This is a genomic window from Streptomyces sp. CG 926 (assembly GCF_003148825.1).
In the GTDB taxonomy this organism is placed as follows: Bacteria; Actinomycetota; Actinomycetes; order Streptomycetales; family Streptomycetaceae; genus Streptomyces.
Genome location: NZ_QGGZ01000001.1, coordinates 344266 through 572523, shown reverse-complemented (window position 1 = coordinate 572523; position 228258 = coordinate 344266). Strand labels below are relative to the sequence as shown.

Annotated in this window: 201 protein-coding genes, 1 tRNA gene, 6 pseudogenes and 1 riboswitch (2 of these 209 cut by a window edge); of the genes and pseudogenes, 112 read left to right on the top strand and 96 right to left on the bottom strand. The window is 71.7% G+C overall.

Translation table 11 applies throughout. The features are described 5' to 3' along the window. On the top strand, positions 1 to 335 hold the 3' portion of the coding sequence (locus BCL76_RS02410; protein ID WP_258309241.1) for a DNA-processing protein DprA. 559 nt of this gene lie to the left of the window's left edge; 335 of the gene's 894 nt are visible here — the last part of the coding sequence; its start codon lies beyond the left edge, outside the window; the stop codon is at positions 333 to 335. Between the two features lie 497 nt (positions 336 to 832). Here BCL76_RS02410 and BCL76_RS02405 read toward each other — a convergent pair whose 3' ends face one another. Both BCL76_RS02405 and BCL76_RS02400 read right to left on the bottom strand, forming a co-directional pair. Further along, positions 833 to 2083 carry a hypothetical protein gene (locus BCL76_RS02405; protein WP_146228300.1) on the bottom strand — a complete coding sequence of 417 codons (1251 nt, stop codon included), beginning with the start codon at positions 2081 to 2083 and terminating at the stop codon, positions 833 to 835. Between the two features lie 279 nt (positions 2084 to 2362). Further along, a pseudogene (locus BCL76_RS02400) lies at positions 2363 to 3421 on the bottom strand (serine hydrolase domain-containing protein). Between the two features lie 192 nt (positions 3422 to 3613). Between BCL76_RS02400 and BCL76_RS02395 the strand changes: the two are divergent. Further along, complete coding sequence (locus BCL76_RS02395) at positions 3614 to 4645, top strand: phosphotransferase (protein ID WP_258309240.1); 1032 nt, start codon at positions 3614 to 3616, stop codon at positions 4643 to 4645. Here BCL76_RS02395 and BCL76_RS02390 read toward each other — a convergent pair. The 7 genes from BCL76_RS02390 to BCL76_RS02360 form a co-directional block, all read right to left on the bottom strand. Then, entirely contained in the window at positions 4642 to 5727 is a 1086-nt protein-coding gene (locus tag BCL76_RS02390; RefSeq protein WP_109777629.1) for a glycosyltransferase, read from the bottom strand. The genes BCL76_RS02395 and BCL76_RS02390 overlap by 4 nt on opposite strands. Next, positions 5724 to 6263 (bottom strand): hypothetical protein, encoded by a 540-nt coding sequence (locus BCL76_RS02385; protein ID WP_258309239.1) that lies wholly within the window; start codon positions 6261 to 6263, stop codon positions 5724 to 5726. Before BCL76_RS02385 ends, BCL76_RS02390 begins: the two co-directional genes overlap by 4 nt. A 74-nt stretch (positions 6264 to 6337) precedes the next feature. Continuing rightward, complete coding sequence (locus BCL76_RS02380; protein WP_258309238.1) at positions 6338 to 7231, bottom strand: PIG-L deacetylase family protein; 894 nt, start codon at positions 7229 to 7231, stop codon at positions 6338 to 6340. Then, positions 7228 to 7959, bottom strand: coding sequence for a glycosyltransferase (locus tag BCL76_RS02375; RefSeq protein ID WP_109777623.1), 732 nt, complete (start codon positions 7957 to 7959; stop codon positions 7228 to 7230). The genes BCL76_RS02380 and BCL76_RS02375 overlap by 4 nt, the downstream gene beginning before the upstream one ends. Further along, positions 7956 to 8864 (bottom strand): aminoglycoside phosphotransferase family protein, encoded by a 909-nt coding sequence (locus BCL76_RS02370; RefSeq protein ID WP_181382405.1) that lies wholly within the window; start codon positions 8862 to 8864, stop codon positions 7956 to 7958. The genes BCL76_RS02375 and BCL76_RS02370 overlap by 4 nt, the downstream gene beginning before the upstream one ends. After that, positions 8861 to 9721: a glycosyltransferase family 8 protein gene (locus BCL76_RS02365; RefSeq protein ID WP_109777619.1), complete on the bottom strand. Its 861-nt coding sequence runs from the start codon at positions 9719 to 9721 to the stop codon at positions 8861 to 8863. Before BCL76_RS02365 ends, BCL76_RS02370 begins: the two co-directional genes overlap by 4 nt. Positions 9722 to 9914: 193 nt before the next feature. Continuing rightward, positions 9915 to 10307, bottom strand: a complete 393-nt coding sequence (locus BCL76_RS02360; RefSeq protein WP_146228299.1) for a hypothetical protein — start codon at positions 10305 to 10307, stop codon at positions 9915 to 9917. 166 nt (positions 10308 to 10473) lie between these two features. Here BCL76_RS02360 and BCL76_RS02355 point away from each other — a divergent pair, with 166 nt between their 5' ends. Both BCL76_RS02355 and BCL76_RS02350 read left to right on the top strand, forming a co-directional pair. Beyond that, the gene (locus BCL76_RS02355; RefSeq protein ID WP_146228298.1) at positions 10474 to 11748 is read left to right on the top strand and encodes a Tat pathway signal protein; all 1275 of its coding nucleotides are present in this window, start codon (positions 10474 to 10476) and stop codon (positions 11746 to 11748) included. Positions 11749 to 11771: 23 nt separating this feature from the next. Next, complete coding sequence (locus BCL76_RS02350) at positions 11772 to 12320, top strand: GNAT family N-acetyltransferase (protein ID WP_109777612.1); 549 nt, start codon at positions 11772 to 11774, stop codon at positions 12318 to 12320. A 105-nt stretch (positions 12321 to 12425) separates the two neighbouring features. Here the strand turns inward: BCL76_RS02350 and BCL76_RS02345 are convergent, their stop codons facing one another. Continuing rightward, positions 12426 to 13595 carry a magnesium and cobalt transport protein CorA gene (locus BCL76_RS02345; RefSeq protein ID WP_109777610.1) on the bottom strand — a complete coding sequence of 390 codons (1170 nt, stop codon included), beginning with the start codon at positions 13593 to 13595 and terminating at the stop codon, positions 12426 to 12428. A gap of 177 nt (positions 13596 to 13772) precedes the next feature. Between BCL76_RS02345 and BCL76_RS02340 the strand changes: the two genes are divergently transcribed. Both BCL76_RS02340 and BCL76_RS02335 read left to right on the top strand, forming a co-directional pair. Further along, a complete protein-coding gene (locus tag BCL76_RS02340; RefSeq protein ID WP_109777608.1) occupies positions 13773 to 14930 on the top strand; it encodes a winged helix DNA-binding domain-containing protein in 1158 nt (385 codons plus the stop codon). Positions 14931 to 15047: 117 nt separating this feature from the next. Further along, positions 15048 to 16739: an AMP-binding protein gene (locus BCL76_RS02335; RefSeq protein WP_258309237.1), complete on the top strand. Its 1692-nt coding sequence runs from the start codon at positions 15048 to 15050 to the stop codon at positions 16737 to 16739. Positions 16740 to 16870: 131 nt separating this feature from the next. Here the strand turns inward: BCL76_RS02335 and BCL76_RS02330 are convergent, their stop codons facing one another. Beyond that, positions 16871 to 17359: a glutathione peroxidase gene (locus tag BCL76_RS02330; protein ID WP_109777603.1), complete on the bottom strand. Its 489-nt coding sequence runs from the start codon at positions 17357 to 17359 to the stop codon at positions 16871 to 16873. A gap of 88 nt (positions 17360 to 17447) precedes the next feature. Then, a complete protein-coding gene (locus BCL76_RS02325) occupies positions 17448 to 18332 on the bottom strand; it encodes a hypothetical protein (protein ID WP_109777601.1) in 885 nt (294 codons plus the stop codon). Between the two features lie 267 nt (positions 18333 to 18599). Here BCL76_RS02325 and gcl point away from each other — a divergent pair, with 267 nt between their 5' ends. Together gcl and BCL76_RS02315 are read left to right on the top strand one after the other, a co-directional pair. Further along, on the top strand, positions 18600 to 20387 hold the full coding sequence (gene gcl / locus BCL76_RS02320) for a glyoxylate carboligase (RefSeq protein WP_030765347.1): 1788 nt from the start codon (positions 18600 to 18602) through the stop codon (positions 20385 to 20387). Between the two features lie 323 nt (positions 20388 to 20710). Then, positions 20711 to 22237 (top strand): APC family permease, encoded by a 1527-nt coding sequence (locus BCL76_RS02315; protein WP_109777598.1) that lies wholly within the window; start codon positions 20711 to 20713, stop codon positions 22235 to 22237. A 433-nt stretch (positions 22238 to 22670) separates the two neighbouring features. On the opposite strand, the gene BCL76_RS02310 is transcribed toward BCL76_RS02315, so the two are convergent. From BCL76_RS02310 to BCL76_RS02300, 3 genes are all read right to left on the bottom strand, one after another. After that, complete coding sequence (locus tag BCL76_RS02310) at positions 22671 to 24128, bottom strand: catalase (protein ID WP_030390353.1); 1458 nt, start codon at positions 24126 to 24128, stop codon at positions 22671 to 22673. Positions 24129 to 24341: 213 nt separating this feature from the next. Then, positions 24342 to 25232 carry a 2-hydroxy-3-oxopropionate reductase gene (locus BCL76_RS02305; RefSeq protein ID WP_109777596.1) on the bottom strand — a complete coding sequence of 297 codons (891 nt, stop codon included), beginning with the start codon at positions 25230 to 25232 and terminating at the stop codon, positions 24342 to 24344. 75 nt (positions 25233 to 25307) lie between these two features. After that, complete coding sequence (locus tag BCL76_RS02300; protein ID WP_109777594.1) at positions 25308 to 26141, bottom strand: TIM barrel protein; 834 nt, start codon at positions 26139 to 26141, stop codon at positions 25308 to 25310. 125 nt (positions 26142 to 26266) lie between these two features. Here BCL76_RS02300 and BCL76_RS02295 point away from each other — a divergent pair, with 125 nt between their 5' ends. From BCL76_RS02295 to BCL76_RS02265, 7 genes are all read left to right on the top strand, one after another. Next, positions 26267 to 26518 carry a thiamine-binding protein gene (locus tag BCL76_RS02295; protein ID WP_078913322.1) on the top strand — a complete coding sequence of 84 codons (252 nt, stop codon included), beginning with the start codon at positions 26267 to 26269 and terminating at the stop codon, positions 26516 to 26518. Further along, positions 26515 to 26913, top strand: coding sequence for a helix-turn-helix domain-containing protein (locus tag BCL76_RS02290; RefSeq protein ID WP_109777591.1), 399 nt, complete (start codon positions 26515 to 26517; stop codon positions 26911 to 26913). The genes BCL76_RS02295 and BCL76_RS02290 overlap by 4 nt, the downstream gene beginning before the upstream one ends. A 154-nt stretch (positions 26914 to 27067) precedes the next feature. Continuing rightward, positions 27068 to 27583, top strand: coding sequence for a 2-oxo-4-hydroxy-4-carboxy-5-ureidoimidazoline decarboxylase (uraD, locus tag BCL76_RS02285; protein WP_109777589.1), 516 nt, complete (start codon positions 27068 to 27070; stop codon positions 27581 to 27583). 2 nt (positions 27584 to 27585) lie between these two features. Next, complete coding sequence (gene uraH, locus BCL76_RS02280; RefSeq protein ID WP_030765369.1) at positions 27586 to 27978, top strand: hydroxyisourate hydrolase; 393 nt, start codon at positions 27586 to 27588, stop codon at positions 27976 to 27978. 1 nt (position 27979) lies between these two features. Further along, complete coding sequence (gene pucL / locus BCL76_RS02275) at positions 27980 to 28903, top strand: factor-independent urate hydroxylase (RefSeq protein ID WP_109777587.1); 924 nt, start codon at positions 27980 to 27982, stop codon at positions 28901 to 28903. A 190-nt stretch (positions 28904 to 29093) separates the two neighbouring features. Next, the gene (locus BCL76_RS02270) at positions 29094 to 30497 is read left to right on the top strand and encodes an 8-oxoguanine deaminase (protein WP_109777585.1); all 1404 of its coding nucleotides are present in this window, start codon (positions 29094 to 29096) and stop codon (positions 30495 to 30497) included. A 377-nt stretch (positions 30498 to 30874) separates the two neighbouring features. Further along, positions 30875 to 32293 (top strand): nucleobase:cation symporter-2 family protein, encoded by a 1419-nt coding sequence (locus BCL76_RS02265; protein ID WP_375137886.1) that lies wholly within the window; start codon positions 30875 to 30877, stop codon positions 32291 to 32293. A 114-nt stretch (positions 32294 to 32407) separates the two neighbouring features. Here the strand turns inward: BCL76_RS02265 and BCL76_RS40280 are convergent, their stop codons facing one another. Beyond that, complete coding sequence (locus tag BCL76_RS40280) at positions 32408 to 33376, bottom strand: MTH938/NDUFAF3 family protein (protein WP_309136788.1); 969 nt, start codon at positions 33374 to 33376, stop codon at positions 32408 to 32410. A 129-nt stretch (positions 33377 to 33505) separates the two neighbouring features. On the opposite strand from BCL76_RS40280, the gene BCL76_RS02255 reads away from it, so the two are divergent. Next, on the top strand, positions 33506 to 33898 hold the full coding sequence (locus BCL76_RS02255; protein ID WP_109777583.1) for a VOC family protein: 393 nt from the start codon (positions 33506 to 33508) through the stop codon (positions 33896 to 33898). A gap of 17 nt (positions 33899 to 33915) precedes the next feature. Here BCL76_RS02255 and BCL76_RS02250 read toward each other — a convergent pair whose 3' ends face one another. The 5 genes from BCL76_RS02250 to BCL76_RS38415 all read right to left on the bottom strand — a co-directional run bounded on the left by BCL76_RS02250 (position 33916) and on the right by BCL76_RS38415 (position 38657). Then, entirely contained in the window at positions 33916 to 34368 is a 453-nt protein-coding gene (locus tag BCL76_RS02250) for an SRPBCC family protein (protein WP_109778301.1), read from the bottom strand. A gap of 189 nt (positions 34369 to 34557) precedes the next feature. Beyond that, complete coding sequence (locus BCL76_RS02245; protein ID WP_375137885.1) at positions 34558 to 35679, bottom strand: GDSL-type esterase/lipase family protein; 1122 nt, start codon at positions 35677 to 35679, stop codon at positions 34558 to 34560. A 346-nt stretch (positions 35680 to 36025) separates the two neighbouring features. Then, the gene (aceB, locus tag BCL76_RS02240; protein ID WP_109777578.1) at positions 36026 to 37645 is read right to left on the bottom strand and encodes a malate synthase A; all 1620 of its coding nucleotides are present in this window, start codon (positions 37643 to 37645) and stop codon (positions 36026 to 36028) included. Between the two features lie 251 nt (positions 37646 to 37896). After that, positions 37897 to 38508 (bottom strand): nucleotidyltransferase family protein, encoded by a 612-nt coding sequence (locus BCL76_RS02235; protein ID WP_109777576.1) that lies wholly within the window; start codon positions 38506 to 38508, stop codon positions 37897 to 37899. Further along, on the bottom strand, positions 38475 to 38657 hold the full coding sequence (locus BCL76_RS38415) for a hypothetical protein (RefSeq protein ID WP_146228297.1): 183 nt from the start codon (positions 38655 to 38657) through the stop codon (positions 38475 to 38477). The genes BCL76_RS02235 and BCL76_RS38415 overlap by 34 nt, the downstream gene beginning before the upstream one ends. Positions 38658 to 38745: 88 nt before the next feature. On the opposite strand from BCL76_RS38415, the gene yczR reads away from it, so the two are divergent. Beyond that, positions 38746 to 40233: a MocR-like transcription factor YczR gene (gene yczR, locus BCL76_RS02230; RefSeq protein ID WP_109777573.1), complete on the top strand. Its 1488-nt coding sequence runs from the start codon at positions 38746 to 38748 to the stop codon at positions 40231 to 40233. Between the two features lie 21 nt (positions 40234 to 40254). Here yczR and BCL76_RS02225 read toward each other — a convergent pair whose 3' ends face one another. Next, complete coding sequence (locus BCL76_RS02225) at positions 40255 to 40890, bottom strand: response regulator (protein ID WP_109777571.1); 636 nt, start codon at positions 40888 to 40890, stop codon at positions 40255 to 40257. Next, positions 40887 to 42137 (bottom strand): sensor histidine kinase, encoded by a 1251-nt coding sequence (locus tag BCL76_RS02220; protein ID WP_109777568.1) that lies wholly within the window; start codon positions 42135 to 42137, stop codon positions 40887 to 40889. Before BCL76_RS02220 ends, BCL76_RS02225 begins: the two co-directional genes overlap by 4 nt. Positions 42138 to 42271: 134 nt before the next feature. On the opposite strand from BCL76_RS02220, the gene BCL76_RS02215 reads away from it, so the two are divergent. Then, the gene (locus BCL76_RS02215) at positions 42272 to 43360 is read left to right on the top strand and encodes an ABC transporter permease (protein WP_109778300.1); all 1089 of its coding nucleotides are present in this window, start codon (positions 42272 to 42274) and stop codon (positions 43358 to 43360) included. Then, positions 43357 to 44079: an ABC transporter ATP-binding protein gene (locus BCL76_RS02210; protein WP_109777566.1), complete on the top strand. Its 723-nt coding sequence runs from the start codon at positions 43357 to 43359 to the stop codon at positions 44077 to 44079. Before BCL76_RS02215 ends, BCL76_RS02210 begins: the two co-directional genes overlap by 4 nt. A gap of 86 nt (positions 44080 to 44165) precedes the next feature. On the opposite strand, the gene BCL76_RS02205 is transcribed toward BCL76_RS02210, so the two are convergent. After that, on the bottom strand, positions 44166 to 44969 hold the full coding sequence (locus tag BCL76_RS02205) for an IclR family transcriptional regulator (protein ID WP_109777564.1): 804 nt from the start codon (positions 44967 to 44969) through the stop codon (positions 44166 to 44168). Between the two features lie 336 nt (positions 44970 to 45305). Here BCL76_RS02205 and allB point away from each other — a divergent pair, with 336 nt between their 5' ends. Together allB and alc are read left to right on the top strand one after the other, a co-directional pair. After that, positions 45306 to 46640 carry an allantoinase AllB gene (gene allB, locus BCL76_RS02200; protein ID WP_375137884.1) on the top strand — a complete coding sequence of 445 codons (1335 nt, stop codon included), beginning with the start codon at positions 45306 to 45308 and terminating at the stop codon, positions 46638 to 46640. A 3-nt stretch (positions 46641 to 46643) separates the two neighbouring features. Next, positions 46644 to 47762 carry an allantoicase gene (gene alc, locus BCL76_RS02195; RefSeq protein WP_109777560.1) on the top strand — a complete coding sequence of 373 codons (1119 nt, stop codon included), beginning with the start codon at positions 46644 to 46646 and terminating at the stop codon, positions 47760 to 47762. Positions 47763 to 48000: 238 nt separating this feature from the next. On the opposite strand, the gene BCL76_RS02190 is transcribed toward alc, so the two are convergent. After that, the gene (locus tag BCL76_RS02190) at positions 48001 to 48738 is read right to left on the bottom strand and encodes an SDR family oxidoreductase (RefSeq protein WP_109777557.1); all 738 of its coding nucleotides are present in this window, start codon (positions 48736 to 48738) and stop codon (positions 48001 to 48003) included. Positions 48739 to 48911: 173 nt separating this feature from the next. Here BCL76_RS02190 and BCL76_RS02185 point away from each other — a divergent pair, with 173 nt between their 5' ends. Further along, positions 48912 to 49529 (top strand): dihydrofolate reductase family protein, encoded by a 618-nt coding sequence (locus tag BCL76_RS02185; RefSeq protein ID WP_109777555.1) that lies wholly within the window; start codon positions 48912 to 48914, stop codon positions 49527 to 49529. A 195-nt stretch (positions 49530 to 49724) separates the two neighbouring features. On the opposite strand, the gene BCL76_RS02180 is transcribed toward BCL76_RS02185, so the two are convergent. Continuing rightward, positions 49725 to 51092, bottom strand: a complete 1368-nt coding sequence (locus tag BCL76_RS02180) for a helix-turn-helix transcriptional regulator (RefSeq protein WP_109777552.1) — start codon at positions 51090 to 51092, stop codon at positions 49725 to 49727. Positions 51093 to 51254: 162 nt separating this feature from the next. Between BCL76_RS02180 and BCL76_RS02175 the strand changes: the two genes are divergently transcribed. The 5 genes from BCL76_RS02175 (at position 51255) to BCL76_RS02155 (ending at position 55660) form a co-directional block, all read left to right on the top strand. Then, positions 51255 to 51452 (top strand): hypothetical protein, encoded by a 198-nt coding sequence (locus BCL76_RS02175; protein WP_109777550.1) that lies wholly within the window; start codon positions 51255 to 51257, stop codon positions 51450 to 51452. 167 nt (positions 51453 to 51619) lie between these two features. After that, positions 51620 to 51868 carry a hypothetical protein gene (locus tag BCL76_RS02170; RefSeq protein WP_146228296.1) on the top strand — a complete coding sequence of 83 codons (249 nt, stop codon included), beginning with the start codon at positions 51620 to 51622 and terminating at the stop codon, positions 51866 to 51868. Positions 51869 to 51953: 85 nt separating this feature from the next. Continuing rightward, positions 51954 to 52820 carry a Crystal protein ET79 gene (locus BCL76_RS02165; protein ID WP_146228295.1) on the top strand — a complete coding sequence of 289 codons (867 nt, stop codon included), beginning with the start codon at positions 51954 to 51956 and terminating at the stop codon, positions 52818 to 52820. 74 nt (positions 52821 to 52894) lie between these two features. Further along, positions 52895 to 53785: a ribosome-inactivating family protein gene (locus BCL76_RS02160; protein ID WP_181382403.1), complete on the top strand. Its 891-nt coding sequence runs from the start codon at positions 52895 to 52897 to the stop codon at positions 53783 to 53785. A gap of 339 nt (positions 53786 to 54124) precedes the next feature. Beyond that, entirely contained in the window at positions 54125 to 55660 is a 1536-nt protein-coding gene (locus tag BCL76_RS02155; protein ID WP_109777539.1) for a carboxylesterase/lipase family protein, read from the top strand. Between the two features lie 176 nt (positions 55661 to 55836). Here the strand turns inward: BCL76_RS02155 and BCL76_RS38410 are convergent, their stop codons facing one another. Next, positions 55837 to 56208 (bottom strand): hypothetical protein, encoded by a 372-nt coding sequence (locus tag BCL76_RS38410; protein WP_146228294.1) that lies wholly within the window; start codon positions 56206 to 56208, stop codon positions 55837 to 55839. A 132-nt stretch (positions 56209 to 56340) separates the two neighbouring features. Here BCL76_RS38410 and BCL76_RS02145 point away from each other — a divergent pair, with 132 nt between their 5' ends. Continuing rightward, positions 56341 to 57267, top strand: a complete 927-nt coding sequence (locus BCL76_RS02145) for a DMT family transporter (protein ID WP_109777537.1) — start codon at positions 56341 to 56343, stop codon at positions 57265 to 57267. A 63-nt stretch (positions 57268 to 57330) separates the two neighbouring features. Here BCL76_RS02145 and BCL76_RS02140 read toward each other — a convergent pair whose 3' ends face one another. Then, positions 57331 to 58344, bottom strand: a complete 1014-nt coding sequence (locus tag BCL76_RS02140; protein WP_030765455.1) for a Gfo/Idh/MocA family protein — start codon at positions 58342 to 58344, stop codon at positions 57331 to 57333. Positions 58345 to 58546: 202 nt separating this feature from the next. Between BCL76_RS02140 and BCL76_RS02135 the strand changes: the two genes are divergently transcribed. The 9 genes from BCL76_RS02135 to BCL76_RS02095 all read left to right on the top strand — a co-directional run bounded on the left by BCL76_RS02135 (position 58547) and on the right by BCL76_RS02095 (position 66111). Further along, complete coding sequence (locus tag BCL76_RS02135; protein WP_109777534.1) at positions 58547 to 59557, top strand: sugar ABC transporter substrate-binding protein; 1011 nt, start codon at positions 58547 to 58549, stop codon at positions 59555 to 59557. Then, entirely contained in the window at positions 59554 to 60588 is a 1035-nt protein-coding gene (locus BCL76_RS02130; RefSeq protein WP_109777532.1) for an ABC transporter permease, read from the top strand. Before BCL76_RS02135 ends, BCL76_RS02130 begins: the two co-directional genes overlap by 4 nt. Continuing rightward, positions 60555 to 61493, top strand: coding sequence for an ATP-binding cassette domain-containing protein (locus BCL76_RS02125; RefSeq protein ID WP_375137871.1), 939 nt, complete (start codon positions 60555 to 60557; stop codon positions 61491 to 61493). The genes BCL76_RS02130 and BCL76_RS02125 overlap by 34 nt, the downstream gene beginning before the upstream one ends. Further along, a complete protein-coding gene (locus tag BCL76_RS02120) occupies positions 61490 to 62668 on the top strand; it encodes an ROK family glucokinase (RefSeq protein ID WP_030903070.1) in 1179 nt (392 codons plus the stop codon). The genes BCL76_RS02125 and BCL76_RS02120 overlap by 4 nt, the downstream gene beginning before the upstream one ends. Continuing rightward, positions 62665 to 63255 carry a hypothetical protein gene (locus BCL76_RS02115; protein WP_109777529.1) on the top strand — a complete coding sequence of 197 codons (591 nt, stop codon included), beginning with the start codon at positions 62665 to 62667 and terminating at the stop codon, positions 63253 to 63255. Before BCL76_RS02120 ends, BCL76_RS02115 begins: the two co-directional genes overlap by 4 nt. A gap of 41 nt (positions 63256 to 63296) precedes the next feature. Next, positions 63297 to 63929: an MBL fold metallo-hydrolase gene (locus BCL76_RS02110; RefSeq protein ID WP_109777528.1), complete on the top strand. Its 633-nt coding sequence runs from the start codon at positions 63297 to 63299 to the stop codon at positions 63927 to 63929. Positions 63930 to 63959: 30 nt separating this feature from the next. After that, complete coding sequence (locus BCL76_RS02105) at positions 63960 to 64745, top strand: exodeoxyribonuclease III (RefSeq protein WP_109777526.1); 786 nt, start codon at positions 63960 to 63962, stop codon at positions 64743 to 64745. Positions 64746 to 64814: 69 nt separating this feature from the next. Beyond that, positions 64815 to 65255: a DUF6278 family protein gene (locus BCL76_RS02100; protein WP_109777523.1), complete on the top strand. Its 441-nt coding sequence runs from the start codon at positions 64815 to 64817 to the stop codon at positions 65253 to 65255. A gap of 112 nt (positions 65256 to 65367) precedes the next feature. Next, positions 65368 to 66111, top strand: a complete 744-nt coding sequence (locus tag BCL76_RS02095; protein ID WP_109777520.1) for an amino acid ABC transporter ATP-binding protein — start codon at positions 65368 to 65370, stop codon at positions 66109 to 66111. A 46-nt stretch (positions 66112 to 66157) separates the two neighbouring features. Here BCL76_RS02095 and BCL76_RS02090 read toward each other — a convergent pair whose 3' ends face one another. Then, a complete protein-coding gene (locus BCL76_RS02090; RefSeq protein WP_109777517.1) occupies positions 66158 to 67744 on the bottom strand; it encodes a CocE/NonD family hydrolase in 1587 nt (528 codons plus the stop codon). Positions 67745 to 68011: 267 nt separating this feature from the next. Continuing rightward, positions 68012 to 69208, bottom strand: coding sequence for a L,D-transpeptidase (locus BCL76_RS02085; protein ID WP_375137870.1), 1197 nt, complete (start codon positions 69206 to 69208; stop codon positions 68012 to 68014). A 222-nt stretch (positions 69209 to 69430) separates the two neighbouring features. Here BCL76_RS02085 and BCL76_RS02080 point away from each other — a divergent pair, with 222 nt between their 5' ends. The 6 genes from BCL76_RS02080 (at position 69431) to BCL76_RS02055 (ending at position 76331) form a co-directional block, all read left to right on the top strand. Further along, positions 69431 to 70600, top strand: a complete 1170-nt coding sequence (locus BCL76_RS02080) for a lipid II:glycine glycyltransferase FemX (protein ID WP_109777513.1) — start codon at positions 69431 to 69433, stop codon at positions 70598 to 70600. Continuing rightward, positions 70597 to 72279: a murein biosynthesis integral membrane protein MurJ gene (murJ, locus tag BCL76_RS02075; RefSeq protein WP_375137869.1), complete on the top strand. Its 1683-nt coding sequence runs from the start codon at positions 70597 to 70599 to the stop codon at positions 72277 to 72279. The genes BCL76_RS02080 and murJ overlap by 4 nt, the downstream gene beginning before the upstream one ends. Before the next feature lie 41 nt (positions 72280 to 72320). Next, entirely contained in the window at positions 72321 to 73004 is a 684-nt protein-coding gene (locus BCL76_RS02070; RefSeq protein WP_109777508.1) for a response regulator transcription factor, read from the top strand. 6 nt (positions 73005 to 73010) lie between these two features. Next, positions 73011 to 74456, top strand: a complete 1446-nt coding sequence (locus BCL76_RS02065) for an ATP-binding protein (RefSeq protein WP_109777505.1) — start codon at positions 73011 to 73013, stop codon at positions 74454 to 74456. After that, complete coding sequence (locus tag BCL76_RS02060; protein WP_109777500.1) at positions 74453 to 74983, top strand: hypothetical protein; 531 nt, start codon at positions 74453 to 74455, stop codon at positions 74981 to 74983. Before BCL76_RS02065 ends, BCL76_RS02060 begins: the two co-directional genes overlap by 4 nt. An 88-nt stretch (positions 74984 to 75071) precedes the next feature. Then, the gene (locus BCL76_RS02055; RefSeq protein ID WP_109777499.1) at positions 75072 to 76331 is read left to right on the top strand and encodes a cytochrome P450; all 1260 of its coding nucleotides are present in this window, start codon (positions 75072 to 75074) and stop codon (positions 76329 to 76331) included. On the opposite strand, the gene BCL76_RS02050 is transcribed toward BCL76_RS02055, so the two are convergent. Then, the gene (locus tag BCL76_RS02050; protein ID WP_109777498.1) at positions 76291 to 77019 is read right to left on the bottom strand and encodes a hypothetical protein; all 729 of its coding nucleotides are present in this window, start codon (positions 77017 to 77019) and stop codon (positions 76291 to 76293) included. The genes BCL76_RS02055 and BCL76_RS02050 overlap by 41 nt on opposite strands. A gap of 101 nt (positions 77020 to 77120) precedes the next feature. Between BCL76_RS02050 and ggt the strand changes: the two genes are divergently transcribed. Continuing rightward, positions 77121 to 78920, top strand: coding sequence for a gamma-glutamyltransferase (gene ggt / locus BCL76_RS02045; RefSeq protein WP_109777497.1), 1800 nt, complete (start codon positions 77121 to 77123; stop codon positions 78918 to 78920). Positions 78921 to 78932: 12 nt separating this feature from the next. Here the strand turns inward: ggt and map are convergent, their stop codons facing one another. After that, a complete protein-coding gene (gene map / locus BCL76_RS02040; RefSeq protein ID WP_109777496.1) occupies positions 78933 to 79700 on the bottom strand; it encodes a type I methionyl aminopeptidase in 768 nt (255 codons plus the stop codon). 64 nt (positions 79701 to 79764) lie between these two features. On the opposite strand from map, the gene BCL76_RS02035 reads away from it, so the two are divergent. From BCL76_RS02035 to BCL76_RS38745, 3 genes are all read left to right on the top strand, one after another. Next, positions 79765 to 80016 carry a helix-turn-helix domain-containing protein gene (locus BCL76_RS02035; RefSeq protein WP_030770039.1) on the top strand — a complete coding sequence of 84 codons (252 nt, stop codon included), beginning with the start codon at positions 79765 to 79767 and terminating at the stop codon, positions 80014 to 80016. A 107-nt stretch (positions 80017 to 80123) separates the two neighbouring features. Beyond that, positions 80124 to 80288, top strand: a complete 165-nt coding sequence (locus tag BCL76_RS38750; RefSeq protein ID WP_181382401.1) for a hypothetical protein — start codon at positions 80124 to 80126, stop codon at positions 80286 to 80288. A gap of 96 nt (positions 80289 to 80384) precedes the next feature. Continuing rightward, on the top strand, positions 80385 to 80525 hold the full coding sequence (locus BCL76_RS38745) for a hypothetical protein (protein WP_181382440.1): 141 nt from the start codon (positions 80385 to 80387) through the stop codon (positions 80523 to 80525). On the opposite strand, the pseudogene BCL76_RS02030 reads toward BCL76_RS38745, so the two are convergent. Continuing rightward, positions 80480 to 80958 (bottom strand): annotated as a pseudogene (locus BCL76_RS02030) (IS5 family transposase); the annotation flags it as partial. The gene BCL76_RS38745 and the pseudogene BCL76_RS02030 sit on opposite strands and share 46 nt — an antisense overlap. Before the next feature lie 89 nt (positions 80959 to 81047). Between BCL76_RS02030 and BCL76_RS02025 the strand changes: the two are divergent. Further along, on the top strand, positions 81048 to 82253 hold the full coding sequence (locus tag BCL76_RS02025; RefSeq protein ID WP_109777495.1) for a hypothetical protein: 1206 nt from the start codon (positions 81048 to 81050) through the stop codon (positions 82251 to 82253). A 65-nt stretch (positions 82254 to 82318) separates the two neighbouring features. Here the strand turns inward: BCL76_RS02025 and BCL76_RS02020 are convergent. Next, positions 82319 to 82479, bottom strand: a pseudogene (locus BCL76_RS02020) (transposase); the annotation flags it as partial. 59 nt (positions 82480 to 82538) lie between these two features. Here BCL76_RS02020 and BCL76_RS02015 point away from each other — a divergent pair. From BCL76_RS02015 to BCL76_RS01975, 9 genes are all read left to right on the top strand, one after another. Continuing rightward, entirely contained in the window at positions 82539 to 82919 is a 381-nt protein-coding gene (locus BCL76_RS02015; RefSeq protein WP_109777494.1) for a PPOX class F420-dependent oxidoreductase, read from the top strand. Positions 82920 to 83018: 99 nt separating this feature from the next. Then, complete coding sequence (locus tag BCL76_RS38405) at positions 83019 to 84566, top strand: hypothetical protein (RefSeq protein ID WP_146228293.1); 1548 nt, start codon at positions 83019 to 83021, stop codon at positions 84564 to 84566. A gap of 176 nt (positions 84567 to 84742) precedes the next feature. Next, a complete protein-coding gene (locus BCL76_RS02005; RefSeq protein ID WP_109777492.1) occupies positions 84743 to 85585 on the top strand; it encodes a nitrilase-related carbon-nitrogen hydrolase in 843 nt (280 codons plus the stop codon). Beyond that, positions 85582 to 86877, top strand: coding sequence for an aspartate aminotransferase family protein (locus BCL76_RS02000; protein ID WP_109777491.1), 1296 nt, complete (start codon positions 85582 to 85584; stop codon positions 86875 to 86877). Before BCL76_RS02005 ends, BCL76_RS02000 begins: the two co-directional genes overlap by 4 nt. Positions 86878 to 86886: 9 nt before the next feature. Then, a complete protein-coding gene (hydA, locus tag BCL76_RS01995; protein ID WP_109777490.1) occupies positions 86887 to 88287 on the top strand; it encodes a dihydropyrimidinase in 1401 nt (466 codons plus the stop codon). Between the two features lie 18 nt (positions 88288 to 88305). Further along, positions 88306 to 89304: a TIGR03842 family LLM class F420-dependent oxidoreductase gene (locus BCL76_RS01990; protein ID WP_109777489.1), complete on the top strand. Its 999-nt coding sequence runs from the start codon at positions 88306 to 88308 to the stop codon at positions 89302 to 89304. A 169-nt stretch (positions 89305 to 89473) separates the two neighbouring features. Beyond that, on the top strand, positions 89474 to 90010 hold the full coding sequence (locus tag BCL76_RS01985) for an HPP family protein (RefSeq protein ID WP_109777488.1): 537 nt from the start codon (positions 89474 to 89476) through the stop codon (positions 90008 to 90010). Positions 90011 to 90328: 318 nt separating this feature from the next. Beyond that, on the top strand, positions 90329 to 90799 hold the full coding sequence (locus BCL76_RS01980) for a cation:proton antiporter regulatory subunit (protein ID WP_109777487.1): 471 nt from the start codon (positions 90329 to 90331) through the stop codon (positions 90797 to 90799). A gap of 6 nt (positions 90800 to 90805) precedes the next feature. Then, positions 90806 to 92065: a cation:proton antiporter gene (locus tag BCL76_RS01975; RefSeq protein WP_109777486.1), complete on the top strand. Its 1260-nt coding sequence runs from the start codon at positions 90806 to 90808 to the stop codon at positions 92063 to 92065. A 365-nt stretch (positions 92066 to 92430) separates the two neighbouring features. Here the strand turns inward: BCL76_RS01975 and BCL76_RS01970 are convergent, their stop codons facing one another. Continuing rightward, a complete protein-coding gene (locus tag BCL76_RS01970; protein WP_109777485.1) occupies positions 92431 to 93846 on the bottom strand; it encodes an MFS transporter in 1416 nt (471 codons plus the stop codon). Positions 93847 to 93987: 141 nt separating this feature from the next. Here BCL76_RS01970 and BCL76_RS01965 point away from each other — a divergent pair, with 141 nt between their 5' ends. The 4 genes from BCL76_RS01965 (at position 93988) to BCL76_RS01950 (ending at position 97810) form a co-directional block, all read left to right on the top strand. Continuing rightward, a complete protein-coding gene (locus BCL76_RS01965) occupies positions 93988 to 94809 on the top strand; it encodes a helix-turn-helix transcriptional regulator (protein ID WP_258309318.1) in 822 nt (273 codons plus the stop codon). 96 nt (positions 94810 to 94905) lie between these two features. Beyond that, the gene (locus BCL76_RS01960; protein ID WP_109777483.1) at positions 94906 to 95730 is read left to right on the top strand and encodes an inositol monophosphatase family protein; all 825 of its coding nucleotides are present in this window, start codon (positions 94906 to 94908) and stop codon (positions 95728 to 95730) included. Between the two features lie 101 nt (positions 95731 to 95831). Further along, a complete protein-coding gene (locus tag BCL76_RS01955) occupies positions 95832 to 97253 on the top strand; it encodes a phytoene desaturase family protein (RefSeq protein WP_109777482.1) in 1422 nt (473 codons plus the stop codon). Further along, entirely contained in the window at positions 97250 to 97810 is a 561-nt protein-coding gene (locus tag BCL76_RS01950) for an O-acetyl-ADP-ribose deacetylase (protein WP_109777481.1), read from the top strand. Before BCL76_RS01955 ends, BCL76_RS01950 begins: the two co-directional genes overlap by 4 nt. 105 nt (positions 97811 to 97915) lie before the next feature. On the opposite strand, the gene BCL76_RS01945 is transcribed toward BCL76_RS01950, so the two are convergent. After that, entirely contained in the window at positions 97916 to 98401 is a 486-nt protein-coding gene (locus BCL76_RS01945; protein ID WP_030714587.1) for an Lrp/AsnC family transcriptional regulator, read from the bottom strand. A gap of 135 nt (positions 98402 to 98536) precedes the next feature. Here BCL76_RS01945 and BCL76_RS01940 point away from each other — a divergent pair, with 135 nt between their 5' ends. The 5 genes from BCL76_RS01940 (at position 98537) to BCL76_RS39560 (ending at position 104408) form a co-directional block, all read left to right on the top strand. Beyond that, the gene (locus tag BCL76_RS01940; RefSeq protein WP_258309217.1) at positions 98537 to 99514 is read left to right on the top strand and encodes a DMT family transporter; all 978 of its coding nucleotides are present in this window, start codon (positions 98537 to 98539) and stop codon (positions 99512 to 99514) included. Then, on the top strand, positions 99507 to 100760 hold the full coding sequence (locus BCL76_RS01935) for an amino acid aminotransferase (protein ID WP_109777480.1): 1254 nt from the start codon (positions 99507 to 99509) through the stop codon (positions 100758 to 100760). Before BCL76_RS01940 ends, BCL76_RS01935 begins: the two co-directional genes overlap by 8 nt. Positions 100761 to 101103: 343 nt before the next feature. Further along, complete coding sequence (locus BCL76_RS01930; RefSeq protein WP_109777479.1) at positions 101104 to 102210, top strand: molybdopterin-dependent oxidoreductase; 1107 nt, start codon at positions 101104 to 101106, stop codon at positions 102208 to 102210. A gap of 131 nt (positions 102211 to 102341) precedes the next feature. Further along, positions 102342 to 103706 (top strand): PAS domain-containing protein, encoded by a 1365-nt coding sequence (locus BCL76_RS01925; RefSeq protein ID WP_258309215.1) that lies wholly within the window; start codon positions 102342 to 102344, stop codon positions 103704 to 103706. A 12-nt stretch (positions 103707 to 103718) separates the two neighbouring features. After that, on the top strand, positions 103719 to 104408 hold the full coding sequence (locus tag BCL76_RS39560; protein ID WP_309136795.1) for a PP2C family protein-serine/threonine phosphatase: 690 nt from the start codon (positions 103719 to 103721) through the stop codon (positions 104406 to 104408). Positions 104409 to 104427: 19 nt separating this feature from the next. Here the strand turns inward: BCL76_RS39560 and BCL76_RS01920 are convergent, their stop codons facing one another. Together BCL76_RS01920 and BCL76_RS01915 are read right to left on the bottom strand one after the other, a co-directional pair. Further along, complete coding sequence (locus BCL76_RS01920; protein ID WP_109777478.1) at positions 104428 to 107238, bottom strand: SpoIIE family protein phosphatase; 2811 nt, start codon at positions 107236 to 107238, stop codon at positions 104428 to 104430. Continuing rightward, on the bottom strand, positions 107235 to 108230 hold the full coding sequence (locus BCL76_RS01915) for a GlxA family transcriptional regulator (protein ID WP_109777477.1): 996 nt from the start codon (positions 108228 to 108230) through the stop codon (positions 107235 to 107237). Before BCL76_RS01915 ends, BCL76_RS01920 begins: the two co-directional genes overlap by 4 nt. Before the next feature lie 106 nt (positions 108231 to 108336). Here BCL76_RS01915 and BCL76_RS01910 point away from each other — a divergent pair, with 106 nt between their 5' ends. Next, positions 108337 to 108918, top strand: coding sequence for a cysteine hydrolase family protein (locus BCL76_RS01910; RefSeq protein ID WP_109777476.1), 582 nt, complete (start codon positions 108337 to 108339; stop codon positions 108916 to 108918). A 342-nt stretch (positions 108919 to 109260) separates the two neighbouring features. On the opposite strand, the gene BCL76_RS01905 is transcribed toward BCL76_RS01910, so the two are convergent. Beyond that, positions 109261 to 110409, bottom strand: coding sequence for a glycerate kinase (locus BCL76_RS01905; protein WP_033218219.1), 1149 nt, complete (start codon positions 110407 to 110409; stop codon positions 109261 to 109263). Positions 110410 to 110552: 143 nt separating this feature from the next. On the opposite strand from BCL76_RS01905, the gene BCL76_RS01900 reads away from it, so the two are divergent. The 3 genes from BCL76_RS01900 (at position 110553) to BCL76_RS01890 (ending at position 113467) form a co-directional block, all read left to right on the top strand. Beyond that, entirely contained in the window at positions 110553 to 112280 is a 1728-nt protein-coding gene (locus BCL76_RS01900; RefSeq protein ID WP_109777475.1) for a BCCT family transporter, read from the top strand. A gap of 206 nt (positions 112281 to 112486) precedes the next feature. Next, complete coding sequence (locus tag BCL76_RS01895) at positions 112487 to 112987, top strand: NUDIX domain-containing protein (protein WP_109777474.1); 501 nt, start codon at positions 112487 to 112489, stop codon at positions 112985 to 112987. A 51-nt stretch (positions 112988 to 113038) separates the two neighbouring features. Then, a complete protein-coding gene (locus BCL76_RS01890; RefSeq protein WP_109777473.1) occupies positions 113039 to 113467 on the top strand; it encodes a hypothetical protein in 429 nt (142 codons plus the stop codon). A 16-nt stretch (positions 113468 to 113483) separates the two neighbouring features. On the opposite strand, the gene BCL76_RS01885 is transcribed toward BCL76_RS01890, so the two are convergent. From BCL76_RS01885 to BCL76_RS01830, 12 genes are all read right to left on the bottom strand, one after another. Then, complete coding sequence (locus tag BCL76_RS01885; protein WP_030769974.1) at positions 113484 to 113870, bottom strand: SHOCT domain-containing protein; 387 nt, start codon at positions 113868 to 113870, stop codon at positions 113484 to 113486. A 102-nt stretch (positions 113871 to 113972) separates the two neighbouring features. Then, a complete protein-coding gene (locus BCL76_RS01880; RefSeq protein ID WP_109777472.1) occupies positions 113973 to 114482 on the bottom strand; it encodes a methylated-DNA--[protein]-cysteine S-methyltransferase in 510 nt (169 codons plus the stop codon). A gap of 12 nt (positions 114483 to 114494) precedes the next feature. Continuing rightward, on the bottom strand, positions 114495 to 115979 hold the full coding sequence (locus BCL76_RS01875) for an AlkA N-terminal domain-containing protein (RefSeq protein WP_109777471.1): 1485 nt from the start codon (positions 115977 to 115979) through the stop codon (positions 114495 to 114497). A gap of 696 nt (positions 115980 to 116675) precedes the next feature. After that, positions 116676 to 117536 (bottom strand): CDP-diacylglycerol--serine O-phosphatidyltransferase, encoded by an 861-nt coding sequence (gene pssA, locus BCL76_RS01870; RefSeq protein WP_181382399.1) that lies wholly within the window; start codon positions 117534 to 117536, stop codon positions 116676 to 116678. Further along, positions 117523 to 118179 (bottom strand): phosphatidylserine decarboxylase, encoded by a 657-nt coding sequence (locus BCL76_RS01865; protein ID WP_030010161.1) that lies wholly within the window; start codon positions 118177 to 118179, stop codon positions 117523 to 117525. Before BCL76_RS01865 ends, pssA begins: the two co-directional genes overlap by 14 nt. 186 nt (positions 118180 to 118365) lie before the next feature. After that, the gene (locus BCL76_RS01860; protein WP_030027413.1) at positions 118366 to 119571 is read right to left on the bottom strand and encodes an acyl-CoA dehydrogenase family protein; all 1206 of its coding nucleotides are present in this window, start codon (positions 119569 to 119571) and stop codon (positions 118366 to 118368) included. Positions 119572 to 119573: 2 nt separating this feature from the next. After that, the gene (locus BCL76_RS01855) at positions 119574 to 120086 is read right to left on the bottom strand and encodes a MaoC family dehydratase (RefSeq protein ID WP_030010163.1); all 513 of its coding nucleotides are present in this window, start codon (positions 120084 to 120086) and stop codon (positions 119574 to 119576) included. A gap of 5 nt (positions 120087 to 120091) precedes the next feature. Next, positions 120092 to 121066, bottom strand: coding sequence for an HpcH/HpaI aldolase/citrate lyase family protein (locus BCL76_RS01850; protein WP_030010164.1), 975 nt, complete (start codon positions 121064 to 121066; stop codon positions 120092 to 120094). Continuing rightward, positions 121063 to 123144, bottom strand: coding sequence for a protein meaA (locus BCL76_RS01845; RefSeq protein WP_109777470.1), 2082 nt, complete (start codon positions 123142 to 123144; stop codon positions 121063 to 121065). Before BCL76_RS01845 ends, BCL76_RS01850 begins: the two co-directional genes overlap by 4 nt. 31 nt (positions 123145 to 123175) lie before the next feature. Next, the gene (gene ccrA, locus BCL76_RS01840) at positions 123176 to 124513 is read right to left on the bottom strand and encodes a crotonyl-CoA carboxylase/reductase (RefSeq protein ID WP_030729858.1); all 1338 of its coding nucleotides are present in this window, start codon (positions 124511 to 124513) and stop codon (positions 123176 to 123178) included. Positions 124514 to 124931: 418 nt separating this feature from the next. Further along, positions 124932 to 125744 (bottom strand): TetR family transcriptional regulator, encoded by an 813-nt coding sequence (locus BCL76_RS01835; RefSeq protein ID WP_109777469.1) that lies wholly within the window; start codon positions 125742 to 125744, stop codon positions 124932 to 124934. Positions 125745 to 125907: 163 nt separating this feature from the next. Then, entirely contained in the window at positions 125908 to 127707 is a 1800-nt protein-coding gene (locus BCL76_RS01830) for a 3-hydroxyacyl-CoA dehydrogenase family protein (RefSeq protein WP_109777468.1), read from the bottom strand. Between the two features lie 396 nt (positions 127708 to 128103). On the opposite strand from BCL76_RS01830, the gene BCL76_RS01825 reads away from it, so the two are divergent. Further along, entirely contained in the window at positions 128104 to 128655 is a 552-nt protein-coding gene (locus tag BCL76_RS01825) for a HEAT repeat domain-containing protein (RefSeq protein WP_109777467.1), read from the top strand. A 90-nt stretch (positions 128656 to 128745) separates the two neighbouring features. On the opposite strand, the gene BCL76_RS01820 is transcribed toward BCL76_RS01825, so the two are convergent. Beyond that, complete coding sequence (locus BCL76_RS01820) at positions 128746 to 130326, bottom strand: alpha/beta hydrolase (protein ID WP_109777466.1); 1581 nt, start codon at positions 130324 to 130326, stop codon at positions 128746 to 128748. 112 nt (positions 130327 to 130438) lie between these two features. Continuing rightward, complete coding sequence (locus tag BCL76_RS01815; RefSeq protein WP_109777465.1) at positions 130439 to 131470, bottom strand: Rv2578c family radical SAM protein; 1032 nt, start codon at positions 131468 to 131470, stop codon at positions 130439 to 130441. A 392-nt stretch (positions 131471 to 131862) separates the two neighbouring features. Here BCL76_RS01815 and BCL76_RS01810 point away from each other — a divergent pair, with 392 nt between their 5' ends. From BCL76_RS01810 to BCL76_RS01795, 4 genes are all read left to right on the top strand, one after another. Next, a complete protein-coding gene (locus BCL76_RS01810) occupies positions 131863 to 132306 on the top strand; it encodes an SRPBCC family protein (RefSeq protein ID WP_030729835.1) in 444 nt (147 codons plus the stop codon). Between the two features lie 529 nt (positions 132307 to 132835). Then, a complete protein-coding gene (locus BCL76_RS01805; RefSeq protein ID WP_109777464.1) occupies positions 132836 to 133669 on the top strand; it encodes a M55 family metallopeptidase in 834 nt (277 codons plus the stop codon). A 1-nt stretch (position 133670) separates the two neighbouring features. Then, entirely contained in the window at positions 133671 to 135095 is a 1425-nt protein-coding gene (locus BCL76_RS01800; RefSeq protein WP_109777463.1) for a M20/M25/M40 family metallo-hydrolase, read from the top strand. A 13-nt stretch (positions 135096 to 135108) separates the two neighbouring features. Next, on the top strand, positions 135109 to 137139 hold the full coding sequence (locus BCL76_RS01795) for a prolyl oligopeptidase family serine peptidase (RefSeq protein WP_109777462.1): 2031 nt from the start codon (positions 135109 to 135111) through the stop codon (positions 137137 to 137139). On the opposite strand, the gene BCL76_RS01790 is transcribed toward BCL76_RS01795, so the two are convergent. Further along, on the bottom strand, positions 137136 to 137681 hold the full coding sequence (locus BCL76_RS01790) for a hypothetical protein (RefSeq protein ID WP_109777461.1): 546 nt from the start codon (positions 137679 to 137681) through the stop codon (positions 137136 to 137138). The genes BCL76_RS01795 and BCL76_RS01790 overlap by 4 nt on opposite strands. A 24-nt stretch (positions 137682 to 137705) precedes the next feature. Next, entirely contained in the window at positions 137706 to 138446 is a 741-nt protein-coding gene (locus tag BCL76_RS01785; RefSeq protein WP_258309316.1) for a hypothetical protein, read from the bottom strand. Positions 138447 to 138551: 105 nt separating this feature from the next. Here BCL76_RS01785 and BCL76_RS01780 point away from each other — a divergent pair, with 105 nt between their 5' ends. From BCL76_RS01780 to BCL76_RS01755, 6 genes and pseudogenes are all read left to right on the top strand, one after another. After that, positions 138552 to 139088: a hypothetical protein gene (locus BCL76_RS01780; protein WP_309136787.1), complete on the top strand. Its 537-nt coding sequence runs from the start codon at positions 138552 to 138554 to the stop codon at positions 139086 to 139088. Beyond that, positions 139000 to 139566, top strand: a complete 567-nt coding sequence (locus BCL76_RS01775; RefSeq protein ID WP_109777460.1) for a hypothetical protein — start codon at positions 139000 to 139002, stop codon at positions 139564 to 139566. The genes BCL76_RS01780 and BCL76_RS01775 overlap by 89 nt, the downstream gene beginning before the upstream one ends. Beyond that, a pseudogene (locus BCL76_RS40600) lies at positions 139567 to 144240 on the top strand (putative T7SS-secreted protein). Between the two features lie 29 nt (positions 144241 to 144269). Further along, the gene (locus BCL76_RS01765; RefSeq protein WP_146228292.1) at positions 144270 to 144749 is read left to right on the top strand and encodes a hypothetical protein; all 480 of its coding nucleotides are present in this window, start codon (positions 144270 to 144272) and stop codon (positions 144747 to 144749) included. 110 nt (positions 144750 to 144859) lie between these two features. Next, positions 144860 to 145759 carry an arginase family protein gene (locus tag BCL76_RS01760; RefSeq protein ID WP_109777458.1) on the top strand — a complete coding sequence of 300 codons (900 nt, stop codon included), beginning with the start codon at positions 144860 to 144862 and terminating at the stop codon, positions 145757 to 145759. A 65-nt stretch (positions 145760 to 145824) separates the two neighbouring features. Beyond that, a complete protein-coding gene (locus BCL76_RS01755) occupies positions 145825 to 147795 on the top strand; it encodes a DUF5107 domain-containing protein (protein ID WP_109777457.1) in 1971 nt (656 codons plus the stop codon). Between the two features lie 178 nt (positions 147796 to 147973). Here the strand turns inward: BCL76_RS01755 and BCL76_RS01750 are convergent, their stop codons facing one another. Beyond that, entirely contained in the window at positions 147974 to 148834 is an 861-nt protein-coding gene (locus BCL76_RS01750) for a methyltransferase domain-containing protein (protein WP_109777456.1), read from the bottom strand. A gap of 200 nt (positions 148835 to 149034) precedes the next feature. On the opposite strand from BCL76_RS01750, the gene BCL76_RS01745 reads away from it, so the two are divergent. Together BCL76_RS01745 and BCL76_RS01740 are read left to right on the top strand one after the other, a co-directional pair. Then, the gene (locus BCL76_RS01745; protein ID WP_109777455.1) at positions 149035 to 149607 is read left to right on the top strand and encodes a TIGR03086 family metal-binding protein; all 573 of its coding nucleotides are present in this window, start codon (positions 149035 to 149037) and stop codon (positions 149605 to 149607) included. A gap of 215 nt (positions 149608 to 149822) precedes the next feature. Beyond that, complete coding sequence (locus tag BCL76_RS01740; RefSeq protein ID WP_109777454.1) at positions 149823 to 151040, top strand: aminotransferase class I/II-fold pyridoxal phosphate-dependent enzyme; 1218 nt, start codon at positions 149823 to 149825, stop codon at positions 151038 to 151040. Between the two features lie 60 nt (positions 151041 to 151100). On the opposite strand, the gene BCL76_RS01735 is transcribed toward BCL76_RS01740, so the two are convergent. Further along, positions 151101 to 151562: a MarR family winged helix-turn-helix transcriptional regulator gene (locus tag BCL76_RS01735; protein WP_109777453.1), complete on the bottom strand. Its 462-nt coding sequence runs from the start codon at positions 151560 to 151562 to the stop codon at positions 151101 to 151103. Between the two features lie 422 nt (positions 151563 to 151984). On the opposite strand from BCL76_RS01735, the gene BCL76_RS01730 reads away from it, so the two are divergent. After that, positions 151985 to 152944 carry an SMP-30/gluconolactonase/LRE family protein gene (locus BCL76_RS01730; RefSeq protein ID WP_109777452.1) on the top strand — a complete coding sequence of 320 codons (960 nt, stop codon included), beginning with the start codon at positions 151985 to 151987 and terminating at the stop codon, positions 152942 to 152944. Between the two features lie 57 nt (positions 152945 to 153001). Here the strand turns inward: BCL76_RS01730 and BCL76_RS01725 are convergent, their stop codons facing one another. After that, a complete protein-coding gene (locus BCL76_RS01725; protein ID WP_109777451.1) occupies positions 153002 to 153631 on the bottom strand; it encodes a DedA family protein in 630 nt (209 codons plus the stop codon). Next, on the bottom strand, positions 153628 to 154404 hold the full coding sequence (locus BCL76_RS01720) for an MBL fold metallo-hydrolase (RefSeq protein ID WP_181382398.1): 777 nt from the start codon (positions 154402 to 154404) through the stop codon (positions 153628 to 153630). The genes BCL76_RS01725 and BCL76_RS01720 overlap by 4 nt, the downstream gene beginning before the upstream one ends. Before the next feature lie 120 nt (positions 154405 to 154524). On the opposite strand from BCL76_RS01720, the gene BCL76_RS01715 reads away from it, so the two are divergent. The 6 genes from BCL76_RS01715 to BCL76_RS01690 all read left to right on the top strand — a co-directional run bounded on the left by BCL76_RS01715 (position 154525) and on the right by BCL76_RS01690 (position 162267). Beyond that, on the top strand, positions 154525 to 154929 hold the full coding sequence (locus BCL76_RS01715) for a hypothetical protein (RefSeq protein ID WP_109777450.1): 405 nt from the start codon (positions 154525 to 154527) through the stop codon (positions 154927 to 154929). Between the two features lie 186 nt (positions 154930 to 155115). Further along, entirely contained in the window at positions 155116 to 157341 is a 2226-nt protein-coding gene (locus tag BCL76_RS01710; RefSeq protein ID WP_109777449.1) for a phage holin family protein, read from the top strand. Between the two features lie 75 nt (positions 157342 to 157416). After that, positions 157417 to 158802 carry an amino acid permease gene (locus tag BCL76_RS01705; RefSeq protein ID WP_109777448.1) on the top strand — a complete coding sequence of 462 codons (1386 nt, stop codon included), beginning with the start codon at positions 157417 to 157419 and terminating at the stop codon, positions 158800 to 158802. A 41-nt stretch (positions 158803 to 158843) separates the two neighbouring features. Beyond that, positions 158844 to 159284 carry an SRPBCC family protein gene (locus tag BCL76_RS01700; protein WP_109777447.1) on the top strand — a complete coding sequence of 147 codons (441 nt, stop codon included), beginning with the start codon at positions 158844 to 158846 and terminating at the stop codon, positions 159282 to 159284. A gap of 113 nt (positions 159285 to 159397) precedes the next feature. Then, on the top strand, positions 159398 to 160459 hold the full coding sequence (locus BCL76_RS01695) for an ATP-binding protein (protein WP_109777446.1): 1062 nt from the start codon (positions 159398 to 159400) through the stop codon (positions 160457 to 160459). After that, positions 160456 to 162267 (top strand): vWA domain-containing protein, encoded by a 1812-nt coding sequence (locus BCL76_RS01690; RefSeq protein WP_109777445.1) that lies wholly within the window; start codon positions 160456 to 160458, stop codon positions 162265 to 162267. Before BCL76_RS01695 ends, BCL76_RS01690 begins: the two co-directional genes overlap by 4 nt. 86 nt (positions 162268 to 162353) lie before the next feature. On the opposite strand, the gene BCL76_RS01685 is transcribed toward BCL76_RS01690, so the two are convergent. Both BCL76_RS01685 and BCL76_RS01680 read right to left on the bottom strand, forming a co-directional pair. Beyond that, positions 162354 to 163946 (bottom strand): RNA polymerase sigma factor, encoded by a 1593-nt coding sequence (locus BCL76_RS01685; protein WP_109777444.1) that lies wholly within the window; start codon positions 163944 to 163946, stop codon positions 162354 to 162356. 216 nt (positions 163947 to 164162) lie between these two features. After that, on the bottom strand, positions 164163 to 164924 hold the full coding sequence (locus BCL76_RS01680; RefSeq protein WP_109777443.1) for a class I SAM-dependent methyltransferase: 762 nt from the start codon (positions 164922 to 164924) through the stop codon (positions 164163 to 164165). Between the two features lie 57 nt (positions 164925 to 164981). Next, positions 164982 to 165084: riboswitch (ZMP/ZTP riboswitch) on the top strand. A 78-nt stretch (positions 165085 to 165162) separates the two neighbouring features. Between BCL76_RS01680 and BCL76_RS01675 the strand changes: the two genes are divergently transcribed. Further along, positions 165163 to 166008 carry a bifunctional 5,10-methylenetetrahydrofolate dehydrogenase/5,10-methenyltetrahydrofolate cyclohydrolase gene (locus tag BCL76_RS01675; RefSeq protein WP_109778296.1) on the top strand — a complete coding sequence of 282 codons (846 nt, stop codon included), beginning with the start codon at positions 165163 to 165165 and terminating at the stop codon, positions 166006 to 166008. 140 nt (positions 166009 to 166148) lie between these two features. On the opposite strand, the gene BCL76_RS01670 is transcribed toward BCL76_RS01675, so the two are convergent. Beyond that, positions 166149 to 166595 (bottom strand): hypothetical protein, encoded by a 447-nt coding sequence (locus tag BCL76_RS01670; protein ID WP_109777442.1) that lies wholly within the window; start codon positions 166593 to 166595, stop codon positions 166149 to 166151. A gap of 279 nt (positions 166596 to 166874) precedes the next feature. Here BCL76_RS01670 and BCL76_RS01665 point away from each other — a divergent pair, with 279 nt between their 5' ends. Next, positions 166875 to 167297 (top strand): hypothetical protein, encoded by a 423-nt coding sequence (locus BCL76_RS01665; protein WP_109777441.1) that lies wholly within the window; start codon positions 166875 to 166877, stop codon positions 167295 to 167297. On the opposite strand, the gene BCL76_RS01660 is transcribed toward BCL76_RS01665, so the two are convergent. Together BCL76_RS01660 and BCL76_RS01655 are read right to left on the bottom strand one after the other, a co-directional pair. Beyond that, entirely contained in the window at positions 167283 to 168095 is an 813-nt protein-coding gene (locus tag BCL76_RS01660) for a helix-turn-helix domain-containing protein (protein WP_109777440.1), read from the bottom strand. The two genes, BCL76_RS01665 and BCL76_RS01660, sit on opposite strands and share 15 nt — an antisense overlap. Positions 168096 to 168125: 30 nt before the next feature. Next, entirely contained in the window at positions 168126 to 169913 is a 1788-nt protein-coding gene (locus BCL76_RS01655) for a hydroxysqualene dehydroxylase (protein ID WP_109777439.1), read from the bottom strand. A gap of 174 nt (positions 169914 to 170087) precedes the next feature. Between BCL76_RS01655 and BCL76_RS01650 the strand changes: the two genes are divergently transcribed. Further along, entirely contained in the window at positions 170088 to 170393 is a 306-nt protein-coding gene (locus BCL76_RS01650) for a 4a-hydroxytetrahydrobiopterin dehydratase (RefSeq protein WP_052872147.1), read from the top strand. Continuing rightward, positions 170393 to 171157 carry a class I SAM-dependent methyltransferase gene (locus BCL76_RS01645; RefSeq protein WP_258309207.1) on the top strand — a complete coding sequence of 255 codons (765 nt, stop codon included), beginning with the start codon at positions 170393 to 170395 and terminating at the stop codon, positions 171155 to 171157. The genes BCL76_RS01650 and BCL76_RS01645 overlap by 1 nt, the downstream gene beginning before the upstream one ends. A 153-nt stretch (positions 171158 to 171310) precedes the next feature. On the opposite strand, the gene BCL76_RS01640 is transcribed toward BCL76_RS01645, so the two are convergent. The 6 genes from BCL76_RS01640 to BCL76_RS01615 all read right to left on the bottom strand — a co-directional run bounded on the left by BCL76_RS01640 (position 171311) and on the right by BCL76_RS01615 (position 179956). Next, complete coding sequence (locus BCL76_RS01640) at positions 171311 to 172159, bottom strand: aldo/keto reductase (protein WP_109777438.1); 849 nt, start codon at positions 172157 to 172159, stop codon at positions 171311 to 171313. Positions 172160 to 172276: 117 nt separating this feature from the next. Continuing rightward, the gene (locus BCL76_RS01635; protein WP_109777437.1) at positions 172277 to 173053 is read right to left on the bottom strand and encodes an ABC transporter ATP-binding protein; all 777 of its coding nucleotides are present in this window, start codon (positions 173051 to 173053) and stop codon (positions 172277 to 172279) included. Next, on the bottom strand, positions 173050 to 175755 hold the full coding sequence (locus BCL76_RS01630; protein WP_109777436.1) for an ABC transporter permease subunit: 2706 nt from the start codon (positions 175753 to 175755) through the stop codon (positions 173050 to 173052). The genes BCL76_RS01635 and BCL76_RS01630 overlap by 4 nt, the downstream gene beginning before the upstream one ends. A gap of 9 nt (positions 175756 to 175764) precedes the next feature. Further along, positions 175765 to 177033, bottom strand: coding sequence for an ABC transporter substrate-binding protein (locus BCL76_RS01625; RefSeq protein ID WP_109777435.1), 1269 nt, complete (start codon positions 177031 to 177033; stop codon positions 175765 to 175767). A 138-nt stretch (positions 177034 to 177171) separates the two neighbouring features. Further along, a complete protein-coding gene (locus BCL76_RS01620) occupies positions 177172 to 178995 on the bottom strand; it encodes an AMP-dependent synthetase/ligase (RefSeq protein WP_109777434.1) in 1824 nt (607 codons plus the stop codon). A 103-nt stretch (positions 178996 to 179098) separates the two neighbouring features. Beyond that, entirely contained in the window at positions 179099 to 179956 is an 858-nt protein-coding gene (locus BCL76_RS01615; RefSeq protein ID WP_109777433.1) for a LysR substrate-binding domain-containing protein, read from the bottom strand. A gap of 130 nt (positions 179957 to 180086) precedes the next feature. On the opposite strand from BCL76_RS01615, the gene BCL76_RS01610 reads away from it, so the two are divergent. Together BCL76_RS01610 and BCL76_RS01605 are read left to right on the top strand one after the other, a co-directional pair. Next, positions 180087 to 181127 carry a bile acid:sodium symporter family protein gene (locus BCL76_RS01610; protein ID WP_109777432.1) on the top strand — a complete coding sequence of 347 codons (1041 nt, stop codon included), beginning with the start codon at positions 180087 to 180089 and terminating at the stop codon, positions 181125 to 181127. A 9-nt stretch (positions 181128 to 181136) separates the two neighbouring features. Next, on the top strand, positions 181137 to 181574 hold the full coding sequence (locus BCL76_RS01605) for a (2Fe-2S) ferredoxin domain-containing protein (RefSeq protein ID WP_181382397.1): 438 nt from the start codon (positions 181137 to 181139) through the stop codon (positions 181572 to 181574). Between the two features lie 139 nt (positions 181575 to 181713). Here the strand turns inward: BCL76_RS01605 and fdhD are convergent, their stop codons facing one another. Then, complete coding sequence (fdhD, locus tag BCL76_RS01600; RefSeq protein WP_109778293.1) at positions 181714 to 182541, bottom strand: formate dehydrogenase accessory sulfurtransferase FdhD; 828 nt, start codon at positions 182539 to 182541, stop codon at positions 181714 to 181716. A 205-nt stretch (positions 182542 to 182746) separates the two neighbouring features. On the opposite strand from fdhD, the gene BCL76_RS01595 reads away from it, so the two are divergent. Next, complete coding sequence (locus BCL76_RS01595) at positions 182747 to 183688, top strand: beta-ketoacyl-ACP synthase III (RefSeq protein ID WP_033220062.1); 942 nt, start codon at positions 182747 to 182749, stop codon at positions 183686 to 183688. Here the strand turns inward: BCL76_RS01595 and BCL76_RS01590 are convergent. Continuing rightward, positions 183672 to 184874, bottom strand: coding sequence for a low temperature requirement protein A (locus BCL76_RS01590; RefSeq protein WP_181382396.1), 1203 nt, complete (start codon positions 184872 to 184874; stop codon positions 183672 to 183674). The genes BCL76_RS01595 and BCL76_RS01590 overlap by 17 nt on opposite strands. Before the next feature lie 232 nt (positions 184875 to 185106). Here BCL76_RS01590 and BCL76_RS01585 point away from each other — a divergent pair. Further along, positions 185107 to 185194: transfer RNA gene (locus BCL76_RS01585), tRNA-Leu, on the top strand. Between the two features lie 312 nt (positions 185195 to 185506). On the opposite strand, the gene BCL76_RS01580 is transcribed toward BCL76_RS01585, so the two are convergent. The 8 genes and pseudogenes from BCL76_RS01580 to BCL76_RS01540 form a co-directional block, all read right to left on the bottom strand. Further along, the gene (locus BCL76_RS01580; protein WP_258309205.1) at positions 185507 to 186940 is read right to left on the bottom strand and encodes an NAD(P)/FAD-dependent oxidoreductase; all 1434 of its coding nucleotides are present in this window, start codon (positions 186938 to 186940) and stop codon (positions 185507 to 185509) included. Positions 186941 to 187127: 187 nt separating this feature from the next. Next, the gene (locus tag BCL76_RS01575; protein WP_109777430.1) at positions 187128 to 188417 is read right to left on the bottom strand and encodes an NADH:flavin oxidoreductase/NADH oxidase family protein; all 1290 of its coding nucleotides are present in this window, start codon (positions 188415 to 188417) and stop codon (positions 187128 to 187130) included. A 398-nt stretch (positions 188418 to 188815) separates the two neighbouring features. Next, on the bottom strand, positions 188816 to 189988 hold the full coding sequence (locus tag BCL76_RS01570; RefSeq protein ID WP_146228291.1) for an MAB_1171c family putative transporter: 1173 nt from the start codon (positions 189986 to 189988) through the stop codon (positions 188816 to 188818). Between the two features lie 76 nt (positions 189989 to 190064). Beyond that, positions 190065 to 191258, bottom strand: a complete 1194-nt coding sequence (locus tag BCL76_RS01565) for an MAB_1171c family putative transporter (protein ID WP_109777428.1) — start codon at positions 191256 to 191258, stop codon at positions 190065 to 190067. Further along, on the bottom strand, positions 191255 to 191860 hold the full coding sequence (locus BCL76_RS01560; RefSeq protein ID WP_146228290.1) for a toxin-antitoxin system, toxin component: 606 nt from the start codon (positions 191858 to 191860) through the stop codon (positions 191255 to 191257). Before BCL76_RS01560 ends, BCL76_RS01565 begins: the two co-directional genes overlap by 4 nt. A 79-nt stretch (positions 191861 to 191939) precedes the next feature. Further along, positions 191940 to 192554: a hypothetical protein gene (locus tag BCL76_RS01555; RefSeq protein ID WP_109777426.1), complete on the bottom strand. Its 615-nt coding sequence runs from the start codon at positions 192552 to 192554 to the stop codon at positions 191940 to 191942. Between the two features lie 662 nt (positions 192555 to 193216). Beyond that, positions 193217 to 193936 (bottom strand): annotated as a pseudogene (locus tag BCL76_RS39535) (IclR family transcriptional regulator domain-containing protein); the annotation flags it as partial. A gap of 812 nt (positions 193937 to 194748) precedes the next feature. Continuing rightward, positions 194749 to 195351, bottom strand: a complete 603-nt coding sequence (locus BCL76_RS01540) for a sigma-70 family RNA polymerase sigma factor (protein WP_258309203.1) — start codon at positions 195349 to 195351, stop codon at positions 194749 to 194751. Positions 195352 to 195857: 506 nt separating this feature from the next. Between BCL76_RS01540 and metG the strand changes: the two genes are divergently transcribed. From metG to BCL76_RS40445, 4 genes and pseudogenes are all read left to right on the top strand, one after another. Further along, positions 195858 to 197573: a methionine--tRNA ligase gene (metG, locus tag BCL76_RS01535; RefSeq protein WP_109777423.1), complete on the top strand. Its 1716-nt coding sequence runs from the start codon at positions 195858 to 195860 to the stop codon at positions 197571 to 197573. Between the two features lie 227 nt (positions 197574 to 197800). After that, the gene (locus tag BCL76_RS01530) at positions 197801 to 200380 is read left to right on the top strand and encodes an MDR family MFS transporter (RefSeq protein ID WP_109777422.1); all 2580 of its coding nucleotides are present in this window, start codon (positions 197801 to 197803) and stop codon (positions 200378 to 200380) included. A gap of 254 nt (positions 200381 to 200634) precedes the next feature. Next, positions 200635 to 201291 (top strand): hypothetical protein, encoded by a 657-nt coding sequence (locus BCL76_RS01525; RefSeq protein ID WP_109777421.1) that lies wholly within the window; start codon positions 200635 to 200637, stop codon positions 201289 to 201291. Between the two features lie 48 nt (positions 201292 to 201339). Next, a pseudogene (locus tag BCL76_RS40445) lies at positions 201340 to 201504 on the top strand (transposase); the annotation flags it as partial. A gap of 316 nt (positions 201505 to 201820) precedes the next feature. On the opposite strand, the gene BCL76_RS01515 reads toward BCL76_RS40445, so the two are convergent. Continuing rightward, entirely contained in the window at positions 201821 to 203446 is a 1626-nt protein-coding gene (locus BCL76_RS01515; RefSeq protein WP_109777420.1) for a YfcC family protein, read from the bottom strand. Positions 203447 to 203542: 96 nt separating this feature from the next. Further along, complete coding sequence (locus BCL76_RS01510) at positions 203543 to 205297, bottom strand: serine/threonine-protein kinase (protein WP_109777419.1); 1755 nt, start codon at positions 205295 to 205297, stop codon at positions 203543 to 203545. 115 nt (positions 205298 to 205412) lie between these two features. On the opposite strand from BCL76_RS01510, the gene BCL76_RS01505 reads away from it, so the two are divergent. Then, positions 205413 to 206009, top strand: coding sequence for a hypothetical protein (locus tag BCL76_RS01505; protein WP_109777418.1), 597 nt, complete (start codon positions 205413 to 205415; stop codon positions 206007 to 206009). A 133-nt stretch (positions 206010 to 206142) separates the two neighbouring features. Then, positions 206143 to 206925, top strand: a complete 783-nt coding sequence (locus BCL76_RS01500; protein ID WP_109777417.1) for a bestrophin-like domain — start codon at positions 206143 to 206145, stop codon at positions 206923 to 206925. A 33-nt stretch (positions 206926 to 206958) separates the two neighbouring features. On the opposite strand, the gene BCL76_RS01495 is transcribed toward BCL76_RS01500, so the two are convergent. The 3 genes from BCL76_RS01495 to BCL76_RS01485 all read right to left on the bottom strand — a co-directional run bounded on the left by BCL76_RS01495 (position 206959) and on the right by BCL76_RS01485 (position 209415). Beyond that, positions 206959 to 208128 carry an MAB_1171c family putative transporter gene (locus BCL76_RS01495; protein ID WP_109777416.1) on the bottom strand — a complete coding sequence of 390 codons (1170 nt, stop codon included), beginning with the start codon at positions 208126 to 208128 and terminating at the stop codon, positions 206959 to 206961. Next, positions 208125 to 208682, bottom strand: a complete 558-nt coding sequence (locus tag BCL76_RS01490; protein WP_109777415.1) for a toxin-antitoxin system, toxin component — start codon at positions 208680 to 208682, stop codon at positions 208125 to 208127. The genes BCL76_RS01495 and BCL76_RS01490 overlap by 4 nt, the downstream gene beginning before the upstream one ends. 64 nt (positions 208683 to 208746) lie before the next feature. Then, entirely contained in the window at positions 208747 to 209415 is a 669-nt protein-coding gene (locus BCL76_RS01485; RefSeq protein WP_109777414.1) for a helix-turn-helix domain-containing protein, read from the bottom strand. A gap of 334 nt (positions 209416 to 209749) precedes the next feature. On the opposite strand from BCL76_RS01485, the gene BCL76_RS01480 reads away from it, so the two are divergent. The 4 genes from BCL76_RS01480 to BCL76_RS01465 all read left to right on the top strand — a co-directional run bounded on the left by BCL76_RS01480 (position 209750) and on the right by BCL76_RS01465 (position 215139). Next, positions 209750 to 210619 carry a helix-turn-helix domain-containing protein gene (locus BCL76_RS01480; protein WP_109778290.1) on the top strand — a complete coding sequence of 290 codons (870 nt, stop codon included), beginning with the start codon at positions 209750 to 209752 and terminating at the stop codon, positions 210617 to 210619. 221 nt (positions 210620 to 210840) lie between these two features. After that, entirely contained in the window at positions 210841 to 212208 is a 1368-nt protein-coding gene (locus tag BCL76_RS01475) for a 6-phospho-beta-glucosidase (protein WP_181382395.1), read from the top strand. A gap of 72 nt (positions 212209 to 212280) precedes the next feature. Continuing rightward, the gene (locus tag BCL76_RS01470) at positions 212281 to 214341 is read left to right on the top strand and encodes an MDR family MFS transporter (RefSeq protein ID WP_441350745.1); all 2061 of its coding nucleotides are present in this window, start codon (positions 212281 to 212283) and stop codon (positions 214339 to 214341) included. Positions 214342 to 214476: 135 nt separating this feature from the next. Further along, entirely contained in the window at positions 214477 to 215139 is a 663-nt protein-coding gene (locus BCL76_RS01465; RefSeq protein WP_181382394.1) for a GOLPH3/VPS74 family protein, read from the top strand. Between the two features lie 67 nt (positions 215140 to 215206). On the opposite strand, the gene BCL76_RS01460 is transcribed toward BCL76_RS01465, so the two are convergent. Then, positions 215207 to 215698, bottom strand: coding sequence for a nucleotide triphosphate diphosphatase NUDT15 (locus BCL76_RS01460; protein ID WP_109777413.1), 492 nt, complete (start codon positions 215696 to 215698; stop codon positions 215207 to 215209). Beyond that, on the bottom strand, positions 215695 to 216312 hold the full coding sequence (locus BCL76_RS01455) for a helix-turn-helix domain-containing protein (RefSeq protein ID WP_109777412.1): 618 nt from the start codon (positions 216310 to 216312) through the stop codon (positions 215695 to 215697). The genes BCL76_RS01460 and BCL76_RS01455 overlap by 4 nt, the downstream gene beginning before the upstream one ends. Positions 216313 to 216378: 66 nt before the next feature. Between BCL76_RS01455 and BCL76_RS01450 the strand changes: the two genes are divergently transcribed. Beyond that, the gene (locus BCL76_RS01450) at positions 216379 to 217356 is read left to right on the top strand and encodes an NAD(P)/FAD-dependent oxidoreductase (protein WP_109777411.1); all 978 of its coding nucleotides are present in this window, start codon (positions 216379 to 216381) and stop codon (positions 217354 to 217356) included. Positions 217357 to 217492: 136 nt separating this feature from the next. Beyond that, a complete protein-coding gene (locus BCL76_RS01445) occupies positions 217493 to 218893 on the top strand; it encodes an NAD(P)/FAD-dependent oxidoreductase (RefSeq protein WP_109777410.1) in 1401 nt (466 codons plus the stop codon). A gap of 28 nt (positions 218894 to 218921) precedes the next feature. Here the strand turns inward: BCL76_RS01445 and BCL76_RS01440 are convergent, their stop codons facing one another. Then, positions 218922 to 220082 (bottom strand): ATP-dependent DNA ligase, encoded by a 1161-nt coding sequence (locus BCL76_RS01440; RefSeq protein ID WP_109777409.1) that lies wholly within the window; start codon positions 220080 to 220082, stop codon positions 218922 to 218924. Between the two features lie 75 nt (positions 220083 to 220157). On the opposite strand from BCL76_RS01440, the gene ligD reads away from it, so the two are divergent. After that, complete coding sequence (gene ligD / locus BCL76_RS01435; RefSeq protein WP_181382393.1) at positions 220158 to 221177, top strand: non-homologous end-joining DNA ligase; 1020 nt, start codon at positions 220158 to 220160, stop codon at positions 221175 to 221177. Positions 221178 to 221264: 87 nt separating this feature from the next. On the opposite strand, the gene BCL76_RS01430 is transcribed toward ligD, so the two are convergent. Next, on the bottom strand, positions 221265 to 221606 hold the full coding sequence (locus tag BCL76_RS01430; RefSeq protein WP_030728813.1) for a hypothetical protein: 342 nt from the start codon (positions 221604 to 221606) through the stop codon (positions 221265 to 221267). Positions 221607 to 221990: 384 nt separating this feature from the next. Here BCL76_RS01430 and BCL76_RS01420 point away from each other — a divergent pair, with 384 nt between their 5' ends. Further along, the gene (locus tag BCL76_RS01420; protein ID WP_109777407.1) at positions 221991 to 222233 is read left to right on the top strand and encodes a WhiB family transcriptional regulator; all 243 of its coding nucleotides are present in this window, start codon (positions 221991 to 221993) and stop codon (positions 222231 to 222233) included. Here the strand turns inward: BCL76_RS01420 and BCL76_RS01415 are convergent, their stop codons facing one another. The 7 genes from BCL76_RS01415 to BCL76_RS01385 all read right to left on the bottom strand — a co-directional run. Further along, positions 222234 to 222815, bottom strand: coding sequence for a hypothetical protein (locus BCL76_RS01415; RefSeq protein WP_109777406.1), 582 nt, complete (start codon positions 222813 to 222815; stop codon positions 222234 to 222236). It lies immediately after the preceding gene. Beyond that, positions 222812 to 223438 carry a hypothetical protein gene (locus BCL76_RS01410; protein WP_109777405.1) on the bottom strand — a complete coding sequence of 209 codons (627 nt, stop codon included), beginning with the start codon at positions 223436 to 223438 and terminating at the stop codon, positions 222812 to 222814. The genes BCL76_RS01415 and BCL76_RS01410 overlap by 4 nt, the downstream gene beginning before the upstream one ends. Continuing rightward, a complete protein-coding gene (locus BCL76_RS01405) occupies positions 223435 to 224568 on the bottom strand; it encodes a hypothetical protein (protein WP_146228289.1) in 1134 nt (377 codons plus the stop codon). Before BCL76_RS01405 ends, BCL76_RS01410 begins: the two co-directional genes overlap by 4 nt. Further along, entirely contained in the window at positions 224561 to 224863 is a 303-nt protein-coding gene (locus tag BCL76_RS01400; protein ID WP_109777403.1) for a hypothetical protein, read from the bottom strand. Before BCL76_RS01400 ends, BCL76_RS01405 begins: the two co-directional genes overlap by 8 nt. 72 nt (positions 224864 to 224935) lie before the next feature. After that, positions 224936 to 225907 carry an acyl-ACP desaturase gene (locus BCL76_RS01395; protein WP_109777402.1) on the bottom strand — a complete coding sequence of 324 codons (972 nt, stop codon included), beginning with the start codon at positions 225905 to 225907 and terminating at the stop codon, positions 224936 to 224938. 280 nt (positions 225908 to 226187) lie between these two features. Continuing rightward, positions 226188 to 227831, bottom strand: coding sequence for an ABC-F family ATP-binding cassette domain-containing protein (locus BCL76_RS01390; RefSeq protein WP_181382392.1), 1644 nt, complete (start codon positions 227829 to 227831; stop codon positions 226188 to 226190). Between the two features lie 177 nt (positions 227832 to 228008). Next, on the bottom strand, positions 228009 to 228258 hold the 3' portion of the coding sequence (locus BCL76_RS01385) for an SsgA family sporulation/cell division regulator (protein WP_109777401.1). Its footprint extends 167 nt past the window's final position; 250 of the gene's 417 nt are visible here — the last part of the coding sequence; its start codon lies beyond the right edge, outside the window; its stop codon occupies positions 228009 to 228011.

Here is a 228258-nt window from a genome sequence, read left to right as displayed (position 1 = left end):
TCTCGCAGTTCTGGCCCCTGTCGAACCCGGCAAGGTGGACCTTTCCCAGGCGTAACGTCGTCACCTCAGGAAGCGCCCTGGGCAGCATCGTGATCGAGGCGTCCAGGACCTCCGGCGCCAAGATGCAGGCGAGGATTGCGTACGAGCATGGCAAGCGCGTGTTCCTCCTGCGGTCGCTGGTCGCGCAGGAGTCTTGGGCTGCCAAGATGGTCGCCGTCGGCCGGGCTGTCGAGGTGGCCACGCTTGAGGATGTTCTTGAGCGGTTGGACACGGCACCGGCTTCGCCGACTCGTGCAAAGGAGCCTTACCATCAGCTCTCGATCGCTGATCTGTAACGAAGCCTCGTCCCGCCGACTGCAGGGCTACTGCCCCCGCTTTGTCTCGCGGCACTTGGCTGGGCTGAGGGTGCAATGAGCTGGTTCAACCGTCCGTTTTCGATGGAGCCCTTGGAGGCACTGGAGTTTCTGGTGCGGTAAACGGTGCGTTAGACCGCCGGAAGCTGCTCGGCCTGGCCGTAACTAGGCTGCATGGGATCCCAGATGATGCCCTTCGTGAGGGCACACCGGAAGGAGTCACTTCTCGGCCTCCTAGTTTTGCATCGTTGCTCGGCCGCCCCAGCGGGAGATGGACCACACCACAATGCTGGAGCTCCTCCTCGTGGGGCAGAGGTACGCCCAGCACCTGGTGACGAACTGGTCGGCGGCGAGCTCGTTCAGGAAGTCGCGGATGCGGCGCTGGTCGCGTCCTTATAGATGTGTATCGGGTTAGCGGTGACCGGTCAGCAATGGGCCAGTCCCCAGTTGCCGGAGCGCAGCACGGTCAGCACTGCGATCTACCGTGGGCTGTCGGCACCTGGCCCGATGCCGGGAATACCGGTGTCTCCAGTGATGATCTTGCGCATCGTCTCTCGGAGTAGGTCACCGGGCCCTGTACCAAAACCAGGGGAGAGGTACTCGGTGGTGAAGTCGGCCGACGTCAGAGCATTGGGGGCGAAGGCGCTTATCGTGACGCCGGGCCGCGGGGTGAAGAGCGTGTAGGGCTTGCGGTACTTGCCGATGGTCACGCCAATGACCTGCCGGGCGCCAGCCTTGGTGAGCAAGTTCCTGGCCCAGTCCAAGCTCATGCCCTCGGTGGTGAAGTCGTCGAAGACGATTACGGTCTTTCCCCTGACGGTGCTTCGGTACTTCGGATTGAGGTGAACGGTGTTGGCCTGGGTGGCGATTGAAACGGCGTCATGGCGCCCGGTGGCGCGGGCCAGGCTGGTGTCCGTCGCCTTGCTTGCCCGGACAAGCAGGTCTCCCTTGTAGTACGAGCCCACCATGACCTTGGCGGGCTCAAGAAACTCGGCGAGTTGGTCGTTGACCCGGCCAGGGGTGCTGCTTGGGTAGACGCAGAACCAGGCTCGGTGAGGCAGCGAGCCGTCCAGGTAGGCAGAGAAGAGCAGGTGCAGCATCAGGATGTCGCGCGCGCTCCCGTCCCCAATGGTCACTTTGTGGTCGTAGGTGAAGACGGTCTTCAGGTTGAAGGACGTCGGGCTGGTGCCGGGGAAGGACTCGTCGGGCTGGAAGAGCGAGCGCACCCGGAGCGCACGCTTCTCATCGTCAAGGGCGAAGATCCACTGCGGCTCGTGAAGGAGGTGCCGGTCGAGCAACCAGTAGAGGTCCGCCGGGTCGTCCGCAGTCAGGGCGGTTATTTGCTTGCCTAGAGCGCTCGCCCAGCGGGCGTGGATGTAGAGCACGCCGGCGTTGATGCCGGTCATCCAGTCCCACTCCGTGGTACCGACGATCACCAGCTGGTTCTTGCGGAGGTGGAGCCGTTCGGCCACCTGGTCCAGCCAGAGTCCACTGCCTCGAGCCTTGCGGCCGGGGATGTCTTCCTGGGAAAGGTGGAGTACAGGCTGTGGCAGCCCGACAGCGCTGCAGATCTCGACGGCGTCAATCGACTGATTTGTCAGCAGTACCCAGTTCACTCCCTGCTGGTCGAGAAGGTGGAGAAGCTGGCACATGTCCGGGTGGGGGGTTGTCGTTCCGGCTTGGAACACGGCCTTGTAGTCGAAGACCGCCGCATGCACTTTGCTTGCCACCGCACCCGCCCATCCTGCCCTGCTGCTGCGGGGCGATAGATCCGCTTGGTGCTCACATGATCCCGCATCAATCGGGGGTTGGGGGCGGGATTGGGGCGTCCTGGCCCACCGGGCTCGCCCAGTCGTGCGGGAACCGGTGTGCGTTCACAGCCCAGCCGCTGGTCGCCGGACATCTACGGAGTCGGATTGCGCATTCAGCGCAGGGCTGCGTGGACGGTCACCACGCCGCCGTACCGGCCTTCTCCAAGCCGGGCACCAACGGCCCGATTCAACGAGCACTCATGCGGTGATGTCCAGAGGTGGAGCAGCGATTGCGGTGGAACGGAAGACGTTGCGGATCTCAGTCAGGGGTTCGCGGTCACGGTTGAAGCGGAGCTTGTTGGTGAGGAGGACGGCCCAGCGGCCCTGGGTCGGGCTGATCCACATGCCTGTGCCGGTGAAGCCGTAGTGGACCCAGACGTCTTCGGCGGGGTCGGTGTCGGGGGCGGGGTGCCAGAAGAGGCCGCGGGCAGGGGTGAGGGCTCCGGTCTGGAGGCGGAGGGAGTCCTTGATCCAGGTGGGGCCGAAGGCGGCCTGGGTGGGGGTGAGTATGTGGCGGAGGAAGAGGGCGAGGTCGTCGAGGACGGAGAAGGTGCCGGCGATGCCGCAGACGCCGCCGAGGAGGCGGGCGGAGAAGTCGTGGGCGGTGCCCTTGAGGTGGGTGCCGGTGGTCTCGTCGTACTCGGTGGGGGCGCAGCGGGCCGCCTCGGTGGCGGGGAGGGGGCCGAAGCGGGTGCGAGTCAAGCCGAGGGACTGCCAGATGCGGTCGGTGGCGAGTCGGTCCAGGGGTTGGCCCTACAGGTGCTCGGCGAGGTAGCCGAGGATCAGGGCGGCCCGGTCGGTGTACTCGACGGCCTCGCCCGGTGGGCGGTGGAGGGCTTCGTGGAGGACGCCGTCGCGGATGTCCTGGGGGTCGGTGCCGTAGAGGTTCTTCAGGTTGGCGCGCAGGGGCAGGCCCGCGGTGTGGGTCAGGAGGTGGTGGGCCGTGGCCCGGGCCAGGGGGTGGCCGGCGACCTCGTCCCAGACGGTGCCCAGAGGGGCGTGGAGGTCGAGTTTGCTCTCTTCAGCGAGGGTGCCGATCGTGGACCAGACGGCGAGGACCTTGGTGAGGCTGGCCACGTCGAAGAGGGTGTCCAGCCGCATCGGTTCGTCGGGCCGGTCGGGATCGAGGAGGCCGACGGCTCCGCTCGCGCGGACGCCGTCGGCGTCCCCGACGGCCCACACCGCGCCGGGGTAGACCTCCTCGCGCACGCCGGTCTGCAGGAGGTCTTCGATTCGGGCGGTGGAGGGCGTCGTCATGGTCTCCCGATCGTCGTACGGCCGCGGGTGGTCCGTCGGTCAGGGTAGTGAGGCCGCCAGGACTGTTCCGGCTCCGCCACGGGCGGAGTCAGGCGAGCTGGTGGCGGAAGCGATCTCGGCTCGCCTCTCCCTCCGACTCTCAGTGGGGATCTGGCTGACGAATTCGGGTGTGCGAATCGGCGTCGGCGTACCGTGCTGGGGGTGACGGATACGACTCGAGAAGATGCTCTGACGGCAGTGCTGCCTAGCCTGTCCGACGCGTTCGGGCTGGGCGCGGTGAGTGATCGGCGGTTCCTTGCCCACGGCCTGATGAACCAGAACTGGCGGCTCGTGACCGCTGCTGGAGTGTTCGCGCTCAAGGAGATCACCGACGTTCCTCTGCCGAAGGTCCGCAGGAACCTTGCGGTCCTCCTGGACCTGGCCCGCGAGGGCATCCCCGTGCCGGCGCCGCTGAGCGCGGCCAACGGTGACCTCGTGGCGGAAGTCGGTGGTCACGGCTACTGCGTCCTGCCGTGGGTGGACGGCGAGCACCTCCAAGGGACGGATCTCCCGCTCGACCAGGTGCGCGATCTCGGTGCTCTGCTGGGCCGCCTCCACGAGGGCTTGCGGCGGCATGGGCCCGGCCCGGTTCCGGAGCGGGCGCCGGTGGCGAAGGTCCGCGACGTAGCCGAGGCAGACCAGGCCGCTGCTGGTCTCCTGAGTCGCTTGCCGTCCGCTCCGGTGACGGACTTCGACAAGGCTGCCACTGAGGCCCTGCACGACCGCCGCGGCCTTCTCGCGCGGTATGCCGATGCCCGGCCGGAAGGCGAGGTGCCGGCCGGGCCGTACGGGTGGACGCACGGCGATTTCCAGTACCGCAACCTGCTGCGTCGCGACGGCCGGGTGGTGGCGGTACTGGACTGGGACCGGCTCGGTGTTCGTCCGTACGGGGAGGAGGTCGCGCGGACCGCGCAGGTGCAGTTCGGGGTGGGTGGTGCCTTCGACCTCGACCGTGTTGCCGCGTTCTGTTCCGGATACCGGTCTGTGATCGATCTGTCCGAGGGTGACCTCGCCGACGCGGTGAAGCGGCTGTGGTGGAAGCGGCTGACCGACTTCTGGCAGCTGGAGTTCTACCTCGACCGCCAGGACCCCACATTCGGCGAGATGTTCCTGACGGACGAGGCACTGCTGAACTGGTGGACCGATCGCGCTGACGAGGTGCAGGCCGCCTACGCGGCTCCTTAGCCGGCGGCGGCTGCCGCCGGGATGAGCCCGGCGGCAGCCAGCTCGGGCAGGCACGGCCGGAGTAGCGGCGCTGCCCCGGCGCGGGCCCTCGCGCCGAGGCCGGCCCGGTCAGCCGTCTCGATCGCCTGTACCCAGGCGTCCACGTCGTCGGGGTGGAGGATGATTCCGCCGTCTCTCACCGCCTCGGGAATGCCGCCGCGGGACGAGCCGATCGTGGGGACGCCGTGGAGCCCGGCTTCCACGATCACCCGGGGGAAGGCGTCCTCGACCTGGGAGGGCACGAGCAGCAGGTCGTTCGCGGCGTAGATCGGGCCCATGGCGTAGGTGCGCGGCACCCAGTGCACGTTTGGGTACGCGGTGAACTCGCTGGCCGTGTCCCACCAACCCTCGACGAGGGTGAACCGGAGGGCGGGCAAGCGGCGGATCAGCTGGTGCAGGAGGGCCGCGCCCTTGGCGGGGATGGGATTGACCATCAGCACGCCGCCGGGGACGCGGCCGACTGTGCCGCGCCCCGAGGCAATGAGGGGTCCGGCGCCTTCGGCCGCCGCGAACGGCGGGTAGAAGACGACTACCTTCGTGTCGGCGTGGGCCTGGGCCCGTCCCGCGACGAACTCCGATGTGGCGAGGGCGACGTGCGGTCGGCCGTGGAGGACTCCCATGCTGTTGGCCGAGACCGAGTGCAGCCATCCGGCGACGCGCGAGGACCGGCGGGCAAGTGCGGCGAGGTCGGCGGCCCGTTCCTGCGAGGTCACTACCAGGTCCGGCCGGGCCTCGGTCAGGAGGTCCTTGAGGGTCGCTTCCACCCTGTCCTGCGGCACGGCCCGGCACGAGACGCCGTTCCACCGGTAGCGGACCTCCCCGCCGGCCTCCTCCCACACGGTTCCGTGGGCCCGGAGGTGGGCGCGCAGGTGGCCGATCTGGGCAGACCCGTTCCAGGGAGCCTCGTGGCTGCCGAGGTAGACGACCTGCCACCCGGCCCGGACGAACTCTTCCGCCAGAAGCTGCTGAGAGACCTCCGCGCCCCCGATCAGTAGCGGTGGCGGGGTCCGCCGCCATACGAACACCACCGTCGGGCCGGTCACCGGACACCCGCCCAGTATGTGAAGAGGGCTTGCACGACGGCGGCTGTCTCCTGCCGGTCGCCGTCCCCGGAGGCGATGGCCAACTCCGCAGTCGCCGGGCGGTGGGCCGGGCGGCAGAAATAGTCGCGGAAGTGCGTGAGGAAGGCGGGGTCGTGGAGGAAGTATTCCGGCTCGACCTCGTGGTGTCCGGCGGCCTTGCGCCGCAGGTGTAAGAGCTCGGGCGTCACGTCCAGGTACAGGGTGTGGTCCGGCCTCAGGTGTGGCATCTCCTCGGCCAGACGGGTCAGTTCGGGCAGGACGTCGAAGCCGTAGATCTCGTCCATGGCGTGAGCGTGGGCGAGGAGGGTGTCGACGGTCCGGTCTAGGACGACCAGCCCGCCGTGGCGGCGAGCTGCGTCCACGCGGTTGCCCTCGATCTCCATGAACGTCATGAACGCCTCCACCTGCTCGTCTGCCGACCGGGTGGAGGGGGTGGGGATGTCCTCGCGGCGCGCGAACGACTTCACATAGCAGGAGAAGAACAACGCGTCCTGCATTGCCGGCACCCCGCGTAGCCGCCCCAGGGCAGAGGTCTTGCCCCCGTACGAGGGGCCTTCCAGGCCGAGGATCATCACGACCCCCCGAGCCGGTAGAAGCGTTCCGCGAACTGGCCCCGCAGGCGGCTGTCCGGGTCGGGCAGCAGGTTGGCGGCGACGGTGTGGGCGTGCCGGATCGGCCGGTACATCTTTCGCGCGGGATGCATCTGCGAGCCGTGCATGTGCAGCAGGGTCACCTTGTCGAGGACGGTGGCGGTGATGTCCTCCAGCTCCGGTTCGAAGACGCCGCTGGCCCGCTGCTGGAACAGCTGCCGGTCGCAACCGGACAGCCCGTAGGTGGACCAGAAGGCGACGTCCTCCCAGAACCAGCGGCAGCCCAGGCGGCGCGCCGCCTCGTGGACGGCGAGGTGGTCAGGGTGGCGCGTAACGGCGGCCGGGGCGAGCAGCTCCGCGTCTTCCATCCCGTCCAGCACCTCGGCGAGTTCGGAGGTGATCCGGTCTACCTGGGCGGGCTCGGGTGCCCGATAGGGCTTCTCGGCGTCCTTGTGCCCCAGGTCGACCCTGGCCGCCCCCAGGGGCAACAGGGACTGGGCGGCTTCCCGGTCGCGGAGTTCGGAGACCGTTTCCACGCTGTTGTAGGTGCTTTCGAGGGAGGGGTGGATGCTGCGGGAGCGGGTGAAGACGGTGACCACGGTCAGCGGTCGGGGACGGGCGAGGAAGGTTCCGGAGGCGGACAGGACGAAGTCGTCGTGGTGGGGTTCGATGACGACCACCGGCCGCCCGGACGGCTTGCGCGGCTCGATCCAGTACGGCGCGAGGGTCAGCGGCGCCGTCAGCGTCATGATCTCCTTCGCCCGGGTCAGGGAGTCCATCCAGGACCGGTGTGCGGTCAGGAGGTCGGTGGGGAAGGTGTAGATGCCGTCGGCGTCCGGCAGGGGCAGGCGGGTCACCTGGGGTTCTCCGATCATCGGACGGTGGTGGCGTACCAGTTGCGCCAGAAGCGGGGCGAGGTCAGGCCGAGGCGGACGACCACGGGGTTCTGCCACCAGAGCATCCGGGCCGTGGACCAGGCGTCGTAGCGGCGGGTGGAGGGCCGCACGCGGAGGTCTTCGAGGACCGCGACTGGCGCGCCCGTGCGGCGGCTGTAGGCGGTCAGGCGGGCGAAGAACTCCATGTCCTCGCTCATGAAGTAGTCCGGCCGGTAGCCGTGTACTGCCTTGAAGGCGTCCCGGGTGCAGAACTGGTTGACGCCCTGGGCGCCCCCGTGACGGGAGCGGTGGTGGTCCCAGTAGGCGCACAGCAGACGGGCCCCGAACCGGGCGGGGGTGTAGAGCGGTGGGATCGCCCCGCCGACGGCCCCGGCGTCCATCGCGGCAACGGCGGCCGTGATCCCCTCCAGCGGCAGGGCCACGTCTGCGTCGACGAAGAACAGCATCCGCCCCTCGGCCTCGCGTGCTCCGGTGTTCCGGGCCAGGCCGATGCTGCGGACAAGCTCCGTCACCACCCGGGCGCCCAGGTCCTTCGCGACGGGGGCGGTCTCGTCGGTAGAGGCGTTGTCCACGACGATCACCTCTCCGCGCCGGCCGGAGCCTGCCTCCCAGGCGCGCAGGGACGCGAAGACGGTGGGCAGATAGCGGGGCAGGTACTTGGCCTCGTTGTACGCGGGGATGATTACCGACAGATCGGGATCGGTCACGGGTCGGTCCTTCCTGGTTGCGGGGGCAGAGCAAGATGCAGTCGGGCGGCCCAGGCGTCGCGGTCGCGGCCTTCCCTATGGGCGGCGTAGGTCCAGCCGCGTGCGGCCTGGAAGGCCACGTAGGCGTCCAGGAGCCCGGTGTCGACGGGCCGTCCGTATGCGGCGGCCACGAACAGCCGATCGGACGGCTCCAGGGCGTCGCAGGTCACGAGGGTCTGGGCGAGGTCGTACTCGGGGACCTCCACGGTCGCGGCCTCGAAGTCCACGAGGTACTCGGGGAGGCGGGGCCGGCCGCGTTCGCCGACGGTGAGGCGTCGGTCGCCTCCGCAGATCACGTTCTCCAGGTGGAGGTCTCCGTGGCACCACACGAGTCGTTCCAGACGTGCCCCGGCCGCGATGACCTCCAGGGCGGGAGCGAGCCGGACGAAGACCTGCTTGGGGCAGTGGGCGGCCAGAGCGCTGACCTGCTGGCCGATGCTTGGCGCCAGGGGGACTTCGGCCGGAGCCTTGACGGTATGGAATGCAGCCATCAGCAGGGCGATCCTCATCAGTGCCGCCGGACGCGGCATCTGCCCGGCTCGGACGGCATCCCCCAAGGTGCTCGTTCCGGCATCGGTGGTGACCAGGGCAGAGACGGTCAGGCCGGGAACCGGCCCGTACCCGATCACGGTCGGCACCCGCACCCGCCCGGCGGCGGTGACGGCGGCCAGGAGACGGGCCTCGTCGGCTGCTCCGTGGGAGCCGTTGGCCGCGAACAGCTTGACCACCACCGGGCGGCCGTCGGCCAGACGGACGCGGTAGACGGCCGTTTTCGGTCCGTTGCGGACGCGGACCGTCTCGGCCGGAGCCGACCCGGCCAGTTCCGTGCAGGCCCTCTCTACTGCCAGGACCGTGCCGCCAGTCACCGTGCACCTGCCCTGGCCAGGTGCCCCAGCGTGCGGTGCATCTGCTGCCGGTAGGTACGCACGTCCTCCGTGCCGGGGCACGAGCGCATCCACGGCTTCTGGCCCCCGACGAAGTGCACCACGTGCCCGTCCCGGCGGGTGACCGGGCGGCGGAGGACCCGGCGGACCCAGTCCCCCCGCTCGAGGAACCGATCCACCTCGAACCGGTTGAACACCGGCCCGACCGGGTGCGCGGTCCCGGAGGACAGCAGCCACAGGTTCAGGGCGCACTGGTCGTTGTGCTTGATGTACTGCCGCCCGCGGACCAGGGCCCGGTGGACCCCGGTCCGCATGGGGGCGAGCATTGGCGCGGGGACCCACAGCATCCCGGCGTTGAAGTAAGTGCGCCCGACCAGGTGGGGCCAGCGCTCGGCGACGCCGGGCAGTGCCGGGCACTGGCCGACGGCCGGGTTGAACTCGTCCTGCACGGCGCCGATCCGGTCCGCCGGCAGTCCGTCCAGAGGCGTGGAGAGGTCGGCGCGTACGTGGACGTCGGCGTCTACGTAGATCAGGAACGGACGGTCGAGGAAGCAGGGGGTGAATCCGAACCTCAGGTAGGTGGCGACCGAGATGTAGGCGGTGTCCGCCATGACGCTCTCGGGCGGCGGGGTCTGCCAGCGCAGGTCGAAGGAGCCGAACCCGCAGCGGCGGGCGAAGGACTCCATCACGGCGGCCTGCCCCGGGGACAGGCCGTTGGTCAGTACCCGTACCGCGCTCTCGCGGCGGTCGGCCCCCGGCAGGTGGTCGGCGACCGAGCCGAGCGTGACCAGGGCGGGTAGCAGGTAGCGGGCATCGACGCACATGCCGATCGCGTACACGCGGGTGCCTCCAGGGCGAGGTTGGAAGAGACTGGCCGACAGGGCCGGGGCATGGTGGCCGGCTCCTCGCTCGTATCCGGGGGAGCCGACCCGCCTCACCGGTGTCGGCGAGGTGCTGCGGTCACCTGCTGCGGCCGGGCAGGTGGAGGGCTTCCGGCACCGGCGCCCCAGGCAGGCCGGCGCCGGAAGCGGTTCAGACAAGCCGCAGGAGGTCCGTGTTCCGGGCGAGGTGGGCCACCGACTTGGCAAGTAGCCGCAGCGCTATCGCCGGATCGCTCCCGCAGTCCCGGGCGACCCTGCGGGCGAACCGCACGGTGCCGGCCGCGATGTCCTTGTCCCGGCTCTCCGGCAGCAGGGCCGCGTACCGTTCGGCGGACACCGCGAGGGTATGGACGTGCCCGCGCAGCCGCTCCCGCAGTCGTACGGCCACCTCTCCGGCCGGGTGGTGGTCGGCGAGGGCGAGGGCGGCCTCGACGTCCCCGACGACAGCGGCGGCCGCGGAGGCGATCACGGTCTTCTGGTTGGCGGAGGTGACCGTGGGCACCTCGGCCGGGGCTGCCGCTATTTCGTGCGCGAGTACGGTCACGATTCCGCTCCCATCCGCCTGTTGCCGGTTCGGCTGTGCGGACAAGTAACCCTCGTCCGAGCCGTGTTGGACATGACGAATCCGCTCGCAGCTACTCGCGTGACCACTGACGAAAAGTCCCGACCTGCGCTACCTCGGATGGCGGCCCCACCCCTACCGTGACTGCATGGTGCGGAAGCGGAACGCGGAATTAGAGACCTGGATGAAGGAACACGGGCTCAGTGCGGGCGCTCTTGCCGAGCAGGTCAACGACGCCATGGCGGACCTCACCGGCCACCGCGGCGCCGTCACCGAACGGACGGTCTACCGGTGGCTGTCGGGAGAGAACCGCTCGCCCCAGGACCGCCAGTGGCAGGCCCTGGAGGCCGTCTCTGGGCTTCCTGGGGCCGACCTGGGGTTTGTGCCCCGTGCCCGCCCCCGCCCCGCAACGCCCTCAGCACGACTGGAGGACCCTGTGCTTGGCCGTCGAAGCTTCATCTCCGTAGCCACCGGCGCCGCCGTCGCCGTGTCCACCGGCACCGCGACCGCAGCCACCCGACCCACCGTCGGACACTCCGACGTCGACCGCCTGCGCGTCCTCCTGGCCGAACTGTGGCTCCTGGACGACCAGAACGGCGGCGGCCCCGTACTGGAGAAGCGCGCCGCCGACCTCGCCGCCCGTACGATCAGCCTCCAGCAGCACGGCTCCGCCAGCCAGCGCGTCCGCTCCCGCCTCTATGCCGTCGCCGCGTCCTTCACGGCCTTCGCCATGTTCTCCGCCATCGATGCCCGCCGGCTGGGGGAGGCCCAGCGCTACCTGGAGCAGTCCGTCACGCTCGCGGGACTTTCCGGAGACGGTCAGGTCCAGCACCAGACCTGGCGGTACGCCGCCATGCTCGCCGGACAGCGCGGCCGGTACGCCGACGCCCTCGCCGCGGCCGAAGCCTGCACCGGCACCCGGCCACACCGCACCGACCCCCTCTACGCCTCGCTGACCCACTCCCGCATCGCCCTGACCGCCGCCAGCCTCGGTGACAAGACCCGCGCCCTCCGAGCCTTGGACCGGGCTCACGGTGCCTACGACCGGGCCGATCCCGCCGAGGCCCGTCCGTCCTCCGTCGCCTTCTACACCCGGGGCGAGCTCCACGGCCTGACCGGAATCACCCACTACCGGCTCGGCGAGGCGGAGAAGGCCGAGTTCCATGCCCACCGGTGCATTGCCGACCTCCGCGACGACCAGCACCGCAACCGCGCGTACTACCTCTCCCAGGCGGCCCTCGCGCAGGTCGCGCAGGGCGACGTCGAGCAGGCCGTGGCCACCGCCACCCGCGTCATCGCCCCGACCGGCGCCGACGCCGGCCGGGTCCCCCACCTCCTGGGCAGCTTCACCTCCGCACTCAACCAGGCGGCCCCCAAGTCCGCCGTCACCCGCCAGTGGAACGACCGCACCCGCACTGCCTGAACCGTCACGCGACAAGGAGCACCATGCCCACCCCGGAGATCACCCTCCACCGCTACGGCACCGACCAGCTGCCCACCATCCGACCCACCCTGGTCGGTGTGTACGCCGAGGTGTACGAGAAGGAGATCGGCGAGGACCCGTTCTTCTCCGTCGACCGCTTCGAGGGTCGTCTCACCGGCCACTCCTCCCGCCCGTCCTGGGAGGCCGTGGTCGCCTACGACGGTGGCGAGGCCGCCGGCTACGCCTACGCCGCGGCCCTGCCCCAGAACACCGGCTGGTGGGCCCACATGCTCCAGCCCCTCCCGGAGGCGGACACGACCGAGGACGGCACCCGAACCCTCGCCCTCTTCGAGATCATGGTCCGGGCTCCCTGGAGGGGCACGGGTCTGGCCCACCGGATCCACGAGGAACTGCTGGCCGGTCGCACTGAGGAGCGCGTCACGCTGCTCGTCGAGCCCGGCCACCCGAAGGTGAAGGCCCTCTACGAGGGCTGGGGGTACCGGCACATCGGTGATCAGCAGCCGTTCCCGGACGCCCCGGTGTACACCACGATGCTCCGCGCACTCAGGTGACGGCTGTACGTATGCAGGGCGATCCTGAGGCCGGGCATGGGAACCCCGGGCATGCGTCCTCGCTCGTGGATTCCGGGGTCGCGATCAAGCTCGTGCAGTGGGCCGCTAGAGCCAGTCGCGCTTCTTGAAGATGACGTACAGGCTGACGCAGACCACCGCCATGAGGAGGATGGCGAAGGGGTAGCCGCCGGCCCACTTGAGCTCCGGCATGTCTTCGAAGTTCATGCCGTAGATGGTGCCGACCAGGGTGGGGGCGAAGAGGATCGCGGCCCAGGCGGAGATCTTCTTGATCTCCTCGTTCTGTTCGAAGCCCGCCTCGGCCAAGGCGCGCATTTCGGCGTTCTGTTGTTGGGAGACCAGGGTGGCGTTGACCGTCAGGATCTCGGTGAGGGCCTGGCGGAAGCCGTCGACGCGTTCGCTCGTGTGCGTCACGTGGTCCGCCACGTCGCGGAGGTAGCGCTGGAGTTCCTCGTCCGTGCCGTACTTCGCGAAGCCCGCCATCAGGCCGTGGAGCATGCCCACCAGGGGGCGGGTGGCGCGTTGGAACTCGACGATCTCGCGGGAGAGTTCGTAGATGCGGCGGGAGACCGACGGGTCGCCGCGGAAGACCTCCGTCTCGATCTCGTCGATGTCGGTCTGGACGCCCTCGACGACCGGGGCGTAGCCGTCGACCACCGTGTCGAGGATGGCGTACAGGGCCGCCTCCGGGCCGAGGGACAGGAGTTCCGGGTTGCCCTCCATCCGGCGGCGGACCGCGGAGAGGTCCGGGGCGCCGCCGTGGCGGACCGTGATCAGGAAGTCCGGGCCGACGAAGATGTGGAGCTCGGCGAAGTCGACCTCCTCCTGCGCGTCGAGGTAGCGGGCGGCGCGCAGGACGACGAAGAGGGTGTCGCCGTAGCGCTCCAGCTTGGGGCGCTGGTGGGCCTCCAAGGCGTCCTCGACGGCGATTTCGTGGAGGTTGAACTCGGCTGCCAGGGAGTGGAGTTCGGGCTCCGTCGGGCGGTGCAGCCCGATCCAGGCCATCCCGTCGGGCTCCTCGCGCAGCTGCCGGAAGGTCTCGGCGAGGGTGGCGGGGGAGGCGATCCGGCGGCCGTCGCGGTAGACGGCCGAGTCGATCACGCTGCGGTGGTCCTGGGGAGCGGCCGCCGCCGGTGCGGACCGCGGGCCGGTCGGGGGTCCTGCCGGCGGGGTGGCGGCGGTCGGGTCGGCGGGGCGCCGCCACCCCGCGCGCTTCGCGGCGGACGGCGAGGGGCGGCGGTCTGGACGCTCCGACATCGCAGGTCAGCTCCCGGTCGAACGTGTGTTTACGGGCAAGGGGCAGGATATAGGGGAGAAAGGGGCGTCCGGGTTCGGGGAGGGCCGTTTCCGGTCCGCCTGAGGCTGGGGGTCGGTGTTGGTGTCGGGTTGATGTTGCGGACGGAAGCTGTCCGCAAAGGGGGCTAGCTTGCTGCCATGGCTTCCAGGACGACACACCCCGTACTCGACACCCGCGCTCTGAACCGTGCCACGCTCGCCCGCCAGTTGCTGCTCAGCCGCGCCGAGATGTCCGCGGGGGACGCCGTCGCGCACCTGCTCGGGCTGCAGGCGCAGAACGTGAAGCCGCCCTACTTCCAGCTGCACGCCCGGCTCGCCGACTTCCGGCCCGCCGAGCTGGCCGGGCTCATGGAATCCCGCGAGGTCGTCCGGATGGTCACCATGCGGTCGACGATCCACACGCACACCGCCCACGACGCCCTGACCCTGCGACCCCTGGTCCAGCCCGCCCGCGACCGCGAGATCACCTACTTCCGCAAAGGGCTCACGGGAGTGGATCTGGACCGGCTCGCGGAGCGCGCCCGCGCCTTCGTCGAGAGCGAGCCGCGCACCATGGGCGAGATCCGCGAGGAACTGCTCCAGGAATGGCCCGACGCCGACCCGCAGTCGCTGTCCGTCGCCGCCCGCTGCCGGCTGCCGCTCGTCCAGGTCACCCCGCGCGGCGTGTGGGGGCGTAGCGGCCAGGTCCGGCTCACCACCGTCGAGAGCTGGCTCGGGAAGCCCGCCGGCGCCGCGCAGCCCGTGGACGAGGTCGTGCTGCGCTACCTCGCCGCCTTCGGGCCCGCCTCCGTCAAGGACATGCAGACCTGGGCGGGACTGACCCGGCTGCGCGAGGCCTTCGAGCGGTTGCGGCCCGGGCTGCTCGTCTTCCGCGACGAGAACGGCGTGGAGCTCTTCGACCTGCCCGACGCGCCCCGGCCGGACGCGGACACGCCGGCCCCGCCCCGCTTCCTCCCGGAGTTCGACAACCTCCTGCTCTCCCACGCCGACCGCACCCGCGTGGTCCCCCCGGAGATCAAGGGGCGTACGTGGACGGGGAACCAGGCCCACTGCACTCTGCTGGTGGACGGGTTCCTCGCCGGCCTGTGGAAGCTGGAAGGGACGGCGCTCACCGTCGAGTTGTTCGGCCCGGTCCCGAAGGCCGCGAAGGAGGAGATCGTCGCCGAAGGTGAGCTGATGGTGGCTGCGTTGGCGGACGGGTCGCCGGACGGGGCGCCGGACGGGTCGGCGGAGGGGATGGGTGGGGCCGGCGGGGCCCGTGGGGTGTCCGTACGGTTCGCAGCGATCAAGGGCTGATACGCGCGCCCTCCCCGGACGGCCCCGTCCCGTACGGTCCCGGACGGCCCCGAGCCGTCAACTCGCGGCTGACGCCGCACTGGTGGTCCGTACACCCAAGGCGGCACGATGCCCGTCATGACGACCGAGAGCACGCACGACGACGCCACCTCCCGATTCCTTGCCGCGCGGGACTTCCTACTGGAACGCCGCGGCGACTACGAGGCCGCCCATGCCGGATTCACCTGGCCCCGCCCCCACCGCTTCAACTGGGCCCTGGACTGGTTCGACCACATCGCCGCCGGGAACGACGCCGACGCCCTGCGCATCGTCGAGGAGGACGGCACCGGCCGAAGCCTCACCTTCGCGGAGCTCGCCGTACGGTCCGGCGCCACCGCCAACTGGCTCCGCGCGCAGGGCGTCGCGCCCGGCGACCGGATCCTGGTCATGCTCGGCAACCAGCACGAGCTGTGGGAGGTCATGCTCGGCGCGATGAAACTGCGCGCCGTGGTCATCCCCGCCACCCCGCTGCTCGGCCCGGCCGACCTGCGCGACCGGGTCGAGCGCGGCCAGGTGCGCCACGTCATCGCGCGCGCCCTGGACACGGCCAAGTTCGACGAGGTGCCCGGCGACTACACCCGGATCGCCGCCGGGGACCAGGTCCCCGACGGCTGGCTGCGACTGGCGGACACGGCAGGCGCCGACGGCGATTTCACACCGGACGGCGAGACCCTCGCCACCGACCCGCTGATGCTGTACTTCACCTCCGGCACCACCGACCGCCCCAAGCTCGTCGAGCACACGCACGCCTCGTACCCCATCGGGCACCTCTCCACCATGTACTGGCTCGGGCTGCGCCCCGGCGACGTGCACCTCAACATCGCCTCGCCCGGCTGGGCCAAGCACGCCTGGTCCAACCTCTTCGCCCCGTGGAACGCCGGAGCGACCGTCTTCGTCCACAACTACACCCGCTTCGACGCCGAGCGACTGATGGCCGAGATGGACCGGCACGGCGTGACCACCTTCTGCGCCCCGCCGACCGTGTGGCGGATGCTGATCCAGTCCGACCTCACCAAGTTGGCCCGTCCCCCGCGCGAGGCCGTGGCCGCCGGGGAGCCGCTCAATCCGGAGGTCATCGAGCGGGTCCGCGCGGCCTGGGGCGTCACCATCCGTGACGGCTTCGGCCAGACCGAGACCACCCTCCAGGTCGGGAACTTCCCCGGGGTGCCAGTCAAGCCCGGCTCCATGGGCCGACCGGCGCCCGGCTATGAGATCGTCCTGCTCGACCCGGTCACCGGCAAGGAGTCCGCCGACGAGGGGGAGCTCTGCGTGGACCTGCGCACCCGGCCCGCCGGGGTGATGACCGGCTACCGGGACGACCCCGAGCGCACGGCCGAGGCCATGGCCGACGGGCTCTACCGCACCGGGGACATCGCCGCGCGGGACGCCGACGGGTACCTCACCTACGTCGGGCGCTCCGACGACGTGTTCAAGGCCTCGGACTACAAGATCAGCCCGTTCGAGCTGGAGAGCGCCCTGCTGGAGCACGAGGCGGTGGCCGAGGCCGCCGTCGTCCCGGCCCCGGACGCGCTGCGGCTGGCGGTCCCGAAGGCGTACGTCACCCTCGCGGGCGGCTGGGAGCCCGGGCCGGAGACGGCCCGGGTGCTGTTCGAGCACTCCCGCGCGGTGCTGTCCCCGTACAAGCGGATCCGCCGCATCGAGTTCGCCGAGCTCCCCAAGACGGTGTCCGGCAAGATCCGCCGGGTGGAGCTGCGGGAGCTGACCGCTGCCGGGTCGGCGGGGGAGTACGACGAGGCCGACCTGGACTGAGCGCCATCGCCTACGGGCCACCTGCGTGCCGTCCACGGGCTTCGGGCCGCCTTCGGGCCGTCCACGGCTCGCCGCGCGCGGGCGACCCGTGGACGACGACCCTGCGACCCGAGGGGGTACCGACAGCGGTGCTACGCGGGCAGGTGCGCCTCGATCGCGGCGATGACCTCGGGGGCCTCGGGCTCGGTGCGCGGGCGGAAGCGCGCCACGACCTCGCCGGCGGGGGAGATCAGGAACTTCTCGAAATTCCACTGGATGTCCCCGGCCGCGCCGTCCGCGTCCGGGGTCTTCACCAGCTCCTGGTAGAGCGGGTGCCGGTTCTCGCCGTTGACCTCGGACTTCTCCAGCATCGGGAAGGTGACGCCGAAACCGGCCGCGCAGAAGGTCTGGATGTCCTCCGCGGTGCCGGGCTCCTGCTCGCCGAACTGGTTGCAGGGCACGCCGATGACCGTGAAGCCCTTCGCCTCGTACGCGAACTGCAGGCGGGCCAGTCCGGAGTACTGCGGGGTGAGCCCGCACTGCGAGGCGGTGTTCACCAGGAGGATCGCCTTGCCCTTGTGGGCGGCCAGGCTGGTGGGCTCGTCGGACAGGGTGGTCAGCGGGATGTCGTACAGGCTCATCGGGCTCTCCTGGGCAGGAAGTAGGCAATGCCTACGAGCTTAGGGGGTAGCTTGCCGATCCTGCCGGGTCCTCGCGTTCCGGGTCGGCCTACGCGTCCGGGCCGACCAGCGCGTCCGCCGGGTCGTTGACCGGCTGCGGCATGCCCGTCAGGTCCATGACGAAGAGAGGTATCCCGAGATCGTCCGCTCGGGCCCGGGCGTCCTCCGTATAGCCCGCGAGCGCGAAGTAGACGCTGGTCGCGGAGGCCGTCAGCCCGTTCAGCCAGACGCACTCCACCGCCCGCAGCCCGGCCGGCGCCGTGGTCGGGTCCACCTGGGCCACCAGGCCCGGAGCCCGCAGGTCCACGGTCGCCGCGGGGATCGGGCGTCCGTCTGGCTGCCGTACGTCCCGGAAGCCGAGCCAGCGCAGGTACAGCGCGGCCGTGGCCACCGCGTCGCGGGCCGTACGGATGGTCACCGGCCGGAACGCGGGGCGCGGCACGGGCGGGGCCGGCGGCGGCGGAATGTGCGCCGGACGCCCCTCGGCGGCCCCGCCCGCCCCGCCGGTGGTCCCGCTCACCGGGCCTCCCGCCGGGCCGCTCACCGGGCCTCCCGCCGGCCACGGCCCGGCGCCGTCCGGGTCCGTCCGGGCGCCCACCGGGGACGAGCCGGTCGCCGACGAGCCGGTCGCCGACGAGCCGGCCGGGCCCGCCGGGGACCCCGTCCCCTCCAGCGGGTGCACCGGAATGAGGACCACCGTTCCGCACGAACCGCAGCCCAGCTCCGGATGCGGCCATTCGCTCTCCCGGCCGCAGGTCGTGCAGCGCACCGTCACCCAGGTGTCCGACCACGTCCGGTGGGTCAGCGGAACCGGCGGCGCCGACAGGTCCAGCGGGGGATGGACCGGGCTTCCGCAGGCGCAGGGGAAGACCGGGGCGGTGTAGCCGTTCTCGCGCAGGCACGCCGGGCAGCGCACCGGTACCGCTTCCGCCATGAGACCTGGACCCCCTCCGTCGCTGTGCGTAGGTCCATGCTCCACCACCGGCGACCGCCGAGGGGTGGCCGTGCGCCTTTTCCGGGGGATTCCCGTCGACGGATCAGTGATTTGTACAAGTCGGCGACCGACTTGCGGCTTTTCATGCCTTCCGGGGTCCCCTACCGCCTTGACGTCGCAGGAGTCGCCGCTTAGCTTGTTCCGTATAGCAGAACAAAACTTCCGGATTACGGAAAAGCCTGACCGCCAGACCCGCAGGAGAACTCGATGCCTCGTATGACAGCCGCCGCCGCTGCAGTGGAGATCCTCAAGCTCGAGGGTGTCGAACAAGCGTTCGGCGTCCCCGGTGCTGCGATCAACCCGTTCTACCGCGAGCTCAAGAACGTGGGCGGCATCGCGCACACCCTCGCCCGCCACGTCGAGGGCGCTTCGCACATGGCCGAGGGCTACACGCGTGCCAAGGCGGGCAACATCGGTGTCTGCATCGGTACTTCGGGCCCGGCCGGCACCGACATGATCACCGGCCTGTACTCGGCGATCGCGGACTCGATCCCGATCCTCTGCATCACCGGTCAGGCCCCGGTCTCGAAGCTCCACAAGGAGGACTTCCAGGCCGTCGACATCGCCTCGATCGCCAAGCCGGTCACCAAGAAGGCCACGACCGTCCTGGAGGCCGCGCAGGTCCCGGGTGTGTTCCAGGAGGCCTTCCACCTGATGCGCTCCGGCCGTCCGGGCCCGGTCCTGATCGACCTCCCGATCGACGTCCAGCTGACCGAGATCGAGTTCGACCCGGAGACCTACTCTCCGCTGCCGGTCTACAAGCCGCAGGCCACCCGCGCCCAGGCCGCGAAGGCCCTGCAGTTCCTGCTGGAGTCCGAGCGTCCGCTGATCGTCGCCGGTGGCGGCATCATCAACGCCGACGCCTCCGACCTGCTGGTCGAGTTCGCCGAGCTGGTGGGCGTCCCCGTCATCTCCACCCTGATGGGCTGGGGCACCATCCCGGACGACCACGAGCTGGCCGCCGGCATGGTCGGTGTGCAGACCGCGCACCGCTACGGCAACGCGACGTTCCTGGAGTCGGACTTCGTCCTCGGCATCGGCAACCGCTGGGCCAACCGTCACACCGGTTACAACCTGGACGCCTACACCAAGGGCCGCAAGTTCGTCCACGTCGACATCGAGCCCACCCAGCTCGGCAAGATCTTCGCCCCGGACTTCGGCATCGCCTCCGACGCCAAGGCCGCGCTGGAGCTCTTCATCGAGATCGCCAAGGAGCTCAAGGCCGAGGGCAAGCTGCCGGACTTCTCCGCCTGGACCGCCTCGGCCCAGGACCGCAAGGCGACCCTGCAGCGCCGTACGCACTTCGACAACATCCCCCTGAAGCCGCAGCGCGTCTACGAGGAGATGAACAAGGCGTTCGGTCCCGAGACCCGCTACGTCACCACCATCGGCCTCTCCCAGATCGCGGCGGCGCAGTTCCTGCACGTCTACCGCCCGCGCAACTGGATCAACTGCGGCCAGGCCGGCCCCCTCGGCTGGACCATCCCGGCCGCCATCGGTGCCGCCACCGCGGAGCCGGAGACCCCGATCGTCGCGCTGTCCGGCGACTACGACTTCCAGTTCATGATCGAGGAGCTGGCGGTCGCCGCCCAGCACAAGGTCCCCTACGTCCACGTCCTCGTGAACAACGCCTACCTGGGCCTGATCCGTCAGGCGCAGGGTGGCCTGGGCATCAACTTCGAGGTCAACCTCGAGTTCGAGAACATCAACACCCCCGAGCTGGGTGTCTACGGTGTCGACCACGTCAAGGTCGCCGAGGGCCTGGGCGTCAAGGCCATCCGCGTCACCGACCCGGACAAGCTGGGCGAGGCCTTCGAGGAGGCCAAGAAGCTGGCCCAGGAGTTCCAGGTCCCGGTCGTCGTCGAGGCCATCCTGGAGCGCATCACCAACATCGCGATGAGCAAGACGGTCGACATGAGCGACGTCACCGAGTTCGAAGAGCTCGCGACGGAGCCGGGCCACGCCCCGACCGCGATCAAGGCCCTGCAGGTCTGATCGACAGCGGCAGAACGACGGCCCCCGTCCCTCCTTCCGGAGGGGCGGGGGCCGTTCGCGTCGTCCCCACGCGGCGCCGAGCCCTCAGGGCACCTGCGGGAACCGGACGGGGACGGCGAGCACCCTGACGTCGGCCCGCTTCCCCGACGGGCCCGGGCCGCACCACAGGACGAGCTCCTTCATGTCCGGGGTGACGTACGGCGCGTCCGTTCGGGGCGTCGTCGCGTGCGTCGGCCGCCGCTCGCCCGGGCTGAGCGGCCCGGCGCAGCACACTGGCCGGGCCCCGCAGCCGCTGCGGGGCCGGTGGAGAGCGAGGTGGCCGGGTGACGCGGGCTTCGGCGGGCGGGCAGGGCGAGCAGGGCGGGCAGGGCGCGCAAGGCAGGCGGGGCGGCCGCGGCGACGGGGGCGCGGACGGCGCGGACGGCTCGGACGTCGAGCTCGGGGGCTACCGCCAGGAGCTGAAGCGCACGCTGGGCTCCTTCCAGGTGTTCGCGATCTCCTTCGCCTTCATCTCGGTGGCGGTCGGCGTCTTCGCGACCTACGACGAAGTGCTGCGCAGCTCCGGGCCGGTGGGCATCTGGCTCTGGCCGATCGCGGCCGTGGGGCAGACCCTGGTGGCGTTGGTGGTCGCCCAGTTCGCGGCCCGCATCCCGCTCAGCGGCTCCTCGTACCAATGGGCGTCCCGGCTGGCCGGCCCGCGGATCGGTTGGTGGTTCGGCTGGCTGACCTTCTGTTACCTCGCGATCGCCGTCGTGGCCATCGACAACGCGCTCGCGAGCCAGGCGTTCATGCCCCTGTTCGGCATCGCGGCGGACGAGGACACCGCCCGCGTGATCACCCTGGTGGTGCTGCTCGTCCAGGCCGTTCTCGCCATCGCCTCGATGCGCCTGGTCGGTTGGATCAACTCGGCGGCGGTGGGGCTCGAAGTGGTGCTCGTCGTCGTGGTGTCGATCGCCCTCGCCGTCGCCGTGGCGGTCACGGGCGGCGGCGAGGCGGGCAACCTCACCTCGCGGGGCGTGGCCGCCCACGCGCCCGACTACTTCGGCGTCGGGGGCGGGCTGATGCTGGCGATGATCATGGGGCTCGCCACCCTCGTGGGCTTCGACTCCGCGGCGAACCTCGCCGAGGAGGCCAAGGACCCCCACCGCACCGTGCCCCGCGCGATCGTGGGGTCGGTCGTCGCCGCGGGGATCCTCGGCATGGTCTTCCTGATCACGCTCACCCTCGCGATCGAGGACCTCCCGCGGATCAGCGCCGAGGGTTCGCCGGTCGCGGCGATCATGCGCGACCGCCTCGGTGCGGTCGCCGAGCAGGTGCTCCTCGTGGCGATCTCGTTCGCGTTCTTCGGCGCCGGGATCGTGGTGATGGTCGCCTGCTCGCGGCTGGTCTACGCGATGTCCCGCGACGCCCGCTTCCCCGCCTCCCGGCTGATGCGCCGCGTCGACCCCCGTACGAGCACACCGGTCCCGGCGACCTTGTTGATCTTCGCGATCGGGTGCCTGCTGATGGTCGCGCTGCCCGGCGCCGCGCTGCTGGAGCTGATCACGGCGTCCACGATCCTGCCCGCCCTCATCTACGGATCGACGGTCGTCCTCTACCTGGCGGTGCGCGGCAGGTTGACCCGCCGGAAGGGCGCTTTCGACCTCGGCGCCTTCGAACTGCCGGTCGCGGTCTGCGCGCTCGCCTGGACCCTGCTCGCGCTGTTCGTCCTCGTGACCCCGGGGGAGGCGCGGGTTCCCGTGGTGGTCGTGGTCGGACTGCTCGTCCTGGGCGGGCTGTTCTTCCTCGGTCTGCTCGTCCTCGACCGTGGGGCGCTGGAGAGCGAGCCGGGCGGTGACACCCGCTGGTAGGCCTGCCGTGCACCGGCGCGGACGGTGGACGTCGCCGACATGACAAAGCGCCGAGTCACGGGACCGTCCGTGACTCGGCGCTCTGGTTGTTGCCGCCCGACGGTGCGAGGCTGGCGCGACAGGACGTTCGCACCGCCGGGCGGGGTATGTGGGGAGGTGGGGTCCTCCGCATGCAGGGGGCTCTGTGCGTAGCCCCTGTACGAAGAGGACGGGGATTGGCTGGGACCGTGGCGGGCGGGCGACGAGAACTCCGGCGTCGTCTCCCTCAGGTCAAGAGACGGGCCTCGGAACCCATTACCACCGCACTGGCTCGCTCGCTCGCCACGGTCCTCGTCCTGCCCTCACCGTGTACCACCCCTCATCCGGGTCCACGGGTCGGGCTGAGCACCCGGGGCCTGACCTCCCGTCAGGCCCCCGGTACATCTTGGGTGGCTCAGGCGTCGCGCAGGGCGCGGACGGCCTCCTCGACGCGCTTGCCGTAGTCGGCGTCGGCGGCGTGGAAGTGAGCCAGGTTCTTCTCGATGACGTCCTCGAGGGTGACCTGAGACAGACCGCCGGCGATGTTCGCCACCAGACGCTGCTTCTCGGCCTCGGACATCAGGCGGTAGAGCTCACCGGCCTGGAAGAAGTCGTCGTCCTTGGTGTGGGCCGGGGCCTCGTGGGTGCCCGTGTAGCCGGAGACGGCCTTCGGGGCGCCCAGCGCCAGACCGGTCTCGGCCGGACCCTGGTACGAGTTGGGCTCGTAGTTCTTGTCGTGGCGCGAGCCGTTGCGCAGCGCCATGACACCGTCGCGGCCGTAGTTGTCGGCCTTCGTCGCCTTCGGGGCGTTGACCGGCAGCAGGGTGTGGTTCACACCGAGGCGGTAGCGCTGGGCGTCGGCGTACGCGAACAGGCGGCCCTGGAGCATCTTGTCCGGCGAGGCGGTGATGCCCGGGACGAAGTTGTTCGGGGAGAACGCGGACTGCTCGACCTCGGCGAAGACGTTGTCCGGGTTGCGGTCGAGGACCAGACGGCCCACGCGCTGCAGCGGGTAGTCGCTGTGCGGCCACACCTTGGTGAGGTCGAACGGGTTGAAGCGGTAGTCCGCGGCCTCGGCGGCGGGCATGATCTGCACGTACAGGGTCCACGAGGGGTTCACACCGCGCTCGATGGCCTGCAGCAGGTCGGTCTGGTGCGAGTTCGCGTCCTTGCCGACGAGCTCGGCGGCCTGCTCGCCCGAGAGGCTGCGGATGCCCTGGTTCGTCTTGAAGTGGTACTTGACGAAGAAGGCCTCGCCCTGCTCGTTGGTCCACTGGTACGTGTGGGAGCCGTAGCCGTTCATGTGACGGTACGACGCCGGGATACCGCGGTCACCCATGAGCCAGGTGATCTGGTGCGTCGCCTCGGGGGCGTGCGCCCAGAAGTCCCAGACGTTGTCCGGCTCCTGCTTGCCCGTGAAGGGGTCGCGCTTCTGGGAGTGGATGAAGTCGGGGAACTTGATCGGGTCCTTGATGAAGAACACCGGGGTGTTGTTGCCGACGAGGTCGTAGTTACCCTCTTCGGTGTAGAACTTGAGGGCGAAGCCGCGCGGGTCGCGGACCGCGTCCGCGCCGCCGAGCGAGTCGGCGACGGTGGAGAACCGCAGGAAGGTCTCGGTCTTCTTGCCGACCGTGTTCAGGAACGCGGCGCTGGTGTACGCGGTGACGTCGTCGGTCACCTCGAAGTAGCCGTACGCGGCCGAGCCGCGGGCGTGCACCACGCGCTCCGGGATGCGCTCACGGTTGAAGCGGGCGAGCTTCTCCAGGAGCTGCTGGTCCTGGACCAGGAGCGGGCCACCGACGCCGGCGGTGGCGGAGTTCTGATTGTCGGCGACCGGGGCGCCGGACTCGGTCGTCAGCGTGCGCTTCGACATGGTGACCTTCCGTACGGGGTAACTGCTGACGGAAAGCGTCTTCCGTCATGCGGAACAGCCTAAATTCGGCACGAACTAAACGTCAACAGTTTGTTGAACGAAGTTGAAGTGTGAGTGGTGATCCGGACGGCGCCGGCACTTGGGCGCGACAGGACAGGTGTCAGCACCGGCGCCATCCGGAAACTCAGGTCCCCTACGAGAGGGGGGAGGTGCTCAGATCTGAGCGCCGGAGAGGCGCTCGACCGCACGGAGCAGGGCGGAGTGGTCCAGGCCGCCGTCACCCTGGGCGCGCAGCGAGGCGACCAGCTGGGCGACGACCGCGCCGACCGGAAGGGCCGCACCGACGTTGCGGGCGGCGTCGGTGACGATGCCCATGTCCTTGTGGTGCAGGTCGATCCGGAAACCGGGCTTGAAGTCGCGGTTCAGGAAGTTGTCCTTCTTGCGGGTCAGGACCGTGGAGCCGGCCAGACCGCCGTTGAGGACGTCCAGGGCGGCCTGGAGGTTCACGCCGGACTTCTCGAGGAAGACGACGGCCTCGGCGCACGCCTGGATGTTCACCGCGACGATGAGCTGGTTGGCGGCCTTCACCGTCTGGCCGGAGCCGTGCGGGCCGCACAGGACGATGACCTTGCCGAGGGCTTTGAGGACCGGCAGGGCCTCGTCGAAGTCGGCCTGCTCGCCACCCACCATGATCGACAGGACGGCCTCGATGGCGCCGGCCTCGCCGCCGGACACCGGGGCGTCGATGACGCGGATGCCCTTGGCGGCGGCGTTCTTCGCGAGGTCGATCGAGGTCTGCGGGGTGATCGACGACATGTCGATGATCAGCGCACCGGACTTCGCGTTCTCCAGGATGCCGTTCTCACCGTAGGAGATGGCCTCGACCTGCGGGGAGGCGGGCACCATCGTGACGATGACGTCGGCGTCGGCCACGGCCTCGGCGATCGAGCCGGCCGCGGCGCCACCGGCGGCGGCCAGGCGGTCCAGCTTGTCCTGCTCCAGGGTGAAGCCGGTGACCGAGTAGCCGGCCTTGAGGAGGTTCTCGGCCATGGGGGAGCCCATGATTCCGAGACCGATCCAGGCAATCTTGGGGAGGTTGCTCATGATGAGGGTCCTTCTCTTAATGCTTTGTACGAAAAGTGCGTGAAGTGCCTGGCTGATCGCCCGGACTTTGTCCGTCTACTTCGCGGCGCGAGCCTCGGCCGGCAGCCATGCGAAGGAGGCGGCAGCGTCGGCGGCCTTGTACTCCAGGCCTACGTAGCCCTCGTATCCGGCCTTCTTCAGCTGGTCGAGCAGCTCCTCGAGGGGCAGCTCGCCGGTGCCGGGGGCACCGCGACCCGGCTTGTCCGCGATCTGGACGTGCCCGGTCTTGGCGGCGTACTTTTCGATGACCTCGGAGAGGTCCTCATCGTTCATCGCCAGGTGGTACAGGTCGAGCAGGAACTTGGCGTTGCCGAGGCCGGTGGCCTCGTTCACCTTGTCCACGACCTCGATGCCGGCCGGTGCGCTCACCAGGGGGTAGAGCGGCGACTCGGGCTTGTTGAGGGTCTCGATCAGGAGGATCGCGCCGACGCGGTCCGCGGCCTGAGCCGCCACGACCAGGTTCTTCAGCGCGAGCTCGTCCTGGACGGACGGCTCCACGCCTTCGACGCGGTTGCCGTACAGGGCGTTCAGCGCCTTGCAGCCCACCGAGGCCGCGAAGTCCGCGGCCACGTTGATGTTGGCGTTGAAGCGCTCCGACTCCGTACCGGGTACCGAGACCGCGCCGCGGTCCGGGCCCGGCAGTTGGCCGGCGTAGAAGTTCAGTCCCACCAGCTGGGTGCCGGCGTCCTCAAGAGCCTTCTTGAGAGCGTCGAGTTCCGACTGTGCGGGGGTGGGGGTCTCGATCCAGGGCCACCACAGCTCGACCGCCGTGAAGCCCGCTGCGGCGGCAGCCGCGGGACGCTCCAGAAGCGGGAGTTCCGTGAAGAGGATCGACAGGTTCACATCGAAGCGCTGGTCCGTGTATCCCATGAGGGGTGTGCGCTCCTTCCGTATTGCGGAAGTTATTTTCTGTCTGATGGAAGATTGCATGGGGTTCCGCGTGGATGTCAAGTGCGGACTGCCGGAAAATCGTGACCGCGGGGTAGCTTGACGGCGTGCGATTGAGAGTGGAGTTCACGACCGAGCCCTTCGATCTGGAAGAGGCTCCTGCCCATGCCGTGGCGGCCCGCGAGGTCATCCAGAAGGCCCAGCTGGACGCGGTGGACGTCGGCCCGTTCGGAAACACCGCCGAGGGCGAGGCCGACCGGGTGCTGGCCGCGGTAGGGGCGCTGCTGCGCGACTCCCTGGAGGCCGGCGCCACGCGTGTCTCGCTCCAGGTCAATGTGATCGGGGAGGAGATGTCATGACCGAGCCCCGCGACCACCCCTTCGTCACCGCGGTCAAGCCGCTGGTGGACGCCATGGGCGGCGAGCTGATGGATCCGGCCCTGGCGCAGCCCGACGACGTCGTCCTCGCCTGGGAGGGTCAGGACCTGCTGGCCGTGCGCCTGCCGCAGCTCTCGGACTCGCTGGACCACATCCTTGCGGCCCTGGAGCGTCGGTACGGCGTACCGTTGGCCCAGCTCGACCGGAAGTCCAAGCAGGATGTCGTGCGGATACTGGAGGCGCGGGGCGCCTTCTCCGTACGACACGGCGTGGAAACGGTCGCGGGCGCCCTGGGTGTCAGCCGCTTCACCGTCTACAACTACCTGAACCGGGATTCGAACGCTCCGAAGGGCGCCCGTAAAAGCACCCAGGAGTGAACGAAGGCTGACCCACCGTGACGAGCCGCCGCCCAATTCACCCGGGCGGCGGCTTTTGTGTACGGGAAGTTTCAACAAAGTGTTGACGCCGTGTTGTCGAGGGCGTTAGCTATGCGCAGCCCGTCAAAGCAACAACAGGCCACGGAGGCCTACCGTGACTTCGAGTCCGACCCCGGGTCTCACCCGGTTCAACACCTTGGACGACAGCGCGGCCACGGCCGAGCTGCACGAGGTGTGCGCCAGTTCGGCGTGGGGGAGCAAGATGCTCGCCCAGCGCCCCTTCGCCACCGCAGATTCCCTGTTCGCCGCGAACGAAGCCGCCATGGCGGAGCTCACCGCGGACGACCTGGGCGAAGCGATGGGAGGCCACGCGCCGATCGGCCGGCCGAAGCCGGGAGACCCGACCTCCGCCCGCGAGCAGCGTGGCATGGCCGGCGCCTCGGAGGAGCTCAAGACCGAGCTCCTCGAACTGAACCTGGCCTACCAGGACAAGTTCGGCCACGTCTTCCTCATCTGTGCCACCGGTGCGACCGGTGAGTTCATGCGTGACGCGGTCAAGGTCCGGATCGACAACTCGCCGGAGCAGGAGCGGGAGATCGCCCGCGGCGAGCTCGTCAAGATCAACAAGATCCGCCTCACCCGCCTCGTCGAACTCGCAGAAGGAGCGTGACCATGAGCACCGAGACCACCGCGTCGGTGTCCACGCACATCCTGGACACCAGCATCGGCAAGCCCGCCGAGGGCGTCGCCATCTCCCTGTCGGCCCGCACGGGCCTCGACGGCGAGTGGGCGGCCCTGGGCGGCTCAGCCACCGATGCGGACGGGCGCTGCAAGGATCTGCCCGCCCTGCCGGAGGGCACCACACACGTGCGTCTCGACTTCGAGACCGAGACGTACTTCTCCAAGAAGCAAGCCGCCGAGGCACAGCAGGACGCCCCCCGCGTAAGGGACAGCGGTCCGTTCTTCCCCGAGGTCACCATCACCTTCGCGGTGAACCCGGGCGAGCACTACCACGTACCGCTGCTGCTCAACCCGTTCGGCTACTCCGTTTACCGAGGGAGCTAGCATGGCCACCATTCTGGGCCAGAACCAGTACGGCAAAGCAGAGAACCGCGTAGTCAAGATCACGCGGGACGGCGACACCCACCACATCAAGGACCTGAACGTCTCGGTCGCCCTCTCCGGCGACATGGACGACGTCCACTACTCCGGCTCGAACGCCAACTGCCTTCCGACGGACACCACCAAGAACACGGTGTACGCGTTCGCCAAGGAGTACGGCATCGAGTCCGCCGAGCAGTTCGGCATCCACCTGGCGCGTTGGTTCGTGAACAGCCAGGAGCCGATCCAGCGTGCGCGCATCCGGATCGAGGAGTACGCCTGGGACCGGATCGCCACCTCGGACGCCAACTCCAAGTTCATCGGCTCCGACGAGGTGAACCACTCCTTCGTCCGCCAGGGCATGGAGACCCGCGTCACCCAGATCACGTACGACGGCACGAACTGGGAGGTCATCTCCGGCCTCAAGGACCTCGTCGTCATGAACTCCACGAACTCCGAGTTCTGGGGTTACGTGAAGGACAAGTACACGACGCTGAAGGAGGCCTACGACCGCATCCTGGCCACCCAGGTGTCGGCTCGCTGGCGCTTCAACTGGTCGGACGACGAGCAGCGGATGCCCAACTGGGAGAAGTCCTACGCCGAGGTCCGCAAGCACATGCTGCAGGCCTTCGCGGAGACCTACTCCCTGTCGCTGCAGCAGACCCTGTACCAGATGGGTTCGCGCATCATCAACCACCGTTCGGAGATCGACGAGGTCCGCTTCTCGCTCCCGAACAAGCACCACTTCCTCGTCGACCTGGAGCCCTTCGGCCTCAAGAACGACAACGAGGTGTACTTCGCCGCGGACCGTCCCTACGGTCTGATCGAGGCGACCGTTCTCCGCGACGGGGTCGACGCCCGTATTCCCGTGGACATGACCAACCTCTGACGCGGCCCGCGCGTCCCGGGGCCCCGCAGTGGCCCCGGGACCGCGCGACACCCCACAACTTGCTGAATCGGCACCCGGACGTATCACACGGGGCGGCAGTACTGTCAGCTGTCAAGGCCCCCGGCTCCGGCACTCAAATATCCTGGGTCTTGCCGTGCCCGCACCGCCACTGAAAGCACGAGGAAGTCCCATGGCAGCATCGGCAGCCCATGACAGCGTGGTCGAGCGCATCGTCATCGAAAACTGTGCGATCGCGACGGTCGACGCCGACGACACCGAGTACGCCTCGGGCCACGTCGTCATCGCCGGCACCAGGATCGAGTCCATCGGCGCGGGCAAGGCCCCCGAGAACCTCGACAACGTCGTCCGCCGGATCGACGGCACCGGGCACCTCGTGACCCCCGGTCTGGTCAACACGCACCACCACTTCTACCAGTGGATCACGCGTGGTCTGGCCACCGACCACAACCTCTTCAACTGGCTCGTCGCGCTGTACCCGACGTGGGCGCGCATCGACGAGCAGATGACGTACACGGCCGCGCAGGGCTCCCTCGCCGCGATGGCCAAGGGTGGTGTGACCACCGCGATGGACCACCACTACGTCTTCCCCAAGGGCTCCGGCGACCTGTCCGGCTCGATCATCCGCGCCGCGTCCGAGATGGGTGTCCGCTTCACCCTCGCCCGCGGCTCGATGGACCGCAGCGTGAAGGACGGCGGCCTGCCGCCGGACCACGCCGTCGAGACCCTCGAAGGCGCGCTCGCCGACACCGAGGCGACCGTCAAGAAGTTCCACGACGCCTCCTTCGACTCGATGACCCAGGTCGCCGTCGCCCCGTGCTCCCCCTTCTCGGTCTCCACCGAGCTGCTGAGGCAGGGCGCCGAGCTGGCCCGCCGGCTGGGCGTACGCATGCACACGCACGGCTCCGAGACGGTCGAGGAGGAGCAGTTCTGCAAGGAACTGTTCGGCATGGGCCCGACCGACTACTTCGAGTCGACCGGCTGGCTCGGCGAGGACGTGTGGATGGCGCACAGCGTCCACATGAACGACTCCGACATCGCCGCGTTCGCCCGTACCAAGACCGGTGTCGCGCACTGCCCGTCCTCCAACGCCCGTCTGGCCGCCGGCATCGCCCGTGTCCCGGACATGCTCGCCGCCGGTGTCCCGGTCGGCCTCGGCGTGGACGGCACCGCCTCCAACGAGTCCGGTGAGCTGCACACCGAGCTGCGCAACGCGCTGCTGATCAACCGCCTGAACCCGGTCCACCGCGAGCGCGCCCTGAACGCGCGCCAGGCCCTGCGCCTCGGTACCTACGGCGGCGCCCAGGTCCTCGGCCGCAGCGACAACATCGGTTCGCTGGAGGTCGGCAAGTGCGCCGACCTGGTGCTGTGGAACCTGAACACCTTCCTGCACTCCTCGATCGCCGACCCGGTCACCGCACTGGTCTTCGGCGCGGCGGCCCCGGTCACCGCGTCGTTCGTGGGCGGCAAGCAGATCGTCGAGAACAACCGTCTCCTCTTCGCCGACGAGGACGCCATCGCCGTGTCCACGCGGGCAGAGGCCCAGCGCCTCGCGCGGAGCTCCGCGCAGGGCTGATCCCACGGAGTCCGGCCGGGGGGGACGGCCCCCGGCCGGCGGCCGCGGACCCGAGCGGGGTCCGTGGGCAGCCGTTCCCGGGTAGCGCCTGAGGAGATCCGAAGGCGCCCCGGGAGCGGTGACTCGCGAAATTCGACCCGCGGCGCGCGTCTCGCGCCCTTGCCGCGGCACCTCCAGCTCACGATCCGGTCCGGCACACGCCGGGGGTCCTGAGCCGCATCACAGCGCGGAACCGATGATCGGGCGACTCGTTTCCGCACCCCTTGGGACAAGCATGCGCACCACCACAACCGCATACAGGCTCGACTCGCACCGCTGTTGCACCACCTCCAAGACACCACGTCCCTGCCGGCGTGTTCAACCGAACGGAGGAAGCCGTGGCCCAGGCGCCCAGGTTTCGCAAAGACGCAGTCGCAGTACCGGGGGAACCGGGAGGACCGGTGGAACCGCAGGAGAGGCATCCGGTCGATGAGACCCTGCCTCCGCTGAAGATGTTCACGAGCGGCCTGCAGCACGTGGCCGCCATGTACGCGGGTGTCGTGGCCCCGCCCATGATCGTCGGACCGGCCGTCGGGCTCTCCGCGACGGAGACCGCGTTCCTGATGGGCGCCTCGCTCTTCACCGCAGGTCTCGCCACCCTCCTCCAGACCCTCGGGTTCTGGAAGATCGGCGCCAAACTCCCCTTCGTCAACGGCGTTTCCTTCGCCGGCGTGACCCCGATGATCGCGATCGGCAAGGGGGAGGGGGAGAACGCCCTCCCCATCATCTTCGGCGCGATCATCGTCGCGGGGATCGTCGGCTTCTTCGCCGCCCCCTACTTCGGCAAGCTCGTCCGCTTCTTCCCGCCGGTCGTGACGGGTACGGTCATCACCCTCATCGGCGTCTCGCTGCTGCCCGTCGCCTTCAACTGGTCGCAGGGCGGCAACCGCACCGCCACCGATTACGGCTCCATGCGCAACATCGGCATGGCCGCCGTCACGCTGGTGATCGTCCTGCTGATGCGCAAGTTCCTGCGCGGCTTCCTCCAGCAGATATCCATCCTGCTCGGCCTGGTCGCCGGCACCCTCATCGCCCTCCCGCTCGGCATGACCAGCTTCGACGCCGTCAAGAACGCCTCGGTGGTCGGCTTCCCGACCCCCTTCCACTTCGGCGCTCCCCAGTTCCAGGTCGCGGCCATCATCTCGATGTGCATCGTCATGCTGGTCTGCATGACCGAGTCCACCGCCGACATCCTGGCGCTGGGCAAGATCGTCGGCCGGCCGGCGGACGCGAGGACGATCGAGGGCGGTCTGCGCGCCGACACCCTCGGCAGCGCGCTCAGCCCGCTGTTCAGCGGGTTCATGTGCAGCGCCTTCGCCCAGAACATCGGCCTGGTCGCCATGACCAAGGTGCGCAGCCGCTTCGTCGTCGCAGCGGGCGGCGGGATCCTGATCCTGCTGGGCCTGTGTCCGATGGCGGCCTCCGTCATCGGCGTGGTCCCGCTGCCGGTGCTCGGCGGCGCCGGCATCGTCCTCTTCGGCTCGGTCGCGGCCAGCGGCATCCAGACCCTGGCCGGGGCGGCCATGGAGAAGGGCGAGAACGCCCTGATCGTCGCCGCCGCCGTGGGCATCGGTCTGATCCCGATCGCCGCGCCGGACTTCTACCACGCCTTCCCGAAGGACCTGCTGGTCGTCCTCGACTCCGGCATCAGCACCGGGTGCGTGGTGGCGATCGTGCTGAACCTGGCCTTCAACCACCTCGGTGCCAGAAAGGGCGCGGCCTCGGGGGCCGCGGCGGACCCGGTACCGGTGCACTGACGCCCGGCCCGCCCGGCCCGCCCGGCCCGTCCGGGCAGCACGGCGGCGCGTACGCCACCCACTGCGGGTGTGGCGTGCGCGCCGCCGTTTTCCGTGCCCGTGCCCGTGCCCCGCTCAGCAGGTCGAGTGGAAGAGTCCGCCGACCCGCTCCTCCAGGGCCAGCCGGTTGTAGATCTCCACGGCCTCGGGCGTCGGTGCGACGTGCACCTCGACCCCGGCCGCCCGGATCACCTCCAGCGTCCCCGGTGCCACCCCGAGGCGGCTCTCCATGCCCTGGCCGAGCACCACGGCTGTCACCCCGAGGTCGAGGAGTTCGCGTACCTCCTGCGGCGCGATGCCGGGATCGTGTCGCGTACCGTGCTCGGACCAGTCCCAGGGACGGCCACCGCCCGGGTAGAGCCTCATGTCCTTGCCGGGGGCCAGCCCCTCGGCCTCGATCCGACCCCACGAGAGGTGCGTGACGCGCGGGGACCGGTCGGCGGCCGGGGCGGGCGCCGGGGGAGTCCACAGCATCAGGTTGCTCATCAGCTCGGCCTGTTCGATCGCGTCGTCCAGGGCGTGGTGCGTGTGGCGGCGCCGCGACAGCAGTTCGCGCGGCATCCGGCCCTTCACGGCGGCCCGTAGCGGCACCCGCGCCTTCGTCGCGTAGAGGGTCTTCATGTCCATGCAGCCGGAGTGGCCGAAGGGGCTGTCCCCGCCGAACCGGATCAGGTACCAGTACAGGAAGGTCCAGTCGAAGGAGGCCGGGTAGCCGCACATCACCGGCTGCGCCCCCGCGGACACCTCCCGGACCCAGGCGCGGAACTCGGCCATGGCGACCGTCGGATCGGCGCCCTCCCGCACCAGGCGGTCGCGGTCCAGCCCGCTGACGGCCAGCGCCTCGGGCACGAACTCCTCGCTGATGGGCCGCAACTCCCGATAGAAGGTCAGCTGTTCGGGATCGGCGGCCGTATACGACGCGCCGTCCTGGCGGCCCGCGACCGAGGCCCCGAAACTGATCATCGAATACGGTCCGGGGATGGGGCCGTCGGCCTCGATGTCGACGGAGATGTAGAGACTGGGACGTGCGTCACGGGCTGCCATGGGCCCGAGCATGTCAGTCGATCACCCGCCGATCACGCCCTTTTCCGGGGGCCACGGAGTGCGGAATCGACGCCCGGCGGTCCCCGGGGGACGATGGGAAGCGGGGTGCCTCGGACCGAAGGAACAGTCATGTTCGAAAACAGCAGGGCATTCAGCGGATTCGCGGTCGACGACCTGGACAAGGCCAGGGAGTTCTACGGCACGACGCTCGGCCTGAACGTCTCGCGGGACGAGGAGATGGGACTGCTGCGCCTGGACCTCGCGGGCGGCACCACGGTCATGATCTACCCGAAGGAGGACTTCAGCCCCGCGACCTACACGATCTTGAACTTTCCGGTGGACGACGTCGAACGGGCCGTCGACGAGCTCACCGCCGGCGGTGTCGCGTTCGAGCGCTACGAGGGCTTCGACGCGGACGCCAAGGGCATCGTCCACGGCGATGACGGCATGCCCACCATCGCCTGGTTCAAGGACCCGGCCGGCAACATCCTGTCCGTGCTGACGGGCCCCGACACGCCCTGAACACCCACGCGCACCGGCTAGTACACCCGCGCGTCGGCGTGCTCGCGGACCGCGATCCTGGCCAGCTTCGTCAGCATCATGCCGTTGCGGATCGCGACGATGTAGTCCACCGGCAGTCCGTGCATCCGGGTGCCGGGTCCCCGCAGGGGGTGCCAGTCGAGGGTGAAGAGGGTGTTCTCGCCCCAGGCCTCCAGATGCATCGCGATGCGCGCCGCCCCGAAGGGCTCGGCCCTCGCCTCCAGTTCCAGCCGACGCTCCGGCTCGCACTTACGGACGACGCACGTGTCGTCCAGGGTGAGGGGGCCGGAGCCGACCCGGACCTTGAGCCGGGCCCCCACCTGCGGCCAGTGCGGATCCGCGGCGAGGACCGCTTGAGTTCCCGTCACCCACTCGCCGTAGCGGTGGCCGTCGGCCAACAGGCCCCAGACCTCGGACGGCGTGCTCAGGATGAGGCGGCGGTTCCGGGCCACGCCGATCACGCTCCTTCCGGATCCGGCGCGCCGCGTCGGGCCCGCGGTCCGTCGCCCGGTCCGTCACCCCAGACTCGTGCCGAAAGGCCGCTCGCGCAGTCCCACTGACCCGAACGGGCGCCCGAGCCGGCACCCGGGTGGGCTCCACCGGGCGCCGCCTCGCCCGGTGGAGCCCGCACAGGGGGCCTCCTAGGAGGCCGGGGTCAAGAACATGCCCGTCTGGTCCGCGCCCGCGGTGTTCTTGCAGCTGAAGCCGGAGCTCGCGGGCTGGGCCACGACCAGGGCGAGGCAGCGCCCCGCGGCCAGCTGGCCGAAGTAGTTCGGGTGCATGGACTCCTGGATCAGCCCCTGCGTCTCGTTGTTGTCGATCCAGCGCGCCCACTCGCTCGTCTTCGCCGAGGCCGGCACCGAGGAGGTCACCAGCTTGCTCGCCTTCGCGCACACCTCGCGGCCCTGCATCATGTCCCGCAGGTCCAGGAACTGCACGCCCTTGGCCGCCGCGACGCCCTTGATCCGGTTCGCTATCTGCGGCACGAGCGAGTCCCGCGCCCAGTCGGAGTCCCGGTTCCAGAAGGGGCAACCGCCGGTGTTGAGCCGGCTCCAGTCGCTCTGCGTGTACCGGTTCTCCGCGCCGCGCGGGATCGGCGACGGGTAGGACTGCAGCACGATCCGGTACGAGGAGTCGGCGTATCCGGCCGCGCGCATCACGGCCCGGATCTCGTCCACGGACTTGCCGACCTTGCCCATGACCGCGTCGATCTTCTGGTCGACCCCGTACTGCTGGTCGTCGTAGCAGTACGAGTTCCACAGGACGAAGTCGAGCGCGCAGTCCGTGATGATGTCGGCGAAGCCGAGGTCGTTGCCGCCGATGGACAGGGCGATGACCTTGACGTCGTGGCTCGCGGCCACCGCGGCGAGCTGGTCGGCCTGGGGGGCCTCGCCCTTGTAGGAGACGCCGCCGTTGGAGGAGCGGAAGACGTTGTCGGAGACCGCCCCGGAGCACGCGAGGTTCACGGCGACGTCTGCGATCGCCCCGGCGCTGCGCACCTCGGCGGAGTCGGAGCGGTGACAGCCGCCGGCGGTGGTCCCGTAGACCTTGGCGGGGTCGTAGGTGCTGCCGCTGACCCAGCCCCGGTCGGTGCCGTTGCGACTTCCGCTGTTGGTCAGGCTGTTGCCCTTCCAGCGCCCGGCCTCGCCGGAGATGTAGCTGTCGCCCATGGACACCACGGCGGTGGGTCCGCTCCCCGGGCTGGCGGCGGAGGTTCCTGCTCCGCCGGCCAGCAGTGCGCTGACGGCGAGCGGCACGACCATGGCGGCCACGACCGGCCGTCGCACCCGACGGCGGTCCCGGTCCTTGCTGACGTTGCGGAATCCGATCACTGCGGAACTCCTGCGTTCGGCCACGCCGAAGTCGGCGACGACTGCGTCGCGTGGTGGGGAAGTGGGGGTACCGCCGGCCGGTGGCATCGGAAAGGTGACACGGGCCCACTTGTTACCGCTAGGTACAGTGACGTTACGAACGAGTAACGACCGACCGGTCGTTCGGGAGCTGATTCCTCCTGTTGTGGAACGCAAACGGCTCCGCCCCCGCGCCGTGAGGCGACGGGGGCGGAGCCGACGGGCTTCGACCGCTGTGCGTTTCAGCCGGATCCGGTTATCAGCCGACCAGCTGGTCGTAGGCGGGGAGGGTGAGGAAGTCCGCGTAGTCCGCGTCCAGGGAGACCTGGAGGAGAAGGTCGTGGGCCTGCTTCCACTTGCCGGCCGTGAAGGCCTCCTCGCCGACCTCGGCGCGGATGGCGGCCAGTTCCTCGGTGGCGATCTTGCGGGTCAGTTCGGCCGTGGCCGTCTCACCGTTCTCGAACACGACGCCCGCGTTGATCCACTGCCAGATCTGCGAACGCGAGATCTCGGCGGTGGCCGCGTCCTCCATCAGGCCGAAGATGCCGACGGCGCCGAGGCCGCGCAGCCACGCCTCGATGTAACGGATGCCGACCTGGACCGCATTGCGCAGGCCCTCGTACGTCGGCCGCGCGTCCAGGGAGTCGATCGCGATGAGTTCGCCCGGGGCCACCGAGACGTCCTCACGCAGCCGGTCCTTCTGGTTCGGCTTCTCGCCGAGCACCGCGTCGAAGGAGGCCATCGCGATCGGGACCAGGTCGGGGTGGGCCACCCACGAGCCGTCGAAACCGTCGCCGGCCTCGCGGTCCTTGTCGGCCTTGACCTTCTCGAAGGCGACCTTGTTGACCTCGGCGTCCTTGCGGGACGGGATGAAGGCCGCCATGCCGCCGATGGCGTGCGCGCCGCGCTTGTGGCAGGTGCGGACCAGCAGTTCGGTGTACGCCCGCATGAACGGGGCGGTCATCGTCACCGCGTTGCGGTCCGGCAGGACGAACTTCTCGCCGCCGTCACGGAAGTTCTTGACGATGGAGAAGAGGTAGTCCCAACGGCCCGCGTTCAGGCCGGCCGCGTGGTCGCGCAGCTCGTAGAGGATCTCCTCCATCTCGTACGCGGCGGTGATCGTCTCGATGAGGACGGTCGCGCGGACGGTGCCCTGGGGGATGCCGACGTAGTCCTGGGCGAAGACGAAGATCTCGTTCCAGAGGCGGGCCTCCAGGTGCGACTCCGTCTTCGGCAGGTAGAAGTACGGGCCCTTGCCGAGGTCGATCAGGCGCTTCGCGTTGTGGAAGAAGTACAGGCCGAAGTCCACGAGCGAGCCGGAGGCCGGGCCGCCCTCGAACCGCAGGTGGCGCTCCTCCAGGTGCCAGCCGCGCGGCCGCATGACGACGGTGGCGAGCTGGTCGGCGGGCTTCAGCGCGTACGCCTTGCCGGTGCGGGGGTCGGTGAAGTCGATGCGGCGCTCGTAGGCGTCGATCAGGTTGAGCTGGCCGAGGACGACGTTCTCCCAGGTGGGAGCGGAGGCGTCCTCGAAGTCGGCGAGCCAGACCTTGGCGCCCGAGTTCAGGGCGTTGATGGTCATCTTGCGGTCCGTCGGACCGGTGATCTCCACACGACGGTCGTTCAGCGCGGCCGGGGCCGGCGCCACCTTCCAGTCGCCCTCGCGGACCTGTGCGGTGTCCGGGAGGAAGTCGAGGGTGGAGGTCCGGGCGATCTCGGCACGGCGCTCACCGCGACGGGCGAGGAGCTCGGCGCGGCGGGGGGCGAACCGCCGGTGGAGCTCGGCCACGAAGGCGAGGGCCGCTTCGGTGAGGACTTCGTCCTGCCGGGGCAGGGGCTCGGCGTCGACGATGGCCAGCGGGGACGGCGCTGGTGCGGACATAACTGTCACTCCTTCAGCGGCGGTGCCTGGCGGCCGCGGGGAATGCTCGCGCGAGACGGCACGCAGTGCCGTCGGGTGTGGAGAGTTCCGAAATACGGTCGCGGGCGCCGTCTGTGGGTTCAGGGCGCTTCTGACCAGTGGATAGTAATTTCCTCATGGTGGAAGTTCAATGGTTTGTTGATGTCGAGATTCTCTGAGTCGACACATTCCACTTGTCCGTGGCCCTCAGTGCCACTGTCGTCACGCGGTGCTCAGAGGAGTCGTGCCAGGTCGGGCGGGGTGTCGATGTCGAAGGCCTCCGCGACGTCGGAGCACTCCACCAGCATGAGCTCTTCGGCGTGGCGCGCCAGATGGACCCGCGCCCCCTTGTCGCCCGTCGCCGTCGCCGCGATGTCCGCCCAGCGGTCCGCGCCGAACAGCACGGGATGTCCACGCTCCCCGTCGTACGCCGCCGCCACCAGGCTCGTGGGGGAGCGGTACGCCGTTAGTACCCGGGACACGGCCGCCGGGCCGATGCCCGGCTGGTCCACCAGTGAGACCAGCGCCGCGCGGGCGCCCGTACCGGCCAGGGAGGTCAGGCCGACGCGCAGCGAGGAACCCATGCCCTGCGCCCAGTCCGGGTTGTCCACGAGCACGCAGCCGGTCAGGTCCGCGCGCTCGCGGACCTCGGCCGCCGACGCGCCGAGCACCACGTGCACCGGGCCGCAGCCCGCCTCGCGCAGGACCCGTACGGCGTTCTCGACCAGCGGGCGGCCCCGGTACGGCAGCAGCGCCTTGGGCCGCCCGCCGAGCCGACGGCCACCGCCGGCGGCCAGGAGCAGGCCCGCGATCACGGGCGGATCGGAGTGTGTGTGGGATGACATGCCACCGATTCTCGCTCCTGTGTGCGGGCCCGCGGCCGCCATCCCAGGGCGCGCCGTAGGGCGGCCGGCGCGGCCGCGATCCGCAGCGGACGGGCGATCCGGTTCTCGGCGGCGGACAGCAGGGCACGCTCGTCACGGTCGGTCAGCATCTCGGTATCTCCTTGCCATTCGAGGGCCAATACGGCGAGTCTGGTCCTCGATTGGCCTGGCCGTCAGAGCCAATCAGGGGAGGTTGGCATGGCAAACGGGCGAGTGGTCCAGGCAGCGGACAGAACCATCGGTAGTCGTCAGCTCGCAGCCCTGCTGCCCGCCGACGTCCTGGCCCGCCCCGGCTACCGGGCGCTCGCCGAGGCCGTCCGCACGCTGATCCTCGACGGCCGCGTCGCCCTGCACGTGCGGCTGCCCGCCGAACGCGAGCTCGCCGAGGCGGTCGGCGCGAGCCGGGCCACCGTCACCGGTGCCTACGACCTGCTGCGCGAGAGCGGCTACCTCCGCAGCCGGCGCGGCTCCGGCACCTGGACCGAGCTCCCGGACGGCCACCGCCCGGTCGGCGCCCACGCCCTCCTCGGCGCCGGCGGCTACAGCGCCGACGGCGATCCCGGCGTCGACCTCGCCATCGCCGCGATGGGCGCCCCGGAGGGCAGCCTCGCCGCCGCCTTCGCCTGGGCGGCGCCCCGGCTGCCACAGCTGGCCCGGGACCCCGGCTACCACCCCTTCGGTCTGCCCGACCTCCGCGGTGCCGTCGCCGACCGGTTCACCCGGCGCGGGCTCCCCACGCGCCCCGAGCAGATCCTGGTGACGGCCGGCGCCCAGCAGGCCTTCTCGCTGGTCGTCAGCCTGCTCTGCCGGCCCGGGGACCGGGTCGTGACCGAGAACCCGACCTACGCCAACGCCCTCGACGCCCTGCGGCACGCGCGGCTGCGCACCGGATCCGTCGCCGTCTCCGACGCGGGCTGGGACCTGGAGATAGCCGAGTCCACGCTGCGCCAGACCGTGCCCAGGCTGGCGTACGTGATCCCCGACTTCCACAACCCGACGGGCGCGCTGATGCCTCCGGAGCAGCGGCTGCGCCTGCTCGCGGCGACCCGTGCCACCGGGACCTGGCTGGTCGTCGACGAGACGATCGCCGACATCGCGTTGGACGTGCCCGCGCCCGCGCCGCTGGCCTCCCTCGCCCCGCGCGGCGGCGCGGACCATGTGATCACCATCGGCTCGCTGAGCAAGACGCACTGGGGCGGTCTGCGGGTGGGGTGGATCCGGGCCTCCGCGAAGATGATCACGGAGCTGACGGCCGTGCGGGTCTCCGCCGACATGACCGGCTCGGTACTGGACCAGCTGGTCGCGCTCCCGCTGCTGGACGACATGGACCGGGAGCTGCCCGCCCGGCTGGCACAGCTACGGAGCCGGCGCGAGGCCCTGGTGCGGGCGCTCCAGCGGTACACCCCGGAATGGTCCTGGCAGGTCCCGCCGGGCGGTCTCTCGCTCTGGGTCGACCTGGGCGAGTCGGTCAGCTCCGCCCTGTCCGAGCGGGCCGCGGCGGCGGGGGTCCACATCGGCCGCGGCGCCCGCTTCGGGGTGGACCCGGGCACCTTCGAACACCGGCTCCGGATCCCGTACACGCTGCCCGAGGACCGCCTGGACGAGGGCATCCGCCGCCTCGCGGCCGCCTTCCACGACGGCGTCCCGCTCCCGTCGGCGGTGGACCGGCCGTACTGGGTGGCGTAGGCCTGCCGGCCGGGCCGTCTCCTACGGGGTGCGGATCAGCCGGCGTACGGCGGCCGTCGCGACCGCCGAGGTGCGGGAGTCGACGCCGAGCTTGGCGTAGATGTGCACCAGGTGGGACTTGACGGTGGCCTGGCTGAGGAAGAGCTTCTTGGAGATCTGCTGGTTCGACAGGCCGTCCGCGACCAGCTGCAGCACCTCCAGCTCCCGCTTCGTCAGCGCCTCCGCCGGGGTCCGCATCCGGTCCATCAGGCGCAGCGCCACCGCCGGGGCCAGCGCGGACTGGCCCGCGGCGGCCGTCCGGACGGCCGCCGCGAGTTCCTCCGGCGGGGCGTCCTTGAGCAGGTAGCCCGAGGCGCCCGCCTCCACCGCCGCCAGGATGTCCGCGTCCGTGTCGTACGTGGTCAGCACCAGCACCCGGGGCGCGCCCGGGCGGGCGGTGATCAGGGCCGTCGCCTCGGAGCCGTGCATCGCGGGACCGGGACCGAACTGCAGGTCCATCAGGACCACGTCCACCGGTTCGCTCGCGGCCAGCTCCACCGCCCGCTCGGCGGTCGGCGCCTCGGCCACCACCGCGAAGTCCGGTTCGGTGTCGAGCACCGCGCGCAGCCCGGCCCGGACCACCGGGTGGTCGTCGGCGAGTAGGAGACGGACGGTCACAGGGCCTCCACGGCGTCAGGAAGTTCCGCGTGTTCGAGGTGTTCGAGGGGCAGCGGCAGGGTGACGGCCACGGCGGTGCCCTGGCCGGGGGCGGACTCCACGGTGAACAGCCCGCCCAGGGTCTCCGCGCGCGAGCGCATCGCGGGCAGCCCGAAGCCGCCGTCGCCGGAGCCCGCCGAGCCCGGTGACACCGACGCGGGGTCGAAGCCGTGCCCGTCGTCGACGATGTCCAAGGTCACCGAGGCGTCCATGAACGTCAGGGTGATCTCGGCGCGTCCGGCCCGCGCGTGCCGCACCACATTGGCCAGCGCCGACTGGGCGATCCGCAGCAGGGCCACCTCGTACGGGGTGGGCAGCACCCGCGGGGTGCCGCTCGGCGAGAACCGCACGCGCGGTCCCGGGACCCCCGCGCACAGCCGCTCCAGCGCGGCCGCCAGCGACCCGTGCTCCAGGTCCGGCGGGGTGAGGGCCCGTACGAAACGACGCGCCTCGGCGAGGTTCTCCTGGGCCGCCTCACGCGCCCGGGCGATGTGCTCCAGCGCCGGTGCCTGCGCCGGCAGCGCCCGCTCGGCCGCCCGCAGCAGCAGCTGGATGGAGGACAGACCCTGGGCGAGGGTGTCGTGGATCTCCCGGGCGAGGCGTTCCCGCTCGGCCAGGATCCCGGCGCCCCGCTCGGCCGCGGCCAGCTCGGCCCGGGTGGTGATCAGTTCCTCGATCAGCTCCCGGCGGCGCTCGCTCTCGCGGTACAGCGCCTGGTAGCCCAGTACGGTCGCCACCGCCACCGCCCCGCCCAGCAGCGGCCCGAGGAAGGCCCCGGGGGTCGCCGCGCCGCTGTGCGCGACGAACCCGCCGATGGCCGCGCAGGCGGTCACCGCGACCGCCGTGACCCCCCAGCGCAGCCGCAGCAGGTGCAGCTCCAGGAAGTACAGCGGGAAGGCGATCCACAGCCCGTCGGGGGAGACCACGAGCAGGCCCGCCCAGGTCGCCCCGAGCCCGGCCAGCCACAGCGCCCCGGCGCGCGGCGAGCTGTGCACGGCGGGGGCCCGTACGCCGCCCGCGTAGACCAGGGCGAGCACCGCGCAGGCGGCGATCACCCAGCCGGCCCGGGGCGCGGAGTCGGTGACGGCCCGCCCGGCGGCGAGCGCGAGCAGACCCGCGAGCAGCGCGTGCAGGCACAGCCGCAGCACCTTGGACACGGGCGTCAGGGTGCGCGCGGCGGGGGAGACGGAGGAAAGGGGAGCAGTCATGTCCCGACCAGCGTAAGTGGGGGTGGGCCGGCCCCGGTCAACCAAAAGTTCGATGTCCGGACGCACCCTTCGATACGAGGATCACTACGGTGGCGCGATGCCTTGTGTCCACGCGGAAGACCAAGGTGGGGGACATGTTCGTCGCATGGAGAGATCTACGGTTCGCCAAGGGCCGATTCGCCCTCATGGGGTCGGTCGTGCTGCTCATCACGCTGCTGGTGGGACTGCTGTCCGGGCTCACCTCCGGCCTGGCCCGGGAGAACATCTCGGCCATCACCGGTCTGCCCGCCACGCACCTGGTCTTCGCCGCGCCCACCGGGGACCAGAAGGTGTCCTTCACCAACTCCCAGGTGGCCGAGCCCGCGTGGCTGGCCTGGCGGGAACGGCCCGGGGTGAAGGCGGCCGAGCCGCTCGGCATCCGCACCACCAACGCCGCCTCGGGTGAGCGCACCGCCGCGGTCTCGGTCTTCGGGGTGGACTCCGCCGGGGGGCTCGCGCCGCGGAACGCGGGCCTCACCCAGGGCCAGGTGGTCCTGACCGAGAAGGCCGCGAAGGAGCTGGGGGGCCTGACCGCCGGGGCCAAGCTCAAGATCGGCCCGCTGGAACTGACCGTGGCGGGCGTGTCCGGGACCGCCGCCTACAGCCACACCCCGGTCGTCTGGATGGACCTGGGCGACTGGCAGCGCGTCGGCAACCCCGGCACCTCCATCGACACCCTCGCCACCGTCGTCGCCGTCTCCGCCGGCGCCGGCGTCGACCTCGCCGCCGCGGACAAGGCCGCGGCCACCAAGGCGCAGACCGTGGACGAGGCCTTGGGCGCCATCGGCTCGTACCAGGCCGAGAACGGCTCGCTGCAGCTGATGCGCGGCTTCCTCTTCGCCATCTCCGCCCTGGTCATAGGCGCCTTCTTCACGGTGTGGACGATCCAGCGCAGCGGGGACATCGCCGTCCTGAAGGCACTGGGTGCCTCCACCCCGTACCTCCTGAAGGACGCCCTCGGCCAGGCCGTCGTCATGCTCGCCATCGGTACCGGACTGGGTACCGCGCTCGCCGCCGGCTTCGGCGCGCTGATCAGCGGCGGCCCCGTGCCCTTCGTCCTCGATGCCGCCACGGTGCTCGTGCCCGCCGCGATCATGATCCTGCTCGGCGCGCTGGGCGCCGCCCTGTCCGTCCGGCGGATCACCGCCGTCGACCCGCTGACCGCCCTCGGGAGCGCCCGATGACCCTCCTCGTCCACGACGTCACGCTGACCTACCCCGACGGCGAGAGCCGGCTCACCGCCCTCGACGCGGTCGGCCTGGAGGTGCCCGCCGGCACGCTGACGGCGGTCATCGGGCCCTCCGGCTCCGGCAAGTCCAGCCTGCTCGCGGTGGCCGCCACCCTCGTGACCCCGGACTCCGGCCGGGTCGTCGTCGCGGGCCGGGACACCACGGAACTCGGCCCCGCCGAGAAGTCGGCCCTGCGCCGGGAGAAGATCGGCATCGTCTTCCAGCAGCCCAACCTGTTGGCCTCGCTGACCGCCGCCGAACAGCTCCAGGTCATGGCGCACCTCTCCGGCCGCCCCGCGCGTACGGTGCGCCGGCGGGCGCTCGAACTGCTGGACGCGGTGGGCCTGGCGGACAAGGCCGACAAGCGCCCCCACCAGCTCTCCGGCGGCCAGCGGCAGCGGATCAACATCGCCCGCGCCCTGATGAACGAGCCCGCGGTGCTGCTGGTCGACGAGCCGACCAGCGCGCTCGACCACGAGCGAGGGGCGGCCGTGCTCGACCTGCTGGTCACCCTGACCCGGGAGCGCTCCACGGCCACGGTGCTGGTCACGCACGACCACGCCCACCTGGAGCGGATGGACCGCACGGCGACGATGACGGACGGCAGCCTGACGCTCGGCCCGGCTACGACTACGGCTCCGGCTACGGCTCCGGGACCGGCCCCGGCGCGTTGAGCGGCCCGGGCGACGGTGTACGCGAAGGCCCCGGCCGCCCCTCGAAGCGAGGGGCGGCCGGGGCCTTCGCGTAGGACCGCCTGGACCTAGGCGGGGCTCTGGTTGGCCAGGGCCACCGAGAGCTCGGCGGCCACGCCCTGCAGGATCGGCACGAAGGACTCGGCCACGGCCTCCGTGACCCGGCCCGCCGGACCCGAGATGGAGATCGCGGCGGCGGTCGGCGAGTTCGGCACCGACACGGCGAGGCAGCGGACTCCTATCTCCTGCTCGTTGTCGTCGACCGCGTAGCCCGCCCTGCGGACCTGCTCCAGCGCGTCGAGGAAGCCCTCGGGCGTGGTGATGGTCTTCTCGGTCGCCGCCGGCATCCCGGTGCGGGCCAGCAGGGCCCGTACCTCCTCGGCCGGGGTGTGGGCGAGGAGCGCCTTGCCCACGCCGGTGGAGTGCGGCAGCACCCGGCGGCCGACCTCGGTGAACATGCGCATGGAGTGCTTGGAGGGCACCTGGGCGACGTAGACGATCTCGTCGCCGTCGAGGAGGGCCATGTTCGCGGTCTCCCCGGTCTCCTCGACCAGGCGGGCGAGGTAGGGGCGGGCCCAGGTACCCAGCAGGCGCGACGCGGACTCGCCGAGGCGGATCAGACGGGGGCCGAGGGAGTACCGTCGATTGGGCTGCTGGCGTACGTATCCGCACGCCACCAGCGTGCGCATCAGGCGGTGGATCGTGGGCAGAGGCAGACCGCTGGCGGCGGAGAGCTCGCTGAGGCCGACCTCACCCCCGGCATCGGCCATGCGTTCGAGCAGGTCGAAGGCGCGCTCGAGGGACTGGACGCCACCGCCGGCGGCGGGGGTCTTCGAGGAAGCGTCGGTGGTGCTGGCGCTGGACGTCGGCACGGCGCGGTCCTTTCGGTGCTGGCAGGCAAGGGAGCAGCCTACCCGGCGGTCGGCGTCCGTCCCAGTGCTGGGGTCGAGGTCGTCGTCGCCGGTCAGAGAGGGTTTGTCCTGGTGGCGGACGTCCCTCGGAAGTTATCCGCCCGCTTCCCGGTGGTGATAGCTACATTCTGTATAGCGAAATCTTAATTCCATCCTGTGGAAACCTCCAATTGCGGTCCTGGTGGGTCGGTGGTCCGTCCGGACGCTCTTGACTGGGTACCGATCGCCGGGAAGACTCCGTCAACAGAACGTTGAATTTCGCTCTGTGGAAGTAGATGGGGAGGTTCGGTGGCCGACGTGGCTGTGGAACTGGTACTGCGCTCGACGCGCGTCATCACCCCCGAGGGGACGCGCGCCGCTTCGGTGGCCGTCGCCGGCGGGAAGATCGCGGCCGTGCTGGCCTACGAGGCCGAGGTACCGGCCGGAGCCCGGCTGGAGGACTTCGGCGACGACGTCCTGCTCCCCGGCCTCGTCGACACGCACGTCCACGTCAACGATCCCGGTCGCACCGAGTGGGAGGGCTTCTGGACGGCCACCCGCGCCGCGGCGGCCGGCGGCATCACCACGATCCTCGACATGCCGCTGAACTCCCTGCCGCCGACCACGACGACCGACAACCTGCGCGTCAAGCAGGAGGTCGCCCGCGCCAAGGCGCACGTGGACGTCGGCTTCTGGGGCGGCGCACTCCCGGACAACGTCAAGGACCTGGCGCCGCTGCACGACGCCGGCGTCTACGGCTTCAAGTGCTTCCTGTCGCCCTCGGGCGTGGACGAGTTCCCCGAGCTCGACCAGGAGCAGCTGGCCACCTCCCTCGCCGAGATCACCGGCTTCGGCGGCCTGCTCATCGTGCACGCCGAGGACCCGCACCACCTGGACGCCGCTCCCGTCGTCCCGGGCCCCAAGTACGCCGACTTCCTGGCCTCCCGGCCGCGCGACGCCGAGAACACCGCGATCGGCAACCTGATCGCCCAGGCCAAGCGGCTGAACGCGCGCGTCCACGTGCTGCACCTGTCCTCCTCCGACGCGCTGCCGCTGATCGCCGCCGCCAAGGCCGAGGGCGTCAGGATCACCGTCGAGTCCTGCCCGCACTACCTCACCCTCACGGCCGAGGAAGTGCCGGACGGCGCCAGCGAGTTCAAGTGCTGCCCGCCCATCCGCGAGGCCGCCAACCAGGACCTCCTGTGGGACGCGCTCGCCGACGGCACGATCGACTGCATCGTCTCCGACCACTCGCCCTCCACCGCGGACCTGAAGACCGACGACTTCTCCACCGCGTGGGGCGGCATCTCCTCCCTCCAGCTGGGCCTTCCCGCCATCTGGACCGAGGCGCGCCGCCGCGGCCGGACCCTGGAGGACGTCGTCCGCTGGATGTCCGCCGCCCCGGCGAACCTCGCGGGCCTCACCCAGAAGGGGGCCATCGAGGTCGGCCGCGACGCCGACTTCGCCGTCCTGGCCCCTGAAGAAACGTTCACTGTGGACCCGGCCGAGCTCCACCACCGCAATCAGGTCACGGCGTACGCGGGCAAGACCCTGCACGGCGTCGTGAAGTCCACCTGGCTGCGCGGCACGCAGATCGCCGACCACGGCACCCCGACCGAGCCCACGGGCCTCCTCCTCGAAAGGCAGAACTGACCAGTGGCGATTGAATCCTTCACCGGCAACGCGAACCCGTACGGAGGCGGCGACCCGTACGCGGACTACCGCACCGCGGAGTTCCCCTTCACCCAGTACGCGAACCTCGCCGCCCGTGAGCTGGGCTCCGGTGTCATCGCCGCCAACGACGAGTTCTTCGCCCAGCGCGAGAACCTGCTGATCTCCGAGGCCGCGCACTTCGACCCCGAGGACTTCGGCCACAAGGGCAAGGTCATGGACGGCTGGGAGACCCGCCGCCGCCGTGGCGTCTCCGCCACCCAGCCCTGGCCGACCCCCGAGGACCACGACTGGGCCCTCGTACGCCTGGGCGCCCCCGGCGTGATCCGCGGCATCGTGGTCGACACCGCGCACTTCCGCGGCAACATGCCGCAGGCCGTCTCGGTCGAGGCCACCAACTGGGCGGGCGCCCTCGCGCCGACCCCGGACGAGCTCCAGGGCGACGACGTGAAGTGGACGACGGTCGTGCCCCGCACGGCGGTCGGCGGCCACGCGGCCAACGGCTTCGAGGTGGACGTGGAGCAGCGCTTCACCCACCTGCGCGTCAACCAGCACCCCGACGGCGGCATCGCCCGCCTGCGCGTCTACGGCGAGGTCCTGCCCGACCCGAAGTGGCTCGACTCGCTCGGCTCCTTCGACGTGGTGGCCCTGGAGAACGGCGGCTCCGTCCAGGACGCCTCCAACCGCTTCTACTCCCCGCCGACCAACACCATCAACCCGGGCCGCTCCCGCAAGATGGACGACGGCTGGGAGACCGCGCGCCGCCGCGACAACGGCAACGACTGGATCCGCTACCAGCTCGTCGCCGAGTCCGAGATCCGCGCCGTCGAGATCGACACCGCGTACCTCAAGGGCAACTCGGCCGGCTGGGCCTCGCTGTCGGTCAAGACGGGGGAGGAGGGTGAGTGGACGGAGTTCCTGCCGCGCACCCGCCTGCAGCCCGACACCAACCACCGCTTCGTCCTGGACGCCCCGGCGGTCGGCACCCACGTGCGGATCGACATCTTCCCGGACGGCGGCTTCTCCCGCCTGCGCCTGTACGGCTCCCTGACGGAGTCCGGCGCGACCGCGCTGACGGCCCGCCACCAGGAACTGGGCGGCTAGTCACCCACTACGCGAAGCCCGCCCCGAGGGCCGACACCCCCGGGGCGGGCTCCTGCGCGTTCGGCCCGGCCGGCGTTCGAGGCGCGGGTCCCCGATCCGGCTCGGCGTTCGAGACGCGGGGCCCGCATTTCAGCCTCGCCGGCGTTTGAGGCGCGGGGTCCGGGGCGGAGCCCCGAGCAGGCGACCCGCACCCACCCACCGGGCCCGCCCCCCGAACCGCCCGCACGCCCGGCGAGGGCTACGCGGCGTGCCCCCCGTCCACCGCGAACTCCGCCCCCGTCACGTACGACGCGTCCGGACCCGCGAGGAAGGACACCACGGCCGCCACCTCCCGAGGCGCCGCGAACCGCCCGAGGGCCGTCATCGCCGCCTGCGGCCCCGCGTAGGGTCCGTCCGCCGGGTTCATGTCCGTGTCCACCGGCCCCGGGTGCACGATGTTCGCGGTGATCCCGCGCCCGCCCAGCTCCCGGGCGAGTGCCTTGGTCAGTCCCGTCAGCGAGGACTTGCTCATCGCGTAGAGCGTCCCGCCCGGACCCGGCACCCGCTGGGTCATGCAGCTGCCGATGGTGATGACGCGTCCGCCGGCGTCCAGGTGTGCGGCCGCGGCCTGCGTCGTGAGGAACACGGCGCGCACGTTGACCGCGAGCACCCGGTCCACGTCGGCCGGGGCCAGCTCCGCCAGCGGTCCGAGCACGCCCACGCCGGCATTGTTCACCAGCACGTCGAGCCGCCCGAACTCCGCGACGACCCGCCGCACCGCCTCCTCGGCGGCGTCGGGATCCCCGGCGTCGGCCCGCACGGCCACGGCACGCCGTCCGAGCGCCTCCACCTTCCCGACGACCTCGGCCGCGGCCTCCGCGTCGCTGACGTAGGTGATCGCGACGTCGACCCCGTCCTCGGCGAGCCGCAGGGCCACGGCCGCCCCGATCCCCCTGCTCCCACCGGTCACCAGGGCCACGGTGCTGTTGCTGTCCATGCCGTTCCTCCCGCATCAATTGGTTGCGAGTTCAATCAAACTGCGGGCCGGTGAACGGTGCTGGCAGGAATCCGACCTGGCGTTCCGTCGTACTTGCGTGGCGTGGCGATGAGTTCTGGTGGGTCCGGGAGGCTGGGTCCGGGTAAGGACGACCGAGCGAGGAGCGCAGAGCCATGGGGAAGCTGACCTTGACCACCTTCGTCACGCTGGACGGCGTGATGCAGGCCCCCGGTGGGCCCGAAGAGGACCCCAGCGGCGGGTTCGAGTACGGCGGGTGGGTCGCGCCGTTCGCCGACGAGGGGATGGGGGAGTTCATCACCGAGGTGTTCGGTCGGGCCGGGGCGTTCCTGTTCGGGCGCAAGACGTACGAGATCTTCGCCTCGTACTGGCCGAAGCACGACGACCCCGCCGACCCCGTGCCCGCCAAACTGAACCGGCTGCCCAAGTACGTGGCCTCGACCACCCTCGGCGAGCCGTCCTGGGGGCCGGTCACCGTGCTCGACGGGGAGCACCTGCAGAGCGAGATCGTAAGGGTCAAGGACACGCTGGACGGCGAGTTCCAGGTGCACGGCAGCGGGCAGCTCGCGCAGTGGCTGCTGGCCCGGGACCTCGTGGACGAGGTGAACCTGCTGGTGTTCCCCGTGGTCCTCGGCGCCGGGCGCAGGCTGTTCCCCACCGGCGGGCTGCCGACCGCCTACCAGCTGGCGAGTTCCCGTACGACGCCGGCCGGCACGGCCATCCACACCTACCGGCCGACGGGCCGGGCCGCCTTCGGCACGATCGGCGACTAGGCCGTCTCTTTCGGATCTTGTCGGCCGAGCCCGCGGCGTCCGGTGCCGTGCCCGGCAAGGCGGAGGGGCGCCTGTGTACCGGACGTACTCGGGTGCCCCGACAACGCGGCCGGGTGCGGTGCCGGGCGTCGCGGGCCCGGCAAGATCCGGAAGAGACGGCCTGAGCCGTCTCTTCCGGATCGTGTCGGAGCGGGGTTACGTGGCGGGGTCGGCGGGTTTCGTGACGTCCGTGCCGCCGTCACCCGGCCCGGCCTCCTGATGCTTCAGGCGGGCCCGGTAGGCGCGCGAGCGGCAGCGGGGCGAGCAGTGGCGGGGCGGACGCCCACCGGCCCGGTCCGGGCCCGCGGTGGGCACGGCCACCGCCCCGCCGCACCCGGGACACCCCGGGCCGACCCCGGGCCCGTCGGCGCCAGGCGCGGCCGGTGCGGGCGCGGCCTGTGCGGGCACGGCCGGTGGGGGCGGGGGCGTGGCCGGGGCGGACGTGGCGGTGTCGGCCGCGGCGGGGCGGTCCGGGTGGTCGGTGAGGCCTTGGCGTTCGGCGATGACTCCCGCCTGGAAGCGGCTGTGCGCGCCGAGCGCCTCCAGCAGTTCGGAGACGTGACGGCGGCAGGTGCGCAGGGAGATGCCCAAACGGCGCGCGATGGACTCGTCCTTGAGTCCCTTGGCGAGCAGCACGAGGATGCTCTGCTTCGTCGTCTTCGACACGTCGTGCGCGGCTTGTGGCCCCGTCGCGAACGGCGCGGCGTTCTCCCAGTCCCGCTCGAAGACGTCCAGTAAGTAGGCCAGCAGGTCCGGCTCCCGGATGATCAGCGCACCGCCCGACCGGGCGGGCAGCAGGGCCAGCGACCCGTCCACGACGATCATCTGCGGCAGCACCTCCGGCAGCGTCCGGATCTCCGCGCCCGCCCCGATGAGCTGCTCCGCGTGCAACCGCGTGGGCTGGTCGAACCGCGTCGCGTGCTGGTACAGGCTGCGCATCCGGATGCCGCGCCCGAGCAGCGCCAGGTCGCGCGGCAGCGCCTCGCGCAGCGCCGCGGGCGGGAACGCGCCGCCGTGCTTGGAGACCAGCACCTCGCTGCGGCAGGAGTCGATCACGTCGGACAGCAGCGAGCGGACCGCCAGTTTGTCCGGCAGGTGGTCGATGGTCCCCTGCGGGAAGACGTGTTGCCGGGCCTGGAGGTAGATCGGGGTCAGCGCGGCCAGCCCGTCGCGCTGGACCTGGATGCGTCGGCGTTGCTCCCGCAGCGCCTCCTCCTGCGCGCGCAGCGCGGTGTCGCGGTCCGACAGCAGCTGCGCGGTGGCGGCCTGGGGGCTCACCGGCAGCCAGCCGGCCGGCTCTTGCGCCCCACCGTCGGCGGGGAGTTCCGTGAGGAGGCAGGAGTCGGTGAGTGTCCGTACGGCCGTCAGAGTGGCCCGCCGGCTCACTCCGGTCTCTGCTGCGGCCTGCGCGAGGGTTGCCGGGGTGAGGCGTTCGTGCACGACCGCCCACCGGTAGAGCAGGACGGCCGCGCCGTCGAGGCCGGGCACCTGGGCCGCCGTGCCCGGTCCGCTGTCCGTCTCCATCGCATGCCTCCTAAACGTGCCTGGCAGGATCATGATCCCTCTTCGGGGATGCATGTGTCATCCACACACTGGCAGGGTGGTGACCACGGCAGGGACGCCTCCCCGACCAGGAGCACCGCCCGCCGTGACCCGACTGTCGCCGAAACAAGGGGAATTGACGCCATGCGCGCAATCGTGGTGCGGACACTGTTCGCGGTCGTGCTGAGCACGGGGATCGTGTGGGGCGGCGCCGCCGCGGCCACCGCCGATGTGCACGGGACGACGGTCACCGACCCGTCCGGCGGCGGGCACGGCACCAGGCAGTGCCTCGTGACGACGGCTTGGGGCGACTCCTGGTGCCCCCGCAAGCCGCTCGACTGAACCGCCCGGGAGACCGGGTGCGGGGGCAGCGGACTCCATCCGCTGTCGGTTGGGTGGTTGTGGGCCCGACCCGGTCGCCGGAGGGCCGCGTCGAAGGACGCGCCCGGTTTCCCGTACGCCGCCGTACGCGGCGCACGACTTCGATCAATCGATGAAAGGTGTTCCCCGTGCGCTTCGCCATGCCCCGAACCACCCCCCGCAGACTGGCCGTCGGCCTCTGCGCAGCCGCCGCCCTCGTGGTCGTCTCCTCCGGCGCCGCGAGCGCCGAGGAGTACCGGATCTACGGCGGCTCGTACGCGAGTTACGCCCAGTGCAACCAGGCCGGTTCGCTCACCGTCGGCCTGGGCCTGTACAGCCGCTACGAGTGCAACCCCAACGACAGCTCCAGCCGCTACCTCCTCTGGTACGTCGACTGACGGAGGTCCCGCCCCGCCCTCCCCGCGTCTCGGACACCCCTCACACCCTTCACGCCCTTCACGCAAAGGATGTCTTGTCATGCGCATGTCTAGAATTCGCGCCCGGTGGTCCGCCTCGGCCGCCCTCGTGGCCGCTCTGGCCGGCGGCGCCGCCGCGCTCGCCCCCGTCGCCCAGGCCGCGCCGGCCCCCGGCGGTGCCTCCGTCCAGTCCGCCGAGCGCAGCACCAGCGTCGTCTTCGCCAACAGCACGGGCCGGCAGCTGCTGCGCACCGGCTCCGGCCTGGACCACGGGTGCTGGTCCCGCGACGGCCTGCCGCCGGACGCCATCGCCAAGACCGTCTCCGCCTCCTGGAGCAGCGAGTCCTGCGGGTTCGCCACCGGCACCCAGGGCCACGTCACGTACAACATCGCCGGTACGGCGAAGGACGTGACCATCCGCTGGAACAACCCCTACGTGGGCAGCAACTCCTACAGCTGCGACGCTCCGGAGGGCTACGAGTGCGGCCGCTCCGGCGGCGGCGGGGACAACGCCACCGTCAACTTCAACCTGACGGCGAAGTCCACCGCCCGCGTCGCGGCCCTCTCACCGGCCGGCGCCCTCGCGGTGACCCCCGTGCGCAGCGTCCGCGTCACGGTGGTCAACCAGTCCGGGGCCCTGCTGGCCCGGACCGGCGCCGGCCTGGACCACGGCATCTGGAGCGGCGACAACCTGCCCCCGTCGGTCATGAACAACGGGGCCGTGGCGCGCTGGCAGAGCGAGTCCGACGGCTTCGCCACCGGGACGGAGGGCTCGGCCGAGTACCAGATGTCCGGCGGCGGCAAGGTCGTCTTCCGCTGGGACAACCCCTTCTCCGGCAGCAACTCCTACGACTGCCAGGTGCCCGCGGGCCACTCCTGCGCCCGGGCCGGCGGCGGCGGCAAGAACGCCGACGTCGTCTTCACGGTCAACTGACCGACGGACCGCCCGCCCCCGCCACGCCCCGCCGCCGCACGTCTGCGGCATCCACCGGAATGAGGAACACCCCGATGCGCAAGCCCCTTGTCGCGGCACTCCTGTGCCTCCCCCTGCTGGCCGTGGCCGCTCCCGCCGCCCAGGCCGCCGAGTCCCGGCCCGAGGCGGCGCCCGTCTCCGCCCTCCAGGTCCCCGTCCGCACGGTCAACTGGGACCTGACCTCGACCAATGCCAACACCCTGCGTGCCCGCTACTCGGACTTCATCAGGTCGCTGCGCAACACCGGCACCATGGTGGGTGGCTCCGGTTCGGACGCCGTGTGGGAGACCAGCCGCGGCAACGAGGTCATCGCGGTCAACGTCACCTACGGCTGGTCGGAGAACGGTCAGGGCGTCCGGCGGACGGTCACGCTCTACCTGACCGCCAACAACCTCTACCTGCGCGGTTTCTCCACGGGCAACGCCGGCAACGTCGTCCAGTTCAGCCAGGTCGGGGAACAGGAACCCTTCGACCTCGGCCACGCGCTCGGCCGCAACGCCATCGTCCTGCCGTACAGCGGGCGCTACGGGGGCAACCACAGCCTGGAGCACGGCGATACCCGGAGCAGGCAACTGTGGCTCACTCCGAACGGGGTGTGGGGCAACATGAACACCCTCTGGACGTTCGCCCGCGACGGGGGCGACGCGAACACCCTCCGCGACGACCTGGTCGCCGCGATCGCCCTGACCTCCGAGTCGGCCCGCTTCCGCAACATCGAGGGCACGGTGCGCCAGGCCCTCGGCGGCGGTACCTCCCTGACCGCCCAGGAAGCCGCCGAGGAGAACGACTGGGGTCGGGGCTCCCGGTGGATCTACCAGGAGCGCAACGGCTCCCGCCCGACGCCGACCGACATCGGAGGCGCCACCGTGACCAGCTACGCAGAGGCGACGCACTACATCGCCATGCTGCGCAGCGACCAGAGGTAGCGGCGGCCGGCGCACCGTCCCGTACGGCTCCCGTACGGGACGGTGTCGTGAGGGCCTTCGCCGCCCCGCACGCCCTCGGCCGATCCCACGGCGCAACGGCCACCAGGCCGTCTCTTTCGGATCGTGGCGGCCGAGCCCGCGGCGTCCGGTGCCGTGCCCGGCAAGGCGGAGGGGCGCCCGCGTACCGGACGTACTCGGCCGCCCCGACAACGCGGCCGGGTGCGGTGCCGGGCGTCGCGGGCCCGGCAAGATCCGGAAGAGACGGCCTAAATCGCCGGCGTGCGTCGGGCGGCGGCGGGATGATGCGGAGCGTCCGGACCGCCCAGTGAGGGAGCTGTGATGACCGACGGCGCATCCGAAGCCGCAGGAGCCCGGCCGCACGTCCGCGTGGCGGGCGGGGCGCTGCGCGGCACCCGGGAGGAGGGCGTGGCGGTCTTCCGCGGCATCCCGTTCGCCGAGCCGCCGGTGGGCCCCCTGCGGTTCGCCGCACCGAAGCCGGCACGAGGGTGGGACGGGGTGCGGCCGGCGGTGTCGTACGGTCCGCCGCCCCCGCAGGGCGGCCACTTCGGCATGGACGTAGTGGCCCGGGACGCGGCCGGCGACGACTGGCTCACGCTCAACGTCTGGTCGCCCGAGCCGGGCCCGGGCGCGGAGCTGCCGGTGATGGTGTGGATCCAGGGCGGCGCCTACTCGATCGGCATGTCGGGCCTTCCCGAGTACGACGGCGGCCGCCTGGCGCGCGAGGGCGGTGTCGTCGTGGTCACCTTCAACTACCGCGTCGGCCTGGAGGGGTTCGGGCAGATCGAGCGAACGCCCGCCAACCGGGGCCTGCTGGACCAGGTCGCCGCCCTGGAGTGGGTGCGCGAGAACATCCGGGCCTTCGGCGGCGACCCGGGCCGCGTCACCGTCTTCGGCCAGTCGGCGGGGGCCGGTTCGATCGCCGCGCTGCTCGCGATGCCGCGGGCGGCCGGGCTGTTCGGCCGAGCCGTCGCGCAGAGCGTGCCGGCCACCTTCTTCTCGCCGGAACTCGCCGCCGACATCGCCGCCGCCTGCGCCGCCGAGCTGGGTCTGCGGCCCACACGGGCCGACCTGTCCGGGGTCGATCCCGCCCGGCTGTCCGCCGCCGCCGACGGGGTCGGCTCCACGATGGGCCGGTGGGTCGATCGCTGGGGCCCGGTCGCGCACCGGGCGATCCCCTTCTCGCCGGTCGTCGACGGCGAGATCCTGCCCACCACCCCGTGGCAGGCCCTGGCGGACGGCGCCGGTCGCGGCGTCGAACTCCTTGTCGGCCACACCCGCGACGAAACGCGACTGCTCACCGCGCTCGACGGACAGCTCGGCCGGATCACCGAGGAGCAGGCGCGGACCGCCCTGCAGGCCTACGGCCCCGGGCGGGACGCCGAGCACCGCTACCGCGAGGCCTTCCCGACCGCGGGCCCCGACGAGCTGTACGAGCTGGTCGCCTCCGACTGGCTGTTCCGCATGCCGTCCCTGCACCTCGCCCAGGCTCGGACCGCCGCCGGCGGCCGTGCCCACGTCTACGAGCTGACCTGGTCCGCGCCGGGCATGGGCGGCGCCCTCGGTGCCTGCCACGGCCTCGACGTGCCGCTGGTCTTCGGGAACCTGGAGCGCGGTCTGCCCGCGGCGCTCATCGGCGAGCGGCCGTTCCCGGAGGCGGAGGAGGTGTCCGCGCGCATGCGGCGGGCCTGGACGGAGTTCGCCGCCCACGGCGACCCCGGCTGGCCCGCGTACGACGACGAGCAGCGCCTCGTGCGGCTCTTCGACACCCGGCCGGCCCTCACCACCTACCCGGAGGAGGCCTCCCGGCTGATCTGGCAGGACCACACCTTCCCCGCCCTGCCGCTGCTCGGCTAGTGCCGTGACCGGAAAGGTTCACCGGGTCGCGACGCCCGGCACGGCACCTCGCCGCGTTGTCGGACCACGCAAGTACGTCCGGTACGAGCCGTGGCCCTCCGCCTTGCGATGCACCACACCGGACGCCGCAACCCGGCAAACCTTTCCGGCCACAGCACTAGCTCCGAAAGACCCGCCTACCGCCGGTCCAGCGCCAGTTGGACCACCCGGCCCTCGCGCAGGACCAGGAGGTCCGGGGCCTCGTTCTCGTAGTGGCGCAGGCGGCCGAGCGGGCCCGGCGGGCGGACGTGGGGGGCCAGGACGAGCAGCAGGTCCTCCACCTCGGGGAGCTGTTCCTCGTGGACCTCCTGGCGGACCGTCAGGGCCCAGCCGCCGCGCTCCGCCGGTCCGAACTCGCCCACGAGCATGCCGCCGACGCGCCATGCCGGGCCCCGGGGCGCCAGGAGGCCGTCCGGCGATGTCAGCTGCCGCCGCACCTCCGCGAGCACGGCGTCGGGAGTGCTGTCGAGCAGGTCGAACGCCAGGTCCAAGGCGTAGAGATCAGCCATGCCGCCGATGCTACGGGTCCGGCGGGGGACGCCGACAAAGGGGTCGCACCGCATGATCGGCTCCGGTAGTGTGCGCCCACCCGTGCGAGCCGCCGCCGTCTCCACCCGCCGAAGACCCGTTGGAGACATCCGGTGACCGTCGCCGCGTCCGCCCTCGAAGCCGCCCCCCGTCGCTCCCCGCGCGCCTGGCTCGCCGATCTGCCCGTGCTGGCCGTCGCCGTCGTCTGGGGCGGCAGCTACCTCGCGGCCAAGGGCATCACCACCACCCACACCGTCATCGCCGTGCTCGTGCTGCGGTTCGCGCTCGTCCTGCCCGTGCTCGTCGTCGCCGGCTGGACGCGGCTGCGCGCGCTGCGCCCCGCCCAGCTGCGCGGCGCCGGGGTGCTGGGCCTCGTACTCGGCGGGATCTTCCTCCTGGAGACCTACGGGGTCGTCCACACCTCCGCCACCAACGCCGGGCTGATCATCAGCCTGACGATGATCTTCACCCCGCTCGCCGAAGCGGCCGTCAGGAGGCAGGCGCCCTCGCTCGGCTTCCTCGGCGCCGCCGCCGTGTCCGTCGCCGGGGTCGTGCTGCTCACCCAGGGCGCCGGCTTCACCGCGCCGAGCGCCGGTGACCTGCTCATCCTCGGCGCCGCCCTCGCCCGGACCCTGCACGTCCTGCTCATGGCCCGCATCGAGGCCGTCCAGGACGCCGACTCGCTGTCCCTGACCACCGTGCAGCTCGGGGCCGCGGTCCTCGTCTTCGCCCTGCTGGCCGCCGTCCCCGGCACCGGCGACAGCCCCTGGGCCGCCGCCGCCGACTTCGGGCCCGCCGAGTGGGCCGGGCTCGCCTTCCTCTCCGTCTTCTGCACCCTGTTCGCCTTCTTCGTGCAGATGTGGGCCGTACGCCGCACCTCGCCGTCCCGCGTCAGCCTGCTGCTGGGCACCGAGCCGCTGTGGGCCGCCGTCGCCGGTATCGCCGTAGGAGGTGAGGAGCTGGGCGCCCTCGGCTACGCCGGAGCGCTCCTGGTCCTCGTGGGCACCGCCTGGGGGCGCCGCGCCGTCACCGCCGCGTGAGCGTGTCCGGAAAGCGTCGCGGCCACAGGTGATCACCCGTCGTACTGTGGCGCGGTGCCCCCCTTACAGAGCCGGCAGGTCCGGGAGCTCCTCCAGCCGTACCCGGCGCCGCTCCCTGCGCGAGAGTTCACAGGCCTCCGCGATCCGGAAGGCCGCCAGCGCCTCCCGGCCGTCGCACGGATTGGGCCCCTCGCCCCGCACCAGCTGGACGAAGGCCGCCAGCTCGGCCTCGTAGGCCGGGGCGAAGCGTTCCAGGAAGCCCGTCCACGGCTTGCTCGCCGGGGGTGGGCCGTGCGGTTCGGTGGAGGCGATCGGCGTCCGGTCGTCCAGCCCGACGGAGACCTGGTCCAGCTCCCCGGCCAGCTCCATCCGCACGTCGTACCCGGCGCCGTTGCACCGCGTGCCGGTGGCCGTGACCAGGGTGCCGTCGTCCAGTGTCAGCACGGCGGCCGCCGTGTCGATGTCGCCCGTCTCGCGGAACAGGGCCGGACCCGCGTCCGAGCCGGCCGCGTACACCTCGACCACCTCGCGCCCGGTCACCCAGCGGACCATGTCGAAGTCGTGCACCAGGCAGTCCCGGTACAGCCCGCCGGAGGTCGCCAGGTACGCGGCTGCGGGCGGCGCCGGATCGCCCGTCGTCGTCCGGACGGTGTGCAGCCGCCCCAGGGCGCCCGAACGGACCCGGTCCCGGGCCGTGCCGTAGCCCGCGTCGAAGCGCCGCATGAAGCCCACCTGGAGCAGTCCGCCCGAGGCGGTGACCTCCCGCAGGGCCGCCAGGGTCCGGTTCAGGTCAGGGGCCAGCGGCTTCTCGCAGAACACCGGCAGCCCGCCACGGATCGCCCGTACGACCAGATCCGCGTGCGCCTCGGTCGCCGACGCCACCACCACCGCGTCCACGCCCCAGGTGAAGACCTGCTCCACGGAGGGCGCGGCGGTGGCCCCGAGCCGGTCGGCGAGGCGCGCCGCCCGCGCGGGATCGGCGTCCGCGAGCAGGAGCGAGCCCGCCTCCGGGTGGCGTGCCAGTACCGCCGCGTGGAAGGACCCGATCCGGCCCGTTCCGATCAGCCCGATGCGCATGCACTCAACCTGACCCTGTCGGCGGAACCTGTCAATCCGCCCGCGCATGTCAACCTGACCCCGCGTGCCCCGATGACCCTTCATGGTCGACTGTGGCGGATACTGAACGGCTGGACCGGAATGGAGCCGGAATGACCGGATTCCGGATCGGTGACCGGCTCGACGACGGACCGAATTGGTGACGAGGGAAGGGCGCGGCGACGTGGCTAGGGTTCGGACAGGGGTACGCGTCGTGGGCGCCGTGCTCGCGGCGGTACTGGGGGCCTCGCTCGCGGGCTGCAGCAGCACGGGCGGCAAGCGCGCCGAGGAGCGTGCGAGGGCCGCCGAGGCGGGCCGGCCCGCCGTCTCCACGCCGCGCTGGACCTTCGCGATGGTCACCCACGCGGGCGACGGCGACACCTTCTGGGACATCGTGCAGAAGGGCGCCAAGGAAGCCGCGGCGAAGGACAACATCAACTTCGTCTACGCCCACGACGACCAGGCCCAGCAGCAGGCGCAGTTCGTGCAGAACGCGATCGACCAGAAGGTCGACGGGATCGTCGTCAGCCTGGCCAAGCCCGAGGCCCTCAAGGACGTCCTCGCCAAGGCCGGCAAGGCCGGCATCCCGGTGATCACGGTCAACTCCGGCTCCGCCCAGTCCGCCGAGTACGGGGCGCTGACCCACATCGGCCAGGACGAGGCGATCGCCGGCGAGGCCGTCGGCACCGAGCTGAACAAGCGCGGGAAGAAGCGGGCCGTGTGCGTCCTGCACGAGCAGGGCAACGTGGGGCACGAGCAGCGCTGCGCCGGGGCCAAGAAGACCTTCTCCGGCACCATGGAGAACCTGTACGTCGAGGGCACCAACATGCCCTCCGTCCAGGCGGCCCTCCAGGCCAAGCTCCAGGCCGACCCCTCCATCGACGCGATCGTCACCCTCGGCGCGCCCTTCGCGCCCACCGCCGTCAAGGCCAAGGACGCGGCCGGCAGCAAGGCCGAGGTCGACACCTTCGACCTCAACGCCTCGGTCGCCCGCGACCTGAAGTCCGGCGCCCTCGGCTTCGCCGTCGACCAGCAGCCCTTCCTGCAGGGCTACGAGGCCATCGACCTGCTCTGGCTCTACCGCTACAACGCCAACGTGCTCGGCGGCGGCCGCCCGGTGCTCACCGGCCCGCAGATCGTCACCGCCGCCGAGGCCGCCGAGCTGGAGGAGTACATCCAGCGGGGCAGCCGATGAGCACCCACGCCACCGTCGACGAACGGCTCGCGCCGACCTCCACCCTGCGCAAGCTGCTCGCCCGCCCGGAGCTCGGCTCGGTGGTCGGCGCCGTCGCCGTCTTCGTCTTCTTCTCGATCGCCGCCCCCAGCTTCCTGCAGGCCTCCAGCCTCAGCACGGTCCTGTACTCGGCCTCCACCATCGGGATCATGGCCGCCCCGGTCGCCCTGCTGATGATCGGCGGCGAGTTCGACCTCTCCGCGGGTGTCATGGTCACGACCTCGGCGCTGGTGAGCTCGATGTTCAGCTACCAGATGACCGCGAACGTCTGGGTCGGCGTCGGCGTGTCCCTGCTGGTCACCCTGGCCATCGGCTTCTTCAACGGGTTCATGCTGACCCGCACGAAGCTGCCCAGCTTCATCATCACGCTCGGCACCTTCCTGATGCTGACCGGCCTGAACCTCGGCTTCACCAAGCTGATCACCGGCACGGTCTCCACCAAGACCATCGCCGACATGGAGGGCTTCTCCTCGGCCCGCGCCCTCTTCGCCTCGCAGTGGAACATCGGCTCGGTCACCCTCAAGGTCACCATCCTGTGGTGGTTCGCCATCGTCGCCGTCGCCACCTGGATCCTGCTGCGCACCCGCGCCGGCAACTGGATCTTCGCCGTGGGCGGCGGGGCCGACGCGGCCCGCGCCACCGGCGTACCCGTCGTGAAGACCCGTATCGGGCTGTACATGGGCGTCGCCCTGTGCGCCTGGATCTCCGGACAGCACATCCTCTTCTCGTTCGACGTGGTCCAGTCGGGCGAGGGCGTCGGCAACGAGTTCCTCTACATCATCGCGGCCGTCATCGGTGGCTGTCTGATGACCGGCGGTTACGGCTCCGCCATCGGCTCGGCGGTCGGCGCCTTCATCTTCGGCATGACCAGCAACGGCATCGTGTACGCCCAGTGGAACCCGGACTGGTTCAAGTTCTTCCTCGGCGCGATGCTCCTGCTGGCCACGCTGCTCAACGCATGGGTCCGCAAGCGGGCGGAGGCACGGGCATGACCGGCGACGCACTCGTGAGGCTGACGGACGTCAGCAAGTACTACGGCAACATCCGCGCCCTCCAGGGGGTCTCCCTGGAGGTCTCGGCGGGCGAGATCACCTGTGTCCTCGGCGACAACGGTGCCGGGAAGTCCACCCTCATCAAGATCATCGCGGGGCTGCACCGGCACGACGCCGGCACCTTCGAGATCGAGGGGGAGGAGACCGTCCTCGCCAATCCCCGCGCGGCCCTCGACCACGGCATCGCCACGGTCTACCAGGACCTCGCCGTCGTCCCGCTCATGCCCGTCTGGCGGAACTTCTTCCTCGGCTCCGAGCCCACCAAGGGCCGCGGCCCCCTGCGCCGCCTCGACGTGGAGCTCATGCGCGAGACCACCCGCGCCGAGCTGCTGCGCATGGGCATCGACCTGCGCGACGTGGACCAGCCCATCGGCACCCTCTCCGGCGGCGAACGCCAGTGCGTGGCCATCGCCCGCGCCGTGTACTTCGGGGCGAAGGTCCTCGTCCTCGACGAGCCCACCGCGGCCCTCGGCGTCAAGCAGTCCGGAGTGGTCCTGAAGTACGTCGCCGCCGCCCGGGACGCGGGCCTCGGCGTGGTCCTGATCACCCACAACCCGCACCACGCGTACCTGGTCGGGGACCGTTTCGTACTCCTCAAGCGCGGCGCCATGGCGGGCAGCCACACCCGCGACTCGATCACGCTCGACGAACTCACCCGGCAGATGGCGGGCGGCTCCGAGCTGGACGAACTGAGCCACGAACTGGAGCGAGTGGCAGAATCAGGGGCAGGCGCCCCACACGCCTCGGCCGCGAAGGACCGCGCAGCCGGTCGGAGCGGTCCGGCCGAAGACGCGGACCGGAGCCCCAGAACCACCGCACCCAAGAGGGACGACACGACTCGATGAGCACGTACCGGGACTTCACGCTCACCCACCGGGGGTCGGCGCGAGGCACCGTCCTGCGGACCATCGGGACCCGGGAGCGCCGGTCGCACCTGACGGCCCCGCGCGTCCCCACGGTCGGCATCGACATCGGCGGCACCAAGGTGATGGCCGGCGTCGTCGACGCCGACGGGATCATCCTGGAGAAGATCCGCACCGAGACCCCGGACAAGTCCAAGAGCCCCAAGGTCGTCGAGGACACCATCGTCGAGCTGGTGCTGGACCTGTCCGACCGGCACGACGTGCACGCGGTCGGCATCGGAGCGGCCGGCTGGGTCGACGCCGACCGCTCCCGCGTGCTCTTCGCACCCCACCTGGCCTGGCGCGACGAGCCCCTGCGCGACGCGCTCCAGTCCCGCCTCGCGGTGCCGGTCATGGTCGACAACGATGCCAACACCGCCGCCTGGGCGGAATGGCGCTTCGGCGCCGGCCGCGGCGAGGACCACCTCGTCATGATCACGCTCGGCACCGGCATCGGCGGGGCCATCCTCGAAGGCGGCCAGGTCAAGCGCGGCCGCTACGGGGTCGCGGGCGAATTCGGCCATATGCAGGTCGTCCCCGGCGGCCACCGCTGCCCCTGCGGCAACCGCGGCTGCTGGGAGCAGTACAGCTCCGGAAACGCCCTGGTCCGCGAGGCCCGCGAGCTGGCCGCCGCCGACTCGCCGGTGGCGTACAACATCATCGCCAAGGTCGGCGGCAACGTCCACGAGATCACCGGACCGCTGATCACCGAGCTGGCCCGCGACGGCGACGCCATGTGCGTCGAGCTGCTCCAGGACATCGGCCAGTGGCTGGGCGTCGGCATCGCCAACCTCGCCGCCGCACTCGACCCCTCCTGCTTCGTCATCGGCGGCGGCGTCAGCGCCGCCGACGACCTGCTGATCGGCCCGGCCCGGGACGCCTTCCGCCGCCACCTCACCGGTCGCGGCTACCGCCCCGAGGCCCGGATCGCCAAGGCCCAGCTCGGGCCCGAGGCGGGCATGGTCGGCGCCGCCGACCTCGCCCGGCTCGTCGCCCGCCGCTTCCGCCGCGCCACCCGCCGCCGGGTCGAGCGCTACGAACGCTACGAGCGCTACGCGCAGCAGCTGGGCCGGCGCGACCCCGCCGCCCCCGGCCCCGACGACCAGGACGCACAGTGAACCCGCCCACCCTGCCCCACCAGGCCTCCGCCCCCGACGCCGAAGGCACCCCGACGCCCACCGCCGAGGACCGCAGGCACGTCGTCAAGCGCCGCTGGATCACCGCGATCATCATCCTGCTGCTGGTCGGCGTACCCGCGGGCTACCTGGCGATCTCCACCCAGCAGAGCCGCGAGAGCGGCCGCGACAAGGCCGCCAAGGTCGGCGCCTCCCAGGTGCGCCCCGGCTGGCCCTCCAAGGTGCAGCGCAGCATCTACGAGGTCCCGGTCCCGGACCAGGCGTGGCGCGTCGGGTTCCTGGAGACCAACAACTGGCGCACCAGCCGGCTGTACGTCCAGTTCGCGGTCACCCCGGCGGAACTGGACGGCTTCCTGTCCTCCCTCGGCATCAGCCGGGCGGACCTGACCCCCGGCGTCTCGGTCTCCGCGCACGACACCTCGATCGCCGGCTGGCACTGGAAGCCGCAGACCTCGTGGCTGGGCACCACCCTGGAGCAGGACGACCCGCGGCCCACCCGCGACATCACCGTCGACCTCACCGACCCCAAGGTCTCCAAGGTCTACGTGGTCTCCTCCACCACCCCCTGACCGGGCCCCGGATCGGCCCCCTTCCCGGCTAGCCTGGGATCATGAAGCTCACCAAGCGGCTGCATTCCTGCGTCCAGTTGGAGAAGGACGGGCGTACGCTCGTCATCGACCCGGGCGCCTTCAGCGAACCGGACGCGGGCCTGGGGGCGGACGCCCTGCTGGTCACGCACGAACACCCCGACCACTTCGAGGAGGGCCGGCTGCGGGCCGCCCTCGACGCCGATCCGGCCGTCCAGCTGTGGACCCTGCGCAGCGTCGCCGAGAAGCTCGCCCCCGCCTATCCGGGCCGGGTGCACACCGTCGGCCACGGCGACGCCTTCACCGCGGCCGGGTTCGAGGTCCAGGTCCACGGGGAACTGCACGCGGAGATCCACCCGGACCTCCCGCGCGTCACGAACGTCGGCTACCTCGTGGAGGGTTCCCTCTTCCACCCCGGGGACGCCCTGACCGTGCCCGGCGTGCCCGTCGAGACCCTGATGGTCCCGGTGCACGCCCCCTGGAACAAGGTCTCCGAGGTGATCGACTACCTCCGCGAGGTCAAGCCGCACCGGGCCCTGGACATCCACGACGCCTACCTCTCCGACATCGCCCGGCCGATCTACGACGGCGCCCTGGGCGCCCTCGGGGGCACCGACCACGGGCGACTCACCGCGGGGGACTCCACCGAACTGTGACTGTCGGTGCCGGGCGGTAGGTTGGCACGTATGCGTATCGCCACCTACAACGTCAACTCCATCACCGCCCGGCTGCCGCGCCTGCTGGCCTGGCTGGAGAGCTCCGGTACGGATGTCCTGTGCATCCAGGAGACCAAGTGCTCGGCGGAGCAGTTCCCGCACGACGCGCTGCGCGAGCTGGGCTACGAATCGGCGGTCAACGCCACCGGCCGCTGGAACGGCGTGGCCCTGCTCTCCAAGGTAGGCCTGGAGGACGTGGTCCTCGGACTGCCCGGCGGGCCGGACTACGAGGGCGTCCAGGAGCCCCGCGCGATCTCCGCCACCTGCGGCGGGGTCCGGGTCTGGTCGGTGTACGTGCCGAACGGCCGCGAGGTCGAGCACGACCACTACGGCTACAAGCTGGACTGGTTCCGTTCCCTGGCCACGGCCGTCGCCGAGGACGCGGCCGGCCCGCGCCCCTTCGCGGTGCTCGGCGACTTCAATGTGGCCCCGACCGACGAGGACGTCTACGACCCGGCCGTCTTCGCGGGCCTCACCCATGTCACCCCCGCGGAGCGGGCCGCCCTGGAGGCGCTGCGTGCCGCGGGCCTCTCGGACGTGTTCCCGCGCGCGCTGAAGTACGACCGTCCCTACACCTTCTGGGACTACCGGATGCTCGCCTTCCCCAAGAACAAGGGCATGCGCATCGACCTGGTCTACGGGAACGAGCCCTTCACCAAGGCCGTCACCGACTCCTACGTCGACCGCGAGGAGCGCAAGGGCAAGGGCGCGTCCGACCACGCGCCCGTCGTCGTGGACCTGGACCTCGGCGTCTGAGGAGGTCCGGACCGACGGATCAGGCGCGCCCTGTGGTCAGCGAGGGATCCTGGTGCGACGCTGGGCGGTATGAACATCCCTTTCCTGGGCAACTGGCTGAACCGACGTGAAGCGGAACAGGGCGCGGGACTCGCCGCCGCCCTCGCGGACGACCCCGAGGGCGTCGCCGAGTTGTTCTCGGAGTGCGAGATGCTGCGGGTCCAGGCGCGGGCGGCCGGGCTCGAACTCGACGAGACCCAGGCCTCGTTGGAGGCTCTGGACCAGCTGATGCCACGCTGGCGGCGGGATCCCGAGGCGGTGCCCTGGCTCGGCAACGACGCCGGCTTCTACCTCGGGACCGTGATCGTCCGGACCGTGCCCGGCGCGGCCTGGCTGGTGTGGCCCAACGGCCAGCCGGTGATCCGGCTGGCCTCGGGCCGGGAGCTGAACGTGATCGAGTCGGGGGTGTCCTGGGCGATGACCGGATCCCCCGAGCTCAGCCAGGCCTACGCGGAGGCCTCCGAGGGCTGACGTTCCGGCGTGTCGCGGTCCCGCTCCCGTGCGAAGTGCCCTTCCGCGCCTGGATAGTTTGCGCTGACCTCGGTGCACCGGGGCCGACTCCGACAAGTGGGCAGGGCAGCACATGGCCGTCGAACCGTTGATCGAGCTGCGGGACGTCAACAAGCACTTCGGTGCCCTGCACGTACTGCGGGACATCAACCTCACCGTCGGCCGCGGGGAGGTGGTGGTGGTCATCGGCCCCTCCGGCTCCGGGAAATCCACCCTGTGCCGGGCGATCAACCGGCTGGAGACCGTCGAGTCCGGCACGATCCTGATCGACGGGGAGGCACTGCCCGCCGAGGGCAAGGAGCTGGCCCGGCTGCGCGCCGAGGTGGGGATGGTCTTCCAGTCCTTCAACCTGTTCGCGCACAAGACCGTCCTCGCCAACGTCTCGCTCGCGCAGGTCAAGGTCCGCGGCCGCAAGCGCGGCGAGGCGGACCGGCGCTCCCGGGAGCTCCTGGAGCGGGTCGGCCTGGCCGACCAGGCCGAGAAGTTCCCGGCCCAGCTCTCCGGCGGTCAGCAGCAGCGCGTGGCCATCGCCCGCGCCCTCGCCATGAGCCCCAAGGCCCTGCTCTTCGACGAGCCCACCTCGGCGCTCGACCCGGAGATGATCAACGAGGTGCTGGAGGTCATGCGGCAGCTCGCCCGCGAGGGCATGACCATGATCGTGGTCACCCACGAGATGGGCTTCGCCCGGTCCGCCGCGAACCGGGTGGTCTTCATGGCGGACGGGCAGATCATCGAGGACCGCACCCCGGAGCAGTTCTTCACCGCCCCGGAGACCGACCGGGCCAAGGACTTCCTCTCCAAGATCCTCAAGCATTGACGTGAGCGCGGGCCGCTGCCGAGCGGCCCGCCCCGGCGGCCGTGGCTCACCCCTCGCGCAGCGGCACCGACACGTAGCTGGGATCGGTGCGCGGCGAGGAGAAGGTCAGCTGCGCGCCGAAGGGGTTGTGCTCGATGTAGAGCGGGTCGACGGTGTCGACGACGAGGGCGAGCCGATGGCCCGCCGGTACGTCGTAGGCCGTGGAGAACAGCTCCAGGTCGACGCCGAACGACTGGCCCGGGGCCTTGCCGTGGAAGGTGTACGGGGCGTTGCTGACGAGCTTGCCGATGCCGAGCGGGCCGACGTCGTAGAGGTACGCGACGAAGGTGCCGTCGCTCTTGGTGGGGGTGACGGTGGTGTGCAGCTTCGCGGTCCCGCGGATCCGGCGCGCCCGGTCGTAGCGCTCCGACTGCCAGACGGCGGCGAAGGCCCGGGGGAGGAGCGGGATCGAGGCGATCGGCGGCGCCTTCACGAACTGGTCGAGGGCGCTGGACAGGAGGAGGATGCCGCCGTTGGCGCCGGAGTCGACATTGGCGAAGAGGTGCTCGCTGTCGGACAGCGCGAGCTTCTCGGTGCCCCCGGAGCCGACCGACTTCCAGTCGGCGTAGCCCTCGTAGCCGTCGTCGCTACGGGACTTGATCTGCACCGGGGCCTCGGTGTCCACGCCGTTGCGCTCGCCCTTGAGGTAGCGGTCGAACCAGCGGTGCGCGTTGGTCCAGGTGTCGTTGGGCAGGCCGAGCAGGCCGGTGCCCTCGGCGGTGGCGTGGTCCCCGGGCCGGAACTCCAGACGCTTGGGGCCGGTCAGCCGCTCGTAGAACTTCGCGTACTGGTTGGGCGGGAAGATGGTGTCGCCCCAGGCGTTGCCCAGCATGATCGCGGCGCCGTTGGCATTGATCCGGTCCACCTGCTCGGAGGGCGAACGCCGCCGGCCCCACTCGATCATCTCCTGCTCCTTGTCCAGCCGGGAGCCGAGGAAGTTGCCGAGCAGCGTTTTGAGTTCGGGTCCGGGGCGGCCCGTGAGGTATCCGGCGGCGCCGAGCATCGCGGCGGCCTGGAGGTGTTGCGTGCGACCGGAGTAGATGGACTCGATCAGGTCGGCCCAGCCGCTCATCGCGACCACGGCCTTGACCCGCGGGTCGTTCGCGGAGGCCATCAGGGCGATACCGGCGGCGTACGAGACCCCGCCGAGGCCGACCCGGTCCGCGTCGGCGGGGGAGTTGGCGAGGGCCCAGTCGATGACGGCGCTGACGTCGGCGATGTCCGGCGGGCCGGCGACCTCGATGTCGCCACCGGAGAGCCAGAAGCCGCGGGAGGTGTAACTGACCACGACGTAGCCGGAGTCGGCGAGCTTCTTGGCCTGGGCGATGTACTCGATCTGGGGCAGGCCCCAACTGGTGGGCAGCACGATCAGCGGGTACTTGCGGCCGCTCTGGGCCCCGGCCGGGGTGAATACGTTGCCTTTGAGGGTGACTCCGCCGGAGCCCGGGATGTCGTGGAAGCGCACCTGCGACGAAGCGTCGGCGGCGGCTGCCACGGTGCTGGCGGGAGCCGCCTGGGCCTGGTGGGGGGCCAGGCCCAGGGTGGCTGCCGCCAGCACGGTCGCCACGGCTGCGGCGGTGGTGGTGCGTCGCATCAATCGCTCCTCGCGTACGCCGGGTTCGTTGTCAAAGTGACCCGACGGTAACGGGAGCGTGTTACCGAAAGTAACCCGTGAGTAAGTTACGCACTGGTAACGATTGGTCGATTTCGGTGGACCGGCCGCGAACAGGCCGCCGGTGGGTCGTCAACCGGCCGCGGGCAGGTCGGGAACCGGCCACGAACCGGCCCACGTGCGGGCCGGTCGCCGGGCGCCGGGCGCCGGTCGCCGATTGCCGGCCGGACGCCGGACGCCGGTCGACCGTCAGCCGTTCTGCGGCGCGCCGGACAGCGCGCTCTTGGCCTTCCACTGGTCGAACGACAGGTTCCACTCGCCGTAGCCGTTACCCAGCTCCGCCTGGCCCTTGGAGCCCTCGCCGACCACCTCGAAGAGGTCGCCGACCTGCGACTGTCCGAAGAACTCCTTGGCGTTGGCGTCGCTCATCCCCACGCAGCCGGAACTGCTGTTGGCGCGGCCGAAGTTGTCGGAGTTCCAGGGGGCGGCGTGCGCGTACATGCCGGACCAGGTCAGCCGCATCGAGTAATCGACCATCTTGTCGTAGGCGTTGTCCAGGCCCACCGTCTGGGAGTCCATCCGGATGGTGCCCTCCTTCGTCATGATCACCATCTTCCCGGACCACGACGCCTTCTTGCCGCCCGGCGTGCCGGCCGAGATCGGGACCGCCTTCTGCGCCTGACCGTTCTCGGTCACCGTCATCTTCTTGCTGTCGAGGCTGACCTGGATCCGGCGATCCTTGCCGATCTTGAACTCGGTGCTGTAGTCGCGGGCGAACAGCCCGCCGCCCTTGCCGGAGTCCACGCCGTTCAGGTGCATCTCGACCTTCACGTCCGTGCCGGACTTCCAGTAGTCCTTCGGCCGCCAGTCGACGCGGTCCTTGCCGTCGTAGTCCTTGAGCCAGCCCCAGGAGCCCTCGGTGTTGTCCGAGGCGGTCACCTTGAGCTGCTTCTCGACCTCGGCCTTGTTCGTCACCGGGTTGTCGAAGACGAGGGACACGGGCATGGCCACGCCCACCGTGCTGCCCTTGGAGATGTTGATCGAGACCTTGTTCACCTTGTCGGCGGCGCTCGTCCTGAACTGGGCGGCGGCACTCTGGCTGTCGGTGTTCTGCGCCTCGACCTTGTACTCCGCACCGGGCGGAGCGTTGCGCTCCGAGGTCCAGGTCTTCCCGTCGTCGGATATCTTCCCCGGCAGCTCCGTGCCCTTGGCGTCGGTCACCTTCACCTGGGCCAGCTTGCCCTCCGCGACGGTCACCACCACCGGCTGGCCTGCCTTGACCTGATCCCCGGTGAGGTTCACCGAGACCGCCATGGCCGCCTTCGGCTTCTGCGGCTCGGCCTTGCCCTTGTCGTCGCCGCCGCCGTCGCTCGCGCCCGTGCAGGCGGTGAGCGAGGCGGCCAGAAGTGCGGTGCCCGCCATGGCGGTGCGGCGTATACGGCTCAACGAAGGGCCCTTTCCAGGAGCGGTGGGGAGTGACGTTCGCAAAAGGAGATGCCAACGACCCGACTTTAGGTTCCGTGATCGGCGGAAAACCTCGTCCTCTTTCTTGTGACGTCGACCGCAGCGAAACGGTCATCGTCCGGTCACAATCGCCGCGCACAGCGGTCACGGGCGGCTGTGAGAGTCCTGTGAGAGACCGTCAGGACGACAGGAAGGCCGGCTGCCGTGTGCGCACTGCTCGTGACCCCCGCCCAACAGGACCATGACCAGGACCGGGAGCTCCGGGTACGTGCCCTGTCCGTCTCCGAATACCAGGCCTTCCTTTACCGCCACGGCGGGGCGAGCTTTCTCCAGTACCCCTCCTGGGCCCGGGTAAAGGACCTCTGGCGCTCGGAAAGGGTCGGTTGGCACTATGCGGACGGACAGATTCAGGGTGCCGGTCTCGTTCTCTATCGGCAATTTCCCGGAACTCGTAAATACTTCGCCTACCTCCCCGAGGGGCCCGTCGCCGACTGGTCCGATCCGCACATCGACCGCTGGCTGACCCCGCTCATGCGCCACCTGCGCTCCTCCGGCGCCTTCGCCGTCCGCATCGGCCCCACCCCCGCCTACCGCCGCTGGGACGCGGCCTGCGTCAAGTCCGCCTCCGGGCCCGGCCGGCAGATATCCGACGTGCTCGCCACCGAGGTCGACCCGGTGGGCGCCGCCCTCGCCGACCGACTGCGCACCCGCGGCTGGACGCGGTGCGGCGGCGAGGACGACGGCGACGCCCAGCCCCGCCACGTCTTCCGCGTGCCGCTGGCCGGCCGCACCCTCGACGAGGTGTGGGCGGGCCTCAACCAGGAATGGCGGCGCAACGTACGCAAGGCCACGAAGTCCGGCGTGGAGACGATCATCGGCACCTTCGCCGACCTGCCCGAGTTCTACCGGCTGCTGCGCATCACCGAGGAGCGCGACGGCTTCCGGCTCGGCCGCTCCCTCGCGTACTACGAGCAGCAGTACCAGGTCCTCAACGAGGAGGCGCCCGGCCGCATGCGCCTCTACCTCGGCGTCCACCAGGGCGAGATCCTCGCCGCCCACACGATGATCACCGCCGGGAAGCGGGTCTGGTACCAGACCGGCGCCTCCGCCGACCACCGCCGCGAGGTCCGCCCCAGCAACGCCCTGCAGTGGCGCATGATGTGCGACGCCCACGCCCTCGGCGCGGAGGAGTACGACATGCGCGGGGTACCCTCCACCCTTGACCCCTCGGCGCGTTCCTACGGGCTGCTGCGCTGGAAGCTCGGCACCGGCGGACAGGTCGTCGAGACGCTGGGAGAGTGGGAGAAACCGATGGACGGAGTCGCCAACGCGGCGCTCTACAAGGCGTTCCAGGCCTACCTGGCCCGCCGGTGACGGCCACCGACACCAACAGCGCCACCAGAGCGGACGCCGCCCCGGCGAGCACCGGCGCCTCATCGGGGAAGACCTCGGTGCTGCGCAGCGGCGCGCTCATGGCGGCCGGCTCCATCGTCTCCCGCGCCACCGGCTTCATCCGCTCCGCCGTCGTCGCCGCGGCACTGGGCGCCGAATTCCTCGGCGACAGCTACACCGTCGCCAACACGGTCCCGAACATCATCTACATGCTGCTCATCGGCGGCGCGCTCAACGCCGTCTTCGTGCCCGAGCTCGTCCGGGCCGCCAAGGAGCACGCGGACGGCGGATCCGCCTACACCGACCGGCTGCTCACCGCCTGCACCGCCGCCCTCGTGGCGCTCACCGCCGTCGCGGTCCTCGCCGCCCCGCTGATCGTCTCGGTGTACACCGACTACGACGGGGCCCGGGCGAGCACCACCGTGGCCCTCGCCCGGTACTGCCTGCCGCAGATCCTCTTCTACGGGCTCTTCACCCTGCTCGGGCAGGTGCTCAACGCCCGCGGCCGGTTCGGCGCGATGATGTGGACCCCGGTCCTCAACAACGTCGTCATCATCGGTGTCTTCGGGCTCTTCCTCCACCTCTCCCACGACGGGGCGGCCGGCCTCAGCGCCGCCGAGACCCGGCTCCTGGGCCTCGGCACCACCCTCGGCATCGTCATCCAGGCCCTCGCCCTGCTCCCCTCGCTGCGCGCCGCCCGCTTCCGCTGGCGCCCCCGCTTCGACTGGCGCGGCAGCGGCCTGGGTCGCCCCCTGCGCAACGCGGGCTGGCTGATCATGCTCGTCCTCACCAACCAGATCGCCTACTGGGTCGTCACCCGGCTCTCCACCACCACCGGAGCGCACGCCGTGGACGCCGGACTCGCGGGCGGCGCCGGCTACATCGCCTACAGCAACGCCTACCAGCTGTGGGTCGTCCCGCAGGGCATCATCACCGTCTCCCTCGTGACCGCCCTGATGCCCCGGATGAGCGCGGCCGCCACCGACGGCGACCTCGCCGCCGTGCGCCGCGACATCTCCTACGTCCTGCGCTCCAGCGCCGCCCTCGTCGTGCCCGCCGCCGCGCTCTTCGCCGCCCTCGCCCCCTGGGTGATGGGCAGCGTCTTCGAGTACGGCCGCACCGACGCCGCCGACATCGAGGTGATGGCGGGCATGCTCATCGCCTTCGCCCCCGGCCTGATCGCCTACTCCGCCCAGTACGTCCTCTCGCGCGGCTTCTACGCCCTCTCCGACACCCGGACCCCCTTCTTCCTGAACCTGGTCATCGCCGCGCTCACCGCCGGCCTGTCGGCCGCCGCCTACTTCCTGCTGTCCCCGCGCTGGGCCGTCACCGGCATGGCCGCCGCCTCCTCCGTCGCCTTCCTCGCGGGCGCCGCCGTCACCGCCCACACCCTCACCCGCCGGCTCGGCCCGCGCGCGGGCACCCGTACGCAGCGGCGCGCCACCGCCGCACGGACCCACCTGCGGCTCCTCGTCGCCTGCGCACCGGCGGCCGCCGCCGCGTACGCCGCCGCTCGCGCCGCCGAGCGGTTCGGCAACTTCGCCGCGGTCGGGGCGGGAACCGTCGTGCTGGCGCTCGTCGTCGTCATCCTCGCCAGGCCGCTACGCCTGACGGAGATCACCGACATGCTGGACTCCCTGAGGCGCAGGCTCGGCCGATAGCGGGAGGTAAGGCCCCGCAACACGTTTGGAATACTGGCCGAATGCCACGCGTACTGCTGATCGAGGACGACCCTTCCATCCGTGAGGGGGTCGGCCTCGGCCTGCGCCGTCGGGGCCACGACGTGAGTTCCGCCGAGACCGGCGAGGAAGGGCTGGCACTGATGGCGGGATTCCGCCCCGAGCTCGTCCTGCTCGACCTGATGCTGCCCGGCATCAACGGCGTCCAGGTCTGCCGCCGCATCCGCGAGACCAGCCAGGTACCGATCATCATGCTCACCGCACGCGGCGACGACTTCGACATCGTCGTCGGCCTGGAGGCCGGCGCCGACGACTACATCGTCAAACCCGCCCGCACCGAGGTCATCGAGGCCCGCATCAAAGCCGTCCTGCGCCGACTCAGCGACCCCGTGGGCAGCCGCCCGGGACTCGAGCACCACGGCGAGCTGAGCATCGACCGCGCCGGGCTGAGCGTGGCCAAGAACGGCGAACGGGTCCCCCTCGCCCCCAGCGAGATCAAGCTCCTGCTGCACCTGTCGGCCTCACCCGAGCAGGTTTTCTCCCGCCAGCAACTCCTCGAATACGTCTGGGACCACAGCTACCACGCCGACGCCCGGCTCGTGGACGCCTGCGTCCGCCGGCTGCGCACCAAGGTCGAGAACCCCGACGCGAGCCCCCGCTACATACAGACCGTGCGCGGCTTCGGCTACCGCTTCGGTCCCCTGTAGGCGACCGTGCGACGCATAGCGCCGCTGGGCCTGCGCACCCGACTGATCGCGGCCTTCCTGCTCGTCGCCGCGATCAGCGCGGTGACCACGGCCGCCCTCACCTACCAGCAGGCGCGCAACGCGATCCTCAAGCAGACCCAGGACACCGCCGTCAGCACCCTGCGGGACCAGGTCGAGCAGCAGGAGGTCCGGCTTCCGCTGGACCAGACGGAACTCCAGCGGATCGTCATCGAACTCGGCAAGCGCGGCAAACCGCACCCGTGGATCATCTTCGGCGAGTACGGCAGCGTGCGGGTCTCCACCAACCCCGGCACACCGACCTCCAGCGTGATCACCGACAACCTGCGCGAGAAGGTCCGGCGCAACGACTGGACCGCCTTCCAGCGGGTCGAGGACCAGCGCGGCAACCCGTGGCTCACCGTCGGCGTCCCCGCCCTCTTCGAGCACAACGGTTACACCGAATCCACCGGCGCCGTCTTCTACGCCAGCGTTCCGCTCTCCACCGAGAAGCAGACCGTCGAGGCGATGGTCGACGCCGCCAAGCAGGGCGCCGTCCCAGGACTGGCCATCGCCATCGTGCCCGCGCTGCTGGCCGCCCGCAGCGTGCTGCGGCCGGTCCGCGACATGCGCCGGGCCGCCCAGCGCCTCGGCGGCGGCCACCTCGACACCCGGATCGAGGTCCGGGGCGCCGACGAGCTCGCCGGACTCGCCCGCACCTTCAACGAGACCGCCCGCGCCCTGGAACAGTCCGTGCGCGAGCTCCAGGAGGCGGAGGTCCGCGCCCGCCGCTTCGCCTCCGACGTCTCCCACGAACTGCGCACCCCCCTCGCCGGGATGCTCGCCGTCACCGAGGTCCTCGACGAGGACGCCGAACACCTCGACGCCGACACCGCCAAGGCCCTGCACCTGGTCAGCGCCGAGACGGGCAAGCTCGCCGTCCTCGTCGAGGACCTGATGGAGATCTCCCGCTTCGACGCCCGGGCCGCCGAACTCAACCTCGACGACGTGGACATCGCCGAAGCCGTGCGCAAGACCCTGGAGCGCCGCCACTGGGTCGACGACCGGATCGTCACCGAGTTGCCGGACCAGGTCCGCGCCCGGCTCGACCCGCGCCGCTTCGACGTGGTCCTCGCCAACCTCGTCGGCAACGCCCTGCGGCACGGCGGCGCCCCCGTACGCGTCACCGTACGGACCGCACCGGGCGAGGACGGACAACGGCTGCTGATCGACGTCGCCGACAGCGGCCCCGGCATAGCGCCCGAGGTGCTGCCGCACATCTTCGACCGCTTCTTCAAGGCCGACGCGGCCCGGACCCGCTCCGCCGGCAGCGGCCTCGGCCTCGCGATCACCCTGGAGAACGTCCGCCTGCACGGCGGTACCCTCCTCGCGGCCAACGGGCCCGCCGGGGGAGCGGTGTTCACCCTCGACATGCCGTTGGAGGCCCGCGTATGACACGGCTCGTGACGGGGTCCCGGGCGGCCGCGGCCATGGCGATGCTGATGGGCTGCGCCCTGCTGCTCACCGGTTGCGGGATCAAACGCACCGGGGTGATCGACAGCGGCCACGCCCCCACCGTCAAGGTCCCCGGGGGCAAGAGCACCGTCATCTACTTCCTGTCCAAGGAGGGCGACCGACTCGTCCCCACCCCGATCAGCGGGTTCGAGGGCCACAACATCAACCCCGAGGTCCTGCTGCTCCTGCTGCTGGAGGGCCCCCACGGCCGGGCCGGCGAGGTCGGGCTCACCACGGCGCTGCCCCGGCTCGCCGCCGGGAAGGACGACCAACTGTCGGTGAGTTCGTACTCGCACACCGGGGTGACCGTCGGGGTGCCCTTCGCCGTGGGCAACCTGTCGGCACCGGCCCGGATGCAGCTCGTGTGCACCATCGGCCTCTCCGCCGTGCCGGACACCGTCAGCCCGGTCACCCTGAAGGGCCCCGACACCGTACTCGCCCCCGCCGACTGCGACCTGAAACGCTGACGGGCCCGGCAGACCCGCGGCCCGGCACCCGCCGGACGGTGCGGCCGCGCCCTTGCGGTCGGGGCCGCACACCCGCCACGGTGGCCCCATGGACCACGCCGCGGACGTCCCCGACGTCTTCGACCCCCGCATCTACGCCTCCGGCATCCCGCACGAGCGCTACCGGCTGCTGCGCGAACGGCACCCCGTGGCCTGGCAGGCGGAGCCGGAGATCCAGGGCTGGCCCGCCGGCCCCGGCTTCTGGGCCGTCACCCGGCACGCCGACGTCGTCCGGGTCCTGCGCGACCACCGGACGTACTCCTCCTGGCTGGGCGCCACCCAGATCCGCGACCCCGACCCGGCCGACCTGCCCTTCCTGCGCCGCACCATGCTCAACCAGGACCCGCCCGAGCACGGCCGGCTGCGACGGCTGGTGTCCCGCGCCTTCACCCCCGCCCGCGTCGACGCCTTCGCCGGGCGGGTACGCGAGCGGGCCCGCGCCCTGCTCGCCGCCGCCCGCCGGGACGCCGAGGACGGCGCCGTCGACCTCGTAGGCGCCGTCACCGACGAGTACGCGCTGCTGAACCTCACCGACCTGCTGGGTGTCCCGGCCACCGACCGGGCCCTGCTGCTGGAGTGGACCGTACGGATCATCGGGTACCAGGACCCCGACGACGCCCCGGCCCCGCTCCTCGGCCCGGACGGCACACCGCTCAACCCGCGCTCCCCGGCCCTGCTCGGCGAGATGTTCGCGTACGCCCGCGAACTCGCCGACCACAAGCGCCGACACCCCGGCGACGACGTGATGACCGCCCTCGCCGAGGCCGGGCTCGACCCGGCCGAACTGGAGATGTTCTTCTTCCTGCTCACCGTCGCGGGCAACGACACCGTACGCAGCGCCGCCCCCGGTGGCCTGCTCGCCCTGGCCCAGGCCCCGGACGCCTACCGCCGGCTCGCGCGGGGATCCGTCCCCTTCGACCGGGCCGTCGACGAACTCCTACGCGTCCACCCGCCGGTGCTCAGCTTCCGCCGCACGGCCGCCGTCGACACCGAACTGGCCGGGCAGCGGATCCGCGCCGGGGACAAGGTGGTGGTCTTCCACGCCTCCGCCAACCACGACGAGCGCGTCTTCGCCGATCCCGGTCGCCTGGACCTGGCCCGGACACCCAACCCGCACGTCTCCTTCGGGGACGGCCCGCACGTCTGCCTCGGCGCCCACTTCGCCCGGCTCCAGCTGCGCACCCTCTACGAGGAGTGGTGCGCGGCCATGCCCGCCCCCGAACCGGCTGGACCGCCGCGCCGGCTGGTCTCCAACTTCATCAACGGGATCACGAGGCTGCCGCTACGGGTGTCCGGGCCGGCCCGGTGACGTCCGCCACCAGCTCCGTCACGTCCGGTCCATAGGCATCGGAGTTGATGACCTTCAACAGGAGGCAGAACGACTCCCGGCCGTACTTGCGGGCCAGCCGCTCATGGTGCTTGGCCAGATGACGGGCGCCGGCCTGGTTGCTGTTGGCCGTCTGCCCGGAGAGCAGGAACACCGGCCGGGAGCCGTGCCGGGTCGTCAGCCGGGCCAGCAGCACGTACTCGACCATCCCCTTCTCCCAGCGGTACCTCTCCTCGCCGATGCGGATGGCGCCGCGATCGGGATGACCCGACGCGAGACCGACGTCGACCTGCACCCCCGGGAGCATGGAGGTCAGGTGCGCGGTGGTGCGGGCGTTGGAGGCGGGGCCGCCGACACAGAACTCGGCCCGTTCACCGAAGCCCTGGCGGGCCTCGTCGTGCGTGACGATCTGGACGTTCGCCCCGCAGTCCTTGATCAGTGCGGAGATCTCCAACAGGGCGAACGCGTCGCTGCGGTGCACCGACGATTCCTTGCCGCCCATCTGCCGGTTGACCACGAACAGACAGTCGGAGCCGGTCGGCAGCCCGAAGAAGGCCTGCTTGCGGCGGAGTGCGCGCCGCGAGAGGTAGGTCCGGGAGAACCAGCCGAACCCGCCGCTGACGGCGGTGGCTATCACCCCGAGCACGATGTTGCGCACGTCGTCGTTCATGCGGCGGATGGTAGCGGCAGGGCGGTGCTCCTGACGCGGGGGGTTCGGTGAAGTTACGCTGCGCCGACCAGACCTGACATGCCGTCGACCGGAGGAACCTGATGCGTGCTCCCGCCGCACGTCAGTTAGCGCTCGTGGCCCTCGCCGGGGCGCTCGTCTCCACCGGGGCCGCCGCCCCGCCCACCACGACCACCCCACCGGCCAAGGTGCCGGTCGCCGTCGGCTACGGCGGGGCCGTCGCCAGCGTCGACGCCGACGCCTCCGCCGTGGGCATCGCCGTCCTGCGTTCCGGCGGCAACGCCGTGGACGCGGCCGTCGCCACCGCCGCCGCGCTCGGGGTGACCGAGCCGTACTCGGCGGGCATCGGCGGAGGCGGCTACTTCGTCTACTACGACGCCCGCTCGCGCCGGGTGCACACCATCGACGGCCGCGAGACCGCCCCCGCCACGGCCACCGAGACGCTGTTCCAGGAGGACGGGCAGCCCATCCCCTTCGCGGAGGGCCAGACCAGCGGCCGCGGTGTCGGCGTCCCCGGCACCCCCGCCACCTGGAGGAGCGCCCTTCAGGCCTGGGGCACCCGCCCGCTGGACAAGCTGCTGAAGCCGGCCGAGAAACTGGCCCGGGACGGCTTCACGGTGGACAGCACCTTCCGGGCCCAGACCGAGCTCAACCAGGACCGCTTCAAGGACTTCCCGGCCACCGCGAAGCTCTTCCTGCCGGGCGGCGCCCTGCCGGTGGTCGGCTCCACCTTCAAGAACCCGGACCTGGCCGCCACCTACGCCGAACTCGGCCGCAAGGGGACCGGCGCCCTCTACCGCGGACCCCTCGCCGAGGACATCGTCCGGGCCGTGCGCACACCCCCGGTGGACCCGGCGGCCACCCGCAAGGTCCGCCCCGGCGACCTGACCACCGCCGACCTGCGCGCGTACGCGACCGAGCGGCAGGACCCGACCCGGGTGAGCTACCGGGGGCTCGACGTCTACAGCATGGCGCCCTCCTCCTCGGGCGGCACCACCGTCGGCGAGGCGCTGAACATCCTGGAGCGGACCGACCTCTCGAAGCTGTCCGAGACGCAGTACCTGCACCGCTTCATCGAGGCCTCGCGGATCTCCTTCGCCGACCGGGGCCGCTGGGTCGGCGACCCGGCGGCGGTGGACGTGCCGACGCGCGAACTGCTCTCGCAGCGGTTCGCCGATTCGCGCGGCTGCCTGATCGCGCCCGACCGTACGCTGACCAGCCCGCTCGCCCCCGGTGACCCGCGCCACCCGGCGCCGTGCGGCGGCTCCGGCCAGGCCGCCCCGACCACGTACGAAGGGGAGAACACCACCCACCTGACGGCCGCCGACCGCTGGGGCAACGTGGTCTCCTACACCCTGACCATCGAGTCCACCGGCGGCAGCGCGATCACCGTCCCGGGCCGCGGCTTCCTGCTGAACAACGAGCTGACCGACTTCTCCTTCGCCCCGGCCGCCCCCGGGGTCCCGGACCCGAACCTGCCCGGCCCCGGCAAGCGGCCGCGCTCCTCCATGTCCCCGACGATCGTGCTGGAGGACGGCCGGCCGGTGCTCGCGGTGGGCTCCCCGGGCGGCGCCACCATCATCACCACCGTGCTGCAGACCCTGATCGGCCACCTGGACCGCGGGCTGCCCCTGGTCGACGCGATCGCCGCGCCGCGGGCCAGCCAGCGCAACCAGACCACCACCGAGCTGGAGCCGGGCCTGTGGAACAGCCCGCTGCGCGCGGAGTTGGAGGCGATCGGCCAGGGCTTCCGGCAGAACCCGGAGATCGGCGCCGCGACCGGCGTGCAGCGGCTGCCGGACGGCCGCTGGTTGGCGGCGGCCGAGACCAGCCGCCGGGGCGGCGGCTCGGCGATGGTGGTCCACCCGCACGGGAGGCCGTAGCGCCACGGCCGCCTAGAGGACGGTGAGGATCCGCGGACCGTCGGTGGTGATCGCGACCGTGTGCTCCGAGTGGGCGGCGCGGCTGCCGTCGACGGTGCGCAGGGTCCAGCCGTCCGCGTCGCAGGCGTAGTCGTCCGTACCGCCCGCGATCACCATCGGCTCGATGGCGAGGACCAGGCCGGGACGCAGCTTCGTCCCGCGTCCCGGCGGGCCCTCGTTGGGCACGCCCGGGTCCTCGTGCATGCTGCGGCCGATGCCGTGGCCGCCGAAGCCGTCGGGTACCCCGTACCCGGCGGCCCGGCAGGTCGAGCCGATCGCGTGGGCGATGTCGCCGATCCGGTTGCCGGGCACGGCGGCGGCGATCCCGGCGGCGAGGGCCGCCTCCGACGTCTCGATCAGCCGGCGGTCCTCGGGGCGGGCCGGGCCCACGGTGAAGCTGACCGCCGCGTCCCCGGCCCAGCCGCCGAGCTGCGCCCCGCAGTCGACGCTGACCAGGTCGCCGCCCCGCAGCCGGTAGTCGTCGGGGATGCCGTGGACGATCGCGTCGTTCACCGAGACGCACACCACGGCGGGGAAGGGCACCGGCGCGAACTGCGGCCGGTAGCCCAGGAAGGGCGACGTGGCGCCGGCCTCGCGGAGCACCTCGCGGGCCACCCGGTCCAGGTCCAGCAGGGACACGCCCACGTCGGCCGCCTCCCGTACGGCGGCCAGGGCGCGGGCGACCACCCGGCCGGCGGCACGCATCTCGTCGATCTCTCGGGCCGTTTTCAGTTTCACCATGCCAATAACTATACCGGTATAAAAATAACGGGATAGTTATTGGTGTGCGGGGTAGGATGAAGCCATGGTCCGTACCCCCCTGACCCCCGAAGAGCGCGAGCGCGGCGAGCGGCTCGGCGTCCTGCTGCGCGAAGCCCGAGGCAACCGGAGCATGGTCGAGATCGCGGCCGGCGCCGGGCTCTCCGCCGAGACCCTGCGCAAGATCGAGACCGGCCGGGCACCCACCCCCGCCTTCTTCACGGTCGCCGCCCTCGCCGCAGCCCTCGGCCTCTCCCTGGACGACCTGCTGCGCCGCTGCGCCGTCGTCCCCGCCTAGGCCGTCTCTTCCGGCCCAGGGCCTGCCGTTCGGGCGGGCCCGCGGGCCAGTCGGACCAATCCGTGGTGGGAGGTTCGGCTCGGGGGAAGCGTGAAGGCGTGTCAGCCATGAACGCATCCAAGCGAGTCGGATTCGCAGTCGTCGGCGCCCTCCTCGCGGGCGGCCTGCTGCTCGCGGCCTGCGCCGTCCCCGAAGATCGCCACGCCGGCGACGTGGTCTTCCACCACCCGGGCGTCGTCGTCGGCCACGACGGGCTCCGGCAGGCGAAGTAGACGGTCGCGGCCGGCAAGGAACCCTGGCTCTCGGCGTACCGGTCACTTCTGACCAGCCGCCACGCCTCGCTCGACCACACCCCGCTCCCGGCCGCCGTGGTGCCCTACCCCTCCAACAGCGGCCCGCAGTCCTTCCTCGACGAGCGACAGGACGCGATCGCCGCCTACACCCACGCCCTGCTGTGGTCGGTGACGCCCCGACGTCGCAGCAGATGCCGGATCGCTCGGCTGGAGTAGGCCTTGTCGCCCAGGACTCGGGGCGGGTTCGTGTGTGGGCGGCCGGTGTCGGCTCGCGGAACGCGGATCCCGTCGAGGACCTGACCGAATGCGGTGGCGTCGTTGACGTTGCCCGGCGGCGGTCCCCGGCCGTCGACAGCGAGGTGGACCTCGGTGGTCGGCCCGCCTCGGGACCGGCCGAGGGCCTGGCGCGTCTGCCGGCCGACCGGGTCTTCCGGTTCGTCCCCGTCCGCAGCCCGCTTTTGCGTGCGCCGGCGGCGTGCTGGTGAGCACGGTTGATCGTGGAGTCGACGGCGACGCTCCACTCCACCCGGCCCTCCGTGTCGTCGCGGACCTGCACATGCTCCAACAGCCTTGCCCACGTGCCGTCCGCCTCCCAGCGGGCAAACTGCTCATGGACGGTCTGCCACGGCCCGTACCGCTCCGTCAACTCACCTCGACCCGGCACAAGATCAATTTCCCGACAGGTGGCCTTAGCATGGGCATGCCCCCCGTGCCGTACCCAGCCGACGGAAGACACCCATGCGCCTCCAGCGGATATCCGCCGCGACCGCGGCCCTCGCCGCGCTCACCACCCTCGCCACCGCCTGCGAGGACCCCAAGAAGAACGGCACGCCGGCCCAGAGCCCCGCCGCGGCCGCCACGGCCTCCGGCCAGGCCTCCCCGCCGGCCGCCGGCCCCGCGCCCGCCACGCTGGCCGGGGCGCAGGCCCACGTACAGCAGTACACGTCCTGCGAGAACCTCAGCACCGACCCGAACGACAGCCGGGTGCCGCTGAGCGGGTTCATCGGCGCCGGGGACTGGGGCATCACGGAGCGCGGTGTCTGCACGGACAAGAAGGCGCGGGGCGAGATCGTCCTCTTCCTGACGCCGGACATGAAGGCCTTCCAGCAGGCCGCCAAGGACCACGCCGCGAAGCTGCTCGCCGAGGGCCGGGGCGACACCGACCTCGCCAGCCGCACGGTCGTGGGCAAGAACTTCGCCCTGACCGCGCTCAAGACCGCCACCGCCGTGTCCCTGGTCGACCCGCCCAACTCCGACCTGCGCATCCTGAGCTGCAACCCCGACATTTTCGTCCCGGAGGGGTTCAAGAAGGAGAAGGCCCTGGTCGAGGGCTGTTTCCTCACCGACTACGTCAACAGTCCCGACGGCCAGGGCAGCCCCCACCGCGGGGCGGTCCGCGACCCCTCCACCGAGGGAGCCGCGAAGCCGGGCCAGCCGTCCACCGGCAGCCCGGGCCTGCCGAGCGCCGGCAGCATCGCCGAGCTGAAGAAGCTCGTCAGCCCGCACACCGTCGACTGCACGAAGATGACCGTCACCGACGAGCACATACAGTCGATCGACTACATGCCGGTCGTCGACGGCCCTCCGAGCGCCTGGGGCGTCACGCAACGGGCCGTCTGCGGCGAGCTCGGCGGCGAGCAGCGCGCGCACAACCTGAACTGGCTGGACACGGTCTCCGACATGAAGACCCTCCAAACCAAGGCCAAGGCGGCGCAGCTGGCCGACCTGAAGGACGACGGGCGCCTCAAGGCCACTGCGAGCAAACTGCTGGTCGGCACGAACATCGCCGTGGAGACCAACAACGCGAACGTCCGCCGCGGGCTGTACCAGCTCCAGTTCCTCTATCTGAACTGCGAGACCGGCTTCACCGCGCCGGCCGGCTACCGGCTGGAGAAGGCCCAGGTCGAGGGTTGCGTCCTGACCAACTACGAGCGCCCGAGCTGACACACTGCCGTCCGGGGCGTGCACGGCGCGCCCTGGGGGGTGTCGACCGGTGCGTACGAGCAGTCGGACTGCCACGGCCCGTACCACTCGGACAGGTCACGCCACGGAGCCCCGGTCGGCAACCGCCACAGCACACCATTGACCACCTGCCGGTGGATCACGCCACGGCCGACCACGCCCATCCACGCGGCAACAAGGGCTCAATCCACTGTCGGACAGGCCTCAGGGCCGTGCCGGGCGTCGCGACCCGGCAAACCCTGCCGGTCACGGCACTAGGGTGCGGGCATGGATCTCGAGGAGCTCGGCAGGGCGCGGTACGTCAGTCTCACCACCTTCCGCAAGGACGGCACGCCCGTGGCGACGCCGGTGTGGGCGGTGGCCGACGCGGGTGAGCTGTACGTGTGGACGCGCAGCGATTCGTGGAAGGTCAAGCGGATCCGCAACAACGGACGGGTCACCGTCACCGCGTGCGACATGCGCGGGCGCGTCGAGGAAGGGGCGCAGGTGCGGGAGGGCGAGGCCCGACTGCTCGACGAGACGGGGCTGCGGCGGGTGCGGAAGCTGATGTCGCGCAAGTACACCTGGCAGTTCTGGTTGGTGGATGTGCCCGCGGCCCTGGCGCGCCGCGGCAAGCGTCCGCACACCGCGATCGCCGTCAAGCTTTGAGACTCCCGTAGCCCGCCCGTAACACGGGTGGGGTCCAATGCGGTCATGGAGACCGCGACTTCGCTGGCGATCAGTCAACTCTCTGGATACTTAAGGGGATTGACGCAGAGGTTGGATCCCGGGGCAGGCTGGTACGGGGAGTTCGTGCGCCGGGATCCGGACGGCATGAGGGCCTGTCTCGACGGGTCGGCGATCCCTCCGTGGGACGTGGTGGAATCGCTGCTGCGGGACCTGGCCGGGGCCCGCGGCGCGGAGTTCGCGGCGCGGGAGACCGTATACGCGGCCCAGCTGCGGGCGGCGGCCGTCACCGTGTGGGACCGGCTGCCGGGCGGCGAGGGTGAGCTGCGGAGCCTGCTCGCGAAGGCCGCGGCGCAACGGGCCGCCTCGCAGACGGCCCTGCGGAGCCTGACGGTACGGCTCGGCCGGGCCGCCGATCGGACCGAGACGGACACCCTCACCCGGGAACTCTCCTGGGCCCAGGACGACGTGGCCCGCGCCGCGGCCCGTCACGAGGACCTGGCGGCCCGCCTTCGGGCCCTGCGGGCGGGCCCCGAAGGGCTGTGGCCGACACGGCCGGAGACCGCCCAGTGGCTGCCCGGGGTGCCCAGGCAGCGGGAGGCCCGCCCCGAACCGGGCGCCGGGCCGGGCCCCGAACCGGGCGCCGGGCCACGTCCCGAACCGAGTGCCGTCCCGCGCCACGACCCGGGCGCCGCGCCACGACCCGGGCCGGAAACCTCCGCCGCCGATGAACCCCCCGCCCGCGTCGAGGCGCCGGTGGGCCGGGCCGAGGGGCGGTGGCTGCGCGGTACGCGGCGCGCCGGAGGCGCCCGGTACGCGGGCTCGGCGGCGGCCTCCATCCCGGCGTTCACCCCGCCGCCGGGGCACCCCGGCGGGGACGGCGCACCGGGTTCCGGTGCCGGCGCCGCGCTCCCCGCGCCGCGCGGAGCCCGCTTCGGCGTCCCGGACGCCCCCGAACCCGTGGCTCCCGGCGCCGAGCCCGCGCCCCAGCCTCCATCCCACCCCGCGCCCCATCCCGCCCCGCGCCCCGAGCACCGGGCCGGTCCCACGACGGGCGCCCCCGGATCCGCCCCCGCCCCCGCCCCCCCCCCCGCCCCCGCCCCCGCCCCCGCCCCCGGAGCCGTCGCCGCCGCCCTGCTCGCCCTGCGCGCCCAGGGCCGCAGCGGTGAGGCGCACGCCCTGCTGTGCGAGGCCGCGGCCCGGCCCGCCGAGCAACTGCCCGCGCTGGCCGCCGAGCTGACCCGGGCCGGGCTCACGGCCGACTGGGCGACCCTGCTGTGGGAGGCGGCCTCCCTCCCGCCCGAACGGCTCGCGGCGGCCGCGGCCGCCCTCGGCGCCGCCGGCCGGGAGGCCGACTGCGACGCCCTGCTGCGCCAGGGCGTCGCCCGCCCGGCCGCCGAGGTCGCGGACGCGGCACTCGCCCTCGACGGCGCCGGCCGGGTCCGAGAGGCCGACGCCCTGCTCGGCGCCTTCGTCCGGGTGCGCACCGCCGAGGAGGCGGCGGGCCTGGCCCGGCACGACCCGCGGTGGTTCGCCCCGAGGCTGCTCCGGGCGGCCCGGGCGCTGCCCGGATCCCGGCACCGCGACCTGCTCCACGCGCTCCGGGTGGCGGGCATCGCAGGAGCGTAGGGGTACTGATCCGCCCGTCTCCTGACCGCATTCGACCGCGGGGCGACGTAACGTGATCGACTACTCCAACCGCGCACGGCGCTCTTGCCCCACGCTGTGACGAGGCCTACGTTCTACTCCCTACGCATACCGTCTACGTGCGTAGAACTCGGCGTTCCCGTCGCGAGGAGCAGCTCATGGCCCAAGTCGTCCGCGCCGCGCTGGTCCAGGCCACCTGGACCGGAGACACCGATTCGATGATCGCCAAACACGAGGAGTACGCCCGCCGGGCAGCCGCCGAAGGCGCGCAGATCATCGGCTTCCAAGAGGTCTTCAACGCCCCCTACTTCTGCCAGGTCCAGGAGCCCGAGCACTACGCGTGGGCCGAGGCCGTCCCCGACGGCCCGACCGTACGCCGAATGCAGGACCTCGCCCGCGAGACCGGCATGGTGATCGTCGTACCGGTCTTCGAGCTGGAGAGCGAGGGCTTCTACTACAACACCGCCGCCGTCATCGACGCCGACGGCAGCTACCTGGGCAAGTACCGCAAGCACCACATCCCCCAGGTCAAAGGCTTCTGGGAGAAGTACTACTTCCGTCCGGGCAACCTCGGCTGGCCCGTCTTCGACACCGCCGTCGGCAAGATCGGCGTCTACATCTGCTACGACCGCCACTTCCCCGAGGGATGGCGGCAACTGGGCCTCGCCGGAGCCCAACTGGTCTACAACCCCTCCGCCACCTCCCGAGGCCTGTCCGCGTACCTGTGGCAGCTGGAGCAGCCGGCGTCGGCCGTCGCCAACGAGTACTTCATCGCCGCGATCAACCGTGTCGGCCAGGAGGAGTACGGCGACAACGACTTCTACGGCACCAGCTACTTCGTCGACCCGCGCGGCCAGTTCGTCGGGGAGGTCGCCAGCGACAAGGACGAGGAACTCGTCGTCCGCGACCTCGACTTCGACCTGATCAAGGAGGTCCGCGACCAGTGGGCCTTCTACCGCGACCGCCGCCCCGACGCCTACGGAGGGCTCGTACAGCCGTGACCAACCCGACCCCGCTCCACAGCCGCCACCGCACCGTCCTGCCCGACTGGCTCGCCCTCTACTACAAGCACCCCATCGAGCTCACCCACGGCGAGGGCCGCCACGTCTGGGACGCCGACGGCAACCGCTACCTCGACTTCTTCGGCGGCATCCTCACCACGATGACCGCCCACGCCCTGCCCGAGGTCACCAAGGCCGTGTCCGAGCAGGCCGGGCGGATCATCCATTCCTCCACCCTGTACCTCAACCGCCCGATGATCGAGCTGGCCGAGCGGGTCGCCGCCCTCTCCGGCATCCCCGACGCCCGGGTCTTCTTCACCACCTCCGGCACCGAGGCCAACGACACCGCCCTGCTGCTCGCGACCACGTACCGCCGCTCCAACCAGATCCTGGCGATGCGCAACAGCTACCACGGCCGGTCCTTCTCCACCGTCTCGATCACCGGCAACCGCGGCTGGTCCCCGACCAGCCTTTCCCCGCTGCAGACGTACTACGTCCAGGGCGCCGTCCGTACCCGCGGCCCCCTCGCCCACCTGGACGACGCCGCCTTCACCGCGGCGGCCGTCGCCGATCTGGAGGACGTGCTCGGCCAGGCCCGCGGGGGAGTGGCCGCGCTCATCGCCGAACCGATCCAGGGCGTCGGCGGCTTCACCTCCCCGCCCGACGGCCTCTACGGAGCCTTCCGCGAGGTGCTGGACCGCCACGGCATCCTGTGGATCAGCGACGAGGTGCAGACCGGCTGGGGCCGCACCGGCGACAACTTCTGGGGCTGGCAGGCCCACGCCCAGAACGGCCCGCCGGACATCCTCACCTTCGCCAAGGGCATCGGCAACGGCATGTCCATCGGCGGGGTCGTGGCCCGCGCCGAGGTGATGAATTGCCTGGACTCCAACTCCATCTCCACCTTCGGCGGCTCCCCGGTCACCATGGCGGCCGGCGTCGCCAACCTCGCGTACCTGCTGGAGCACGACCTCCAGGGCAACGCCCGCCGCGTCGGCGGACTGCTCCTGGAGCGGCTGCGCGCCATCGCGGCCACCGTGCCCGCCGTACGGGAGGTCCGCGGCCGGGGGCTGATGGCCGGTCTCGAACTCACCAGGCCGGGCACCGACGAGGCCGACCCGGACGCGGCCGCCGCCGTCCTGGAGGCAGCCCGCGAAGGCGGCCTGCTGCTCGGCAAGGGAGGCGGGTACAACACCAGCGTGCTGCGTATCGCGCCGCCGCTCTCCCTCACCGTCGCCGAGGCGGAAGAGGGCTCCGAGATCCTCGAACAGGCATTGCGCAGCATCCAGTAGGGGGATCACATGAGCATCCGCACCCTGATCCGCGGCGGCCTCGTCGTCACCGCCTCCGACGAACTGCACGCGGACGTCCTGATCGAGGACGGCCGCGTGGCGGCGCTGGCCACCCACGGCTCGGCGGCGGCCGAGGCCTGGACGGCCGACCGTACGATCGACGCGACGGGGAAGTACGTCATCCCCGGCGGGGTCGACGCGCACACCCACATGGAACTTCCCTTCGGAGGCACCTCGGCCTCCGACACCTTCGAGACCGGCACCAGAGCCGCCGCCTGGGGCGGCACCACCACGATCGTCGACTTCGCCGTCCAGAGCGTGGGCCACTCCCTGCGCGAGGGGCTCGACACCTGGTACGCCAAGGCGGACGGCAACTGCGCCGTCGACTACGCCTTCCACATGATCCTCTCGGACGTCAACGAGAGAACCCTCAAGGAGATGGACCACCTCGTCGGCGAGGGCGTCACCTCCTTCAAGCTGTTCATGGCCTACCCCGGCGTCTTCTACAGCGACGACGGGCAGATCCTGCGCGCCATGCAGCGCGGCGCCGCCAACGGCGGGCTGATCATGATGCACGCCGAGAACGGCATCGCGATCGACGTCCTCGTCGAACAGGCCCTCGCCCGCGGGGAGACCGACCCCCGCCACCACGGCGAGGTCCGCAAGGTCCTGCTGGAGGCCGAGGCCACGCACCGCGCCATCCAGCTGGCACGGGTCGCGGGCGCCCCGCTCTACGTGGTCCACGTCTCGGCGCAGGAGGCGGTCGCCGAACTGGCCGCCGCCCGCGACAAGGGCCTGCCGGTCTTCGGTGAGACCTGTCCGCAGTACCTGTTCCTGTCCACCGACAACCTGGAGGAGCCCGACTTCCAGGGCGCCAAGTACGTCTGCTCCACCCCCCTGCGGCCGAGGGAACACCAGGCGGCACTGTGGCGGGGCCTGCGGACCAACGACCTCCAGGTGGTCTCCACCGACCACTGCCCCTTCTGCTTCCGGGGCCAGAAGGAGCTCGGCCGCGGGGACTTCTCGAAGATCCCCAACGGACTGCCGGGGGTGGAGAACCGGATGGACCTCCTCCACCAGGCCGTCCTGGACGGACACATCAGCCGCCGACGCTGGATCGAGATCGCGTGCGCGACCCCGGCCCGGATGTTCGGCCTCTACCCGCAGAAGGGCACCATCGCGCCGGGCTCCGACGCCGACATCGTCCTCTACGATCCGCACGCCGAGCAGGTCATCTCCGCCGAGACGCACCACATGAACGTGGACTACTCGGCGTACGAGGGCAGGCGGATCACCGGACGCGTCGACACCGTGCTCTCGCGCGGCGAACTCGTCATCGACCAGCGCGAATTCACCGGCCGGGCCGGCCACGGGGCGTTCGTCCCCCGCTCCACCTGCCAGTACCTGTAAAGCTCAAGGAGCCGCCCCATGGACTTCGGCCTCGTCCTGCAGACCGACCCGCCCGCCTCCCAGGTCATCAGCCTCATGAAGCGCGCAGAGCGCAACGGCTTCCGCTACGGCTGGACCTTCGACTCGGCGGTCCTCTGGCAGGAGCCGTTCGTCATCTACAGCCAGATCCTGGCCAACACGCAGAAGCTGCACATCGGCCCCATGGTCACCAACCCGGGCACCCGCACCTGGGAGGTCACCGCCTCCACCTTCGCCACCCTCAACGACATGTACGGCAACCGCACCGTCTGCGGTATCGGCCGCGGGGACTCGGCGATGCGGGTCGCCGGCCGGGCCCCCAACACCCTGGCCCGGCTGGGCGAGGCCATCGACGTCATCCGCGACCTGGCGGAGGGCCGCGAGGCCGAGGTCGACGGCAAGCCGCTGCGACTTCCGTGGATCAAGGACGGGAAACTGCCCGTCTGGATGGCCGCGTACGGGCCGAAGGCGCTCGCTCTCACCGGGCAGAAGGCCGACGGGTTCATCCTCCAGCTCGCCGACCTCTACCTCACCGAGTGGATGGTCAAGTCGGTGCGCGAAGCCGCCGTCGCGGCCGGCCGCGACCCGGCGGAGATCACCATCTGCGTGGCCGCCCCCGCGTACGTGAGCGAGGACCTCGCACACGCCCGGGACCAGTGCCGCTGGTTCGGCGGAATGGTCGGCAACCACGTCGCCGACCTGGTCGGCCGCTACGGGGAGCACTCCTCGATGGTCCCGGACGAGCTGACCGAGTACATCAAGGCCCGGCAGGGCTACGACTACAGCCACCACGGCCGGGCCGGGAACCCGTCCACCGACTTCGTCCCCGACGAGATCGTCGACCGCTTCTGCCTCCTGGGCCCGGTCGAGGCCCACATCGAGAAGCTCCGCGCCCTGCGCGATCTCGGTGTCGACCAGTTCGCCCTCTACAACATGCACGACGCCCGGGAAGCGACCATCGACGCCTACGGCGCCCACATCATCCCTTCCTTCGACTGAATCCCGCTCGCGAGCGGTGCGGGGCCGGCCAAGAGGTCGGCCCCGCACCGCGTTGCCCCGTCGGTGCCGGGTGATCCCCACCGATCCGGGCCGGGGCGTGGTTGTCAGGTTGGAGGTGGCTGCCGCACCAGCCTCCGTCCGGCCGAGGGCCCGTGTTGCAGGAGTTTTCTTGAGCGTCGATTCCCCGATCACCTCTCGGGAGCGGACCGATGACGATGTGGCGGTGGTGGATCGGCCCGGGTGGCGGGCGGCCGCGGGCACGATAGGAGGCCTGGGCACCGTCATGCCGGCCCTGCTCAGCCTGGCGGCCCTGGGCGCGGCGATCCATGAGCCGGTTCTGATCCCGTCGCCGGCCGCCAGCGCCGCGGTCCTGCACGCCGCCCCCGCCACACCGGCGGCCCAGCCCCGCAGCGTGCTGCTCGGCCACCACGTCGGCGCCGCGACCGGGTACGCGGCGCTCGCCCTCGGGCAGGGCGGCCCGTGGACGGCCGCCGCGGTGGGGGCCGTGACCTTCGCCGCGACCGGCCTGCTGCGGGTCCCGCACGCCCCGGCCTGCGCGACCGCGGTCATCGTGATCCTGCAGACCCCCCGAGCCGCCCACTTCGTCCCGCTCCTGGCAGGGGCGGCAGCGATCCTCGTCCTGGTCCAACACCTCGCCTCCCGCGTGGTGCGCGGACAGGAGCGCTACCCCGCCCGCTGGTGGTGAGACCGGCGGGACACGCCGGTCACCTACCGCGAAGAGGCCGCCGACAGGCCGGAGTGTCCGACGCCGACGGGCGCTGCGGGGGATCTTGTCCAGGCCCGTACGAGGGGCTGTGAACTGCGGCGGAACCTACTTCCCCGCCCCATCCTGGCCCCGGTGGAAGACCGCTGTCCATCCGTGCCGACACCCATATTTCGGACCGGCGAAAGGTGGCACGATGGGCCCCGCCGGCGGCCCTGTCCTGCCCGAGATCGAGCGTCCGCCGCAGCGGCATCACGTACGGAACGAACAAGAGGGGGGACAGCTGTGCCTGCTCCACGGATGAGCACCACACCACTGCCCGGCATCGGGGTCCAGTACGACCTCACCACCCGCGAGCACCGCCACCTTTCGGTGATCGCGCACCGCGACGGCGCCCGCACGGTGAACCTCTACCGGGCCGACGACCCCGACGCCTGCGGGCAGTCGCTGCGTCTCACCGCCGCCGAGACCACCTCGCTCATCGACGCGCTGATGCCGGCCCACCACAGCCCGAACCTCCTGCACACCACCGACCTCGGGTTGGTGGCCGAGCGGATCGAACTGTCGGGGCACTCCTACTGGAACGGCCGGGTGCTGGGCGAGACGCGGATGCGGACCGAGACCGGGGTCTCGATCGTGGCCGTGCTGCGCCGCGCGGAGGCCCGGCCCTCGCCCGCGCCGGACTTCCGCCTCGCCGGTGGGGACACGCTCATCGTGATCGGCACCCGCGAGGGCGTCGACGCCGCCGCCTCCATACTCGGACGGGAGTGATCGCCTGTGCATTCCGCTCTCTTCCTGATCGAGTTCGGTGCGATCATCCTGGGCCTGGGACTGCTGGGCAGGCTCGCCGGCCGCTTCCACTTCTCCCCGATACCCCTGTACCTGCTGGCCGGCCTGGCCTTCGGTACCGGCGGGCTCCTGCCCATGGGCGCCAGTGAGGAATTCGTCGCGATCGGCGCCGAGATCGGCGTCATCCTCCTGCTGCTGATGCTCGGCCTGGAGTACACCGCCTCGGACCTGGTCTCCAACCTCAAGACCCAGTACCCGGCCGGTCTGGTCGACTTCACCCTCAACGCCGTGCCGGGCGCGGTCGCCGCGCTGTTGATGGGCTGGGGGCCGGTGGCCGCCGTGGTCCTGGCGGGCGTCACCTGGATCTCCTCCTCCGGCGTCATCGCCAAGGTGATGGGCGACCTCGGCCGCGTCGGCAACCGCGAAACCCCCGTCATCCTGTCCATCCTGGTCCTCGAAGACCTGGCCATGGCCGTCTACCTGCCGATCATCACGGCCCTGCTGGCCGGGGTCGGCCTCGCCGCGGGCAGCATCACCCTGGCGATCGCGCTCGGCGTCGCCGGTCTGGTCCTCTTCGTCGCGGTCCGCTACGGGCGCCACATCTCCCGCTTCGTCTCCAGCGACGACCCCGAGAAGCTCCTCCTCGTGGTCCTCGGTCTGACCCTGCTCGTCGCGGGCGTCGCCCAGCAGTTGCAGGTGTCCGCCGCGGTCGGCGCGTTCCTGGTCGGCATCGCCCTGTCCGGTGAGGTGGCCGAGGGCACGCACACGCTGCTCAGCCCGCTCCGGGACCTGTTCGCCGCGGTGTTCTTCGTCTTCTTCGGCCTGCACACCGACCCGGCGAGCATTCCGCCCGTCCTGCTGCCGGCGCTCGCGCTCGCCGTGGTCACCTCGGGCACGAAGATCGCCACCGGGTACTGGGCCGCGAAGCGTGCCGGGGTCGGGGTCAAGGGCCGCTGGCGGGCCGGGGGCACGCTCGTCGCACGCGGCGAGTTCTCCATCGTCATCGCCGGTCTCGCCGTCACCGCCGGCATCGAACCGGCCCTCGGGCCGCTGGCCACCGCCTACGTGCTCATCCTCGTGGTGATCGGCCCGCTGACCGCCCGCTACACCGAACCCGTGGCCGCGTGGGTCGGCAGCCGCCGTACCCCGCCGCCACGGATCCTGGCCGCGGTGCCGTCCCGTCGGCAGTCCCCGGAGTCCCCGGAGGACCTCAAGGACCAGGCCCAGGACCCCGCCGCGCGCGCGTGAGCCGAGGCGCCCGGGCGACGGTCCCCGAGCGTCCGCGGACCGGCCCCGGGAAGGGCGTCGGACACTCGGGCCGGGGTGCGTGCATCGTGGTGGCCGCGGCCACCACGGTGTACGCCAAGACCCTTGCCCGCCTGGCGTCCGGTGAGGGGCCGGGCGCGCGGACACCGGCATGAGGAGCACCGGCGAGTGACGGACGGCCGGCCCCGACGCCGAGGCGAGCGGGTCGGCGCCGGAGCGCCTCGCTGCTCACGGGCGCGGCCCGCACGGAGCTCGGCAGGGGCGATCCGCCGCCTCCGCCCCACCTGCTGCTCCTCTTCGCGGGAAACCCGCCGTCCTCCCTCGTGGGGGAGGACGGCGGGCCTGCGTCAGGCCTTCCTGCGGCCACCCAGACCCAGGCCCACCAGCACCGCCGCGGCGATGACGATCACCGCGTCGACCGCCAGGACCGTCCGCACCCCGTCGAAGAGCGAGGCCTGCGTGGTGGCCAGGACACCCAGCATCGGGATGCCGATCGTGATGCCGACCTGCTGGGTCGTGGTGACCAGACCGGTCGCCAGGCCCTGCTGCTCGTCCGGCACACCGCTCGTCACCACGAGCCCGTACGAGATGATCGCGCCGAGGTGGCACATGCTGGCCAGCGAGACCGCCACGGTCGCGAGCAGGGCGCCCGACTGCGGGCCCACGCCGAGCAGCGCGGCGCCGAGCACACCCTGGCCGAGCAGCGAGCCGACCAGCGTGCGGCGGGCGCCGAAGCGGCCGATCACCTTCGGCGCGTACGAACCGGCGACGACGGAGGCGAGGCCCTGGACGCCGAAGACCAGGCCCGTCCGGAAGGACGACAGCTCCAGCGTCTCCTGGAGGTAGAGCGTCAGCACGAACACGACCGTCGACATCATCGAGAACGTCACCAGGCCGCCGACATTGCCCCAGGCGACCGTGCGCCGCTTCAGCATCGGCAACGAGACCAGCGGAGCCGGGGACTTCGACTCCACCACCACGAACGCGGCGAGCAGGACCAGCCCGAGCACCAGCGTGCTCCGGACGTCCAGGTCACCGAAGCCGCGCCGGGCCGCCGTCGACAGGGCGTAGATCAGCGCGAGCAGACCGCCGGTGACGGTGACGGCCCCGGGCACATCCAGCCGCGGCCGCTCCGTGGTGCGCGACTCCGGCAACAGCCCCGGCGCCATGACCAGCACGATCACCGCGGCCACCGTGAGCAGCCCCATCGTGGAACGCCAGCCCAGGGTGTCGGTCATGACACCGCCGAGCACCATGCCGACGGTGAAGCCGAGGGACAGCAGGGTGCCGGAGATGCCGAGCGCCCTGTCCCGCAGCGGACCCTCGGGGAAGGTCGTCGTCAGCAGGGACATGCCGGTGGGCACGATGACCGCCGCGCCCAGACCCTGCAGGGCGCGCCCGGTCAGGAAGGAGGCCGGATCCCAGGCGAGGGTCGCGAGCAGCGAGGCCGCGCCGAACAGCGCGAGCCCGGTGAGGAACAGCTTCCTACGGCCGTACAGGTCGGCGATCCGGCCGAAGAGGAGCAGGAAGCCACCCGACGGCAGGGCGAAGGCGGTGATGGCCCACTGCAGGGCGGACCGGCTCAGGCCCAGGTCCTCGCCGAGCACCGGCAGGGCCACGTTCAGTACGGAGAAGTCGAGCGCCACCATGAACTGGGCGGCGCAGAGGACGAAGAGAACCAGTCGGGCCCGGCCCGAGAGCCGGTGGTGCTCGGGGGCCGCCGTGTGCGGCCCGTCGGTCGTTGTCTGTGTGTCGATCGCCATGGCCACCACCCTCGTGGCCGGGGAATGTCCGTGCAGAGTGGGAACTTATCCTGTTGGTGGCACCAACAGGCAGCCGGACAGGGGGACTCAGTGGCCACACCGACCGCGGAACACAGGCGGCCCGAACTGCGCGAGTTCCTGATGAGCAGACGGGCCAGGATCACCCCGACCGAGGCCGGCCTGCCGGACGGCGGGGCCCGCCGCCGTACACCCGGGCTGCGCCGCGAGGAGGTCGCCGTGCTCGCCGGGGTCGGCGTCTCCTGGTACCAGTGGCTGGAACAGGGGCGCGACATCACGGTGTCCGGGCAGGTCCTGGACGCGGTGGGCCGGGTGCTGAAGCTGAGCAGCGCCGAGCGCCGCCACCTGTACGTCCTCGCCGGGCTCAACCCGCCCGCCCTGGAGGTCGCCCCGGGCGAACGGGGCAGGTGCGAAGGCCTCAGGCGGCTGATCGACGCCTGGATGCCGTTCCCCGCGCACATCATGGACCGGTACTGGAACACCGTGATGTACAACGACGCGGCCTCGCTGGTCTTCGGCATGCGCCCCGAGATCACCCAGAACTGCCTGATCGCCTTCTTCACCGACCCCATCTACCGATCGCGTTCCCCGCACTGGGCGGAGATCGCCCGCGTGGTGGTGGCCCAGTTCCGGGCGGCCTGTTCCGAGAGCCCGCACGACGAAGGCTTCCGGGCCGTGGTCGAGGAGGCCCGGGAGCTCAGCCCGGAATTCGTCGAGCTGTGGGAGCGGGGGGACGTACTGCCCGGGGGACAGGTCGAGAAGCAGATCGAGCACCCGGTGACCGGAACGCTGCACGTGGAGTCGACGCAGCTGCGCGTGCCCGCCCGCCCCGACCTGGCGATCGTCCTCCACACCCCGCTGCCGGGCACCGGCACGGCCGAGAAGCTGGAATGGCTGACCTCGCCGGAGGGCCGGCGCGGATCGATGTTCCCGGTGGCCGGCTGAGTCCCCGGACCGGTTCACCGGGTGGACACCCGGTGTCCAGGAGCCGGTACGGCATCGGCGGTGGGGTTTGTCGGTCGGGCGTGCTTTGCTGGAGGCATGATCGATGAGTTTCTGGCCCATGGCCTGTCCGATGTGGAAGAGGCCGTCCGCAAGGCGGCGGCGATCGAGATCATGCCGAGATTCAGGCAGCTCGCCGAGCACGAGGTCGACGAGAAGAACGGCCCCCACGACCTGGTGACCGTGGCCGACCGCAAGGCGGAGGAGAACCTCACGGCCGCCCTGACGCGGCTGCTGCCCGGCTCCGCCGTGGTCGGCGAGGAGGCCGTGCACGCCGACCCCGGGGTGTACGCGGCGCTGCGCGCGGAGGCTCCGGTGTGGATCGTCGACCCCGTCGACGGCACCCGCCAGTTCGTGAACGGCGACCCGGCGTTCTGCACCCTGGTGGCCCTGGCCCTGCGCGGGGAGATCCTCGCCTCCTGGACCTTCGCCCCGGCACTGGAGGAGCTGGCGACCGCCGTGCGCGGACAGGGCGCGTACGTCAACGGCGAGCGGATCCTGAGTGGTTCGCCGGAGCCGGGCGCCGCGCTGCGGGTCGCCATCGCCCACCCGCTCTACACGAGCGACGAGAACAAGCGGACGCTGGCCCGGCTGGACGTCCCCGGGGTCGCGGCCCGCCCCTGCGGCTCGGCGGGCCTGGAATACCTGAAGGTGGCCCGCGGCGAGATGGACGGCCTGGCCTTCACCTGGCCCTCGGCCTGGGACCACGCGGCCGGACTGCTGCTGGTCGCCGAGGCCGGCGGTACGCAGAGCACGGTCGACGGGGTCCCCTTCCGGGTGGACCGCGACAACGCGCTGCCGTTCGCCGTCGGGCGTGACGAGGCCACCACCGTACGCATCCGGGAGCTGCTCCGGGGCGCCTGACCGGGTCCGGCGCGGTCCGGCCGGGCCCCCACCGGTCCGGACGGTCCGGACGGCGGAATATCCTGGGGGTGCAGGCGCGCCGGAGACTTAAGGAGTCGCAAGTGCCGTCTATTCTCGATGTGGTTGTGGTGGGGGCAGGTCCGAACGGACTGACGGCCGCCGTCGAACTGGCCCGGCGCGGATTCTCGGTGGCCGTCTTCGAAGCCGCCGACACGGTCGGCGGCGGCGCCCGGACCGAGGAGCTCACCCTTCCCGGCTTCCGGCACGACCCCTGCTCGGCGGTGCACCCGCTCGGCGCCGGCTCGCCGGTCTTCGCCACGATGCCGCTGGGGCGGTACGGGCTGGAGTGGCTGCACGCCCCGCTGCCCATGGCCCACCCCTTCGACGACGGCACGGCCGCGGTCCTGTCCCGCTCGGTCGCGGAGACGGCGGCGTCCTTCGGGCCGCGCGACGCGGGCACCTACCGGCGTCTGGTCGGACCGTTCCTCGGCAAATGGGACACGCTGGCCCGCGACTTCATGTCCCTGCCGAGCACCGCGCTGCCCCGGGATCCGCTCACGCTCGCCCGCTTCGGCCTCGCCGGACTGCCCCCCTCCACCTGGCTCCTGAGCCGCTTCCGCGACGAGCGGGCCCGCGCGCTCTTCGCGGGACTCGTGGCCCACGTCATCGCACCGCTCGACGGGATCGCCACCAGCGCCGTCGGCCTGGTCTTCGCGCTGGCCGCGCACGCCAACGGCTGGCCGATGCCGCGCGGCGGCTCCCAGTCCGTCTCCGACGCCCTCGCCGGCTACCTGCGCGACCTCGGCGGCACCATCCACACCGGCTTCGAGGTCAAGCGGCTCGACGACCTCCCGCCCGCCCGCACCTACGTCTTCGACACCTCGCCGACCGCGCTGGCCCGCATCGCCCGCCTCGGGCGCGCCTACGACGGCTACCGGTACGGCGCCTCCGTGTTCAAACTCGACTACGCGCTGGACGGCCCGGTCCCGTGGACGGCCGAGGCGCCGCGCCGCGCCGGTACCGTCCAGATCGGCCCGCGCACCCGGGACATCGACGCCGCCCTGCAGCTCGCCTCCGGCGGCCGGGCCCCACGCGCGCCGTTCCTCATCACCGCGCAGCCCAGCCTCGTCGACCCCAGCCGCGCACCCGAGGGCAAGCACGTGTTCTGGGCCTACGGACACGTCCCCGCGGGCTGGGACGGCGATCTCACCGAAGCCGTCGAAGCCCAACTGGATCGGTTCGCACCGGGCTTCCGCGACCTCGTGCTCGCCCGCGCCACGGCCGGCCCGCCCCAACTCGCCGCCCGTAACCCCAACTACGTCGGCGGGGACATCGCCTGCGGGGCCGCCTCGGGCCTCCAGCTCCTGCTGCGCCCCAAGATCTCCCTCACCCCGTACGCGACGGCCCACCCCGCAGTCTTCCTCTGCTCCTCGGCCACCCCGCCCGGCCCGGGCGTGCACGGCATGTCCGGGCACAACGCCGCCAAAGCGGTGTGGCGGCACCTGCGAAAGGGCTCCCGATGACCCGTGTCACCCTGGTCCGCGGCGACATCACCGCCGAGAAGGTCGACGCGATCGTCAACGCGGCGAACTCCTCACTGCTCGGTGGCGGCGGCGTCGACGGCGCCATCCACCGGCGCGGCGGGCCGGAGATCCTCGCCGCCTGCGAGGACCTGCGGCGTTCGCACTACGGCAAGGGGCTGGCGACCGGCCGGGCCGTGGCCACCACGGCCGGCCGGCTCGCCGCCGAGCACGTCATCCACACGGTGGGCCCGGTCTGGTCGCGCGACGAGGACCGCTCCGCGCTGCTGGCCTCCTGCTACCGCGAGTCGCTGCGGATCGCCGACGAGCTGGGAGCCCGTACGGTCGCCTTCCCGGCCATCTCCACCGGTATCTACGGCTGGCCGATGGACGACGGCGCCCGGATCGCGGTGGAGACCGTGCGCGGCGCCCGTACCGAGGTCGAGGAGGTGCGGTTCGTGCTGTTCGACGACGCCGCCTACCAGGCCTTCGCCGACGCGGTCCGCGCCGCCCCGGTTCCGACGGGACCGCGGGCGCGTCCCCGTCCCGCCTCGCCGTGACGGGGACGGGCGCCGGCACCGGTCTCTACGCGGGCATGGGCGGTGTCCTGGTCGTGGCCGGAGGCACCCTGTTGTTCGCCCGTCGTCGCCGCGCTTCGACCGAGGTCAGCGCGGGGAGCGCCGGGACCCGCCCGGGGCGGGGCGCGGGTAGGTCCGGGACTGCTTGACGCTGCCGAACGCGAAGCTCGATTCGATCGACGCGATCCCGGGGATCGCGTGGATCCGGTGGCGCACCAGGGACTCGTAGGCCTCCAGGTCCTCGATGACGACCCGGAGCAGGTAGTCGCTGCTGCCCGCCATCAGGTAGCAGTCCTGGATGTGCTCGATGACCGCGACGTGCTCCTCGAACAGCCGCACCGCCTCCGCCGTGTGGCGTTCCAGCCGGATCCGGACGAAGACGGTGACCGGCAGGCCGAAGGCGACCTGGTCGACCATGGCGGTGTAGCCGCGGATCAGGCCCGCCTCCTCCAGCCGGCGGACCCGGCGCAGGCAGGGCGACGGCGACAGCCGGACGCGGTCGGCGAGGTCCTGGTTGGACAGGCGTCCGTCGGCCTGCAACTCCCTGATGATCTGCAGATCCACTGCGTCCATGGGCACTCCTTGGCAGAATCTGCCCCAAACGTATGTCCGAGCGGCAGAACTGGCAATCGGCTGCCCCGCCCCACGCTCTAGCGTTGCCCAGGCACGGACCGGATCGGTCCGGGTCTCAGAGGCTGGAGCAATTCCTTGGTCGCGACGCACACCACCCGGGCGACCCTGCCTCCCGATGCGGCGGGCCCGCAGGCCGGACACCCCGGCCGGCGCGGGCTCTCCCCACAGGCCGAGGGCATGCTGGCCCTGCTCGTCACCGTGTCGATCTGGGCGGCCTTCGCGCTCAGCGCCCGGGCCCTGAGCGGATCCTCCCTGCTGCCCGCCGACGCGGCCCTGCTGCGCTTCGGTGTCCCCCTCGTCGTCCTGTTCCCCGCCCTGTGGCGGCGTCGGCGCGCCATCGCCGCGGTACGGCCGGGCCCCGCGGTGAAGATCATCTGCGGTGCCGGGGTGCCGTTCTTCCTGGCCGCGATGCACGGCGGCGCCCTGACATCCGCCGCCTTCGTCGGCTCCATCGTCCCCGGCATGGTCCCGCTGTTCGTCTCCCTGATCATGATCCGCCGGGGCCACGCCGTCCCCCGGGGCACCCAGGCCGCCGGCCTCGCCCTGATCGCGGCCGGTGTGGCCGCCCTCGTCTGGCGCTATGTCGTCCCCGTCGACACCGACGTACTCGTCGGCGCCGGCACCCTCCTGGTCGCCAGCGGCCTGTGGGCCCTGTACACCGTCGGGCTGCGCGAGGTCGACCTCGACCCGATCGGCTCGATCGGACTGCTGTGCCTGCCCTCCTTCGCGGTGATCGGGCTCCTGGTGCTGACCGGGGTGCTCCCCACCGGCATCGCGCACGCCGCGGGCGCCGACATCGCCCTGTTCCTCGTCGTGCAGGGACTGGGCGTCGGCCTGTGCGCGGGCCTGCTGTACGCCTTCGCCATCCGCCGCCTCGGAGCCGAACGCAGCGCCGTCGTCGGCAGCCTCAGCCCCGTCGCCGTCGTCCTGCTCGCCGTCCCGCTGCTCGGCGAGACGCCGACCCTCGCCGTCCTCGTCGGCGTCCCCCTGATCACCACCGGCGTCGTTCTCGCCAACCGCCGCCCACGACCCGAGGTTCCCGCAGATGCTTGAGCTCCTCCCCACGCCGCCCACCGACCCGCTGTGGGACCTGACCTACGAGTTCGGCGGCGACGAGCGGCCCGAACGCCTGAACCTCGTCCTCGGCGTCTACCGTGACCAGAGCGGCACCACCCCCGTCATGACCGCCGTACGCGAGGCCGAGATCCGGCTGGCCGAGCGCTCCGACTCCAAGGAGTATCGCGGGCTCTCCGGCAACGCCGCCTTCAACCGCTCCCTGCTGGAGCTGGTCCTGGGCCCGACCGGACCCACCGACCGGGCCGCGGCCGTCCAGACCGTCGCGGGCTCCGGCGCGCTGCGGCTGCTCGCCGACCTGATCTGCCGGACCCGCCCGGGCACCACGGTGTGGATCAGCGATCCCGCCTACGTCAACCACCGGCCCATCCTGGAGGCCGCCGGGCTGCGCGTGCGCACGTACGGCTGGCGCGACGCCGAGGGCGGCTTCGACACGGCCGGGGTACTGCGGGAGCTGGCGGAAGCGCAGCGGGACGACGTGGTCCTGCTCCAGGGCTGCTGTCACAACCCCACCGGCGTGGACCCGCTGTTGGACGACTGGGAGGCGCTCGCCGAATCGGCCGCCCGAGGCGGCTGGGTGCCCTTCGTCGACCTCGCCTACCACGGTCTCGGCGACGGCCTGGAGGCCGACCTGCTGCCCACCCGGATGCTGGCGGCGCGGGTCCCGGAAATGCTGATCGCGGTCAGTTGCTCGAAGAACTTCGGCCTCTACAGCGACCGCGTCGGCTGCGCCATCGTGCTCGGCGCCTCGGACCGGGCCGTCCGGCACGCCGAGACCGCCCTGCAGAACGCCGCCCGGACCCTCTACTCGATGCCGCCCGAGCACGGCGCGGCCGTGGTGACCACGATCCTGGAGGACGAGGGGCTGCGGGCCGCCTGGCGCGCCGAGCTGGAGGTCATGCGCGGCCGGATCATGGACAACCGGGCCGACCTGGTCGCCCACCTGAGCGCGCTCGGCTGCGCGGAGCAGGCACGCTCGCTCGCCCGGCAGAAGGGGATGTTCTCGATGCTGCCGCTGTCCGCGCCGCAGATGCTTCGGCTGCGCAGGCAGTACGCCATCTACGGCACGACCTCGGGGCGGATCAACATCGCGGGCATCCCGGCGCACCGGATCCCCTGCCTCGCCCGGGGCATCGCCGGAGTCCTGGACCAGGCGGACGCCCCCCGCACGGCCGCGACGCTCCCGCGGCAGCAGGCCGGACCGGCCGCCGCCCTGCAGGCGTAGGGGGCACCGACGACCGGGCAGGACGCCGGGCCGACCGGGCAGAGCGCCGGGCCGCTCCTGCGAACTGCGGACATGACAGTCCCCGGCAGTCCGTCGATTCCATGAGCCATCCGCCGTCGCCGATGGCTCCCCTGGTCGACAGGTGCTGCCGGGGGCCTGGCCAGAGCCTGGACAAGGGTCACGCGGGCCTGAGGACGTCTCCAGAGGGAGGTGCGGCTCTTTCCGGTTATCCGGTGTATTCATGAGTTTCCTCCCAATTCGCACCTAGTCAAGGCTTTGTTCGGACGTAGTCTGTAAAGAAATCCGCGTCGCGCTCGGCACGAGCCCGACGGAAGGTGCTGCCATGACCACATGGCCTGTTCCACGAGCCGCCCCAGGGCCCGGCGCCACGGTCTGGGCGCCCGAAACGGTCACCGCGGACCCGTACAACGCCCAGACCCCCGCCGCCGCGCTGGCCGAGCCGGTCACCCCCGTCGGGGCCTTCTTCGTACGCGACCACTTCGGCATCCCACGGATCCCACCCGGCCGTTGGCGGCTACGGATCGGCGGCGCCGCGGCCGCCGCCCCCTTCACCCTCGGCTACGAAGAGCTGCTCACGATGGAACACCGCGAACTCGACGTCGTGGTGGAGTGCGCGGGCAACGGCCGCGGCCTGATGACACCCCGCCCGCCCGGCCTGCCCTGGAGCCGACAGGCGGTCGGCTGCGCCCACTTCGCCGGCGTGCCGTTCCGCCTCCTCGCCGAGCGCGCCCTGATCGGGCCGTCGGCCGTGGAAGTCGTGTTCACCGGGGCCGACTCCGGCCCCGTGCGCGGCCGCCGAGCCGCCTTCGAGCGCAGCCTCCCGCTCGCCGCGGCCCTCCACCCGGACACCCTCCTCGTCACCCGCATGAACGGCGAGCCGCTCGCCCCCGAGCACGGCGCGCCGGTCCGCCTGGTGGTCCCCGGACGCTACGCGGTCGCCGACGTGAAGTGGCTGGTCGGAGCCCGGGCCGTGACCCGCCCCTTCACCGGCGTGTTCCAGAGCGAGCAGTACCGCTACGTGGCCTCCCGCGGCACCCCCGAAGGCCCCGTGACGAGCGTGCGGGTCACCTCCCTGGTCACCGAGCCCGAACCCGACACCGCCGTGCGCCGCGGCCACGAGACCCTCGTCCGCGGCCGGGCCTGGTCGGGCGGCGGCGTACCACTGCGGAGCGTCGAGGTACGCGCCGAGTACGAGGACGACGACCGGCACCGCGAACGCGGCTGGCACCAGGCCCTCCTCGAACCACCCGCCGGCCCCTACGGCTGGAGCGGCTGGTCGTACCGGTGGACACCCCAGCGGCCCGGACCGTACCGGCTGGTCTCCCGCGCCACCGACGCCCACGGCGAGACACAGCCCCCGCACCCCCCGTGGAACGCCGGTGGCTACGGCTGCAACACCGTGGCCTGCGTCGAAGTGGTGGTCGTATGAGTAACACCGGGGACCGCGGCCGGCTCGCCGGTCCGCGCCCCGGCGGGGATCGGCCGACACAGAGCCCCGCGCCCACGCCTCGGATAGGGTGAATCGGTAGGAATCAGGCCCCCCGGGGTGAGGTCGGTGCGTTGGACACTTACCAGGCGACGAGCGAGGTGCCGGACCCGCCGGCCGCGGCTGTCGGGTACGCGGGCGTACTCAGCGAGCTGCTGCCGATCGCCCTGTGGCGGGAAGACGCCGACGGACGCATCGTCGAGTGGTCGCTGGCCGCCCAGGACCTCCTCGGGCACCGCCCCGAGGACATCATCGGCCTCCCCGGCAGCGCCGTCCTCGTCCCCGAGGCCAACCACCAACTCGCCGACGAGCTGACCCGGCGCGTCCAGTCCGGCGAAACCGTCGTCGGTACCCTCCCCGTGCGCCACCGAGACGGCCACCGCGTCCCGATGGAGATGTGGATCGTCCCCGCCGTCGACCCGCAGGGCCGGACAGGAGCCATGCTCATCGCCGTGGAGACCTCCGAGGTGCTCCACATGCGGGACTCCCTCGCCGCGCTCCAGAGCCTGTTCACCCAATCGCCCATAGGCCTCGCCACCCTCGGCACCGACCTACGGTTCCTGCGCGTCAACGACGCCCTGGCCCGGATGAACGGCGTCTCCGCCGCCGAACACCTCGGCAAACGACTCACCGAGGTGGTCCCCGGAGTCAACGCCGCCGCGCTGGAGTCGATGATGCGACAGGTCCTCGACCGGGGCACCGCCGTCGTCGACGTCCGCCGCACCGGGCGCACCCCCGCCGACCCGGAGCACGACCACACCTGGTCCTGCTCCTACGCCCCGCTGCTCGACGGCTCCGGCCGGGCCCTCGGCGTGATCGCCTCGCTCATCGACATCACCGAGGGCCAGCGCGCCCAGGCCGACGCCGAACGGGCCCGACACCGGTTCGCCCTGCTCGCCGAGGCGGGCACCCGCATCGGCACCACCCTGGACCTCCACCAGACCGCCCAGGAGATCGTGGACGTGCTGGTGCCCCAGCTCGCCGACTCGGCCGACGTACAAGTACTCGAAGCGGTACTGGGCCCCGACGAGGGCCCGATCCCCACCGCCTCCGCACGAGGCGTCCTGCGCCGCCTGGCCGCCCACTTCCCCGACCCGACCGCCCCCACCGCGAAACTCGCCCCCGGCCAGACCTTCCAGATCCCCGTGGGCACCACCTACGAGCAGGTGATCTCCGAGGGACGGCCCATGAACCTCTACCTCGCCGACATCCCGGAACTGATCACCTCCCCGCGCGCCGAGGCGCTACGCACCTACCTCGCCACCCTGGGATCGGCCCGCCTGGTCCCGCTGGTCGCCCGCGGCACCGTGCTCGGCGCCGTCGCCGTGACCCGCACCCGCGAGCGGGAACCCTTCGACGAGGAGGACCGCGTCCTCGTCGACGAGCTGGTAGCCCGGGCCGCCCTCAACATCGACAACGCCCGGATGTACACCCTCTAGCGCCAGGCCGCCCTGACCCTCCAGCGCAGCCTCACCAACAACGCGCTGCCCGAGGTCCCCGGCCTCGAACTCACCGGCCGCTACCTCCCCGCCAGCGACCACGACGTCGGCGGGGACTGGTACGACGTCATCCCGCTGCCCGGCGGCCGGACCGGGCTCGTCATCGGGGACGTCATGGGCCACGGGATCCACGCCGCCGCCGTCATGGGCCAGCTGCGGACGGCGGTACGGACCCTCGCCCGACACGACGTGCCCCCGGCGGAGCTGCTCCGCTCGCTCGACGCCGTCGTCGCCGACCTCGGCGAGGACGAGATGGCCACCTGCGTATACGCCGTCCACGACGCGGCCACCGGCACCTGCGTGATCGCCCGGGCCGGGCACCCGCCGCCCGCCGTCGTCACCCCCGACGCAGCCCTCACCTTCCTCGACGGCCCGCCCGGGACTCCGCTGGGCACGGGCGGCCAGGACTTCCGTACCGAGGAGGTACAGCTGCCCCCGGGGAGCCTGCTCACCCTCTACACCGACGGCCTCATCGAGGCCCGGGACCGGGACCTCGACCAGGGCATGGCCCAGCTGGCAGGGGCCTTGCGGCGGGTCGACCAGCCCCTGGAGGAACTGTGCGACGGGATCCTGCGCCGGCTGCTGCCGTGCGCCCAGCAGGACGACGTCGCCGTACTGCTGGCCCGCACCCGGCCGGTGTGAGCCCGCGGCGACCGCCCGCTCACCAGGCCAGGTCCTCCAGCGCGTCCAGATCCAGCGGATCCGCCACCGGCGGCTCCGGGCCCCCGGTCAGCGGCAGCTCGGCCCAGATCACCTTGCCCCGGTCGGTGTAACGGGTGCCCCACCGGTCGGCGTACTGGGCGACGAGGAACAGCCCGCGCCCACCCTCGTCCGTGGTCGCCGCGTACCGCAGGTGCGGTGAGGTGCTGCTGCCGTCCGAGACCTCGCAGATGAGGGTGCGGTCGCGCAGCAACCGCACCCGCACGGGCGCGCTCCCGTACCGGATGGCGTTGGTGATCAGCTCGCTGAGGATCAGCTCGGTGGTGAAGGAGATCTCGTCCAGCCCCCACGCGGCGAGCTGCGCCGCGCCCGCATTGCGCACCCGCGAGACGGCCGACGCCTCGCCCGGCACCTCCCACTCGGCGATCCGGTCGGCCTCCAGGCGCCGCGTGTCGGCGATCAGCAGGGCGATGTCGTCGCTCGGCACCGGGAACAGCATCGCGGCGAGTACGTCCGAGCAGGCCTGGTCGGGGCTGCGGCCGGGCTGCGCGAGAGCCTCGCGGAGCAGGTGCAGCCCGGTGTCGAAGTCCCGGTCACGGTCCTCCACCAGGCCGTCGGTGAAGAGCACCAGCCGACTTCCCTCGGGGAGCGTGAACTCGGCGGCCTCGAAGGGCATGCCGCCGACGCCCAAGGGCAGTCCGGCCGGCAGCTCGGGGAACTCGACGTCCCCGCCGGGGCGGACCAGCGCGGGCCCGGGATGGCCGGCACTGGCCATCCGACACCGCCCGGAGACCGGGTCGTAGACCGCGTAGAGGCAGGTGGCGCCGGTGACCCCGGCCGGCTCCGCGGCCCCGTCCATGACCTCCTCGGCGGCGCCCTCCTCGTCCCCGCCCGCGGGCCCGCCGCCGGTGTCGTTCTGGTCGATCCGGTCGATCAGCTCGTCCAGGTGACCGAGCAGCTCGTCGGGGGGCAGGTCCAGGGTGGAGAAATTGTGCACCGCCGTCCGCAGCCGGCCCATGGTGGCCGCGGCGTGCACGCCGTGCCCGACGACATCGCCGACCACCAGCGCCACCCGGCCGCCCGGCAGCGGGATCACGTCGAACCAGTCCCCGCCGACCCCCGCCTTCGCGGGCAGATAGCGGTAGGCGACGTCCACGGCGTTCTGGGCGGGCAGCACCCGGGGCAGGAGGCTGCGCTGGAGCGTCACGGCCACCGCGTGCTCGCGGGTGAAGCGACGGGCGTTGTCGATGGAGACGGCCGCACGGGCCCCCAGCTCCGCCGCGAAGGAACGGTCCTCCTCGTCGAAGGGCTCCGGGGTGTCCGCGGCCCGCCAGAAGTTGGCCATGCCCAGGACCACGCCCCGGGCCTGGAGCGGTACGGAGATCAGCGAGTGCAGACCGTAGTCCAAGGCCACCCGGGTGCCCTGGGCGTCCTGGGCCCGCCAGCCCATGGCCGCCCGCAGGTCCGCCGCGAGCACCGCGTGCCCGGCGTCCAGGGCCGCGGCCATCGGCGCGGTCGGGACGACGAAGCGGATGATGTCGCCGACCGGCTGGAGCGGCGAGTCGGCCCGCACGCCGGTGATGGCGGCCCGGCGCATCTCGGTGTAGACACCGGTGATCATCGAGGGCTCTTCCCCGTGCAGCACCGGCTCCAGCAGCTCCACCGTGACGAAGTCCGCGAACCGCGGAACGGCGACCTCCGACAACTCCTCGGCGGTCCGCACCACGTCCAGGGTGGTGCCGATCCGCACACCGGCGTCGTAGAGCAGCTGCAACCGGCCCCGGGCCACCTCGGCCCGGCCGGAGAGCGCGGCGAGCTCGGTGGAGTCGCGCAGGGTCACGACGCTGCCCGTCGACATGCCCCGGTACTCCTTGGTGGGCCGCACGTTGACGGCGAGCAGCCGGTCGCCCGCCAGGTGCACATGGTCCGTCACCACCCTGCCGGAGGCGAGCAGCTCCGCGGTACGCGGGTCGAGTCCCAGGTCCGTGACATGCCGGTTCTCGGGGTCGGGCGGCAGGCCGAGCAGCCTGCGGGCCTCGTCGTTGGCCAGGACGAGCCGCTGCTCGGCGTCGATGATGACCACGCCCTCACGGACGGCGTGCAGGACGGCCTCGTGGTGCTCGTTGATCCGGGACATCTCGGCGGCGCCCAGGCCCCGCGTCTGGCGCCGCAGCCGACCGCTGACCAAGGCGGCGCCGCTCGTGCCGAGCAACAGGGCGCCCGCCGCCGCGCCGAGCAGGAGCGGGAGCTGGCCCTCGACGACCTGGGAGACGTTCTCCACCTCTATGCCCGTGCCGACCAGGCCGACGACGACGCCGTCGGCGTTCCTTATGGGGACCACGGCCCGCACGGCGTCGCTCGGCTCGCCCCGGAAGGTCTCCGTGAAGGCGTGCCCCGCGACGGCGCGGCTGAGGTCACCCGTGGCCCGGCGGCCGATCAGCTCGGGCCGCGAGTCGGTGTAGCGGATCCCTTGGATGTTCATGACGGCGATGAAGTCGACGCCCGAGCCCTGGCGGGCGGCCTCGGCCAGCGGCTGGAGCCGGGCCGTCGGATCCGCCGAGAGCAGCGCCGCCGCGATACCGGGGGCGTGCGCGAAAGCCTCGGCCGCCGCCAGAGAACGGTGCCGGGCGTCGCGCTCGCTGTCGTACCGGGCCTGGAACACCAGGGCGGACGCGCCCGCGGCGATCAGCAGGAGCACGATCATCGCCTGGAGGGCGAAGACCTGACCGGCGACGCTGTGTGCCCACCGGGACAGGCGCGCGGACACGCGCGAACCCCACCCGGTCGGCTGGCGACCAAAACGTCCGGTCATGAGCCCTTTCTAACACTGTCCGGAGGGTTTGGTGCGGCTGCCGATGCGCGGGAGTCCGCACGGTACGCGCGAGGGCCGAGACCGACGTACGCCGTGAAGTGCTGGCGGAAGGTGACCTCACTGGCGAAACCGGCCCGCCGGGCCACCTCCGGCACCGGATGGTCGGTGCGTTCCAGCAGCTTGCGGGCCGCGTCCAGCCGGTGCCCCAGCAGCCACCGGTGCGGGGTGGTGCCGGTGGCCGCGGCGAAATGCCGGGCGAAGGAACGCGGGGACATCCCGGCCCATCCGGCCAGCGTCGCCACGGACAGCGGCTCGTGCAGCGAGCGCAGGGCACGCGCCCGTACCGCGGCCAACGCCTCGGCCGTCCGGTCCGCGGCCGGGACGGGCCGGTCCAGGTACTGGGCGTGGTCCCCGGTGCGGAAGGGGCCCGTCACCATGGAACGTGCGATCGCGGCCGCGGCCTCGGCGCCGTGCGCCTCCCGGACCAGGTGCAGGCACAGGTCGATCCCGGAGGCCACCCCGGCGGAGGTCCACAGGCCGCCGTCCTCGACGTAGAGCGGGGCGTCCTCGACCACGATCCCCGGATAGCGGGCGGCGAGCTGCGGGGCCAGCCACCAGTGGGTGACCGCCCGGCGGCCCTCCAGCAGACCGGCCTCCGCGAGGACGAACGCCCCCGCGCACAGGGCGGCGACCGGTACGCCCCGGCCGTGCGCCTCGCGCAGTGCGGCGAGGATCGGTCCGGGCGTCGGATCGGCCGGCTCGGCCAGCGCCGGTACGACGACCAGGTCCGCCGTGGCCAGCCAGTCCAGCCCCCGGTCGGGGGCCAGGGTCAGCCCGCCGGGCAGGGGGATCGGACCGGGCTCCGGGGCGCACCGGCGCAGCTCGAAGCCCGGCACCCCGGCGCGGCTGCGGTCGGGACCCCAGACCTCGGTGATGACGGCGAGGTCGAAGCTGCGGATACCGGGCTGGACGACGATCGCGACACGGCGCATCGGGCCAGTCTGTCAGGGGGACAGGACTGCCGGCCTGGCAGGATCCCATCGGTACGGGGCCTCGCGGGCGCTGTCGGGCCCGCGGCCCGGCCGACAGCATGGAGCCATGACGAAGACCGCGATCGAGATCGCCCCCAACAGTGCCCTGCTGGTCATCGACGTACAGAAGGGCTTCGACGACGAGTCGTTCTGGGGGCCCCGCAACAATCCGGCGGCCGAGGCGAACATCGCGGCCCTGATGGACGACTGGCAGGCGGCCGGCCGGCCGGTGGTCCTCGTCCGGCACGCTTCCGTGCAGCCCGGCTCCGTCCTGGCCGCCGATCACCCCGGGTACGACTTCAAGGACCTGGTCGAGAAGCGGAGCCAGGGCGCCCTGGTCATCACCAAGACGGTGAACTCGGCCTTCTACGGCACGCCGGACCTGGCCGACTGGCTGAGTGCCCAGGGCATCGGCCAGCTGGTGCTGGTCGGCATCCAGACCAACATGTGCGTCGAGACCACGGCCCGGATGGCGGGGAACCTGGGCTACGACGTGCTCGTCCCGCTCGACGCCACGCACACCTTCGACCTCGCGGGGTCGGCGGGTCTCGCCCTGACGGCGGACGAACTCGCCACCGCCACCGCGGTGAACCTCCAGGGCGGCGGCTTCGCCCGCGTGATCACCACGGCCGACCTGCTGACGGCGTAGCCGGCTCCACTCTCAGCCTCGGCCTGGCCACCCCAGCCTCGCCGGCTCCACTCTCAGCCTCGGGCCCGGCAAATCCAGCCTCGCCGGCGTTTGAGGCGCGGGTCCGGGCGGAGCCCGGTGCCCGGCGGAGCCGGGTTTCCTGGGGCTCCGCCCCAGACCCCGCGCCTCAAACGCCGGCGAGGCTGGAAGTGGCCCGGCAGTGTCGGAAGTGGCCCCGCGAGGTTGCAAGTGGCCGGCGAGGCTGGACAGGGCCCGGCGAGGCGGCCGGCGGGGGGCGGAGCCGGGGGGACCGAGGGCCCCGGCCCGGTCGGACGGGTCGGGGCCTCGACAGTGGCGGCCGCGTCAGAGGACGTCGGCGGCGATGTTCGCGGCGACCTGCTCCAGCAGGGGACCCGCGTTCGGGATGGACCTGGCCGGGTCGGGCTCCAGGTCGGTGAGCGGGTACGCCTTGCGGATGCCGGCCCCCTCAAGGGCCTCCTGGGACAGCAGCAGCCGCCCGCACACGGCCACCACGGGCTTGCCGGCCGCCCGCGCCGCGGCAGCGACGCCCGCCGGAGCCTTGCCGTGCAGGGTCTGCTCGTCCAGGGAGCCCTCACCGGTGATGACCAGCGTGGCCCGCTCCAGCGCCGGGGCGAAGCCCAGCACCTCCAGCATCAGCTCGATGCCCGGACGGAACGTCGCGCCGAGCAGCAGGGCCCCGTAGCCGATACCGCCCGCGCCACCGGCACCCGGGAGCACCGCGCACTCGGCCGCCTTCGCGCCGATCGACTTCTCCAGCACCACCGCGAAGTGCGCCAGCGCCGCGTCGAGCGTCGCCACGTCCTCGGGCGAGGCACCCTTCTGCGGTCCGTACACCGCCGCGCAGCCCTTCGGGCCGGTCAGCGGGTTGTCCACGTCGCTCGCGAGGACGAACTCCACCTCCGCGAACCGCGGGTCGACACCGGACAGATCGGCCGAGGCCAGCTCGGCCAGCGCGCCACCGCCCGGACCGACCGGTTCGCCGTTCGCATCCAGGAACACCGCACCCAGCGCGGCCAGCATGCCGGCGCCGCCGTCGGTGGTGGCACTGCCGCCCACACCGAAGACGATCGTGCGCGCGCCCGCGTCCAGCGCGGCCTTGAGCAGCTCGCCCGAGCCGTACGTGGTGGCCGTCAGCGCGGCGAAGGTGCCCGCCGGTAGCAGCTGCAGCCCGGAGGCCTCCGCCATCTCGACCACCGCGGTGCCCTCGCGCAGCGCGAAGGTGGCCGTGACCTGGTCACCGAGGGGTCCGGTGACCCGTACCTCCCGCCGTTCGAAGCCGGCCGCGACGGCTGCCGCCACCGTTCCGTCGCCGCCGTCCGCGACGGGGAGGGTCTCGATCTCCACGTCCGGTACGGCCCTGCGAAGGCCGGCCGTCACCCGCTCCGCGACCTGAACGGCCGTGAGCGAGCCCTTGAATTTGTCCGCGGCGATGAGCACGCGCGCGGCCTCGTTTACTGCTCCGTCCGTCACCTTGCTATTCCCTTGCTATCGAACAGTGCAGTCGCGCCGCCATGAGCTTATCCGGAGGATCCTCCTATGCCCATGAGTGGCCTGGGCCACACCCGGCGCGCCATGCCCCTAAATAGGGATATATGCCTGCATAGTGTGGCCGCATGAGCGCGGAATCACTGGATCAGCCACGTCCGGACGCCCCGGGAGGGGGATCGGAGGGCCCCGTGGACGGTGCGCCCGACCACGGGGTCGTCACCGTCGGTGTGATCGCCGTGCTGGCCGTCGTCGCATGGGCCGCCCTGGGCAAGGACTCCTTCGACACGGCGTCGACCACCGCACTCTCCTGGGTGCTCGGCAACTTCGCCTGGCTGTTCGTGATCGCCGCCGACGTCTTCCTCGTCATGTGCGTCGTCCTCGCGATCAGCCGGTTCGGCCGGATCCGTCTCGGCGCCGACGACTCCGAGCCCGAGTTCACCAACCTCGCGTGGATCGCGATGATGTTCAGCGCCGGCATGGGCATCGGCCTGATGTTCTACGGGGTGGGGGAGCCGCTCACCCACTACCTGGCGCCGCCCCCGGCCTCCGGCGCCGCCCCTCGCACCGGCGCCGCCGCGCTCGCGGCCATGGAGTACTCCTTCTTCCACTGGACCCTCACCCCCTGGGCGATCTACGGCATCGCCGGCCTCGCCCTGGCCTACGCGACCTTCCGCAAAGGCCGAGGCAACCGCCTGAGCTCCGCCTTCGTCCCTCTGATGGGCGAGGAACGCGCGAACGGTCGGCCCGGCAAGGCCATCGACCTGCTGGCCGTGTTCGCCACCGTCTTCGGCACCGCCACCAGCCTCGGCCTCGGCGCCCTCCAGGTCTCCAAGGGACTGAGCCTCACCACCGGCATCGAGGACTCGACCTCCGTCGAGCTGATCATCATCGCCTCCCTGTCCGCGGCCTTCGTCCTGTCCGCCTTCTCCGGCCTGCACAAGGGCGTGAAGTGGCTCAGCACGATCAACCTCGTGCTCGCCGCGATCCTGATGCTCTTCGTCTTCGTCCTCGGCCCCACCGTCTACATCCTCGACGTGATCCCCTCCAGTGTCGGCGGATACCTGAGCGAGCTGGTGCCCATGGCCAGCCGCACCGGCGCCTTCACCGACTCCAAGTGGCTCGGCGCGTGGACGATCTTCTACTGGGCCTGGTGGCTGTCCTGGGCGCCCTTCGTCGGCACCTTCATCGCCCGCATCTCGCGCGGCCGCACCATCCGTGAGTTCCTCATCGGCGTGCTGCTCGTCCCCAGCGGAGCCACCGTGATCTGGTTCTGCGTCATGGGCGGCACCGCGATCCGCCTCGACTCCACCGGCGCCGTCGACTTCGCCCTCACGCTCAAGGACGGCACCGAGGCCTCGCTCTTCGCGATGCTGGACGCCCTGCCGCTCTCCACCGTCACCTCGTGGGTCGCCATGGTCCTGGTCATGACCTACTTCGTCACCAGCGCCGACTCGGCCTCCCTGGTGATGGGCTCGCTCACCAGCCGCGGCTCCCTCAACCCGCCCACCTGGCTCGTCGTCACCTGGGGCGTGCTGATGGCCGCCGTCGCCGCCGTGCTGCTCCTCGCGGGCGGCCTGAAGTCCCTGCAGACCGCCACCATCCTGGTCGCGCTGCCCTTCGTCGTCGTCATGATGCTGCTCTGCTGGGCCCTGGTGAAGGAACTCCGTGCCGACCCGGGCGCCGGACCCGCCCGCCACCACCCCCTGCACGGGATGCGGGACGCGGTGCGGGCCATGGTCGGCGACGCGATCAGCGAACAGGGCGTGGCCCGCCGCCCGCGGCGGCAGGGCGTGGCCGGGACCGGGGGACGGGAGCCCGGGGACGCCGAAGGCCCGGGGGCTCCGCAGGCGTGACGCCTCGGGGCCCCCGAGGCCTCAGGGGGTGTTCTGCGGGCCCGTCAGGAGCGGACGTGGTGCCGGTCGTGGAGCCGGCCCAGCATCTCGGCCGTCGGCCGGAAGACGGCGTCCTCGCGTAAAGCGATCATCTTTTTTGACGGTCCCGGCCTCGACGTGGCGGGGGCGCCCCGCGGCGCTCGCCGCGAAGGAATTAGGGTGACGGCGTGACCACCGCAGATGACTACGCCACGTACATCGCGAGCCTGCCCCGGGTGCTGGCGGGCGCGGCCGCCCTCTACCGGGACGCCGAGGGCCGGGTTCTCCTCGTCGAGCCCAACTACCGCGAGGGCTGGGCCCTGCCGGGCGGCACCGTCGAGTCGGACCAGGACGAATCCCCGCGCACCGCGGCCCGGCGGGAGAGCGCCGAGGAGATCGGCATCGACCTCCCGCTCGGTCGCCTGCTGGCCGTCGACTGGGTACCGGGCCCCGGCCGCCCGCCACTGGTCGCCTACGTCTACGACGGCGGGGTGCTCGACGACGCCCAGCTCGCCTCCATCACGCTGCAGGAGGAAGAACTGATCTCCTGGCGGCTCGTCGAACCCGCCGAACTCCCCGCATATCTGCCCGAACCGCTCGGGCGCCGCATCCAAGAGGCGTACCGGATCGCGCAGTCGGGCGAGGGCGCCGCGGAACTGGAGAACGGCCGGCGCCAGGTGGCCCCGTAACCGGGGCGCGCCGTAACACCGGACTTACCTCGACCAGGACAGAATCAGCAGATGATCACGATGTACGCCTGGCCCAGCACCGCCGACGGGCCCGACGCCCTCCCCATGGTGCACTTCACCACCGACCAGCAGGCCGGTGGTGAAGTCACTCCGGAGGGGACCCCGGTCTGGCTGTTCGACACCGCGATACGCGAGGGCGGCTGGGCGCAGTTCACCGATTTCGAGGGCTGGTCCGTCCCGGCCGCCGGCTGGCAGGCCTTCTACCGCCGCGAGGACGACCTCCTCGCCGTCACCGGACCCGGCTCCTGCGAGGGCTGGTACCAGGGCAACCTCGGCGCCGATGCCGACTGGGTGGCGGCCGCCGCCGCCCAGCAGAGCGTGGTCCTGCTCGCCGCCCCGGTCCAGCACCCCTCGCTGTACAACTACGCGGTGGAGGCCGGAGCGGCCTTCGCGCTCCTCGTCCCGCTCCTCGTCGTCTGAACGGACGCGGACATGGTCACGCCAGGAGCTTGGCCTTGGCGCGGTCGAACTCCTCCTGGGTGATGTCGCCCTTGTCCTTGAGGGCGGAGAGCTTGTGCAGCTCGTCCGCGCTGCCGCCGGTACCCGCCGTCTTCTGGACGTAGGACCGGAACGCGGCCTCGTTCTCCTGAACCTGCTTGACGTCCCGCTCACCCATGCTCTTGCCCCGGGCGATGAGATAGACGAAGACGCCCAGGAAAGGAAGGATGATCACGAAGATCAGCCATCCCGCCTTCCCCCAGCCGCCCAGGCTGTGGTCGCGGAAGATGTCCGTGATGATCTTGAAGAGCAGGAAGAACCACATGATCCACAGGAACAGGTACAGCATCGTCCAGAAGATGTTGAGAAGCGGATAGTCGTCCATGCCCGACTCCGATCATGTAGCGGTATTCCATTCATACAACCGCTGCAAAAGGACCGCATTTCGACAAGGGGACAGGAGCCGGGACCGCTTCCGGAACAGAACTCAGACCTGTTTCCCGGACTCGAAGGCCAGCAGCCGCACCTTGCGGTCGAGCCCGCCGCCATAGCCGGTCATCCCGCCCGAAGCGCCGATCACCCGGTGACAGGGCACGATGATGCCGACCGGATTCTTCCCGTTCGCCAGGCCCACCGCGCGCGAGGCGTTGGGCTTGCCCAACCTCGTCGCGAGCTCCCCGTACGACCAGGTCTCGCCGTACGGGATCCGCACGAGCTGAGCCCAGACGCTGCGCTGGAAATCGGTGCCCTCCAGGCGCAGCGGGAGGTCGAACTCGGTGAGCTCCCCGGCGAAGTACGCGGTCAACTGGCGCGCCACCTCGGGGAAGGGCTCCTCGACGGCGGCCACCCGCTCCCCGAAAGACTCCTCGGCAGGCCGGTGCCGCTGCTCGGTCATGTAAAGGCCGCTGAGCACCCCGTCCGTGGCGACCAGGGTCAGCGGGCCGTAGGGGCTGTCGACGACGGTGTGCGTCTTGGTGCTGTTCATGGTGGATCGCATCGCTGGTGCTCCTCAGACGGGCAGGTGGTTGATGGGGTGGGCGTCCGTGGCCCACAGGTACTGGACGGCGTACGCACGCCAGGGCCGCCAGCCGGCCGCGCGGGCGGTGAGCGCCGAGGGGGTGGACGGCAGCCCGAGGCCCTGTGCCGCCCGTCGGATCCCCAGATCCGACGGCAGGAACGCGTCCGGGTCCCCGAGCGCCCGCATCGCGATCACCTCCGTGGTCCACGGACCGAATCCGGGCAGTGCCGAGAGCTGCGCCCGCGCCGCCTCCCAGTCGCTGTCGAGGCCGAGCGCCAGCGACCCGTCGGCGAGCGCCGAGACCAAGGTGGTCAGCGTGGCGCGCCGACTGCGCGGCAGGGCCAGCGCCTCCGGGTCCAGCCCGGCGAGCGCCTGCGAGGAGGGGAAGAGGTGGGTCAGCCCGCCCAGCGGGTCCTCGACCGGCTCCCCGTACGCGGTGACCAGCCGGGCCGCGTGCGTACGCGCCGCCGCGGTGGAGACCTGCTGGCCCAGCACCGCCCGTACGGCGAACTCCGGCGCGTCGACCGTACGGGGCACCCGGCGCCCGGGGGCCTTGTCCACGAGCGGGGCCAGCAGCGGGTCGGAGCGCAACTGCTCGTCGACCGCCTCGGGGTCGGCGTCCAGGTCGAGCATCCAGCGGCAGCGGCTGATGGCGATGGTGAGGTCGCGCAGGTCGGTCAGCGCGAGCCGGCAGCCGATGTGGTCGGGCTGCGGGGTCAGGGCGACGACCCCGGTGCCGTAGGGCAGGCGGAGAGTACGACGGTAGGCGCCGTCGCGCCACTCCTCGACCCCGGGGACGGCGGTCGCGGCGAGGTGCCCGAAGAGGTTGTCGGGGTTCAGCGGCGCCCGGAACGGCAGCCGCAGACTGATCGTCCCCGGGATCCGGGGCGGGGCGTTCCGGCCGCGGCCGGCCTTGACGGCCCGCTCCCGCAGCTCGCTGGGGGACAGGGCGAAGACCTCGCGGACCGTGTCGTTGAAGGTCCGGATGGAGGAGAACCCGGCGGCGAAGGCCACGTCGCCCATCGGGAGCTCGGAGGTCTCGATGAGCAGCCGTGCGGTCTGGGCGCGCTGGGCCCGGGCCAGGGCCAGCGGACCGGCCCCGAGCTCGGCGTTCAGCTGCCGCTCGACCTGGCGGGCCGAGTAGCCCAGCCGGGTGGCAAGGCCCGGCACGCCCTCCCGGTCCACGACGCCGTCCTGGATCAGCCGCATCGCACGGGCGACGGCGTCGGCGCGGGCGTTCCACTCCGGCGAGCCGGGACTCGTGTCGGGCCGGCACCGCTTGCAGGCCCGGAAGCCGGCCTGCTGGCAGGCGGCGGCGCTGGGCAGGAAGGTCATGTTCTCGACCTTCGGCGGCACGGCGGGGCAGCTGGGGCGGCAGTAGATCCGGGTGGTCAGGACGGCGGTGAAGAACCAGCCGTCGAAGCGGGCGTCCTTCGACTGCACGGCCCTTACGCAGCGCTCGGTGTCGGTGTGCATGGCTCTAGGATCCGATGTCGCGGAACCGCCGGCTGGCGGTTTTCCGACATCAAGGCTAGCGGTGTACCGGGCCGGGGGTCCGGTGGTGGTGGGGCGGGGCCGGGTCCGGTGGTGGGGCGGGGGTCGTCCGGGGTAGGCATGATTTATGGCCCCTCGGGGAGTCGGTAGGTGCCCCCGAGGTGAGGGCCAACAAATCACGTTTTACACCCCGGACGACCCCCACCCCACCACCGGCCCCAACCCCGCCCCGCGGCCCGGCCCCCACACCTCCCCCCCCCGCCCCGCATACGGTCCGGCCGTCGGCCGTCAGGAGCCCTTGGCCTTGGGGTGGTGAGGGGAGCTCTCCCCCCGGCATGCGGTACCGCGGTCGAGGGCTCTGGGGGGGGGGGGGGGGGGGGGGGCGGGGAGACCGGCCCCCCCCGGCATGCGGTAGGGCGGTCGGGGGCTCTGGGGGTGGTGCGGGAGGGGTCGGCGGCGGGGGGGGGAGTGTCCGGGGTGTAAAACGTGATTTGTGGCCCGGACCGCCGAGTCCTGTGGGATCCCGCTCAGGGGCCATAAATCATGCCTACCCCGGACACTCCCCACCCCGCCGCCGACCCCGGCCCCTCCCACCACCGCCCCCGCGGAACCGCCCCGCCAGGGAACGGCAGAAGGCCCCGGATGCCGATGGCATCCGGGGCCTTCTCACACGTGCGGCTAGCGCAGCGATCCCGCGCGGGCCTCGCGGCGGTTGTGCCGGAAGGTGTTGGCCTTCCGGGTCGTCGCGAAGAGCGGAATGGTCGCCGCCATCGCGATCTGCAGGGCGCAGCCGGTCTGCAGCAGCAGCTGACCGCCCGGGGCGTCGAACGCCCAGGCCGCCAGCAGCCCCATCGCGCTGATGATCCAGCACAGCATCGCCACCGCGAGAACGCCCCGCGGCTTGGGGTACTCGACCCGGCTCACCATCAGCCAGGCCACCCCGATGATCGCCAGCAGCGTCGGGACGAACGGCAGCTCCAGCAGCACGATCGAGACGACCGTGAGCGCGCCGAAGGGGCTCGGCATGCCCTGGAACATGCCGTCCTTCATCGTCACGCAGCTGAATCTCGCGAGTCTGAGCACCACGGCGAGCAGCACCACGATCGCGGCCAGCGCCGACATCTTCTGGTGCGCGTCGACGGCGACCATGCCGTAGACGAGCACGAAGTAGGCCGGCGCGAGGCCGAAGCTGATCAGGTCGGACAGGTTGTCCAGCTCGGCACCCATCGGCGAGCTGCGCAGCTTGCGGGCCACGATGCCGTCGAAGAGGTCGAAGACCGCGGCGAGCAGCATCAGTATCACTGCCGTCGCGGCGCTGTTACGGGCCATGCCCGATTCGCCACTGCCGGTGAGGTGCGGGATGAGGATTCCGGTGGTGGTGAAGTACACCGCCATGAATCCGCACGTCGCGTTACCGAGCGTGAGGGTGTCCGCTATCGACAGCCGCAGCGAGAGCGGCATGTCGTCCTCGGCGGACTCCTCCTCGGCAGGTTCGGGAACCCAGCCTGCGGCCGGAGTCTCAGGGTCAGTCACGGTCAATTCGTGTCACCCCCGCGGTGGTGGCCTGACCGACCTCGACCGCGACCTCGACGCCCTCGGGGAGGTAGATGTCGACGCGGGAGCCGAAGCGGATCAGACCGATGCGTTCGCCCTGCTCCACCTTGGTTCCGGCCGGCAGGTACGGGACGATGCGACGGGCGACGGCGCCGGCGATCTGCACCATCTCGATGTCACCGAGTTCGGTGTCGAAGTGCCAGACAACGCGCTCGTTGTTCTCGCTCTCCTTGTTGAACGCCGGGACGAATCCGCCGGGGATGTGCTCCACGGACGTCACCGTGCCCGCCAGGGGCGCACGGTTGACGTGGACGTTCAGCGGGCTCATGAAGATCGCGACCCGGGTGCGTCCGTCCTTCCACGGCATGATGCTCTGCACCACACCGTCGGCGGGCGAGATGACACGGCCCTGAGCGATCTCACGCTCGGGGTCGCGGAAGAACCACAGCATGCCCGCGGCGAGCGCGGTGGCGGGCACGGCCGCCGCGGCCCAGCGTCCGGACTTGCGGGCCCGGGTGAGGCTGAGCGCCGCGGTGGCGACGGTCGGCAGAAGCCACGGCGATGCTCCGCGCGCGAGGCGTACGCCAAGGAGGCTGTCGCGAGGTGCAGAGGTTTGGCTGTGGGGCATGGATGACCTTCGTAGCGGGTGATTGCCGCGCCGCAAACGGGGGGACGGGACGGCGGCTTTACTGGAATGCTATCGGTTGCGCGCAACAACTGGGCAAGCCAGAAGCCGAGTCGATGACCGTCAGCCAGTCACTGCCAGTGATCCTTTCGCAACGAACCCATGGATGATTCGCTGCAAAAGGGACTTTCAGCCCTGAAGCCGGTACTCCTCGAGCAGGCGTCGCCCGATGATCATTTTCTGGATCTCGGCGGTACCTTCACCGATCAGCAGCATCGGGGCCTCCCGGTAGAGACGCTCGATCTCGTACTCCTTCGAGAACCCGTATCCACCGTGGATACGGAAGGCGTCCTCGACGACCTCCTTGCAGTACTCGGAGGCGAGGTACTTCGCCATCCCTGCTTCGAGGTCGTTTCGTTCCCCGGAGTCCTTTTTGCGTGCTGCATTCACCATCATCGCATGGGCGGCTTCGACCTTGGTAGCCATCTCGGCCAGCTTGAACTGAATCGCCTGGTGCTCGGCGATCGCCTTGCCGAAAGTGTGACGTTGCTGGGCATAAGAGACACCCAGTTCGAAAGCACGCTGAGCGACACCACAGCCACGCGCCGCCACGTTGACGCGGCCGACCTCGACCCCGTCCATCATTTGGTAAAACCCTCGGCCCGTCTGCCCGCCGAGTACCCGATTGGCCGGAATGCGCAGTCCGTCCATGATGAGCTCGGTCGTGTCGACGCCCTTGTAGCCCATCTTGTCGATCTTGCCGGGGATGGTCAGGCCGGGGCGGACCTCACCGAAGCCGGGCTCCTTCTCGACGAGGAAGGTCGTCATCGACTTGTGGGGCGCCGTGCCCTCGGGGTGTCCTTCGTCACTTCGGACGAGAACGGCCACCAGGGTGGAGCTGCCGCCGTTCGTCAGCCACATCTTCTGGCCGTTCAGGACGTACTCGTCGCCGTCCTTCACCGCCTTGGAGGAGATGGCCGACACGTCGGAGCCAAGCGCCGGCTCGGACATCGAGAACGCGCCGCGCACCTCGCCCAGGGCCATGCGCGGGAGGAAGTGGTCCTTCTGCTCCTGCGTGCCGTGCTGCTTGAGCATGTACGCCACGATGAAGTGGGTGTTGATGATGCCCGAGACGGACATCCAGCCGCGGGCGATCTCCTCGACGCACAGGGCGTAGGTGAGGAGCGACTCACCCAGGCCGCCGTACTCCTCCGGGATCATCAGGCCGAAGAGGCCGAGTTCCTTGAGGCCGTCGACGATCTGCTGCGGGTACTCGTCGCGGTGTTCGAGCTCGGTCGCGACCGGGATGATCTCCTTGTCGACGAACTCCCGGACGGTCTTGAGGATCTCCCGCTGGACGTCGGTCAGCCCGGCGGTCTGGGCGAGTCGGGCCATGGCTACTTCCCCTGTTCCTTCAGCGTGGGGCGGCCGGGCTGCTCGCCGCCGCGCTCCTTGATGTACGTCTCGGTCGGGACCATCACCTTGCGCCGGAAGACGCAGACGAGGGTGCCGTCCTGCTTGTAGCCCTTGGTCTCGACGTAGACGATGCCGCGGTCGTTCTTCGACTTCGACGGGGTCTTGTCGAGGACCGTGGTCTCGCCGTAGATCGTGTCGCCGTGGAAGGTCGGCGCCACGTGCCGCAGGGACTCGATCTCCAGGTTGGCGATGGCCTTCCCGGAGACGTCCGGCACGGACATGCCGAGCAGCAGCGAGTAGATGTAGTTGCCCACGACCACGTTCTTGCCGAAGTCGGTCGTGTTCTCCGCGTAATTGCTGTCCATGTGGAGCGGGTGGTGATTCATGGTCAGCAGACAGAAGAGATGGTCGTCGTACTCGGTGACCGTCTTTCCGGGCCAGTGCTTGTAGACCGCCCCGACCTCGAACTCTTCGTACGTGCGTCCGAACTGCATCGGGATCAGGCCTCCGGGATCTCGAACTTGGTGGTGCGCTCCATGCCGGCGGCCCGGCCCTTGCCGGCGATGACCAGGGCCATCTTGCGGCTGGCCTCGTCGATCATCTCGTCGCCGAGCATCGCGGAGCCCTTCTTGCCGCCGGCCTCCGAGGTGCACCAGTCGTACGCGTCGAGGATCAGCTCGGCGTGGTCGTAGTCCTCCTGCGAGGGGGAGAAGACCTCGTTGGCCGCGTCGACCTGGCCGGGGTGCAGCACCCACTTGCCGTCGAAGCCCAGCGCGGCGGCCCGGCCGGCCACCTCGCGGTAGGCGTCCACGTCGCGGATCTGGAGGAAGGGACCGTCGATCGCCTGGAGGTTGTGCATGCGGGCCGCCATCAGGATCCGCATCAGGATGTAGTGGTAGGCGTCCGCCGGGTAGCCGGGCGGCTGCATGCCCACGACCAGGGACTTCATGTTGATCGAGGCCATGAAGTCGGCCGGGCCGAAGATGATGGTCTCCAGACGCGGCGAGGCGGCGGCGATCTCGTCGACGTTCACCAGACCCTTCGCGTTCTCGATCTGCGCCTCGATGCCGATCTTGCCGACCTCGAAGCCCATGGTCTTCTCGATCTGGGTCAGCAGCAGGTCCAGCGCCACGACCTGCTGGGCGTCCTGGACCTTCGGCAGCATGATGCAGTCGAGGTTCTGGCCGGCGCCCTCGACCACCGTGACGACGTCACGGTAGGTCCAGTGCGTGGTCCAGTCGTTGACGCGCACGACGCGGGTCTTGCCGGTCCAGTCGCCGTTGTTCAGCGCGTCCACGATCGTGTGGCGGGCGCCTTCCTTGGCGAGCGGCGCGCAGGCGTCCTCCAGGTCCAGGAAGACCTGGTCGGCCGGCAGGCCCTGGGCCTTCTCCAGGAACCGCGGGTTCGAGCCGGGTACCGCGAGGCAGGAGCGACGCGGGCGAAGGCGGTTCACCGGGTGGACGGGCGTGGTCATGCGTGGACCTCCGTGCTTGCAACGAATTCGTTGTTCATGTCGAGGGGGGCGAGCTTGTTGGCCTTGCGGATCTCGTCGACGATACGGCCGATGATCTCCGTGATGCCGAAGTCCTTCGGTGTGAAGACCGCGGCGACACCCGCGGCCTTGAGCGTCACGGCATCGGCGTTCGGAATGATGCCTCCGACGATGACGGGGATGTCACCCGCCCCCGCCAGTCGCAGCCGCTCCAGGACGTCGGGGACCAGAGCGCTGTGCGAACCGGACAGGATGGACAGTCCCACGCAGTGCACGTCCTCGGCCAGCGCCGCGGAGGAGATCTCCTCCGGCGTCAGCCTGATGCCCTGGTAGACCACCTCGAAGCCGGCGTCGCGGGCCCGGACGGCGATCTGCTCGGCGCCGTTGGAGTGTCCGTCCAGGCCGGGCTTGCCGACCAGCAGGCGCAGCCGGCCCGAGCCGAGCTCGTCGGCGGTGCGGGACACCTTCTCGCGGACCTCGTGCATCGGCGTACCGGGCTCGGCGGTGACCGCGACCGGGGCCGAGGAGACGCCGGTCGGGGCGCGGAACTCGCCGAACACCTCGCGCAGGGCGGTGGACCACTCGCCGGTGGTGACACCGGCGCGGGCGCACTCCAGGGTGGCTTCCATGAGGTTCTCGGTGCCCGCCGCGGCCTCCTTGAGGCGCTCCAGCGCCTGCTGGGTGGTGGGGAAGACGAACGGGTCGCCGTTCCCCTGGCGGTCCGAGGACTCCTGGCGCTCGTCGCGCCAGCGGCCGATGCGCTCGACGGTCAGCGCCTCCGTTGCCGGGTCGACCGTCATGATGGCGCCGTCCAGGTCGGCCGTGAGTGGGTTCTCCTCGGTCTGCTCGAAGCAGTTGACACCGACGATCTTGTCCTCGCCGGCCTCGATCCGTGCCCGCCGTTCGGCGTGCGAGGAGACCAGCTCGCCCTTGAGGTAGCCGGACTCGACGGCCGCCATGGCGCCGCCCATCTCCTGGATCCGGTCGATCTCGGCCAGGCAGTCGGCGACCAGGGAGTCGACTTTGGCCTCGATGACGTGGGATCCGGCGAAGATGTCCTCGTACTCCAGCAGGTCGCTCTCGAGTGCGAGGACCTGCTGGATGCGCAGCGACCACTGCTGGTCCCAGGGCCGGGGCAGACCCAGCGCCTCGTTCCAGGCGGGCAGCTGCACGGCGCGGGCGCGGGCGTCCTTGGAAAGGGTGACCGCGAGCATCTCCAGCACGATGCGCTGGACGTTGTTCTCCGGCTGGGCCTCGGTCAACCCCAGGGAGTTGACCTGGACGCCGTAACGGAAGCGACGCTGCTTCGCGTTCTCGATGCCGTAGCGCTCGTGGGTGACCTTGTCCCAGATGCGGCTGAAGGCGCGCATCTTGCACATCTCCTCGATGAAGCGGACGCCCGCGTTCACGAAGAAGGAGATCCGGGCGACGACCTCGCCGAAGCGCTCCTCGGGCACCTGGCCCGAGTCGCGCACCGAGTCGAGGACCGCGATCGCCGTGGACATCGCGTACGAGATCTCCTGGACCGGGGTGGCCCCGGCCTCCTGGAGGTGGTACGAGCAGATGTTGATCGGGTTCCACTTGGGGATGTGGTTGACCGTGTACGCGATCATGTCCGTCGTCAGCCGCAGGGACGGCCCCGGCGGGAAGACGTGCGTCCCGCGCGAGAGGTACTCCTTGACGATGTCGTTCTGGGTGGTGCCCTGGAGCAGCGAGATGTCCGCGCCCTGCTCCTCGGCGGCCACCTGATAGAGCGCCAGCAGCCACATGGCCGTGGCGTTGATCGTCATCGAGGTGTTCATCTGCTCCAGGGGTATGTCCTGGAACAGCCGCCGCATGTCGCCCAGATGGGAGACCGGGACCCCGACCCGGCCGACCTCGCCGCGGGCGAGGATGTGGTCGGGGTCGTATCCGGTCTGGGTCGGCAGGTCGAAGGCGACCGACAGACCCGTCTGGCCCTTGGCGAGGTTGCGGCGGTACAGCTCGTTGGACGCCTCGGCCGTGGAGTGGCCGGCGTACGTCCGCATGAGCCACGGACGGTCCTTCTGGCGCTCTGTCATCTCAGGCTGTCCCTTAGGCCTTTGAACGGACTCAGACGTTACGGAAGCGGTTGATCGCGTCGAGGTGCTCGGCGCGCATCTCGTGGTCGCGGACGCCCAGGCCCTCCTCGGGGGCCAGCGCGAGGACGCCGACCTTGCCCTGGTGGAGGTTGCGGTGGACGTCGTAGGCGGCCTGCCCGGTGTCCTCCAGGGAGTAGACCTTCGACAGGGTGGGGTGGATCTTGCCCTTGGCGATCAGGCGGTTGGCCTCCCAGGCCTCGCGGTAGTTGGCGAAGTGGGAGCCGACGATCTTCTTGAGCGACATCCACAGGTAGCGGTTGTCGTACTGGTGCATGTAGCCGGAGGTCGAGGCGCAGGTGGTGATGGTGCCGCCCTTGCGGGTGACGTACACCGAGGCGCCGAAGGTCTCGCGGCCCGGGTGCTCGAAGACGATGTCGATGTCCTCGCCGCCGGTCAGCTCGCGGATCTTCGAGCCGAAGCGCTTCCACTCGCGCGGGTCCTGGGTGTTCTCGTCCTTCCAGAACTTGTAGCCCTCGGCGTTGCGGTCGATGACCGCGGTGGCGCCCATGGCCCGGCAGATGTCCGCCTTCTCGGGGCTGGAGACCACGCAGATCGGGTTGGCGCCGCCGGCGAGCGCGAACTGGGTCGCGTAGGAGCCGAGGCCGCCGCTGGCGCCCCAGATCAGGACGTTGTCGCCCTGCTTCATGCCGGCGCCGTTGCGGGAGACCAGCTGGCGGTAGGCGGTGGAGTTGACCAGACCGGGGGAGGCGGCCTCCTCCCAGCTCAGGTGGTCGGGCTTGGGCATCAGCTGGTTGGACTTGACCAGGGCGATCTCGGCGAGGCCGCCGAAGTTGGTCTCGAAGCCCCAGATGCGCTGCTCGGGGTCGAGCATCGTGTCGTTGTGGCCGTCCGAGGACTCCAGCTCGACCGAGAGGCAGTGGGCGACGACCTCGTCGCCCGGGTTCCAGGCGTTGACGCCGGGGCCGGTGCGCAGCACGACGCCCGCGAGGTCGGAGCCGATGACGTGGTAGGGCAGGTCGTGGCGCTTGGTGAGCTCCGAGAGGCGCCCGTAGCGCTCCAGGAAGCTGAAGGTGGAGACCGGCTCGAAGATCGAGGTCCACACGGAGTTGTAGTTGACCGAGGAGGCCATGACGGCGACCAGGGCCTCGCCCGGGCCCAGCTCCGGCACCGGGACGTTGTCCAGGTGAAGGGACTTGCGCGGGTCCTTCTCGCGTGTCGTCAGCCCCGCGAACATCTCCGCCTCGTCCTTGTGCACGGTGATCGCGCGGTACGAGTCGGGCAGCGGCAGGGCCGCGAAGTCTGCGGCGGTGGCGGACTGCGACTGAATCGCGTCCAGGATGTCCTTCACGGTAGAGCCTCCGGCTAGCGCTGATGAGGGTGCGCTGAGGGGAACGGGGGTGCGTGGTGCGGGTGTGTGCCGTCGGTCCGGCTGGTGCGATGCTGCTGGGCTACGCCCGTGGTGAGGCGTGCGGTGCCTGGTGACGCAGGCAATCCGGGGCGCGTTCCACACCGGGTGGGTGTGGGTCGCGGGGACATCCGGACGACTTCAACGTATGGCACCCCGTGTCACCCGGCAAGGCACCGCGTGCCAAAACTTTCTCTCATTTGCCGATTGACCTGCACCGATGAGCGATGATCGATCAGAGTTACCCGCGAGTAGGGGCAACCCGGGACAAACGAAAGCGGCCGCTCCCGTTCAGGGAGCGGCCGCTGTGACGAGGGGCACCCCCCCGGCGACGGCCGGGGGAGTGACTCGACGAGCGTGACTACTTGGCGCGCAGCGCCTCTTCGATGGTGCGCATGACCTCGTCCAGCGGGGCATCGGTGCGGGCCACCGCCACCAGTACCTCGCCCTGCGTACGGACGGCCGCGGGCAGAGCCGGCGCCGAGCCCGGGGTGCGACCCGCCCCGATGCCCGAACCGAAGGTCTTCCGGACGATCGAGAAGGCGTGGTCCAGCTGCGCCTCCACGTCCCCCTGGCCCCCCGCGCGCAGCCAGCGCCGCAGTACGTGGTTGTGGGCCGTGACCACCGCGGAGGCGGCCACCTCGGCCAGCAGCGGGTCGTCGTTGCCGTCGTGGTGGTCCTGCTCGTCGAAGTGCGCGAGCAGGTAGCGGGTGAACAGCCGCTCGTACCGGGCCACCGAGGCGATCTCCCGCTCCCGCAGCGCCGGCACCTCGCGGGTCAGCCGGTAGCGCTCCACCGACACCGCCGGCGAGGCGGCGTACATCTTCATGACTTCCTTGATCCCCCGGCACACCGTGTCGAGCGGGTGCTCGTGCGCCGGGGCCACGTCCAGGACGGCCTCGGCGCGGGTCAGGGTGTCGTCGTGGTCCGGGAAGATCGCCTCTTCCTTGGACCGGAAGTGCCGGAAGAAGGTCCGCCGCGCGACGCCGGCGGTCGCGGCGATCTCGTCGACCGTCGTCGCCTCGTACCCCTTGGTCGCGAAGAGCTCCATGGCCGCGGCGGCGAGCTCGCGACGCATCTTGAGCCGCTGAGCGGCCGCCTTGGTGCCGGCCGGGCTCTCCGGAGTGTCGGAGGCCGTGGCGGCGCGGGGCGAGTTCTTGGCGGGCTGGGACATAGAGCGAAAGTACTTCATTCGTGCAGGGGAGCGCGCCTGCGGGGGGTGGGAGAGGGGTGGATGCGGGGGAGGGCCCGCACTGGGCTCGTGAGGGTTGGCCCGCCGTGAGGGTCCGGCGGGCCCGAGCAGCCCTCCCCACGCATCCGGCTCGTGGCCCGACGGATTACCGGCGGGCGGCGTACTCACGGAATCCGCGGCCGGTCTTCCGGCCCAGGCAGCCCGCCGCCACCAGGTGCTCCAGCAGCGGGGACGGGGCCAGGCCCGGGTCGCGGAACTCCTTGTGCAGGACCTTCTCGATGGCCAGCGAGACGTCCAGGCCGACCACGTCGAGGAGCTCGAACGGGCCCATCGGGTAGCCGCCGCCCAGCTTCATCGCCGCGTCGATCTGGTCGATGTCGGCGTAGTGCTGCTCGACCATCTTGATCGCGTTGTTGAGGTACGGGAACAGCAGTGCGTTCACGATGAAGCCGGCGCGGTCGCCGCAGTCCACCGGGTGCTTGCGCACCTTGAGGCAGATCTCGCGGACCGTGGCGTGCACGTCGTCGGCCGTCAGGACGGTCCGGACCACCTCGACCAGCTTCATCGCCGGGGCCGGGTTGAAGAAGTGCATGCCGATCACGTCCTGCGGACGCGAGGTCACGCGGGCGACCGCGATCACCGGCAGCGAGGAGGTGGTGGTGGCGAGCACCGCACCCGGCTTGCAGACCTTGTCCAGGGCCGCGAACAGCTCCTGCTTGACCGCCAGGTCCTCGGCGACGGCCTCCACCGCCAGGTCCACCTCGGCGAAGGCGTCCAGCGACCCCGCCGGCGTGATCCGCGCCAGGGTCTCGGCGGCGCCCTCCTCGGTCAGGCGGCCCTTGGACACCGCACGGCCCAAGGACTTCCCGATCGCGGCCTTGGCGGCCTCGGCCTTCTCCTGGCTGCGGGCGGCGAGCACCACGCTGTAACCGGCCTGCGCGAAGACCTGGGCGATCCCGCTCGCCATGGTCCCCGAGCCGGCCACGCCGACCGAGTTCACGGGGCGGCCGCCGCCCACCAGGGACCCGTCCAGCGGGGTCTGCAGGTCGCGGACGATCACCGAGCTGCCCGGCGCCTCGTACGTGTAGAAGCCGCGGCCGGACTTCTGCCCGGTCAGGCCGGCCTCGGCCAGCTGGCCCAGGATCGGGGCCGGGGCGTGCAGCCGGTCGCCGGAGGAGGCGTACATGGCCTCCAGAACGGTACGGGCGGTGTCCACGCCGATCAGGTCCAGCAGCGCGAGCGGGCCCATGGGCAGTCCGCAGCCGAGCCGCATGGCCGCGTCGATGTCCTCGCGGGAGGCGTACCGCGCCTCGAACATCGCGGCGGCCTGGTTGAGGTAGCCGAAGAGCAGGCCGTCGGCGACGAAACCGGGCCGGTCGCCGACCGGGACGGGCTCCTTGCCGAGCTCGCGGGCCAGTTCGGTGACCGCCTCGACGGCCGGCGGGGCGGTCAGGACGCAGGAGACGATCTCGACCAGCTTCATCGCCGGGACCGGGTTGAAGAAGTGCAGGCCCAGCACGCGCTCCGGACGCTGCGACTCGGCGGCCATGCGCGTCACCGACAGGGCGTTGGTGCCGGTGGCGAGGATGGTGTCGGGCCGCACGATCGCGTCGAGCTCGCGGAACACCTGCTGCTTGATCTCGTACGACTCGGGGACGACCTCGATGACCAGATCGGCCTCGGCGGCGGCGCCCAGGTCGGTGAAGGTCCGGAAGCGGGCGAGCACGTCGGACCGCTCCTGCTCGGTGAGCCGCTCCCGGGCGACGGAGCGCGCGGTGGCCGCGGCGAGGGCGGTCGCAGCCCGGTGGGCGGCGGCCTCGCTGATGTCGATGCCGATGACCTCGCGGCCGGATCGGGCGAGGACCTCGGCGATGCCGGTGCCCATCGTGCCGAGGCCGACGACGGCGATGGTCTGGAGGGTGGGCTGACTGGACTGACGGTCCATCGAGGGACTCCAGTGGAAGAGGGTGACGACTGAGGGGCGCGCGGCGCACGGCGCGCGCGGATGCCGTACGGAAGAGCCGTGCGGTGGAAGGGCCCGGGGTGAGGGGGCCCGAGAAGGGGAGCCCACGGGGAGATGAGTCCCGGGGGCGGAAACGACGCGACCCTGTCCCGGGGTCACGCCGTGGAGATACGAACCGACCGACACGAGGCGGCTGCGTCACCAGGCCGCCCTCGTACGTGTTGAAACGACAGTAACTCGCCGGTAACTGGTCCGCCAGAGCGCGGAGATGTGACCTGTACCGCCCAAATGTACCGATCATCGATCATCGATCAACCGGCTGTCTCCGATGTCCCGAAACCCGGCACGGCGACCGCTGTGTCCCCCTAGGGTGGCCGGGTGAACGACGTGCTGGAGCGCCTGCGGGCGGAGGCGGGACCGTCACCCGAGTACGAGGTGCTGCTCACGGCCGCCCCCGACGGCCTCGCGGCCTCCCTGACCTCGGCCGGACTGCCCCTGTGGGCCCGCGAACTGGCCGCGTACCGGCTGGGCCTCGCGGGAGACCGTCGGGCCTTCGAAGCCCTCGTCCTGCTCCTCAACCACCGGGACCCGGCCCGGTGCGCGGCCGCCGCCGAGGCGCTGGCCGTCCTCGGCGACCCCCGCACCGCCCGCGCGGCGGCGGCCCTCGCCACCAACGGCCTGCGCACGGCCTACGCCCTGCAGCCCGTGCGGCTGCTCACCGCCCTGCGCGCGCCCGAGTCCGTACCGGCCCTGCTGGCCACCCTGGGACGGCTGCTGTCCCCGCACGAGCCGTACTGGCGGGTGGCCCTGGCCTGCGTCGAGGGCCTCGGCGCCCTCGCCGACCCCCGCGCCCGCGAACTCCTCACCCGCGCCCAGTCGCACCCCCGGCTGGCGGTGGCGGCGACGGCCGCGCTGCGCAGCCTGGACTGAGGGCCGCGGCCCGCCCGTGCGGGCGGTGATCGCGAAGGCCCCGATCCGGACGAGGAGTTCGGGAAGGTCGGCCCGGCCACCCGCCGGGCCTCAGCCCCGGAAGCCGAGCAGGCCGTGCAGGGCCGCGCCGCCGGCGGACGCGGGCACCGCGCGGGTCGCCGTGGTCGGCTTCGGCGCCGCCTGGGCGGGGCAGGTGGCGTCCGAGGCCTTGCCCGTCGCCAGGTAGGCCGCGACCTTCTCGTCGAGGCACTTGTTGCCGCTCAGGGCGATGCCGTGGTTGCCGCCGCCCTCCTCGACCAGCAGGGCCGAGCCCTTCAGCTTCTCCCGCATGCTGAGCGCCCCCGCGAAGGGGGTCGCCGCGTCCTCCGTCGCCTGGAGCAGGAGCGCGGGCGGGAGATCCGCGTTGGTCACGTCGGGGGCGTCCAGCGGCTCCGTCGGCCAGAACGCGCACGGGGCGTTGTACCAGGCGTTGTTCCAGGTCATGAACGGCGCCTCGGCGTGCGTGCGCCACATGTCCGCCCGCCACTGGTTCCAGTCCTTCGGCCAGGCCGAGTCACGGCACTGGACCGCCGTGTAGACGCTGTAGCCGTTGCCCGCGGAGGGCTCCACCGCACCGAACCGCTCGTACGCGGCCACCAGCGGCTTCGGGTCCTTGGCCACCGTGAAGGCGGCGAAGGCCTCGGCCAGGTTCGGCCAGTAGCCGTTGTAGTACCCGCCCGGCATGAAGGTGTCCTCCAGCTCCGCCGGACCCACCTTGCCGCCCGCCGGACGCTCCCGCAGCGCGTCCCGCATCGCGTACCAGGCCCGCTCGACCGCGGCCGGGTCGGTGCCCAGCTTGTAGGTGGCGTCGTAGGTGGCCACCCAGGCCAGGAAGGCCTTGTGGCGGGCGTCGAAGGCGAGGTCCTGGGCGAGGTTGTCCTCGTACCAGACCCCGCTCGGGTCGACCACGGAGTCCAGGACGAGCCGGTGCACGCGGCCCGGGTGGAGCTTGGCGTACACCGCGCCCAGGTAGGTGCCGTACGAGTAGCCGAAGTAGCTGATCCGCTCCGCGCCGAGCGCGCCGCGCAGCACCTCGATGTCCCGGGCGGCCGAGACGGTGTCGATGTACGGGAGCACGTCCGCGTGCTTGGTACCGCAGGACTCGGCGAAGGAGCGCACCCGGTCCAGGTTGGCCCGCTCGGTGGCCTCGTCCATGGGGACGGAGTCCGGGCGGGCGGGCTTGAAGTGGCCGGCCGCGCAGTCCAGGGCGGGCTCGCTCTTGCCGACGCCCCGGGCGTCGAAGCCGATCACGTCGTACTGGGCGGCCACCTCCTTGGGGAGGGCGGAGGCGATGTAACCGGCGAGGCTGAGGCCGCTGCCGCCCGGGCCACCCGGGTTGACCAGCAGCGGGCCCTGGGAGGTGGGGCCGGTGTGCGGGACCCGGGTCAGGGCGAGGGTGATCTGCCGACCGTCGGGCCGCGCGTGGTCCAGGGGCACCTTGAGGGACGCGCACTGCAGCGTCGGGTAGCGCGGGGTCTTGCAGCCGGTCCAGCGCAGCGCGGCCCGCGCCGGCGCCTGGGCGGCCGGGTCGCCCGGTGCGGCGGGCGCGGCCGTGACCGGGCTCGCGAGAGCGGCGGCGACGGTGGAGATCGACAGCAGGACAGCGGCGCGCTTCTTCAAGGGGTGGAGCATGGGGCCTCCCAGCCGAGGGTTCTGGGCGGAATCGTCCCGGAAACCGCGCCTGGAAGGCGGGATTGGGCCGCTGATTGGCCCGATGTGATGACCGTTCAGGCGGTGTCGGCCGTCACAGGAGGCTGAGCTGGGTGGCCCCGGCGGGCGTGCGATCGTCCGGACGCTCCGGCGTGACGGTCCTGCGCGCGTCGCCCCGCCGGGCCGGGCCGATGCCGAATTCGGCAGCCAGTTCGTGGACTTGGCGGGTGATCCGGCGCTGGTACCAGGTGGGCGCGTAGGACCCGCCCGCGTACATCCGCTCGTAGCGGGGGACCAGGTGGGGGTGGTGGGCGCCCAGCCAGGCCATGAACCACTCGCGTGCCCCGGCCCGCAGATGGAGTACCAGGGGTGTCACGGAGGTCGCGCCGGCCTCGGCCACGGCCCGTACGGTCGCCCGCAGCTGCTCCGGGGAGTCCCCGAGGAAGGGGATCACCGGGGCCATCAGCACCCCGCACTCGATCCCGGCGTCGGTGAGGGTCCGCACGGCGGCGAGCCGGGCGGCGGGGGAGGGGGTGCCCGGCTCGACGGTCCGCCAGAGAGCGGCGTCGGTGAAGCCGACCGAGACCGATATGCCGACCTCGGTGACCTCGGCGGCCTCCCGCAGCAGGGGGAGGTCGCGCAGGATCAGCGTGCCCTTGGTGAGGATCGAGAAGGGGTTGGCGCGCTCGAGCAGTGCCTCGATGATCCCGGGCATCAGTCGGTAGCGGCCCTCGGCGCGCTGGTAGCAGTCGACGTTGGTGCCCATGGCGATGTGCGCGCCGGTCCAGCGGGGCGAGGCGAGCTCGCGGCGCAGCAGTTCGGGAGCGTTGGTCTTGACGACGATCTGCGAGTCGAAGCCGAGGCCGGTGTCGAGGTCGAGATAGCTGTGCGTCTTGCGGGCGAAACAGTAGACGCAGGCGTGGCTGCATCCCCGGTAGGGGTTCACGGTCCATTCGAACGGCATGCGCGAGGCGCCGGGCACCCGGTTGACGATCGACCGGGCGCGCACCTCGTGGAAGGTGATCCCTCGGAACTCGGGGGTGTCGATGGTGCGGGTCACGACGGCGTCGGCTCCGAAGAGCGCGGCCGGACCCGCGGGTCCCTCGGTCAGGTTCTCCCAGCGCATGGTGCGCCTCCCTCGCTAGCTCGGCGAAAGAATAGAACAAACGTTCCCATGATCGTGCGGATCGAAATCCCCTTGATCACCCGGGAGCGGGTCCGCGAGGTTTCGGCCACGGCTGGAACGCGGATCGTGGTGTGTCGCCCGCGGTGCCCGCGGTGCCCGCGGCGGCCACGGCGCCCGGCGGCCACGCCGCCCACGGCGGCCCGGACGCCTGCGTCCACCACTCGCCCCGGCCTGGATCCCGGGAGAGCGCCAGGACCAGGCACCCGGAGGGGCCGCCCCGGGACGCGCTCCTGGTCAAGCTCCGCTGCCACGTCCGACCCGGATTTGGGCCACCGCCCCGGAGGTGGTTGGCTTCGCCGTGACGAGCGGACACAACTGCTGGAGGAACAGCTATGGCGCAGGTCGAGGCCACCACGGAGCGGATCATCGCGGCTGACGCGGAGACGGTGTTCGACGCGCTGGCGGACTACACCGGGACCCGCGGGAAGCTGCTTCCCGAGCACTTCAGCGAGTACGAGGTGCGCGAGGGCGGCGACGGCGAGGGCACCCTGGTGCACTGGAAGCTCCAGGCCACCAGCAAGCGCGTACGCGACTGCCTGCTGGAGGTCAGCGAGCCCACCGACGGCGAGCTGGTGGAGAAGGACCGCAACTCCTCCATGGTCACCACCTGGCGCGTCACCCCGGCCGGTGAGGGCAAGTCCAAGGCTGTGGTCACCACCGTCTGGAACGGCGCCGGCGGCATCGGCGGCTTCTTCGAGCGCACCTTCGCCCCCAAGGGCCTCGGCCGGATCTACGACTCCGTGCTGGAGAACCTGGCCACCGAAGTGGAGCGCTGAGCAACGGCGTTGACGGTGAGGCCGGGACAGCGGCCTCACCGGATCGGGTGAACCCGGCACGCTGACGGTCCGCAGGCCGCGGGCGGGCCGCGGGCCGACGGGTGCCGGGGCGCCGCCGGGCGCGGAAGCCGCACGCACGCGCCGCACGCACGCGCCGCACCGCGCGCCGCACGCACGCGCCGCACCGCGCGCCGCACGCACGCGCCGCACCGCGCGCCGCACGCACGCGCCGCACCGCGCGCCGCACGCACGCGCCGCACCGCGCGCCGCACGCACGCGCCGCACCGCGCGCCGCACGCACGCGCCGCACCGCGCGCCGCACGCACGCGCCGCACCGCGCGCCGCACACACGCGCCGCACACACGCGCCGCGCGCACGCGCCGCACCGCGCGCCGCACACACGCGCCGCACACACGCGCCGCGCGCACGCGCCGCACCGCGCGCCGCGCCGGGGCGTGTGCCCCACGGCCTCCGAGGGCCTCGGCGGCTAGGGTGGCATCCTGAGCGCAACCGACCGCCCGGGGGCCCGATGAAGATCCTCATCTCCGCCGACATGGAAGGCGCCACCGGCGTCACCTGGCCCGCGGACGTGCTGCCCGGAACCCCGCAGTGGGACCGCTGCCGCGCGATGTTCACCTCCGACGTCAACGCCGCCGTACTCGGCTTCTACGACGGCGGAGCCGACCAGGTCCTCATCAACGAGGCGCACTGGTCCATGCGCAACCTGCTCCTGGAGAAGCTCGACGCCCGCACCGAGATGATCACCGGCCGGCACAAGACCCTCTCCATGGTCGAGGGGGTCCAGCACGGCGACGTCGACGGCGTCGCCTTCATCGGCTACCACACCGGAGCCGGTTCCGAGGGGGTCCTCGCCCACACCTACCTCGCCAACTCCATCACCGGCGTCTGGGTCAACGGGACACGAGCGAGCGAGGGCCTGCTCAACGCGCACGTCGTCGCCGAGTACGGGGTCCCCGTCATCCTGGTCACCGGCGACGACCTCACCTGCGTGGACGCCGCCGGATACGCCCCGGGAGCCGCGACCGTCGCCGTCAAGGACCACGTCTCGCGCTACGCCGCCGTGTGCCGCACCCCGGCCCGTACCGCCGCCGACATCCGGGCCGCCGCCAAGGAGGCCACCGCCCTGGCCGTCCGGCACGAGCCGGTCCGTGGCGGCCCCTTCACCGTGGAGTTGGAGTTCGACGCCGCGCACCTGGCGATGTCCGCGACGGTGGTCCCCGGCGTGGAGCGGTCCGGCGAGCGCAAGGTCGCGTACTCCAGCGAAACCATGTACGAGGGGATCCGGGCCTTCAAAGCCGTCACGACGGTCGTCTCGGCGGCCGTGGAGGAGCAGTATGGCTGACATGTGCGCAATCAACGCCGAGGTCCCGGCCGGCGCCGTCGACGCGGCGGATCCGGTGGGCGGGGCGGACCGCAGGGACCGGACGGATGCGGTGGACAGGGCGGCCGTGGTGGACGCGGTCGCACTCGACGAGGCCGTCGCGTTCACCTCCGACCTCATCAGGATCGACACCACCAACCGGGGCGGCGGCGACTGCCGCGAGCGCCCCGCCGCCGAGTACGTCGCCGAGCGCCTCGCCGCCGCCGGCCTGGAGCCGCTCCTGCTGGAGCGCACCCCCGGCCGCACCAACGTGGTCGCCCGGATCGAGGGCACCGACCCCTCCGCCGAGGCCCTCCTCGTCCACGGCCACCTCGACGTGGTCCCCGCCGAGGCCGCCGACTGGAGCGTGGACCCCTTCTCCGGCGAGATCCGCGACGGGGTGGTCTGGGGGCGCGGCGCCGTCGACATGAAGAACATGGACGCGATGGTGCTCGCGGTCGTACGGGCCTGGGCGCGCGCGGGAGTCAAACCGCGCCGGGACATCGTGATCGCCTACACCGCCGACGAGGAGGACAGCGCGGTCGACGGGTCCGGCTTCCTCGCCGACCATCACCCGGGGCTCTTCGCAGGCTGCACCGAGGGCATCAGCGAGTCCGGGGCCTTCACCGTGCACGGCGGCCCCGGCGGTAGGGCCCTCTACCCGATCGCGGCGGGGGAGCGGGGCACCGCCTGGCTGAAGCTGACCGCGCACGGCACCGCCGGTCACGGCTCCAAGCCCAATCGGGCCAATGCCGTCAGCCGGCTCGCCGCCGCCGTCGCGCGGATCGGTGCGTACGAATGGCCGGTCCGCCTCACGGACACCGTGACCGCCTGCATCACCGAACTCGCCGCCCTGCAAGGCCTGACGGTGGACCCGCGGCGCCCGGGCCTCGACGTCGACGAGCTCCTCGACGCACTCGGCCCGGCCGGCGCCCTGGTCCGCGCCACCGTGCGCAACAGCGCCAACCCGACCATGCTGAGCGCCGGTTACAAGCTCAACGTGATCCCCGAGCACGCCACCGGTTACGTCGACGGCCGCACCGTGCCCGGCGGCGAGGCCGAGTTCACCGCCACCCTCGACGCCCTGACCGGCCCCGACGTGCGGTGGGAGTTCCACCACCGGGAGGTCGCCCTGCAGGCCCCCGTGGACGGGCGGACGTACGGGATCCTGCGCGAGTCGGTCGAGCGGTTCGACCCGGACGGCCATGTGATCCCCTTCTGCATGGCGGGCGGCACCGATGCCAAGCAGTTCTCCCGCCTCGGCATCACCGGCTACGGCTTCTCCCCGCTGAAGCTGCCGCCCGGCTTCGACTACTGGGCGCTCTTCCACGGCGTCGACGAGCGGGTGCCCGTCGAGGCCCTGCACTTCGGCGTCCGCGTCCTCGACCACGCGCTGCGGACCCTGTGAACGGGGCCAGGTGATGGCGGCCACGACCCGGCCCTACGGCAGTTGGCCCTCACCCCTCGACGCGGGCCTCACCGCCTCCCTCGACGGGCGGCCCGAGTACCTGGGCACGGTCGGCCCCGAGGTGTGGTGGACCGAACCCCGGCCCGAGGAGGCCGGCCGCCGCACCCTGGTGCGCCGCCGCCTCGCCGCCGACGGCGCGCCGGAGATCACCGAACTGCCGGCCCCGTGGAACGTGCGCAGTCGGGTCACCGAGTACGGCGGCCTGCCCTGGGCCGGCGCCGAACGGCCTTCCGGTGGGCCCCTGTTGGTCTTCGTCCACTTCGCCGACCAGCGGCTGTACGCGTACGAGCCCGACGCCCCCGGCAACCCCGAGCCGCGGCCCCTGACCCCGGTCTCCGGGACCGGCGGCGGCCTGCGCTGGGCCGACCCGGTGCTGCGCGGCGACGAGGTGTGGTGCGTGCTGGAGGAGTTCACCGGGCCCGGCCCCACCGATGTGCGCCGTGTCCTGGCCGCCGTACCGCTGGACGGCTCGGCGGCCGGGAACCGCAGCGCGGTGCGGGAGTTGACGCACGACCGCTACCGGTTCACCACCGGGCCCCGGCTCTCCCCGGACGGCCGGCGCGCCGCCTGGCTGGTGTGGGACCACCCCCGGATGCCGTGGGACGGTACCGAGCTGCGGGTCGCCGAGGTCACCGGCGCCGGGGAACTCGCCGACGCCCGGACCGTGCTCGGCGGCCCCGACGAGGCCGTCGCCCAGGTCGAGTGGACGGCCGAGGGCAACCTGCTCGCGGTCAGCGACCGCGGCGGCTGGTGGAACCCGTACGGCGTGGATCCGCGGACCGGCTGGGCGATCAACCTCTGTCCGCGGGAGGAGGAGTTCGGCGGCCCGCTGTGGAAGCCGGGGCTGCGCTGGCTGGCACCGCTGCCCGGAGACACCCCGCACCCGGCGGGCTCGGGGGCCGGGCTCGTCGCCGTCCTGCACGGACAGGGCTCCTCGGTGCTCGGCATCCTCGACCCGGAGAGCGGCGACCTGGTGGACGCCGCCGGGCCGTGGACCGCCTGGCAGCCGACCCTCGCCGTGCACGGCACCCGGGTCTACGGGGTCGCCGCCAGCCCGCGCAGCGCGTACGAGGTGGTCGAACTGGACACCGCCACCGGGCACGCCCGGGCGGTCGGCGCGCAGCGCCCGGACCCGGTGGACCCGGCCTACTATCCGGAGCCGCAGAGCCGCACCTTCCTCGGCCCCGACAACCGGCAGATCCACGCGTACGTCTACCCGCCGCACCACCCGGCCTGCCGGGCCCCCGCCGACGAACTGCCCCCGTACGTGATCTGGGCGCACGGCGGCCCCACCGACCACGTGCCGCCCGTACTCGACCTGCAGATCGCCTACTTCACCTCGCGGGGCATCGGCGCGGTCGAGGTGAACTACGGCGGTTCCACCGGCTACGGCCGCGCCTACCGGGAGCGGCTGCGCGAGCAGTGGGGCGTGGTGGACGTGGAGGACTGCGCGGCGGTCGCCCGCGCGCTGGCCGCCGAGGGCACCGCCGACCCCGCCCGGCTCGCCATCCGCGGCGGTAGCGCGGGCGGTTGGACGGCCGCGGCCTCGCTCGCCGCCACCGACCTGTACGCGTGCGCCGCGATCATCTACCCGGTGCTGGACCTGCAGGGCTTCGCCGAGGAGACCCACGACCTGGAATCCCGCTACGTCGAGAGCCTGGCGGGGCCGCCGCAGACCCTGGCCGTACTCAACCGCGAGCGTTCCCCGGTGGCCCGCGCCGACGGGATCACGGCGCCGTTCGTCCTCCTGCAAGGGCTGGAGGACCCGATCTGCCCGCCGGCCCAGGCGGAACGGCTGCTCGACGCCCTGCGGGGGCGGCCGGTAGGGGTGCCGCACGCGTACGTGACCTTCGAGGGCGAGGGCCACGGTTTCCGCCGGGCGGACACCATGGTGCGTGCGCTGGAGGTCGAACTCGCCCTGTACGCACAGGTCTTCGGCATCGAGCGCACCGACGTCCCGCGGCTGGACCTGGGGATGGGCTAAGGCGTGCGCAGGCTCCACCAGACGGCGCCGAGGAGCAGGGCGCCGGGGGCGATGCCCGCGACGGTCGCGATGACGGCGAGCGAGGCACCGCACGCGGCCAGCACGAGACCGGCGGCGCCGCAGGCGGTCATCGCCGCCGCCAGCCATCGCAGCGAGGGCATGCGCCAGACGGCGGCGAGACCGAAGAAGTGCAGCCCGACGACCAGGCTGAGCCAGGCCACCGAGGCCTGCGGGGCGTGCAGTACGCGGGTGATGACGAGGAAACCGGCCAGCGCGGCGACCACTTCGGCGGCCACCACGAGCCGATAGCCCCGCCCGAACCTCTTCGGCGCGGCCGCGGCCGCGGCCGCGCCCATGCTCTCGTCGTCGGCAGCCGGGGTCGTCCGTGTCCGGCGCAGTGCGATGAACAGGGCGACGAACGAGACGACCGCGAGCACGCGCAGCGGGACGGCGGCGACCGTGGGTAGGGTTCCGGCGTTCGCCGCGACGAAGACGAGCCCGAATATGGCGCCGATGAGACGGCCTGTTTGATTCGATGTCACGGCGTCAGTCTCACCGGAAGTCGATCACTGCGCCAAAACAGTGCCGGTCCCGTTCGGACGCAGCCATACCCGCAGCGGCCCGATCGCGGTGAACCCGGCCCGGACCGCAGTCTCCAGGTCCTCCCCGTGTTCGTAGCCGACCACGTCCAGCCCCGGCCACCGGGCGCAGACCGCGCCGAGGACACCCGGCCAGGCGGGCCCGAACAGGTTGGACACGCCGACGACGCCCCCGCCGGTGCTCGCGACGGCGCCGGCGACGATCCGGCCGTCGGCCCGACCGGCCAGGAACACGATCCCGTCGCGGAGCAGGGCCGGCCGGAACGTCCTGTCGCCCCCGGAGCCGTCCCCTCCCTCGAAGGCGGCCTCCCAGGCCGCCAGTTCCTCGGCGTCCGCGACCTCGGACCACTCCAACCCGGCCGCCTCGGCGTCCGGCTCGGGCATCGGCGCCCCGGCGGGCCGGTGGATCCACTGCGCCTCGAAGAGCACCTCGAAGCCGTCCCCGACAAGATCCAGGTCGGCGAAGCTGTCCTTCACGGAGCAGCCGGGGGAGGCGATGTCGACACCCCGGACCACGCTCCGCGCCGACACGGCCGGCTCCAGGGTCACGGCGTCGGGATACATCGGCGGAGTCCGCCGCGCGCTGAACCAGAGCTGCTCGCCGTCGTACCGCGGTGACAGTCCGTGCGCACGACAAACAGCTTCGCACCACGCGGCGTTGTTCGTCGCGGCCCTGCGGAGCGCCTTCATCCGCGTCGTCTCGTCCATGATCACGCTGTGATGGTGCCACCGCCCTGCGACGATGTCGATCAAATTGTGCGATCAAGATACTGTTCGTCCTTCGTGTGCATCATGCGGAGGGAACACGGCGCCATGGGACTGACCGAACAGATAGCTGGTTACCGTGAAGGCCGGGGGGATCCTGCTCGCTTGGTGGGGGAGTTCCGCCGTACTGCTCTGCTCCTGCCACTCACCGCGACCGACGCCGATACCGACGCCGAACATCTCTTCGTTGCCGCCGGTGGTCTGATGTCGGCGGTGTCCGGCGGGATCCGCTGGCTGTACGCGTTCACGAACGAGGAAGCGCTGTTCCGGTTCGCGCAGGCGCGTGGTGAAGGCGACCGTGAGTGGGCGTACCTGACGATGCTCGGCGCGCGGATCGTGGACGCGGTGGTGCCGATGTCGGACCGTCCGACGGGGGTCGCGGTCGACGTGGCGGACGGCGACGGGTCGATGCTGTTCCGCCGGTGGCCGGTATCGTCCCGGACGCGTTTGCCGTGGACGTCGATCCGGACGCCGACGGTGGCCGGGCGGTGGCCTGATGGCGGGCAACGGCGACCTCGAAGTCTCCCCGCAGGCGGTCGCGGCGATCCAGAGCGGCTTGAGGGCGGCGATTTCGGAGCTGCGTGAATCCGGGGACGCGGCGGGAGCGTCGCAGGGCGCCGGGTTCGAGAACCTGTCGATGACGGGGATGGAGACCGGGCACGCAGGGCTGGCGACCGACTTCGAGGACTTCTGCGAGCGCTGGGAATGGGGTGTCCGGGCCCTGATCCAGGACGCGTCGACGCTCGCGGGGAACCTGGGGATCGCGGCGGGGACTATGTGGGAGGAGGAGCAGTACATCCAGGGCTCCTTCAAGGTCGTCGCGAACGCCGCGTACGGAAACCCGTATGCCGGCGAGGACGAGATCGAGCAGAAGAAGTGGGGCGACATCTTCCGCGCGGACGTCTACAAGCCCGACTACAGCGCCGAGTCGTTCGACAAGGGTCAGCAGGACATGAAGCAGACCTGGTCGGACACGAAGGACGCGGTTACCTCCAACGGGAAGGTCGGTTCGTTGATGGACCTGCTGGACCAGACCGGCGTGAGCAACGGGGGGAAGAGCTAGATGGGATGGCGGGATTGGGTACCGGACTCGGCGGAGGACTGGGTCGAGGACCGTACCGAGGACGTCGGTGACTTCGTCGAATGGGGCGGTGACAAGGTCGCCGGCCTCGCCGACGACGTCGGTCTGCACGATGCGGGCGACTGGGTCCGCGACAAGAGCCGCTCGGCCGCGAACCAGCTCGGCGCGGACGTCGCCGAGCTCGAACTCGGCCAGACCGATGACCCGAAGCGGCTGGTCTACGGCAGCCCTTCGAAGATCCGAGAGCAGGTCGCCCACCTCAACGACTTCAAGAAGGCCTTCGAGTCCGTCGGCAACGGTCTGAAGAACCTGACCGAGCCCGACGGGCTCAAGGGCGATGCCGCCACCGCCTTCCGCGAGGCCGTTGCGAAGGAGCCGCCGCGCTGGTTCAAGGCGGCCGACGCCTTCGGGAAGGCCGCCGAGGCCATGGGCCGGTTCGCCGAAACCGTCGAGTGGGCCCAGGGCAAGGCCAAGGAGGCACTGGACGACTACAACAAGGCGCTGAAGGCCTCCCAGGACGCCCACGACGCGCACGAGAAGCTCCGCAAGACCTACAACGACGCCCTGAAGGCGAAGTCGGACCACCTGCCACCGCGGCCGTCGGAGGACTACCCCGACCCCGGCGAGGCCATGGCCAAGGCTGCACACGAGAAGCTCGTGGGCGCCCGCACGCAGCGCAACGAGCAGGCCGAGACCGTCGCCGCGGCCGTCCGTGCGGCTCGGGACGCGGCCCCGCCCAAGCCCTCGTATGCCAAGCAGCTCAGCGACGGCCTCGACTACCTCGACCTCGCCTCCACCCACCTGGTCGGGGGCGTCCTCAAGGGCACGGCCGGCGTGGTCAACTTCGCCCGCGGCCTGAACCCGTTGGACCCCTACAACCTGACCCACCCCGCGGAGTACCTGACCAACCTGAACTCGACCGCGGCCGGGCTGGTCACCATGGCCAACGACCCGATGGGCGCGGGCAAGCAGATGCTCGACGAGTTCATGAAGGACCCCTCGGAAGGCATCGGCAAACTCATACCCGAACTCGTCGGCTCCAAGGGCCTCGGCACCGCCAAGAAGGTCGCCTCCACCGCCAAGCACCTCGACGACATCAAGGGTCCCGCGCGCCGGGGCGTGGACGACCCCGCCAACCCGTCCCGAACGGAAAGGGCGGCGGAGTCGGACCCGTCGGACCCGATCGACCTGGCTACCGGCGCCATGTACCTGCCCCAGACAGATGTCGCCCTTCCCGGCACACTGTCCCTCGTGTTCCGCCGCAGGGTCGCGTCCGACTACCGCGCCGGCCGCTGGTTCGGTCCCTCCTGGTCGTCCACCGCCGACCAGCGCCTGGAGATCGACCCGGAAGGGCTCGTCTTCGTCTCCGAGGACGGCCTGCTCCTCAGCTACCCCCACCCGGCGCCCGGCGTTCCCGTCCTGCCGACCCACGGTCCGCGGTGGCCGCTCGACTGCGACGCGAACGGGGACTACGCGATCACGGATCCGGACACCGGTCGGGTGCGTCGCTTCGAGACGCGCGATCCGGAAGAGGCCCGGCTCGTCCAGATCGACGACCGCAACGGAAACTGGATCACGTTCGAATACGATGCCGCCTCCGGTGCGCCCAGCTCGATCGTCCACCATGGCGGCTACCGCCTGGAACTGACCTCCGATCAGGGTCGGATCACCGCGCTTCACCTGGCCGGTGCCGCACCTGACGGCCGTGACCAGGAGGTGCTCCGCTACGGCTATACCGACGGCCATCTGACCGATGTCACCAACTCCTCCGGTCTGCCCCTGCGCTTCACCTACGACGACCGCGGCCGGGTGACGTCATGGACCGATACCAACGAAAGCCGCTACGAGTACGCCTACGACGAGCACGACCGCTGTGTCGCCGAGGGCGGTGCGGAGGGTCACGTCGCGCTCCGCCTGGAGTACGGACACGACCCCGACACGGGCCGGCGTGTCACGACGGCGACCACCAGCAGTGGGGCCGTCCACCGCTACCTCATCAACGAAGCACACCAGATCTGCGCGGAGATCGATCCGCACGGCGAGGTCACGCGCTTCGAGCGCGACAGGTACAACCGGCTGCTGACCCATACGGATCCCCTCGGTCGCTCGACCCGCTTCACCTACGACGGGGCTAGCCGTCCCCTGTCCGTGATACGGCCGGACGGTCGGGAGCTGTCGGCGGACTACGGTGCGATGGGGCTGCCGACGCGCATCACCCATCCCGATCGGACGACCGTTCGCCTGCAGTACGACGAACGTGGCAACGGGGTCCTGGTCGAGGACTCGGCCGGTGCCGTCACCCGCTACACGTACGACGAAAGCGGCCGTACCACCGCAGTCACCGACGCGCTCGGCAACACCACCCGGATCCTCAGCGACGGTGCGGGGCTGCCCATCGAGGTGATCGACCCACTCGGCCACACCACCCGGATCGAGCGCGACGGATTCGGACGCCCGATCCTCCTGGTCGACCCGGTCGGCAGCACCACCCGCCTGGAGTGGACACCGGAGGGCCGGCTCACCCACCGTGTCGATGGTGACGGCTCCGAGTAATGGTGGACCTACGACGGCGAGGGCAACTGCCTGACCCACACGGATGCCATGGGCGCCGTGTCCCGGTTCGAGTACACGCACTTCGACCTCATGACCGCCCGTACGGGCCCCGACGGGGCGCGCCACGAGTTCTTGCACGACCATGAGCTCCGTCTGACACAGGTGCGCAGCCCCCATGGCCTGACCTGGGACTACGAGTACGACGCGGTGGGCCGTCTGGTGTCCGAGTCCGATTTCGACGGCCGGATCGTTTCGTACGCGCGCGATGCCGCCGGCCGGCTCACGGCACGGACCGATGCGGCGGGCTGAGTGGTGCGCTACGTGCGTGATGTGCTCGACAATGTGGTCTCCAAGGAGGCCGACGGCCGTACGACCACTTTCGAGTACGACCTGTTCGACCAGATTACGCACGCAGTCGGACCGGATGCGACGCTCGACGTCATCCGAGACCGCCACGGACGTCTCGACCACGAGACGGTGAACGGCCGGACGGTCCGGTACGCGTACGACCTGCTCGGCCGCCGGGTGAGCCGCACCACCCCCAGCGGTGTCGTCAGCAGGTGGAGTTACGACGCTGCGGGGCGCCGCGTCTCCCTCACGACGTCGGAGCGCGCGGTCACCTTCGAACACGACGCCGCGGGACATGAGAGGGCCCGCCACATCGGGGAGTCGCTCTCTCTGGTGTCGCAGGTCGATGCCATGGGCCGGCTCACCAGCCAGCAGGTCAGTAGCCGGGGCCGCGCCATCCAGCGGCGCGACTACACCTACCGCGCCGACGGTCATCTCGTCGCCCTCGCGGACGATCGGACGGGGACCAAGAGGTTCGACCTGGATCCGGCCGGCCGCGTGACCGCCGTACGGGCCGCGAACTGGACCGAGCAGTACGCGTACGACGAGGCCGGTAACCAGACCGAGGCGCACTGGCCCCGCTCGCACGCCGCGCAGGAGGCGACCGGTCGGCGTTCGTACGCGGGTACCGCGCTGATCGAGGCCGGAAGCATCCGCTACGAGCGCGACGACCTCGGCCGGGTCACGGTCCGGCGGAAGAAGCGGATCTCCCGCAAGGCGGACACCTGGTACTACGTGTGGAATGCGGAGGACCGCCTGGCGAAGGTGACGACACCGGACGGCACGGTGTGGCAGTACCTCTACGACCCGCTCGGCCGCCGCGTCGCCAAACAGCGACTCGGGGACGACGGGGCTACGGTGGTGGAGCAGGTGACCTTCACCTGGGACGGAAGCACCCTGTGCGAACAGGTCGCCACCGCACCCGAGCTGCCCCATCCGGTGGCCACCACCTGGGACCACAACGGTCTGCGCCCGCTGGCGCAGACCGAGCGCCTCCTCACGGCGGACGACGCACAGGAAGTGGTCGACGAACGCTTCTTCGCCCTCGTCACGGACCTCGTCGGCACCCCAGGTGAACTCGTCGACGAATCCGGCCATGTGGCATGGCGTTCACGCAGCACGATCTGGGGCACCACGACCTGGAGCAGCTCGAGTGCGGCGTACACGCCACTCCGCTTCCCCGGGCAGTACTTCGATCCCGAATCCGGGCTCCACTACAACTACTTCCGCCACTACGACCCGGAAGCGGCGCGATACCTCACCCTCGATCCCATCGGGCTGGCCGCGGCACCCAACCCGTCAACCTACGTACACAACCCCCTGACCTGGTTCGACCCCCTGGGCCTCGCACCCAAGTACACGCCGCTCCGGGAGGGCTACACCTCCCAGCCGGGATTCGAGAAGGACCCGTACCACCCGGACGTGGTGAAGAACCGCATCGATGAGATGCGTGATCTCTACGGCATCAAGGACCCCGATGCCAAGGGGATGATCGGGGCCAACGGCACGCAGATCACGAGCAAGACGCTGTGGAACCACGGGCAGTACCGCATCGATGTGGAGAACCCGAATCCCGGCGGACGTCCGGGGCAGCTGCATTTCCAGGACCAGGCCAACAAGACGGAGAAGTATCAGTACAATTTCGAGACGGGGAAGTTCGATGGACTTCCGCGTTCCATCGAAAAGGCCGTGGGGAACAGCCCTGGATTCGTCGCCGCAATCAGAAAGGGCCTCGCCGCTCTCGGTGAGGGATAGTCATGAAAACGAACGAGAAGATGGCCCGGATGCTGGCGGAGTACCCCGCCGAGGAGCTCACGGACCGGGACGTCCCTCCCATGTTCCGCGAGGTGGCGGCTGAGGGCTGGTCGTACACCCCGAACGGCGCCCGTGTGCTGTTCGGACTGGTTCCCGAGTTCACCAGCTCGTATTTCGACGTGCTCCAGGAGGAGACGTCGATCAACGGACGAGGCATGATCGACCATGACCTCCCGCCGGCGGAATCCGAGCGGACCGGCCCCCTCCTCAGGAGGTGTCTTGCCTATGCCTTCAGCTGTCTCGTCGAAGCCGAGCGGAAATTCGGGGACCGGGAAGTGCGGTCGTACGTCATTCTTTCCATGGGCGGGGTGGACGACGACCTCCTGACCGCCACCGTCACCTTCTGCACCCACGATCCGAATGTCGATCCCTACATTCGCGACGTCGAGGGCGTCCAGGACGCGGCCGTCGCGGAGCTCACCCTCGACGACCGCGAAGGCTGGTACTGACGGTCGTGGGCGCCGGGCCGCCCCCCCACGGCCCGGCGCGACCACGGGCGCCGGGCCGTCACCGCCGAAAATGCCGGGCTCCGAGGGGGCCCGTCGCACAGGATGAAGGCATGCGAACCCTCGTGCTTCTCGACGCGCCCTCCAACCTCGGGCTCCGTCCGCCCGCGCCCGGGACCGTGCCGGGTGTCTACAAGCTCGCCGGGGCCCTGCGCGAGCAGGGTCTCGCGGCCCGGCTCGGGGCCGTCGAGGGCGGGGTGGTGGTGCCGCCGCGCTACGACCGCGGGGACTGGCGGGAGGGCGACGGTGTGTTCCACGCCGAGGCCCTCGCCGCGTACACCGTCACCCTCGCCGACCGGATCGAACGGCACCTACGGGCCGGGCAGTTCCCCGTCGTACTCGGCGGTGACTGCTCCATCCAGCTCGGCGCCGCCCTCGCCATGCGCCGCCTCGGGCGCTACGGACTGGCCGCCGTCGACGGCTCCGCCGACTTCCGCCACCCCGGCAACGAGTCCGTGAACGGCCCGGTCGGAGCCGCCGGCGGCGAGGAGCTCGCCCTGTCCACCGGCCGAGGCCAGGCGGATCTCGCCGACCTGGAGGGGCGCGGCCCCTACCTGCGCGACGAGGACGTACGGCTCTTCGGGCTGCGCGACGGCGACCCGGACCTCGCCGAGCTGCACGCGGCCCGGATCTCCGTGGCCACCGTCGGGGAGATCCGCCGACGCGGCGCCGCAGCGGTGGCCCGGGCGGCGCTCGACGGGCTGCACCCGCCGGACACCGCCGGGTTCTGGGTGCACCTGGACGCCGATGTGCTGGACCCGAGCGTCATGCCGGCCGTGGACAGCCCCGACCCCGGAGGTCTGCTCCCCGACGAACTCGCCGAACTGCTCGCCGTCCTGGTGGGCTCCCCGCGCTGCGCCGGGCTCAACGTCACGATCTACGACCCGGACCTGGACCCGCACGGGCGTGCGGGCGCGCTCCTCGCGGATCTGGTCGTGGGCGCCTTTGCGTAATCCTGACCGGTGGTGATCCGCGGAACCCCTGTGCACCGGCCGCCGTGGCGTGTTCCATTTCCTTCATGGCCACCACCGTCCGACGTGCCGTACTGACCCTCCCCGCAGCCCCGTTGGGCTCGGACAACCCGCTGCCCGCCCTGCGCGCGCCCGACGAGGCGCACACCCTGGACGAGCGTGCGCGCGACGGGATGCCGCGCGACATGGCGCGGCAGATCGGCTACGAGCCGTTGCGCTCGCTGCTGCCCGTACGGATCCGCGACGGGTACGGACGGCAGCGCGCGGAGCGGGAGTTCGAGTCGATCGTCATCGAGAACGAGCACCTACGGGTCACCGTGCTGCCGGGCCTGGGCGGACGCGTCCACTCGCTCGTGCACCTGCCGACCGGTCGCGAACTCCTCTACCGCAACCCGGTGTTCCAGCCCGCCAATTTCGCGCTCAACGGCGCCTGGTTCTCCGGCGGCATCGAGTGGAACACCGGCGCGACCGGGCACACCACCCTGTCCTGCGCCCCGGTGCACGCCGCGCTCGTCCCGGCCCCGGACGGGGGCGTGATGGTCCGGCTGTGGGAATGGGAGCGCCTGCGCGACCTGCCCTTCCAGGTGGACCTGTGGCTCCCGGAGGACTCGGAGTTCCTCTACGTCGGCGTCCGCGTCCGCAATCCGCACGAGCGGCCCGCGCCCGTCTACTGGTGGTCGAACATCGCCGTCCCGGAGGACGAGGGCACCCGCGTCCTCGCCCCCGCCGACGAGGCCTGGCACTTCGGCTACGAGCGCGCGCTGCGCCGCATCCCCGTGCCGGAGTGGGAGGGCGCGGACCGTACGTACCCGCTGCGCGGCGAGTACCCGGCCGACTTCTTCTACGAGGTCCCGGACGGGGTCCGGCCCTGGATCGCCTCCCTGGACGCGGCCGGGCACGGGCTCGTGCAGACCTCCACCGCGCGGCTGCGCGGGCGCAAGCTGTTCGTGTGGGGCGCCGGCGGTGGCGGCCGGCGCTGGCAGGAGTGGCTGACCGAACCGGGCACCGGCGGCTACGCGGAGATCCAGGCGGGGCTGGCCCGGACCCAGCTGGAGCACGTACGGCTGGAGGGCGGGGCGGAGTTCAGCTGGCTGGAGGCGTACGGGCCGCTGTCGGCGGAGCCGGCGCAGGTGCACGGCGCCGACTGGGCGGCGGCCCGTGGCGCGGCCGAGGGCGCGCTGGACGCCGTGCTGCCGCGGGAGCGGGTGGACGCGGCGTACGAGGCGTGGCGCGCCATCGCCGACACGGAGCCGGGGGAGCGGCTGGCCCAGGGCTCGGGCTGGGGCGCGCTGGAGCTGCTGTGCGGGCGCTTCGACCTGCCGGGCACCCCCTTCGGCGAGGAGTTGCTCGGGGAGGAGCAGGAGCCGTGGCTCCAGCTCTGGCGCACGGGCGTCCTGCCGGCCCCGCGCCGGGTGGTCCCCCCGGGGCCGAGCCTGGTCGCCGCGCACTGGCGGGACATGCTGGAGACGGCCCCGGCGGATCCGCTGACGGAGTACCACCTGGGCGTGGCCCAGTGGCATGCCGGGGACGTGGCCCAAGCGGTACGCAGCTGGGAGCGCGGGCTGGCGCTGGCCCCCTCGCGGTGGCCGCTGCTGCGCTGCCTGGCGATGGCGGACGCCTTGGCGGGCGACGCGGCGCGGGCGGCCGACGGGTTCGCGGCGGCCTTCGAGGACCTGGCCGTGGAGAGTCGGGGCGGCGAGCCGTGGACGGCGGCGGAGTCGGCGCTCGGCCAGGAGGCGATGGCCGCCCTCCTCGCGGCGGGCCGGCTGCCCGAGGCCCGCGCCGTCTGGGACCGGCTGCGGCCCGCCCTGCGTGAGCAGGGCCGCTTCCGGCTCCTCGCGGCCCGCCTGCTCGCGGCCGAGGGCCATGTGCGGGCGGCTCGCCGGGTCTTCGAGGACGGGTTCGAACTCCCGGACCTGCGGGAGGGCGAGGAGACCCTCGCCGAAGTCTGGGCCGGCCTCACCGACTGCCCGCTGCCCGCCCGCTACGACTTCCGGATGCGGCCTACGTCTTCTTGATCCCGTCGAGGCGGAGTGCGGCCCGCTTGCCGGACCTGCGTCGGCTCTGTCGGGCTTTGTCGGGCTCTGTCGGACTGCTCCTCGTAGGCGATGTCCGGCACGCCCCGGCGTGCGCACGGAATCACGTGCGCACGCTCTGCCGACCGGTGCTCGCTCCCGCCGGCGAGCCGCCGGGGCGTCAGACCCGGCACAGGATCTCGGCGTTCAGGACCGAGAACCACGCGTCGGGGTCCGCACCCCATGCGTGCCAGGCCTCGGCGACCGCCGCCAGCCGCGCGGGCGTCGTGTGGCCGCCGCCGGTGGCGGCGTAGGCCGAGGCCTGCGTACGGTCCGCCCACAGCGTCGACCACCAGGCGATCTCCTCCGGGGTGGCGAAGCACCAGGCGGTCGCCGAGGAGGTCACGTCCGTGAATCCGGCTTGCCGGGCCCAGGCCCGCAGGTGCCGGCCCGCGTCCGGTTCGCCGCCGTTGGCGCGGGCCACCCGCCGGTACAGGCCCAGCCAGTCGTCCAGGCCCGGCGAGGCCGGGTACCAGGTCATCGCCGCGTAGTCGGCGTCGCGCGCGGCCACGATCCCGCCCGGCCGGCACACCCGCCGCATCTCGCGCAGCGCCCGTACCGGGTCACCGACGTGCTGCAGTACCTGGTGGGCGTGGACCACGTCGAAGGAGTCGTCCGGGAAGTCCAGCGCGTGGACGTCGGCCGTGGCGAAGGACACGGAGTCGCCCAGGCCGCGCTCGGCCGCGTACGCGCGGGCCTGTTCCAGGACGTCCTCGGCGGCGTCGACCGCGGTGACGCGGCCGTCCGGCGCGACCCGCTCCGCCAGGTCCGCGGTGATCGTGCCCGGGCCGCAGCCGACGTCCAGCACCCGCATCCCCGGGCGCAGCTCGCCGATCAGGTACGCCGCGGAGTTCTCGGCGGTACGCCAGCGGTGCGAGCGCAGCACCGACTCGTGGTGGCCGTGCGTGTAGACGGCCGTCTCCTTGGCGGATGTTCCCCTGGCGGCGGCTTCCCCGGCTGCGGTTCCCCTGGCGGCGGTCATGACCGGACCCCTCCTCGTTTCCTCGTCGAAGCGTTGGTCCCACCGTAGACGATCAGTTCGCCATCTGAGATTGCCGTTTCGACATATGGACAGGAGTCTTGCGTGCCATGGAGAGCGGGCGGGGCGGTGGCAGGCCGATGAGGGTGCGAGGAGAGTGGCTGCAGGGGGACACATCTCCATGGCGGAGGGCGGTGAGGGTCATGACGGACACGCTGCTCGAACGGCACGCCGAGGCGTTGAGGCTCTTCGGCGAGCGGGTGCGTGACGTCCGCGGCGACCAGTGGGGCGAGCCGACCCCGTGCACGGAGTGGAACGTGCGGCAGCTCGTCAACCACGTCACCGCGGAGCAGCTCTGGATCCCGCCGCTGGTCGGCGAGGGTCGGACCGTCGAGGAACTGGCGGACAGTTTCGCCGGGGACGTACTCGGCGACGACCCGGTCGCGGCCTGGGACCGGGCCTCGGCCGCCGCGCACGCCGCGTTCGCCGTGTCCGGCGCGATGGACCGGACCGTGCGGCTGTCGTACGGTCCCGCGCTCGGATCGGCGTACTGCTCGGAGCTGACCGCCGACTGCGTCGTGCACACCTGGGACCTCGCCCGGGGCATCGGCGCCGCGGACCGGCTGCCCGACAGCCTCGTCGAGTTCTCGATCAAGGAGATCATGCCGTACGCCGACGGGCTCGCGGCCAGTGGTGCGTTCGCCGAGCCGGTGGACGTGCCCGTGGGCGCGGACGCGCAGACCAGACTCCTGGCGATGGTCGGGCGCGAGGGCTGACGCGCGGGGCGTGCGGGGCGGGCGGGGTGGACAGGGCGGGCGGCGGGAATCCCGCACAACAGGCGTACCGCCCCGAAGGCCCGTATAAAGGTCAGATCCGGCAGGGTGTGTGAGGCGTCGCGGCGTGTCGCTGGCTGTCGCGGGCCCCGGCGGGCAGGGCAGGGCGTGGCAGTGCGTGGCTCGGCGAGCGCGGAAGGCGGGAAGCGGTGACGGGGATGCAGCGTACGGCGGCCGAGGGTCGCGGCCCGGTCCGGTACGGGCCACCCGCCCCCCAGCCCGGCCTGCCCGTGCTCCCCGAGCTGCTCTCCGTCCTCGCCGCGGCCGCGGGACGCGCCGCCCCCGAACCCCCGGGCGGCGGCGACGCCGTGCGGGAGGCCGCCTGCCGGTATTGGGGGCGCCGCGGGCTCCCCACCTCCCCCGAGAACGTGGCCGCGGGACCGGGAGCCCCCGCGCTGCTGCTGGCCCTCCTCGGGGCGTACGGGGGCGACGTGATGCTGCCCCGGCCCTGTCCCGCCTGGTGGACCCCGCAGGTCCGGCTGCTGGGACGGCGGGCCTACCACGTGCCGACCCCGGCCGAGTGCGGCGGCGTACCCGACCCCTATGCTCTGCTGGAGACGGTACGGCGGGTGCGCGCCGAGGGCGGTGACCCGCGCGTGCTGCTGCTGTCGGTCGCCGACGACCCCACCGCGACCGTGCCACCGCCCGAGATGGTGCGCGAGGCCTGCGAGGCGGCCGAATCCGCCGGGCTGTTCGTCGTCAGCGACGAGAGCTGGCGCGACACCGTCCACCGGCCCCACGACACCCTGGTCCTGAGCCCCGCCGAGATGCTCCCCGAGCACGCGGCGGTCCTCGTCGACCTGTCCGGGGCGATGCTGCCCGCCGGCTGGCCCGCCGCCGTCGCCCGCTTCCCCGACACCCCGCGCGGGACCTGGCTGCGCGCCCGCACCCTCGACGTCCTCACCGCCACCGGAGCGATGGTCGCCGGACCCGTCGCGGGGGCCGCCGCGCACGCCCTCGACGAACCCGACGCGGTGGCCGGGCGCGCGTACGCCGCCGCCGCCCTGCACGGGGTGGTGGCCGCCGAGGCGCACCGGCGGCTGCTCGCGGCCGGGGCCCTGGCCCGGCCCCCACAGGCCGGCCGCCACCTGTACGCCGACCTCACCCCGCTGCGCGCCGGACTCGCCCGGCACGGGGTGGGGGACGCCATGGAGCTGGAGGACTGGCTCGGGGGTCGGCTCGGCGCGCCCACGCCCGGCGGGCAGCGGTTCGCCGACGAACTGGGCGCGCTGCGCGTGCGGTTGTCCACCGGGCCGCTGCTGGGCGCCACCCCGCAGGAGCGACTTGCGGCGCTCACCGCCCCTGATCCGCTGGCGCTGCCGCACGTGGGCGACTCCCTGGAGCTCCTCGGATCGGTCCTGGCCGGGCTGGCCTGACCGCCCGACCCCGCCGCGCCGGCCCCGTGCCGGCCCCGCGCCGGCCCCGCGTCGGCCGGTTCAGTGGTGCCAGGCCCGGCCGCCCACGTTGTGGACGAACCGCTGGAGCACCTTGAGGGTGATCAGGTACTCCTCGTCGGAGATCCCCGCGTGCCGTTCGTCCCACAGGTCCCCCTGCAGGGTCGCGGCCTTGTCGTAGAACTCCCGCCCCTCGGGGGTCAGTTCCAGGCGCCCTTCGACGTCCTGGCTGATCCAGCCCCGGACGATGACCGTGTCCATCTCCTCGGACAGCGCCTCCGCGCCCACTGCGAGGTAGCCCCGCAGGGTTTCGGTCAGCTCGTCCCGGGTCCTGACCTCGTCGCCCGCCAGGGCGACCCGGGCCAGGATCCACCACTGCGGCTGCGTGGTGCCGAGCTCGGCGAGGGCGCCCCGGGTGCGGTTCACGACCGCGTCGTAGGCCGCCCAGCTCCAGTAGCCGATGGGCTGGCGGATCAGTTCGGCGTCGTCGTGCGAGTACTCCATGGTGGTTCGACTCCCCGTCGGCGGTGCGGTGCGGTGCAGTGCTGTGCGGTGCGGTGTCATGCGGTTGCGCTGAACAAGACCCTATGAACTCAAGCGCACTTGAGGTCCAGCCCTGGCGGAACCCGTCCCGATCCCGCCCCCCCCCGCGAGGGCCCGGTGGGCGTGCGGCCGACGGGCGGCCGACGCGCGTGCCGCCAAGGTGTAGGGGGTGCCCGCTCTTGATGCAATGCGCTGGTTCCACCGGCGCCCTGCGTGGCGATCCTGCTCACGGGCGGCCGCACCCTCGCCCCGGGGCATTGGAGTGGCCGACGGCCGCCGCGATGGCGTGGCTCCCACGCCGGCGGCCGGTGCTTCCTAGGGTCGGCGGGGGTCGGCACCGGGCCGGCCGACCGTCCGGATCAGGTGGGTGAGTCGTGGAACGTATGACGGCCGAGTCAGGAACGCACGCAGCCCCGGCCGCCCGGCGGTGGCCCCGACGGCTGGCCGCCGCGGTGGCGCTGCTGCTGCTCTGCGCGCTCCCCGCAGGGGCCGCGGGAGCCGCAGGAGCCACGAGCGGCGCCGCGCGGCCCGGTGACGTACGGTCGCCCGCCGGCCCGCCCCTGTACGTGTCCGACTACGGCAACAACCGGGTGGTGACCCTGCCCCTGGACGGCGGCGAGCAGAGCACCGTCCCGTTCGACGGCCTGGTGCGGCCCACCGGTACGGCCTGGGACGCCGCCGGCCGGCTCTATGTCTCCGACACCGGCAACAACCGGGTCCTCGTGCTGCCCCCCGACGGCGGGGAGCAGACCGTCGTGCCCACCGTCGGCCTGTCGCGCCCGCTGGGGCTCGCCGTCGACCCGGCCGGGAACCTCTACATCGCCGACAGCTTCAACGACCGGATCGTGAAGGTGCCGGCCGGCGGCGGTGCGCAGACGACCGTCCCCACCACCGGGCTGCTGCACCCCTGGGGGCTCGCGTGGGCGCCCGGCGGGGAGCTGTACGTCTCCGACTTCGTCAACGACCGCGTCGTCGAGGTGGCCGTGGACGGCAGCGGCCAGACCACCGTGCCCACCACCGGTCTCTCCCAGCCGACCGGTCTGGCCCTGAACGCCGCCGGTGACCTCTACATCTCCGACAGCGGCAACAACCGTGTGGTGAAGTCGGCCGCGGGCGGCGGTGCGCAGAGCACCGTGCCCGTCACCGGTCTCAACTCCCCGCTGGGCCTCGCGCTCGACGGCACGGGCAACCTCTATGTGGCCGACGGCTTCAACAACCGGGTGGTACGGGTCCGCGAGACGGGCGGCGGACAGGTCACGCTCGCCTTCACCGGCCTGAGCACCCCGACGGGCCTGTCCTTCCCGCCGGCCGCCGCGCGACCGGGACACGGCGAGGACCGGTAGCGGCCGGCGGGCATCGGACGGGGCGGCTCGTGGCTTCGGCCGTCGTTCGGGGCCGGTTCACGGCCTCGGCCACAGCCGGCGCCACAGCGGGGGCCCCGCGCTGATCGCGAGGGCCAGGCCGACCGCCAGGGCCACGCCCTTCCACGGCTCCGCGAACAGCGTGCCGCCCAGGATGCCGATCAGGCCGTACGTCGCCGCCCAGGCCAGGCACGCCGGCGCGTCGCCGCGGGCGAAGCGGCGCAGCGGCATCTGCGCCAGCAGACAGGCCAGCATCACGGGGATCCGGCCCGCCGGGACCAGCCGGGACAGGACCAGGACCAGTACCCCGTGCTCGTCGAGCCGTGTCCGCGCCTGCTCCAGCCGCTCAGGCGTGGCACGGACGCGCAGGGCCTCCAGCCACCGCGAGCCGCCCCGGGAGCGCACCCCGCGCTGCCCGAGCCAGTACAGCGTCATGTCCCCGGTGAACGCCGCGACCGCCGACACGGCGAACACCAGCAGCACCCCGTAGGGCGGCGACTGGTGGTGGAAGGCCACCACCGCGGCCGAACTCACCAGTGCACCCGTCGGGATGACGGGTACCAGCGCACCCAGGGCGACCAGCAGGAACAGCGCCGGGTACCCCACCGCCTGCTGGGTGCTCTCCGGCGGCACCTGGCCGGCCGCCGCCGCGAGGTCACGCCATGTCACGGCAGTCGCACCCGCTCGCCGTGCCGAGGCACCCGCACGCTCACCTCGGGTGCCAGTAGCCGCGCGAGCCGCTCGAACTCCTCGCCCGGCGCGTGGAATTCATGCGGCCGTACCGCGTCCATCCCGACGGGCCAGTACGTCCCGTAGTGCACCGGAACCGCCGCCGCGGGCGCCAGCCGGGCCAACGCCTGCGCCGCCCGCCCCGCGTCCAGGTGCCCCGGGCCGAGGTAGGGCCCCCAGCCGCCCACCGGCAGCAGGGCCACGTCCACCGGTCCGACCTCCTCGGCCATCGTGTCGAACAGCCCGGTGTCCCCGGCGAAGTAGGTCCGCGCCGCGCCCTGCACCACGTACCCGAGCGCCGGGCACAGCCGCGGCCCGAACGGCAGCCGCCGCCCGTCGTGCCGTGCGCCGACCGCCCGGACCCGTAGGCCGTCCCGTACGGGGACCTCCTCGCCCGGCACCACCTCCGTCACGGCCAGCCCACGCAGGCCGGCGACGCGCGCCAGCCCCGGCACGGCCCGGCGCGCCCCCCGCGGCACCAGCAGCCGGGTGCCGGGCGCGAGCCGCGCCAGCGACGGCAGGTGCAGGTGGTCGGCGTGCAGGTGGGAGACCAGCACCACGTCGGCCGCCGCCGCCTCGGGCGGGGGGACCGCCCCGCGCCGCCGCCGCAGGTGCGCGAGCCGCCGGGCGAACAGCGGGTCCGTGAGCAGCCGGACCCCGGAGTCCTCGACGGTGCAGGTGGCATGACCCCACCAGGTGATCTCCACCGGCACCCGGCCCTCCCTCGCTCGCGCCTCGTCGATGAGCCTAAAGTCTGCCCCGCGCGGCCGCCCGGAATCGGATCTCGGCCGTCCCCTCCTCTACGCGGGAGTATCGGAGTAGGGTCCGGCGGCATGGAAGAGTTGCGCGTGGCCGCGATCACCAGCTTGGCCCCGCTCGAGGACCTCGACGCCGACCCCTTCGCCGTGGACACCCGCGGCCAGCACGCCCTGTGCGCGCGCTGGGCCGCCGACCGGGGCTACGTCGTGACGAAGCAGTTGCTGGTCTACGGGCTGCGCGCCGACCACTGCGGGCTCTGGACCGACATCGACACCGGGCAGGTCGATCTCTTCGTCGCCGCCAACCACCGGGTGCTGGCCCGAGCGTTGCGCTCCGTCGAGGAGTTCACCGCCGAGTGCGAGCGGCGCGGCGTACGGCTGGAGACGGCCGGGGGCGAGGAGCCCGGGTACACCTCGGCGATGAAGGCCGAGGTGCACCGCAGGCTGTCCATGCCGACCGCGGGATACGACGGCACCTGACGCCTGACGCCTGACGCCTGACGCCTGACGCCTGGGGCCTGACGCCTCACGCCTGGCACCGGCCCTCCGGCACCCGCCGCCCGACCCGCCCGCTTCGCACCCCTGTGCGCCGTCCCCTTCGCCCGACCGGGTGCGCCGGGCTGTGCGAGCCTGGAAGGCGGGAGCGGGCTCGCGGGAGGTGGCGGCGTGGGGCGAGGACGGTGGCGGACCGCGGGCAGTGCCCTGGTGCGGGTGCTTTTGGTGTGGGCCGTGTCCACCCTCACGATGCTGGCCCTGGCCGGGATCCTGCCGGACTTCCGGCTGCAGTCCGACGACGGCGACAGCATCACGCAGATCGGGCTGACGGCCGTCTGGGCGGCCGGGGCCTTCGGTCTGCTGAGCGTGCTGGTCTGGCCGGTGCTCGTCCGGGCCCTGCTGCTGGTGCCCGCGCTGGTGCTCGGGCTGCTCGTCTTCTTCCTCAACGGCTCGCTCCTGCTGATAGCCCTCAGCCTGATCCCGGACGGCCGTGGCGAGGTGGCCCCCGAGACCGCGGTGGTCGTCGCCGCCGTGATGTCCGCGGTGGCGTCGGCGACTTCCACCGCGCTCGCCGTGCGCGACGACGAGGCCTACCGGCGGCGCCTCTACCGGCTCGCCGACCGGCGCCGCCGCAGGCAGGGCCGGACGGACCCGGCCCGTGGCGCCGAGGCCCCGCCGGGCCTGCTCATGCTCCAGCTGGACGGTGTGGGGTACGAGGAGTTGCGCCGCGCGTGCGCCGACGGGTTGATGCCGACCGTGGCCGGCCTGCTGGACGGCAGCCACCGGGCCCGCTCCTGGCGTACGGACTGGTCGAGCCAGACCGGGGCCAGCCAGCTCGGGATCCTGCACGGCTCCAACTTCGACGTGCCCGCCTTCCGCTGGTACGAGAAGGACACCGGCGAGGTGATGGTCTGCAACCGGCCCACCAGCGCCGCCGAGCTGCAGCGGCGGGCCGTCGGGCGCACCGGGGACGGCGGACTGCTCACGCTGGACGGGGCGAGCCGGGGCAACCTGTTCAGCGGCGGCGCCGACCAGCTGGCGCTGGTGCTGTCGGTCTCGGCCCGGCGGGGCCGGGCCAACCGGTCCCGCGCGGGCTACTTCGCGTACTTCTCCGATCCGGCCAACGCCGTCCGTACGGCGGGGTCCTTCGTGACCGAGGTGGTCCGCGAGATCGTCCAGTCGCTGCGGGCGCGGATCCGCGGGGACCGGCCGCGGGTGTCGCGCGGCGGGCTGTATCCGCTGATCCGGGCCTTCGCGACCGTGGTCGAACGGGACGTGGTCGTGGCGGCCGTGATCGGCGACATGCTCGCCGGGCGCTCCGCGGTCTACGCCGACCTGGTGGCCTACGACGAGGTCGCGCACCACTCGGGTCCACGCGGCCGGGACACCGACCGGGTGCTGCAGCGCCTGGACCGCAGCCTCGCGCTGATCGCCCGGGTCGCCGAGCACGCGCCGCGCCGGTACCGGATCGTGCTCCTCTCCGATCACGGCCAGAGCCCGGGGGAGACCTTCCTCGGACGGTACGGGCTGACCCTCAAGGACCTCGTCCGGGCGGGCTGCGGGCTGCCGGTCTCGCGCCGGGCCGGCCGGACCCGGAGCGGGGCCGAGGCCCGGGCGGCCGTACTCGCGGCGCTCCACCGGCCGGTGGAGGAGGGCGAGGAGGCCCGTCCGGGGCCGGGCTCCGAACCGGTGGTCCTGGCCTCGGGGAACCTCGGCCTGATCTCCTTCCCGGGCATCCCGGGTCGGGCGTCGAGGGAGCGGATCGAGCGTGCCCACCCCGCCCTGCTCGCCACCCTGGCGAACCATCCGGGCGTGGGGTTCCTGCTGGTGGACGGGGTGGTGCTGGGCCGGGACGCGACGGCGGCCCGGCTGGACGTGCCGGGGGAGGCGGAGGAGCTGCTGGCTCCCTTCGGTCCGGGCGCGGCGCGGGCCGTCCGCCGGACCGACACCTTCCCGCACGTGGCGGACGTGATGGTGAACTCGGCGTACGACCCGCGGACGGGCACGGTGCACGCCTTCGAGGAGCAGATCGGCTCGCACGGCGGGCTGGGCGGGGAGCAGGGGCACCCGTTCCTGATGTGGCCGACGGAACTGTCGGACCCCGGGGAGGAACTGGCCGGAGCGGAGGCGGTGCACGCCGTGCTGCGGCGCTGGTTGCGGGAGGCGGACGGGCCGCAGGTCCCGCTGACCGTGCCGGTGCCGGTGCCGGTGGGTGAGGCGGTGGCTGAGGCGGTGGGTGAGGCGGTCGCCGCGGCGGTGGGTGACGTGGTCGCCGCCCCGGCGGGCGAGGCGGGCGGTGAGCCTGCCGGGCCGCCGATGGAGGAAACCCCGCCCGGGGACGGAAACAGCGGAAGCCTTCCTTCCGCAGGGGTGCCTGCACGGGACGAAATCCGCTGATTTTGTGCCGCATTCCTGGTGGTCAACCATGTGTCGACCTGACCAGCATGTGAGACATCCAGAGGCGCACCACCGATGACCAGCACCGCAACCCTGCCCACCGAGGCCGCCGCACCCCCCGAGCGCAGCCGCGACCCCCACGCACGTCGCTTCGGCCTTCCCGTAGCGACCTGCCTGGTGATGGGCAACATCATCGGCGGCGGGATCTTCCTCCTCCCCGCCTCGGTCGCCCCCTTCGGCACCATCAGCCTCGTCGCCTTCGGCGTCCTCACCGCCGGCGCGATCGCCCTCGCCCTGGTCTTCGGCCGGCTCGCCGAACGCCACCCGCAGACCGGCGGCCCCTACGTCTACGCCCGCGCCGCCTTCGGAGACTTCGCCGGCTTCCTCGCCGCCTGGAGCTACTGGATCACCGCCTGGGTCTCGAACGCGGCCCTCGCCGTGGCGGCCGTCGGCTACCTCACCGTGCTGTTCCCCGCCGCGGGCGAGCACAAGTGGTCCATGTGCCTGGCCGCCCTCGCCGTCCAGTGGCTCCCGGCCCTCTCCAACCTGGCGGGCACCCGCTACGTCGGCGCGGTCCAGGTCGTCGCCACCGTACTGAAGTTCGCCCCGCTGCTCCTGGTCTCCGTGGGCGGGCTGTTCTTCTTCGACCCCGCCAACCTCGGCCCCTTCCGCGCCACCGACCAGAGCGCGGCCGGCGCCGTCTCCGCCTCCGCGGCGATCCTGCTCTTCAGCTACCTCGGCGTCGAGTCCGCCACCGTCAGCGCGGGCGAGGTCCGCGACCCGGCCCGCAACGTCGGCCGGGCCACCGTCCTCGGCACGGTCGGCGCCGCCACCGTGTACCTGCTCGGTACCGTCGCCGTCTTCGGCCTGGTCGCCCACGACCGGCTGGTCGCCTCCGGCGCGCCGTTCACCGACGCCGTCAACGCCATGTTCGGCGGCACCTGGGGCGGCACCGTGGTCGCCTGCGCCGCCGTGATCTCGATGCTCGGCGCCCTCAACGGCTGGACCCTGCTCAGCGCGCAGACCCCGTACGCCGCCGCCAAGGACGGGCTCTTCCCGAAGGCCTTCGAGACGAAGAAGCGCGGTGTCCCCGTCGTCGGCGTGATCGTCACCGTCGCCCTCGCCTCCGCCCTCACCGTCTACAACTACACGGCCGGCACCCAGGGCGTCTTCGAGAGCCTCGTCCTGATCACCACCTTCACGGCGACCGTGCCCTACCTGCTGGCCACCGCCGCGCAGATCTACTTCCTGCTCTCCGGACAGCGCGAGCGGGTCCACCCCGGCCGGCTGGCCCGCGACGGCGTCCTCGCCGCCCTCGCCTTCGGCTTCTCGATGTGGCTGGTCGCCGGCTCCGGCTACGCGGCCGTCTACCAGGGCGTGCTCTTCCTCTTCGCCGGTGTCCTCGTCCACGCCGCCATGTCCGCCAGGAAGCACCGCGCCGCCGCGTCCCCCGCGGAGTAGCGTGGAAGAAGGGGCCGGCCAGGGGGCGCCAAGGAATCGCCATGTCCGCGATGAGGAAGAGCATCGACATCGACCGCAGGCCCGAAGAGGTCTACGCGTACCTGACGGACCCCACACACCTGCCGGAATGGCAGGACAGCGCCGTATCCGCCGTCCCGATCGGCGATCTCCCCGTGCACGTCGGTTCGAGGATCCTCGTCACCCGGCAGATCGGCCGTCGGCGGGTCCCCACGACCATGGAGTTCGTGGAACTCGACCCGCCGCGGAGCTGGCACGTGCACGGGATCGACGGACCGGTACGACCCGACGTGCGTGGCACCGTCGAACCCCTCGACGGCGGCGCCCGCTCCCGGCTCACCCTGGACGTCGACTTCGAGGGCCACGGCGTGGGCCGGGCCCTGGTCCCCCTCGTGGTCCGGCCCATGGTCCGCAAGGAGATGCCCCGGGGCGAGGAGAAGCTCAAGCACCTCCTCGAGACCTGATCCCGAAGAGAGGCCGTGGCGGGCGGGCGCGAAAACCGGATGCCCCGGGCTGTGCGGTGCGGCGACACTGGCCGCACCAGACACCCGCCACACCCCCGAGGACATCCACACCCGTGCAGGCTGCCGTCACCGTCACCCCCGCCCAGATTCCCGAACTGCTGCTCGGTCTCGCCACCGTCCGGCCCGTGTTCCTCTGGGGGGCTCCCGGGATCGGAAAGTCCTCGCTCGTCAGGAAGTTCGCCGACTCGCTGGGGCTGGAGTGCGTCAGCCTGCTCGGCACCCAGCTGGCCCCCGAGGACCTGATCGGTGTCCCGCAGATCCGTGACGGCCGGTCCGTCTTCTGCCCGCCGGAGGCCATCGCCCGCGACGAGCCGTACTGCCTGTTCCTCGACGAGCTCAACGCCGCGAGCCCGGACGTCCAGAAGGCCTTCTACTCGCTGATCCTCGACCGCCGGATCGGCTCCTACGAGCTCCCGGCCGGCTCCATCGTCATCGGCGCGGGCAACCGGGCCACCGACAACGCGCTGGCCCGGCCGATCGCCTCCGCGCTGGTGAACCGCCTCACCCACGTCCACCTCCAGGCGTCCGCACAGGACTGGCTGGTCTGGGCCGGCGAGCACGGCATCCACCCCTGGGTCACCGACCACCTCACCGACCGTCCCGACCACCTCTGGTCGCAGCCGCCCAAGACCGAGGAGCCCTTCTCCACCCCGCGCTCCTGGCACATGCTCTCCGACGCCCTGCACTCCTTCGGTCCGGACCTGGACGAGCAGACCCTCAAGGTGATCGCGCACGGCACCCTCACCCCCGCGCACGCCGTCTCCTTCTGCGGCTACGCCAAGATCGTGCGGCACAGCTTCGGCATCGAGGCGATCATCAAGGGCGACGCCTCCTGGCCGAACCGTCTCGCCGACCGCGACCTGCTGTACTACCTCGCCGAGGCCTTCCGCGGCCGCCTCGTCAAGGAGCTGCCGGCGCGGCGCGAGCACGTCTCGCCCGCCGTCCGGCAGACCGCGTACCGCGCCAAGTCGCTGCTCGTGCAGCTCGCCGAGATCTCCGTCGAGGTCGCCCAGACCGTCATCGCCGACGACGCCGACGGGCTCCCGGTGCTGCCCGGCTGGTTCCTCGTCGAGGCCGCCCGAGACATGCCCCGTCTGGTCGAGGCCCGCCGGTGAGCGCGGCGCGCTCCCGCGCCGAGGACAAGCCCGACCCCGCCACCCAGGCCTTCGCCGAAGGCCTGGCCCTGGTCAAGCGGAACCCGGCCCTCGCCGCCGTCCACGCCGACGTCTGCCGCCAGGCCGCATGCCCGCACACCCCGGCCGGCGGACTGGCCCTCGTGACCTCCAACGGCACGGTCCACGTCCACCCAACCAAGCGTGCGGACCCGGGCGAATGGGCCTGGACCCTCGCCCACTGCCTGCTCCATCTCGGCTTCGGACACGTCCCGGCCGCCACCGACGAGGACCGCCCGCAGCCCGACCGCTTCGACCTCGCCGCCCGCTGCGCCGTGGTCAACCGCTTCCTGCTGACCTTCCCCGTGGGCCGGGCCCCGGACCGCCTCCCCGCCGCGTACCCCGGAGGCGACGAGGAACTGCTCGCCGCCCGCTGGCGCCGCGACGGAATCCCGGCCGACCTGGAGAACTGCGGCACCGCCGGGGACCACCCCGACCAGGTCCTGAAGACCTGGCAGGCCTGGGGGAACACGGCGGCCCCCGACTGGGAGACCGCCTTCGCCGCCGCCTTGACCCGCAGCGTCTCCGCCGCCATGGACGTGGCGGGCGGCCGCCGCGACCGGATCACCGGTGAACGCGTGGCCCAGCGGCCCTGGGACCGGGCGCTGAACTGGTTCGTCTCCTCGTACCCGCTGCTCGGTGGACTGGCGGCCGGCCTGACCGTCGTGGCCGACGCGGAGCTGGCCCGCGCCCAGGACATCGCCGTCGCCGCCGTCAGCGCCACCGCGGGGGAGATCTACATCAACCCGCTGCGCACCTTCGAGGACGAGGAATGGCGGTTCATCCTGGCCCACGAGATGCTGCACGCCGCCCTGCGCCACGGCGAGCGCCGCGGTGCCCGGGACCCGTACCTGCACAACGTGGCCGCCGACTACGTGGTCAACGGCTGGCTGGTCGAGATGGGCGTCGGCACGATGCCGTCCGGGTTGCTGCACGATCCGGAGCTGAAGGACCTCTCCGTCGAGGAGGTCTACGACCGGATCACCACCGACCTGCGCCGGATGCGCCGCCTGGCCACCCTGCGCGGCAAGGGCCGCGGCGACATCCTGGGCGAGCCGCTGCCCCACCCGGGCAGCGGACCGTACACCGACCTGGACGAGTTCTACCGGCGTGGCCTGGTCCAGGGCTTCGACCTGCACACGCACGGGGAGCGCGGCCTGCTGCCCGCCGGGCTGATCCAGGAGATCCGGGCCCTGGCCCACCCGCCCGTGCCGTGGGACGCCCGGCTCGCCCGCTGGTTCGACGAGTACGTGCCGCGCCCCGAACCGGTACGGAGCTTCGCGCGTCCGGCGCGCCGCCAGGCGTCCACCCCGGACATCCCGCGCGCGGGCCGCTACTTCCCGCCCGAGGAGATCGCCCGCTGCACCTTCGGCGTGGTGCTCGACACCTCGGGTTCGATGAACGCCGCCCTGCTCGGCAAGGCGCTGGGTGCGATCGCCTCGTACGCGCAGGCCCGCGACGTGCCGGCGGCGCGCGTCGTCTTCTGCGACGCGGCGCCCTACGACGCGGGCTATCTGCCCCCGACCGAGATCGCGGGCCGGGTACGGGTCCGCGGCCGCGGCGGCACCGAGCTGCAGCCGGGCATCGACCTGCTGCAGCGGGCGCAGGACTTCCCGCCCGGGGCCCCGATCCTGGTGATCACGGACGGCTGGTGCGACACCCTGCGCCTCCGGCGCGAACACGCCTACCTGATCCCGCAGGGTGCCTCCCTGCCGTTCACCCCGAAGGGCCCCGTCTTCCGCCTGACCTGATCCGCGCCGCCTGATCCGCATTGCTCGACGCAGAACGCCCCCGACCCGCGGATGCGCAGGTCAGGGGCGTTCTGGAGGAGATCGACTCAGTCGAGGTAGTCGCGCAGCACCTGCGAACGCGACGGGTGGCGCAGCTTCGACATCGTCTTCGACTCGATCTGGCGGATGCGCTCACGGGTGACCCCGTACACGCGGCCGATCTCGTCCAAGGTCTTCGGCTGGCCGTCGTTGAGGCCGTAGCGCATGGACACCACGCCCGCCTCGCGCTCCGAGAGCGTGCCCAGGATGGACTGGAGCTGCTCCTGGAGGAAGGTGAAGGAGACCGCGTCCGCCGGGACGACCGCCTCGGAGTCCTCGATGAGGTCACCGAACTCGCTGTCGCCCTCCTCACCCAGGGGGGTGTGGAGGGAGATCGGCTCGCGGCCGTACTTCTGGACCTCGATGACCTTCTCGGGGGTCATGTCGAGTTCCTTGCCCAGCTCCTCCGGGGTGGGCTCGCGGCCCAGGTCCTGGAGCATCTGGCGCTGCACACGGGCGAGCTTGTTGATGATCTCGACCATGTGCACCGGGATACGGATGGTGCGCGACTGGTCGGCCATGGCACGCGTGATCGCCTGGCGGATCCACCACGTCGCATACGTGGAGAACTTGAAGCCCTTGGTGTAGTCGAACTTCTCCACGGCGCGGATCAGGCCGACGTTGCCCTCCTGGATCAGGTCCAGGAAGAGCATGCCGCGGCCGGTGTAGCGCTTAGCGAGGGAGACCACGAGGCGGAGGTTGGCCTCCAGCAGGTGGTTCTTCGCGCGGCGGCCGTCCTCGACCAGGATCTCCAGCTCGCGCTTGAAGGCGGGCTTGTGGTCCTCCTCCTCTTCGAGCTTGTACTCGGAGAAGAGGCCCGCCTCGATGCGCTTGGCGAGCTCCACCTCCTGCTCGGCGTTGAGGAGCGGCACCTTGCCGATGAGCTTGAGGTAGTCCTTGACGGGGTCGGCGGTGGCACCGGCCACCATGACCGTCTGCGCCGGGGCGTCGTCCTCGTCGTCGTCGGACAGCACGAAGCCCTGGGTGCCGCCGGCCTTGGGCGCCTCTTCCTCGGCCTCGTCGGCGAGGTCCTCGGCAGCCCAGTCCTCACCCTCGGCGACGGGGGTCTCGCCCTCGTCGGCGTCCTTGGCGCTGGTCTTCTTCGCCGCGGTCTTCTTCACGGCGGTCTTCTTCACGGCGGTCTTCTTGACCGTGCGCTTCTTCGGCTCGGCGGCGGCCTCGGCCGACGTCTCGTCCTCGATGGCGGCGGCCGACGAAGCGGATATCGCCGTGGCGGTGGTGGCGGCCGTGGCCGCGGCGGTGGCCGCGGTCTTACGGGCGCCGATGGGGCGCGGCGCGGCGGTGGCCTTCTTGGCCACGGTGCGGGCCGGGGCGGCGGCAGCCTTGCGGGGCTTCTTGGCGGCAGCCTTGGTGGCGGGCGCCGCGCTGACGTGAAGGGCGACACCCTCCTCGTCCAGGACCTGGTTCAGGCTGCGCAGGACCCGCTTCCACTGGTCCACCGGGATGCGGCCGGCCTCGAAGGCCTGGCGCACGTCGTCACCGTTGATGTGACCCTGCTCGCGGCCGCGCTCGACGAGCGCGACAAGGGCCTCGGATTCGGCGATCTCCGGAGGGAACGTACGGGACGGGCTGAGCGACACAAGGAGCCTCTCGTTGCGAACAGATAAATGGTGGGCGGGACATCATCGCGCGAACTCGGGAAACAGACCCGAGGGGGGTCTGTATTCCGGGGCCGCGCGAGGACACCTGTCGGTTCATCGCATGCCCGAGTCGATTCGTTACGCGCTGAATTGAGTGACCTGCGCCACGCTGTGGCCGCGCAACCCGATACGGCGTAGATCCGTCCGCCCTCCAGATCAGCCCGTTTTGCGGGCTTCGATGAGGAAGCGGGCGGTGTGAGCGACGAACGGACCTTCGTTCTCGATCTGTTCGTGGAGCTCACGCAACCGGTCCCGGTACTGCCCGACCGTGAAGCCGGGCACCATCCAGATCACCTTCCGTAGAAAGTAGATCACGGCTCCGATGTCGTGGAACTCCGTGCGCAGACGTTCGGAGCGCAGATCGAGGATCTCGAGGCCGGCCGCGGTGGCGTCGGCGACCGCGTCGTCGGGGTGCCGGCCGCGCCGGATCTCCTCCGGCTGCGGGCCGAGAAAGTATTCGACGAGTTCGAAGACGCTCGCCGGACCGACCTGCTGCGAGAGGTAGCTGCCGCCCGGCGCCAGCACCCGCGCGATCTCCTCCCACCAGATCGACACCGGGTGCCGGCTGGTCACCAGCTCGAAAGCCGCGTCGCCGAAGGGCAGCGGCGGCTCGTCGGCGTCGGCGACCACCACCGCGCCCAGCGGGTGCAGCAGCCGCGTCGCCTTCTCGATGTTGGGCGGCCAGGACTCGGTGGCGACCGTCAGCGGCGGTAGCGGAGCGCATCCGGCCAGGACCTCGCCGCCACCGGTCTGGATGTCGAGCGCGGACCGGACCTGGGTCAGCCGCTCGCTCATCAGCCGCTGGTAGCCCCAGGAAGGACGCTGCTCGGTGGCCCGGCCGTCGAGCCAGGAGAAGTCCCAGCCGTCCACGGAGACGGACTCGGCCTCGGCGACAAGATGGTCGAAAGTACGCGTCATGCATTGATCGTCCCAGGTCGGACGCCCGACAACCACCGGTTATGTCGACTACAGTGGTCGGCGGGCCGTGACTGGCGTTCGGGTGGATCACCACCGGGGAGCGGCCCGGCGTACCTGTGGACCTCCGGTACGCCCGCTGCCGCGCGCCTGGGCGAACCGCGATCCGCAGCGACGTTCAGGAGACCCCGTGACGACTGCCCAGACTGCCCCCGCCCCTGCCACCGGCTCCGCCCGGCTGATGGACGGCACGGCCCTCGCCCGCCGCATCTCGGAGCAGACCGCCGGCTACGCGGCGAAGATCACCGAGCGCACCGGCACCGCGCCGTGCCTCGCGACCGTGCTGGTCGGCGAGGACCCGGCCTCCGTGACCTACGTCCGCATGAAGCAGAACCGCTGTGCCAAGGCGGGCATCACCTCCCGCCACGTCGAGCTGCCGGCCGAGACCACCACCGAGGAGCTGGTGGCCACCCTCACTGCGCTCTCCGAGGACCCGCAGATCAGCGGCATCCTGCTGCAGCACCCCGTCCCGCACCACATCGACGAGCGCGCCGCCTTCGAGGCCATCGCCCCGGGCAAGGACGTCGACGGGGTCACCATGCACTCCTTCGCCGCCATGGGCTTCGGGCTGCCGGGCTTCGTCTCCTGCACCCCCGGCGGCATCATGCGGCTGCTCGCCGCCTACGACGTGGACCTGACCGGCAAGCACGCCGTCGTCGTCGGCCGCAGCGCGATCCTGGGCAAGCCGGCCGGGATGCTGCTGCTGGAGCAGAACGCCACCGTCACCTACTGCCACTCGCGCACCCAGGACCTGCCCTCGATCGTGCGCCAGGCGGACGTGCTGGTCGCCGCCGTCGGCAAGGCCGAGTTCATCCGGGGCGAGGACATCAAGCCGGGCGCGGTGGTCCTGGACGCCGGATACAACGAGGGCAACGTCGGCGACGTGCACTTCGAGTCGGCCGCCGCCCGCGCCTCGCTGATCACCCCGGTGCCGGGCGGTGTCGGCCCGATGACCATCGCCGTCCTGCTGGAGCAGACCGTGCAGGCGGCCGCCGCGCAGGCCGGACTGGACCTCGCCGAGCTCTGATCCCACCGCGCGCCGACCCCGCGTACGGCGCCCACGCTCACGCACTCACGCACGACGCCCCGGACCCTCGGTCCGGGGCGTCGTGCGTCCCCGGGGCCCGTGCCCTCGGGGCCCGCGGGGAGGGCGGCAGCCCCTTGTCGTCAGCCCGACACCGAGGAGTCGTCGAACGGGTTGTGCATCACGCTGGAGGACTCGCAGCGCGCGATCACGCCGCTGCTCGCGCCGATCTTGCAGACCTCGAAGTAGGCGTTGTCGATCCAACCGGCCTGCAGGTACGTGCTCCAGGAGGCGGTCGTCTGGCCGCTGGGCACGGTCCGCATCGACCAGACCCTGTGGCCGCTCTCGCCGTTGGTGATGAGGCGGATGCCGATGACGTAGCCGTCGGTCGCGCGGTCCTGGGCGACGATCTGGATCGGGTCGAGACGGTAGGGATTGAGCCCCCAGCCGATGACCATGCGCCCGTAGTACGCGTTCGTCGAGACCGTCGCCTCGGTGCCGGACGCCGCGGCCGCGGGGCTGGCGAGGAGCGGAACGATGATCGTGGCCAGAGCCGCGGCGGTGGCGACGAGGCTGCTCTTGAGGCGCAAGGATCCCCCAGGGAAATGTGTTGGCTGGAAATGCCTACTCTAGCTCGAATCCGACCTCATCTGATCATGTATCAATTCGCCGCGCACGAGCTGCGGTTCACCCCCGGTCCCGCCGAAGGATCTCCGACGGGCGACACCGGGGAGCGCTCGTTACTTCTGAGGTAATCGACCCTCCCCGCGGCCCCCGGCACAGTGGACGCATCGGGTTCCGGGGCCGCGCACTCGGTCCCGGGATCCGTGTCCCACCTGGCCGTTCTACTCCGATGGAGGCTGATTCCCATGTCCGCGACCCCGCTCGCCGGCTTCGCCCGCAACCGCGTCCCGCAGACCGCCCTGCGCCGCTTCCTCGCCCTCGACTCCGTCGTCACCACCGCCAACGGGCTCGCGTACGTCGCCTTCTCCGCCCCGCTCGGTCGGCTGCTCGGGGTCGGGCAGGGGCTGTTGCTCGAGCTCGGGATCCTGCTCGCCGTCTACGGGGTCGGCGTCGGATGGCTCGCCTCGCGGCGGCGGCCGCCCGTCCTGCCCGTGAAGCTCGTCATCGAGACGAACTACGCCTGGGCCGCGCTCAGCCTGGCTTCGCTCGCGCTCTGGTTCGAGCCCACCACCGCGGGCCTGGTGTGGATCCCGATGCAGGCCCTCACCGTGGGCGGCTTCGCCGTGCTCCAGCAGATCGCCCTGCGCGCGGGCTCAACCTCCCAGTGAACGCAAGTACTTCACCGTCGCCGGGTCGGCCGGGAGCATGGTCTCGATGGCCAGCTCGGCGACGGTCACGTCCATCGGCGTGTTGAAGGTCGCGATGGACGACACGAAGGACAGCAGGTGCCCGTCGTGCTCGATGACGAGCGGCAGCGCGATGTACGCGGTCGGCTCCTGCGGGGCGCTGTCGCCCGGCCGGTCGGCGATCGGGTAGGCCGACACCTCCTCGTGCAGGGCGCGCAGCGGCTCCGAGCGGGCCAGGCCGATCTGGCGCTCCATCTGCGCCAGCAGGTGCCCGCGCCACTCCTTGAGGTTGTGGATCCTCGGGGCCAGGCCTTCGGGGTGCAGGGTGATCCGCATGGCGTTCAGCGGCGGGGTCAGCAGGTGCTCCGGCAGCCCTTCCAGCAGCATCGCGATGCCCTGGTTGGCGGCGACCACGTTGTAGAGCGCGTCCACGACCAGCGCGGGATAGGGCTCGTATCCCGTCAGCAGGCGGGCGATGCCCTCGCGCAGCGTCTCCATCGCGGGGTCGTCCAGTGCGGTGTGCGCATAGCGAGGGGCGTAACCCGCCGCGAGGAGAAGGGAGTTGCGCTCCCGCATCGGTACGTCGAGGTGGTCGGCGAGCCGCAGCACCATCTCCTCGCTCGGCCGGGACCGGCCCGTCTCGATGAAGCTGATGTGCCGGGACGAGGAGTCGGCGCGGCCGGCCAGCTCCAGCTGGCTGATGCCGCGCCGCTCCCGCCAGCCGCGCAGCAGGGTGCCCACACCGGTCGTCGGACTCGTCGCCGCACTCCTCGTCGTCATGTGCACGACGTTAGCCCAGAGGGCCGGCGCTCAGCCCAGGTCGAAGAGGTTCCGTAGGCCCAGCCGGTAACGCCACCGGTCGTGCCGCTTGGCGGCCTCCAGCTCCGGCGCCCGGTACATCCGGTGGACGGCGCATCGCGCGGCGTCCGATCCGTCGCGGTCCAGCAGGGAGTTGACGGCCGCGCGCGCCGAGGCGTTGGCCCCCTCCATCGTCGCCAGGTCGATGTCGACGGCCACGTAGTCCCCGCTGAGGAAGAAGTTCGGGATACGGGTGCCCGCGCTCGGCCGGTTGTGCAGGGTGCCGACCGGGTGGATCAACAGCTCGTCCTGGTTGGTGGGGTGCGGGGTGCCCAGACCGTCCACGCCCGGGTCCAGGAACCACGAGTGCAGTGTGGAGTCGGTCAGCAGGGCCTTCCCGGTGTCGTTGAGGGAGGCCTTCAGCTGCGCCCACACCTCCCGTGCCACCTCCTCGCGGGTGCACTGCTTGGCCGTCTTCCCGTAGAGGATCCCCGGCTTGTCCCACTCGGAGATGTCCACCGACAGGCAGTCGACCGCCGTCCCGTCGCCGTAGTCGGCCGGGAAGTCGCGGGCCGGCCAGTGCTCGGCCTGCTGGATCGCCGTCAACGACCAGGGAGAGTCGATGCAGTTGAGGTGACCGTGCACCAGCTCGGCCCGTTCGGTCAGATAGAACTGGATCCCGGTCATCCAGTCCGTCTCCAGCTTGTCGCAGCGCCCCAGCATCGGATCGGCGGCCCGCAGCGCCGCGCTCCAGGTGCGACGGGCGTGCTCGACGGGCAGCGCGCTCACGTACTGATCGGCGGTGACGGTCCGCCCGACGCCGTCCGGCCCCTCGACGGCGATCCCGCTCACCCGGCCGTCCGCGTACCGCACCTCCCGTACCGTCCAGCCGATCCTGAACTCCACACCGAGGGAGCGCAGATGGGCCTCCCAGGGATCGATCCAGGCCTCGTTGGTCGGCAGGTTGAGGATCCGGTCGGGCGGGCCGTCGGCCCCGCGTCCCAGCAGGTTGAACACGAAGGCCTCGCCGAGGGTGCCGACCGTGCGGGTGGAGGCCTCCTCGGCCTTGGTCGCCACGATATTGCGGGTGATGCCGACGGCGAGGATGCGCCGGTACTCGTTCGACATCCGTTCCGCACGCACGAAGTCCCACCACGGCGTCCGTTCCCAGACGTCCTCGCGCCGCTCGTCGCAGCTGGTGAGGAAGACCAGCACGCGGTCGACGAAGTACGCCGTCTCGTGCGGCGGGAGCCGGACCAGTGTCTGCAGGATGCCGGTGAGGGCGCGCCGGATCTCCTCGGGCGTCAGCTCGGCGGGGGAGTGCCCGGGCCAGGGGATGGGTCCGCGCAGGTCCTCGCGCCCGGCCGCGCGGGCGAACATCATCTCGCGCGGGGCGACGAGGTTGTCCCACACCCCGGCCGCGTTCCCCGGGAAGGGGATGCGCCGCATGGTGTCGGGCAGGTTGTGGTAGATGCCGGGGATGAAGCGGAAGCCGTGCTCGGCGGGCAGCGGCCGGCGTCCACCACGGGCGCTGCCGGGTACGTCCATGCTGCGCGCCTTGCCTCCCAGGGCCCGGCGCTCGTACACGGTCACGGCGTAGCCCCGCTCGGCGAGTTCGTGCGCCGCCGTCAGGCCCGCCACCCCGCCGCCGAGCACCGCGACCCGCCGTCCGCCCGGGGTCGGACCGGCCTCGGCGGCCGTCGCGGGCGCGGCTCCGGCCCCGGTCAGGACGGCCCCGGCGGCAGCCGCCGCGCCCGCGCCGGCAATGAACGTACGTCTGGAACTTCCCGTGCCCGCCATGGCGAATGCCCCTTCGTTACCGCTGGTAACAGTCCGTTCGGCGCAGGAGCATATGGGGGGTGCGGCGGACCGGGAAGGCGTAGAAGCACCCGAGCGCACTATGGCGCGAAAGGATTGTTCCACCGTGCACTGTGGGAACCTTGACTACACGTCACGGGGAAAAGGAGCCGGTGCATGCCGAGTGAGCCGCTGTCACAGAAGGAGATCGAGGACCGGTTGCGGGAGCTCCCCGGCTGGGCCTTCGAGGACGACCGGATCTTCCGCACCTACCGGCTGGGCTCGCACTTCGCCGCGAGCGCCCTCGTCGCCCATATCGCCAGCGTCCAGCAGGAGTTGAACCACCACTCCGACCTGACCCTCGGCTACGACACGGTCCGGCTCTCCGTGAACAGCCACGACGCCGGCGATGTGGTGACGGAGTCCGACTTCGCCCTCGCCGAACGCGTCGAGGCCCTCGCCCCGGCCCACGGCGCGAGCTGATGACCACGCACATACCGTCCGTGAGAACCCTGCTCGACTACGACGCGGAGGCCGAGTCCTACGACGCCACCCGCGGCGGAGTTCCGCGCGCCGAGGCGGCGGCCGCCGCCGTCCTCGAACTGCTTCCCGCGGACGCGCACACCCTGCTCGACCTGGGGTGCGGCACCGGCATCGTCACCGGTCGGCTGAGGCGCCCCGCCCTGAGCGTCCTGGGCGCGGACGCCTCCCGCGGCATGGCCGCGGCGGCCGTGCGGCGCGGCGTCCCGGTGATCGTCGCCGACGCGGCCCGGCTTCCGGTCCGGTCACGATCCCTGGACGCGGTCAGCGCGGTGTGGCTGCTGCACCTGCTGCGCGAGCCGGGCCTGGTGCCGGCGGTGATCGCCGAGGCCGCCCGGGTGCTGCGGCCCGGCGGGGTCCTCCTCGCCACCGTGGACAAGGACTCGGCGCACGACGTCGGCAGCGACATCGACGCCGTCTTCGCCGCGCACCTGACCCCGACCCCCTCGGACGCCTCCGGGGACGTGGAGGCCTACGCGGCCCGGGCGGGACTCCTGGCGGTCGGCGAGGCCCGGTTCACCGGCCACGGCCAGGGCCGTACCCCGCGCGGCTCGGCCGTGGACCTGCTCGCGGGCCGGTACGCCTCCCGCATCGTCCCGCGCGGCATCACCGCGCGGGAACTGGCGGCCCGGCTGGAGCTGCTGCCGGACCAGGACGTCCCGCGCGCGGAGCCGACGTACCGCATACGGAGCTTCGTACGCGTCTGACCCCCGGGAAGGCCCACCCGGAGCCGCCCAGGGAGTCGACCACGGAGCTGAACACGGAGCCGACTCCGCAGCCGGTCCCGGCGCACGACCCCGGAACCGGAACCGAACCCGGAACCGGCCCCGGACCACGTCCGGAACCGGCCCCGGACCGTGTCACACGTCGAACTCGGCCGGGTCCGGGCCGATCCGGCGGCCCGACGCCCCCGCGCCCAGGGCGTCCAGCGTGGCCATGTCGGCGGTCGCCAGCTCGAAGCCGAACACGTCCAGGTTCTCCCGGATGCGCGCGGGCGTCACCGACTTCGGGATCACGACGTTCCCGTGCTGCAGGTGCCAGCGCAGTACCACCTGCGCGGCGCTACGGCCGTACGCGGCGGCGATCGCGGTCACGGCCGGGAGCGTCAGCAGCTCCTTGCCCTGGCCCAGCGGGGACCAGGCCTCGGTGGCGATCCCGCGCTCGGCGTGCACGGCGCGCAGCTCGGCCTGCGGGAAGAGCGGGTGCAGTTCGACCTGGTTCACGGCCGGGACCAGCTCGCTCTCGGCAGCGATGCGCGCCAGGTCGGCCGGGCGGAAGTTCGACACACCGACCGCCTTGGCGCGCCCGCTCGCCGCGATCTCCTCGAAGGTCTTCCAGATGGCGACGAAGTCGTCACGCATCGGACGCGGCCAGTGGATCAGGTACAGGTCGACGTGGTCCAGGCGCAGCTTCGCCAGGGAGTCGTCGAAGGCGCGCAGCACCTGGTCCCGGCCCCACTTCTGCTTCGGGCCGTTCCACAGCTTGGTGGTGACGAACAGCTCCTCGCGCGCCAGCCCGGAGGCGGCGAGGGCCTTGCCGGTACCGGCCTCGTTGCCGTAGACGGCAGCCGTGTCGACGCTGCGGTAGCCGGCCTCCAGGGCGGTCCCGACAGCGTGCTCCGCCTCCGCGTCGGGCACCTGCCAGACGCCGTAGCCGAGCTGGGGCATGAGCGTGCCGTTGTTGAGCTTGATGGCGGGGACCTGGTTCACGTCTGGTCGTTCCCTCACGTCGGTGTCGTGGTGCGGCGGGGATGGAGCGTCGTACGAGGGGCGACAACCGGCCTCTCGTACGACGTATTCCCGCCACCCGCTCCGCGCGTGGCGTCCTCACGAGGTCCCGAGGTACGCCTCCCGCACCAGCGGGTTCGCCCGGACCTCGGCCGCGCTGCCCTCGGCCAGTACCGTCCCGAGGTCCAGTACCACGACCCGCGCGCACAGCTCCATCACGAAGGTCACGTTGTGCTCGACCAGCAGCACCGCGCAGCCCTCCCGCTCCGCCAGCCGCCGCACGACCTCCGCGAGCCGGTCCCGCTCGGGCGCGGACATGCCCGAAGCGGGCTCGTCCAGCAGCAGCACCCGCGGCGGATCGGCCAGCGCACGGGCCAGCTCCACCATCCGGGCCTGCCCGACGGGCAGCCCGCCCGCGTACGAGGCTCCGAGCGCCCCGATCCCGCAGTCGGCCAGCACCCGCTCGCCGCGGGCCCGGCGCTCGCGCTCCCGGGCGCGCCGGGGCGGCAGGGCGAGCAGATCGGCGGCCGGTCCGCCCCCGCCGCCCCGCCACTCCTGCGCCACCAGCACGTTGTCGGCCACGCTGAGCTGCCCGAACAACTGCTGCCGCTGGAAGGTCCGGCGTATCCCGTGCCGGGCCCGCCAGACCGGGGAGCGGCGGGTGATGTCCGTACCGTCCAGCAGCAGCCGCCCCCGTTCGGGGCGGCGGATCCCGGACAGCACGTCGAACAGCGTGGTCTTCCCGGCGCCGTTCGGCCCGATCAGCCCGCACACCTCGCCCGCCCGGACCCCGAGATCCACCCCGGTCAGCGCCCGGACGCCGCCGAAGCGCACGCCGATCCCGCGGGCCTGCAGTACGTACCCGCCCTCGCTCATGTCGCCATCCCCAGGTAGGCCTCGGTGAGTCGGTCCGCCTCCACCTCGGCCCGGGGGCCGCACCAGGAGACCCGGCCCTGGGAGAGGTAGGCCACGGTGTCGGCGATCCCGAGGATCTCGGCCGCCTTCTCCTCCACCAGGAGCAGCGCCGTCCCGGCGTCACGGAGCTCGGTGAGCAGCGCGTACACCTCCTCGACCACGCGTGGGGCGAGCCCGAGCGAGGGTTCGTCGGCGATCAGTACCGTGGGCGGCCGCTGGAGCAGCGGCGCCAGGGCGAGCATCTGCTGCTCCCCGCCCGAGAGCGCCCCGGCGGGGATCCGGCGCCGCTCGGCGAGCCGCGGGAAGTGCGCGTAGACGGCGGCCCGGGCGTCGGCGTCCTGGAGGTACAGGGCGAGGTTCTCCTCGATGGTGAGCGCGGGGAAGATCCCGCGGCCTTCGGGGGCGAGCAGCACCCCGGCCCGCGACCGGCGCACGGCCCCGTCCCCGGTCGCGTCCCGCCCGCCCACGTACACCGCCCCGGACCCGACCGGCAGCAGCCCGGCGGCGACCCGGCAGGCGGTGCTCTTCCCGGCTCCGTTGGGCCCCAGCACGGCGAGGATCTCGCCCGCGCGGACGGCGAGGTCCACCCCGTGCAGCACGAGCCCCCCGTCGTACCCGGCGGTGACCCCGCGCAGCTCCAGGGCGACATCAGCCCCGCCAGGGGGCCCCTCCCGGCGGTAGTTGGGGGAGATAGCGGCGCGGGGGTTCGGGGGCGGAGCCCCCGACGGGTTCGGTGCGGAGCGCCGGGAAGGGGCGGCGGCGCGCCGCCGAGCGAGCCGCACCGGAACCGCCGCGCAATATCCGTCGGGATCGTTGGCCAGGGCCAATCCCGCCAGCCCGAACAGGATCACCGGCAGGTGCGCGGACCCGGTCACGTAGTCGGACAGCACCCGCGGGGCGACGGCGAACACCAGCCCCGCCACCACCGCGTACTGCGGCCTGCGCACCCCGGCCGCCACGACCACCGCCAGCCACACCAGCCCGGTCATCGCCGTGAAGTCCGTTGCCGTGATCCGGGTGTTGTACGAGGCGTACAGCACGCCCCCGAACCCGGCGAGCCCCGCGGACAGGGTGAACAGCAGCAGTTTCGTGCGCAGCACGGACACCCCCGAGGCGACCGCCGCCGCCGGGGCCGACCGGACCGCCAGCATCGCCCGCCCCGACGGGGAGCCGCGCAGCGCGGTCAGCCCGGCCGCCACCAGCGCGACCAGCACCACCAGGGCCACCCCCAGCGCCCGGTCGTCGGAGAGGTCCACCGGTCCGAACACCGGTCGCGGGATCGACCACCCCGCGTCGCCGTTGCGCAGCCACCGCAGCTGGAACAGCACCTGATCGGCGAGGAAGGCCAGCGCCAGCGTGGCCAGGGCCAGGGACCTGCCGCCCAGCCGCAGCGCTGGCAGCGCGACGAGCGCCCCCAACAGGGCCGCCACGCAGGTGCCCACCGCCAGCGCGGCCACGAAGGGCCAGCCCCGGCTCATGAGCAGCCCCGCCACGAGTGCCGCGCCGGTCACGAAGGTGCCCTGCGCCAGCGAGACCATCGCCCCGAGGCCGGTCACCACCGTGAAGGACATGAACACGAGCGCGACGGCCAGGCCCTGTGCCAGCAGCCCGCTCCAGAAGGGTGTGGTCACGGTGTAGAACGCCACGCACAGGAGCACCGCGCCCGCCGCCCACACCCCCCACCGCCGTGACCACGGGGCCCCGGCCAGATGGTCGACCGGCGGCGGGTCCACGGCCGCGACCCCCGCCGTGCGCGCCCGACGGGTGAGCACCAGCAGCCCGCCGAACAGGATCAGGAAGGGTACGGCCGTGCGGAATCCGGTGACGGACTCGGCGAAGGACGCGTACCCGGCCACCAGGTTCTGCAGCACCCCGAGCCCGAGTCCGCCCGCGAAGGCGAGTGGCACGGACGCGAACCGTCCGATGACCGCCGCCGTGGCCGAGACGAACAGGAACAGGGTGAAGTCGTGCGCCGACAGCCCCAGCAGCGGCGTCGCCAGGACACCCGCCAGCCCGGCCAGCCCCGACGCGATCATCCAGGCCACCGACGACAGCCGGTCGGCGCTGATGCCGCGCAGCTCGGTCAGCGAGCGGTTGTCGACGGCGGCGCGCAGGCGCAGCCCCAGCCGCGTGTGCCGCATCAGCACCCACAGGGCCACCGCCACCAGCGCCGTCACCACCCAGGTGATCAGCTGGTCGGAGTCGATGCCCACGCCGTCCGCGAGCTGCCAGGACTTCGCCGGGCTGGGTCCCACTCCCGGCAGCCCGAACTGGTTCTCCGCCGGCTGCACCGGCGCGCCCGCGTCCGCCAACAGCTCCACCACCCACAGCCCGGCGGCCGGCAGCGCCACCAGCAGCCCGATGGTGGCCACGATCTGCGCGGTCTCACCGACCCGGGCGAGCCGCCGGAACATCAGCCGGTCCAGCCCCCAGCCGAGACCGGGAGCCAGTACGCACACCACCAGCAGGGCGGCCGGGACGGCGGGCCAGCCGAGCCCCGAGTGCAGCTCGTAGAAGGTGAGCGCGCACAGGTAGGCGGTGGCCCCGTGCGCGAAGTTGAACAGTCCGGACGCCGAGTACGACAGCACCAGCCCGGTGGCGAGCAGTGCGTACAGGGCGCCGGAAACCAGACCGCTCAGGACGAAGACGAGCAGATCCCCCATGCCGCTGCCCTACTTGAAGGGGATGGGTTCGTGGCACTTGAACGGTACGGAGACCTCGTAGGCGCCGTTCTTCAGCTGTACGAGTGCTCCGCAGCCGAAGCTGTCCTTCTGCCCCTTGGGTTCCGCCCGGTCGCCGACGAGCGTGCCGGTGTCGGAGAAGCCCTGCGCGGCGGCCTGGAAGGACTCGACGGTCAGGTCCTTGCCCGCCTTCTGCGCGATGGCGAGGAACAGGTCGGCCGACATGTACCCGGTCAACATATGCATGCTGAGCGGGACCTCCTGGCCGCCCGCGGCCGCCTTGATGTCGGCCTTGAACTGCGCCATCTTCGGATCGGTCGACTCGAACGGCTGGAACTGCAGCAGTACGTGCACCCCGTCCAGGGCCTGCTTGGTGGCGTCCTTGGCGAGCAGCCCGGGGTCGTAGTCCGTCGGGTCGGAGAGCAGTCCCCGGTAGCCGCTGCGCTTGAGCGCGGTGAACAGTCCGATGTTGTTCGGGGTCTGCATGACGGAGACGACGGCGTCCGGGGCCTTGCCGTCGTTCGCGGCGAGGATCTCCTTCACGTACGCGGACCAGTCGCTCGGGACGGCGGTGGCGGGCACCGAGGCCTTGGCGTAGGAGACCTTGAAGCCGGCGCTGCTGAAGCCCTGCTGGAAGGTGCGGATGCCGAACTTGCCGGCGTCGCTGTCGTTGGCGATGATCGCGACCGACTTGCCCTGGGCCCCGCCCAGGATCTGGCCGATGCCCTCGGGCCAGGTCTGGTTGATGGTGCCGCCCGGGGCGGGGACCAGGCAGCCGTTGAAGCCGTAGATGTGCCGGGGTCCGCAGAAGGCGGGCAGGGTGCCCCAGCCGAAGGTGGGAACCTTCTCCTGCTCCAGGAAGTCCGCGCCGGAGAAGGTCACCGAGCTCATGGGGGCGACGGCGAAGACCTTGTCCTGCTGGACGAGTTTGCGGGCGGCGGCCAGGTTCTTGGCGGGGTCCTGGCCGTCGTCCTCCGCGCCGAGGTAGTCGATCTTCCGCCCGTTGATCCCGCCCTCGGCGTTGGCCCGCAGATAGCGGGCCTTCGCGCCGAGGTCGGTGTCCTTCTTGCTGTAACCGCCGGCGCTGGTCATCGACACGATCCCGCCGACCTTGATCGAGTCGGCGCTCACCCCGCGGGAGTTGCCGGTCGCAGCGCCGGGCGCCTTGGGTGAGCTGCCGTCGGTGGACGCGGAGTTGCAGGCGGAGACGAGCGCGAGGGCCGCCGCCGCGGCGGCCAGGGTGCGGATCGGTCGCAACATGTCGGGGGATCCCCTCCGGTCGGAATCCCCGCATTCTGTGCGTGACCTGACGGATCGTCAATATTGTCGACGAGTAGAAATGACGAACCGTCAGATCGTGTTGTCGGATCCCTGTGCCAGGAGTCTCGGATCCCGTTCTCAGGAGGAGTACAGGGCCGCGACCTCCTTCGCGTACGCCTTCTCGATCGCCCGGCGCTTGAGCTTCAGCGACGGCGTCAGCAGCCCGCGCTCCTCCGTGAACTGCTCGCCCAGCACCCGGAAGGTGCGGATCGCCTCCGCCTGCGAGACCAGGGTGTTCGCGGCCACCACCGCCCGGCGGACCTCCGCCGTCAGCTCCGGGTCCCCCACCAGCTCCCTCGCCGGCAACTGCGGCCGGCCGCGCATCGACAGCCAGTGCGCCATCCCGTCCATGTCCAGGGTGAGCAGCGCCGCGATGTACGGTCGGTCGTTGCCCACCAGCACGCACTGGGACACCAGCGGATGCGAACGGACCCGCTCCTCCAACGCGGTGGGCGCGACGCTCTTGCCGTTGGAGGTCACCAGGATGTCCTTCTTGCGCCCGGTGATCGTCAGGTACCCGTCCGCGTCCAGCCGGCCCAGATCTCCCGTGGCCAGCCAGCCGCCGCGCAGGACCGCCTCCGTGCCGCGGGGGTCGTTCAGGTACCCGGAGAAGATGTGGCCGCCGTGCAGCCAGACCTCCCCGTCGTCCGCGATGTGCACCGTGCTGCCCGGGATCGGCCGTCCCACCGTGCCGTACTTGGTGGCCCCCGGCGGGTTCGCGGTGGCCGCCGCGCACGACTCGGTCAGCCCGTACCCCTCGAACACCGTGATCCCGGCCCCGTCGAGGAACAGCCCCAGGCGCCGCGACATCGCCGACCCGCCCGACATGGCGTGCCGCACCCGGCCGCCCATCGCCTCACGGACCTTGCCGTAGACCAGCCGATCGAAGAGCTGGTGCTCCATGCGCAGGGCGGCCGAGGGCCCCGGCCCGACGCCGAAGGCCTTGCGCTCGCGCGCCTCCGCGTACCGCACGGCCGTCTCCACCGCCCGGTCGAAGGGACCCGTACGCCCCTCCGCCTCCGCCTTGCGGCGCGCGGCCGCGAAGATCTTCTCGAAGACGTACGGGACGCCCAGCACGAAGGTCGGCCGGAAAGCGGCGAGGTCGGGCAGCAGCTCGGCTGCCGCCAGTACCGGTTGGTGGCCCAGTTTGACCCGCGCCCGGACGGCGGCCACCTCCACCATCCGCCCGAACACGTGCGCCAGCGGCAGGAAGAGCAGGGTGGACGGCTCCTCGCCCTGCCGGGCCTGGAAGACCGACTCCCAGCGGTTGACCAGCGTGTCGGTCTCGTACATGAAGTTGGCGTGGGTGAGCACGCACCCCTTCGGTCGGCCCGTCGTCCCCGAGGTGTAGATGACGGTCGCGGTCGCGTCCGGCGTCACCGCACCCCGGTGCCGGTGCACGACGTCCTCGGCCACCCCGCGGCCGTCGGCGACGAGGCCGTCCACCGCCCCGGCGTCGAGCTGCCACAGCAGGCGCAGGTGGGGGAGCCGGTCGATGACCGATCCCACCGTCATCGCCTGGTTCTCGTCCTCGACCACACAGGCCGTGCAGTCGGAGTCGAGGAGGATCCAGTGCACCTGATCGGCGGAGGACGTCGGGTACACCGGAACGGGCTGGGCGCCGATCGCCCACAGGGCGAAGTCGAAGAGGGTCCACTCGTACCGGGTGCGGGACATGACCGCGACCCGGTCCCCGAAGCGCACCCCCTGGGCCAGCAGCCCCCGGGCGAGCGCCAGCACCTCGGCGGCCAGCTCCCGGGACGTCATGTCCCGCCAGACCCCGTCGATCTTCCGGCCGAGCACAACCCGGTCCGGATCCTCGTGGGCGTGCTGGAAGACGATGTCGGCCAGGCCGCCGACGGGCGCGCCCGTGACGACGGGTGGGACGGTGATTTCGCGCAATGCCCCGCTCCTCTCCGCGCGCCGCGGTGAACGTACCGCACGGTCAACAGGGGTTCACCGGCCTTCGGATACCTGCACAAGACCTCCCCAGTGATCACGGTTTTCACGCCGTTGACGTGCGACTGAGCCGGTCCGCACCGAAGAGCACGGCCCCGGCCAGCGCCTCGGCCGCCTCCGACGGGCGTGGCCCGCGCAGCAGCGCGAATTCCACCGGACCGAGCTCCGGCAGCCCGCCCACGCGCACCAGCCCCGGCGGGATCAACCCGCGGGCGTGCGCCATCACACCGAGCCCCGCCCGGGCCGCCGCGATCAGGCCGCTCAGGCTGCCGCTCGTGCACGCGATCCGCCAGGCCCGCCCCTCCCGTTCCAACACCTCCAGCGCCCGGGCCCGGGTGATTCCCGGCGGCGGGAAGACGATCAGCGGCACAGGACGCTCCGGGTCCACCCGTACCCCTTCCGCGCCGATCCACACCAGCCGGTCCCGCCGCACGAGTCGGCCCCGCTCGTCCCCGGGCCCCCGCCGCTTCGCGAGCACCAGGTCCAGGCGCCCCGCGGCCAGCCGCTCGTGCAGCGTCCCGGAGAGCTCCACCGACAGCTCCAGATCCACCTCGGGATGCTCGTGCCGGAACCCTTCGAGGATCTCCGGGAGCCGGGTCAGCACGAAGTCCTCCGAGGCCCCGAACCGCAGCCGCCCCCGCAGCCGGGTCCCCGCGAAGAAGGCCGCCGCCCGCTCGTTCGCCTCCAGGATCGTCCGAGCGAAGCCGAGCAGCGCCTCCCCGTCCTCCGTCAGCCCCACACTGTGCGTGTCCCGGACGAACAGCGGCCGCCCCGTCGCCTCCTCCAGCCGCCGCACGTGCTGGCTCACCGTGGACTGCCCCACGCCGAGCCGGCCCGCGGCCTGCGTGAAGCTGAGCGTCTGGGCGACCGTGAGGAACGTACGCAGCTGCACCGGGTCGTACATACCGGCCACGCTAGCGCCGATCATCACGGATCGCGATGACAGTGAGTGCGGTGTGCGGGTTTCCCGATGAATGCCCACCGCCGACCATGAAAGGGAGCACCCCGCCCCGACAGCAAGTGAGCACCCCCGCATGCGCCGCCCGCACCTCCCCGCCAGGCTGCCCCTGGACCCGTACGTCCTGGCCCTGCTCGCCACCGTGGGCCTCGCCGCCCTGCTTCCGGCCCGCGGCCCGGCGGCCACCATCGCCGACCTCGCCTCCACCGGGGCGGTGGCCCTGCTCTTCTTCCTCTACGGCGCCCGGCTCTCCACCCGCGAGGCCCTCGACGGCCTGCGCCACTGGCGGCTCCACCTCACCGTGCTCGCCTGCACCTTCGTCCTCTTCCCGCTCCTCGGCCTCGCCGCCCGCGGCCTCGTCCCCGGTCTGCTCACCGCCCCGCTCCACGCCGGCCTGCTCTTCCTCTGCCTGGTCCCCTCGACCGTGCAGTCCTCCATCGCGTTCACCTCGATCGCCCGCGGCAACGTTCCCGCCGCGATCTGCGCCGGCTCCTTCTCCAGCCTGGCCGGCATCGTCCTCACCCCCCTACTCGCCGCCGGCCTGCTCGGCGGCGACGCGGGCGGCTTCTCCCTCGACTCCCTCCTGAAGATCACCCTCCAGCTCCTGCTGCCCTTCCTCCTCGGACAGGTCCTGCGCCCCTGGGTCGGCGGCTTCCTCGTCCGCCACAAGCAGGTGCTCGGCTACGTCGACCGCGGCTCGATCCTGCTCGTCGTCTACGCCGCCTTCAGCGCGGGCGTGGTCGCGGGCATCTGGCACCAGGTCAGCCTCCCGACGCTCGCCGCCCTGATGGCGGTCGAGGCCGTACTGCTCGCCGTCATGCTGCTCGCCACCTGGTACGGAGCGGCCCGCCTCGGCTTCGGCCGCGCCGACCGCATCGCCATCCAGTTCGCCGGGTCGAAGAAGAGCCTGGCCGCCGGACTGCCCATGGCGAGCGTGCTGTTCGGAGCCCACGCCGCCCTCGCCGTGCTCCCGCTGATGCTCTTCCACCAGATGCAGCTGATGGTCTGCGCGGTCATCGCCCGGCGCCGCGCCCGGGACCCGCTGCCCCAACTCCCCGCCGACCGTGTGGCGGACGTCTCGCCCGCGCCCGGGCAGCCCGCGCCCCGCGCCCGCTAACGTTCGGTGGTGACCTGGATACGCCCGCTCGGCGCCCACGCCGAACGCCCCTGCACCCTCGTGGTCTGCCGCGGCTGCTGCTGCGGTGATTCGCGCAAGAACCCCGGCTCCGACCACGCCGGTCAACTCGCCCGGCTGCGCGAGGCCGCCGCCGCGTCCGGGGGCCGCCTGGCGGTCCGTACGAGCGAGTGCCTCGGCCCGTGCGCCCAGGCCAACGTCATCGTGGTCCAGCCCACCACCGAGGCCCGCCGCCGCGGCGCCCGCGCGGCCTGGTTCGGCTGGGCCCTGGACGACACCGCGACCGACGAGATCATCGCCTGGGCCGAATCCGGCGGCCCCGGGACCACCCCGGTCCCGCCCACCCTGGACCTGCACCGCATCGACCCGCCGACCCCGAAGGCACCCTCGCCCTCCGTCGCCTCCCGGCGCGCCCGCCGGGGCCGATGACACGACCGGATCCAGCAGCGCGACGACCGGTTCACCCTCAGCGGCACCGGCAAGGAGGGCACCGCGGGAGACGGCAGCGACGTGACGGCCACCTTCTTCGGCTACGAGCGGGGAGCCGAGGAGCGGTTCCGGCGCGCACCTACACCGTGATCCGCCCCTCGCCCGCGTAGATGTTCATGTCCGGCCCCCGAAGGAAGCCGACCAGCGTCATCCCCGACTCCAGTGCCAGGTCCACCGCCAGCGAGGACGGCGCCGAGACGGCCGCCAGCACCGGGATGCCCGCCATCACGGCCTTCTGCACGAGCTCGAAGGAGGCCCGGCCGGACACCAGCAGGACCGCGCCCGCCAGCGGGAGCCGCCCGGACCGGTACGCCCGGCCCACGATCTTGTCCACCGCGTTGTGCCGGCCCACGTCCTCCCGCAGGTCGAGCAGCTCGCCCCGCGCCGTGAACAGCCCGGCCGCGTGCAGGCCGCCCGTACGGTCGAAGACCTTCTGGGCCTCGCGGAGCCGGTCCGGCATCGCGCTCAGGACCGCCGCGGGGACCCGTACCGGGTCGGCGGCGATGCCCGGGAAACGGGTAGCCGTCCGGACCGCGTCCAGGCTGGCCTTGCCGCACAGGCCGCAGGAGGAGGTGGTGTAGACGTTCCGCTCCAGCGTGATGTCCGGCACCGGGACCCCGGCGGCCAGCTGCACGTTCACCACGTTGTAGGTGTTCGACCCCTCCGCGGTCGCCCCCTCGCAGTAGGTGACGGCCTGTACGTCCGAGGCGGCGCCCAGCACCCCCTCGCTGACCAGGAAGCCCACCGCCAGGGCGAAATCGTCGCCCGGCGTACGCATCGTGATGGCCAGAGGTTTGCCGTTCAGCCGTATCTCCAGCGGCTCCTCGGCCACCAGCGTGTCCGGCCGGACACCCGCCGCGCCGTTCCGGATGCGGACGACACGTCGACGCTCGGTGACCCGTCCCATGGTGATCAGCACAACCCTTCTGTTCCCGCCGGTTTCGACCCTGCTCATTGTCCCGGTTCCGCTTCCCGCGACGCTCCCGGCAGGTGGATCCTCGGGAAGCTCCAAAATCCGGTGCCGGAATCCTGTCGGGTCACACGCACACGTACCCACCAGTAGCAGGCAAAGCTGGGTGATCCTGACTTCCGTACAAGGGGGGACCCCGCCCATGACCGGTTCACGCGTGGTGGCGCTAGGGCACTACCAGCCCGCGAAAGTGCTCACCAACGAGGACCTCTCGGCCATGGTCGACACCACCGACGAGTGGATCCGGTCCCGCGTCGGCATCCGCACGCGCCACATGGCGGGCCCGGACGAACCGGTGGACGAGCTGGCCTACCAGGCGGCGGGCAAGGCGCTGGCCGGCGCCGGCCTGACCCCGGACGACATCGACCTGGTGCTGGTCGCCACGTCGACCGCGATCGACCGTTCGCCCAACATGGCCGCGCGCGTCGCCGCCAAGCTGGGCATGGGCGGCGGCCCGGCCGTCATGGACATCAATGTCGTCTGCTCGGGCTTCACCCACGCCCTGGCCACCGCCGACCACGCCATCCGGGCCGGCTCCGCCACCCGCGCCCTGGTCATCGGTGCCGACAAGATGACCGAGATCACCGACTGGACCGATCGCACCACCTGCGTGCTCACCGGCGACGGTGCGGGCGCGGCCGTCGTCGAGGCCTGCGAGGAGCCGGGCATCGGCCCGGTCCTGTGGGGTTCGGTCCCGGAGATGGGCAACGCGGTCCGCATCGAGGGTTCGCCGCCGGTCTTCGCCCAGGAGGGCCAGTCCGTCTACCGCTGGACCACCAGCCAGCTGCCGCCGCTCGCCCGCAAGGTGTGCGAGAAGGCCGGCGTCACCCCGGAGGAGCTGGCCGCGGTCGTCCTCCACCAGGCGAACCTGCGGATCATCGAGCCGCTCGCCGCGAAGATCGGCGCCGTCAACGCCGTCGTCGCCCGGGATGTCGTCGAGTCCGGCAACACCTCGGCGGCCAGCATCCCGATGGCCCTGTCGAAGCTGGTCCAGCGCGGGGAGATCCCCTCCGGCGCCCCGGTCCTCCTCTTCGGCTTCGGCGGCAACCTCTCCTACGCGGGCCAGGTCATCCACTGCCCGTGACCGCCTCCGCGGCCGCCGCGGCCTCCGCCGGTTCGGCGGGGGAGCGGCGGCCCTCGGCGGCCAGTGCCCCGACCAGGACGCATGCCAGAGCCACCAGCTGGCCGGCCCCCGTCCAGCTCGTTCCCACGGGGACGGTGGCGAGCGCGAGCACCAGGGCCGCCGCGCGGTAGCGGGCCGGTCCGATGCGCAGCGCCGCGCGGAAGGCCAGGTCCCCGGCCAGGTAGAGGGCGACCCCACCCGCCAGCGCGACCGCCGGGCCGGTGTGCAGGTGCTCGCCGAGGTGACCGATGGTCTTCTTCACGCCCGCCGCGAAGACGGCGATGCCCAGCAGCATGGGCAGGAAGGCGTAGTAGTACGCGACCATCGCCAGCTTGAACCGTCGCTCCGTCGGGGTCCGCTCGAAGACCTCCTCGGCCCGCCCCTCGTCGCGCACGAAGTACATCCACCACATCGCCGACGCGATCGTCAGGGCCAGGAACGCGCCCCCCGCGATACCGACGGACAGGGGCAGCGAGCCCACCCCGATGCCGATCGCGATCACGGACTCGCCGAAGACGATGATCAGCAGCAGACCGTGCCGCTCGACCAGGTGCGCCGCGTTCATCCCGCCGAGCTGATCACCGACCGTCTGCCCGGGCCCGTCGGACACCTCGGCCACCTCCGGACCCGCCGCCCCGCTCGCCGCGACCCGCTGCACGACCATCGGCGTCACGAACTGCAGGAGCAGGGCGAGCATCCACAGCCCCCAGGCCGGCAGCCCGTCGAAGAACCCGGCCACCGTCACCGAGAGCGCGCACAGCACGTTGGGCAGCGCGAACCACAGCACCCCGCGCCCGTGCGCCTGCGTGAACAGCGCGCCGTGGATCAGGACGACGGACAGGTACCCGAGGCCGAAGGCGATACCCCCGGCCCCGAAGGCGGTCGGCACGGCCAGGGCGCAGACCATGAAGGCCCCCATGGCCGACATCAGCAGCACCCGCCGCACCGTCCGGTCGGGCGGTACCTGGTTGGTCAGGTGCGCGTAGCCCCCGTACATCCAGAACAGGACGGTGAAGATCAGCACCACCTGCCCCGCGCCCCGCGGACTCAGGTCGTCCGCCAGAAGCACCGTCAACTGTGTGATGGTGAAGACGAAGACGAGGTCGAAGAACAGCTCCAGCGTGCTGACGCGGTGCTCGGATTCCATGCGCGGCTCCCCCCGGATGTGTGCGCAGCCATCCGACCGCCCGGCCACCCCCGATGTCCAGCCCGTATCGACATCCGGCGACGAGACGATCCGTCCCGCCAGAGCCGGCGAGGCATGCGTGCAGGTCAGACCGGCGTGGCGGAGGATCACCGCCCGGATAAGTGGTCGGAGCCCCGCCGATCCTTTGCTATTGTTGTCCATGTCGCCGCGGGAAACCGGGGCCGACCACCTGGTCCGGGTGGCGGAATGGCAGACGCGCTAGCTTGAGGTGCTAGTGCCCTTTATCGGGCGTGGGGGTTCAAGTCCCCCCTCGGACACCAGCAAGGCCCCAGCTTCGGCTGGGGCTCTTCGCGTTTCCGGGCACTGTGCAGCCGACCGCCTACCCGAAGGCCCGGTGATTCCCGGATCGGCCCGGGGACGACAGGCCGAGGCGGCCCGCTTCCGGGGACACCCTTACGTGCCTACCTTCGGGGCGCTCGGCAGAGTCGTCGAACACGGGCTCCCCGCTCCGCGCCGCTCGGCCTGCCGAGGTCCCCCGTTCGTGCTCGTGCCTGCTCGGCGAGCACTTCTCGCCCGCCCCGCCCCGCCCAATCCCTCCCGTACCTTCCTGTACCGCGTTCCCCGATCGCCGCTCAGCCGCTGGGTGACGGCGCCCGGCCCTGTCTGACGCCGTCCTCCACGGCGGTGAGTGGGGGACCCGGGAGAGCGGGGAGACGCGGCCCACGGATCGCCTCGACGAGGACGCGGGGGTGAGCGAGTGCCGCCGCCCCGGCCTGCAGGGTCATGACCTGGGTCAGCGCCTCGGCAACGGTGAAGCTCGAAGCAGCGGTCCGGATGAGCCGGTGGGTGTACGCACTGGTCACGCGGTCTGCGGCGGTGGGCTTCTTGCCGCGTGTGCCGGGGAAGAACATGTCCTGCCCCGCCGCCAGCAGCCAGGCCGCGGCGGCAGGCCGGCCGATCTCGCGCTGAGCCCGGCGGGTGAATCCGCGAGCGGTCGGTCCACCCGCCCTGGAGGCGACGTCCCGCAGGGCGCGGGCGCCCAGCGCGGCGACCGACATGCCGTGCCCGTACAAGGGGTTGAGGGCGGTTGCGGCGTCGCCGACGGCAAGGAATCCGGCGGGCATGCGGACCTTGGAGTAGTGCCGGTGGTAACTGGTGGTGTTGCGGGTGAGGCTCACCGGCGAGGTGGGTTCGCTCGCGGCCAGGAAGTCGGCGAGAAGGCCGTGGCGCAACGTGCGCGCGTACTCCTCGAACCGTTCCGGATCACCGGTGGGTTCGCCGCCTCGGGTGCCGCACAGGGAGACCTGCCAGAGGCCGCCCTCGATGGGGATGATCGAGCCGGCGGTGCCGGGGACCGGCATCCTGGCGTCGGGCTGGATGGTGATGGCGGGCCAGTCGTCGGCCGTACCGGCCGGGGCCTTGTACAGGCGGCTGGCATAGGTGACGCCCGCGTCGAGGATCGTCTCGGGAATCGCGGGCACGCCGATGTCGCTCAGCCAGGTCGTGGTGCGCGAGGCACGGCCCATGGCGTCGACGACGACGTCGGCGTGCAGGTGCTCCTCCTGCCCGGGACCGTGCTGGATGACGGCGCCGGTGATCCGGGTGTGGTCGCCGAGCAGACGCAGTGGTTCGGCGGTGAGTATCCGGACGCGGGAGTCCGCGAGGAGTTGGGTACGTACCCCCCAGTCGATCAGGTCACGGCCGGCGCCGATCAGGTAGAGGCTGTCGACGGCGTACTCGGGTTCGTGCCACCGGCGGTACCAGCCGCAAGGGGAGAAGGACACCATGGCGCGCGGGAGCGGGATCCTGTGGGCGCCCGAGTCCAACCAGAGCCGGATCGTGCCTGGCAGAAGGTCCTCGATCGCGTCGGCTCCGCCGGACCACAGCATGTGTGCGTGACGGGCCTGGGGCAGGCCCCGCCGGGGCGTGGGGGTGTCGGGCAGCGCATGCCGCTCGACGATGACGACCTCGTCGCAGTAGGGGGCGACCGCAGCGGCTGCGAGCGTGCCGGCGAGGCCACCCCCCAAGATGAGCACGCGGCTGCGGTGGTCGGAGTGGGAGGTCATGAGCCCTTCTCTCTGACGGCCCGGAGATCAGCCGAAGGCGGCATGCGGGCGACAAATGATCAAAGTGGTCGGCGAGTTCGGGAGCACAGGCGAAGGGGTCTGTCGGCCGGCGCCCGCGAGGCGGACCCGCCCGCGCAGGCGACGGTCCTGACCGCGCACCCGTTCCGCCCACGGTCCGAGCGGGACGTCACTGTCCCGTGTCGACCCGCTGCGGGGGGCCGAGCGGAGCCTCAGGCGCCTGGACGGGCGGATGGGCCGCGAGCCAGGCCTTGTAGCGGCGGACCCGGCCCCGGTGACGGGCAAGGTCGGCACCGAAGATCAGCCGGGCGCCCCCGCGGGCGCGTGGCGACCTGCCGTTGGCGAGCCTTTTCAGCTGCGCCCGTGTGAGGGCCAGCGCCCCGGCCGCGGCGAGGTCCTGATCCTTCCAGTCCAGGCGAGGGGCCGTGACGCGAAGGTCTGTCCCCTCCCTCCAGCGGGCGGGCAGCTCGGGTTCGAGTGCCAGGGCCCGCGCCATGCCGACTGCGGCGAAGCCACGGTCCAGCACGTTCTCCGCGGTGCCCAGGCGGCCGATTCCGCCGGTGAGCATGAGGGGGACCGGCGAGTTGTCGGCGAGCCTTCCGGCCAGCGTCAGGAAGTACGCCTCGCGGTCGAGCTTTCGCCGATCGGCAGTCCGCCCCATGGTCGCCGCGCTCTCCACGGTGCCCCCCGAGAGTTCTACGAGGTCCACCCCCAGCCCGTCGAACCGGTCGATGACCTCGGCGGATTCCTCGATGTCGAACCCGCCGCGCTGGAAATCGGCCGCGTTCAGCTTGACGGCGACCGCGAAGCCAGGGCTCACCGCCTGCCTGACCGCGCGGACCGTCTCGGTCAGGATCCGCGTCCGGTTGATCAGGCTCCCGCCCCAGCGGTCGGTGCGCCGGTTCACGAGGGGGGAGAGGAACGTCGAGAGGAGGTAGCCGTGGGCGGCGTGGATCTGCACACCGTCGAAGCCGGCTTCCTCGGCCCTGGCCGCGGTGACCGCGAACCGACGGATGGTCGCCTCTATGTCGTCCGAGGTCATCGCTGTCGGCCGGGCGAACGCCTTGGTGTGCTTGCCGAGGTCGATGCCGATGTCGGAAGGGGCCCACGCGATGCCGGGCATGTCGCTGGAGACCTGTCTGCCTGGATGGTTGATCTGCATCCAGATCGTGGCACCTGCCGTCTTCACGGCCGCTGCCCACTGCCGGAAGGGGTCGAGCGGCGTGCTGCCGTCCAGGACGATCGTGCCCGGGGACGTCAACGCTCTCGGATCCACCATGACGTTGCCTGTGATCAGCAGCCCGCTTCCGCCCACGGCCCACCGTCGGTACAGGTCGACGATCTCGCGCCCGGGCAGTTGCCCGGGCTGCACGGCGAGGCTCTCTTCCATGGCCGCCTTGGCTATGCGGTTGGGAAGAATCGCCTTGCAGGGCAGTTCGAACGGCGTGAAGAGATTCATGCGCGGGTCCCCCAGGAGGTGATCGTACGGGTGCGGTCTCGGTGAGCGGAGCAAAGGTGCGGGTGCGTGACAGCGGGCCGAGTCGCGGCGGGCAGATCGAGAAGTGCCCGCCGGTAGGAGGCGCCGAGCGGTTCCGGCCACCGGCCGGAACCGGTTCTCATGGTGCCGCCCAAGGACGGATCTCCGACATGGGGGTGCTTCCCGGGCCTGGACGGCCGACCGCTGAGCCCGGTTGAGCGCGCAGGACCGACGTCGGGTCGGTGAGGCGGTGGCCGAGTGCCCCCCGCGGGTACCCGGGCTCCCGCCTGCGCGGCGCCGTCACCCTTCGGGTGTCCTGCGGAGCGAACGTCGGGCACCGGTGCGCGAGGACGACCGGTCCACCCGTCGGGCCGTGCCGGTCACCGGGCGGGCGTAGCGGCATTTCGCGCTGCCTGGACCGGAGCGGAGGAGGCGAGCGCACTCGACACGTCGAGGAGATCGTCGATGTGGTCGGTGGAGCTGACCGTCCACCTGTCCTCGACCGGGAGCGGTACCGCGTCGGATCTCTTCGTCCCTACGGCGCGTGCGATGACGGCCGCGTCCGCCTCGCTCGCCGCCTGCCGTTCTTCGGCGTTCCGCGCGACGGCCTGCCAGTACACCTCGCGGCCGGTGGCGGCGTCGAAGTAGGGACTCAGCCGTAACACGGCCTCGTGGATGTCACGTTCGCGTTGGGTGAGACGCAGACCGGTGGAGTTCCACCACGGCAGGGGTGGTCGGCTCGTGGGCGGGAGCTCGGGCCGGATCTCCTCCCACAGAGGCCCGAGCATCCGGAACCGCTGGAAGTCCTTCCACCGGGATGTGGCCCCCTGCCCGATGGGGGGCAGCAGGAATCCGACAGCGATGAAGACGGCGCTGATGCCGGCGAGGACGAAGGCGACCTGCGTGCTGAGCCAGTCCCAGTCCCGTCCGGCCCAGCGGGCGGCGATCGCCGTGTACTTCAGCACGTCGTAGGCGAAGGTGATGGTGTCCCCGGCCACGATCACGAGGAGCCCCACGCGGTGGATGCCCGGAACCTGCCGTGCCCATCGCAGGCAGAGCACCATCATGGCGACCGCCGCGAACGAGTGCGCAGCCAGGTAGAGGAGGATCATCTCCCGGATCCACGGGGTGTTCGCGTAGTAGGTGTCCAGGTCCCGCAGCCGCTCCACCGGCGCGTCTCCCGTGACGAAAAGGGCCACGATGGCGATCATCACCGCGCCGTACGCGGCGATGCACCACTGGGTCGCACGGCGGATCCTCGTCGGGTCCTCACCGCCACGCCAGTGGATGAGCAGGACGATGATGGCGCAATCACAGGCCGACATGATGCAGTACGTGAGCGGCGCGGCAAGGTTCGGGACGCCGGTCCAGTCGTTGACCAGGCCGAGCACCGGAGGCGCTGCCATCGCGAACAACAGTCCCGCGATGCCCAGCAGAGCGCAAACGGCCCGGAGCAGATTGTCCTGCGGATTTCCCAACAGCTCCCTGAGCTTCAGGGACATGGCGATGAACAGTGCGGCGGCAGAGCAGAGGAACCCCACTCCTGCACTCATCGGGTTCTCCCCACGTGAGTCCGTGTGGCGGACCGGAGCGGGGTGTGCGCGGGACGGGGTGAGCGATGGGCCATGATCAGCGGCTCCGTCCGGCGGTGGCCGATGCCCGGGTCTCGCACAGGGCCGCGAAGGCCTGGCTCAGCTCGGCGAGCCGGTTGGCGCCGGTCAGCGGCACAGCGCTCGGCGGCAAGGGCGTACTCGTGTCCTGGAGGCTTTCGACACTCCAGCCGGCGCCCACCGGCGCCGTGGCCAACGCGTCGTAGATCTCCTCGGCTTCTGCCTCGATCAGGGCGATCTCCCGTTCCGGACCCTCCAACGCCGCGGCCAGACGATGGGCCGACTCCAGCCGGGCGCTGTTCAGATGGGGAGAAAGACGCAGCAGGCGGTCCCTGATGTCCGTGGCCCGCTGTATCTCCAGCACCTCGATCCCCGTGAACCAGGACATGCGCAGGGGGGCGACCGCACCGCCCCAGGGCTCGAGGGCATGCCAAAGAGGCTTCATGTGCCGGTACGAGAGCCACGCCCTCCACCGGTCCCCGATCGGCGGCCCGTACTCCGAGATGAAGCACGCCACCGTGGTGATGAGGGCGCCCAGGCCGGCGAAGGGCGGTGCCGCATCCGTGCTCAGCCAGTCCCACCGGTCCGTGCCCGCCCAGCGGGCGCCCACGGCGATGCCTTTGAGGATGGCGAAGCCCAGACTCATGGTGTAGCCCGCCATGAGAGCCACGAGGACCCACCGGGTCCAGCCGGCTCTGAGTTCCCGTATCCAGACCCAGCACATCGTGATCACGGTCAGGGTCGTGGCCGTGTGTGCCGAGAGGTAGAGGGTGATCATTTCCCGGATGTACGGCGAGTTCGCGTAATAGGTGTCGAGGTCGCGGGGCCGTTCGACCGGGGTGTCGCTGAGGGCGAAGAGGACGCAGAAGACCAGCATGATGCCGGCCGTGGCCGCCATCCACATGCGCGTGCGCCGCCGGACCACACCGGGGAGCCCGCCCCTCCAGTGCATCAGCAGCACGAGGGAGGCGCACGAGAAGATCGACAGGATGCAGTAGACGATGAGCGCGCTGATGTTCGGCACGCCCGCGGCGCCGTTGACCGCTTCGACGGTGGGCGGCGCGGCGAAGGCGAATCCCGCTGCGGATGTGGCGAGGATGACGACGAACGCCGGGGTCGTCGGCGAGCCGCGGTCGCGCCAGACGCCCGGGAGTTTCACCGACATCGCCGCGATCATGAGCGCTGCGGGTATGTAGTAGTCCGTCCCGGTCATGACGAGCGAATCCCCAGACTCGCCTGGATTCGGCCGGCGATGCTTCCCTGTGGTGCGAGGCCGGTCCCCGGCTCGAGGTACCCGCGAAGGGCATGGCCCATCAGGAGGCCGAAGGCCTCGGCCTCGTCCTCCTTCCGGTCGATGACGTGAGCGCGGGCAGCCAGGGCGTGGATCTCGGGCTCGCCGAGCGAACCACCCAGGGAGCGGGCTGCGGCATTGACGTTGGCCGGGTGGGAACTGTGTTCCGAACAGTGCCCGTTGAGCACGTGCCAGACCTCATGAGCCAGGATCACCAGCTGGTGGATGGGGCTGGTGTTGCGTTCCACGACGATCACCCACTTGTCCTCCAGTTCGAGGGACAAGCCGCTGGCCGTACCTTCGGGGAACTCCCTGAACAGCAGGTGGAGTGGCCGAAAAGGCGTGCCGTTCGAAGCTTCCTTCTCCGCGAGCCGCTGCTCGACCTGGACCCGCAAGGCTTCGAAGAGGCTGTCGGGATCGGAGGGAAGGGGCCGCTCGATCCCCTCGAGGATCTCGCCGCACAGCCGGGCCATCGGCCGCCTCCCGCCCCCGATCAGTTCGCGCAGCTTCGCTATTTTGATCATGGATACCCCCACGGAATGCTCGTACATCGAAGAGCGGCCGAGCCGCCACGGTCCCGGCGTGGGCCGGGTGGTGGGACTGCTACAGGCTTGCCTTGATGCTGTCGATGAAGAGATGGAGGGCTTCCTCCTGTGCGGGCTTCAGCTTGGCGTTTCCCAGCCGCAGGGCGAGTTTCATCGCCTGAGGGGGAACACGTGGCCCATCGGTCCCGCAGCCGTGGGCGTCGCGAAGCTCGGGGATGACGCGAGTGTTCAGGATTCTGGCCAGGGTCTCCGGCGGCCACTCGAGGAGCAGATTCGACGGCACGTCGAAGAACTTGGACAGCTTGCCGGTGGTCTCCAGGCTCGGTGTGCTGGCCTTCTTCAGGAGGAGACTGAGCCATTGGGGTGTCTTGTCCACCGCTCTGGCGATCTCCGCCGCGCTGTAGGGCCGCAGGCGCTCTCGTCCGATGGAGTCCTTGTCCTTCTTGAGGCGGGTCTCCATCAGGAATTTGATCTTGTCGACGACCGTGTACCGGAACTCGACCTCGGGAAGCCGGCGGCCGGCGAGCAGTGTCTCCACAGCCGATTCGCGCAGGCAGGCTTCGTGGGAGAGTCTCCCGAGGTCGAGCGCATCGGTGCGTTTCATGTCCATCTCGGACAGCAGCTCGTCGAGGATGTCCAGGGTCTCCGCGAGGCGGTCGTACCCATCGCTCATCAACGCTCCAGGCAGCGTGTGAAGGAAAACGTCCAGAGTCGCGGTGCTCCGGCGACCTGCGGGGACACTAGATCACGTCAAGCATGCTTGACGCAATGGTGTCCTGGTTGACGGACGCGGTGCGCGTGTGCGAGATCGCGGCGGCCGGCCGAGCGTTTCTGACGACCCGCCGGAGCCCGTCGACCTCGATGGGAATCCCCTTCTTCTTCGGTCGAGTTGAACGGGCGCAGGGTGCCACGCCGCGTCCTTCGATGTCGCCGACGCAGTGATGCTGTCGAGAGCGTTGGGCAATCGAACGCTGGGCGATCGAACGCTGGGCGATCGAACCGCGGCCCGGTCCTTCACGGGCCCAGGACCACCAGGCCCGTCGGGGTGGTCAGGCTGCCCGGGGGGAGCGATGTGAAGGTGTGGGGGAGCGACAGGCGGGGCCGGTCGGTCTCCGGGACGGGGTCGAAGAGATAGGCCGCGGCGGCCGCCGTGTCACTGACCAGGTGAGGGCCGTCCGCCGCGGCCGAGCCTCCGGTGACCGGGGTACGGAAGAGCTGCCGCAGGTGCCGCAGGGTCTCCGGGGTGACCGGGGCCCGCATCGGTCGGGGCCGATCGACCGCGATCGCCTCCTCCTCGGCGGCGGCCGCCGGGGCGTCCGGGGGGATCGCGCCCGTCAGCAGCAGCGCCAGGAGCACCGGGACGGCCTTGCGACGCAGGGTCTCGGTGGCCGCGCCCAGCCGGTGGGCGTGGCTCGCCGGCAGCGAGAGCGCGAGGCTCCCCGCGGCGTCCCCGGTGGCGATCGGGACCGCCGAGCAGACGACCCCGGGGGAGTACTCGCGCAGGTCGAACACGGGCGCGCCCGGAGCCACCGCGTCCAGGGCGCTGAACAGGACCCTGCTGTCGGTGATCGTCCGCGGGGTGAGCCGCGCGGGCCGGTGCCGGGCCACGTGATCGGCGCGCCGGTCGTGGTCGAGCTGGGTCAGCAGGCACTTGCCGACCGCGCTGGCGTGCGCGGCGGCCCGGAAGTCGACCCACTCCCGCACCGGCGGGGTCGCGGGCCCGTCCGCCATCTGCGTGATCCGGACCTCGCCCTCGGCGTACCGGCCGAGGTACACCGCGGCGCCGGCGCTGTCCCGGGCCAGAGCCAAGGTGCGCTGGAGCTGCCCGGCCAGGCCGTGCCCGCCGGGGGCGGCGAGCCGGTCCAGGGCCGGGCCGCGCCCGTACACCCCGAGCGCCGGGCGCACCGCGTACTCCTCCTCGCACAGCATCGCGAGCAGCGGCCGCAGTTCCCCTTCGGCGAGGCCGGACTCCCGGGCGAGTTGGGCGGCCCGGACCCCGAGCGGGTGCCGTTCCAGGACGCGTACGACGGCCAGCGCGCGGCGCGCCTGCGTCAGCGCTTGGCCCGTTTCCGCCCGGGGAGCGGTCCCGCGGTTCGCCGCCGCCGCCGGCGCCGGCGGGCGCGGCGGTGCGGCGACCGGGCGGAGCGAGGTCACCGGACGCGGCGCCGAGGCCGACACGGTGACGGGATGCGGCAGGAACGCGGCCAGTACTCCCGACAGCCCGGGCCTCGGCAGCGGCACCGGGCCCAGGTCGGGATCCTCCTGCTGGTCGACGTAGCGCAGCACGGCCGCCTGCGTGCACAGCCGGACCTCCCGCAGATCCCGTCGGCCGCCCGGCCGGAAGCCGCGCCGGCCCAGTTCGCGCGCCCAGTGCCGGGCGTCGTGGTGCTCGCCGCGCCGGGAGTGGTCGAGGTAGAGGCAGTACGCGGCCGCGGAGGTCCGCGGGCTCCCGGACCCGGCGGCGAACTGCCACCAGAAGCGGGCCCCTTCGCGCAGCCCGGCCAGGTGCAGCAGACAGCCGAAGACGACTGCTCCGGCCAGGTCGGTGTGCCCGTCGGCCAGGAAGGAGTCGAGGTGTGCCCCGGCCTTGGGCGCGCACGCGGAGGCGAGGCAGACGGCCTTGAGGTCGCGGCGGGCCCGTTCGGCGTCGAGGGGGCAGTCCCGGGCGGGGTCGCTCCAGCCGTGCACCGAACGGCGCCGGGCGCGGTGTCCGGAGGGCGGGTGCGGTGTGGCGCGCAGCAGCCGGGCCTCGGCGGCGCCGAGGTCGTAGTGCCGGTAGCGGTCGCGGACGCCCGCCCGGGCGAGGAACTCGGCCAAGGAGCGGGGGATCGGGTCGCCGTCCTGTCGCTCCTGCCGTTCGTGGCGCCTCATGACTCGGCTGATTCGGGTGACGCGGCCGCTCCGGGCGATGCGTCCGCTCCGGGCGATGCGTCCGCTCCGGATGACGCGGCGGACGTGGCGAGCAGGCGGGCGAGCCGCCGGTGGGCCTGTCCGAGGTAGGAACGGATCGTGGCCTCGTCGACGCCCATCACGGCGGCGGCCTCACCGGGCGTGCACTGGAGCCCGTACCGCAGGAGCACGGCGTCACGTTGCCGCTCGGCGAGCCGGGAGACGGCGGAGTAGAAGCGGATGGTGTCGGTCAGCACCTCGTACCGGTCGGCGTGGGCCTCTTCGAGGGCGGCTTCGAAGGCGCTGATGTCCATCGGCTCGGGGCGCTGCTGCCACGGATGGCGCCGGCGCTGCCGGTGCACCAGGCAGTGCTTGAGGACGGTCCAGGCGTAGGCGTCGAGACGGTCCATGTGGAGCATCCGCAGCCACTCGCCCATGATCGAGTCGAAAGCGGCGTCCACGGCCTCCTCCGCCGCCGCGTCGGAGCCCAGCTGCAGATACGCGAAGCGCATGTACGCCGGCCGCCGATTGGCATGGAAGGCCCAGTACGACAGGCGCGCCGTCGGATCCCACTGGCTCATGGGAGTCGGCCGCCGACGCCGGCTCGGTAGTCCCACGGCCCCACCGGACTCCTCCGGTCCGCCATCGTTCACCGCTCCACCTCATCCCCTGTGCGCTGAACAGGAAAGCAGCGCGGGCGCACTCGGAGGGCGCAGAGAAGAAACCTGGAAGCAATGCGTCGTGGATGATCGACCTGTGATCGATCTCGATCACACACGGCTCCAGCCAGCACGTATGCATATGCCCGCTGCCGGTGCCGCCGCCGGACCCCGCACCGCCCGACCCCGCGTCCGCCCGCAGTCGGAGCCGCCGCCGGCCCCTGGACACCGGTCGGGTGCGCCGCGGTCCCGCTGTAGCATGGGCCTGATCGCGAGGGCCGTGACGGAGAGGTCACTGCCCTCGCTTTTGCGTTAGTCCACCCATGAACAAATGCGGCGCGTGGCCTCACGGCGGTTCGATACGATGAACCGCACTCACAATCCGTTACGTCACGTTGTACCGCACAGAGGAAATGGAGCATCCGAGGATGGCTCGACACCTGATCACCAGCGCGCTTCCGTACATCAACGGGATCAAGCACCTGGGCAACATGGTCGGGTCGATGCTTCCGGCGGATGTGTACTCCCGGTACCTCCGCCAGCGCGGCCACGACGTCCTCTACATCTGCGCCACCGACGAGCACGGCACCCCCGCCGAACTCGCCGCCAAGGAGGCCGGCATCTCGGTCGCCGAGTTCTGCGCGCAGGCCCACGACGCCCAGAAGGCGGTCTACGACGGCTTCGAGCTGTCCTTCGACTACTTCGGCCGCAGCTCGTCCGCGCAGAACCGCGAGATCACCCAGCACTTCGCGCGCAAGCTGCAGGAGAACGGGTTCATCGAGGAGCGCGCGATCCGGCAGGTGTACTCGCCGGTCGACGGTCGCTTCCTGCCGGACCGCTATGTCGAGGGCACCTGCCCGCACTGCGGCTACGACAAGGCCCGCGGCGACCAGTGCGAGAACTGCACCCGCGTCCTGGACCCCACGGACCTGATCGAGCCCCGCTCGGCCATCTCCGGCTCCACCGAGCTGGAGGTCCGCGAGACCAAGCACCTCTTCCTCCTGCAGTCCAAGCTCCAGCACGAGGTCGAGGCCTGGGTCGCCGAGCACGAGGAGGAGTGGCCGCAGCTCGCCTCCTCCATCGCCCGCAAGTGGCTGACCGAGGGCCTGCACGACCGCGCCATCACGCGTGACCTCGACTGGGGCGTCCCGGTCCCGGCCGACACCTGGCCCGAGCTCGCGGCCGAGGGCAAGGTCTTCTACGTCTGGTTCGACGCCCCGATCGAGTACATCGGCTCGACCAAGGAGTGGTCCGACCTGGACCCGGCGAACCGCGACTACAAGTCGTGGTGGTACGAGGCCGAGGACGTCCGCTACACCCAGTTCATGGCCAAGGACAACGTCCCGTTCCACACGGTGATGTTCCCCGCCACCGAACTGGCCACCCGTGAGCCGTGGAAGAAGGTCGACTACGTCAAGGCCTTCAACTGGCTGACGTACTACGGCGGCAAGTTCTCCACCTCGCAGAAGCGCGGCGTCTTCACCGACCAGGCGCTGGAGATCCTCCCGGCCGACTTCTGGCGCTACTTCCTCATCGCCAACGCGCCCGAGTCCGACGACTCGTCCTTCACCTGGGAGCACTTCCAGGCCACGGTCAACAAGGACCTCGGCGGCACGCTCGGCAACTTCGTGAACCGCGTGCTGACCTTCTCCCGCAAGAAGTTCGGTGACGACGTCCCCGCCGGCAGCCCCGCGGGCGAGGCCGAGGCGAAGCTGGGCGAGCAGATCGCCACGCTGCTGGCCGAGTACGAGGGCCACATGGACGACCTCCAGTACCGCAAGGCCGCGGCCGCGCTGCGCGCCCTGTGGTCGGCCGGAAACGCGTACCTCGACGAGAAGGCCCCCTGGCTGGAGGTCAAGACCGACCTGGAGGGCGCGGCGCTCACCCTGCGCACCGCGATGAACCTGATCCACCTCTACTCGGTGGTCTCCCAGCCGTTCATCCCGGCCTCGGCGCGCGCCATGCGCTCCTCGTTCGCGCTCGCCGACGACACGGCCACCTGGATCACCCCGGAGCAGGCCCGGTCCCTGGACGCGGTGCCGGCCGGTACCCCGTTCACCGTGCCGCCGGTGCTGTTCGCACGGGTCACCGAGGAGGACCTGGAGTCCTACCGCGAGCGGTTCGGCGGCAACCCGGAGGCCTGAGGCCCCCGCGGGGCCCGATGGCAACGGTGTGAGGGGCACGACCCGTCGGGGTCGTGCCCCTTCCGCATGTCCCGGCACGGCCGCCGCCGCCCTGCTGGGCGCCGTCGCCGTACCGCTGCTGCGGCGGCCGGCCGCTTCGGCTCCTTGGCGCTGCCGGTCCTGCCGACCAGGAGGGCATTTCGCCTGATGGCCCCCATGTCTTGGATAGCTGCACTACCCTTCCCGTCGTGGATCCGCTGATCGCCGAAGACCCGAGCCGTATCGGACCGTACCGCCTGATCGCCCGGCTGGGCGCGGGTGGCATGGGCCTGGTCTATCTGGGCCGCTTCGAGGGCGGCCGTACCGTCGCCGTCAAGGTGGTCCAGGCGGAGTTCGCCGGGAACCCCGAATTCCGCCGGAGGTTCGCCCGCGAGGTGGCCGCCGCGCGGCGGGTGGGCGGCAGTTGGACGGCGGCGGTGCTCGACGCCGACACCGAGGCCGCGGTGCCCTGGGTGGCGACGCAGTACATCCCGGGACCCGACCTGCAGACCGTGGTCGCCCGGCAGTTCGGTCCGCTCCCCGAGGACTCCGTACGCACCCTCGCCAACCGCCTCGCCCTCGCCCTGCGGGCCGTGCACGAGGCGGGTCTGATCCACCGCGACCTGAAGCCGTCCAACGTGCTCGTCACCGTCGACGGCCCCCGTGTCATCGACTTCGGCATCGCGCGGGCGATGGACAGCCTGACCGGTGACAGCCTGCACACCCGCACCGGCATGCTGATCGGCTCGCCGGGGTTCATGTCCCCGGAGCAGGTCCGCGGTCTCGAACTGAGCCCCGCCAGCGATGTCTTCTGCCTCGGCGCGGTCCTCGTGTACGCCGCCACGGGGCGCATGCTCTTCGGCGCCCGGGACACCGGGCTGAACGCCCACCTCTTCCGGATCGCCGAGGAGGAGGCGGACCTGACCGGGGTCCCGGAGCCGCTGGTCGAGCTCGTCGGTGCCTGCCTGCACAAGGACCCGGCCCGGCGGCCCACCCCCGAGGAGGTGGCGGCGCGGACGGCGGCGGACGCCGCCGGCGAGTGGCTCCCGGGCGCGGTGCTGGCCGAACTGGGCCGCCATGCGGCGCGGTTGCTGGACTACGCCCCGGCGTCGCCCGTAGGAGCCGGGCCCGGGCCCGGGGCCGGGTCCGGGTCCGGCGGAGCCGGGGCGAGCGAGGCCCGGACCGAGGACACGCCCGCCGAAACGCGGGACCCCCGCCTCGTACCGGCACAGTCCCGCCAGGACGCGGCCCCGTACGGGACGCCGCCCCCGCCACCCGCGTACGCCCCCACGACCCCCGGCCGCTTCGGCCCCGCGGACGGCTTCGGCCCACCCCCGGGCCCCGTTCCCGGCGACCCGTCCGCGGCCCCCGCGCCCCCGCACCCCAGGCGGTGGTGGGGCCTCGCCGTCCTCGCGCTGACGCAGCTGCTGGTGCTGGTCGAGGCGGCGCAGTTCAGCCTGCTGGGGCCGCAGATCCACGCCGCCCTCAACGTTAGCGCCGACGGTTTGAACCCGGTCTTCACCGCCTACCTGGTAGCCCTCGGCGGACTCCTGCTGCTCGGCGGGCACCTCGCCGACCTGCTGGGGGCCCGGCGGATGCTGGTGGCCGGCCTGATCGGTTTCGCGGCGACGGCCCTGTTCGGCGGCGCGGCCTCCGGGGCCGGACCACTGATCGCCTCCCGCGCCCTGCAGGGGGTGTTCGCCGCCCTCCTCGTCCCGGCCGCGCTGTCCCTGGTGGCCACCGGATTCACCGACCCCCGGGAACGCGGCCGGGCCTTCGGGATCTACGCGGCCGTCGCCGCGGGCGGTAGCGCGCTCGGCGTGTTCACGGGCGGGTGGCTCGCCGAGACCCTGGCGTGGCGCTGGGCCCTGTGGTCGATCGTTCCGCTCGCCGTGCTCGCCCTGATCGGCGCGCTCACCCTGCTGCCCGACCGTCCGGGCCGCACCGGCGTCCGGTTCGACGGCCTCGGCGTGCTCCTCGGCACGGCGGGCTCCGCCGCCCTGACCCTCGGTCTCGCCGAGGCCGAGGACTGGGGCCTCGTCCAGACCCTGATCCTTGTCGTGGCCGGCATTGCACTGCTCGCCGCCTTCCTGTGGTGGCAGAGGAGCACGTCCCGCCCGCTGCTCCCGGCGTACGTCCTCGCCGACCGGAGCCGACTCACCTCCCTGCTGGTCGTCCTCGGCACCGGCGTCGCCCTGGTCGTACTCCTCCCCGCCCTGGGCTTCTTCGCGCAGCAGATCCGCGGCCAGGGACCGGCCGCGTCCGGGGCGGCCCACCTGCCGCTCGTCGCCGCCGCCCTCGTGACCGCCACCCAGGTCTCCGCCCGACTGGTGCACCGCGTCGCCCCGCGCGCCCTGATCCTGCCGGGCCTGGTGGCCACGGCCCTCGGGTTGGCCCTGCTGGCCGGGGTGGGCGGCGCGACCACGTACGCGATCGGGGTACTGCCCGGCATGCTGCTCACCGGCATCGGCCTGGGCCTGGCCCTCGTCCCGCTCTACGCCACCGTGACCGACGGGGTGTCCCCGCAGCACGCGGGCGGGGCCGCGGCGGCCCTCGGCGTGGCCCACCACCTGGGGCAGTCGATCGGCGGGGCGGTGCTCGGCACCGTCCTGGTGAGCCGCCTCCAGCAGGTCTCGGACGACACCGATGTGTTCGCCCGCCTGCTGGACGCCTACACCACCACCCTCTGGTGGGCGGTCGGCGCCGTCCTGCTCGCGGCCCTGCCGGCCGCCCGGCTGATCAGGTCCCGGGCCGGGCGGCGGGACGCCGACCAGGCGGTTCGGTTCTGACGGCGCGCCGCTCGTCATACCTTCCGGATGGACGACGGACGACGGAGCGGTGGCGGCGGCGCGGTATCGGCCGGCCGAACAGGGCGTCGGCCCGGTGCGCGGCGGGTGGGTGCGCCACGAACGAGGGAACCGCCGTCGCGCCGGCGTCGGCACCGCAACTTTCAGCATTGCGCGGAATCCTTGATCATCTTGGTGCCGTAGCGGGTTACGGTGGCGCCTGCCACATGCCATCCACCGTTTGAAGGGGTAACTTCGTGAGCGCATTTGACGGTTCGCAATCGGCGCCGACCGCACGGCCCGGAGACCTTGAGCAGCTACTGGTCACGGCAGCGGATCTGGCCGACGCGCGCCTCGACGATTTCACTGAGCTGGCGTCGCCCTCGTCCGACGAGGACCCGCCGCCGATGACCGGTCCGTCCCCGGAACTCACGGCCCTGCTGAACAAGGCGTTCAACGACAAGGCCGCGAGAGAGGTCAGGACCTCGTTCATGAACGCCGACTCCTCGATAGTCGTCGACGAGGGGGTCTCGGAGCGGGCAGCAGGGGCTGCCGTGGCCTGGATGGCCGACATGCGGCAGGTGTACGCGCAGTGCGCCGCTTGGACGATGAGCATCGGCGATCAGCAGATCACCATCCAGGTGGTGGATCCGGCCGATGATCCGAGCGAGCCGCTCAAGGTGGAGCAGAGGTTCGGTGACGAGGCCTTGATGCGTACGATGCTCGCCGGTCCGGTCGGGCAGCAGGCCCAGATCACCACCCTTCTGGTGCGCGACGGTGACCGGGCTCTGGAACTGACGTTCCGTAGCTTGGCAGGCGAGCCCGGTGGGTCCGAGGCGGCGCGGCTCGCCACCGCGATGTCGAAGTTCCTGGAGCTGGCCCCGGCAAAGTTCCTGGGTCTGCAGCTCGGCTAGGGGCTGTTGCGAAGCGGATCTCGTTGGTTGACGATCACGTCCTGTGGGATGTGGGGATTGACGAACGGCCGGTGGGCCCGGCTCGAGCCGTTGCTACCGACGGGCATCGAGCCGGGCCGTCCGCAGGTGTGGACGCGCCGACAGCTGATAGACGGCATACGGTGGCGGACTCGGACCGGCGCCCCCTGGCCGGACGTGCTCGAACCCTACGGGCCGTGGGACCGGGTCTACGACCTGTTCCGCCACCGGCAGCGAGACGGGACATGGGCCGGGCTCACCAGCACGCCGCGGGGGCGGCGAAAAGGGGGACCTCCAGAAGGAGCCGCCTGGTGGAGTCTTCGTCGAGCCGGCCGACTACGGGCTCGGACGTTCCTGTGGCGGGCTGACCAGCAAAATCCACCTCGCTGCCATCGACGAGTGGTTGTGACCAGCACTTCCGCAAGAGGCCCTAGGCCTCCTGGCCCGGCAGGTGGGCCAGGACCGCCGGGATCCGGCGTCCCTCCGGTCGGGTGTGATCTCCGACGGTCCGTCACATCGCCGCGCCGAGCGCCAGGAAGCCGCAGATCAGCACGAGGAGGATGGCCAGCAGGGGCCAGACGAAGCGCAGGTACTTGTCGTAGCCGACCTTGGCCAGGGCGACACCGCCGATGGTCACCGCCGAGGTGGGGACCCACAGGTTCATCCAGCCGCTCGCCGACTGCCAGGCCGTGACCACCAGCGCGCGGGAGACGCCCGCGAAGTCGGCGAGCGGGGCCAGGATGGGCATGACGAGGGTGGCGTGGCCCGAGGTGGAGGGGATCAGGAAGGCCAGCGGGAGGTTCACCAGGAAGACGATCACCGCGAAGAGCGCGGACGAGGTGCCCTTCACCGAATTCTCGATCGAGTGCAGGACGGTGTCGGTGATCCTCGAGTTGTTCATGATGACCGTGACCCCGCGCGCCAGCATGATGACCAGGGCCGGAGAGATGAAGTCGGCGGCCCCCTGGATGATCGTGGCGCTGATCCTCGCCTCGCCCATCCGCGCCACCACTCCCACGAGCACCGCCGCGCACAGGAACAGCGCCGAGAGCTCCGGGAAGGACCAGCCCAACTCCCAGGCGTACGGGGCCGCGTCCGCCTCGCCGGTGAGCGCGCCGGCCCAGGGGACCACCGAGAAGATCATGAAGCCGAAGACCAGGGTGACCAGGACCAGCACCAGCTTGTGCAGCCGGGTCAGCTCCGGGGCCACTTCCTCGGCTCCGGTCGCCTTCTGTTCGCGGTCACCGGGGAGGAACCCGCACACGGACCTGGCCGGGTCCTTCTCGACGCGCTTCGCGTACCGGACGACGTAGAGGATGGTCACGGCCGTCAGGACCACCCACATCACGAAGCGCAGCGCGATGCCGTCGCCCAGCGAGATGTCGGCGGCCGCCGAGGCCACGCCCGTCGCGAAGGGGTTGACGGTGGAGCACAGGACCCCGATCCCGGCGCCCAGGATGGCCGAGCCGACGGCGACCATCCGGTCGTAGCCGAGGGCCAGCATCATCGGTACCAGCAGACCGTAGAAGCCGAGGGTCTCCTCCGCGAAGCCCTCCACGGTGCCGAGGACCGAGAACACCAGCATCACGGCGGCGATCAGCAGGGTGCCGCGGTCGCGCAGCCGGTGGGCGAGGCGGGCGATCCCGCGGTCGAGGGCGCCGGTGGCGAAGACGACGGTGATGAACGCGCCGATGGCGAGGACGAAGAGGAAGACGCCGGCGCTGCCGTACAGCTCCCCGCTGAAGGTGGGGCCGACCTCTCCGGTCTTCTCGTCCCGGATGCCGTAGAGGCCGTTCACGGGGGCGAGGAAGAGGTCGTTCAGCCGGTCGACGAAGCTCTGGGTGTCCGGGACCCGGTGGTAGGTGCCGGAGATGGGGGCACCGCTGTCGTTGCGGTCGTACGTGCCGGCCGGTACGAGGAAGGCCAGCAGCCATACCGCCACCGTGACCACGGCCAGCACGGTCAGCGCGCTCGGGAAGCGGAATCCTCTGCCGGCGGGCTCCTCGGGTGCCGGGGACGGGGCCGGATCGGCGGGAGCCGGGGGAGCCGGGGGAGCCGGGGGAGCCGGGGGAGTCGGGGGAGCCGGGGGAGCCGTGCTCAACGGGTGCCTCGGCTGTCCGGTTCCATCCGCCACCATCCCTGAGAGGGTCCGCTCCTCCGATCATGGAGTGGGGGAGCGGCGGGTGCCGTGGTGGGCTGCGCCTGCCGGGTGAACCGGGCGCGACGGCGGGTGTCAGCTCCCGGTGCGTACGAAGGTCCGCACCGCGGTGTCGAAGTAGCCGCGGGCCTCGTCGCCCTGGCGGACCGGCGAGGACACCCACACGTCGTACAGCCGGCCGTCCTCCTCCCAGCACAGGTCACGGGTGTGCCGGGGGCCCTCGGTCGGGGAGAAGCCGTCCCAGGTGAACAGCCAGAGGGCGGCCTGCCGGCCGTTCTGCGAGGTGATCACGACCTCGGCGTCCCGGTAACCGGGGTTGGTCCCCGGCCCCTTGGCGTGGGCGCGCTGATGGACGGCGAGCGGGCCGCCCGACTCGGGCTCCGCCACCTTGATGCCGATGCGGAAGGTCTCACCGGGTGACATGTAGAAGATCCGCGGACCTTCGACCTTGCGGGTGAAGCCGAGGGGCACGGCGAGCGAGAAGCCCTCCGGGTCGGTGACGACGTGGTAGCCGGCGGGCGCGGGCTTGTCGTCGGGCGAGGGGGAGTCCGTGCCGGTCCGTTCGCCGGGGCTGGTGGCGGCGGCGGGTGCGGACGGCAGGCCGGCCGCCCCGCCGGTGGACGTCCGCCCACCGCGCTCGCCGTCGTTCATGAGCAGCGCCGCGGAGACGCCCGCCCCGGCGATCGCGGCCACCAGCAGACCGGCGATCAACGCCGCCCCCGGCCGCCGCCTACCCGGTCCGCGTACGGGCGCGGGCGCGGGAGCGGGGGCCGATACGGGAGCCGACACGGGCGTCGGCGCGGACACCTGGGCCGCCGCGGGGTGCGTCGGGCTGTGCGGAACTGGGGTGTGCGGGAACGCGGTCTGCGGGAGCGGAGTCGGCGGGCCGGGGTTCGGCGCGGCCGGGGTCTGCGCGGCCCGGGGCTGCGGGGCGGAGTACGGCGCGGTGGGGTTCGGCGCGGCCGGGGCGGACCGGGTCGGGGTGTACGGCGCCGCGGCCGCCTCCGCGCAGGCCCGCAGCAGTTCCTCGGCCCGCTCCGCGCCGATGCGCGCGGCCGGATCACGCTCCAGCAGACCCCGTACCACCGGCAGCAGCGGTCCGCACGTCTCGGGCGGCCGGATCTCGTCGAAGACCACCGCGTGCAGGATCCCGCCGAAAGAGTCCCGCCGGAAGGGCGAGGTACCGCTGAGGGCCGCGCACAGCAGGGCGCCCAGCGACCATAGATCGGCCGCGGGTCCCGCCGGCGTCTGCCCCGACATCCGCTCGGGCGCGGTGTATTCGGGGGAACCGACGAAGGACCCGGTGGTGGTCAGCGTCGTGGCACCCGACACCTGGGCGATGCCGAAGTCGGTGAGCACGGGCCGCCCGCCCGGCGCTTCCAGAAGGACGTTCGCCGGCTTGATGTCCCGGTGCAGCACCCCGGCCGCGTGCGCCGCGCGCAGCGCGCCGACCAACGCGATGCCGATCCGGGCCGCCTCGGCGACGTCCACCGGTCCGGTCCGGGAGAGCCGGTCGGCGAGGGAGCCGCCCTCGACCAGTTCCATGACGATGTACGGGAGTTCGCCGTCCTCGACGATGTCGTGCACCACGATGATGTGAGGGTGCTTGAGCTGCGCGGCCGCCCGCGCCTCGCGGAGCGTGCGCTCACGCTGGTGCCGGGCCTCCTCCTCGGACAGTGCCGGGTCGAGCGCGACCTCCTTCACGGCGACGTTCCGGCCGAGCAACTGGTCGGTGGCACGCCACACGATGCCCATGCCACCGCGTCCGAGCTTGGCGTCCAACCGGTAGCGCCCTGCGATCAGCCGGGCGTTCGCCCCCTCGGTCCCCATGGCGACATCATGCCGCATCCGCGATGAGCACCCGTTCGCGGCGTGTCGAACCCGCCCCTTGATCGTTTCTTCACCGGTAGCCCTTACTTCTGCTGCGGATTTCGGGAGGCGTGCGGTGACCGCTTGGCAGTACTTCGCCGGGGCGGGCCTGGTGGCGGCGCTCTGCCCGTTGCAGGGCCATGTGGCCGTCGCGGGCGAGGACGACGGCGACGGCTACGGTGCCCGCGTCGACCTGTGCGTACCGGCGGGGCAGCCGGAGCGGCCGGTCTTCCGGCCGCCGTCCGGGCGGCCCTCCGTCCGGGTGGTCGTGCCCGGCGCCGAGCGGCCGACCGTGCGTCACCCGGGGCGCCCCGCGCAGTCCGCCGTGCCGGCGGGGCGACCCGTGCGGCCGGCCCGGCCCGCGCCGCAGAGCCCGCCGGGCAGGGCGGCGGAGCCTTCCGCGGAGGCACAGGCCGGGGAGTCGGAGCCGCCGGAACCCGCGGCGGCTCCCGAGGGCCGGCCCGTGCCGGCGTCGGCCGACGCACCCGCCCCGCCCGCGGCCGGAGCCGCCCTCGCCCGGGTGAGCACCTTCCACGTGCGTCCGTACCGCGCGGTGGCCCTGGAGCGGCGCAACCCGGGCGGGATGTCCACCATGATGCTGATGGTCGTCGTCACCACCCCGGCCGTACTCGCCGCCGCCGCCCTGCGCCCCCGCTCCAAGAGCCGCGGCTGACCGACGCCGCCGCTCCCCCTTCGCCTGCTCGACCCACGTCAACCACGTCAACCACGTCACGCACGTCAACCACGTCGACCGCGACGACCACGTCCACCGACGTCACCCACCGACCCACACCGGGAGAATCCACGTGTCCGAATGGCTGGTCCTGGCCATCGCCATGGCGCTCGTCTGCGCCCTCGTCCTCGCCATCACCACGATCCGGCACCGCCGGGCCGCCGACGACGAGGACACCAGCGAAACCCCCGATGTCATCGAGTACATGACGATGATGGTGGGCGTGGTCTACGCGATCGTGCTGGGCCTGGCCATCGCGGGTGTCTGGGAGGCGCGCGGCGCCGCCGAGGACAGCGTGCGCCGTGAGGCCCAGGCCCTGTACGAGGTCACCCAGCGCGCCGACGTCTACCCGACGGCCGTCCGCGACCGGATCCGGGGCGAGGTGGACGCGTACGTCTCCCACACCGTCGCCGTGGACTGGCCGCTGCTGACCTCCGGCGACGGCGCCTCGACCGAGGGCGCCGCGCTGCTCGGCAAGCTGCGTACCGACGTCACGCACCAGAGCCCGACCAACGAGCTGCAGGCGCAGGCCTACCAGCCGCTGCTGGACCACATCGCGGCCGCCGACGACGCGCGGCACTCGCGGACGCAGAGCTCCGAGTCCACCCTGCCGGGGGTGGTGTGGTTCGGGTTGCTGGTCGGCGGGCTGGTCACGGTCGGGCTGATCTTCACCCTGCAGATCCGGCGCTCCGGGCGGGAGTTGCTGCTCGCCGGACTCTTCAGCGCGTTGATCGTGTTCCTGCTCTTCATGGTGTGGAGTTTCGACGCGCCGTACGGTCGGGAGGGGATCGATTCGGCGGGGCCGTTCCAGGACCTGTTCCCGGCCACGGCGACGGCGGCCGTGGCCGCCCGCTGAGCGAGGGTGACGACCGACTCGTCGCCGTCGCCGCTACACGCGCACCGCGCGCCGGACCGCCTGCACCACCGGCGAGTGCCGTAGCGCGTGCGAGATGCGCAGCAGGTCGCGGGGACCGTCCGAGGTGTCGAGGACGGTCTCCTCGTCCCCTCCGATGATCATTCCGTCGGGGTCGGCGGAGCGGGCCCGTACGGCGGCCGCGACCATCGCGGCCTCGGCGACGGCGCGGGCCGTCTCCTCGTCGGCGCCCTCGGCGACGGCGCTGTCGTAGGCGTCGTCGCGCAGCCCCTTGTCGAAGTACGGCCCGAGGTGCAGGAACCCGTCGTGGATGTCCGACTCGCGTTGGATCACCCGCAGTTCCGCCGCGGACCACCAGGCCATCGGTACGGAGGGCGTGCCGATGGGCGCGGAGATCTGCACCTCGTGCCAGAGCGGGCCGAGTCGGCGGTAGGTGGCCCAGATCTGCCAGTGGTCCGACAGCCGCTGGCAGACGAGCGGGACCACGAAGCCCATCGCGCTGATCAGCGCCCCGAGAGAGGCGAGCGGCGGGGCGGCGTAGGTGCTCAGGCCGTCGAGGTCGTGACCGGACCAGCGGGCGACGACCGCGGTCATCTTGGTTCCGTCGTAGGCGAGGTTGAAGATGTAGCCGATGACGATGATCACCAGGCCGACCCGCAGCCAGCCACGGACCTGGAGCGACCAGCGCCAGCACAGGACCACCATCACCACCGCGGCCACCAGGTGGGCCAGCAGGTAGAGGGCGATCATGTGGCCGATGTAGGGCGTGTTCGCGTAGTAGGTGTCGAAGTCGCGCAGGCGCTCGGCCGGGGTCTCACCGAGGGCGAAGAGCACGATCAGGACGACGATCACCGCGCTGTAGCCCAGGATCCAGCGGCGCGAGATGCCTTGGGTCCGTTCGGCGGGTCCGCCCCGCCAGTTGACCATCAGGACCAGGCAGGAGGCGCTGAAGGCGGTGATCAGGCAGTAGACCAGGGGGGCGGAGACGTTGACGATGCCGGTCCAGCGGTTGACGGCCGCGATGGTGGGTGGGGCGGCGAAGGTGAACACCGCTCCGGCCAGGGTCAGCAGGGCCACGACCGACCGAAGGAGCGGATCGCGCCAGTTGTGCCGCAGGGCCGGCAGCTTGAAGGCGAGGGATATCGCCATCGCGGCCGCCGGTATGTAGTAGTCGCTGCCGTTCAACGCTCGTTCCTGTGCCCCCGGTAGCCCAGCGAAGCCTCGATCCGGCCCGCCAATTGATCGCGCTGGACCGGAGCGCGGTGGCTCGCCGATCCGGCCAGCCAGTTCCGACACCGACTACCCAGCAGTAAGCCGAAGGATTCGGCCTCGGTCTCCTCCTGGACGTCGGCGCGGGTGCGGGCGGCGACGCGGCGTACGGTCTCGCCGATGTCGGCCTTGTCGCTCAGCAGGCGCGCGGCGACGGCGGCGCCGTCGACGTGGTGACTGCAGTGGCCGGCCTTCATGTGCCACAGCTCGTGGCCCAGGATGACCAGTTGGTGGTCCGGAGCGGTGCGTTCCTCGATGACCACGAGATCGCGGTCCGCCATGTCGAGCCACAGGCCGCTGGCCGTGTGTGGAGGGAACGAGGCCATCCGGAAGTCCACCCGGCGGCCGCGGTGTCTGCTCATGCCCTCGCAGAGGGCAGCGTAGAGGTCCACGGGTTCCACGGGGGCGGTGAGCCGGATACCGGCCACCAGCTCCCCGCACAACCGCCGCTGCTCTCTGCCTATGCTCACCGTTCTCCCCGTCGGCGCGGATCCGGATCAGGACTCAAGGATCAGACCCAGACTTTCGACTGGGTCAGGATTCATTCGGTTTGACGCTTTCCAGGAGCATGTCCAGCCATTCGGTCACCTTGTCCCGATGCTTGTCGCTGGGCAGTTGGGCGGCGCGCCAGGCGATGCCCCGTACACCGTGGTTCTGAAGGAGTCTTGCCAGCGGATCGCCGGCCGATGCGGCCGAGGCCGGTACGGTTTCCCGCGCCCGCCCCGCGAAGTCCTGGAGCAGCTGTTGCTCCGTCCGCTGGAGCGCGTCGGTGAGGGCGTCGGCGTCGTGCGCCGTGAGGAATCCGGCGTGCACTCCGAAGAACCGCTGGATCGCGTCGCAGTGCTCCATGGTGGGGCGCCGGTCGCCGTTGATCAACGCGCCGGCCTGCTGCCGCGACATGCCGGCGCCGTCCGCGATCTCCTGCTGCGTGTAGCGGCGGCCGTTCGGTTTGACACGGGTCCGCCGTAGCAGGTCGAGGCGCTGGAGGAAGCGGGTCTGCAGATCGGGTTCGCCGGCCGGCCTGCCTTCGAGCAGGGTCCTGACCACGTCCGTGGGTACGCCGGAGGCCTCGGAGAGGCGCCGCAGGTCGAAGACCTGATTGCGGTCGCGGCCCATTTTGCCCGCGAGTTCGGCGACACGCGTGATGGTGGCTGCCAGGGGTGCGTCGGCCACCGCGACGGGAGCCGGGAAGCCGTCTGTCACCAGTGGTTCTCCTAGATCGCGCGAAGTCGGTATGGGCACATGGTCGGCTTCTGGAATCTAGCCGCTCTCGCCCGTAAGGGCTAGAACGTGCCACAGCTGTGGCGGGAATGAGCTGTCAAGAGGCTGGAATTGCCACAATAGTTGACACTCGAATGAAGTCGGTAGCAGGATCGCCACACGGAAATGAAGATCCAGACCGGAGGAGGGGGAGCTCTCAGTGCCACATCTCGCAGCGGTGGGCCCGTCCGATGGACTCGCCCGAGCCGTCGAAGAGCGCCTGACGGGTGAGGAACCCGCCCGCGGTGCCGTGCGGTCGGAGCGACGCAAGGAGATTTTGCGCCAGCGCCGCGAGGAGCTGGGCCTGAGCCAGGAAGACCTCGCCGCTCGACTGCGCATCAGCGTGCGCGCGTACGGGAACTGGGAAAGAGGTCTGGTCAAGGAGTGGACGGACCGCAAACTGCTCGCCCTGGCCGAGGCCTTGGAGATGAGCGAGCGGCAGTGCTTCTGGCTGTTCCGCGTCATGGTGGACCGCGACCCGCCGCCCACGTGGCGGGCCGCCGAGGAGAACCGGCTGCCCGAGGATCCGGCGCAGCGTGACTACCTGTGCGACTACGCGGCTCTGATGGAGTCCGTGCCGTACCCGAGCTTCCTGGTGGACCACCGCTGGGACGTGGCTCTGACCAACTCGGCCTTCGACCAGCTCTTCCGGTCGGTGAGACCGCACCCGACGGCCCTGCCGGACGACAACTTCCTGCGCTTCGTGCTGTTCCACCCGGACGCGGCGGCCGTACTGGAGGACCACGAACCGGCCTGGTGCGTACCGCTGTTGGCCCAGTTCGCGAGCGCGCTGGCCGCCGAACCCGAGGACGAGGGACTGCGCAGCATCCGCCAGGAGGTGGCTCGTGACCCGTTCATGGAGGCGGCCTACCGGTACGGCGTGCCGCACTGGCTGAGCACCCACGGGACCGACGCCGCCGAGCTGGACGGGGCGGTGCGCACCGTGCGTCATCCCGACCCGCGGTGGGGGCTGGTGCGGTGCCGGATGGTGGCCGAGAACAGTCGGATGCTGGGCGAGATGGGGCTGACCCGGATCACCCTGATCCTGTCGACGCCCGCGGGCGCGCCGAGCGGCCCCGTCCGCGGCGGCGGCTTCCCGCAGCAGCAAGGCGCGAGGTTGCGCGCCGTGCCGTCGCCGGTGGAGTGACCGACCGGGGCAGACTGGTGCCCGCCGACGCGTGTCGTGGCTTCCGTGCCACCGCTCGTGTCACCGATCGTGGCATCGGCCGTGATGTCGGCCGTCGCATCGGCTGTGATGTCGGCCGTGGCATCGATCGTGGTGTCGGCTGTGGCATCGACCCGTGGTGTCGGCCGTCACGGCGGCGGCGTCGGCGATAAGGATCTGCGCGGGCGAAAGGCGGTAGGGGCATGCGGCTGACGATCCTCGGCGGGGGTGGCTTCCGGGTCCCGCTCGTCTACGGAGCACTGCTCGGCGATCGCGCCGAGGGCAGGGTCTCCCAGGTGACGCTGTACGACGAGGACCCGGCGCGGCTCACGGCCATGGCCCGGGTGCTCCGCGACCAGGCCGCGGCCGCTTCGGCGGCCGACCCGGCGGTGCGGGCCCCGACCGTCACGGTCACCGGGGACCTCGACGAGGCCCTGCGCGGGGCCGATTTCGTCTTCTCCGCGATCCGCGTCGGTGGCCTGGAAGGGCGCGCCGCGGACGAGCGGATCGCCTTGGCGGAGGGGGTCCTCGGCCAGGAGACGGTGGGCGCGGGCGGGATCGCCTACGGCCTGCGGACCGTGCCGGTGGCGCGCGAGATCGCCCGCAGGATCGCCCGCGGCGCCCCCGAGGCATGGGTCATCAACTTCACCAACCCGGCCGGCCTGGTCACCGAGGCCATGGCCGAGGAGCTCGGCGAGCGGGTGATCGGCATCTGCGATTCCCCCGTAGGCCTCGGCCGGCGCATCGCCCGGCTGCTGGGAGCCCGCCCGCAGGAGGCCTGGATCGACTACGTCGGCCTCAACCACCTGGGCTGGGTACGTGGGCTGCGCATCGGCGGCCGCGACGAGCTGCCCCGGCTGCTGGCCGACACCGAGGCCCTGGAGTCCTTCGAGGAGGGCCGGCTCTTCGGGGCCGCATGGCTGCGCTCGCTCGGCGCGATCCCCAACGAGTACCTGCACTACTACTACTTCAACCGTGACACCGTACGGGCGTACCAGGAGGCCGAGCAGACGCGCGGGGCCTTCCTGCGCGACCAGCAGCGCGGCTTCTACGCCGAGGCCGGCCGGGCCGGGACGCCGGCCGGTGCGGCGCTGGCCGCCTGGGACCGGACCCGGGCCGAGCGCGAAGCCACGTACATGGCCGAGAACCGCGAGGCGGCGGGTGCCCCGGAGCGCGAGGAGAGCGACCTCGAATCCGGTGGCTACGAGCAGGTCGCGCTCGCGCTGATGCGGGCCATCGCCCGGGACGAACGGGCCACACTGATCCTGAACGTCCGCAACGGCTCGACGCTGTCCGTCCTCGACGCCGAGGCCGTCATCGAGGTGCCCTGCCTGGTCGACGCGAACGGCGCCCACCCGATGGGCGTCGCGCAGCTGCCCCTGCACGCGGTGGGGCTGGTGACGGCGGTCAAGGCGGTCGAACGGGAGATCCTGGCGGCGGCCGCGAGCGGCTCGCGGGCGGACGCGGTCAAGGCCTTCGCGCTCCATCCGCTCATCGACTCGGTGGGTGTGGCCCGTCGGCTGCTCGACGGGTACGTGGCGGAGCACCCGGGACTCGCCTACCTGCGCTGATCCCGGCGCGCGCATCCCCCGTACGGCGCAGCGCCGCATGCGCCGCGGCGGGCGCGCTGTGACAGTGCGAGAGTGACCACTGCCCCCGCCGAAGCCGCCGCGCCCCCCGTGATCGACCGGCGGCGGCGCAACGTCATCTTCGGCACGATCATGCTCGGTGTGCTGCTCGCGGCGCTCGACCAGACGATCGTCGGGACCGCGCTGCCCACGATCGTGGGGGACCTGGGCGGCGGCGACCACATGTCGTGGGTCGTGACCTCGTACCTGCTCGCCGAGACCGTGGCCACGGTCCTGGTCGGTAAGTTCGGTGACCTCTTCGGCCGGAAACTGATCTTCCAGATCTCCGCCATCGTCTTCATCAGCGGCTCCTTCCTGTGCGGCTTCTCCGGCAACATGACCTTCCTGATCGTGTGGCGAGGCGTCCAGGGCATCGGGGCCGGCGGCCTGATGGTCACCGCGATGGCGCTGATCGCCGATGTGGTGCCCCTGCGGGAACGCGGCAAGTACCAGGGCATGATCGGCGCCGTCTTCGGGGTCGCCACCGTGATCGGACCCCTGCTCGGCGGCTTCTTCACCGACCAGCTGACCTGGCGGTGGTGCTTCTACGTCAACGTCCCGATCGCGATCCTCGTCGTCATCGCGGCCGCGAAGACCATCCCGACCGTCCGCGCCTCGGGCAAGCCGGTCATCGACTACCTGGGCATCGCGCTGGTCGCCGTCGGCGCCGGCGCGCTGATCCTGGGCACCAGTTGGGGTGGGAACGAGTACCCCTGGACCTCTCCGGTCATCATCGGCCTGTTCGTGGGCGGAGCGATCGCGCTGGCGTTGTTCTGCCTGGTCGAGACGCGCGCCGCGGAACCGACGCTGCCGATGCGTCTCTTCCGCAATCCGGTCTTCTCCGTGTGCTCGATCCTGAGCTTCATCGTCGGGTTCGCGATGCTCGGCGCGATGACGTTCCTGCCGACCTACCTCCAGTACGTCGACGGGGACTCGGCCACGATCTCGGGCGTCCGGACCCTGCCCATGGTCATCGGCCTGCTGATCGCCTCCGTCTTCAGCGGCAACGTGGTGAGCAGGACCGGCCGGTACCGGATCTTCCCGATCGTCGGGAACGCGGTCATGGGCGTCGGCCTCTACCTGCTGTCGCTGATGCACCCAGGGACCGGCACCGTGCTGGAATCGCTGTACATGTTCGTGCTCGGCACCGGCATCGGCCTGTCCATGCAGGTGCTGACCATCGCCGTGCAGAACACGGTCGACTACGCCGACCTCGGCACCGCCACCTCGGGCGTCACCTTCTTCCGTACGCTCGGCAGCGCCTTCGGGACCGCGGTCTTCGGGACGATCTACGCGAACCACCTGGGGCCCGAGCTGAAGGCCGCCTACGGGGAGGCGGCGCGCCTCGCCGGGCAGGATCCGGCGCAGCTGGCCAAGGCGGCGTCCACCCCGGAGGGGGTGCATCGACTCGCCCCCGAGGTCGCCGCCCCGCTGATCGACGCATACGCGCAGGCCCTGCAGACCGTGTTCCTGTATACCGTTCCGGTCGCCGTGTGCGGCTTCGTCGTGGCGCTGTTCCTCAAGCAGGTGCGGCTGCGCGACAGCGCCCGCGCCGGTTCCACGGACATGGGCGACGGGTTCGGCTCACCGGCCACGGCCTCGGGGGACTCGGCCAAGCTGCTGGAGCTGGCCGTCGGCAAACTCGTACGGAACATGGGCGCGGACACGGCGCGGGGGATCGTCGAGGGCTCCGACACCCGGCTGGACATCGCGGGCGCCTGGGCGGTGATGCAGGTGGACGTGATGACCCGGACCATCGGCCACGCGAGCCTCGGACTGATCGCCGGCCGCCGGTCCCTGCCGCCGGAGGTGCTGATCCCCGTCTACGAGCGGATGGCGGACGAGGGTTTCGTCAGCCGCGAGGACGGCTTCGTGACTCTCACGGCGGCCGGGCAACGGGAGGCCGACGTGATTTCGATGGCGTGGGGCGAGTGGCTCAAGGACCAGTTGGAGAAGGACCGGGGGCGGCCGCGGAGCGCCGAACTGCGGGTCGCGGCGGACGCGATCGCCAAGCGGTTGCTCGCGGAGGACCTGGGGGAGGGCAACTTCGCGCCAAAGGTGGTGGTGCGGCGATAGACCCGGGCCCGGAACGGAACCCCGGGGCGCGGTCGCTCGTCATCCCCTTCGAAGCGGTCGGACAGCCGGACCGGCAGCGGGACGACGACCGACGCACGACCGACGCACGACCGACGACGGACGACGGGGGCGCTCGTGAGGGTCACACTGGCCGAAGAGATCATGTTGCTCTCCCTGGACGACGAGTCCGGGGCGGCACGCCAGCGCCAATCGGCGGGTTGGGCGGTGGCGGGCGCACTCCTGCTCGAACTGGTCCTGGCCGAGCGGGTGTCGGTGGCGGGCAAGTACCTGGAGCTCAGCAACACCGAGCCCACGGGGGAAGAACTGCTCGACGGCCGGATCCGGTTGCTGGAGGCCTGGCTGCGGGGGCGCGACAAGCGCCGGGTGACGGACTGGCTGACGAAGGACCAGCCCAAGGCGGTCGGCGCCACCCTGGAGCGGCTGGGGGAGCGTGGGCTGGTGGTGGCCCAGGTGCACAAGGTGTTCGGGGTGTTCCCGCAGCGCCGCTATCCCGAGGCCGACGGCACCGTCGAGAGCGCCCTGCGCGAGCGGCTCCGCGCGGTCGTCCTCGACGGCGCCGAGCCGGACGAGCGGACGGCCGGCCTCATCGCCCTGATCCACTCGGCCAAGCTGCACCGGCTCGCCTTCCCCGACCGGCAGCCCGACGAGGTGACCGCCCGGATGGCGGAGTTGGCCGCCGGCCGGTGGGCGGCCGAGAGCGTCCGGGCCGCCATCCGCGACATGCAGGCCGCGATGGTGACGGTGACCGTCGTGACGGTCCTGACGGCCACCTCTTGAGTCGTCTCCTCGGGTCGCGTCTCCTCGGCCGCGTCTCCTCGGTCGTCTCTTGCGGATCCTGTCGGGATCAGGGAGCGGTGCCGGGGCCCGCGAGCGGGTAGGCGTACGAGGGGACGGGCGGCAGCGTGGTGAGGTCCGGGCGCCAGGCGCGCAGCACGGCCGCCGACGGGACGTAGAGGGCCGAGGGGATCTCGTCGGGGGCGAACCACCGCCAGCGGGCGATCTTGTGCGGCTCGGTGACGGCCGGGACACCCTCGGCCGAGGTGGTGACGGCGGCTGCCGTCAGCCGGGTCACTCCGGCCTGCGAGTCGATCTGCACGGACAGGATCCGGATCGACTCGGGGGCCGCCCGCAGATCCGTCTCCTCGGCGAGCTCCCGGGCGGCGGCGCGCTCGAAGCCCTCCCCGGGGTCGACCTTGCCGCCGGGAAGCTCCCAGCGGCCGTCGTGGGCCTGGCCGAGCAGCACCCGGCCGTCCGTCGCCAGGACGACGAGTCCGACGCCGACGACGGCATGAGGCTGCGGCGCGGCGCGCTCGGGGCGTTCGCCAGGGGTGGTCATGGACGTCCTTCCGATGCAGGGGTGGGCCGGGCCCGAACGTGGATCCGCTCGCCCTGGGGGCCGAAGAGGCTGAGGAACTCCGCCGGCTCGGGGCCCGCGTTGAAGAAGGCGTGCGGGGTGCGCGTGTCGAACTCGGCGGCCTCGCCCGGACCGAGGACGAGGTCGTGCCCGCCGAGCAGCAGGCGGATGCGTCCGGCGAGCACGTACAGCCACTCGTAGCCCTCGTGGACCTGCAGCTCCGGCTCGGGCGGCGGACCTTCGAGGGGCGGGAGGATCTGCTTGAAGGCGTGCACCCCGCTGAATTTCCGGGTCAGCGGCACATAGGTGCTGCCGTGCCGGACGAAGGGGCGGGGGCGGATCCGGGGGTCCCCGGTCTCCGGGGCGCCGACCAGCTCGTCGAGCGCCACCCGGTGCGCCCTGGCCAACGGAAGCAGCAGCTCCAGCGTCGGCCTGCGCTGTCCGGACTCCAACCGGGAGAGGGTCGAGAGCGAGATGCCGGTGCTCTCGCTGAGCTGGGCCAGCGTGGTGCCGCGCTGTCTTCGCAGGGCGCGCAGCCGCGGACCCACGGCGGTGAGCACGTCGGCGAGTTCCTCGTCCTGTTCCTCGGTGGCCATGGATCCATTTGCCACTTCGGCAAGAACATTTGTCAAGCGGGCCGGCGTGGGCGGACCCTCACAGGTATGGACGACACAAGCGACAACTCCTTCGACGTGGTGGTCGTGGGTGGCGGGGCCGCCGGGCTGGCCGGGGCACTGACCCTGGTGCGGGCCCGCCGTTCGGTACTGGTCATCGACTCCGGCAGCCCGCGCAACGCCCCGGCCGCGCACATGCACGGATACCTCGGGCAGGACGGGGAGAGCCCCGCCGCGCTGTCGGCCAAGGGGCGCGCGGAGGTGGCCGGCTACGGCGGGGAGATCCGGCCGGGCACGGCCGTGGCCGCGGACCGGCTGCCCGACGGGAGCTTCCTGGTGCGCTGCGGCGACGGCACGACCGTCCGGGCGCGCCGGCTGCTGGTCGCCACCGGCCTGGTGGACGAGCTGCCCGCCGTGCCGGGCCTCGGGGCGCGCTGGGGGCGGGACGTGCTGCACTGCCCCTACTGCCATGGCTGGGAGGTCCGGGACCGGCCGATCGCGGTGCTGGCCGACGGGCCCCTCGCCCTGCACCAGGCCCAGCTCTGGCGGCAGTGGAGCGAGCGGATCACCCTGCTCGCGCACACCTGGCGGCTCACCGCCGAGGACCGGGAACTGTCAGCCGCCCTCGGGGTCCGGGTCGTCGAGGGCGAGGTGACCGGCCTCGTGGTCCAGGAGGACCGGCTGACCGGTGTGACCCTGGCCGGCGGCGCCGTGGTGGAGTGCGGGGCATTGGTGGTCGCCCCGCGGTTCACCGCCCGCTCGGGTGTCCTGAGCAGCCTGGGCCTGCCGACCGTCGTCATGGAGCGGGACGGCCTGGCGATCGGCACCTGCGTGGAATCCGATCCGGACACCGGGGCCACCGCCCTGCCCGGGGTCTGGGTCGCGGGCAATGTGACCTCCCCGCTGGAGAAGGTCCCGGGCGTGGCCGCGCAGGGGGTGCGGGCGGCGGTGGCCGTCAACACCGACCTGATCGAGGCCCAGACCCGGCGGGCCCTGGAGGCCTACCGCGCCCGGGTCGCCGTGTGAAGGACTGCGCGCGTGAGGGGTTTCGGTCCTGCTCGAGCGATTGTCGGACATCTGTGCGGGTTTCGGTCGGCCCTCGTTCGCGCAGGCTCTGAGCGGTGTGATCGTCGTACGGTCCAACGGTTCGGGGGGACGCTCCATGGCACATGTGCTGGTCATCGGCGGAGGTGTCGCGGGGGCCGCCACCGCCCTGCTCGCGGCGCGGCGGGGACATACGGCGGAGCTCTTCGAGCGCGATACGCGGGCCCCGGGCACGGCGCTCGACCGTGACTTCTTCGGCTGGCGGCGGCCGACGGTACCGCAGGCGGCCCAGCCGCACGTGCTGCTCGGGGCCGCTCGCAACGTTCTGCGCGGCGATCTGCCCGACGTCCATGAGGAGATGCTTCGGCTCGGCGCCCGCGAACGGCACGAGCTGGACTGGTTCGACGTACGTCCGCCCGCGCGGCCCGGCGACGAGGACCTGGTGATGCTGCAGGCCCGGCGCATCGTGCTGGAGAGCGCGCTGGCCACGGCGCTGCGCGCCGAACCGGGGGTGGTCGTCCGGTACGGGGAGCCGGTGGGCGGGCTGATCACGGCGCCGGGCTCGTCGGAGGGCGCCGGGATCCAGGTGACGGGAGTGACCACCGAGGCCGGGAGCTACCCGGGGGACCTCGTCGTGGACGCCTGCGGGCGGCGCGGAGGCACCGAACGCAGGCTGGCCGAGGCCGGCAGCCGGCCGGCGGTCGTGGAACGGCACCGCACGGGGCTCGCGTACTTCTGCCGCTGGTACCGGCTGCCCGAGGGCATGGAGGAGGGGCCGCGCCGGCCGTGGGCGGTGACCGGCGGACCCTTCGCCGGGTGCGCCGTCTTCCCGGCCGACAACCGGGTGTTCGCCGTGACGCTGTTCGTGCACACCACGGACACCACGCGCTCGGCCCTGCGCGACCCCGCCGTCTTCGAGGCGGCGGCCCGCGCCTTCCCGCCCGGCGCGGCCTGGCTGGGACTGGGTGCCGAGCCGCTGTCGGGAATCCTGGCCACGGCGAGCCTGGACAACCGGTGGAGCGCGCTGGTCGACGAGGCGGGCCCGGTGGTGACCGGGCTGGTACCGGTCGGGGACGCGATCACGCACACCAACCCGACCCTCGGGCAGGGCACCTCGCTCGCGCTGTGGGCGGCGCGCAGGGTGGCCCGTACAGCGCACCGGGACCCGGGATCGGCGCGGTACGCCGCCGATCACCACGCGTGGGCGGAACGGACGCTGAAGCCGTGGTTCGACTTCCAGGTGGTCGCGGACGCGGCGATCGGCGAGCGTTTCGCCACCCGGGCGGTGCGCGGCGGGACGGCGCGCGAGGTGTCCGCGCTGTTCGACTGCGCGCTGGAGGATCCGGTGGTGATGCGGGCGCGGGCGCGGGTGCGGCACCTGGCGGAGCCGCCGGAGCGGGCGTACGCGGATCCGGAGATCCGCGCCCGGGTGACGCGATGGCTGGCGGCTCGGCCGCACTACGCGCCGAACGTGGCGGGGCCGGACCGGGAGGAGTGGGAGAAGCTGACGGCGGGCTGAGGCACCGCCCGGTCGGGTGGCCGCTCGCTCAGTCGGACGCGGTGTCGGCGTCCGGGCCGGCGTGGGCGTCGGTGTGGGCGTCGGTGTGAGGGTCGGCGGTGGGTTCGGCGGTGGGTTCGGCGGTGGGGCCGAGGCCGAGGACCTCGGCGAGGTCGTAGCCGACGACCTCCTCCAACTGGGCGTAGGTGCAACTCTCGGGCGTCCGGTCGGCCCGCCAGCGGTGGAACTGCGCGGTGTGGCGGAAGCGGTCCCCCTCCATGTGGTCGTACTTCACCTCCATGACCCGCTCGGGTCGCAGCGGTACCCAGGACAGGTCCTTCTTGCCGGTCCAGCGGCTCTGCGCGCCGGGCAGCCGGGCGCTCTCGTGGGCGGACTCCTCGGCCCATGCGGCCCACGGGTGGCCGGTCGGGTCGGGCATCCGCAGGGGTTCGAGTTCCTTCACCAGCTCGGCGCGGCGCTTCATGGGGAAGGCGGCGCACACCCCCACGTGCTGGAGGACGCCGTGGGCGTCGTACAGGCCGAGCAGCAGTGATCCGACAATCGGACCGCTCTTGTGGAAACGGAAACCGGCGACGACGACGTCGGCCGTACGTTGGTGTTTGACCTTGAACATGAGGCGGGCATCGGGCCGGTAGCGGAGATCGAGCGGTTTGGCGATCACCCCGTCGAGCCCGGCGCCCTCGAATCGCTCGAACCACTCCTGCGCGAGCGCGGGATCGGTGGTCGCGGGCGCGAGATGAACGGGGGGCCGAGCGGTGGAGAGGGAACGCACGAGGGCGGCACGGCGGTCGGCGAGCGGGCTGTCGAGCAGCAAGACGTCGCCGAGGGCGAGCAGGTCGAAGGCGACGAAGCCGGCGGGCGTGGTCTCGGCCAGCAGGGCGACGCGGGACTGCGCGGGATGGATGCGCTCGGTCAGTCGGTCGAAATCGAGGCGCCCGCCGTGAACGATGACGATCTCGCCGTCCATGACGCAACGGGTCGGCAGGTTGTCCTTCAGAGCGGTCACCAGCTCGGGGAAATACCTGGTCAGGGACTTTCCGGTGCGGCTGCCCAGCTCGATCTCATCGCCGTCGCGATACACGATGGCCCGGAAGCCGTCCCACTTGGCCTCGTACTGCATCCCGGGCGGGATCTTCGCCACGGACTTGGCGAGCATCGGTTTCACGGGCGGCATCACTGGCAGATCCATGCCTTCGATTCTGCGGTGGTACGTCCGGACCCGCCCGGTATGCGCGCGGGACCGGGCCCGCCTACCGTGGCCCACATGGGTGCTGCCGGTAATGCGATCGAGCTGGACGCGGGCGGGCGGACGGTACGGCTGTCCAGTCCGGACAAGGTGTACTTCCCGGAGCGCGGCCTCACCAAGAGGCAGGTGGCGGAGTACTACCTGGCGGTGGCACCCGGCATCACGCGCGCCCTGCGCAACCGGCCGACGACCCTGGAGCGCTTCCCGGACGGGGTCGAGGGCGAGTCCTTCTTCCAGAAGCGGGCGCCGAAGAACCTTCCCGACTGGATTCCCACCGCCCACATCGCCTTCCCGAGCGGCCGGACGGCCGACGAGATCTGCCCGACCGAACCGGCCGCCGTCCTGTGGGCGGCCAACCTGGGGTGCCTCACCTTCCATCCCTGGCCGGTGCGGCGCGAGGACACCGACCACCCCGACGAGCTCCGGATCGACCTGGACCCGCAGCCGGGCACCGACTACCACCACGCGGTGGCGGCCGCCCACGAACTACGTGCCCTGCTGGAGGAACTGGGCCTGCGGGGCTGGCCCAAGACCTCGGGCGGCCGCGGGCTGCACGTTTTCGTGCCGATCGAGCCGCGCTGGACCTTCACCGAGGTCCGCCGATGCGCCATCGCCCTCGGCCGGGAACTGGAGCGCCGCATGCCGGGCAAGGTCACGACGGCCTGGTGGAAGGAGGAGCGCGGCGAGCGGATCTTCGTCGACTACAACCAGACGGCCCGCGACCGAACGATCGCCTCCGCCTACTCCGTCCGCCCCCGCCCGCACGCCCCGGTATCGGCGCCCCTGCGCTGGGACGAGGTGGACGACGCGGAACCCCGCGACTTCGACATCGTGACGATGCCGGCGCGCTTCGCCGAACTGGGCGACCTGCACGCGGACATGGACGAGCACGCCTTCGCCCTGGACGCCGTACTGGAACTCGCGGCCCGCGACGAACACGAGCACGGCCTCGGCGACATGCCCTACCCCCCGGACTACCCGAAGATGCCGGGCGAGCCCAAGCGCGTCCAGCCCAGCCGGGCGAAGCACGAGGACTGACGGGCGTTCGGTCGGCCACCGCCGCCCTCCGATCCGGCCTCGCTCAGACCGGGGAACGACAGATTCGCGACGATCGATGACGGGTCGTCACAGGACCTTGTACGTCAGCTCGTACAGAGCCAGGGAGAGCGCGCCGATCGCCTGCGTCCGTTCGCCGAGGCCCACCTCCGAGGGGATGATCTTCGCCCCTCCGATGAAGCTGGACTGGCCGGCCGCCTCGTTCACCTCGTGCAGGACGATGTCGATCGGCGCCTGATTGACGAACGGTACGAACCGCTCGTCGAATTCGAACACGTCCCCGACGCGCATGCGTACCTTTTCGAAGGTGCCGCCGTCACCCCTGCCGACGAGGATCTCGTCCGCGCCGTCCGGGTCCTGCACCCTTTTCGCCTCCAGGAACAGAAGCTTGGCGAAAGCCGCACCTGCCATGTCGATCCTCCTGTGTTTCCAGGTTCTCCAACCTATTTTCAGTGGTAACACACATATATGGGCGACGGGCGTGCCCTGAGACCCGCTCTGCCGTGTGGCATGGCTGACCCGCTGGCCAGAGCGTGTTGACGTGGTTTCAGGTCCACCGGTTCGGCCGTTGCCTGATCGGCGTAGCGAGCCTTGGCGCCGGCGTGATGGGCGAGGCGGCGTTCGACGGCCTGGTGCGGATGTCGACCGACCCGGTGGAGGTGAGGCCGAACGGCCTTGTTGAAAGCCGTACTTCGCGGTGGCCGACTGTGTCGCGGCGGCGGCGCGCCCGGGCCATGACGTGGTGTTGATCAGTCGTTGATCGGACGTCCATCCGCGGCGGTAAGTATCACCGGCATGTCGATTAATACCACTGCCGCAACCACTGACACCGCTTGGTACGACCTCGCCCTGTGCGCCCAGACGGGCCCCGGCTTCTTCTTCCCGGAGCCCGGCTCCTCGCTGCGCGACGCGAAGCGCCTGTGCGGTGCCTGCGAGGGGCGGGCCGCGTGCTTGGAGTACGCCCTGGCCAATGACGAACGCTTCGGAGTCTGGGGCGGCCTCTCGGAGTCCGAGCGCCAGGCCCTGCGCCGCCGCTGATCAGGTGCGCGTCGCCTTCCCGCTCGCCCGCACCAGCCCCACACGCCGCGCGAGTTCGAACCCCTCGCCACCGCACTCCTCCCGACGCGGTGTGTGGGGCACGACGCGCACGGGGTAATGCCCCCCGACGGGCGACACGACCCCACCGAACCGGGGATCCCCGGCGAACCAGATCCGGTCCGGGTGGTCGCCTTCCATGATCGCGACCGGGACCGGGAACGGGATGACGCGGAACATCGCTGTGAAGTCCTCCCGGAACGGAACGGCGATGGTCGCGGGGCTTCCGGGCGGCCTGCGTGGGTGGTGGCACGGCCACTCCCGCCAGGGGTAGGCCTGGAGTACGGCGGCGACCCGGCGTCGGCGGAAGTACATGACGACCACCCACGGCAAATAGGGCATCCCGAGAATGATCATGATGATGAGGGCCCAGGCCGCACGGCGGCTGACACCGGAGCCGGACAGGGCGATCAGCGGAGGAACACCGAGACAGAGCACCCAGACGAGCCGGCGGATCACCAGCCGCTTGTAGCCGACCACCGTCGAAGGGTGGTCCCAGGCCGACTTGGTGAGGGTGACGCTCACAGGAGTACCTCCAGGATGCGTGAGGTCCCCGAGACGATAGGCCCATGTGCAGCGGGGTCGGGGTCGGAGAACTCGAGGGTGTGCGCGATCGCTTCGAGGATGTCCGTGTATGCGGCGCTGTGTTGGGTGGACGCACTGGTCAGATCGAGGACGAGCAGATGGAGCCCGTCCGGATGGGTGGTCACGGCCCTGGCCTGAAAGGGGCATCGGTCCAGGTCGGGCAAGGACATCGTCCCGGCGACGAGGCAGCAGGGGCGGGCGGACGGCAAGTCGATGAACCTGCGGTCGGCGCCCGTCCACAAGGGCGAGCGGGCAATGGCCAGGGCGGTACGTGCCACGGAGAGGCGGGGGTTGGGCTGCTCGATCCGTCGTAAGGTCAGGGAGAACAGTGACGTGGCGACGCCCGCCGGCTCCTCGGGATGAAAACCGAACGCGGTGTGCACGACCTCGTGTCCTGCCAGCCCATCCAGCTCGTCCATGAGCCGGGACAATTGCTGCTGCGCCTCGGAGCCACCGAGGGCCTCGGCGAATGCGTCCAGCGCCGTTCTGTCCTCGGGGTCGATGTCGTAGAAACCCGGAGGCAGACGGAACCAGACGGGCGGCAGGCCGCTTCGACGCGTCATGGCCGCAACGCCGACCAGACATGGCCCGACTTCCTGATGGCCGAGGGAGCGTCGTCCAAGACCCCTCGGGTACCGTCCACCGCGGTCGAGCCCTGATCGAGCGTCTCGCTGTCCGAGGCGTAGTCCCCAGCAGCGGTTGCTGCGCCCGTTGCTGCCACCGCCACACCCACTCGGTCCCTCGCGTCCTGGGACGACGATCGCATGGCCCATCCGGTCAGAGGGCTGTCGAGCTGCCGCAGGTCGTCCGAGGTGCTCCATGCCGCTTGCCTGAATGCGCCGGCTCCGGGGGCGAGTCCCACCACCGCGCTGCCCTCCGGCGCCGCCGCCATCGCCGCTCGGGCGGCTGCCGTGCCGGCCTTCGCGCCGGAGGCGACCGCCGCCACGCCCGGGACCGCGCCCGCGGTGTCGCCGAGGAGGGTCACGCTGCTCTTCCAGAAGTCCGCGTCGAACTGCCCCTTGGTGAAGCCGTCCGTCAGGGACTTGCGGAACTTCGGGTCCGAGGTGTGCATCGCCAGGGCCGCCAGGGACAGGCCGCTGCCGACGAGCATGATGGCCAGGCCCGCCGGCGGGAAGAGCAGCGCGACGCCCGCCCCGATCGCGCCCAGGATCGCCGACGCGTTCGACATCGCGTCCGCCGGGTCGTTGACGATCTTGTTCCAGATCGAGGCCAGGAGGCCCGGTTCCTTCGGGGCCAGCCGGTCCGTCGCCGCGTTCAGGGTCTGCGCCACCCGGCGGGCGGCCGTGCCGTGCTCGGAGGCGAGTTCGCGGGCCAGTCGGCGGGCGTCGGTGAGGGCCTCCTCCGTCTTCGCCGCCGCGGCCCGGGCCTCGTAGCGGTCGGCCAGCGCGCGGTGGGCGACCAGCGTGTCGTGCCACCCCGCGAGCCGGCGGCCCGCTTCGGCGAGGGAGGTGTGGGCCGCGCCGAGGTAGCGGGGGAGGTCCTGCGAGAGGGAGGCGCGGAAGGCGGTGGCGGCCTCGCCCTGCCAGGCCGAGCTGTGGGAGACCAGGTCCTTCACCACCCGGGAGGCCTCCCCGAGGGAGGTGGCCGAGGCGGTGAGCTTCTTGGCCAAGGCCAGGACGGTCGCGGGGTTCCCGGGGGCCGGGTCGAAGCCCAGCGTCGCGTACTCAGTCACGCGCGGCCGCCGCCCGGAGGAAGGCCGCACGGACGGCTTGGTCCAGCTCCGCGTACTCCGTGGCGCTGCGGTCCACGCCCTCACGGAGGTCCTTGACGCGTCTGGTCAGCTCCCGCGTGCCGTAGGCCCAGCGTTCCTGGAAGCCGTCACAGGCCGCGTCCAGGTCCGCCGTGCCCACCTGATCGGGCCGTACGTGGTCCAGGGCGTGGCGGGCCTCCCGCAGGGAGACCAGCGAGGAGTCCAGGGCGCGCGTCAGACGGGTCAGCTGGTCGATGTCCACCTGGAGCGAGGTCATGACGCGAAACCCTGGCAGAGCGCGGCTCTGCCAGGGCAATCGGCGTCACTCGCCCGAGCGAGCGGAAATCGGTCAGCCCTTGCGGGCGGCGAGACGTGCGGCGCGGGCGGCCAGCTTCTCGTCGAACTTCTTGGCCTCGGAGTCCAGGCCGTTCATGAACAGCCCGAGCTCCTCCTGGGCCTTCTGGCCCTCGGGGCCCAAGCCGTCGATGTCCATGATCTTGAGGAAGCGGATCACGGGGCTCAGCACGTCGTCGTGGTGGATCCGCAGGTTGTAGACCCCGCCGATGGCCATCTGCGCGGCCATCCGCTCGAAGCCGGGCATGCCGTGTCCGGGCATCCGGAAGTTGACGACGACGTCGCGCACGGCCTGCATGGTGAGGTCCGGGGCGAGCTCGAAGGCCGCGCCCAGCAGGTTGCGGTAGAAGACCATGTGCAGGTTCTCGTCCTGCGCGATGCGGGCCAGCATGCGGTCGCAGACCGGGTCACCGGACTGGTGGCCGGTGTTGCGGTGCGAGATGCGGGTCGCGAGCTCCTGGAAGGCCACGTACGCCACCGAGTGCAGCATGGAGTGGCGGTTGTCGGATTCGAACCCCTCCGACATGTGCTGCATGCGGAACGCTTCGAGCTTGTCCGGGTCCACGGCGCGCGAGGCCAGCAGGTAGTCGCGCATCACGATGCCGTGGCGGCCCTCCTCGGCGGTCCAGCGGTGCACCCAGGTGCCCCAGGCGCCGTTGCGCCCGAAGAGCGAGGCGATCTCGTGGTGGTAGCTGGGGAGGTTGTCCTCGGTCAGCAGGTTCACGACCAGCGCGATCTTGCCGATGTCGGTGACCTTGGACTGCTGCGGGTCCCAGGCCTCGCCGTCCTCGAAGAAGCCGGGGAAGTTCCGGCCCTCGCTCCACGGGACGTACTCGTGGGGCATCCAGTCCTTGGTGACCTTCAGATGGCGGTTGAGCTCTTTTTCGACCACCTCTTCCAGCGCGAACAGCAGCTTGGCGTCTGTCCACGCCTCCGAGCTGCCGAGGTGGGGAGAGGTGATCGTCACGGGTACTCCTGGGTGTAAAGCGAACTACCTACGGTTCCGTAGCCTACGGAGTCGTAGGTTAAGCGTGACATCAAGGCCAGCCAACCCCCGGGCAGGTGTATGTCCGGTTACATCCAGTTATCTATGCAGTTTACGACCGGCTTGAGGCGGGTTCGAGGGGGTCGAAATCACGCCGGCAGGTGGTTCGCGAGCCCCGTTTCGACGCGAAAAAATTGATTCCGCTTGACCGGCCTCGTCGGTGGGTCCGGAGACCGGACCCACCGACGAGGCCGACGCGCTGTCACTCGGCCGACCACAGGGTGTCCCGGACCTCCTCGGCCGTGGTCGGTCGCAGCTCGCCGTCCAGCAGGAGCCATCGCGTGATGCCGATCGACTCCAGGAACGGCACGTCGTGGCTCGCCACCACGAGGGCGCCCTCGTACGACTCCAGCGCGTCGGTCAGCTGCCGCACGCTCGACAGGTCCAGGTTGTTCGTCGGCTCGTCCAGCATGAGCAGCTGCGGAGCCGGCTCCGCCAGCAGCAGGGCCGCCAGCGCCGCCCGGAAGCGTTCGCCGCCCGACAGCGTGCCGGCCGGCCGGTCCGCCCGGGCGCCGCGGAACAGGAAGTGCGCGAGCCGGGCCCGGATCAGGTTGTTGGTGGCCTGCGGGGCGAAGCGCGCCACGTTCTCCACCACCGAACGGCTCTCGTCCAGTACGTCGAGCCGCTGCGGCAGGAACCGCGTCGTCACGTGCGCCACCACCGCCCCGGACTCCGGCGCGAGCTGCCCCGCGATCGTGCGCAGCAAGGTGGTCTTGCCCGAGCCGTTGCGGCCCACCAGGGCGATCCGCTCCGGACCCCGTAGCTCCCACTCGCCCGGCACGGCCGCCCCGTGGGCCAGGCGTAGATCGCTCAGGCTCAGGACCTGCCGTCCCGGCGGGACCTGGGTGGCGGGCAGCTGGATGCGGATCTCGTCGTCGTCGCGCACCGCCTCCACCGCCTGGTCCAGGCGTTCCTTCGCCTGTGCCAGCTTCTCGGTGTGCATGATCCGGTGCTTGCCCGCCGACTCCTGGGCCGCGCGCTTGCGCGCGCCCATCACGATCTTCGGTTCGCGCTTGTTGTCGTACATCTTCTGCCCGTACCGCTTGCGCCGGGCCAATTTGACCTGGGCGTCGGCCAGTTCGCGCTTCTGCCGCTGGACGTCGGCCTCCGCCACCCGGACCATCCGTTCGGCGGACTCCTGCTCGGCGGCGAGCATCTCCTCGTAGTCCGTGAAGTTGCCGCCGTACCAACGCACTTCGCCGTCGCGCAGATCGGCGATCTGGTCGACCCGTTCCAGCAGTTCCCGGTCGTGGCTGACCAGCAGCATCACCCCGGACCAGGACTCGACCGCCGCGTACAGCCGACTGCGGGCCCGTAGGTCCAGGTTGTTGGTGGGCTCGTCCAGCAGCAGGACGTCGGGGCGGGCCAGCAGCAGGGCGGCCAGCCGTAGCAGTACGGACTCGCCGCCCGAGAGCTCGCCGACGGTGCGGTCCAGGCCGATCCGGGCGAGACCGAGCTGGTCGAGCGTGGCCAGGGCCCGCTCCTCCACGTCCCAGTCGTCGCCGACGGCGGTGAAGTTCGCCTCGGTGGCCTCGCCCGCCTCGATGGCGTGGAGCGCGGCGCGGGTGGCGTGGATGCCGAGCGCCTCGTCCACGCGCAGCGCGGTGTCGAGGGTGATGTTCTGCGGGAGGTAGCCGACCGAGCCGGCGACGGAGGACTGGCCCTCGGTCGGGGTCAGTTCGCCGGCGATCAGCTTCAGCAGCGTGGACTTCCCACAGCCGTTGAGCCCGATCAGGCCGGTGCGACCGGGACCCACGGCGAGTTGGAACCCGTCGAAGACGGGAGTGCCGTCGGGCCAGTCGAAGGACAGGGTGGAGCAGGTGATGAAAGCAGGGGCGTGACTCATGGAGGCCTCCAGGTTGCGTGAGTGGTGCGTGCAACGCGGGGAGACAGCCGACGGTTCAGCCGCAGGGCGTGGTGGTCGGTGTCTCGAACCTCAGACGAGCAATGTCCTGCTCCGTTTCGACGGGGATGGGCCGTCAACGAAGCTACGGGCGGCCGGGGCCGCCCGCAATCGAATTACTCAGCAGGTGCCTCTCATCAGCTCGGCCAGGCTGTGGTCCATGTCCAGGTAGAGGTGTTCGAGGCCGGGCGGCACCACGGTCGCCGCCCGCTCCAGGAAGCGGTGCAGCTCCGCCGTCAGCATGAGCACGATCGCGACGCCCTCCGTCGCGTGGAACTCGATGGTGGTCCGGTCACCGTCGTACGGGCGCACGCGTACGTCGCCGTAACCGGACGGGCGGTCCAGCCCGGACTCCAGCAGCTCGCGCGAG

Excerpts from the sequence above, each read along its gene's own strand:
- BCL76_RS02385 (WP_258309239.1), bottom strand. The coding sequence starts at position 6,263 with ATGCAGGACGCGTTGTTCTTCTCCTGCTATGTGAAGTCGTTCGCGCGC.
- BCL76_RS02380 (WP_258309238.1), bottom strand. The coding sequence starts at position 7,231 with ATGATCGGAGAACCCCAGGTGACCCGCCTGCCCCTGCCGGACGCCGAC.
- BCL76_RS02355 (WP_146228298.1), top strand. The coding sequence starts at position 10,474 with ATGGTGCGGAAGCGGAACGCGGAATTAGAGACCTGGATGAAGGAACAC.
- BCL76_RS02350 (WP_109777612.1), top strand. The coding sequence starts at position 11,772 with ATGCCCACCCCGGAGATCACCCTCCACCGCTACGGCACCGACCAGCTG.
- BCL76_RS02345 (WP_109777610.1), bottom strand. The coding sequence starts at position 13,595 with ATGTCGGAGCGTCCAGACCGCCGCCCCTCGCCGTCCGCCGCGAAGCGC.
- BCL76_RS02340 (WP_109777608.1), top strand. The coding sequence starts at position 13,773 with ATGGCTTCCAGGACGACACACCCCGTACTCGACACCCGCGCTCTGAAC.
- BCL76_RS02335 (WP_258309237.1), top strand. The coding sequence starts at position 15,048 with ATGACGACCGAGAGCACGCACGACGACGCCACCTCCCGATTCCTTGCC.
- BCL76_RS02330 (WP_109777603.1), bottom strand. The coding sequence starts at position 17,359 with ATGAGCCTGTACGACATCCCGCTGACCACCCTGTCCGACGAGCCCACC.
- BCL76_RS02325 (WP_109777601.1), bottom strand. The coding sequence starts at position 18,332 with ATGGCGGAAGCGGTACCGGTGCGCTGCCCGGCGTGCCTGCGCGAGAAC.
- gcl (WP_030765347.1), top strand. The coding sequence starts at position 18,600 with ATGCCTCGTATGACAGCCGCCGCCGCTGCAGTGGAGATCCTCAAGCTC.
- BCL76_RS02310 (WP_030390353.1), bottom strand. The coding sequence starts at position 24,128 with ATGTCGAAGCGCACGCTGACGACCGAGTCCGGCGCCCCGGTCGCCGAC.
- BCL76_RS02305 (WP_109777596.1), bottom strand. The coding sequence starts at position 25,232 with ATGAGCAACCTCCCCAAGATTGCCTGGATCGGTCTCGGAATCATGGGC.
- BCL76_RS02300 (WP_109777594.1), bottom strand. The coding sequence starts at position 26,141 with ATGGGATACACGGACCAGCGCTTCGATGTGAACCTGTCGATCCTCTTC.
- BCL76_RS02290 (WP_109777591.1), top strand. The coding sequence starts at position 26,515 with ATGACCGAGCCCCGCGACCACCCCTTCGTCACCGCGGTCAAGCCGCTG.
- uraH (WP_030765369.1), top strand. The coding sequence starts at position 27,586 with ATGAGCACCGAGACCACCGCGTCGGTGTCCACGCACATCCTGGACACC.
- pucL (WP_109777587.1), top strand. The coding sequence starts at position 27,980 with ATGGCCACCATTCTGGGCCAGAACCAGTACGGCAAAGCAGAGAACCGC.
- BCL76_RS02270 (WP_109777585.1), top strand. The coding sequence starts at position 29,094 with ATGGCAGCATCGGCAGCCCATGACAGCGTGGTCGAGCGCATCGTCATC.
- BCL76_RS40280 (WP_309136788.1), bottom strand. The coding sequence starts at position 33,376 with ATGGCAGCCCGTGACGCACGTCCCAGTCTCTACATCTCCGTCGACATC.
- BCL76_RS02255 (WP_109777583.1), top strand. The coding sequence starts at position 33,506 with ATGTTCGAAAACAGCAGGGCATTCAGCGGATTCGCGGTCGACGACCTG.
- BCL76_RS02245 (WP_375137885.1), bottom strand. The coding sequence starts at position 35,679 with ATGGTCGTGCCGCTCGCCGTCAGCGCACTGCTGGCCGGCGGAGCAGGA.
- aceB (WP_109777578.1), bottom strand. The coding sequence starts at position 37,645 with ATGTCCGCACCAGCGCCGTCCCCGCTGGCCATCGTCGACGCCGAGCCC.
- BCL76_RS02235 (WP_109777576.1), bottom strand. The coding sequence starts at position 38,508 with ATGTCATCCCACACACACTCCGATCCGCCCGTGATCGCGGGCCTGCTC.
- BCL76_RS38415 (WP_146228297.1), bottom strand. The coding sequence starts at position 38,657 with ATGCTGACCGACCGTGACGAGCGTGCCCTGCTGTCCGCCGCCGAGAAC.
- yczR (WP_109777573.1), top strand. The coding sequence starts at position 38,746 with ATGGCAAACGGGCGAGTGGTCCAGGCAGCGGACAGAACCATCGGTAGT.
- BCL76_RS02220 (WP_109777568.1), bottom strand. The coding sequence starts at position 42,137 with ATGACTGCTCCCCTTTCCTCCGTCTCCCCCGCCGCGCGCACCCTGACG.
- BCL76_RS02215 (WP_109778300.1), top strand. The coding sequence starts at position 42,272 with ATGTTCGTCGCATGGAGAGATCTACGGTTCGCCAAGGGCCGATTCGCC.
- BCL76_RS02210 (WP_109777566.1), top strand. The coding sequence starts at position 43,357 with ATGACCCTCCTCGTCCACGACGTCACGCTGACCTACCCCGACGGCGAG.
- BCL76_RS02190 (WP_109777557.1), bottom strand. The coding sequence starts at position 48,738 with ATGGACAGCAACAGCACCGTGGCCCTGGTGACCGGTGGGAGCAGGGGG.
- BCL76_RS02185 (WP_109777555.1), top strand. The coding sequence starts at position 48,912 with ATGGGGAAGCTGACCTTGACCACCTTCGTCACGCTGGACGGCGTGATG.
- BCL76_RS02180 (WP_109777552.1), bottom strand. The coding sequence starts at position 51,092 with ATGGAGACGGACAGCGGACCGGGCACGGCGGCCCAGGTGCCCGGCCTC.
- BCL76_RS02175 (WP_109777550.1), top strand. The coding sequence starts at position 51,255 with ATGCGCGCAATCGTGGTGCGGACACTGTTCGCGGTCGTGCTGAGCACG.
- BCL76_RS02165 (WP_146228295.1), top strand. The coding sequence starts at position 51,954 with ATGTCTAGAATTCGCGCCCGGTGGTCCGCCTCGGCCGCCCTCGTGGCC.
- BCL76_RS02160 (WP_181382403.1), top strand. The coding sequence starts at position 52,895 with ATGCGCAAGCCCCTTGTCGCGGCACTCCTGTGCCTCCCCCTGCTGGCC.
- BCL76_RS02155 (WP_109777539.1), top strand. The coding sequence starts at position 54,125 with ATGACCGACGGCGCATCCGAAGCCGCAGGAGCCCGGCCGCACGTCCGC.
- BCL76_RS38410 (WP_146228294.1), bottom strand. The coding sequence starts at position 56,208 with ATGGCTGATCTCTACGCCTTGGACCTGGCGTTCGACCTGCTCGACAGC.
- BCL76_RS02140 (WP_030765455.1), bottom strand. The coding sequence starts at position 58,344 with ATGCGCATCGGGCTGATCGGAACGGGCCGGATCGGGTCCTTCCACGCG.
- BCL76_RS02130 (WP_109777532.1), top strand. The coding sequence starts at position 59,554 with ATGAGCACCCACGCCACCGTCGACGAACGGCTCGCGCCGACCTCCACC.
- BCL76_RS02125 (WP_375137871.1), top strand. The coding sequence starts at position 60,555 with ATGGGTCCGCAAGCGGGCGGAGGCACGGGCATGACCGGCGACGCACTC.
- BCL76_RS02120 (WP_030903070.1), top strand. The coding sequence starts at position 61,490 with ATGAGCACGTACCGGGACTTCACGCTCACCCACCGGGGGTCGGCGCGA.
- BCL76_RS02110 (WP_109777528.1), top strand. The coding sequence starts at position 63,297 with ATGAAGCTCACCAAGCGGCTGCATTCCTGCGTCCAGTTGGAGAAGGAC.
- BCL76_RS02105 (WP_109777526.1), top strand. The coding sequence starts at position 63,960 with ATGCGTATCGCCACCTACAACGTCAACTCCATCACCGCCCGGCTGCCG.
- BCL76_RS02100 (WP_109777523.1), top strand. The coding sequence starts at position 64,815 with ATGAACATCCCTTTCCTGGGCAACTGGCTGAACCGACGTGAAGCGGAA.
- BCL76_RS02095 (WP_109777520.1), top strand. The coding sequence starts at position 65,368 with ATGGCCGTCGAACCGTTGATCGAGCTGCGGGACGTCAACAAGCACTTC.
- BCL76_RS02090 (WP_109777517.1), bottom strand. The coding sequence starts at position 67,744 with ATGCGACGCACCACCACCGCCGCAGCCGTGGCGACCGTGCTGGCGGCA.
- BCL76_RS02070 (WP_109777508.1), top strand. The coding sequence starts at position 72,321 with ATGCCACGCGTACTGCTGATCGAGGACGACCCTTCCATCCGTGAGGGG.
- BCL76_RS02060 (WP_109777500.1), top strand. The coding sequence starts at position 74,453 with ATGACACGGCTCGTGACGGGGTCCCGGGCGGCCGCGGCCATGGCGATG.
- BCL76_RS02055 (WP_109777499.1), top strand. The coding sequence starts at position 75,072 with ATGGACCACGCCGCGGACGTCCCCGACGTCTTCGACCCCCGCATCTAC.
- BCL76_RS02050 (WP_109777498.1), bottom strand. The coding sequence starts at position 77,019 with ATGAACGACGACGTGCGCAACATCGTGCTCGGGGTGATAGCCACCGCC.
- ggt (WP_109777497.1), top strand. The coding sequence starts at position 77,121 with ATGCGTGCTCCCGCCGCACGTCAGTTAGCGCTCGTGGCCCTCGCCGGG.
- map (WP_109777496.1), bottom strand. The coding sequence starts at position 79,700 with ATGGTGAAACTGAAAACGGCCCGAGAGATCGACGAGATGCGTGCCGCC.
- BCL76_RS02035 (WP_030770039.1), top strand. The coding sequence starts at position 79,765 with ATGGTCCGTACCCCCCTGACCCCCGAAGAGCGCGAGCGCGGCGAGCGG.
- BCL76_RS38750 (WP_181382401.1), top strand. The coding sequence starts at position 80,124 with ATGAACGCATCCAAGCGAGTCGGATTCGCAGTCGTCGGCGCCCTCCTC.
- BCL76_RS02025 (WP_109777495.1), top strand. The coding sequence starts at position 81,048 with ATGCGCCTCCAGCGGATATCCGCCGCGACCGCGGCCCTCGCCGCGCTC.
- BCL76_RS02015 (WP_109777494.1), top strand. The coding sequence starts at position 82,539 with ATGGATCTCGAGGAGCTCGGCAGGGCGCGGTACGTCAGTCTCACCACC.
- BCL76_RS02005 (WP_109777492.1), top strand. The coding sequence starts at position 84,743 with ATGGCCCAAGTCGTCCGCGCCGCGCTGGTCCAGGCCACCTGGACCGGA.
- hydA (WP_109777490.1), top strand. The coding sequence starts at position 86,887 with ATGAGCATCCGCACCCTGATCCGCGGCGGCCTCGTCGTCACCGCCTCC.
- BCL76_RS01990 (WP_109777489.1), top strand. The coding sequence starts at position 88,306 with ATGGACTTCGGCCTCGTCCTGCAGACCGACCCGCCCGCCTCCCAGGTC.
- BCL76_RS01980 (WP_109777487.1), top strand. The coding sequence starts at position 90,329 with ATGAGCACCACACCACTGCCCGGCATCGGGGTCCAGTACGACCTCACC.
- BCL76_RS01970 (WP_109777485.1), bottom strand. The coding sequence starts at position 93,846 with ATGGCGATCGACACACAGACAACGACCGACGGGCCGCACACGGCGGCC.
- BCL76_RS01965 (WP_258309318.1), top strand. The coding sequence starts at position 93,988 with ATGAGCAGACGGGCCAGGATCACCCCGACCGAGGCCGGCCTGCCGGAC.
- BCL76_RS01960 (WP_109777483.1), top strand. The coding sequence starts at position 94,906 with ATGATCGATGAGTTTCTGGCCCATGGCCTGTCCGATGTGGAAGAGGCC.
- BCL76_RS01950 (WP_109777481.1), top strand. The coding sequence starts at position 97,250 with ATGACCCGTGTCACCCTGGTCCGCGGCGACATCACCGCCGAGAAGGTC.
- BCL76_RS01945 (WP_030714587.1), bottom strand. The coding sequence starts at position 98,401 with ATGGACGCAGTGGATCTGCAGATCATCAGGGAGTTGCAGGCCGACGGA.
- BCL76_RS01935 (WP_109777480.1), top strand. The coding sequence starts at position 99,507 with ATGCTTGAGCTCCTCCCCACGCCGCCCACCGACCCGCTGTGGGACCTG.
- BCL76_RS01930 (WP_109777479.1), top strand. The coding sequence starts at position 101,104 with ATGACCACATGGCCTGTTCCACGAGCCGCCCCAGGGCCCGGCGCCACG.
- BCL76_RS01920 (WP_109777478.1), bottom strand. The coding sequence starts at position 107,238 with ATGACCGGACGTTTTGGTCGCCAGCCGACCGGGTGGGGTTCGCGCGTG.
- BCL76_RS01915 (WP_109777477.1), bottom strand. The coding sequence starts at position 108,230 with ATGCGCCGTGTCGCGATCGTCGTCCAGCCCGGTATCCGCAGCTTCGAC.
- BCL76_RS01910 (WP_109777476.1), top strand. The coding sequence starts at position 108,337 with ATGACGAAGACCGCGATCGAGATCGCCCCCAACAGTGCCCTGCTGGTC.
- BCL76_RS01900 (WP_109777475.1), top strand. The coding sequence starts at position 110,553 with ATGAGCGCGGAATCACTGGATCAGCCACGTCCGGACGCCCCGGGAGGG.
- BCL76_RS01890 (WP_109777473.1), top strand. The coding sequence starts at position 113,039 with ATGATCACGATGTACGCCTGGCCCAGCACCGCCGACGGGCCCGACGCC.
- BCL76_RS01885 (WP_030769974.1), bottom strand. The coding sequence starts at position 113,870 with ATGGACGACTATCCGCTTCTCAACATCTTCTGGACGATGCTGTACCTG.
- BCL76_RS01880 (WP_109777472.1), bottom strand. The coding sequence starts at position 114,482 with ATGCGATCCACCATGAACAGCACCAAGACGCACACCGTCGTCGACAGC.
- BCL76_RS01875 (WP_109777471.1), bottom strand. The coding sequence starts at position 115,979 with ATGCACACCGACACCGAGCGCTGCGTAAGGGCCGTGCAGTCGAAGGAC.
- BCL76_RS01865 (WP_030010161.1), bottom strand. The coding sequence starts at position 118,179 with ATGCCCCACAGCCAAACCTCTGCACCTCGCGACAGCCTCCTTGGCGTA.
- BCL76_RS01860 (WP_030027413.1), bottom strand. The coding sequence starts at position 119,571 with ATGGCCCGACTCGCCCAGACCGCCGGGCTGACCGACGTCCAGCGGGAG.
- BCL76_RS01855 (WP_030010163.1), bottom strand. The coding sequence starts at position 120,086 with ATGCAGTTCGGACGCACGTACGAAGAGTTCGAGGTCGGGGCGGTCTAC.
- BCL76_RS01850 (WP_030010164.1), bottom strand. The coding sequence starts at position 121,066 with ATGACCACGCCCGTCCACCCGGTGAACCGCCTTCGCCCGCGTCGCTCC.
- BCL76_RS01845 (WP_109777470.1), bottom strand. The coding sequence starts at position 123,144 with ATGACAGAGCGCCAGAAGGACCGTCCGTGGCTCATGCGGACGTACGCC.
- BCL76_RS01835 (WP_109777469.1), bottom strand. The coding sequence starts at position 125,744 with ATGTCCCAGCCCGCCAAGAACTCGCCCCGCGCCGCCACGGCCTCCGAC.
- BCL76_RS01830 (WP_109777468.1), bottom strand. The coding sequence starts at position 127,707 with ATGGACCGTCAGTCCAGTCAGCCCACCCTCCAGACCATCGCCGTCGTC.
- BCL76_RS01820 (WP_109777466.1), bottom strand. The coding sequence starts at position 130,326 with ATGCTCCACCCCTTGAAGAAGCGCGCCGCTGTCCTGCTGTCGATCTCC.
- BCL76_RS01815 (WP_109777465.1), bottom strand. The coding sequence starts at position 131,470 with ATGCGCTGGGAGAACCTGACCGAGGGACCCGCGGGTCCGGCCGCGCTC.
- BCL76_RS01810 (WP_030729835.1), top strand. The coding sequence starts at position 131,863 with ATGGCGCAGGTCGAGGCCACCACGGAGCGGATCATCGCGGCTGACGCG.
- BCL76_RS01805 (WP_109777464.1), top strand. The coding sequence starts at position 132,836 with ATGAAGATCCTCATCTCCGCCGACATGGAAGGCGCCACCGGCGTCACC.
- BCL76_RS01800 (WP_109777463.1), top strand. The coding sequence starts at position 133,671 with ATGTGCGCAATCAACGCCGAGGTCCCGGCCGGCGCCGTCGACGCGGCG.
- BCL76_RS01795 (WP_109777462.1), top strand. The coding sequence starts at position 135,109 with ATGGCGGCCACGACCCGGCCCTACGGCAGTTGGCCCTCACCCCTCGAC.
- BCL76_RS01785 (WP_258309316.1), bottom strand. The coding sequence starts at position 138,446 with ATGGACGAGACGACGCGGATGAAGGCGCTCCGCAGGGCCGCGACGAAC.
- BCL76_RS01780 (WP_309136787.1), top strand. The coding sequence starts at position 138,552 with ATGGGACTGACCGAACAGATAGCTGGTTACCGTGAAGGCCGGGGGGAT.
- BCL76_RS01775 (WP_109777460.1), top strand. The coding sequence starts at position 139,000 with ATGGCGGGCAACGGCGACCTCGAAGTCTCCCCGCAGGCGGTCGCGGCG.
- BCL76_RS01765 (WP_146228292.1), top strand. The coding sequence starts at position 144,270 with ATGCTGGCGGAGTACCCCGCCGAGGAGCTCACGGACCGGGACGTCCCT.
- BCL76_RS01760 (WP_109777458.1), top strand. The coding sequence starts at position 144,860 with ATGCGAACCCTCGTGCTTCTCGACGCGCCCTCCAACCTCGGGCTCCGT.
- BCL76_RS01755 (WP_109777457.1), top strand. The coding sequence starts at position 145,825 with ATGGCCACCACCGTCCGACGTGCCGTACTGACCCTCCCCGCAGCCCCG.
- BCL76_RS01750 (WP_109777456.1), bottom strand. The coding sequence starts at position 148,834 with ATGACCGCCGCCAGGGGAACCGCAGCCGGGGAAGCCGCCGCCAGGGGA.
- BCL76_RS01745 (WP_109777455.1), top strand. The coding sequence starts at position 149,035 with ATGACGGACACGCTGCTCGAACGGCACGCCGAGGCGTTGAGGCTCTTC.
- BCL76_RS01740 (WP_109777454.1), top strand. The coding sequence starts at position 149,823 with ATGCAGCGTACGGCGGCCGAGGGTCGCGGCCCGGTCCGGTACGGGCCA.
- BCL76_RS01735 (WP_109777453.1), bottom strand. The coding sequence starts at position 151,562 with ATGGAGTACTCGCACGACGACGCCGAACTGATCCGCCAGCCCATCGGC.
- BCL76_RS01730 (WP_109777452.1), top strand. The coding sequence starts at position 151,985 with ATGACGGCCGAGTCAGGAACGCACGCAGCCCCGGCCGCCCGGCGGTGG.
- BCL76_RS01715 (WP_109777450.1), top strand. The coding sequence starts at position 154,525 with ATGGAAGAGTTGCGCGTGGCCGCGATCACCAGCTTGGCCCCGCTCGAG.
- BCL76_RS01705 (WP_109777448.1), top strand. The coding sequence starts at position 157,417 with ATGACCAGCACCGCAACCCTGCCCACCGAGGCCGCCGCACCCCCCGAG.
- BCL76_RS01700 (WP_109777447.1), top strand. The coding sequence starts at position 158,844 with ATGTCCGCGATGAGGAAGAGCATCGACATCGACCGCAGGCCCGAAGAG.
- BCL76_RS01680 (WP_109777443.1), bottom strand. The coding sequence starts at position 164,924 with ATGACGCGTACTTTCGACCATCTTGTCGCCGAGGCCGAGTCCGTCTCC.
- BCL76_RS01675 (WP_109778296.1), top strand. The coding sequence starts at position 165,163 with ATGGACGGCACGGCCCTCGCCCGCCGCATCTCGGAGCAGACCGCCGGC.
- BCL76_RS01665 (WP_109777441.1), top strand. The coding sequence starts at position 166,875 with ATGTCCGCGACCCCGCTCGCCGGCTTCGCCCGCAACCGCGTCCCGCAG.
- BCL76_RS01660 (WP_109777440.1), bottom strand. The coding sequence starts at position 168,095 with ATGACGACGAGGAGTGCGGCGACGAGTCCGACGACCGGTGTGGGCACC.
- BCL76_RS01655 (WP_109777439.1), bottom strand. The coding sequence starts at position 169,913 with ATGGCGGGCACGGGAAGTTCCAGACGTACGTTCATTGCCGGCGCGGGC.
- BCL76_RS01650 (WP_052872147.1), top strand. The coding sequence starts at position 170,088 with ATGCCGAGTGAGCCGCTGTCACAGAAGGAGATCGAGGACCGGTTGCGG.
- BCL76_RS01645 (WP_258309207.1), top strand. The coding sequence starts at position 170,393 with ATGACCACGCACATACCGTCCGTGAGAACCCTGCTCGACTACGACGCG.
- BCL76_RS01635 (WP_109777437.1), bottom strand. The coding sequence starts at position 173,053 with ATGAGCGAGGGCGGGTACGTACTGCAGGCCCGCGGGATCGGCGTGCGC.
- BCL76_RS01630 (WP_109777436.1), bottom strand. The coding sequence starts at position 175,755 with ATGGGGGATCTGCTCGTCTTCGTCCTGAGCGGTCTGGTTTCCGGCGCC.
- BCL76_RS01625 (WP_109777435.1), bottom strand. The coding sequence starts at position 177,033 with ATGTTGCGACCGATCCGCACCCTGGCCGCCGCGGCGGCGGCCCTCGCG.
- BCL76_RS01615 (WP_109777433.1), bottom strand. The coding sequence starts at position 179,956 with ATGTACGACCCGGTGCAGCTGCGTACGTTCCTCACGGTCGCCCAGACG.
- BCL76_RS01610 (WP_109777432.1), top strand. The coding sequence starts at position 180,087 with ATGCGCCGCCCGCACCTCCCCGCCAGGCTGCCCCTGGACCCGTACGTC.
- fdhD (WP_109778293.1), bottom strand. The coding sequence starts at position 182,541 with ATGGGACGGGTCACCGAGCGTCGACGTGTCGTCCGCATCCGGAACGGC.
- BCL76_RS01595 (WP_033220062.1), top strand. The coding sequence starts at position 182,747 with ATGACCGGTTCACGCGTGGTGGCGCTAGGGCACTACCAGCCCGCGAAA.
- BCL76_RS01590 (WP_181382396.1), bottom strand. The coding sequence starts at position 184,874 with ATGGAATCCGAGCACCGCGTCAGCACGCTGGAGCTGTTCTTCGACCTC.
- BCL76_RS01580 (WP_258309205.1), bottom strand. The coding sequence starts at position 186,940 with ATGACCTCCCACTCCGACCACCGCAGCCGCGTGCTCATCTTGGGGGGT.
- BCL76_RS01575 (WP_109777430.1), bottom strand. The coding sequence starts at position 188,417 with ATGAATCTCTTCACGCCGTTCGAACTGCCCTGCAAGGCGATTCTTCCC.
- BCL76_RS01570 (WP_146228291.1), bottom strand. The coding sequence starts at position 189,988 with ATGAGTGCAGGAGTGGGGTTCCTCTGCTCTGCCGCCGCACTGTTCATC.
- BCL76_RS01565 (WP_109777428.1), bottom strand. The coding sequence starts at position 191,258 with ATGACCGGGACGGACTACTACATACCCGCAGCGCTCATGATCGCGGCG.
- BCL76_RS01560 (WP_146228290.1), bottom strand. The coding sequence starts at position 191,860 with ATGATCAAAATAGCGAAGCTGCGCGAACTGATCGGGGGCGGGAGGCGG.
- BCL76_RS01555 (WP_109777426.1), bottom strand. The coding sequence starts at position 192,554 with ATGAGCGATGGGTACGACCGCCTCGCGGAGACCCTGGACATCCTCGAC.
- BCL76_RS01540 (WP_258309203.1), bottom strand. The coding sequence starts at position 195,351 with ATGAGCCAGTGGGATCCGACGGCGCGCCTGTCGTACTGGGCCTTCCAT.
- metG (WP_109777423.1), top strand. The coding sequence starts at position 195,858 with ATGGCTCGACACCTGATCACCAGCGCGCTTCCGTACATCAACGGGATC.
- BCL76_RS01515 (WP_109777420.1), bottom strand. The coding sequence starts at position 203,446 with ATGGTGGCGGATGGAACCGGACAGCCGAGGCACCCGTTGAGCACGGCT.
- BCL76_RS01510 (WP_109777419.1), bottom strand. The coding sequence starts at position 205,297 with ATGGGGACCGAGGGGGCGAACGCCCGGCTGATCGCAGGGCGCTACCGG.
- BCL76_RS01475 (WP_181382395.1), top strand. The coding sequence starts at position 210,841 with ATGCGGCTGACGATCCTCGGCGGGGGTGGCTTCCGGGTCCCGCTCGTC.
- BCL76_RS01460 (WP_109777413.1), bottom strand. The coding sequence starts at position 215,698 with ATGACCACCCCTGGCGAACGCCCCGAGCGCGCCGCGCCGCAGCCTCAT.
- BCL76_RS01455 (WP_109777412.1), bottom strand. The coding sequence starts at position 216,312 with ATGGCCACCGAGGAACAGGACGAGGAACTCGCCGACGTGCTCACCGCC.
- BCL76_RS01450 (WP_109777411.1), top strand. The coding sequence starts at position 216,379 with ATGGACGACACAAGCGACAACTCCTTCGACGTGGTGGTCGTGGGTGGC.
- BCL76_RS01445 (WP_109777410.1), top strand. The coding sequence starts at position 217,493 with ATGGCACATGTGCTGGTCATCGGCGGAGGTGTCGCGGGGGCCGCCACC.
- BCL76_RS01440 (WP_109777409.1), bottom strand. The coding sequence starts at position 220,082 with ATGGATCTGCCAGTGATGCCGCCCGTGAAACCGATGCTCGCCAAGTCC.
- ligD (WP_181382393.1), top strand. The coding sequence starts at position 220,158 with ATGGGTGCTGCCGGTAATGCGATCGAGCTGGACGCGGGCGGGCGGACG.
- BCL76_RS01430 (WP_030728813.1), bottom strand. The coding sequence starts at position 221,606 with ATGGCAGGTGCGGCTTTCGCCAAGCTTCTGTTCCTGGAGGCGAAAAGG.
- BCL76_RS01420 (WP_109777407.1), top strand. The coding sequence starts at position 221,991 with ATGTCGATTAATACCACTGCCGCAACCACTGACACCGCTTGGTACGAC.
- BCL76_RS01410 (WP_109777405.1), bottom strand. The coding sequence starts at position 223,438 with ATGACGCGTCGAAGCGGCCTGCCGCCCGTCTGGTTCCGTCTGCCTCCG.
- BCL76_RS01400 (WP_109777403.1), bottom strand. The coding sequence starts at position 224,863 with ATGACCTCGCTCCAGGTGGACATCGACCAGCTGACCCGTCTGACGCGC.
- BCL76_RS01390 (WP_181382392.1), bottom strand. The coding sequence starts at position 227,831 with ATGAGTCACGCCCCTGCTTTCATCACCTGCTCCACCCTGTCCTTCGAC.